We start from the raw sequence: 221,800 nt of genomic DNA, 5'->3' as shown, positions 1-221,800 counted from the left end.
CAGTTGCGGAATTTGGACGACCGCGGCGCCGTAGCCGCCTTTGAGCTGGCTTTAGTGTCCATTTTGGTCGGCTCGTCGGAATGCGCATAGCCGCTCACCGGGCATTTCCGGGAAAGGGGAACCTGGAAGGGGCCGTCAAATCCGCTGCAGGTACGGAACTTGGACGACCGCGGCGCCGTAGCCGCCTTTGACCTGCCCTTGGTGTCCATTTTGGTCGGTTCGTCGGAATGCGCATAGCCGCTAACCGGACATTTCCGGGAAACGGGTACCTGGAAGGGGCCGTCAAATCCGCTGCAGGTACGGAACTTGGACGTCGGTGCCGCCAGGGCTTGCGGGGACTGGCATCCGCCGAAGATGACTGCCGCTGAAAGCAAGAGAAAAATACCGTTCTTCATCGTCGAAGTCCCTCCATAGCTAGGATCAGGCTCGAAGCCCAATCACTCGGTCTCAATAATGCGCGTAGCCGCTCAATGGGCATTTCTGGGAATCGGGAACCTGGAAGGGGCGGAGGAGCCGCCCTTGGCCTGCCCTCGATCTCCAGCGGGACTCCGGCAACTTACGATTAGCCGCCGCCCAAGGGGCATTTGCGGGAAGCGGGAACCTCGAAGGTGCCGGTGAAAACATTTGAGCAGGTATGGAATCTGGCGTTCCGCGGCGCTGAGGTGGCCACGCTTGACCTGGCCTTAATCTCCCTTTGGGACGGCTGCTCGAAATGCCCGTAGCCGCCCGGCGGGCATTTCCGGGAGGCGGGAACCTGGAAGATGCCGTCTCTCCCGGTGCAATTACGGAAGTTGGACGTCCGCGGGGCCGGGGTTTTCGTAACCGCAGCCGGCCTTGGCTTGCCCTTGAGGACCATCCAGATTTCGGTCGGCTGGTCGAGCTGCAGGTTGTTGACATCGGAATAGGTGATGCGGCCGCTGCGCACGCCGGCGGCAAGGCGTTCGCAGAACAGGGCCGGCATGCGCTCCAGCGACACACCCATGAAACCGGCGATATCGTGCTTGAGCGTGATGTTCCATGCGCGGGCTTCGGCTATGCAGCCGTCCAGATCCGGCTTGGCCTCACGCTTCGCGGCCTGTGAGGCCTGGCACGCCGCGAAAGCGATAGCCGTCGCAAGCAGAACAGAAATAGCTTTTTTCACTGTCAAAACCCCGCCGATCCCGCGGCGGAACTTAGATGAAGCTGCCGAAAGGTCAAACGGGAACTTAGTCCGGTCGCTCTTATTTCCCTTATATTAGGAGATGGAAATAAAAAACCCGGCGTGTCCACCGGGTTTCTTGGTCGTTTCTGCCTTCGCGGGGACCGGCACAGCGTCCCGCAGCAACTATGTCAGCCCTTGCGCGTGCGCGCCGCGAGCGTCCTCAGCCGGAGCGCATTGAGGCGGATGAAGCCGGCGGCGTCCTTCTGGTCGTAGGCGCCGCGGTCGTCCTCGAAGGTGACCAGCGCGTCGGAATAGAGCGTCTTCTTCGACTTGCGGCCGGTGACCATCACATTGCCCTTGTAGAGCTTCAGCCGCACAGTGCCTTCGACATCCTCCTGGCTCTTGTCGATCATCGCCTGCAGCATCAGCCGCTCCGGCGAGAACCAGAAGCCGTTGTAGATCAGCTCGGCATAGCGCGGCATGAACTCGTCCTTGAGGTGGGCGGCACCGCGGTCGAGCGTGATCGATTCGATGGCGCGGTGGGCGGCGATAAGGATGGTGCCGCCGGGCGTTTCGTAGACGCCGCGCGATTTCATGCCGACGAAGCGGTTCTCGACGAGGTCGAGCCGGCCGATGCCGTTGTCGCGGCCGAGGTCGTTGAGCGCGGCCAGCATCGTCGCCGGCGACAGCTTCTTGCCGTTCAGCGCAATCGGGTCGCCCTTGAGGAACTCGATCTCGATCTCGGTGACCTTGTCCGGCGCGTCCATCGGCGAGACGGTGCGCTGGTGGACGAATTCCGGCGGTTCCGTCCACGGATCCTCCAGCACCTTGCCCTCCGAGGAGGAGTGCAGCAGGTTGGCGTCGACCGAGAACGGCGCATCGCCGCGCTTGTCCTTCGGCACGGGAATCTGGTGCTGTTCGGCGAAGTTCAGCAGGTCGGTGCGCGACTTGAAGGACCAGTCGCGCCACGGCGCGATGACCTTGATGTCGGGGTTAAGCGCGTAAGCCGACAGCTCGAAACGGACCTGGTCGTTGCCCTTGCCGGTAGCGCCGTGGGCAATCGCGTCGGCGCCGGTTTCCTTTGCGATCTCGACGAGGTGCTTGGAGATCAGCGGCCGGGCGATCGAGGTGCCGAGCAGGTAGGTGCCTTCATAGACGGCATTGGCGCGGAACATCGGGAAGACGAAGTCGGCGACGAATTCCTCGCGCACGTCGACGATGCGGATGTCCTTGATGCCCATCAGCTCGGCCTTGCGGCGGGCCGGCTCCAGCTCGCCGCCCTGGCCTAGGTCGGCGGTGAAGGTGACGACTTCGGCGCTGAGCTCGGTCTGCAGCCATTTCAGGATGATGGAGGTGTCGAGGCCGCCGGAATAGGCGAGCACGACTTTCTTCACGCTTTTGGTCTTGGACATTTTTGGCGGTTCCGCGGGAAAGGTTTCGCGGGCGAGGTATCACGGCGTTTCCGGGCTGCGCAAGAGACGAACCGGCCTTTGATGCCAGCAAGGGCTGGACCAGACGCCGCGCCGGTCAGCCGCTGGCGAAGCTGAAATGGCTGCATTATAGGCTCCGCAATCCTTCTCTGGGGCGCGCGCGACCGATGTCCTTCCTTCCCGACGCAACGACGCTGATCCAGTTCGCCATCGCCACGGTGATCCTGGCGATCACGCCGGGGCCCGACATGACGCTGTTCGTGTCGAGGACGCTGAGCCATGGCCGCGCCACCGGTTTTGCCTCGATGGCAGGGGCGCTCTGCGGCACGCTGATCCACACCACACTGGTGGCGGTCGGGGTCTCGGCGCTGATCGTCGCCTCGCCGATGGCCTTTTTCGTCCTGAAAATCTTCGGCGCCGGCTATCTGGTCTTTCTGGCGTGGCAAGCGGTCAGCAAGGGCTCGGCCTTCTCGCCGGAGAAGAAGGCCGGCCCGCGTATCTCGCTGTTCCGCAGCTGGGCGGCCGGGCTCGGCGTCAATTTGCTCAACCCGAAGATCATCCTGTTCTTCATGACGTTTTTGCCGCAGTTCGTCTCCGCGCACGACCCGAACGCGCCCGGAAAGCTGTTCTTCCTCGGCGTCATGTTCATCGTGCTGTCGACGCCTGTGGTGGTGCCGATGGTGCTGGCGGCGGAAAGATTTTCGGCGGCGATGAAGGCAAGCCCTCGCGTGATGCGGGTGGTCGACTATCTGTTCGGCGGCGTGTTCTCGGCCTTCGCGCTCAAGATCCTGACGGCCCAGGCGAAATAGGCTGGGTCTCGCGCCAGCTTCCGGCCCAGCGACCGGCGGCGAGCCAGTAGAAGATGCCGCCGACCATGCCGGAGCCGATCACCGCCAGGATGGCGCTGGTGTCGGCGACGACGAAGTCGGGATCGCCGCCCTGGCGGACGAAACCGAGGAAGGCCGCGGCGACGCCGCCGCCGGCGATCGCATAGAACAGCCAGTCGCGCCGTCCGAGGATCTCGGCGGCGACGATGACGACCGCCGCCGGCATGAAGGCGAAATAGGCGACGAACAACGCCACGAAGGGGATCGAGAAATAGAGCGAGGCGGCCGCCGTCGGGTGGGCCTGGTCGGGCGTATAGCCGAGCGAGCCCAGGAACAGGATGTTGAGGAAGGCGCTGGCCGCCAGCGAGGCGGCGATGTAGCCGACCAGGATGACGGCGAAGCGGATGAGGTAGGCGACGAAGCGGCTCACGCCTCGCCGTGCCCCGCGATCATCATCGCTTCCAGCGCCAGCCGGTCGACCTTGCGCATGCGCTCCGATTCCGACTTCAACTGGCCGCAGGCGGCGAGGATGTCGCGGCCGCGCGGGGTGCGGATCGGCGAGGCGTAGCCGGCATTGTTGATGTAGTCGGCGAATTTCTCGATCGTCTCCCAGTCCGAGCACTGGTAGTTGGTGCCCGGCCACGGGTTGAACGGGATCAGGTTGATCTTGGCCGGGATGCCCTTCAAGAGCTTGACCAGCGCCTTGGCGTCGTCGAGCGAATCGTTGACGTCCTTCAGCATCACATATTCGAAGGTGATGCGCCTGGCGTTGGAGAGGCCGGGATAGGCGCGGCAGGCGGCGATCAGCTCCTTCAGCGGATATTTCTTGTTGATCGGTACCAAAAGGTCGCGCAGGTCGTCGTTTGTGGCATGCAGCGAGATCGCCAGCATGACGCCGATCTCCTCGCCGGTGCGGAAGATTTCCGGCACCACGCCGGAGGTCGACAGCGTGATGCGGCGCTTCGAAAGTGACAGGCCGTCGCCGTCGGAGGCGATCAGCAGCGCCTTCTTCACCGCCTCGAAATTGTAGAGCGGCTCGCCCATGCCCATCATGACGATGTTGGACACTTTTCTGCCCTCGGCCGGCACGATGGCGCCGTCGGGCGTGTCGCGGTCGGGGAAGTCGCCGAGGCGGTCGCGGGCGGTGAGCAGCTGCGCCAGGATCTCTTCCGTAGTCAGGTTTCGCACCAGCTTCTGCGTGCCGGTGTGGCAGAACGAGCAGGTCAGCGTGCAGCCGACCTGCGAGGAGATGCAGAGCGTGCCGCGGCCTTCCTCGGGGATATAGACGGTCTCGATCTCGACCGGGCGGCCGGCGCCGCGCGGCGGAAAGCGGAACAGCCATTTGCGGGTGCCGTCGGCGGAGATCTGCTCCTCGACGATCTCGGGCCGCGCGACGGTGAAATGCCTGTCGAGTTCGGCGCGCAGATCCTTGGAGATGTTGAACATGCCGGAAAAGTCGGAGACGCCGCGCACATACATCCAGTGCCAGAGCTGCTGGGCGCGCATTTTCGCCTGGCGCTCCGGCACGATGCCGGCCTCGACGAGGGCGGCGCCGAGCTCAGCCCGGGTGAGGCCGATCAGCGTCGGCTTTTCGGCCGGCGTGGCGCGAGCACGCAAGGCGTCGCGCGCGCCTTCGGCGGTAAGATCAAGTGAAAGGGTCATGGTTGCGCCAATATAAGCGGTTTGCGGCCGATTTCAGCATCGTGCCCGAAATGAAGCGCGGCGCATAGCACAGGTTCGGAGCGGAGTCATGCGGGGCGGGCGCGACCTTGCCAGTCGTGTCATCATTCGCTCGACCGCCCTGAGGCGGCGCCGCATCCCTCGCACTGCGCAAATCGATCACATATTCGTGTTGGCGTAACGACCCAAGGCGCCTTCGCGAACCCTGAAAGGGGCGACTGTGCCCCTGCAAAATGGGAGTATGCGGAATGCACTCGATCAAGCTTGTTGTCATCGCCGGCCTCCTCGGCCTTTCCGCGGCACAGGCATTTGCCGAAGACACGATGGGAACGATGACCATGATGAAGGCCGGCCAGGTGACGGCGATCACGCCCGACGGCCATATGGGCACGATGATGCCGGACGCCAAGATGAGCGCCGAGATGATGAAGATGGCGAAACCGGTCAAGCACTGCATGATGATGATGACCGATGCCAAGGGCAAAGCCTACATGATCGACACCTCGACCAAGAAGGCCCAGGCCGAGTGTGAGAAAATGGCGATGTGAACATCGCCAAGCACGCACGCCGACCTTCCCGCCGGCCGGTGCGCCGGCGGGTATTCCGATCACATCTGCTTGAACCCCGTTCCGATGCGGTGCCGGCATAGCGTCGGACTCGCCGCCCGGGTTGATCGGCTCCGTCATTGTGCTAGGCCGGGCCTATCACCACGAGGCTCGTCATGGCCGGCATATCCCGAAAATACCGCTTGCTGCGGCGTTCGCACGCCATGTGGGTGTCGCGGCGCGTCTGGCAGCCGCGTCTCGTCTTCTGGGCCGGCGCCATCTCGATCGGCCTGATCAGCGTCCTGTTCGCGCTGCTTGCCGACCGCGCCCAGGCTCTGTTCCATATCATGACCGGCAATGAGGGCGGCTGGCGCTTCTATCTGCCGCTCGTGGTGACGCCGCTCGGTTTCGTCCTTTGCGCCTGGCTGGCGCATTCCTTCTTCCCGGGGTCGCAAGGCAGCGGCATTCCGCAGGCGATCGCGGCGCGGCATCTGCGCGACGAGGACGATCGCAGCCGCATCCTGTCGCTCAGGCTGGTGGCGGGCAAGATCGCGCTCACCGTCGTCGGCCTCGCCTGCGGCGCCTCGATCGGCCGCGAGGGTCCGACGGTGCAGGTCGGCGCCTCGCTGATGCTGCAGGCGGCGCGCTGGGGCGGCATGGCGCAGGCGCGCGGGCTGATCCTGGCCGGCTCCGCCGCCGGCATCGCCGCCGCCTTCAACACGCCGCTTGCCGGCATCGTCTTCGCCATCGAGGAAATGGGCCGCGCCTATGAGGCGCGCACCAACGGGCTGGTGCTGACGGCGGTGATCCTGGCCGGCCTCGCCTCGCTCGGGCTGCTCGGCAACTACACCTATTTCGGCGTCGCCAAGGATACGGTGGCATTTGCCACCGACTGGCCGCTGGTGCTTGCCTGCGGCATCGTCGGCGGCGGTGTCGGCGCGCTGTTCTCGCTGCTTGCGCTGAAGGTCATGCGCCGCATCCGGCGCTGGAACGCGCTGCAGCCGCTGCCGCGCGCGCTGGTGGTGGCGGCCGTCTGCGGGTTCGCCGTGGCGGTGATCGGCGTTGCGTCCGGCGGGCTGACCTTCGGCACCGGCTATGCGCAGGCGCGCGGCGCGATCGAAGGCACGCCGCTGCCGGCCCTCTTCTTCGTCGAGAAGTTCGCCGCCGGCCTCTTGTCGATGGTGTCTGGCATTCCGGGCGGTCTCTTCGCACCGTCGCTGGCGGTGGGCGCGGGGCTGGGCAGCACGCTCGGCCTGGTCTTCGGCACGGCCACCGGCACGGCGGCGCTGCTCGGCATGGCCGGCTATTTCGCCGGCGTCGTGCAGGCGCCGATGACGGCCTTCGTCATCATCCTCGAGATGACCGGCAACCACGACAATGTCATCGCGCTGATGTGCGCAGCGATGCTGGGCTACGGCACGGCGAGGCTGATCTCCAACGAGCCGCTCTACCATGCGCTGTCGCGCGTCTTCATCGCCGAGGCGATCCGGCGGCGCAGAACGGAGACGATGCCCGCGCCGGGCTGAGCTATCGTTCTTCCGCTTTCACTTGCGGGAGGCGGACCTCGCTGTTGCGCCAGAGCGTCAGGTCTCCCTGGCTTTCAATGTCGCCGCGCGCGTCGAGAGCTTCCAGTCGCCCGGCGATATCGTCCCAGGAAACCTGGACGCCCGCCTTGCGAAGCGCCTCTTCGGTCTTCGCGAGGACCATGGCCGTCTTCTGCCAGCGGTCCATCACCATTTGCATGATGGCGCGGTCGATGTCGCTGTCCGCCGTCAAGGCGGCCTCAGCCTATTTGCACTTGGCGATCGAGGCCAGCGCGGCCGAAATACCCTTCAGCGAGAACACATAGGAGGTGGGGTTGCCGCGACCGGACTTGGCCTGCACCTTCATGTCGGTGCCGGTCTTCATGGCGGCTATCAGCACCGGCTCTTCCGCCGCGTTCTCGACCCAGGCCGACTTGCCGCGGGTGAACATCGAGAAGGTCTTCTTGTCGATGGTGACCGTGGCCTTGGAGCCTTCCTGGAAATTGTAGCCGGCGATGAATTGCGGCTCGTAGGACACCTGCTGGCCCGGCCGCTGGCTGACGAAGAAGAACATGTCGCCATGGTCGAGTGTCGCCGGCTGCTTGTCGGTCGGCACGGTGAGCACGTAGCAGACCTTGCCGCCGGATGCCTGGTAGCTGTAGGTCCCCCAGGCATTGTGCTGGCCGATCTTGGTCGCCGACTGCGCCAGCGCGGGCGCCGCCAGGGCCACCAGGACCAGGCTGGAAACTGTAGCAATCAATCCACGCATCGCTTTTCCCGTATTCCAAATGGTGCGGCGGCAGGCCGTTGCGGCGTCCTGCCCGTCGCTTCATTTTGATTTAATCAGGGTTACCAAACGGTGAATTTTCCTCAAGAAAAGGACCCTCACCCCAGGAAACCGCCGCCATTCCCGCGCCGTCGCCACAAAGGCGGCAGGCGGGACGTCCCTGTGCCGACTTGGAGGATACGAAAGCGGCAAGAGTTTGACTTTTCAAACAAGCGCTTGCGCCGGTTCGGGCTCAGTCCTTGTCGGCGATCGCGTCCCTGGCAGCCTGCCTGTGCGCGGGCGTGATGTGGGCGCTGACGGCGGTGATCGCGGCGGTCAGCACGGCGAGGTCGTCGGTGAAGCCGAGGCCGAAGATGACATCGGGGATGAAATCGATCGGCAGCACGAAATAGCCGAGCGCGGCGAGCAGGATGCCCTTGGCGCGCATTGGCGTGTCCTTGTCCATGGCGCAGTAATAGGCAGCGACCACCTCTTCCATGAACGGGATCTGCCGGGCGGCCTTCTTGGCTGTGCGCCAGAATTTTTCGCGCACCTCACCTTCGCCGGCGAGCTTGTCGCCGAAGCCGAAGAAATCAAAACCGGGTTGCCGCGCCATCTTCTTCTCCTTGGCGCCGCGCGCTTGGTTCGGTGCACGGCCGCCGGGGGAAAATGTGGTGAAAGCGCCGCCCCATCACAAGAGTTCAGCCGCCAAAATAGCGGTTCATCTTCTTGGCCAACTCGATGTCGAGTGCGGTGACGCCGCCGGCATCATGCGTGTTCAGCGTGACGTCCACGGTCTTGTAGACGTTCGACCAGTCGGGGTGATGGTCCATCTTTTCAGCCGCGAGCGCGACGCGGGTCATGAAGGCGAAGGCCTCGGAAAAGTTCTTGAAACCGAAGCTGCGCCTGATCGAGGCGCCGTCCTCGGCCAGCGACCAGCCGCCCAGTTCCGCCAAAGCGGCAAGGACGGCATCCTTGCCCAGTTTTTCTCTCGTCATGTCTTTGTCCCGTGCTATTTCGGCTTTTGACCCTCACCATAATGCATGTCGTCCGCAAGTGCGTCGCAGTTTTGGGACATGACATGCACAAAAACGGCGCCGGATCGATGAGCGCAAAGCCGATAAATTCCATCCTGTTCGTCTGCCTCGGCAATATCTGCCGCTCGCCTCTCGCCGAAGGCGTGTTGCGCGCCGTGCTGGCCGAGCGCGGGCTGGGCCGAACCATCATGCTCGATTCGGCCGCGACCAGCGGCTGGGAGGTCGGCTCCGCTCCCGATCCGCGTTCGATCTCGATCGCGGCGCATCATGGCATCGACATTTCCGGGCAAAGGGCGCGCAGGGTGGCGCCGGAGGATTTTTCCCGCTTCGACCTGATCCTCGGCATGGACCGGGCGAACGTCCGCGACCTCAAGGCGATCGCGCCCGCCGCCATGCGCGAGCGCATCCACCTGTTCCTGGAGTTTGCCGACGGCGCCGCGGGCGAGGTGCCGGACCCCTATTATGACGGGCCGGACGCGTTCGCCGAGGTCTATCGCATGATCCGCGAGGCGTCGGAGGCGCTGGCAAAGCGGCTGGCAGCGCGCGCGTCGGCGCCCGACAGCGGCCAGGCTTCCTCGACGATATAGGGGCCGCCGCCGACCGAATCGCGCGACGACATCAAAACGAAACGGCCGACGCGGAAGGGCAGCGCCGAGAAATTGCCGCGCGCCGAAAGATACTGCGCAACGTCGAGCGGACTTGAATTGCGCAGCCGCGCCAGCGTCACATGCGGCATGAACTTGCGCGGATCTGCCGGCAGGCCGAGCCGCTGGCAGATGCGGTCGATCTCGCCTTGCAGGGCGGTCAGGTCCGGCGAGACGGCGACGCCGGCCCATACGGCGTGCGGCTTCTTCTGGCCGAAGGCGCCGACACCGGAGAGCGTCAGCGAGAAGGACGGGCGGTGGACGCGGTCCAGCGAGTTGGCGATCTCGTCGGCGACATGGCCCTCGACATCGCCGATGAAGCGCAGCGTCAGATGGTAGTTTTCGACGTCGATCCAGCGGGCTCCGGGCAGGCCGCCCCGGAGCAGGGACAGCGAAAGAGCGGCGTCACGCGGAATTTCGAGGGCGGTGAAAAGACGCGGCATGGCAAGCCTCCTGTCCTCGAATCGAAACTCACGCCCCTAGCGAATCATCGATATCCAAGCGGGGCAAGCGGTTTATTGACCTCGCGGTTTCCCCTACGGCAACCGTGACTTTCCTGCCTCACGACGCGCCGCCACCCGCAGCAATCGACTTCTCCACCGTCGGTAGTATGCCTTCGACCATCCTGTCGACGCCCCTGGCGTTGGGGTGCAGCCCATCGCCAAGCTGCAGGCCGGGCACGCCGGCGACGCCGTCGAGGAAGAACGGATAGAGCGGAACGCCGTATTTCGCGGCGAGCTTCGGATAGATGGCGTCGAAGGCGTTCTGGTAGTCGGCGCCGAGATTGGGCGCGGCGCGCATCCCGGCCAGCAGCACGCCGATCTTGCGCACCTTGAGCCTGGCCAGCATCTCGTCGAGGTTCTTCTCGGGGACGGCCGGCGCCACACCGCGCAGCATGTCGTTGGCGCCGAGCTCGAGGATCACCAGTTGCGTGCCGTCAGGCACCGACCAGTCGAGCCGCGCCAGGCCGCCGCTCGAGGTGTCGCCGGAGACGCCGGCATTGGCGACGCTGACATCGAGACCCTTGGCGCGAAGCGCTGCCTGCAGCCTATCGGTGAAACCCTCACCGGGCCCGAGGCTGAAACCCGCCATCAGGCTGTCGCCGAAACCGACGATCCTGAACGTCTCGGCGCTCGCCGATGAAACGGCGCTGCCGATCGCGGCGAAAAGAACGAGGGCTGCGGCCAGAGTGTGTTTGAAAGCCATGCGGCAGGCCCCATATGAGCGGAAATGGTCTTCAGGCGAAGGCGGGTTCCTGGTTGAGCATCGGATTTCCCCGGTCTCCACTTTGGCTCCGATGCTCTAGCCCTTCTCTACCCATATAGGACGCTTTCATTGTGACAGAAGCCGTCATCGTGCTGAAAGACGTGTCCCTGACGCTGGGTGAAGGCGCGTCCTCCGTTCATGTGCTGAAGGGCGTCAGCCTCAATGTCGCGGCCGGCGAGGCGACCGGCATCGTCGGCCCTTCGGGTTCCGGCAAGTCGACCCTGCTGATGGTCCTCGCCGGACTGGAAAGGGTCGATTCCGGAACAGTCCGCATCGCGGGCGAGCTGCTCAACGGTAAAAGCGAGGATCAGATCGCTTCGTTTCGGGGGCGAAACATCGGCATCGTGTTCCAGTCCTTTCATCTCATCCCCAATATGACGGCGCTGGAAAATGTCGCGGTGCCGCTCGAGCTCGCCGGCCATGCCAATCCGTTCGGCGTCGCGGCGCGCGAGCTGGCGGCGGTGGGGCTCAGCGATCGCGTCACCCATTATCCCGGCGAACTCTCGGGCGGCGAGCAGCAGCGTGTGGCGATCGCCCGGGCGCTGGCGCCCTCGCCGCGCATCCTGATCGCCGACGAGCCGACCGGCAATCTCGACCAGGCGACGGGACGGCAGATCGCCGACCTCCTGTTCGCCAAGGCGGCCGAACGCGACATGACGCTGGTGCTGGTCACGCATGACCAATCACTCGCCGCGCGCTGCTCGCGCCAGGTGTCGATGCGCTCGGGCCGGATCGAGGACGCGCCGAAGCCGGTGAAGGTTTCGGCCTGATGGCGCTGTCGCGGACGTTGAAGCTCGCGGTCCGCTTCTCGCTGCGCGAGATGCGTGGCGGACTGTCCGGGTTCCTGATCTTCCTCGCCTGCATCGCGCTCGGCGTCGCCGCCATCGGCGGCGTCAATTCGGTGGCGCAGGCGATCACCGCCGGCGTCGCCAACCAGGGCCAGACGCTGCTGGGCGGGGACCTGCGCTTCCAGCTCAACCAGCGCGACACGACATCGGCCGAGCGCGATTTCCTCGGCGCACTTGGCGCGATCTCGCACAGCGCCAGCATGCGCTCGATGGCGCGATTGGAGGACGGCTCGGACCAGGCGCTGGTCGAAGCCAAGGCGGTGGATGACGCCTATCCGCTCTTCGGCGCGCTGGCGACCGAGCCGGCGCTGCCGCGCGCCGCGCTGTTCGGCGAGCGGTCCGGCGTCTTCGGCGCCGCGGCGCCCGAGCTTTTGTTCGACCGGCTGAACCTCAAGCTTGGCGACCGGGTGAAACTCGGCGGCGCCACGTTCGAGCTGCGCGCGCGGCTGGTGAACGAGCCGGACGCGGTCTCCGACGGCTTCGGCTTCGCGCCGCGGCTGCTGGTCTCGTCCGAAGGGCTCGCCGCGTCCGGCCTGATCCAGCCGGGCAGCCTGGTCGAGAACGCCTACAAGATCCGGCTGCCCGCCGGCGCCAGCGAGGCCGATCTCAAGGCGATCCAGGATCGCGCGGCCAAGGCGTTTCCGGAGGCCGGCTGGTCGATCCGCACGCGCAGCAACGCTGCACCGGCGCTCTCCTCCAACATCGAGCGCTTCTCGCAATTCCTGACGCTGGTCGGGCTGACGGCGCTGGTGGTCGGCGGCGTCGGCGTGGCCAACGCGGTGCGCGCCTATCTCGACGGCAAGCGCGGCGTCATCGCCACCTTCAAGAGCCTCGGCGCCTCCGGCGGTTTCGTCTTCACCGTCTATCTGGTGCAGATCCTGCTGATTGCCGGCGTCGGCATCGTCGCCGGCCTGATCCTCGGCGCGGCGATGCCGTTCGCAGCGAGCGCCGCGCTGCGGTCGGTCATCCCGGTGCCGGCGGAAGGCGGTTTCTATCCAGGCGCGCTGGCCATGGCGGCGCTGTTCGGCCTGCTGGTGACGCTGGCCTTCGCGCTGCTGCCGCTGGGGCGCGCCCGCGACGTGCCGGCAACGGCGCTGTTTCGCGAGATGGGTTTTGAAAGCCGCGGCTTCCCGCGCCTGCCCTATGTCGCGGCAGCGGTCGGCATCGCGCTGTTCCTGGCGGCGCTCGCCATCCTGTTTTCCGGCGACCGCCGCATCGCCTCGATCTTTGTCGGCGCCACGATCGTCGCATTCGTGGTGCTGCGACTGGTCGGCGCGCTGGTGCAATGGGCGGCGAGGAAGAGCCCGCGTGTCCGCTCGGTCGCGCTCAGGCTGGCGCTGGGCAACATCCACCGGCCGGGCGCCCTGACGCCGTCGGTGGTGCTGTCGCTGGGGCTCGGGCTGACGCTCCTGGTGACGCTGGCGCTGATCGATGGCAATCTCAGGCGCCAGATCTCCGGCAGCCTGCCGGAACGGGCGCCGAACTTCTTCTTCGTCGATATCCAGAGCGGCGATGTCGACGCCTTCTCGGCGCTGATCGGCAAGGAGGCCCCCGGCGGAACGCTGGCCAAGGTGCCGATGCTGCGCGGGCGGGTGATGGCGCTGAACGGCGTCGATGTCGGCAAGGTCACAGTGCCGCCGGAGGGCGCCTGGGTGCTGCGCGGCGACCGCGGCCTGACCTACGATGCCAAAATGCCCGCCAACGCGACGCTGACGCAAGGCGCGTGGTGGCCGCAGGACTATGCCGGCGAGCCGCTGGTGTCGTTTTCGGCCGAGGAGGGGCGGCAGATCGGGTTGAAGCTCGGCGACACCGTCACCGTCAATGTGCTGGGACGCAACGTGACCGCCAGGATCGCCAATTTCCGCCAGGTCGAATGGGAGACGATGGGCATCAATTTCGTCATGGTGTTCTCGCCCAACACTTTCGCCGGAGCCCCGCATGGCTGGCTGGCGACGCTGACCGACAAGAACGCGTCCACGGCGGACGACGCCCGTCTGCTCAACGCCGTCACCCGCGCTTTTCCGGCGGTGACGACGGTCCGGGTCAAGGATGCGCTCGACATCGTCAACCGGCTGGTGGGCCAGCTCGGCACCGCGATCCGCGCCGCCGCCGGCGTGGCGCTGATCGCATCGGTGTTGGTGCTCTCCGGCGCGCTCGCCGCCGGCAACCGGGCGCGCATCCATGATGCGGTGGTGCTGAAGACGCTGGGCGCGACACGCCGGACGCTGATCACGGCGTTCTCGCTGGAATATGTGCTGATCGGCCTTGCCACGGCGGTCTTCGCGTTGGCGGCGGGCGGCGTGGCGGCCTGGTTCGTGGTCGCGCGCATCATGACGCTGCCATCGCATTTCATGCCGGAAGTGGCGGTGGCGACGATGCTGGTTTCGCTGGCGGTCACGGTCGGCATCGGCCTTGCCGGAACCTGGCGGGTGCTCGGGCATAAGGCGGCGCCGGTGCTGCGCAATCTCTGATTTGCCGGGCTGGCGACACCCGAGCCGGGTTAAATCTTGGTAAGAATGCCCCCGAAAAAGGCCGTCAAAGCGGCTTTTTACCTTCTCACGAACCGTTACAGCCGGTTACGGACTTGTTCTTCAGGCGAAGAACCATCATATTCCGCGCAGGCATGCTGGAGCCCTGCCAGCGGCGCCTGGGCCAGAAAAGGCCGGACACCGGACGGGGCAGAAGCAACAGAGGAATTCCAATGGCTGATCCCATTCGCAACTACCAGACGCGCGCCGTGCCCGGCACCCGTGTCGATGCGGACATCGACCAGGGCCTGCGCGCCTACATGATCAAGGTCTACAACCTGATGGGGCTTGGCCTGCTCATCACCGGCCTTGCCGCTATCGGCACGATCATGCTGGCCACCACCACTGACCCGGCCTCGGCGGTCGCCACGCTGCCGAGCGGCGAGATGCTGACCTCCTTCGGCTATGCGATCTTCGGCTCGCCGCTGCGCTGGGTCGTCATCCTCGCCCCGCTGGCGCCGGTGCTGTTCCTGTCGGCCCGCATCCAGTCGATGAGCGTTTCGGCCGCGCAGACCACGTTCTGGGTCTATGCCGGCCTTGTCGGCCTGTCGCTGTCGTCGATCTTCCTGGTCTATACGAGCGCCAGCATCTCGCAGACCTTCTTCGCTACCGCGGCCGCCTTCGGCGCGCTGTCGCTCTATGGCTATACGACCAAGCGCGACCTGACCGCGTTCGGCTCGTTCCTGGTCATGGGCGTGTTCGGCCTGATCATCGCCATGGTGATCAACATCTTCCTGGCGTCGTCGGCGCTGTCCTTCGCCATCTCGGCGATCGGCGTGCTGATCTTTTCGGGCCTCACCGCCTATGACACGCAGAAGATCAAGGAGATGTATTTCGACGGCGACGCCAGCGATGTCGCCGGCCGCAAGGCGACTATGGGCGCCTTGAGGCTCTATCTCGACTTCATCAACCTGTTCATGTTCCTGCTGCAGTTCATGGGCGACCGCCGCTGATCGGCGCTGGAACCACTGAGTTCACGAAGGGCGGCCCAATGGCCGCCCTTTTCTTTTGCGCCTGCCTTTGCTGTTATGGAGGGCAGGTGAACGATTTGCATAAATTATGAGCAGCATTACGATCAGAGCCGCCGTCGCTGCGGACCTCGACCGAATCACGGAAATATACGCCGATGCGGTGACGCACGGCACCGCCAGCTACGAGCTGGAGCCGCCGAGCCGCGCCGAGATGGGCAGCCGATTCGACAGCCTGACGGCGGGCGGCTTCCCCTATCTGGTGGCGGAAAAGGATGGCGTGGTGCTCGGCTATGCCTATGCCGGTCCGTTCCGGCCACGCCCGGCCTATCGCTTCGTCGTCGAGGATTCCGTCTATGTCGCGCCCGAGGCGAAGGGCCAGGGTGTCGGGAGGCTGCTGATGCAAGGGCTGATCGACGCGGCCGAGGCGGCCGGCTTCCGCCAGATCATCGCCGTCATTGGCGACGGCCATGCCGACAGCGCCTCGGTGCGGCTGCACGAGAAGCTTGGCTTCCGCCATTCCGGGCGCCTGGAAGGGTCCGGCTACAAGCACGGACGCTGGCTGGACACGGTCTTCATGCAGCTGTCGCTGAATGGCGGGGCAGGACGTGCGCCGGATTCGGATTCGTGGCCGGAGCGGCGGTTCCGGCTCGGAGGGAGGTGAGGAATTGAAGAATTGAGGAATTGAAGAAAAAGCTTCTATATCAGGCGTTTAGCGCCCTTTCTCTTCAATTCCCCAGTTCTTCAATTCCCCAGTTCCTCAGTTCCTCTTCGACTTCCCAGCTCAAGCCTCGATAACCTTCAGCTTTGGATCGAAGACGCCGAGCACGCGGCCGAGCTCCTGGCCGCGCTTCAGGATGCGGCCGCCGGCGGCGATGACGGAGAAGGCGCCCTGGCGGCGCGCCAGCTTCGGATCCTTGACGATCTGGAACAGCGGCACTTCGCTGGCGCGGCGGAAGACGGAGAAGACGGCGCGGTCGGAGAGATGGTCGATGGCGTAATCGCGCCATTCATTGGCGGCGACCATGCGTCCGTAGAGCCTGAGGATCTGATCGAGTTCGCGCCGGTCGAAGCGCACCGGCTGGTCGAGGCGCTCGCGTCGGGCCTCATGCAGTGGGATCAATATTGCGGATGCGTCCCCATCCTCCGTCCCACTGCCACCGCGATCGGTCATGCCTAGATCCTTCGAATGAATCTTCGCCTTCAGAAGTTGGCCCGTTCGCCATGGAATTGCAAGAGCCGGCGAAGCATGCCAGCGCAGCGCTGTTTCCGTCACGTCCAGTCACGTTTGTGAACCTCCTGTTGGAATTGGTGATGCTCTGCCACATTTCTGCCATTTTCTAACCGCGCTCATGCCCCAATGTCCGACGAGTTTACCGGCGTTGCCTGAGACGGTTCGGTCCGGCACCGGCTCGTAAACCCCAAGCCCCCCGCCCACGGGTCTGCGTCGGATCGAACCAACCTCGGTTTTCCCTCGGAAAATCGGGTGCGACGATCCCAAAACCTAAATGACCGGCGTCAGAAGCAAGCTGACGCCGGTTTTCTATTGCTTGGCTTTCGTGATCCTAGGGTCTGTGCTGCGTCGCTTCGCTCCTAGTGATGAAGAAGCTGACGCTTGGCACACGACGCGAAGGACCAATTCCAACCATCCTCGGATATTCCTTCGACGAGGCCTCGCAGTCCAAAATCTTCGGGATCCGGTTCCGTCATTTCAGCTATAAAGCGGGAAACGTCGGTCCCGGAGGATCTGCGGCCCATGCCCGAGGAGAATGACAACCGCTCGCCTGTTGCGCTCGAACAGCGCGGCATGAGCCCCGACCAGCGCATGTTCTCGCCTTCAGCTGCGCGAAATTTGGCACCGATCCTCGCGGTCCTAGAGCGTGTTCTTCCGACACATGGCGTGGTGCTGGAGATTGGTTGCGGGACCGGGGAGCACGCCGTGTGTTTTGCGGAGGCGATGCCCAACCTCACCTGGCAGCCAAGCGATCCTGATGCCGACGCACGCGCCAGCACCTCTAGCTGGATCAAATTTTCCGGGCTGAACAATGTGCTCGCGCCGCTTGATATAGATGTGTGCTCGAGATCATGGGGCGTCGAGCAAACGGCGCCGTTTGACGCCATCGTGTCGATCAATATGGTTCATATCGCGCCGTGGGCGGCAAGTTTAGGATTGTTTGCAGGCGCTGGCCATTTGCTCCGCACTGGTGGGCTTCTTGTTCTCTACGGGCCATTCATGCGCGACGGCACACACAACGCACCCTCCAACGCCGCTTTCGACGCATCTCTAAAGGAGCGCAACCCATCTTGGGGTGTGCGTGATATTGCAGATCTTGAACGCGTGGGTGAGGCCTCTCGACTTAGTCTCCGCGAGGCGATCGAGATGCCTGCTAACAATTTGTCGGTTGTCTTCTCCTGCGATAGCAGGACAGCCCAGCCCGGTACGTGAGTAAATACGACCAAGCGTCAGATTTTTGCCACTGGCTCCGCCCTAGAGCGTTTCATCGTTTCATGGAAACGCTGAACCGCGCTATCTCTTTGTTTTGACGCAATTCAGGACGGAAACCGCTACGCACTTCCTGGAATGCTCTAGGACGAGGAAGCTCTAAAGCCGGTCGGGCTTGCGGATGAAGGCGGCGCCGAGGATCGGGCCTGGCATGCCGTCCTTGCCGACGGATTGCAGCAGCACCGCACAGCCGGCCTTCTTGGCGATTTCGGTCATCGGCAATTCGTAGCGCTGCGGCTTGCCGTGCCACATGCCGGCGATCTGGATGTCGGAGACGGCGTTCCAATAGGTCAGGCTGCGGCCGCTGTTCTCGCCCTGTCCGATCTTCACCATCTGCGGCGGATCGAAATAGACGATCACCACATGGGCGTCGTTGGGGCCGTTGCCGGCGTCGCCGGCATCGATCATGACGCGGTCGCTGGTGCGGCTGACCTTGATGCCGACGCGCATGCCTTCGCCGGTCCGGTCGAGGCGCGCCAGCGTGCCGTCGACTTCCTTGCGGCTGGCGCCGTTGACGTGGCTGCGGCCGTTGATGACGGCTTGCGGCGTGTAGACAGAGCGGCTGCCGAAGGCGCGCATATAGTCGTACTGCCGGTCGGTGTTTTCCTTGCTGCTCAGCGTGTCCTGCCAGCCGAGATAGTCCCAGTAGTTGACGTGATAGGCGAGCGCGACGAGGTCCTCCTTGCTGGCAAGCTCGGCAAAGAACTCGTCGGCCGGCGGACAGGAGCTGCAGCCCTGGCTGGTGAAAAGCTCGACCACGCCGAGCGGCTTGTCGGTTTGCTGTTTATCGGCCCGGGCGGTCTCTGGCTCGCTTGCAAGCACCGCGCCGGCACATGCCGACAGGGCCAGCGCAAGTGCCGCGAGCCGCAAGGGTTTTGCAAATGCCATGGCCGTTCCGATTCCCGCCGGTGACGCCGGCCTTGTTCTGATTGCTAAAATATGTGGCAGAACCGCCAGTCAACGGGAAGTCACGTTGCGGTGAAATTTTCGGCGCTGCAAGCACGCCCAGGGCCGCAATAGGAAAGACCCCTCCACTTCATGCTGCGGTTCGATTCGGAGGGCGCATCATCGTCATGTGGCAAACACTCCTGACGCCCGTCGATCTTTATTGCGAGCGGACCGGGCCGGAACTTTGGGCAGAGCCGGCTAATGCTTTGACCAACCTTGCCTTTATTGCCGCGGGATTGTGGGGCGCGCGGGAAGTGCGGAATAGGGGAATAGGGGAATAGGGGAATAGGGGAATAGGGGAATAGGGGAATAGGGGTGTCTCTTCCCTACTTCCTTACTCCCCTACTCCCTTATCAAGCTGCCAGATCGCGCAGCACGTACTGCAAAATGCCGCCGTTCTTGAAGTAGTCGAGCTCGTCCAGCGTATCGATGCGGCAGATGATCGGGATGTTCTTCACCGTGCCGTCGCCATAAGTGACCTTGGCGGTCATCTTCTGGCGCGGCTTGATGGCGTCCAGGCCGTCGATCTCGACCAGCTCGTCGCCTTTGAGGTTGAGCGAGGCCCATGAGGTGCCGTCCTCGAAGACGAAGGGGATGACGCCCATGCCGACCAGGTTCGAGCGATGGATGCGCTCGAAGGACTGGGCGATGACGGCGCGGACACCAAGCAGATTCGTGCCCTTGGCCGCCCAGTCGCGTGAGGAGCCGTTGCCGTATTCGACGCCGGCGAAGATGACCAGCGGCACGCCTTCCTTCTTGTATTCCATCGCGGCGTCGTAGATCGACATCTCCTCCTTCGAGGGATAGTGGATCGTGTAGCCGCCCTCGCGGCCGTTCTCGCCCAGCATGTGGTTGCGGATGCGGATGTTGGCGAAGGTGCCGCGCATCATCACCTCATGGTTGCCGCGCCGCGTGCCGTACTGGTTGAAGTCGGCGACGCCGACGCCATGCTCGGTGAGGTACTTGCCGGCCGGCGAGGCGGCCTTGATCGAGCCCGCCGGCGAGATGTGGTCGGTGGTGATCTTGTCGCCGAAGAGGCCGAGCACGCGCGCGCCCTTGATGTCGCCGATCTTGCCGAAGCCCGATGTCATGCCGGCGAAATAGGGCGGGTTCTGCACATAGGTCGAGCTGTCGTCCCAGGCATAGGTCTGGCCTTCCGGCGCCTTGACCTTCTGCCAGTACTCGTCGCCCTTGAAGACGTCGGCGTATTTGCGGGCGAACAGCTCGCGCGTGACGTTCTTCTCGATGAACTCCTGGATCTCGGCTGTGCTCGGCCAGATGTCCTTGAGGTAGACGGGGTTGCCGTTCCTGTCCTCGCCAAGCGGCTCGGTGGTCAGGTCCTTGGTCACCGTGCCGGCCAGCGCATGGGCGACGACCAGCGGCGGCGAGGCGAGATAGTTCGCCTGCACGTCCGGCGAGACGCGGCCCTCGAAGTTGCGGTTGCCGGACAAGACCGCGGCGGCGATCAGGCCCTTGTCGTTGATGGTCTTGGAGATCGGCGCCGGCAGCGGGCCGGAATTGCCGATGCAGGTGGTGCAGCCGAAGCCGACCAGGTTGAAGCCGATCTGGTCGAGCTCCTTCTGCAGGCCGGATTTTTCCAGATATTCCGCGACCACTTGGCTGCCTGGCGCCAGCGAGGTCTTCACCCACGGCTTCTGCTTCAGACCGACGCGGTTGGCGTTGCGGGCGAGTAGCCCGGCGCCGATCAGCACGCTCGGGTTCGAGGTGTTGGTGCACGAGGTGATGGCGGCGATGACGACGTCGCCATGGCCGAGATCGTGGTCGGTGCCTTCGACGGCGTAGCGCTTGGAGATCTCGGCGGCCTTCTTGTACTCGGTCTCCATCGCCTTGGCGAAGCCGGCCGGAATGCCTTCCAGCGCGACGCGGCCCTCAGGGCGCTTCGGGCCTGCCATCGACGGCACGACGTCGCCGAGATCGAGCTCGAGCAGGTCGGTGAAGACCGGGTCGGCGGAGCCGGCGTCGCGCCACATGCCCTGGGCCTTCGAATAGGCCTCGACCAGGGCGATGCGGTTCTCGTCGCGGCCGGACATCGTCAGGTAGCGGATGGTCTCGCTGTCGACCGGGAAGAAGCCGCAGGTGGCGCCGTATTCGGGCGCCATGTTGCCGATGGTGGCGCGGTCGGCCAGCGTCATGTTGGAGAGGCCGGGGCCGAAGAACTCGACGAACTTGCCGACGACGCCCTTCTTGCGCAGCATCTGGGTAACGGTGAGCACGAGGTCGGTGGCGGTGACACCTTCCTTGAGCTTGCCGGTGAGGCGGAAGCCGATGACCTCCGGCAAGAGCATGGAGACGGGCTGGCCGAGCATCGCCGCCTCGGCCTCGATGCCGCCGACGCCCCAGCCGAGGACGCCGAGGCCGTTGATCATGGTGGTGTGCGAATCGGTGCCGACGCAGGTGTCGGGATAGGCGGTGGTTTCGCCGTCCTCGCTGTTCGTCCACACGACCTGGCCGAGATATTCGAGGTTGACCTGGTGGCAGATGCCGGTGCCGGGCGGCACGACGCGGAAGTTGCGGAACGCCTGCTGGCCCCATTTCAGGAACTTGTAGCGCTCCTCGTTGCGCTCATATTCGAGCTCGACATTGCGGGCGAAGGCCATCGGCGTGCCGAACTCGTCGACGATGACGGAGTGGTCGATGACGAGATCGACCGGCACCAGCGGGTTGATCTTTTCCGGATCGCCGCCGAGCGCCTTGATGCCGTCGCGCATGGCCGCCAGGTCGACCACCGCCGGAACGCCGGTGAAATCCTGCATCAGAACGCGGGCCGGACGGTAGGCGATCTCGACGCCGGCGGTGCCCTTGTCGGTCAGCCAGCCGGCCACCGCCTGGATGCTTTCCTTGGTGACCGAGCGGCCGTCCTCGTTGCGCAGCAGGTTCTCCAGCAGCACCTTCATCGAATAGGGCAGCCGGGCGATGCCGGCGAGGCCGTTCTTCTCGGCCTCGGTGAGGTCGAAATAGACATAGTCAGCGCCACCCGCGGTCAGGGTGCGGCGGCATTTGAAACTGTCCAGGGATTTTGACACGTGCGATCCGTCCTTGTCTGTTCAGCCTGAAAGGGAACGGACGCCGATGGCATGCAATCACGCGCAAAGGTGCGGGTACGGCCATTTCCGCTGTCCGCTCCCAAGCAACCCGAGCCGTTCAAGGCGGCGCGTGCGCTGGTTCGGCGCTAATTCTGTTCCCGAGCCGACCGCTGGCACGGATGAACCGCATATAGAGAATTTCCTGGAATAGTTCTAGACAGTCGAAAGGCAAATTTGTGCGATGCGGCGACGGCCGCGAAACAGCGCTTTCGGAACGGGCAATGATGCGGCTGATCGCCGAAAATCTGGGCGGCGAGCGCGGCGGCGAGACGGTCTTTTCCGGCATCGGCTTTGCACTCGAGAAGGGCGAGGTGCTGGTCGTCACCGGGCCGAACGGCGCCGGCAAATCGACGCTGCTGAGGGTCATCGCCGGTCTGCTGCGGGCCGCCGAAGGGCGGGTCCAGGTCGAAGGCGGCGGCGAGGCTTTTCCCACGGTCGCCGCGGCGTCACACTATCTCGGCCATCTCAACGCGATGAAGACGGTCTTGAGCGTGGCTGAGAATCTGCGCTTCTGGCGCGACTTCTGCGGCGAGCCGGCGCTCGGCGTCGACGAGGCGTTGGAGACCGTCGGGCTCGGCGGCATCGGCCATCTGCCGTTCGGCTATCTCTCGACCGGCCAGCGGCGGCGGGCATCCATCGCAAAACTCCTGGTCAGCCACCGGCCGATCTGGCTCCTCGACGAACCGACGGCGGGGCTGGACAAGGCGTCCGAGGAACGGTTCGCGGGGTTGATGCGCGGGCATCTGGAAGAAGGCGGGATCATCGTGGCGGCGACGCATCTGCCGCTGGGGTTGGAGGGGGCGCGCGAGCTGCAAATGAGGGTGGCCGGTTGATGTCGTTGCTCTACGGCGCCCCCCTCTGGCCTGCCGGCCATCTCCCCCACGAGGGGGGAGATCAGACGTCGCCGGCGATTTCGCCAATCACCAACATTGAAAAGATGAGCGGGGCGCCGGAGCTGCCAATCTCCCCCCAAGTGGGGGAGATGGCCGGCAGGCCAGAGGGGGGCGCGAAGGAACGCACGCCTAACCAGGGGGCCGCCTCATAATGTGGTCCCTCTTCCTGCGCGACATCCGCCTCTCCATCCGCGCCGGTGGCGGGGCGCTGACGGGCGTCATCTTCTTCCTTGCCGTCATCGCCACGATCCCGTTCGGCGTCGGCCCGGATCTCAACCTGCTTGGCCGCATCGGCCCGGCAATCCTGTGGATCGCCGCCCTGCTTGCCTGCCTGCTCGGCCTCGACCGGCTGTTCCAGGCCGACCGCGAGGACGGCTCGCTCGATCTTCTGGTGCTGGGCCACGATCGCCACATGCTGGCGCTGACGGTGCTGGTGAAATGCCTGGCGCATTGGGCGGGAAGCGTGCTGCCGCTGGTGGTCGCCGCACCCTTGCTGGGGCTGTTCATGAACATGGAGGCGGCCGGCATCGGCGCCACCGCGCTCACGCTTCTCGTCGGCACGCCAGCCATCACCTTCATCGGCGCCGCCGGCGCCGCGGTCGCGGTGGCGCTGCCGCGCGGCGGGCTGCTGATCTCGGTGCTGGTGCTGCCGCTCACCATTCCGGTGCTGATCTTCGGCGTTTCGGCCAGCTATGGCGCGGTGGCCGACCCGGCGCCGTTTCTGCAGCCTTTCCTCATTCTTGCCGCGCTGACGCTGTTTCTTGCCGTGCTCGGACCGCTGGCGGCGGCTTTGGCGCTGCGCCACGGGACGGACTGAGGCTGCGGCGCGGCGGCCGATTGCGAAGCCGGAACGGCAAGGCTAAGGGAAAGCATGATCGAACAGGGCGACATGGCCGGACCGGAAAGCCGCATCCACGTGGAGCGGCTGCCATGAGCGCGCATGCGCTCTATGTCACGGCCGCCTATGCCATCACGGCGCTGGTGCTGGCCGCGCTGGTCGCATGGATCCTCATCGACCAGCGCGGCCGCAAGCGGGATCTCGCCGAGCTGGAAGCCGCCGGCGTGCGCCGGCGCTCCGCCAAGGGCGCCGAGGCCGTCAAGGACAAGGGCGCGAAATCATGAGCAGCGAGAGCACGGAGGCCGGAACGCCGGCGCGGTGGCGGCGCCTGTTCGTGCTTTTGCCGCTGCTGGTGTTCCTCGGGCTGGCGGGGCTGTTCCTGTCGCAGCTTCTGTCGGGCCGCGACGTGTCGGAAGTGCCGTCGGCGCTGATCGGCCTGCCGGCGCCGCAGACCAGTCTGCCGCCGCTGGAAGGCAGCGCCTTGCCGGGGCTCGATTCGAAAGCCTTCGCCGGCAAGGTCACGCTGGTCAACGTCTTCGCCTCATGGTGCGCGCCGTGCCGCGACGAGCATCCGGTGCTGCTCGCTCTGTCGAAGGACAAGCGTTTCGTGCTGGCGGCGCTGAACTACAAGGACGAGCCGGCGAACGCCCGCCGATTCCTCGGCGAGGTCGGCAATCCCTACCAGGCGATCGGTGTCGACGAGGCGGGCCGGGCGGCGATCGACTGGGGCGTCTACGGCGTGCCGGAAACCTTCGTCGTCGGCAAGGACGGCAAGATCGCCTACAAGCATGTCGGGCCGATCACGGCCGAATCTGCGGAAACTCTGCTCTTGCCGCAGATCGAGAAGGCGCTGGCGGCGCATTGATATCAGGTGATGCCGGCCTGCGAATCGCGGCTTCCTGCGCTTCCGGTGCTCACGTACCTAAGTACGCTCCGCTCCGGTTCTCGGAATCCACCATTCTCGACTCGGCCTGACTTGAATCTCAACGCGCCTGACGGCGCGGAGCTGGTTGGGGCGAAAAACTCAGCCGTAGATCTGCTTGTGGATCTGGTAGAGCATCTCGGAGCGGTCGGCGCGCATGTCGGCCAGATCGCGGCTGGAGAAGCTGTCGATTTCGGCGACGAGGCGGTTGTACTGCTTGCGCTTGGCGATGCTGGTGCGAGCGCGGGAAACAAAGTTGTCGAAGATCATGACGAGGTCCTTTCGTGCCGCGTTCTGGCGGCGAATTGTTCCTCCCTTGATCGATACGGAGCATGACATAGGAATAGTGCGTTGCAAAAAGAAGATGTTGCAATGCACCATTGCGCTGAACGCATAGCCGGTTAACCGGCCGTTACCGCCGAGCAAACCTGATTGAAGGCCGCCAAGGCCTCAAGAGACGGTGAAGCCGTCATCACCGATCTTGCCATATCGCTCGCCGGCTGGCTTGATCGCGACCGACTGAATGCCGGGAGGAAATGCATGGCGGCCGCCGACTACTACGAAATCCTCGATCCGCGTTTCGCGCGGTTGTTCAACTCCAACGCGCAAGTGGAGAAGCTGTTCACCGGATGCCGCTGGGCGGAAGGCCCGGCCTGGTTCGCCGCCGGCCGTTATCTCGTCTGGTCGGATATCCCGAACAATCGCATGCTGCGCTTTGACGAGACCGACGGCGGCGTCAGCGTGTTCCGCCAGCCGTCGGGAAATTCCAACGGCAACACGGTCGACCGGCAGGGCCGGCTGGTCACCTGCGAGCATTCGGGCCGCCGCGTCAGCCGCACCGAGCATGACGGCTCGATCATCACCATCGCCGACAAATGGCGCGGCAAGCGGCTGAATTCGCCCAACGACGCGGTGGTGAAGTCCGATGGCTCGATCTGGTTCACCGATCCGAGCTACGGCATCGACACCGACTATGAAGGCGACAAGGCCGAGAGCGAGATCGGCGCCTGCAACGTCTACCGGGTCGATCCGGACAGCGGCGAGATCGATGCCGTCATCACCGACATGGTGAGGCCCAACGGGCTTGCCTTCTCGCTCGACGAAAGCAAACTCTATGTCGCCGACACCGGGCGCACCCACGGCGCCAAGAACCCTGCGCATATCCGCGTCTTCAACGTCGGCAAGGGCGGCAAGAAGGTCTCCGGCGAAAAGGTCTTCGCGGACTGCACCGCCGGCCTGTTCGACGGCTTCCGGGTCGACGAGGACGGGCGCATCTGGACGAGCGCCGCCGACGGCGTCCATTGCTACGATCCGGACGGCACATTGATCGGCAAGGTCAAGGTGCCGGAGGTCGTCGCCAACTGCGTGTTCGGCGGCAACAAGCGGAACTGCCTTTACATCGCGGGCACGACATCGCTCTACATGGTGCGGCTGATGGTCAACGGCGCCAAAACGTATTAACGGCTCGCCGGAGGCGCTCCTCCATGCCGTGACCTTCGACGTCGGGTGCAGCGGTGCAGAATTCTGTAACCGTTGCAATGCCTTAGCGTAGCGGCATGGCTCCTAGGGTCTGCGCTGCGTCGCTTCGCTCCTTGCTTCGCCCGAGGATGACGACGTCATGTTCGACCGCGTATAGACGCCGCGAAGCCCTGCACCGCCGCGCGCATCGCCAGCCGGTTCTCGGCCGTCGTCAAGATCGCCTCCATCTCCGGCGGCTTCTTGCCGATCAGGACGATCTCCAGCGCCGTCTCCTCAAAGAGGACGAAAGACATGGTGCGCATGATCTCGCTGAGCGCGGCGCGGGCGTAGAGCGAGCGCGGCGAGGCGTGCACCAGCATGGCCGGCTTGGCGACGGCGGCGTCGCGCGACACCAGCCAGTCGAGCGCGTTCTTCAGACCGCCCGGCACGCCATGGGCATATTCCGGACAGGAGACGATGACGCCGTCGGCCGCCGTGACGGCCTCGATCAGCGCTGCCGCTTCCGGTGGCGTGCGCTCGCTCTCGTCGTCCGGGTTGAAGATCGGCAGCCGGCCAAGTCCGTCATAGAGGGTCACGCGGGAGCCGGCCGGCGCGTTTTGAGCCAGCGCCGCGAGCAGCGCCGAATTGGTCGAGGCGGCGCGCAGGCTGCCGGAAATGGCAAAGATGTTGAGCAAGCGGGAACTGTCCGGGCGAATCGGGCCCGAGGCTACCACATGGTCTGCCGGTAATCCTGGTCCAGCTCGCGGTCGATGTCGCCGGCCGCCTCCGCGAGCGCCAGCTGGTCGCGGATGATCTGGCCGAGCGTCGGCAGCGTCGCGCGGTCGTACCAGGTCTCCGGCTTCCACAGATCCGAGCGCATGAAAGCCTTGGCGCAATGCATGTAGGCGGCCTTGACCGACACCACGACGACGCTCTGCGGCTCCTTGCCGTCGACGGCCAGCCGCCCGCGCAGGCCGGCATCGACGGTGATGCGGGCGTCGCCGTTGACGCGCAGCGTCTCGTTCATGCCGGGAATGAGGAACAACAGCCCGACCGAGGGATTGCGGACGATGTTCTCCAGCGTGTCCAGCCGGTTGTTGCCGGGCCGGTCGGGGATGGCGATGGTGTTGTCGTCGAGGATGGCGGCGAAGCCGGGCTTGTCGCCTTTCGGCGTCACGTCGGCATTGCCGGCGCCGTCGGAGGAGCCGATCAGCACGAAGGGGCTCTTGCCGATGAAGGAGCGGCAGTGGCCGTCGAGCGCCTTCAGCTCCTTGCGGATGGGGCCGTCGGTCGGTCGGGGCGTCTTGTAGATCGTCCTCAGCTCGTCGCGCGTGGTGAGGAATTCCATGCCCGTCCCCCTCTCAGTTCTATTTGCCGGCGTTCTCTTCCTTGGCCTTTTCCTCCAGCGAATGGCGCATGATCAGCGGCATCTGGCTGAAGGTGAAGAGAAGCGTGATGGGCATGATGCCCCAGACCTTGAACGTAACCCAGGCATCGGTCGAGAAATTGCGCCAGACGACTTCGTTGACGATGGCCAGGAAGAGGAAGAACAGCCCCCAGCGGAAGGTAAGCTTCCTCCAGCCCTCGGTGTTGAGGCTGAAGGCGGAATCGAAGACGTAGCCAAGCAGCGACTTGCCGAAGAACAGGCCGCCGAGCAGCACGCCGCCGAACAGCGTGTTGACGATGGTCGGCTTCATCTTGATGAAAATGTCGTCCTGCAGATAGAGCGTCAGTGCGCCGAAGACGAAGACCACGACACCCGACACGAGCGGCATGATCGGCAAGGTGCGGGTCAGCAGCCAGGACGCCATCAGCGCGATGGCGGTGGCGCCCATGAACAGGCCCGTGGCGACGAAAATCGGTCCGCCGAGCTCGCCCAGGGCCGGAAATTTCTGCACCAGCCATTCGCCGCGCGCATTGGCGAAGAAGAACACCAGCAGCGGCCCGAGCTCGAGCAGCAGCTTGAGCGCCGGGTTGACGCCTTCCTTCTTCTGTTTCTGCGGGTCGGATGGGTCGCGTTCGAGGATGTTCATGGAAGTCCTTGTTGTCCCGAAAGTCGGCGCTTTTGGGATCGTTCAAGCCACGCCGGCGATCGCCCTGGCGAATTCGCTGGCTGAAAAAGGTTCGAGGTCGTCGACCTGTTCGCCGACGCCGATGAAATAGACCGGCAGCCTGTGCTTGGCCGCGATCGCCACCAGAATACCGCCGCGCGCCGTGCCGTCCAGCTTGGTCATCACCAGGCCGTTGACGCCGGCGACGTTGCGGAAGATCTCGACCTGGTTGAGCGCATTCTGGCCGGTGGTGGCGTCGACCGTCTGCAGCACGGTGTGCGGCGCTTCCGGGTCGAGCTTGCCGAGCACGCGCACGATCTTCTCCAGCTCCGCCATCAGCTCGGCCTTGTTCTGCAGCCGGCCGGCGGTGTCGATGATCAGCACGTCGGAGCCGGCCTCCTTGGCCTTCTCGAAGGCGTCATAGGCGAGGCCGGCGGCATCGGCGCCGAGCTTGGAGGCGATGACCGGCGATTTCGTCCGCTCACCCCAAATCTTGAGCTGCTCGATCGCGGCGGCGCGGAAGGTGTCGCCGGCGGCGAGCATTACCGACAGGCCGCCATCGGTCAGCTTGGCGGCCAGCTTGCCGATGGTCGTGGTCTTGCCGGTGCCGTTGACGCCGACCACCAGGATGACATGCGGCTTGTGGCTGAGGTCGAGCTCCAGCGGCAACGCGACGGGGGTCAGCACCTTCTCCACCTCGGCCGCCATGACCGAGCGCACCTCCGTGTCGGAGACATCCTTGCCGTAGCGGCTGGAGGCCAGCGCATCGGTGACGCGGAGCGCGGTTTCCAGGCCGAGATCGGCGCGGATCAGCACGTCCTCCAGGTCCTGCAGCGTGTCCTCGTCCAGCTTGCGCTTGGTGAAGACGCCGGCGATGTTGCCCGAGAGCTCGCGCGAGGAGCGGGCAAGCCCATCGCGCATGCGCTGGAACCAGGAACGCCGCGGCGCCGGCTCCGGCGCCTTTTGCACCTCGGCCTTCTGCTCGACCTTTTTCGCGACGGTTACCTTGCCGGCGGATGGCGTGGGCTTTGGCTGCGGCGCGGGGACGGCTTCTGGCTCGGGTGCAATCTCGGCAAGGATCCGCTCCGGTTCGACCAGCGCAGGCTGGCGAATAGGCGGAGAGATTTCCGCCGGCGGAGCAGGCTCCAGTGACGCCAAATCCTGTGGAGGTCGGCGCTGCCCCTCACCCTTACCCTCTGCCCGTGAAGGACGGGGAGAGGGGGGCGTCGGCGTTGGCACTTCTTCCTTCTCCCCGTCACTATGCGGGGAGAAGGTGCCGGCAGGCGGATGAGGGGCGGCGCCGACCTCTGAAGATGGCTCGATAGAAGGTGCCTCGGCCGGTGGAATCTCGATCGGCGACGGCGTATCGGCAGGGACTTCGCTGGGCAGGGTCGGCACCTCGATCGGCGACGGCTCAGGCTGCGGTTCCGGATGCGACGGGACAATTTCCGGCTCGGCCGGCGCGGGTGCAGGCACCTCTTGGGGCTGCGGCTCGGGCGCTGGTTCCGGTACCGTCGGCTGTGTTGGGATTTCTTCGGGTACCGGCGGCTCGGGCGTCTGCGGCTCGGGCTGAGGCTCCTCTACGGGCTCAGGCTCCGGCAGCGGTTCCGGCTCAGCCGGAACGGTTGGCTCCGGCAGCGGCGGAATGATCGGGGCCGGCTCGGGCTTCGGCTCTTCCGGCGCCGGTTGCGGCGTGGGTGCGGCCTCCACTGCGGGAGGCGGAGCCGGCATCGTGACTTCCGCCTCAGGCTGCGGCACGTCGCGCTTCAGCAATTCCGGAACAGCCTGCTCGGCCGCCGGCTTCAGCGCCTCGAGCGCGTCCCATTTGATCGGCGGCAGCGGGGCGGTCTCGTCGACGCGTTCCTCGACGACTTCCTTCTTGCCGAACGAAAATATCTTCTTGAAGAAACCGGCCATGCTTTGCGTTTTCTCAGGCGGCGCGGGCGGCCAGGGGCGCCGCGATCAAGCGGGCACTGTCATGGCCGGTGATGATGGCCTCGACGATCTCGCCCGGCGTCCCGGCGTCGATGGCGGCCAGCGTAAACCCCTCGGTGCGGCCGAGACCGTCGCGCTCGACCAGGATCGACTGGCGCGTGCCGGCAAGGGCGGCAAGATGGCGGCGATAGGCCGCCTCGCCGGCGGCGCGGAGCCTGGCGGCGCGCTGCTTGACCACCTCGCGCCGGACCTGCGGCATGCGCGCAGCGGGCGTGCCTTCGCGTGGGCTGAACGGGAAGACGTGGAGATGCGTCAACCCGCATTCCTCGACTATTCTTTCCGAATTCTCGAACATCGCCTCGGTCTCGGTCGGGAAGCCGGCGATGATGTCGGCGCCGAAGACAATGCCGGGGCGCAGCTTGCGCACGTCCTCGCAGAAGCGGATCGACTGGTCGCGCAGATGGCGGCGCTTCATGCGCTTCAGGATCATGTCGTCGCCCGACTGCAGCGACAGGTGCAGATGCGGCATCAACCGGGGCTCGGTGGCGATGGCGTCAAGCAAGTCCTCGTCGGCCTCGATGGAATCGATCGAGGACAGCCTGAGCCGCTTCACGTCGGGCACCTGGCGCAGGATCGTCTTCACCAGTTTCCCAAGTTTCGGGCTCCCCGGCAGGTCGGCGCCAAAGCTGGTCATGTCGACGCCGGTCAGCACGATCTCGGCATAGCCATTGTCGGCCAGCCGCTTGACCTGCTCGACCACGGCGCCCATCGGCACCGAGCGCGAATTGCCGCGGCCATAGGGGATGATGCAGAAGGTGCAGCGGTGGTCGCAGCCGTTCTGCACCTGGACGAAGGCGCGCGCCCGGCCTTCGATCGCATCGACCATGTGGCCGGCCGTCTCGCGCACCGAGAAGATGTCGTTGACGCGCGCCTTCTCGGTGTCGTTGACGCCGAAATCGGGCAGCGCGCGATAGGAGTTCGCCTTCAGCTTCTCCTCATTGCCGAGCACGAGGTCGACCTCGTCCATGGCGGCGAAGTTCTGCGGCTCGGTCTGCGCCGCGCAGCCGGTGACGATGATGCGGGCGTGCGGGTTCTCGCGGCGGGCCTTGCGGATCGACTGCTTGGCCTGGCGCACCGCTTCCGCGGTGACGGCGCAGGTGTTGAAGATGACGGCGCCGCCCTTCAGCGCGCCGAGGCCGGCGCTTTCCGCCTCCTTGCGCATCACCTCGGATTCATAGGTGTTCAAGCGACAGCCGAAGGTGACGACGTCTATTGCCATCAGGCCGCGCTTTCGGTGTCGCGGGCCCAGGTGCCGGTCGAGGGGTCGAAGCTGCCGGAGAATTCCCATTCGGCGGCACCCGTCAGGATGACGTGGTCGTCGTCGCGCCATTCGACATGCAGCGAGCCGCCGCCGGGCGTCATCAGCGACACGCTGCGGCCGGTGCGCTTGGTGCGGGCGGCCGCCACCACGGCGGCGCAGGCGGCCGAGCCGCAGGCCTTGGTCAGGCCGGCGCCGCGTTCCCAGGTGCGGATGACCATGGTTTCGGGCGAGGTGACCTGCGCGAGGGTGATGTTGGCGCGCTCGGGGAAGATCGGATGGTTTTCCAAAAGCGGGCCGAAGCGGTCGAGCTCATAGGACCAGACGTCGCGGTCGACCCAGAAGATGGCGTGCGGGTTGCCCATCGAGACTGCCGAGGGCGAATGCAGCACCGGCGCGTCGATCGGGCCGATCTGCAGCTCGATCATGCGGGTGTCGCGGAACTCCTCGGCAAGCGGGATCTCCTGCCAGCCGAAGCGCGGCGCGCCCATGTCGACCGAGATCGTGCCGTCGGCATGTTCCACGGCGTTGAGGATGCCGGCGCGGGTCTCGAAGGTGAAAGCCTTCTGGCCGGTCTCGGCGGCCAGCGCCTGCACCACGCAGCGTGTGCCGTTGCCGCAGGCCTGCGCGCCGGAACCGTCGGAATTGAGGATGTCGATATAGTAGGCGGTGCCGGGCGTCCTGGCGTCATGGATCGCCATGATCTGGTCGAACTTGGTCGCGGCGTCGCCATTGAGCGCGATCGCCGCCGCCGGCGTCACCCGGTCGGCACGGCCGCGCATATCGGCAACGATGATCTCGTTGCCGATGCCGTTCATCTTGGCGAAGGGGGCGGTGCCTGCCATCTAGCCGGTCATTCCATGTCCGTTTGGCGCTATATGGCGGAAACGGGCGGGAATTACCAGTGCGGCGCGGTTGAAGCGGCGGCGAAGACGTCGCGCCTTGGCGACGACGAAGAGGTCGCGCCTTGCCGACGACGAAGACGTCGCGGCTAGGTTACGGCAAAGATGCCGAACCTAAGTAACCGCGAAGACGCCGAGCACGATCAGCAGGAAGATGACGAGGACGATGCCGATCAGGACGCGCGCGCCGGTGGCGGCCGCGCCCGCCAATGCCGGCATGCCGAGCAGGCTCGCCGCGGCGGCGACAATAAGAAGGATGATGATCCACTTGATCATGGGAAGGCTCCCAGCCGAATTGCGTTGTGGGATCAACGCCTCTTGTCGGCTTGGGTTCCTGTGGTCGGCTCAGGTTCCTGGGGCCAGGCGGCCGGCACATCCCACGCCTCGCCCGGCTGCAAGGCGCGGAAACGCTCGCGCGGCAGGCGCTCGGCGTCGAGCGCCTCGGCCAGTTTGCGGGCAGGCTCGTCGATCGGCTCATTGGTGAGCTGGAAGGTGCCCCAGTGGCAGCCGGCGGCGTGCGCTGCGTTGCAGAGCTTCATGCCTTGCACCGCTTCCTCCGGATTCTGGTGCTGCGGCTCCATGAACCAGCGCGGCTCATAGGCGCCGATCGGCAGGATGGCGAGGCGGAAGCCGCCATGCTTTTCGGCCATCAGCCGGTAGTTGGCGCCGCCATGGAAGCCGGTATCGCCGGCAAAATAGATTTTGCCGCTTGGCGTCTCGACCACGAACCCCGCCCACAGGGCCATGCGCCGGTCGCGCGTGCCGCGGGCCGACCAGTGGTGCACCGGCTCGACATGGACGGCGGCATCTTTGCCGAGGTCGATCCTGTCGCCCCAGTCATGCGCGCTGAGCCGCATGCCGGGCACGGCGGCGTCGATGATGGCGTCGTTGCCGAGCGGCGTGATCACCAGCGGGTCGTGCGTTTCCTTCAGCCGCTTCAGCGTGGCGAGATCGAGATGGTCGTAATGGTTATGGCTGACCAGAACGAGGTCGATCGGCGGCAACTGGGAAAAGGCGATGCCCGGCGCGTTGACCCGTTTCGGCCCGGCGAAGGACAGCGGCGAGACGCGCTCCGACCAGACCGGATCGGTGAGGATGTTCAGCCCCGCCGTCTGGATGAGCAGCGAGGAATGGCCGACCATGGTGAGCCGCAGCGCGCCGCTGTCGACGCGCTCGTCCGGCCTCGCCTGATGGAACGGGCTCGGATTGGCCGCCGGCCATTTCGCGCGCTCGCCGCCCAACTGCCATTTCAGGAGATCAGCGAAGCGGCCGGGCGGCTTGCCGTCGGGGTTGAAGAACAGGGTGCCGTCGAAATGGTCGCTTGGCGGGCCGCTGTAATAGCGGTTGGCGGCTCTCTTTCTTGCGGCCAAGGTTGCGGCTCCGGCATGTTTCTTCCTCTTGCAAGATAGGATCGATGCCATCTGGCGCAAGCATTTGGGGATGGGGGCATGCCCTGGCCAAAGGCCGCGCGCTGGCGCCGGCGATGATTTCCGGTATACGATCGCTCGGCGGAATGGAGGGGGCCACCATGCGTCGGCAAGCAGTTCTTGCAGTCGTGGCGACGATCATGGGGATCGCGCCGATAGCGCCGGCTGCCGCGCAGACGCAGCCCGGCGCTTGTGCTCACACGCCAGCCATCCTGGACGCGGGCGATTTCCTGCTCGCCGAACCGGCAACGTTCCCGAATTTCTGGCGCGATCGTTTTGGCGATGACGCGGCCTATCTGAAGATACGCTATGGCGGCCTTGCCTACGCCGAGGGCTCGGCGCTTCTGGCGGCTTTGGAAAAACGCAGTCACCCGCCGCTGCGCATTGTCGAACTCAGGCTTGCCTATGCAACAACGCCGGATCGGGCGGCGATGATTGCCGGCATGCAACCGCTGCCCAAGGCACAGTCGATTGTACCACAGCTTGGCCAATCCGCCTGGCGCGCGCTGGTCACCGAAGATGGCGGCGACTGGCTGCTGGGTGAACTGGCGCGCTGGCAGGCATCCGATGCCAACAACGCATCGGTCGGCGCGGCGGGGATTGCGCAGGCACTGGCCGACCTTGATGACGAGGCGAAGTCGCGTCTTGCCAAGAGAGCGGAGGATGCAGGAATTTGGCGGCTGGCCCTCGATGTGCGGGCGTTCGAGGACAATCTTACTGACTTCGTTTCCGCCCTCGATCGCCTTCCGGCCACGGTGCTTCCCAAAAAGGACGACCGCGCGCAGTTCATACGCAATGCGCTCCACGCGGCCGATCTTCGTCCTTCCTTCGATATTTCCAAACAGCCGGCGGAAGTCCAGGCGATCGACCGCAAGAATGATTTGGGCGCCGTTCTGCGGAAGGTCGGGCGGCTTATTGCCTATGCTCCGCAAACGGCGATGCTGCTGCAGGTGATAAATTACAGCGGCGACCTGCGCGTCGGCACAACGGTGGCTGAAGGCCTCAATGCGCGGATCGCGGCAAAACAGCTCGACCCGATCAACAATCCCGATGCCGTCACGGCGGCCATGCTCGATGGGCTCGACTATGTTCTCGGTCGCAAAGACCGGGAGAGTATCCTGGCTGGCTTTGGCATCTCCGATGTGCAGGGCGAAATGGCCGAGTCTTTCGTCGAAAGGGCATTGGCGCGGTTTACTTTGGCGCCTTTCATGCAAGGCGATGAGACCGAAGCGCCCCCTCGCCCGAAACAGCTGGCGGCGGCCTTCCCCTGGGAACAATGGGTCGGATTGGCCGGCCGGCTGAAGGCCGGCGAAACCATTTCACCCGACGATCGCATCGTCGCCGCAGATCTGATGATCGCGGCCGATCGCCCCGCAGACGCGGTGGGGTTTCTGAAGACAGCCGGCGACTGGAAGACGGCAGTGCGGAGAGCTCATCAGCTGGCGCTCGACCTGGACCGCCGCTGCGCCGACTTGCTGCTGCCCCCGGTGGCGCTCGCGCAACCGCTCTACCGGTTCGAGCCGCGCTGAGACCGTTCCAGCGACATCCCTGTAATTTCCGAGGGCAGCACGATGGCAATGAAGCGGACCAAGACACTGTGGATGAAGGCCGAGGATTTCGGCCGCTCGCTGCCGCGCGGGCTGGGCGTCAATCTTCTGGTCACCGACATGGCGGCGGCCTTCTGCCGGGACGTGCTTGGCGCCCGCATCATCTATGCCGACGAGGATTTCGCCGCGATCGAGCTCTTGGGCTCGATATTCATGCTGCATGCCGACCATTCCTATCTCGACAATGAGATGAGCGGCGTCATCACGGGCGCCGAGACGCGCGGGACGGGCATCGAGCTGCGCCTCTACGGCGCCGATCCGGATGCGATTGAGGCGCGGGCGCGCGATCTCGGCCACATCGTGCTCGCCGGAACGATCGACAAGCCGCATGGCCTGCGCGAATGCTATGTCGTCGGTCCGGACGGCTATGTCTTCGTGCCGAGCGCGGCGCTTTCCGCATAGGACGCGCCGGGTTTTGCCGAGCACGACGGGCTGCTTCGGGGCGCGCCACAATTAGGCCTTCGAGGGTCACACGCCTGTTGCGGTAAAATTGCAACAATTGCTCCGAAAACCCTATTTTAACCATATCGGGTTGAAATTCTGCCACCTTCTCCATCTTGGTGGAGGGAGAGATTGCGCGGACGGCGTCCCCCCAGCCGGATCCGACGGAGGTAGGAATGACTTTTTCGAAGACCGGTCTGGTGGCCGTATCGCTAGCCGCGCTGATTGCAAGCGGCTGCTCGACATCGCGATTCTCGTCGATGGATGACCAGCAGCCGGCGCCGCTGACTCCCGCGCCCGCCGGCACGGTGACCGGAAACCAGCTGCCGCCGCCGGCAGCTCCCGGCACCGCCGACGGCTCGCAGTTCCCAACCGCGCCGGCGAACAGCCAGGTCGCCTCGCTGCCGCCGGATGGAAGCGCGCCCGCAGGGGCGCCGGACCTGACCGCGGCCAGTGTCGCCGGTGTCTGGAACGCCAGCGTTTCCGGCCAGAGCTGCAAGGTGGCGACGCCGCAGACCAAGTTCGGCGCCGGCTACCGTGCCGGCCCGTTGCATTGCCCGGCGCCGATCGACGGCATCAAGTCCTGGAATGTCGCCGGCAAGCAGCTGACCCTCTATGACGAGAATGGCGGCACGCTGGCCAAGCTCTATTCCTCGGGCGGCGAGAAATTCGACGGCCAGACCTCCACCGGCCTGCCGATCTCGCTTACAAGGTAGGGCGAAACCGCCGCCCTTGAGGCGGTTCAGCGTTCGAAAGAGTCGCCTAACCGCTCCAATTGCGCGCGGAAAGCCGCTACTTTTCCTGGATGTGCTCAACAACGACGTGACCGATGCACCTGCGTGACGGCCTCCAGACCCATGCGACCGTCAGGCAGCGCTACGACCATCTGGTCGAGACGGGCGCCATCGCGCGCGACCCGGCGCAGGAGCGCATCGCCGCCGCGCTCGATCGGCTGACCGACGAGATCTCTGCAAAAAGACTGGCTCAGAAATCGAGCGCGCTGGGCTGGCTGTTCGCCCGCAAGCAGCCGCCGGCGGCGGTCAGGGGCCTTTACATCCATGGCGGCGTCGGCCGCGGCAAGACCATGCTGATGGACATGTTCTTCGAGCTGTTGCCGGTCAGGCGCAAGCGCCGCGTCCATTTCAACGACTTCATGGCCGAAGTGCAGGACCGCATCCAGAAGCACCGGCAGGCGCGCAAGAACGGCGACGTCAAGGAGGATGACCCGATCCCGCCGGTGGCGCGCGCGCTGGCCGAGCAGGCCTGGGTGCTGTGCTTCGACGAGTTCTCCGTCACCGACATCGCTGATGCGATGATCCTGTCCAGGCTGTTCTCTGCGCTATTTGCCAACGGCGTCGTGCTGGTCGCCACCTCCAATGTCGCGCCCGAGAACCTCTATCGCGACGGGCTGAACCGGCAGCTCTTCCTGCCTTTCATCGGCCTGCTCGAGCACAATGCCGAGGTGATGACGCTGGACAGCGACAAGGACTATCGCCTCGAGAAGCTCAGCCGCATGGCGGTCTACGTCTCGCCGGCGGATGCGACCGCCGACGCCGCCCTCGACGAGGCCTGGCAAGCAATGACGCACGGCAAGCCGACGGCCGAGACGGCGCTGACGGTGAAGGGCCGGCAGGTCTTGGTGCCGCGCGCGGCCGGCGACGCTGCGCGCTTTTCCTTCGCCGACCTTTGCGAAAAGCCGCTCGGCGCGCGCGATTTCCTGGCCATTGCCGGCCGCTTCTCGACCATTTTCATCGACCATGTGCCGGTGCTCGGCGAAGGCAGGCGCAACGAGGCCAAGCGCTTCATCCTGTTGATCGACACGCTCTACGATCATCATATCAGGCTGGTGGTGAGCGCCGATGCTCCGCCGACCGGGCTCTATACGGCCAAGCGCGGCAACGAGGTGTTCGAGTTCGAGCGTACCGCCTCGCGCCTTATCGAGATGCAGGGCCACGAATGGCTGGAGGACTGGGCGGGGAGGCGGAGGGTGGAGACGGTGGCGCCGGAGGCACAGCAGGCGCGCGCGTAGGCTGACGAAGCGCAACGGCTGCGACTTCGGCCAATCTCCGAAGCGCGCATCACCTTAATTGCGAGCGCCTTCGTTAACCCATGCGGCTGTCCGCTCGCCCACGGGCCTCGCCATCACAAGGGCGTCATCGCCGGCTGCCAGCCTTCAGATTTCCACCTTCATTGTATAAATTCTCCCAAGTCGGCTCAATAATTTTGACGTTTACGTAAAACCCAAATTATCTAACCGATTGAAAATGCTCGCTCCAAAATAATCGTTTGAATTTTCCATCCACCGGAGCTATTGGGTGCGGCGAAATCTCACGGGTTCCCCGCAGCATTCGGCCTCCTTCCTCGACGCCGTCAGCAAGTCGCAAAAGATTTGGCGCCGTCACAGACAAAGGGAAAAAATCCTCACATGGCACGCAACAAGATAGCGCTTATCGGCTCGGGCATGATCGGCGGCACGCTCGCCCATATGATCGGCCTCAAGGACCTCGGCGACGTGGTTCTGTTCGATATCGCCGAGGGCATTCCGCAGGGCAAGGGGCTGGATATCGCGCAGTCGTCGCCGGTCGACGGCTTCGACGCCAGGCTGACCGGCGTCAACGACTATGCCGGCATCGAGGGCGCCGATGTCTGCATCGTCACCGCCGGCGTGCCGCGCAAGCCGGGCATGAGCCGCGACGACCTGCTCGGCATCAACCTCAAGGTCATGGAGCAGGTCGGCGCCGGACTGAAGAAGTATGCGCCGAAGGCCTTTGTCATCTGCATCACCAACCCGCTCGACGCGATGGTATGGGCGCTGCAGAAGTTCTCCGGCCTGCCCAAGACCCATGTCGTCGGCATGGCCGGCGTGCTCGACAGCGCGCGCTTCCGCTATTTCCTGGCCGAAGAGTTCAAGGTCTCGGTCGAGGACGTCACCGCCTTCGTGCTCGGCGGCCATGGAGATAGCATGGTGCCGATGATCCGCTATTCGACGGTCTCCGGCATTCCGCTGCCCGACCTCGTCAAGATGGGCTGGACCTCGAAGGAAAAGCTCGACCAGATCGTGCAGCGCACCCGCGATGGCGGCGCCGAGATCGTCGGGCTGCTCAAGACCGGCTCGGCCTACTACGCGCCGGCGGCTTCGGCGATCGCGATGGCCGAATCCTTCCTCAAGGACAAGAAGCGCGTGCTGCCCTGCGCTGCCCACCTGTCGGGCCAGTACGGGGTGAAGAACACCTATGTCGGCGTTCCCGTTGTGATCGGCGCCGGCGGTGTCGAGCGCGTCATCGAGATCGACCTCAGCAAGAGCGAGCAGAAGATGTTCGACAGTTCTGTGGCGACGGTGCAGGGCCTGACCGAGGCCTGCGTCAAGATCGCGCCGCACCTCGCCTCCAAGTGATCCGTCAGCAGTTGGTCTGGAGATAAGCCATGAACATTCATGAATATCAGGGCAAGGCACTGCTGAAGTCGTTCGGCGCGCCGGTCGCGGAAGGCGTGCCGGTGCTGATGGCCGGCGATGCCGAGGCCGCCGCCAAGGCGCTGCCCGGCCCGCTCTATGTGGTAAAGAGCCAGATCCATGCCGGCGGCCGCGGCAAGGGCAAGTTCAAGGAGCTTTCCGCCGACGCCAAGGGCGGCGTGCGGCTGGCGAAGTCGGTGGCCGAAGTGGTCGCCAACGCCAACGAGATGCTCGGCCACACGCTGGTCACCAAGCAGACCGGCCCTGCCGGCAAGCAGGTCAACCGCCTCTATATCGAGGACGGCGCCGACATCGACCGCGAGCTCTATCTGTCGATCCTGGTCGACCGTTCGGTCGGCCGCATCGCCTTCGTCGTCTCGACCGAGGGCGGCATGGACATCGAGGCGGTGGCGCACGACACGCCGGAAAAGATCATCACCGTCGCCATCGACCCGGAAAAGGGCGTGACGGCGGATGATCTCAAGACGCTCAACGGGGCGCTGAAGCTCGACGGCGACGCCGCCAAGGACGGTGGCACACTGTTCCCGATCCTCTACAAGGCCTTTGTCGAGAAGGACATGAGCCTGCTCGAGGTCAACCCGCTGATCGTGATGAAGAACGGCCGGCTGCGCGTGCTCGACGCGAAAGTGTCGTTCGACAACAATGCGCTGTTTCGCCATCCCGAGCTGATGGAGCTGCGCGACACCACCGAAGAGGACGAGAAGGAGATCGAGGCGTCGAAATACGACCTCGCCTATGTCGCGCTCGACGGCAATATCGGCTGCATGGTCAATGGCGCAGGCCTTGCCATGGCGACGATGGACATCATCAAGCTCTACGGCGCCGAGCCGGCCAACTTCCTCGACGTCGGCGGCGGCGCTTCGAAGGAGAAGGTGACGGCGGCATTCAAGATCATCACCAAGGACCCGGCGGTCAAAGGCATTTTGATCAACATCTTCGGCGGCATCATGAAGTGCGACATCATCGCCGAGGGCGTGATCGCCGCGGTCAAGGAAGTCGGCCTGCAAGTGCCGCTGGTGGTGCGCCTCGAAGGCACCAATGCCGAACTCGGCAAGAAGATCATCAACGACAGCGGCCTCAATGTCGTGTCGGCCGATGATCTCGACGACGCAGCCAAGAAGATCGTGGCGGCGGTGAAGGGCTGAGCGCATGCGGCTGCTGGCCATAGCGCTGACCGGCATGGCCCTTTGGGCCGGCCCTGCTGCGGCCGCGGATGGTTCCAAGTCGCCCGCCTGGATTGGGAAGAGGGTCAATCTCTTCATGAATTTATGTCCGGCGACGGCGCCCAGCTTTGGCAGGTTCAAAGCGGTTGCCCGGCAAAGCGGGTTCAAACCGGGATCCGACGGAATGCAGGTCTACAAGTCTACGGAGATCGTTGCCTCAATCAAGAATTGGAGCGGTCGCTGCGACTGCCTCGTCTCCTTCGGCACCAACGATCCGAAGCAGGCCGCCAACATGATCCTTAGAAGGCTTCTGACGAAATACGGCAGCAAGTTCCAGGCCGACGAGGACCCTAAATCTCTTGGTGAATTGAGGACGTCTGACGGCAATTTGTCGGTGCAGATCGTGACGACCCGGCGCGCCGGGGGCCAATGGATCGGTGCTGTCGTTCACGGAAACCAAAAATGCCCAGCTTGAGAACTGAACGTCATGGTCGAGGTTGTTAGACGATGCCTCCACGCAAGATAAACCTGGTCGAAGCGGCGGATGCGAAGATCGCCAAGGTCTTCGATCCGCATATCGCCGGCGACGTCAATGACAGCCAGGCCAAGGTCGCCAAGTTCGGCGAGGTCTTCGACTGGCATGCGCATGAGCATGAGGACGAAGCTTTCCTGGTGCTGCGCGGCAGGATAGCCATCGATTTCCGCGATGGGCCGGTCGAGCTCGGCGAGGGCGATTTCATGGTCGTGCCGAAGGGTGTCGAACACCGGCCGCGCTCGCTCACCGAAGAGCCGATCGTGCTGATGTTCGAGCCGTCGACGACGCTCAACACCGGCAATGCCAAGAGCGACCTCACCGTCATCGACCTGAAGCGGCTCTGAGCGATGAACGCGGCTTCTTTCTCATCGCTCTCGGCCGATCACCAGCGCCTGCAGGCGCTGGTCGGCGCGTGGCGCGGCGAGGAGGAGGTGGCGGGCACGCAATGGACCGATGCCGGCCCGGCAACGTCGGAAATCTTGGCGGAAGCGCAGTTCGGCGGGTTGTTCGTGGTGCAGCGTTACAAGCAGCGCCGCGACGGCACGGTCTCGTTCGGCTCGCATAATGTGTTCGGCTTCGACCAGCAGGCCAAACTCGTCACCATGCATCAGTTCGATTCCATGGGCTTCGTGCCGGCCTCGCCGGCCACGGGCACCTGGAATGGCGACGAGCTGGTGCTGGAGCGGTCGTCACCGCGCGGCGCTGCACGGGTGACCTACAGTTTCGACGGCGACGATGCCTACCGCATGCGACTGAACTTCAAACCTGCCGGCAGCGATGGCTGGCAAGACATGGTGAGCGGGCTCTACCGGCGCGTCTCGCCTTCCTCGATCAACGTTTAGAAAAGGGCTCCGATGTCCATTCTCATCGACAAGAACACCAAGGTGCTGGTTCAGGGCCTGACCGGCAAGACCGGCACGTTCCACACCGAACAGGCGCTGGCCTATCACGGCACCAAGATGGTCGGCGGCATCCATCCCAAGAAGGGCGGCGAGACCTGGACCGGCGCCAAGGGCGAGACGCTGCCGATCTTCGCGTCCGTCGCCGAAGGCAAGGAAAAGACCGGCGCCAATGCTTCGGTCGTCTATGTGCCGCCGGCGGGCGCCGCCGAAGCCATCATCGAGGCGATCGAAGCCGAGATCCCGCTGATCGTCTGCATCACCGAGGGCATCCCGGTAATGGACATGGTCAAGGTCAAGGCGCGGCTCGATCGCTCGACGTCACGGCTGATCGGACCGAACTGCCCGGGCGTGCTGACCCCCGACGAATGCAAGATCGGCATCATGCCCGGCAACATCTTCCGCAAGGGTTCGGTCGGCGTTGTTTCGCGCTCGGGAACGCTTACCTATGAGGCAGTGTTCCAGACCACCAATGTCGGCCTCGGCCAGACCACCGCCGTCGGCATTGGCGGCGATCCGGTCAAAGGCACCGAATTCATCGACGTGCTGGAGATGTTCCTCGCCGACGACGAGACCAAGTCGATCATCATGATCGGCGAGATCGGCGGCTCGGCCGAGGAAGATGCCGCGCAGTTCCTCAAGGACGAAGCCAGGCGTGGCCGCAAGAAGCCGATGGCCGGCTTCATCGCCGGGCGCACGGCGCCGGCCGGCCGCACGATGGGCCACGCCGGCGCGGTCATCTCCGGCGGCAAGGGCGGCGCCGAGGACAAGATCGCGGCGATGGAATCGGCCGGGATAAAAGTTTCGCCATCGCCGGCACGGCTGGGCACGACGCTGGTCGAGGCGATCAAGGGTTAAGGGAGTAGGGGAGTAAGGCAGTAGGGAGTAGGGAAAGACAGGCGCCGGACAGCCTATTCCCTTGCTCCCCTATTCCCCTACTCCCGTCCAACTAAGGAGACGGAGCCAGGCTCCGACAAGTGACATGGCACGACAAGATCAGGCCAACGACCAATTTTCGCTCACCTCTTTCCTCTATGGCGGCAATGCCGACTATATCGACGCGCTCTACGCCGCCTATGAGGACGATCCCGGCTCGGTCGATCCGCAGTGGCAGGATTTCTTCGCGGCGCTGAAGGACGACGCCGCGGACGTCCGCAAGAACGCCAACGGCGCTTCCTGGGCCAGGCCCTCCTGGCCGCTCTCGGCCAATGGCGAGCTGGTCTCGGCGCTCGACGGCAATTGGGGCCTGGTCGAAAAGACGATCGAGAAGAAGGTCAAGGAGAAGGCGGTCACCAACGGCGTCGTCCTGTCCGATGCCGACGTGCACCAGGCGACACGCGATTCTGTCCGCGCCATCATGATGATCCGCGCCTACCGCATGCGCGGCCATCTGCATGCCAATCTCGACCCGCTCGGCATCGCCAAGCCGCTCGAGGACTACAACGAGCTGTCGCCGGAGAATTACGGCTTCACGTCAGCCGACTACGACCGGCCGATCTTCCTCGACAATGTGCTCGGGCTCGAGTTCGGCACGATCCGGCAGATGCTGGACATTCTGACCCGCACCTACTGCTCGACGCTCGGCGTCGAGTTCATGCACATCTCCGACCCCGAGGAGAAGGCCTGGATCCAGGCGCGCATCGAGGGCGCCGACAAGGAGATCACCTTCACCGCGACCGGCAAGAAGGCGATCCTGCAGAAGCTGATCGAATCGGAAGGCTTCGAGCAGTTCGCCGACGTCAAGTACAAGGGCACCAAGCGCTTCGGCCTCGACGGCGGCGAGGCGCTGATCCCGGCGCTGGAGCAGATCCTCAAGCGCGGCGGCCAGCTCGGCCTGAAGGAGGTCGTGCTCGGCATGGCGCATCGCGGCCGCCTCAACGTGCTCTCCCAGGTGATGGCCAAGCCGCACCGCGCCATCTTCCATGAGTTCAAGGGCGGCTCGGCCGCACCCGACGAGGTCGAGGGCTCGGGCGACGTCAAGTACCATCTCGGCGCCTCGTCGGACCGGGAGTTCGACGGCAACAAGGTGCACCTGTCGCTGACCGCCAATCCTTCGCATCTGGAAATCGTCGACCCGGTGGTGATGGGCAAGGCGCGCGCCAAGCAGGACCAGTTCGCCGGGCGCGAGCGCGGCGAGATCGTGCCGCTGTCGGAACGCGCCAAGGTGATGCCGCTGCTGTTGCACGGCGACGCCGCCTTTGCCGGCCAGGGCGTGATCGCCGAGATCCTCGGCCTATCCGGCCTGCGCGGCCATCGCGTCGCCGGCACGCTGCATGTCATCATCAACAACCAGATCGGCTTCACCACCAATCCGCGCTTCTCGCGCTCCTCGCCCTATCCGTCGGATGTCGCCAAGATGATCGAGGCGCCGATCTTCCACGTCAACGGCGACGACCCGGAGGCGGTGGTGCACGCCGCCAAGGTGGCGACCGAGTTCCGCATGAAGTTCCACAAGCCGGTGGTGGTGGACATGTTCTGCTACCGCCGCTTCGGCCATAATGAGGGCGACGAACCGGCCTTCACCCAGCCGATCATGTACCGCGCCATCCGCACCCACAAGACGACGGTGCAGATCTATGCCGACCGGCTGATGGCCGAGGGCCACATCACCCAGGCCGAGTTCGACAAGATGAAGGCCGACTGGCGGGCGCATCTGGAAGCCGAGTGGGAAGTCGGCCAGAGCTACAAGCCGAACAAGGCCGACTGGCTGGACGGCGCCTGGTCGGGCCTGCGCACGGCCGACAACCAGGATGAGCAGCGGCGCGGCAAGACCGCCGTGCCGGTCAAGACGCTGAAGGAGATCGGCAAGAAGCTGACCGAGGTGCCGAAGGGCTTCGAGGCGCACAAGACGATCGTCCGCTTCCTCGAGAACCGCCGCCAGTCGATCGACTCCGGCGAAGGCATCGACTGGTCGACGGCCGAGGCGCTGGCCTTCGGCGCCATCCTGCTCGACGGCAACCCGATACGGCTCTCCGGCCAGGATTCCGAGCGCGGCACCTTCTCGCAGCGCCATTCAGTGCTCTATGACCAGCGCGACGAGACGCGCTACATCCCGCTCAACAACCTGTCGGCGGCGCAGGCCGGCTATGAAGTCATCAACTCGATGCTTTCGGAAGAGGCGGTGCTCGGCTTCGAATATGGCTACAGCCTGGCCGAGCCGAAGGCGCTGACGCTGTGGGAAGCACAGTTCGGCGACTTCGCCAACGGCGCCCAGGTGGTGTTCGACCAGTTCATCTCGTCGGGCGAGCGCAAGTGGCTGAGAATGTCGGGCCTCGTCTGCCTGTTGCCGCATGGCTATGAGGGCCAGGGGCCGGAGCACTCCTCGGCCAGGCTCGAGCGCTTCCTGCAGCTCTGCGCCGAGGACAACATGCAGGTGGCCAACGTCACCACGCCGGCCAACTACTTCCACATCCTGCGCCGGCAATTGAAACGCGATTTCCGCAAGCCGCTGATCCTGATGACGCCGAAGTCGCTGCTGCGCCACAAGCGGGCGGTGTCGACGCTGTCGGAGATTTCGGGCGAAAGCTCGTTCCACCGGCTGCTGTGGGACGACGCGCAGCTGTTGCCGAACCAGGCGATCAAGCTGACCAAGGATTCCAAGATCCGCCGCGTCGTGCTCTGCTCGGGCAAGGTCTATTACGACCTCTACGAGGAACGCGAGAAGCGCGGCATCAACGACATCTACCTGTTGCGTGTCGAGCAGCTCTATCCGTTCCCGGCCAAGGCGCTGATCACCGAGCTGTCACGCTTCCGCAATGCCGAGATGGTGTGGTGCCAGGAGGAGCCCAAGAACATGGGCGCCTGGTCGTTCATCGATCCCTATCTCGAATGGGTGCTGGCGCATATCGACGCCAAGCATCAGCGGGTGCGCTACACCGGCCGGCCGGCATCCGCCTCGCCGGCGACCGGATTGATGTCGAAGCATCTCAGCCAGCTCGCCGCCTTGCTCGACGACGCGCTCGGCGAATAGAATCCTTAAAGAGACAGAACGGACAGGCACAATGGCTACCGAAATCCGCGTCCCCACCCTCGGCGAATCCGTCACTGAAGCGACCATCGGCAAATGGTTCAAGAAGGTCGGCGATACGATCGCCGCCGACGAGCCGCTGGTGGAGCTCGAGACCGACAAGGTGACGGTGGAAGTGCCGTCGCCGAGCGCCGGAACGCTCGGCGAGATCGCCGCCAACGAAGGCGAGACGGTCGGCGTCGGCGCGCTTCTCGGCTCGATCTCGGCCGGCGGCGAGGCGGCCGCTCCGGCGACCAAGCCGCAAGCCGTCTCGCAGGCCTCGAGCCCGGACGCGGCCTCCACCGTCAAGCAGGCCGCGGCCGAGACCGCCAAGATCGCCGGCGATGCCGGCGCGATCGAGCAGCGCACCATGCCGCCGGCGCCGGCGGCGGCGAAGCTCATCGCCGAGGCCAACCTCGCGGTCGACCAGATCACCGGCACCGGCAAGCGCGGCCAGGTGCTGAAGGGCGACGTGCTCGACGCCATCGCCAAAGGCGCGCCGTCGCAGCCGGCCGAGACGCCGAGATCGGCGCCGGCCCCGGTCGCCGTGCGCGCGCCGTCGCCGGCCGAAGACGCCCCGCGCGAGGAGCGCGTTCGTATGACCAAGTTGCGCCAGACCATCGCGCGTCGGCTCAAGGAAGCGCAGTCGACCGCCGCCATGCTGACCACCTTCAACGAGGTCGACATGAGCGCGGTGATGGCGCTGAGGGCCAAGTACAAGGACGTGTTCGAGAAGAAGCACGGCGTGAAGCTCGGCTTCATGGGCTTCTTCACCAAGGCGGTGACGCATGCGCTGAAGGAGATCCCGGCGGTCAACGCCGAGATCGACGGCACCGACATCATCTACAAGAACTTCGCCCATGTCGGCGTCGCCGTCGGCACCGACAAGGGCCTGGTGGTGCCGGTGGTGCGCGACGCCGACCAGATGGGAATAGCCGAGATCGAGAAGGAGATCGGCCGGCTGGGTCTCGCCGCGCGCGACGGCAAGCTCTCCGTCGCCGACATGCAGGGCGGCACCTTCACCATCTCCAATGGCGGCGTCTACGGGTCGCTGATGTCGACGCCGATCCTTAATGCGCCGCAGTCGGGCATCCTCGGCATGCACAAAATCCAGGACCGGCCGGTCGTGGTCGGCGGCCAGATCGTGATTAGGCCGATGATGTACCTGGCGCTCAGCTACGACCACCGCATCGTCGACGGCAAGGAAGCGGTGACCTTCCTGGTGCGCGTCAAGGAAAGCCTGGAGGATCCGGAACGGCTGGTGCTCGATCTCTGAGGTCCGTCAAGGTGGGCCGGAGAGACGATCTGCGCCAGCGGATGACGACCGGTTCCTCTGGCTTTCGATCCGGAGCGGTCTTCGCGGTATTTTGTTCGGCGACGCTGACTGCGTCGCCGTCCCACGCCGCTTGCCCGCTGGAACTCGCCGTCTATGGCGATGCCGAAAGCGAGGCCGGCATCGATTTCAGGCCGACCATGGACTCGGCCACCGTCACCAACAGCTTCAAGATGGTGCTCGACAAGGGCGTGGTGCTGGACGGCATCGTCATGTGGACCGACGGCGTGGCGCGGCCGCACGGCTCGCTGATGTACAAATGCCCGACCGGCGACGTCACCGGCGATGAGCTCGCCGCCTGCACGGTGTGGGAGGGCGTCGTCTACAGCGCCGACGACAAGGGCAACATCGCGCTGTTGCCGGCCGAAGGCGCGGAGGCGCCGAAAAGCCTGATCTTTCCGGATCTAGGTGCCTCGCTGCAGATGTCGGCCGCTTATGGCCCGGACGGCTTTTCCAAGGTGCCGTGGGATGTCTTCCTGCTGAAAGGCTGCCAGGAATGAGCGCGGACAAGAAGACGCTGCTGGTCACCGGCGGCAGCCGCGGCATCGGCGCCGCCATCTGCCGGCAGGCCAGCCAGGCCGGCTATCGTGTCGCTGTCAATTTTGTCTCCAACCAGGCAGTCGCCGAGGCGCTGGTCGCCGAACTCAAGGCCGCGGGCGGCGAGGCCATTGCCGTCAAGGGCGATGTCGGCAACGAGGCCGATGTGCTGGCGATGTTCGAGGCGGTGGACAAGGGTTTCGGCCGGCTCGATGCTTTCGTCAACAATGCCGGCATCGTCGACGCCAAGGCGCGCGTCGACGAGATGAGCGCCGCGCGGGTAGAGCGCATGATGCGCGTCAATGTCGTCGGCTCCTTCCTCTGCGCGCGCGAGGCGGTCAAGCGCATGTCGACCCGGCATGGCGGCAAGGGCGGCGGCATCGTCAACATCTCTTCCGCCGCGGCGAGGCTGGGTTCGCCCGGCGAATATGTCGACTACGCCGCCTCCAAGGGCGCGATCGACACGCTGACCATCGGCCTGGCACGCGAGGTGGTGCTCGAAGGCATCCGCGTCAACGCGGTCAGCCCCGGCATCACCGACACCGAGATCCATGCCTCCGGCGGCCAGCCGGACCGCGTGGCGCGAATGCGGGACATGCTGCCGATGAAAAGGCCGGGCACCGCGGATGAAGTCGCGAGCGCGGTTCTCTATCTTCTGTCGGACGCGGCCTCCTATATAACGGGCGCGATCCTGAATGTGAGCGGCGGCCGCTAGGCGCCAGAGCAAAGGACAAGACCATGGCCTATGACGTCGTAATCATCGGATCGGGACCGGGCGGCTATGTCTGCGCCATCAAGGCGGCGCAGCTCGGGCTGAAGACGGCGGTGGTCGAGAAGAACGCCACCTTCGGCGGCACCTGCCTCAACATCGGCTGCATTCCGTCGAAGGCGCTGCTCCACGCCTCCGAGATGTTCGCCGAGGCCGGCCATTCCTTCGACACGCTCGGCGTCGAAATCGGCGCGCCGAAGCTCAACCTGAAGAAGATGCTGGCGCACAAGGACGCGACGGTTTCGGCCAACGTCAACGGCGTCGCCTTCCTGTTCAAGAAGAACAAGATCGACAGCTTCCGCGGCACCGGCAAGGTGGTTGGTGCCGGCAAGGTGTCGGTCACCGGCGAGGACGGCAAGGTCGAGGAGATCGAGACCAGGAACATCGTGATTGCCACCGGCTCGGATGTCGCGGGCATTCCCGGCGTCAAGGTCGATTTCGACGAGAAGGTGATCGTGTCCTCGACCGGCGCGCTGTCGCTGGACAAGGTGCCGGGCCATCTGGTGGTGGTCGGCGGCGGCGTCATCGGGCTGGAGCTCGGCTCGGTGTGGGCCAGGCTCGGCGCCAAGGTGACGGTGGTCGAATTCCTCGACACCATCCTCGGCGGCATGGACTGCGAGGTTTCCAAGCAGTTCCAGCGGCTGCTCTCCAAGCAAGGCTTCGAGTTCAAGCTCGGCGCCAAGGTCACCGGGGTCGCCAAGGCCAAGAAGGGCGCCAGCGTCACCTTCGAGCCGGTGAAGGGGGGCGCCGCCGAAACGATCGCCGCCGACGTGGTGCTGGTCGCCACCGGCCGCCGCCCCTATGCCGACAGCCTCGGGCTGAAGGATGCGGGCGTCGAGATGGACGAGCGCGGCCGGGTCAAGACCGACGGGCATCTCAGGACCCACGTTCCCGGCATCTATGCCATCGGCGACGTCATCGCCGGCCCGATGCTGGCGCACAAGGCGGAGGACGAAGGCGTGGCGGTGGCCGAGATCATTGCCGGCCAGGCAGGCCATGTGAACTACGACGTGATCCCTAGCGTCGTCTACACCAGCCCGGAAATCGCCTCGGTCGGCAAGACCGAGGAAGAATTGAAGAAGGCCGGCGTCGACTACAAGGTCGGAAAATTCCCGTTCACGGCCAATGGCCGGGCGCGCGCCATGCTGCACACCGATGGCTTCGTCAAGATCCTGGCCGACAAGCAAAGCGACCGCGTGCTTGGCGTCCATATCGTCGGCTTCGGCGCCGGCGAGATAATCCACGAGGCGGCGGTGTTGATGGAATTCGGCGGCTCGTCGGAAGACCTCGCCCGCACCTGCCACGCGCACCCGACCATGTCGGAGGCGGTGAAGGAAGCGGCGCTGGCCACCTTCTTCAAGCCGATCCACATCTGAAAGGCTCGTATAAACTCTACTCCGGCGGCCATCTGGAGCGGTTCTCTGCGCTTCCGGTGCTCACGTACTTTAGTACGCTCCGCTCCGGTTCTCGAAAACCACTCCAGCTGACTCACCGGAGCGAGTTTCTAAGGGCCTTTCTCGCGCCTGCCACCAAACAAAACGGCCCGCCTTTGGGCGGGCCGTTCGTCGTTGAGGTAAGCCCGATTACGGAGACGGCGCAGGTGCCGGAGCGGGCGCCGGGGCCGGTGCTGGCGCGGGAGCCGGCTCTGGTGCCGGAGCGGGCGCTGGCGCAGGTGCCGGGGCAGGTTCGGCAGGCTTCATCGGCTCCGGAGCGGGCGCCGGTGTGCTCGCGGCCGGCGGCTCGGCGGGCGCCGGAGCTTCGCCGCTTCTTCCGAAAACATAGTAGGCAACAATGGCCAGGATAATGACCACCAGGGCAATCAGCCAGCCACTGCCGCCGCCGCCCGATCTGGGAGTGTCGTTAGGGTTCGCCATAAAAGTGTCCTCCGTGGATGAAAAGTATCAAATAACACCCGTCAACGCGCGACCGTTGAACGGGTTTCATACTAGGCCCGGAAAATGCTGAAAGCAGGGCAATTCTGATCTGGAATCCCCTGCCGGCATGCATTTCCACCACAAAATGGGTCGGGATCGAGTCGAACCCGGTCTTTCGACACCATTCGGCACGAAACCGGGGGAGGTTTGCGCCGCCAAGTCACGAATCAGCCTGGCGCCGGGCGCTCCCGCCCTATCGAGGCGCAACCCGGCCGTGCGGATCAGTCGACGGCGGTCACCGTGTAGCCGGCCTTGCGCAAATCCTCGACCAGGCCTTGTGGGCCCGGAAGATGCATGGCGCCGACCGCCATGAAGGCATTGCCCCGGGTCAGGAACGGTCCGGCATGATCGGCCATCACCTTGTTGCGGCTTGTGATCATGGTCTCCTCGAACGCGGCATAGCCGGCCGGATCATCCTCGTCGCCGGGCAGGACGACGCGAAACAGCGGCCAGAACATGCCGGTCTCGCCGCTCTGATAGAGAACGATCATGGTTTCGTTGACGTCGTTCACCTTGTCGCCGAGCTTGAGCGTGTCGACCAGACCCTTCATGTGGAAGGCCAGCGGAAGCGAGGCCATGGCATGAAGCTGATCGGCGACGGTCTCCAGCCCCTCGACGGATTTGCCTGAAGCCTTGGCGTCCTCGGCGAGCTTGACGTCAAGCACCGGCGCGCCGCCGGCCTTGCGCGCCAGCTCGCAGGCCGGCAGCGCAACCATGGCCGACAGCAGCCAGGGCTTCATCTTGGCGACGGTGGCCGGCGGTATGCCGCGCGCGTCGAGCGCCTTGTTCATGGCAACAGCGTCGTCGGGCGACAAAAGCGAGGACAGCGTGGTGCTGTCGGTGAACATCATCAGGTCCGGCTCCTTGAGCAGGGCGGCCATCATCTTCTGCTGGTCGAGCACTTCCGTGGTCTCGATGACGACCGTATCGGCGGCGTCGAAAGCCTTCTGCGCAGCCGGCGGCAGCGTGGTGACGCGCGGATCGGTCATGTGCATGGTGCCGAACAGGAAGGAGGGCTTTTCGCCGGGCTTTTCCAGTTTCCACAGCAGGCCCTTGCCGTTGGGCGTCGCCGCTGCTTCGGCTTCGATCTTGCTGTAGACGGCCGGGTTGTCCTTGCGCAGCGCGCTCAGCATGTCGGTGCCGCCGCAGGCCGGGGTCTCGGCGTGCGCCCGACCGGCGAGCAGCGCGACGATCAGGAAAGACAGGAAAAACAGGACGTTGAGCGCGACAAGCAGCTTCAGCGACACGAGGGCCGCGCGGTCAGCGATGGCGATGACGCGTTTCATGAGTCGCTTCTTACGATCAAAAAGCGGCAAAACGGTTAATCGGCGCAGCCAATTTGAACGGTTCACGCCCTTGGGTGAGCGGATTCGTAAATCTCGAGCAGCCTTGCGGTGTCGACGCCGGTATAGACCTGGGTGGTCGACAGGCTGGCGTGGCCGAGCAGTTCCTGGATGGTGCGCAGGTCGCCGCCGCGGCCGAGCAGATGCGTGGCGAAGGAGTGGCGCAAGGCGTGCGGCGTCGCGGTGTCGGGCAGGTTGAGCGCCGAGCGCAGCCTCGCCATATCGCGCTGGACGATCGCCGGATTGAGCGGACCGCCGCGCGCGCCGCGAAACAGCAGGCCCTTCGGATCGATATGGAAGGGGCAGAGGCGGCGGTATTCGGCGACCGCGCGGAAGGCCACCGGCAGCACCGGCACCAGCCTGGTCTTGCCGCCCTTGCCGGTTACGCGCAGCAGGGTGTCCGTTTCCGACGACAGCTCGGCGCCGGCGAGGCCAAGCGCCTCGGAAATGCGCAGGCCCGAGCCGTAGAGCAGCGTCAGCACGGCGGCGTTGCGGGCGGCGATCCAGGGTTCTTCCGCCAGCTGGCCCTGCACGGAAACGACCTCTTTTGCATCGCTCGCCGTCAGCGGCTTGGGCAGCGACTTCGGCTGGCGTGGCGCGCGCAGCGCCGCCGCACCCGCGGCATTGGCGAGGCCGCGCCGTTCGAGGAAGCGCAGCAGCGAGCGGATGCCGGCCAGCCCGCGCCCGAGCGTGCGGGCGCCGGCGCCGGCGTTGCGGCGGGCGGCGAGGAAGCCGCGCAAATCGGCCGGGCGCAGGTCGGCGATGTCGGAGATGCCGGGCGGACCGCCGCAATGGCCGGTCAGGAAATGCAGGAACTGGCGGGTGTCGCGCTCATAGGCTTCCACCGTCTCCGGCGACAGCCGGCGCTCGCGCGCCAGCATCTTCAGCCAGTTCTCGCGCGCCGCCTGGAGGTCGGGCTTTGCCGGGATGAGGAATTCCTGCATGCGCTGCATTTTCGGGCAGCCAGGTTAGGAAGCGGTGAAGAGCGCGTCATTGAAATGACGGCTGGGGAGGGTTAGAGCAGGGCAAAGGATGTCGCGCCATGACCAAGCCCCAGAACCCCGTCCAGTTGGCCGTGATCGGCGCCGCGCATGGCATCAAGGGCGAGTTGCGGGTGAAGACCTTCACCGGTGATCCGCTGGCGCTGGCCGACTACGGGCCGCTCTACGCCAAGGATGGCCGTGCCTTCCAGATCATCGACATCCGGCCCGCCAACACCGTCGTGGTGGTGCGCTTCAAGGGTGTCAGCGACCGCAACGCCGCCGAGGCGCTTTCCGGCACCGAGCTGTTCGTCGACCGCTCGGTGCTGCCCGACGACGGCGAGGAAGACGAGTTCTACCACGCCGACCTGATCGGGCTGGAGGTCCGGGACGAGACAGGTGCTGCCATCGGCAAGGTGGTCGCCGTGCATAATTTCGGCGGCGGCGACATACTCGACGTCACGCTCGCCGGCCGCAGGGGCGTGCTGATCCCGTTCACGCAGGCCGCCGTTCCACAGGTTTCGGTCGTCGAAGGGTTCGTCCGCGTCGATCCGCTGGCCGCCGGCCTGGTCGAGGACGAGGACGGCGAGGCCGCGCCCGGCCGCGACGGCTTCGATCCGAAGGGCCGGCCGCGCGGGCCGAAGGATGCCGGGGGCAACCGGTGAGTTTTGCCGCCTCGGTGCTGACGCTCTATCCAGAGATGTTTCCCGGCCCGCTCGGCCTGTCGCTGGCCGGCCGGGCGCTGGAAGCCGGCACATGGTCGCTTGAGGCGATCCAGATCCGCGATTTCACCACCGACAGGCATCGCACCGTCGACGACACGCCGGCCGGCGGCGGCGCCGGCATGGTGATGCGCGCCGACGTGCTGGCAAAAGCCATCGACCATGCTTCGCCTCCCGGCGATGCGCGGCCAAGGCTGCTGATGAGCCCGCGCGGCAAGCCGCTGACGCAGGCCCGGGTGCGCGAACTTGCCGCCGGACCGGGCGCGGTCATCCTGTGCGGCCGCTTCGAAGGCGTCGACCAGCGGCTGATCGACGCGCGGGGATTAGAGGAGGTCTCAGTCGGCGATTTCATCCTGTCGGGCGGCGAGCCGGCGGCCCTGGTCCTGCTCGACGCGGTGGTGCGACTGTTGCCGGGCGTCATGGGCAATGCCGTCTCGGGCGAGGAGGAAAGCTTCGAGAACGGCCTGCTCGAACATCCGCACTACACGCGGCCGCAGGAGTTCGAGGGCCGGCCGATCCCGGATGTGCTGATCTCGGGCAACCACAGGAAGATCGCCGAATGGCGGCGGGCCGAGGCGGAGAAGCTGACCAAGGAGCGGCGGCCGGATCTGCTGGCGGACGATCCGCCCCGATAGCTCGGGGCGGATCGTCCTTCTCTTTATCTGACCATGATCTTTTCCGAAAACCGGCTCCCACTTTTCGGGATCATGGTTCTCAGCCCTTGGCGAAATAGTAGAAAGCCAGGAACAGGCCGACGGCGACGACGAAGCCGCGCACGACGTTCTGCGGCACGCGCTTGGCGATCCAGACGCCGGCATAGCCGCCGAGGGCGCCGCCGGGGATCATGACGATCGCCTGCGGCCAGGCGACGACGCCGCCGGAGACGAAGACCAGGATGGCGATGGCGGCGATGACCACCGCCAGCATGTTCTTCATCGCGTTCAGCCGGTGATAGTCGCCGGCCTGGGTGAGGCCGAGCGTAGCCAGCATCATGACGCCCATGCCGGCGCCGAAGAAGCCGCCATAGATCGAGGTCAGGAACTGGACGAGCGAACCGGCGAACGAGCCGACGGCCGGCTGGTGTCCGGGCTTCGGCGCCGGCTTCAGCCAGGGGCCGGCGGCGAAAAGGGCGGTCGCCGCCAGAAGCAGCCAGGGCACCAGCGCGCGAAAAGAGGGATTGTCGAGCGCCAGCAGGATGAGCGCGCCGGCCAGCGCGCCAAGAGCCGAGATGAGGCAGAGCAGCAATGCCTGGCGCCAGAAATGCCTGATGTCGGAAGCGTAGGCGAGCGTCGAGGTGATGTAGCCCGGAAACTGCGTCACCGAGGATGTGGCGTTGGCGACGATCGGCGGCACGCCAACCAGCGTCATGGCGCCGAAGGTGATGAAGGTTCCGCCGCCGGCCACCGCGTTGGCGGCGCCGGAGACAAAACCCGCCAGAAAAAGCAGGATCGCGTCGAATGGAGACATCAGCACGTCGCCGGAGTAGGTTGTCCAGCCCGGATTAGGAAGCTTGACGGGCGCGCGCAACCCCGCGGTTGGCAATTGCGTGATGGCATGCGGCCAAAAAAGACAGGGCCAAGGCGTGACAAAGCGTCAAAATAGCTGTATGTGCCCGCCCGAACCGGAAGAACAATCTTTCGGAACCCGTCAACAATGACGGTGTAGCCGTCCCTGCCCGATGTCCTATGTTGGACAAAGGGCATAGCCGAGCGGTCATTGGAACTGCAAGGCGAGTCGAGGACGCTCTGACTGTCGGAAGAACAAGAAGTGGATATTTGAGATGGATCTCATCCGCCAACTCGAGGCCGAACAGGCCGCCAAGATCGAAGCCAAGCGCAAGCTTCCCGAATTCCAGCCCGGCGACACCGTGCGCGTCCAGGTCCGCGTGACCGAAGGCAGCCGCACCCGCGTCCAGGCCTATGAGGGCGTCGTCATCGCCCGTTCCGGCTCGGGCTTCCAGGAGAATTTCACCGTCCGCAAGATTTCCTACGGCGAAGGCGTGGAGCGCGTGTTCCCGGTCTACTCGCCGATGGTCGAGGGCGTCGAGATCGTGCGCCGCGGCAAGGTGCGCCGCGCCAAGCTCTATTACCTGCGCGACCGTCGCGGCAAGTCGGCCCGCATTTCGGAGAACACCGGCGTGCGCGCCCGCAAGCTCAACGACGAGGAGCGTGATGCGCTGAACGCCGAGAAGGCGCGCATCGAGGCCGAGAAGGTCGCCGCCGCCGAGGCGCTTGCGGTCGAGAAGGCCGCCCAGGACGCCGCCGAGAAGAAGGCCGCCGCCGAGGCTGCCAAGGCCGCGGAAGCCGCCGCCGAATAAGCTTCTCGACAATTCGTTTTGGAAAAGGCGGCTTCGGCCGCCTTTTTTCGTTTGGTGGTGTCGAAAGCGTTTGGATTTGGCCGAGGCTCCGCCCGTCGATGACGACGTCGGGGTTGACATTCAATTATCTTGTACACTAAGTAATCGTGCACAAGATAACAGGAGACCACCTATGTCAGCACTCTACACCACCCAGGCCCGCGTCAGCGGCGGCCGCGCCGGCCACGCCGAGACCAGCGACGGGCTGCTCAAGGTCGATCTGGCAATGCCGAAGGAACTGGGCGGGCAGGGCGGCGCCACCAATCCGGAGCAGCTTTTCGCCGCCGGCTACGCGGCCTGCTTCGAAAGCGCGATCCGCTTCGTCGCGCGCAAGGAGAAGCTGCCGCTCGAAGACGCCGCGGTGACCGCCACCGTCAGCCTCCACCCCAACGGCCAGGGCGGGTTCCGGCTCGGTGTGTCGCTGGCGGCGGAAACGAAAGGCCTTGATCACGCGGCGGCGGAAGCGCTTGTATCGGCGGCGCACCAGATTTGCCCCTATTCCAACGCCATCAGGGGCAACATAGATGTTGCGCTTTCGACCGTGGCGCTTCCGGCAAAGGCAGCATGACAACAAAAACCACAGAGACCGTCAGCGACGTCCCGGCGGATAGCGCCGGGGCGATTGCCGTTCCGCGGCTGGACCAGCAGCTCTGCTTCGCGCTCTATTCGGCGAGCGGGCTGATGACCAGGCTCTACCGGCCGCTGCTCGATCCGCTGGGCCTCACCTATCCGCAATATCTGGCCATGCTGGTGCTGTGGGAGCGCGCGCCGAGCACGGTCGGCGCGCTTGGCGAAGCGCTGGGCCTGGATTCGGCGACGCTGACGCCGTTGATCAAGCGGATGGAAGCGGGTGGTCTCGTTACGCGCAGGCGCGACAGCGCCGACGAGCGCAGGGTGCTGGTCGAGCCGACGGCCAAGGGGCAGGCGCTGCGCGCCCGCGTGAAGGGTGTGCAGGCGGGCCTCGACTGCGCCATGCCGATGGAGCGCGCCGAGCTCAAGGCCCTGCATGGAACGCTCACCCGTCTCGTCGCCGGCTTGCGCGAGGCAACGGAATAGGCACCCGCCGAAGATGCTGCAAATCCGCTTCGTCGTGAGCATGGGATCAGCTTCCGCCACGTGGCGTTGCGGATCGACTTGCAAGGCGCTTGCGGAAAGCTAAAGTCGGCGCCGGATTTTCCTGCAAGCCCCGCGCCTTCGCGGGGCGTTTCAAGTTCTGGAGCGTGTCATGACAAAATCGAAACTGCTGCTGGCGACCGTGCTGGCCTGCCTTCTCGCGCCTGTCGCCGCGTTGGCCGAGACGCTTCCCGACCTCGGCGGCAAGAAAGTGGTGGTGGTGACGGAGAACGCCTATCCGCCGCTGCAGTTCATCGATTCCAAAACCGGCAAGCAGATCGGCTGGGAATATGACGCGATGGACGAGATCGCCAAGCGGCTGAACTTCAAGGTCGAGTACCAGAACACCTCCTGGGACGCGATGATTCAGGCGGTTTCCGACAACCAGTACAACATCGGCATGACCGGCATCACCATCAAGGACGACCGCAAGGAGAAGGTCGACTTCTCCGACCCCTATATGCGTTCGGAGCAGTTCATGCTGGTGCGCGGCGATGAAAGCCGCTTCACCGACGCCAAGACCTTCGGCGCCTTCAAGGACGGGCTGATCGGCGCGCAGGCCGGCACCACGCCCTTCTACACCGCCGTCTACAGCGTGCTCGACGGCAACGAGCAGAACCCGCGCATAAAACTGTTCGAGACGTTCGGCGCCACGGTGCAGGCGCTGAAGTCGGGCGACGTCGACGTGGTGCTGACCGACGGCACCGCCGGCAAGGGCTATGTCGACGCTTCGGAAGGCAAGCTGAAGCTGATCGGCGGGCCGCTCGGCACCGAGGATTTCGGCTTCATCTTCCCCAAGGGATCGGACTTGGTGAAGCCGGTCAACGCCGCGATCGCCTCGCTCAAGGCCGACGGCACGCTCGATGCGCTGAACAAGAAGTGGTTCCTTGATTACAAGATGGGGCAGTAGGGCTTCTTGTTGACAGCGGTGTCCTACGGCCGCGGACGAAAGACCGCGAAAGCCTCGTTTCTTCCCACCCCCCTCTGTCCTGCCGGACATCTCCCCCGCAAGGGGGGAGATCAGATGTCGCCTCGGCTTTCGCTAATCTCCAACGCTGTAGGATGGGCAGTGAGGCCGAAGCTGCTAATCTCCCCCCTTGCGGGGGAGATGCCCGGCAGGGCAGAGGGGGGTGTGCCGGAACGCAGCCTCCGTAGATCTGGCTCCGCTTGGCTCGCCTGATGGCAACGCCCGCAACCTCCTCCGCCAAAGCCGAATTCCCCTGGTGGCTGGCCGCCGCCCTGGCGCTGGCGCTGGCGGCGGCGCTGTTCATTGCGTCGAGCGACCTCTACGCCCAGGTCTTCGCCACCGTCGCCAAGGGCATCGGCATCACCGTCTTCGTCACCGTGGTCGCCTTCGCGCTGGCCTCGGCGATCGGGCTGGGCATCGCCCTGATGGGGCTGTCGAGCTCGCGGGTGCTTCGCCAGATCGCCCGCTTCTATGTCGAGATCATCCGCGGAGTGCCGATCCTGGTGCTCTTGTTCTGGATCGCGTTCGCCGGCGCGCCGGCCGTCGTCGCTGCGTGGAACGCCCTGACCGCGCCGCTGCAAAGCGCCGGCTATCTCGGCGAACTGCTGGTGCGCGACGTCTCGCTTTTGTGGCGCGCCATCATGGCGCTGACCATCGGCTATTCCGCCTTCATCTCGGAAGTGTTCCGCGCCGGCATCCAGTCGGTCGAGAAGGGCCAGATCGAGGCGGCCAAGGCGCTCGGACTGACGCGCGCGCAGCGCTTCCGGCTGATCGTGTTCCCGCAGGCGATCCGCACCATCCTGCCGCCGCTCGGCAATGACTTCGTCGCCATGGTCAAGGATTCCTCGCTGGTCTCGGTGCTCGGCGTCGCTGACATCACCCAGATGGGCAAGGTCTATGCCGCCGGTTCGTTCCGCTTCTTCGAGACCTATTCGATCGTCGCCTATATCTACCTGATCCTCACCGTCGGCCTGTCGCTGGCGCTCAGGGCGCTGGAGCAGCGGCTGCGCCGCCAGCACCAGGAATAGAAGTCCAACAAAGACCGCGCTACGATCCGTCCCGCGCGCCAGCGGAGGAGGACAATTTGGTGGATTTCGACAAGGCCAATGCGGCGCTGGATTCCGTCTATACGGCCGACACGCCGGAGGCGCTCGCCAAGGCCTATGCCGAATGGGCCGCGACCTATGACAGCGAGACCGCGTCGCTCGGCTATCTGCTGCCGTTCCTGATCACCGCCTGGGTGGCGCGCCATGTGCCTGTCGGCGCAGGCCCGCTGCTCGACGCCGGCTGCGGCACCGGCCTCTCCGGCCCGTCGCTGAAGGCGCTTGGCTATGCCGACATTGCCGGGCTCGATCTCTCCGACGACATGCTGAAGATCGCCGGCAGCCGCAACGCCTACAGCGAGCTGAAGAAGGCGATGCTCGGCGGGCCGCTGCCTTGGCCGGACGGCCATTTCCGCGCCTTCTTCTCGACCGGCGTGTTCACCATCGGCCATGCGCCGGCATCTGGCCTGCATGAGCTGGTGCACATCACCCGACGCGGTGGCCACGCCATCTTCACGGTGCGCGACCAGGTGTTCGAGAGCGGCGGATTTCAAGATGTCTTCGACAGCCTTGAGCGGGAGGAGAAATGGCGGCCGGTCGAGGAAAGCCCGTGGTTCCGTTGCTATGCGATCGGTGATCCGGAGGCGCTGGTGAAGACGTTTGTGTTTGAGGTGGTGTGAGCGGTGAGCTCGCCGATCTTGGCTCCGCTTCCTCTCCCTCCGGAGGGGGGAGAGGTGGCGCTGCGAAGCAGTGACGGAGTGGGGGACGGCGGTCCTCAAATGCGCCGCCGCTGACTACTCGCCATGGAGCCCGATCAAGCCGAAGCATTGCTCGGCCGAAATAACAATGGCCGCGCCAGATCGACCCCCACTCCGTCGAGCTTCGCTCGCCACCTCTCCCCCGATCGACGGGGGAGAGGAAAGGCGCGAGTTCGCCGACCTTGGTGCCTTTCTTCCCGCTGAAGAAGTGCGGGCGAGGAACCCAAGCGCTGCACGGCCAAGCCGCTAATTGCCGAAAAGACAAAACATTGATATGAGCAGCGCCATGGAAGAGCTTTTCGGCGATCCGGCCTACAAGGGTTTCGTGCTGCAGGACAGAAAGCGCCTGCCGTCGCGATTTGCCGCGCGCGTTTGCGGCGCGCTCACCAGCCGACTTAGCTAGGCCGTCTTCGCCTCGTCGCCCTTGCCGGGCTTGCATGGCCCGGCACCGGCTTCTTCCCTTTTTCATATCGACGGATTTACGCACATGAGCGCACCGCGCACCCTCTACGACAAGATCTTCGACGACCATCTGGTCGACCGCCAGGACGACGGCACCTGCCTGCTCTACATCGACCGCCATCTCGTTCACGAGGTGACCAGCCCGCAGGCCTTCGAGGGCCTGCGCATGAGCGGCAGAAAAGTCCGGCATCCGGAAAAGACGCTGGCCGTGGTCGACCACAATGTGCCGACCTCGCCCGAGCGCAAGTTCGGCATCAAGAACGAGGAAAGCCGCATCCAGGTCGAGGCGCTGGCCAGGAACGCCAAGGATTTCGGCATCGACTATTATTCCGAGAACGACATCCGCCAGGGCATCGTCCACATCATCGGCCCGGAGCAAGGTTTCACCCTGCCCGGCATGACCATCGTCTGCGGCGACAGCCACACCTCCACGCACGGCGCCTTCGGCGCGCTGGCGCATGGCATCGGCACGTCGGAAGTCGAGCATGTGCTGGCGACGCAGACGCTGATCCAGCGCAAGGCCAAGAACATGCTGGTGCGCGTCGACGGCACGCTGCCGGAAGGCGTCACCGCCAAGGACATCATCCTCGCCATCATCGGCGAGATAGGCACCGCCGGCGGCACCGGCTACGTCATCGAATATGCCGGCGAGGCGATCCGCGCGCTGTCGATGGAAGGCCGCATGACGATCTGCAACATGTCGATCGAGGGCGGCGCGCGCGCCGGCCTGATCGCGCCGGACGAGACGACCTTCGCCTATGTCAAGGACAAGCCGCGCGCGCCGAAGGGCGCGGCCTGGGATGCCGCACTTGCCTATTGGAAGACGCTGCATTCCGACGAAGGCGCGCATTTCGACAAGGTGGTCGTGCTCGACGCGCAGAAGCTGCCGCCGATCGTCTCCTGGGGCTCCTCGCCCGAGGATGTCGTCTCGGTGCAGGGCTTCGTGCCCAATCCGGAAGAGATCACCGACGAGAACAAGCGCTCGTCGAAGCTGCGCGCGCTCGACTATATGGGGCTGACGCCCGGCACCAAGATCACCGACATCGCGCTCGATCGCGTCTTCATCGGCTCCTGCACCAATGGCCGCATCGAGGATCTGCGCGCCGCCGCCAAGGTGGTCGAGGGCAGAAAGGTCAATCCGCGCGTCAACGCCATGATCGTGCCGGGCTCCGGCCTGGTCAAGGAACAGGCGGAGGCCGAGGGGCTGGACAAGATCTTCCTCGCCGCCGGCTTCGACTGGCGCGAGCCGGGCTGCTCGATGTGTCTCGCCATGAACGACGACCGGCTGAAGCCGCATGAGCGCTGCGCCTCGACCTCGAACCGCAATTTCGAGGGCCGGCAAGGCTTCAAGGGCCGCACCCATCTGGTGTCGCCGGCCATGGCCGCGGCGGCCGCGATCGCCGGCCATTTCGTCGACATCCGCGACTGGAAATAGCAGCCGCGGCATTCGCATACGGACGAGGTCAAAACCCCGAACCATCCAGGTGGCTCGGGGTTTTTCTTTGCCGCGCCGCCGGTTTTTTCGGAAAGGCGGCCTTCGCTTAACCGCTTGTTTGGGCTTGCGCTTTAGCATCTTCCCTCACGTAAGCGGGGAAATCACAGTCGTTTGGACACGGGTCTGCTCATAGCGCTGCTCAACCCGACGATCGCGCTGGCGCTTGGCGCCGCGTTCCTCGTCCTGTGGTTCCATCAGCGCCATCGCCCCTACCTGGCGGTGCTGGCCACGAGCTACTGCCTGTCGGCCCCCGGCTTCCTGTTCCAGTATTTCACCCTTCCTGTCGGGATGGTGCTGACCAAGCTTGTCTCCAACATATGCTTCACGGCGGCCGGCTGTTGCCTCTCCAGCGCGATCGTTGCGCGCTACGGGCGACGCGTCCCCTATGTCGGCATCGCGCTCACCACCGGCGGCGGGCTCGCCGCCTTTTCATGGTTCATGTTCGTGCAGCCGGATCTCACTTGGCGCATCCTGTCGATGAATTTCGGTTTCGGCGCCCTCAGCCTGCTGGTCGCCGCGGAACTGCGCACGGTGCGCGGCAACGGCCCGACCGAGAAGATCCTGTTCGTGCTGTCGCTGCTTTCGGGATTGAACTTCGTCGTCCGAACCCTGATCGTCGTCATCGCGCACGGGCCGTTCCCGAGCTATGACGGATTCTACGGCTCGTCCTACTGGACGACGGCGCTGCTCTCGCATGCGCTGCTGTCGCTGCTGATCGCGCTTTCCCTGTTCTCGGCGGCCGCGCTCGACGTCTTGAAGGCGCTGAAGGCCGAGACCCATACCGATCCGCTGTCCGGCCTGCTCAACCGCCGCGGCTTCGAGGAGCGGGCGGCGCTGCTGCTCGACCAGTGCGCCAAGGCGAAATTCCCCGTCGCCATGGTGCTTGCCGACCTCGACCACTTCAAGGCGCTCAACGACCAGCACGGGCACGCGGTCGGCGACAGGGTGATCGCCGACTTCGCCGCCAAGCTGAGCTTCGCCACCGGCACGCGCGGCGCTGCCGGCCGCATCGGCGGCGAGGAGTTCGCCGTGCTGCTGCCGCTGTGCGACCTGGCCTCGGCCCGCCTGTTCGCCGAGGCGATCCGCTCGCTCTATTCGTCCGGCGGCGTCGCCAGCCTGCCGCGAGGCGTCAGGGTGACGGCGAGCTTCGGCGTCGCCGCTCGCACCGGCGACGAAGGCCTGGCGCCGCTGATGCGCCGCGCCGACGACGCGCTCTACAAGGCCAAGAAGAACGGCCGCGACAGCGTGCGCCTGTCCTATGAGCGCCCCGAAACGGTCTTCGTGCCGGAGCCCGCCAGCGTCGGGTGAGGCCAAGCAGCCCGATCATGACCCGACGTTAACGTCTTTTTCGCCCGTCGATGCTTTGCTGTCGGCGGGGGTTTTTGGACCATGGGCAGCGCGGACGTCATCCTCGTGATCAACCTGTTCGTCGCCGGACTGCTGGCGGCGGCGTTCATGACGATCGCCATCTACGACAAAAGCCGGGTGTCGGCGCGCTGGCTGGCCCTCGGCTATGTGCTGGGCATGGCCTATTTCGCGCTCGAATTCGTCATTCCCGCCTTCGACAATGCCCGGCTCCCGGTGGTCGCGGCCTTTGCCGTCTTCCTCGGCGCCACCATCGTCTTCAATGGCGGACTTGCGCATAAATACGGCGTGGCGCCGCCCTGGTGGCCGATGCTGTTCTTCCTGGCCATCGCCTCCGTCGCCGTCTATCTGGTGCAGGAATTGCCGCGCCAGTCGCTGACGGCGATGATGGCCTATCAGCTTCCCTACGCCGTCATGCAGTTCACCGCGCTCGGCATCGTCTGGTCGTCAAGGCAAAGGCGCGAGCGGCTCGACACCATACTGATGGCCGTGCTGACGGCCAGCGCGCTGCAGTTCGCCTCCAAGCCCTTCATCGCGCATGTGCTGGGCGGCCGCGGCGCCGACCCGCAATCCTATGTGCAGACGAGCTACGCGCTGGTGTCGCAATCGCTCGGCACCGTTTTCGGCCTGGCGCTGGCGCTGCTTGCGCTGGCCATACTGGTGCGCGATGTGCTGGCCGAGGCGACGTCGAAATCGGAAACCGACGCGCTGTCCAGGCTGCTCAACCGCGGCGGCTTCGAACGTCATGCCGAAATCACCCTGAGGGATGCCGCGCGCCGTGGCGTTCCGGTGGCGCTCGTGATCGCCGACCTCGACCATTTCAAGGGCATCAACGACAATTTCGGCCACGCCTGCGGCGACCGGGTGATCGAGACCTTCGCCGGCTTCCTGCGCGAGGCGGCGGCCGACCATCACGTCGCCGGGCGCATCGGCGGCGAGGAGTTTGCGATCATCCTGCCGGGCACCAATCTCGCGGCCGCGCGGCTGTTCGCCGAAGGCGCGCGCAGCGCTTTCGGCGCCCTGCCGATCGACACCCTGCCGGCCGAGCACCGCTGCAGCGCCAGCTTCGGCGTCGCCGAGCTTGGCGCGGGTGAGGGTTTTTCCGATCTGTTGCGGCGCGCCGACGAGGCGCTCTATCAGGCCAAGGGCGGCGGCCGCGATTGCGTGCGCGTCTCGGCCGGGCCGGCCGGACGGCAGGCGTCCCCCGTCTTCAACGGCAGGGGCTGAGGTTCGGCATCTCGCCGTCGGACAGGCCGTACATATAGGAGCGGCCCTTGATGAAAACCGGCGGCTGATAGCAGCCGCGGCCAACGGTCTCGTCGGATTCGTTCTCGTAGATCACGTCGGGCTCGCCGGCACTGGTAAAGTTCGAGAGTTCCTTGGCGTGCCTGCCTTCGCCGACGATGATGCGCTTGTAGCCGGCGGCGCTGTCGATGACGAGGTTGCCGAAGGAATCGGCATAGACGCGGTCGTGGTGGCGCAGCCCGGCCTCGGCCGGCGCCGTGGAGCCGACGGCAAGTGCCGCCAGCGCAAGCGCCGCAAGGCGCAGTCTGCTCGCATTCGAACGCATGGCACCCTCCGTTTGCTTCGACCGTTTCGGTCTGGAGCCTGTTCGAATCGGAAATTAACCTTTTCTTAACCTTTGTTAAGAGCCGGGACGTTTTCTCAGTCGGACTTTAACAAACATGGTTAATTTCGGCAGACGGAGTGGCCATCTTTCGGCCATGCTTGCCCGCACCATCGCGCCACCTCACCGACCGTTTGAGCCGGGTGAGCTTGATCGGGAACGACATCGTGGCTAGCGTGCCGCGCACAGGAGGGGCAGCACATGGCGTCACGCCGCTTGGTTCGGGGATTGCTCCTTGCTCCGTTGCTCGCTGCAGCCGCAGGCTGCGTGCCGCAGGACGGCGCGCCCAAGGCGGCATCGGCTGCGGTCTCTCCTGCTCCGGTCCTGCAGTCCACCGCACCCGCGGCGCCTCCAGCACCTGCTCCGGCATCCGCAGCCAAGATCGCCACCGACCTGACTGCGCCGCGATCGGCTGTCGGCATGGCCACCTACAGATGCAATGGCTCCGTGATCTCGATCCAAAATCTCGGCACGTCGCTGCGTGTCTCGGGGCCGGATGGCTGGACCGAGGAGTTTGCGGCATCGCCCGCCAACCAGAGCAGCCGCTACCAGGCGGCGGCGACGCATGACGCAGTTGTGATCGACGGACGCGAGGCGCTGCTGATGAAGAAAGGATCGACGCCGCTCACCTGCAGAAGGTAGCAATCTTCATCGGCATGCCGCACTGCAGCGAAACATTGCGCCGGCTTTCGGCCTCGCCCTAATCGATTGAAGCAAAAGCCGGCCTTTTTGTCAGACTAAATGACGTTTCCAAAACGATTTTCCGGCTTTGACGCGGTGCAAAAAGAGCATTAGAAACCGGCTGTCCGAAGTCGCAACCGAAGGCGGCAATGCCGCCTTTCCACTGAGGCTCCAGGAGACGCCGAACTGGGGGAGCCATGAGCAAATCACCAGCCACCCGCGAATTTGCCAGACGTGAACGGCCACTTTCGCCGCACCTCACCGTGTATCGGCCGCCGATCACCATGACGATGTCGATCATCCATCGCATCACCGGCGGCGCGCTCTATTTCGGCACGCTGCTGGTGGCGTTCTGGCTGATGGCGGCGGCGAGCTCCGAGGCCACCTTCGATTGGGTCAATTGGGCCTTCGGCTCGTGGCTGGGGCGGCTGGTGCTGTTCGGCTACACTTGGGCGCTGATGCATCACATGCTGGGCGGCATACGCCACCTGGTCTGGGACACCGGCGCCGGGCTCGAGAAGCACACCGCCTCGAAAATCGCCTGGGCGACACTGGCCGGCTCGATCCTGCTCACGCTGCTGATCTGGATCGCCGGCTACATGGCGCGGGGAGCCTGACCATGAGCGGCAAGAACACCGACATGCGCACGCCGCTGGCCAAGGCGCGCGGCCTCGGCTCCGCCCGCGAGGGCACCGGCCATTTCTGGCGCCAGCGGCTGACGGCGATCGCCAACATCCCGCTGATCCTGTTCTTCGTCGGCTTCCTGATCGCGCTCAACGGCCACGGCTACGCGGAAGTGCGGGCGGCGCTCGCCAATCCGTTCGTGGCGCTGGTGCTGGCGCTGGTGCTGATTTCCGGCCTCTACCACATGCGGCTCGGCATGCAGGTGATCATCGAGGATTACGTGCATGGCGAAGGCATGAAGCTGGCGCTGATCGCGCTCAACACATTCTTTTCCGTAGCGGTCGGCGTCGCCTCGCTCTTCGCCCTGCTCAAACTGGCATTCGGAGGCTGACATTTTGGCCAAGGACGCGAAATCAGCCAATTCCGCCTACACTTTCGTCGACCACAAGTTCGACGTGGTGATCGTCGGCGCCGGCGGCGCCGGCCTGCGCGCCACGCTCGGCATGGCCGAGCAGGGCCTGCGCACCGCCTGCATCACCAAGGTGTTCCCGACGCGCTCGCATACGGTGGCGGCGCAAGGCGGCATCGCCGCCTCGCTCTCCAACATGGGCCCGGATTCCTGGCAGTGGCACATGTACGACACCGTCAAGGGCTCGGACTGGCTGGGCGATGTCGACGCCATGGAGTACATGGTGCGCGAGGCGCCGGCCGCCGTCTACGAGCTCGAGCATTACGGCGTGCCGTTTTCGCGCACCGAGGAAGGCAAGATCTACCAGCGGCCGTTCGGCGGCCACATGATGAACTACGGCGACGGCCCGCCGGTGCAGCGCACCTGCGCCGCCGCCGACCGCACCGGCCACGCCATCCTGCACACGCTCTACGGCCAGTCGTTGAAGAACAACGCTCAGTTCTTCATCGAGTATTTCGCGCTCGACCTGATCATGGAGCCGGACGGCACCTGCACCGGCGTCGTCGCCTGGAACCTCGACGACGGCACCATCCACCGCTTCTCGGCCAAGATGGTGGTGCTGGCGACCGGCGGCTACGGCCGCGCCTATTTCTCGGCGACGTCGGCGCATACCTGCACCGGCGACGGCGGCGGCATGGCCGCCCGCGCCGGGCTGCCGCTGCAGGACATGGAGTTCGTGCAGTTCCACCCGACCGGCATCTATGGCGCCGGCTGCCTGATTACCGAGGGTGCGCGCGGCGAAGGCGGCTACCTCGTCAATTCCGAGGGTGAGCGCTTCATGGAGCGTTACGCGCCGTCGGCCAAGGACCTCGCCTCGCGCGACGTCGTCTCGCGCTGTATGACGCTGGAGATCCGCGAGGGACGCGGCGTCGGCAAGAACAAGGACCACATCTTCCTGCACCTCGACCATCTCGATCCGGCGGTGCTGCACGAGCGGCTGCCCGGCATCTCGGAGTCGGCGAAGATCTTCGCTGGCGTCGACCTCACCAAGGATCCGATCCCGGTGCTGCCGACGGTGCACTACAATATGGGCGGCGTGCCGACCAACTACTGGGGCGAGGCGCTCAACCCGACAGCCGCGAGCCCGGACAGAGTGTCGCCAGGCCTGATGGCGGTCGGCGAGGCCGGCTGCGCCTCGGTGCACGGCGCCAACCGGCTGGGTTCCAACTCGCTGATCGATCTCGTCGTGTTCGGCCGCGCCGCGGCGATCCGCGCCGGCCAGGTGATCGACCGCAAGTCGGCAATCCCGTCGCCGAACGAAGCCTCGGTCGAGAAGATCATGGACCGCTTCGACCGGCTTCGCCACGCCAACGGCTCGACGCCGACGGCGGTGCTTCGCGAAAAGATGCAGAAGGCGATGCAGGAAGACGCGGCGGTGTTCCGAACGCAGGAATCGCTGGAAAACGGCTGCAAGCGGATTTCGCAGATCTGGGGCGAGCTCAAGGACATAAAAGTGTTCGACCGCTCGATGATCTGGAATTCGGATCTGGTCGAGACGCTGGAGCTGGAAAACCTGATGGCCAACGCCATCACCACGGTCTACGGCGCCGAGGCGCGCAAGGAGAGCCGCGGCGCGCATGCGCGCGAGGATTTCTCGGCCCGCGACGACGCCACCTGGCGCAAGCACACGCTGGCCCATCTCGGCGAGGACGGCAAGGTGACGCTGACCTATCGCCCGGTGCACACCGAGCCGCTGCTGGCCGAAAAGGACGGCGGCATCAGCCTTGCCAAGATTGCGCCGAAGGCCAGGGTGTACTGACGATGGCGCTGGCGGCAACGGGATATTCCGGCACCCCGCTTCCGGCCAAGCTCGGCCTGAAGGACGGCATGGTCGCCGCCTTCATCGCGCTGCCGCCGGAGCTGGATGATCTTGCCGGAGCTGTGGACTTTGCCGCGATCGACCGGCTGGCCGACTGGTCGGAGATTTCAGGCCGCCAGAAATACGATGCCGTGCATGCCTTCACCCGGCAGCGCGCCGAGATCGAGGACGGCCTTGCCGGCATCGAGACGGCGATCAAGCGCGATGGCATGGTCTGGGTTTCATGGCCGAAGAAGGCGTCGAAAGTGGCGACCGACGTCACCGAGGACGTCATCCGCGCCGAGGCGCTGAAGCGCGACCTGGTCGACGTCAAGGTTGCCGCCGTGAATGAAATCTGGTCCGGGCTGAAGCTCGTCATCCGAAAGGACCGCAGGTAAATGGTCGAACTCACGCTTCCCAAGAATTCGAAAGTTCAGCAGGGCAAGACCTGGCCGAAGCCGGAAGGCGCCACCAATCTTCGCGAATACCGCATCTACCGCTGGTCGCCGGACGATGACGAGAACCCGCGCATGGACACCTATTTCGTCGACATGGACGATTGCGGACCGATGGTGCTCGACGCGCTGCTCTACATCAAGAACAAGATCGACCCGACGCTGACGCTGCGCCGCTCCTGCCGCGAAGGCATTTGCGGCTCCTGCGCCATGAACATCGACGGCTCCAACACGCTCGCCTGCACCAAGGGCTGCGACGACATTTCCGGCGCGGTGAAAGTCTATCCGCTGCCGCATATGCCGGTGATCAAGGACCTGGTTCCCGACCTCACCAATTTCTATGCCCAGCACGCCTCGATCGAGCCGTGGCTGAAGACGGTGTCGCCGGAGCCGGCCAAGGAATGGCTGCAGAGCCATGAGGACCGCGAGAAGCTCGACGGGCTCTACGAATGCATCCTGTGCGCCTGCTGCTCGACGTCCTGCCCGAGCTACTGGTGGAACGGCGACCGCTATCTCGGCCCGGCGGTGCTCTTGCAGGCCTATCGCTGGCTGATCGACAGCCGCGACGAGGCCAAGGGCGAGCGGCTCGACAATCTCGAGGACCCGTTCCGGCTCTATCGCTGCCACACCATCATGAACTGCGCGCAGACCTGCCCCAAGGGGCTCAATCCCGCCAAGGCGATCGCCGAGATCAAGAAGATGATGGTGGAGCGGCGGGTTTAGGCTTGGCGGGATAACCCACGAGAACCTCAAACGCGGCGATCCTTCGCGCCCCCCTCTGTCCTGCCGGACATCTCCCCCACGGGTGGGGAGATTGGCTGTCATGAGGGCTTTCGCCTATCTCCAAGGTTGAAGGATGAAGCGCGGTCGGCGAAGCTGCTGATCTCCCCCCAGGTGGGGGAGATGTCCGGCAGGACAGAGGGGGGCGCTGTCCCGCCAGCGTCAGAAAGGATAGCATGCAATGAGCGAAGACCTTCCCATCCTCTCTCCCGCCGAGGCGCGCGTGCTCGGCTGCCTGATCGAGAAGAAGGAGTTAACGCCGGATGTCTATCCGCTGACGCTCAATGCCGCGCTTGCCGCCGCCAACCAGAAGACGGCGCGCGAGCCGGTGATGGCGCTGGAACAGACCGAGGTGCACCGGGCCCTGAAGCTGCTTGAGCAGAAGGGGCTGGTGCGGCAGATGTTCGGTTCGCGCGTGGAGCGCTATGAGCATCAGATGGCGCAGCGATTCTCGCTGACCACGCCGCAGACCGCCTTGGTCGGGCTGCTCCTGTTGCGCGGGCCGCAGACCGCATATGAGCTGTTGGCGCGAAGTGAGCGCATGGCGCGGTTTTCGTCGATCGAGGATTTGCGCGGTGAACTCGACATGCTGATCGGCCGCCGGCCGCCGCTCGTTCAGGAGATACCGCGCGGGCCAGGCCAGCGCGAAGACCGCTATGTGCATCTGCTCGCAGGGCCGGTGGATGTGTCGGCGGTCGCGGCGGCGCCGTGGCAGCCGGCTGCGTCAGCGTCGGATGCCGATCTAGAGGCCAGGGTGCGGGCGCTGGAAGAAGAGGTCGCGGCTTTGCGGGCGAAGATCGAGGCGCTGGGCGGGTAGCCAATCAGATACCTTGTCGCGAGGCCCCCCTCTCTGTCCTGCCGGACATCTCCCCTCAAGGGGGGAGATTGGCAGCTCCAGCGACGACGCTCCCCTTACAACGTCGGCGATTGGCGAAACCCTGCGCGACATCTGATCTCCCCCCTTGAGGGGGAGATGCCCGGCAGGGCAGAGAGGGGGGCGAAGGATCGCTGCCCCTCAAACGAAAACCCCAATCACCCCAGTTTCGCGTCGAGCGTAACCTTGATGGCGCCGAGCGCCTTCGAGACCGGGCATTCGGCCTTGGCCTTCTCGGCCAGCTCCTTGAACTTTGCCGCGTCGATGCCCGGCACCTTGCCGACGACGGTGAGAGCGCTGCCGGTGATGCCGGTGCCGGGCACCAGCGTCACCACCGCCTTGGCGTCGAGTTCGGTGGCGGGCGTGCCGTTCTCGGCGAGGAAGTGCGAGAACTGCATGGCGTAGCAGCCGGCGTGCGCGGCGGCGATGAGCTCCTCCGGGTTGGTGCCGGATTTGCCGCTCTCGTCCTCGAAGCGCGCCTTGAACGAATAGGGTGTGCCTTTAAGCGCCCCGCTCTGGCTGTCGAGCGTGCCCTTGCCTTCCTTCAGATTGCCTTTCCAGACGGCGTTCGCGGTGCGGTCCATGAAATCCTCCTTGATCGTCGGGGTTGCGCCGGCGGAGCGCCAGCGTTCCCCCGAACTATAGCGCGGGCACGCGCGAAGGCCACCGCGCTCTTGGAGCGGCGGCGTCCAAAATTCTTTTTTAAAAGAAACCGCCTGCAAAAATGTCGACTTCCATCGGGCTCGACCGTCCTGCGGGCGGCCACGGATTTCGCGGCCGGATGGAGGCTCACATGGACAATCTGTTTTTCGCGCTGTGGAAATGCCCTGGGCACAAGGCCGGGCGACAGGAAGACTATTGGCTCGATCCGCCGCCCTCCGGCTTCGGCCGGCTGCTGGCGGCGGTCGCCATCATCGGCATCGCGGCATGCCTTCTCGATCATGCGGCGGCGTTCGGGGGCGCGGCTGACACCATCATCACCGCATCCTATGGTCCATCACAACACGGGAGATCGGAATGAGATATGTCTGCCTGGTCTATGGCGAGGAACAGAGCCTGTATGCGTTGACCCCGGAAGGATCGGCCAAGCTAGACGCCGATTCGCTGGCCTATGACAGATCGTTGGATCAACAAGGCAAGCTGATCATCGCGCAGGCGCTGCAATCGGTGAAGACGTCGAAGAGCGTGCGGCGGCGCAACGGGAAAAGACTGGTCACCGACGGCCCGTTCGCCGAGACCAAGGAGCAGTTGCTCGGCTTCGTCATGATCGAGGCCGAGACCCTCGACGAGGCGCTGGAGATCGCCGGCGACATTCCGCTGGCCGAACTCGGCACCATCGAGGTCAGGGCGATCTACGACATACCGGGCTCATAGCCGGTTGCCGCTGGTTCATGCAGGTCGGCGGATCATGTCCGCCGCCTTCTCGGCGATCATCACCACGGGCGAGGCGGTGTTGCCGGAGACGATGCGCGGCATGATCGAGGCGTCGATGACGCGCAGACCCTCGACACCGGTCACGCACAGGTCGGGGCCGACGACGGCGCGATCGTCGACACCCATTCGGCAGGTGCCGACCGGATGAAAGATCGTCGTTGCGATCGAGCCGATCTCGTGCAGCAGGTCGTCGTCGGACTGGTGGGCGAGACCGGGCAGGATTTCCTCCGGATGGAAGTCGGCAAGCGCCTTTGCGGTCATGATCTTGCGCGCCTGGCGCACCGAGCGCAGCGCGATCTCGCGGTCGCGCACCGTGGAGAGGTAGTTCAGCCGGATTTCCGGCTGCACGGCCAATTCAGGTGTCGTGGCATGTACGGAGCCGATGCTGTCGGGCCGCAAATTGCAGACCGACATGGTGATCGCCGGGAACGGGTGCAGCGGGTCGCCCAGCCGGTCCGTCGACAAGGGCTGGACGTGGTATTCCAGATCCGGCGTCGCCATCGACGGATCGGATTTGCTGAACATGCCGAACTGGCTTGGCGCCATCGACATCGGTCCCGACCGGGCAAACGCATATTGCAGCGCGATCCGCGCCTTGCCGCTTAGGCTGTTGGCAAGGGTGTTGAGCGTCAGCGCCGACGACACTTTATAGACGGTGCGGATCTGCAGGTGGTCCTGCAGGTTCTCACCGACATCGGGGCTGGCGTGAACCAAATCGATACCGAGCGAGGCGAGGCGGTCCGGCTGGCCGACACCGGAAAGCTCCAGCAGTTTCGGCGTGTTGATCGCCCCGGCCGTCAGCAACACCTCTCGTCCGGCGCTGGCCTGGCGTGCCTCGCCGCCGGCGAGGTAGCTGACCCCGGTAGCCCGCTTGCCCTCAAACAGCACCTTCTCGACATGCGCCTTGGCGACCAGCCGCAGGTTGGGCCGCCGCAGCGCCGGGCGCAGGAATGCCTTGGCGGTGTTCCAGCGCACGCCCCTGCTCTGGTTCACCTCGAAGAAGCCGGAACCCTCATTGTCGCCGTCGTTGAAATCCTCGCGCGGCATGATGCCGAATTCCTTCGCCGCGTCCTGCACCGTGTTCAGGATCGGCCAGGACAGGCGCTGCCGCGCCACTTTCCATTCGCCGCCGGAACCATGCAGCCTGGTCTTGCCGCCATGATGGTCTTCGGATTTGAGGAAATAGGGCAGCACGTCGTCCCAGCCCCAGCCGACATTGCCCATCTGCCGCCAGCCATCATAGTCCGCAGCCTGGCCACGCATGTAGATCATGCCATTGACCGAGGTGCAGCCGCCCAGCACCTTGCCCCTGGGATAGACCAGCGAGCGGCCGTTCAGGCCGGCTTCCGGCGCCGTCTTCATCATCCAGTCGGTGCGCGGATTGCCGATGCAATAAAGATAGCCGACAGGAATGTGCACCCAGTGGTAATTGTCGCTGCCGCCGGCCTCGAGCAGCAGCACGCGCGTCGCCGGATCTTCGCTCAGGCGGTTGGCCAGCACGCAGCCGGCGGTACCCGCGCCGACGATGATGGAGTCGTAGTCGCCGTCCAGCCTTGGGGTCATTCTGCTGCTCTGCCTGGTCCTGCGGCCTGTTCGGTCCAGAACGATCGCAGCGTATCGGCGAGGCCGCAATAGGCGCGATAACGCCTGGCATAGTGACGCTGCATGGCCGGATCCGGACGGTAGGCGGCGCGCGGACGGGTCATGGCGTCGACGCCGGACTCATAGTCGGCGAACAGTCCGACCGCCACGCCGGCGCCAATCGCCGCGCCAAGCGCGCCGGTCTCGCGGGCTTCAGGAACGGTGATCGGCACGCCGAGCCCGTCGGCGAAGATTTGCGGCCAGTGCTCGCTGCGTGAGCCGCCGCCGGACAGCACCGCCTTGTCGAAGCCGACGCCGGCGTCTTTCAACACATCGATGTGGCGCCGGTGCTCGAACATCACGCCTTCGAACAGCGCGCGCAGCAGATGGCCTTCGCCATGCCAGCCGGCCAGGCCGTAGAAGCCGGCGCGGAACTCGGCGCCCTGGCCCGAGCCGTAGAGGAACGGGTGGAAGATCGGGTCGTCCCAGGCCGGCGTTACTTCGCCGACAGCCGCGTTGCAATGGCGGAACGGATCGCCGAGGTGGCTGCCGCGCTCGACGAATTCACGCACGTACCATTCAAGATTGGCGGCCGATGTCGCGCTGGATTCGATGTTGACGAAGCGTCCGGGGCCGAACCGCGCCACCATGAAAACATCGGGATCGACAACCGGCGCGGTGGAGAAAACCTGGTTGACCGACCAGGTGCCGGCGATGATCGAGGCTTCGCCGGGGCGCACGACGCCGGCCCCCATGGCGCTGGCGACGACATCGAAATAGCCGGCGATGACCGGCGTGCCTTCTGCCAGCCCGGTCTCTTCGGCCGCGCTGGCGGTGACCGTGCCGGCAATGTCGGCGCTGTCGAGCAGCCGCGGCAGTTTTGCCTGCGCGTCCTCGATGCCGTAGAGCGCCAGAAGCTCGGCATCATAGACGCCTTCGGGCATGCGGACGAGGCCGCAGCCGGACATGTCGGAGACATCGCTCACCTGCTCTCCGGTGAGGCAAAAGGCGATGAAATCCTTGCACAGCATCGCCGTGCCGGTCGCGGCATAAAGGTCGGGGTCATGCTGCTTGACCCAGGCCAGCAAGGTTGGCGTCTGCGCCGGCCAGGGCTTTTGCAGGCAGATCGCGTGCAGTGCGCCGGCGTTGCGCGAAGCCAGCTCCGCCGCCATGCCGGCGGCGCGGGTGTCGAGCGACTGGATGCCGATCAGCGGGGCGCCGGCGCGGTCGATCAGATAGAGGCCGTTGCCATGGCCGGCGCAGCCGACAGCGGCGATCTGGCGCGCGTCGATACCAGCCTGCGCAATGCAGCGGCGGATGGCGTCGCGCGCAGCGGCCCACATATCGCCGAGGTCGCGTTCGACATAGCCGGGCTGCGGCGTGTGCGAGCGCCCGGCGACGGTGTGCATGGCGACCTGCCGCCCGGCGAGGTCGAACAGCACCGCCTTGATGATGGTGTTGCCGGCGTCGAGACCGAGCAGATATGCGGCCTGATCAGCCATTGTTGTAGATATCCCAGGCCTCTTCGCCGCCGGCGTCCTTGTGGATCATCGCCATCAGCGCGTTGACCACCGCCTTCGGGTTGGCATGCTGATAGATGTTGCGGCCATAGACCAGCCCCTTGGCGCCTTGTCTGAGCAGGGCCGACGATTTTGCCAGCACCGTCCTGAGGTCGTCCTTGCCGCCGCCGCGCACCAGCACCGGCACGCGCGCCGCCTCGACGACGCGGTGGAAATCCTCAGGCCGGTCGGTCGGATCGGCCTTGATGATGTCGGCGCCCATTTCGGCGGCGAGCCGCACCAGGGTAACGATCTTCTCGGCGTCGCCGTCGACCTGATAGCCGCCGCGCACATCGTTGGGCAGCATCACCAGCGGCTCGATCATCAAGGGCATGCCGTATCTGTGGCAGGCGGCGCGGACCTTGCTGATGTTTTCGACGCATTGGCGAAACAGCTCCGGCTCGTCAGGCAGCATGAACAGGTTGACGACGACGCAGGCCGCATCCATCTCCAGCGCGCCGATGATCGGCTCGTCATGGTTCTGCAGCATCGACCACATCACGCGGTGGCGCTGGACATTGTAGGGATTGCCCATGTCGATGCGCATGACCAGCGCCGGCTTGTTCTTATCCGGTCGCGATTGCAGCAAATCGGCCTGCCCGTAGGCGAGCTGCAGCGCGTCCGATCCTGCCGCGACCAGCGTGTCGATGACGCGCGGCATGTCCTCCAGGCCGACGAGAAAACCCGGTTCATTGCAGACGCCGTGATCGAGCGCCACGTCGAGGCAATTGCCGTTGGTGAACATCCGGTTCATGCGGGCCTTGGCGCTGACCTTCATCTTCTGCTCCTGAAATCGTGCGTTGGTCGAGCATCTCCTGCGAGACGCCGTGATAGGTGTCGAGTTCGGCAACCAGGCTTTGCACCTCGCCGTCGCGCTGCCGATCGCTCCAGCCGCGCTCGGTGGCCACTGCCTCGGCGATGCGTTCGATGGTCGCCATCGAGATGTCGCCGCGAATGGCAAGCGATGTGCGGCGCAGGACAAGATCGGACAGGCAGGTCACGAACTCATGCCGGATCAGGTAGACGATTTCGGCTGCCGTCGTTTCGGTCCTGCCGTCCAGCCTGATATCGTCGGGACGGCCGACGCAAAACAGGGCGATGTCGCGCGCGCCGCTGCCGTAGCGGTCGACAAGATAGGCGGCGCGGTCGCCGCTGAGCGCAAACTCGCCAGCCAGATCGGCCGCCAGCGACGCCGGATCCCCGGGAAAGCCGAGGCCTCCGCCGATCGGCATGGTCAGCGTGCCGCAAAGGCGTTCGCGGCCAAGCTCGGCCAGCACTGCGTCGGCCGCCTGTTCGGCGAAGGCGCGGAAGGTCGTCCATTTGCCGCCGATCATGCAGAACTGCGGGATGTCGCCGGCAATGCGATGCACGGAATGGCCGCGCGAGATCCTGCCGGTGAAGGCATGGTCGCTCTTCGGCAGTGGCCGGATGCCGCTATAGGCGAACACGACGTCGGAGGCGTGAACCGGAATAGCCGGAAAGACCAGCCGCGCCGCCGCCAGTATGTAATCGGCTTCCGCCGGTTCGCAGCGCACGCGGCTGGCCTCGCTGACGCGAATATCGGTCGAGCCGACCAGCACCTTGCCGAGATAGGGAAACATGATGCAGATCCGGCCGTCGGCGTTCTCGAAGAAAATCATGTGGCCGCCAAGGGCCTGGTAAAGCGGCTCGTTGTCGAGGATGAGGTGCGAGCCCTTGGTGCCCTCGACGAGCGGTGCCGCGGGGTTTCCGGATGCGTCGAGCCGGGCGATCGCCGAATCGAGCCATGCGCCCGTCGCGTTGACGATTGCCTTGGCGCTGACAGGGAAGCGCGCGTCGGTCGTCATGTCGGTAAGTTCGAAGGCCGAACCGGCGCGCGTGATCTGGGCGCGGTTGAGCGCGAGGCTGCCGGGCGCCAGGCGTCCGGCATCGAGCAGCAGTTCGATGCCAATCCGTTCCGGATAGCTGATCCAGGCGTCGTAGTAGGTGGCGGAAAAGCGCAGTTTCGGGTCGAGCGCAGGCCATTGCGCGAATGTCGTCCTGGCGCCGCGGAACTTGTGGCGCGGCAGCACCCGGCGCTTGCGCGTCGTCCAGTCGTAGAGCGCGAGCCCCGCCTTGATCGCCAGCGCGCCGCGACTGGAAGGCGCCTCGGAAAGCCCGAGAAAACCGGCCGCGCCGTTCATCAGACCGGAGAAGACGGTGCGGATCGGAATCGTCGTCGGCAATGGCCGCACCATGTGCGGCGCGTTGGCCAGCAGCGCATCGCGCTCGCGCAACGATTCCTGCACCAGGCCGAACTCGCCATTCTCGAGATAGCGCAGACCGCCGTGGATCATGCGCGAAGGGGCCGCGCTGCAGCCCGAGCAGAAATCGCTGCGCTCGACCAGCAGCACCTTGAGGCCCTGCAGCGCCAGCTCGCGGAAAACGCCGATGCCGTTGATGCCGCCGCCCACGACGACGACATCGAACGCGCCATTGTGGCGAATCTTGTCGAGGATGAGGCTTCTCTGGTCAGGCATGGCTTCGCCGTTCGGCCGTCCGGCGGACGGCAGCTCGATTTGTTTCGGATTCACAGGTGGCGGTCAGGCGTCGAGATTTGTCAGATGGCGGCTGGCGGCCTCGCTGATCTGGCTGATCTCCTGTCCGGACAATCTGATGCGGCCGGCCTGCGCGTTCTCCCTGGCCTGCTGCGGGCTGCGGGCGCCGCAAAGCGAGAAGGTGATGCCCGGCTGCTGCAGCGTCCAGGCGATGACGATCTGCGCCTCGCTCGCGCCGTGTGCCTCGGCAATCGGCCGTATCTCTTCCATCAGCGTCGCGACCTTGCGGCGGTTGGCCTGCGAGAACCACGGATTGTCCCTGCGCTGGTCATCGCCGGTAAAGACGCGGTCCGGACCGATCCTGCCCGACAACAGGCCGAGCGCCAGCGAGGAGTAGCTGAGCACGGACACATTGTTGTCCGCGCAGAAAGGCAGCAGGTCGCGCTCCATGTCGCGCACCACCATGCTGTATTGCTGCTGGACCGCGTCGAGCTGGCCGGCGGCGAGATAGGCTTCGACATCCGCAACCCCGACATTGCTGGCGCCGATGGAGCGGATCTTGCCTTGGGTCTTGAGGCGATCGAGCGCTTCCATGGTCTCGGCGACCGGCGTCGTCGAATCCTGCCAGTGGGTAATATAGTGGTCGATGTGGTCGGTGCCGAGACGGCGCAGGCTCTGCTCCACTTCGTAGACCACGGAGTCGGCGCCGAGATAGCGATGCACCGGCGCGCCGTCATAGTCGAAGAAGTGATTGCCCTTTTTTGCGTGCCAGATCAGTCCGAGCTTGGTGGCCAGCACGACCTCGCCGCGGCGTCCCTTGATCGCCTTGCCGACGATTTCCTCCGACAGGCCCTGGCCGTAGGCCGGCGCGGTGTCGATCAGCGAAACGCCTTCGTCGATCGAGGCGCGGATGGTGTCGATGGACTGCGCCTCGTCGGTGCCGCCCCACATCCAGCCGCCGATGGCCCAGGTGCCGAGACCGATCGCGGAGGCGGAGATTCCCGACGCGCCAATGCTGCGCGTCAACATTTCAGGCGACATTGCGTAGGCTCCCCGCATTGTTCAGGACTGCGTTGGCCGTTTCTTCGTCGACGACCAGAGACTTGAGATAATTGCCGCGCAGCGCGGCGCGGATCGGCCCGACCTTTTCGGCGCCGCTGGCGACGCCCATCACCGTCCGGCAGCGACCGAGTTCCGAAGGCGCCAGCGCGACCAGGCGGTCGTTGGGCGGATAATCCGCCAGCGTGCCGTCATCGCGGATCAGATGCGCAAGGAACTCGCCGACCGCGCCGCTGGCGACCAGCTTCTCGCGGTCGGGGTCGAGGCCTGGGCGAAGGTCGTAGTAGCTCGATCCAGGCGTCTGGATCGAGCCGATGCCGACCAGCGCGATCGCCGCCTTGCGCGCCAGGTCGAAGATCTCGCGCACCGACGCCATCTCCAGAAGCAGGTCGCGCTGCTCCCGGCTCTCGGCGAACAGCGGCGCATGCAGGAGCATGCTGGAACCGCCGAGCCGCTCGGCGAGGCGCGTCGCCAGATGGTTGACGTCGGTATAGTGCTTGCCCTGGACGCCGCCGGTCAGCGGCACGACGGTGACGTCGAAGGCGCGCTCCGGCTGCAGGTTCTCGGCGAGGGCGCTGATCGCCTTGCCGCCGGTAATGGCGATGACGTCGCCGTCGCGCAAGGTCTCGAGCAACTGGTTGGCCGCCGCGCGCCCCACTTGCTGCAGCGTGCTTTCGGGACTGCCGGCCACGGTCGGCGTCACGATCGCTCCTGCCAGGCGGGCAATTTCGATCAGCTGCCTTTCGATATCGACCAGGGCCTGGAACGGGCTCTCGACGGCGATCCTCAGCATGCCGAGCTTGCGCCCTTGGGCGATCAGCCGATTCACCTTGGACGCCGACAGGTTGAGCGCTGCGGCGATGTCGTTCTGCTTCATGCCGTCGACGAAATGCAGCACCAGCACAGTGTGGATCTGCCGGATCGTCTCGAAATCTTCCCTGCTGTCCGCCATCTCAGCCCCGCCGCTTGTTGAAGTAATAGTCGGCGGTGACCGCCGTCAGCAGAATGGACCCGCGGATGATGTCCTGCCAATAGACGGACACGTCGAGCAGGGCGAGCGAGCTTGAAACGACGGACAAAAGGACGGTGCCGAGGATGGCGCCGAGAATGGTGCCGATGCCGCCGGTCAGGCTGGCGCCGCCGATCACCGCTGCGGCGATGACGTTCAGCTCCATGCCGGCGCCGAATGTCGGCTGGGCCGAGCCGAAGCGGGCCATGTAGATGACGCCGGCAAAGCCGCACAATGTCGAGCACAGCGTCGTGGTCAGGAACACGACTTTCCTGGTGCGGATGCCGGAGTAGGCCGCCGCCTTCTCGTTGCTGCCGGTGTAGAAGACTTTGCGGAACATCGTCGTGCGGCGCAGCATGAAGTCGGACAGGATAACGAAGACGATGAAGATGATGATGACGACCGGAATGCCGCCGACCGCGCCCTGGCCGATGAACTTGAACTCAGGCGGCAGAGTGTAGAGCCCCAGCGGGCGGCCGCCGGTGCCGAGCAGGCAGAGCCCGCGTGCAATCACCATCACCGCCAGCGAGACGATGAAATGGTGCAGCCCCACCCTGGTGACGAAGAATCCCATGAAGGCGCCGATGGCAGCGCACGCCGCTATCGCGACCAGCGACGCCAGCCAGGGGTCCATCCCGTTGAGGAAAAGCAGGCCGGCGACCACCATGGCGAGCGCGGTGACCGAACCGACCGACAGGTCGATGCCGCCGGAAATCAGCAGGATCGTCATGCCGACCACGACGATGCCTTCCACGGCGAAGGCCATCGCCATCGCCCGCATATTGTCCCAGGTCAGGAAATAGGGCGATGCGAACGACATGACGGCAAACAGCACGGCGATGATGAGGATCAGGCCGGTCTCACGCATCCTGATCAGGCCGCCGAACCTTGCGCCGAGCCCCATCCGGGCAGCTTGCGTCGTGCTATCCATACTGTCCCCCACGATGCTCATGCCGCGCTCCGTTGCCGGCCTTCATCGGCAAGCGATGCCAGGACCATGATGTTTTCTTCCGTCATCTCAGCGCCCGCGACTTCGCCGGTGATGCGTCCCTCGCGCACGATCAGCACCCGGTCGCAGATGCCGATCAGTTCCGGCAGCTCGGAGGAGATGACCACGATGCCGACGCCATCGCGCGCCAGCCTGCGCAGGATGCGATGAATTTCGGCCTTGGCGCCGACGTCGACGCCGCGCGTCGGTTCGTCGAGGAAGATCACCTTCGGGTCGACCGACAGCATCTTGGCGATCGCCACCTTCTGCTGGTTGCCGCCCGACAGCGTCGAAACCGGCTGACCGACATGGCCGCATTTCAGCGATAGCTGCTTGCCGATCGTTTCCGCTCGCTGCTTCTCGCGCCGCTCGTTGATGAGGCCGGAGCGCGTGGCGATCCTGTCGACCGCGAGCGCGGAGATGTTGGCGGCGATCGACATGTCGAGGAATAGCCCGTCACCCTTGCGGTCCTCTGACAGGTAGACGATGCCCGCGGCGATGCTGTCGCCGTAATGGGTCAGCGACAGGCGCTTGCCGCGCAGGATGACATCGCCGGTCACCTCGCCTTCGAGCCGGCAGATACCCTTGACGATCTCGCTGCGGCCGGCGCCGATCAGGCCGCCAATGCCCAGGATCTCGCCCTTGCGCAATTGAAAGCTGATGTCGCGGAAGGCAGTCGCCTCGCAGAGACCGGCGATCTCGAGCAGTATGTCTTCGGACTTTTCGTCGTCGCGCAGCTTCTCGGGGTAGAGGCTGTCGATGACGCGACCGACCATGGAGGCGACCACTTGTTCGGGAGTCGTCTCTGCAATGTCGAGCGTGGTGATGTAGCGGCCGTCGCGCAGCACCGTGACGCGGTCGCAATTGTCGAAGATCTCGGCCATGCGGTGCGAGATGTAGATGATGCCGATGCCTTCGCCGGCAAGCTGGTGAATGATCTCGAACAGTTTTTGCGCCTCGCGCTCGGTCAGCGCCGCCGTCGGTTCGTCGAAGATGAGGATGCGGCAATCGAGCGTCAGCGCCTTGGCGATCTCGACCAGCTGCTGCTGGGAAATGGACAGATTACGCACCATCGCGGCCGGATCGATGTTGCCAAGCCGCGCCAGGATCGCCGTCGCGCGCTTCTCGAGGTCGCGGTAGTTCATCAGCAGCGCCTTGCTGGCGTTGGTGATCGACATGAAGATGTTCTCGGCCACCGAGATATCGGGGCACAGCGCGATCTCCTGGTGCACAAAGCCGATGCCAAGCTTCTGCGCCGCCAGCGGCGAAGGGATAGAGACAGAGCGGCCATCGACCTGGATGACGCCGCTGTCCGGCGCCAAGATGCCGTCGATCACCTTCATCAGCGTCGACTTGCCGGCGCCGTTCTCGCCGGCAATGGCGTGGATTTCACCGGCGCGCAGCTCGAATCCGACATCGCGCAAGGCACGGACAGAGCCGAACGATTTGCTGAGGCCGGATATTTTGAGGAGGACCGGGGTTTCCACTGAGGTTCTCGCCTGCTGAGGATGGTTGAGGCAACCGCGCCGGACGGCGCGGCTGCCCGCGGGACGGATCAGCTTGGATCGCGGCCTTGCATGTATTTGTTCAGGTCGAACGAGTCGGCGTTCTCCTTGGTGATGACGGCGAAGCCGTTATCGGCGAAGGGGATGCTCATCGGGTTGTAGCCCGACGTCTTGTAGTCGTTGAACGGGTCGATCAGTTCCGGATGCGCCGCCATGAAGGTGGCGACGAAGCCGAGATAGCCCTGCATGCCCTGGTTGGGGCTCAGCGCCATGTGGATGTTGCCGGCCTTGATCTGCTCCAGCGTCGCCGGGGTGATGTCGGCATGCATGATCAGCACCTTGGCCTTGGCCTCGAGGACGGCGGCGACCGCGCCCTCGGCCGAGCCGGCTTCGGGAATCCACAGCGCCTTCAGGTTCGGATTGGCCTGCAGCATCGAGGCCACCGCCTTGTTGGCGACATTGGCGTCCTGGTTGGAGGCTTGGCGGCCCACCAGCTTCATCTTCGGATAGTTCTTGGCGAGATAGTCGATGAAGGCGGTGACGCGCAGGTCGTGGTTGCTCTGGCCGGGGTTCTCCAGCACGCCATATTCGGCGTCGTCGCCGACCTGCTTGACGATCTCCTCGGCGGCGAATTTGGCTTCCGCCAGATTGTCCGAGGTGATGTAGGACACGCGCTTGGATTTCGGCGAGTCGGCGGCGAAGGTGACGACGGTGGTGCCGTTCTCGACGGCGCGGTTGATCGGCTCGATGAACGGATCGGCCTGCATTGGGTGCAGCAGCACGCCGGCCGGCTTCTTGATCAGATCCTGTTCGAAAGAGGCGATCTGCTTGGCGATGTCGTAGTCAGGCGTGCCCGAAAACACGGTCTTGCAGCCCATCGCCTGGGCGGCCTGCTTGAAGCCCTGATAGACCGGCACCCAATAGGGATGCGCGGAGACCATGACGTTCATCACATAGGTCTCGTCCGGCTTGCACTGAAACTTGCTCTCTGCCGACGCGGCGCCTGGCATCGCCAAGGTCAGCGTCATCATGGCGGCGCTCAATGCGCCCGCCAGCCCAATCCTGTTCATTCTCTCCTCCGGGTTCCCCGACGATGACAGCCTCGTCGTATCAGCTTTGCAAGAAATTTCAGCACATGAAATCTCTGGCAATGCTGAATACGGCGGGATTTGTTGCGTGTCAATGATGTTGCACGAAATATCACGATGTGAAATTTCTTGCAGGCGCGCGATGCCAGCCAAACTGCAGTGTCATCGGCGCGGCTGCGTCGTTTGCCTTGCGGGTGAGCGACCGAAAGCCAGGACATTCGATCGGTGTGCGGATGCTTGCAGGGAACACCTCTCCCTCTGCACCGGTCGCAATTCTTGCGTGTTGAAGCAACGGCGCAGTTCTCTTATTGTCGCCGGAGTTTTCCGGGGGGATTTCGACATGCCTTTCCTGCTTGCTATCCTTGGCGTGTTGGGAGCGGCCGCGTTCTGGTGGTACCGGATGAAGGCCATGAACGAGGCCGCGCGCGAGGTCGCCGACGTCGTCGGCCGCGTTCAGGGCAACATCCGCCGCAAGAAGCTGCGCAAGCAGGCTGCGCTGTCGCCGCTGACGGCGATCGACAATCCGGTGGTGGCGGCGGCGACGCTGATCACCGCCATCGTGTCGGAACAGGGCCCCATCCTGCCGCAGCGCGAAGCCGTCATCCGCGAAGTGATTTCGGGGATTTCGGATGGCCAGAAGAAGACCGACGAGGCCGTCGTCTACGCCAAGTGGGCAGCGGCGCAGATTGATGACACCACGATCGTCATCGACAAGCTGGCGCCGTTCCTGCGCGAGCGCCTCGACCCGCACGAGCGGGAAGATCTGCTGCAGATGCTCAATCGTGTCGCAAAGGGCGGCGAGCAGAGCCTGAAGATACCGGACCAGCGAATTTTGCGGCTGCGGCAGAAGCTCGGCTTCGAGGTCAATTGACGCCAGCCGGCCGGCCGTTCCTTGTCGTCACCGCGGCAAATGCTCCTCGAACCAGAACGATGAGTGGCGTCGCGAGATGGTTCCCACCGACGGCAAGGGAAAATGCGATGTCATGACGATGCGTCCGCTTTCCGAGCAAGCCTCCAGGAATGCCCAGCGCGTCCGGCGCGCCTGGTCGGGGTCTGCGTCGTACCGAAAGTTCCAGTCGGGGTATATGCACTGCATCGGCCAGTGCATGAGATCGCCGGAGAACACCGCCCCTATGCCGAGAGATCTCAGTCCGATGGCAACGTGTCCCAGGGTGTGGCCGGGCGTCGGCTCCAGCCGCACTTCCTTGTCGAGTTCATGGTCCATGTCGACAAACACCGCCCGACCAGCCTCGACGATTGGCAGCACATTATCCTCATAGGTCCGTGTGTCATCGCCAGAGGCCGCCTGTGCGGCCTCGAACTCACGCCGCGCCATGATGTAGCGGGCGTTGGGGAATGTCGGTATCCAGCGACCGTCCACCAATCGAGTGTTCCAGCCGCAATGATCGACATGAAGATGGGTGCACAGCACAAAGTCGATCTGCTCGGGAGCGACACCTGCATTCGCCAACCGCTGCAAGAACGTGCCGTCATTGCGGCGGTGCCAATGCGGGAAATCCGCGATTGTCTTGTCGTTGCCAACGCAACCGTCGACCAGGATGGTGTGGCGCCCGGTACGAACCAGAAAACTCTGGATGGGAAGAATAATCCGCCCGGTTGCCGGCGATATCGATCGAGGCGTGAGCCAATGAAGATGCGGTTCGAGTGCTTCGTCGGTGCAGTCGGGGAACCATTCCGACGGCGTCCGCAGTGGGTCGCACATCTCCAGAATTCTGGTTACCCGGATATTTCCGATTCTCCAGTCGTCCAATGAAGCGCACCTGCTTCGGTCGAGGATGGATCGACCAAGGATATCATATGTAGCCGGCCGGTGTCAGACGCGCGCTGGAAAGGAGCGCCGGCGATCGACGCCATTTGGCACCAGCAACGCATTCCGCCATGGTGTGCAGCCGCTTGGGCAAGGGCATGGGCCAAGACAAAGACAGCGCCATTCGCTTCAGATCGCCTCGCCCCTCAACAGCCTCGGCGTGTCGCCGGACAGGCCCGAGGCCTGGCGGATGAAGAAGTCCTTCAGCTTCGGCATGCGCTCGACGAGGCCGAGGCCGATGTCGCGCGCCGCACGCAGCGGGCCGACGTCGTTGGAGAACAGCCGGTTCAGCACGTCGGTGGTGACGCCCATCTGGACGGTGTCGAAGCGGCGCCATTGCTGGTAGCGCTCGAGCACGTCGAGCGCGCCGATATCCTGGCCGAGCCGGTCGGCCTCGACCACCACCTCGGCCAGTGCCGCCACATCCTTGAAGCCGAGGTTGAGGCCCTGACCGGCAATCGGATGGATGCCGTGGGCGGCGTCGCCGGCAAGCGCGATGCGGGATGCGACGAAGGCGCGGGCAAGGGTCAGCCCGAGCGGCCAGGCGCGCGGCTTGTCGGCGACGTGGATCTCGCCGAGCTTGAGGCTGAAACGCAGCTCCAGCTCGTGCTCGAAAACGAGGTCGTCGCCCTCGACCAGCTTTTGCGCATCCTCCGAGCGTTCGACCCAGACGATCGAGGAGCGGTTGCGGCCATCCTTGTCGGGGTTCAGCGGCAGCGTGGCGAAGGGGCCGGCGGGCAGGAAATGCTCTTCGGCGCGGCCATTGTGCGGCCGCTCATGCGCCACCGTGCAGACGATGCCGGATTGGCCATATTCCCACTTCACCGTCTTGATGCCGGCCATCTCGCGCAGCTTCGAGTTGACGCCGTCGGCGGCGACTAGCAGCCGCGCCTTCAGCGTCGCCCCGTCTGCCAGATGCACGGTGATGCCGGCGCCGTCGGTCTCGAAGGCGCTGACGGCGAGGCCCTCGATGATGTCGATGCCGAGTTTTTCGGCGCGCCGGCGCAACGCGCCGTTCAGGTCCCGGTTGGCGACCATATGGGCAAAGGGCTCGCCGGGCGCCACTTCGCCGTCGAAAGTCAGGAATACCGGCCGCACCGGATCGGCGGCGCGCGAATCGGTGATGATCATCTCGGTGATCGCCTGCGCCTGCGGCGCGATCTCGCTCCAGACGCCGAGCTGCTCCAGCATGCGGCAGGCAGCGGCGGCAATCGCCGAGGCGCGGCCATCCTTTTGCCAGACGCCGGCGGGCGCGGCATCGACGACGGCGACGGCGAGGCTTGGACGCGCCTGTTTCAGCGAAACCGCGCTGGCCAGGCCGACATAGCCGGCGCCGGCGACCAGCACGTCGAGCGAGGCTCTCGATCCCGCATCTGCCTTACGGTCAACCATGGCAAGTTCCTTTCGCGGCTATGGAGCGCTTGGCCTTGACTGCCCGCCCTTCCTGTCCGAAACCGCCATAACATCTTTTGCGGCTGGAGCGCGAAACATGACGGCGGCCATGGACGAGCTTCTCGACATTCTCGACCTCGAGCAGCTCGAACACAATCTGTACCGTGGTCGCAGCCCCAAGCTCGACTGGCAGCGCGTCTTCGGTGGCCAGACCATCGCGCAGGCGCTGGTCGCCGCCCAGCGCACGGTCGAGCCCGAGCGCCACGTGCACTCGCTGCATGGCTATTTCATGCGGCCGGGCGATACCAAGGTGCCGATCATCTACGAGGTCGACCGCATCCGCGACGGCGGCTCCTTCACCACCCGCCGCGTCGTGGCGATCCAGCACGGCCAGGCGATCTTCTCGCTGGAGGCCTCCTTCCAGCAGGACGAGATCGGCCTCGAGCACCAGGTGCCGATGCCGCAGGACGTGCCGGCGCCAGACAATCTGCTCAGCCAGCGCGAACTGCTCGGCAAGTTCGGCGAGGCGGTCCCCGACGGCATCAAGCGCTACTGGGAGCGCGACCGGCCGATCGAGATGAAGCCGGTGATGCTGAAGCACTATACCAGCCGGGAAAAGCTGGAGCCGAAGCAGAACATCTGGATCCGCACCACCGGCCCGGTGCCGGCCGACCGCGCAAGCCAAGCCGCGGTGCTCGCCTATCTTTCCGACATGACGCTGCTCGACACCTCGACTTTCGCGCATGGCCGCGCCATTTTCGACCGCGACATCCAGGCGGCGAGCCTCGACCACGCCATGTGGTTCCATCGCAGCCACGCGCTCGACGACTGGATCCTCTACACGCAGGACAGCCCCTCCACGCAAGGCTCGCGCGGCTTCACGCGCGGCTCGCTGTTTGCCCGCGACGGCACGCTGATCGCCTCGGTCGCCCAGGAAGGGCTGATCCGGCTGAAACGTTGAGCAATAGCCGGCTTCCGGTTCAAGCCTGCCGAATGGGCATTTTTGGAAATTTGCCTATTTTTTAATCACCTGTCTTGCCGCGCCGCTCGACAACTGACGTCGCCGGCCTCTCCAATCTCTTTGTTTGCAACAGGTTAACGGGCTGCTTCGGCAATTGGCACGGAGCTTGAATCCTTGTGGGCACTTACCGGCTCGCATTGGGATCGGTGAAGGTGTGCAAACGCGGGGGACCGCAACAGCAAAGGGTGAAACCTTATGAAAATCGTGATGGCAATCATCAAGCCGTTCAAGCTCGATGAGGTGCGCGAAGCGCTCACCGCAGTCGGCATCCAGGGCCTGACCGTCACCGAAGTCAAAGGCTACGGGCGTCAGAAGGGACATACGGAAATCTATCGCGGCGCGGAATACGCGGTCAGCTTCCTGCCCAAGATCAAGATCGAGGTCGCGGTCGGTGCCGACACGGTCGACAAGGCCGTCGAAGCCATCACGTCGGCAGCCAAGACCGGTCAGATCGGCGACGGCAAGATCTTCGTCTTCGGCATCGACCAGGCGGTGCGCATCCGCACCGGCGAAACAGACACCGACGCGCTCTGAGCGGCGATCACCCATTCCAACGGAGAGTTCAATGAATATTCCTTCCACCTTGAAGACGACGGGGCGCGCGGCCGCGCTCGGCGCGCTCGCCCTGACAGCCCTGGGCACGGTTGCCGCCTTCGCGCAGGAAGCGGCTCCGGCAGCCGCCGCCGCAGCGCCGGCAGCTGCGCCGACGCCGGTGCTCGATACCGGCAACACCGCCTGGATGCTGACCTCGACGGCGCTGGTGCTGATGATGACCATTCCGGGCCTGGCGCTGTTCTACGGCGGCATGGTGCGCAAGAAGAACGTGCTCGCCACCATCATGCAGAGCTTCGCCATCACCTGCCTGGTGACGGTGCTGTGGTTCATGTTCGGCTACTCGCTGGCCTTCTCCGACGGCGGCAGCACGAACGCCTATGTCGGCGGCTTCTCCAAGTTCTTCCACCACGGCATCACCACTTCGACGCTGTGGCTGCCCGGCGTGGCGAACATCCCTGAATTCGTCTTCTCGATGTTCCAGCTGACCTTCGCCATCATCACCCCGGCGCTGATCGCCGGCGCCTTCGCCGAACGCATGAAATTCTCGGCGCTGCTCATCTTCATGGGCCTGTGGCTGGTGTTCGTCTATGCACCGATCGCGCACTGGGTGTGGGGCGGCGGCTTCCTCGGCACGGCAGGCGTTCTCGACTTCGCCGGCGGCACGGTCGTCCACATCAACGCCGGTGTCGCGGGTCTCGTCTGCGCGTTGGTGCTCGGCAAGCGCGAGGGCTACGGCACCGCCAACATGGCGCCACACAACCTCGTCTACTCGGTCATCGGCGCTTCGCTGCTGTGGGTCGGCTGGTTCGGCTTCAACGCCGGTTCGGAACTGGCGGCCGACGGCCTCGCCGGCGCGGCGATGCTGAACACCCAGGTCGCCACCGCGGCTGCGGCGCTCGCCTGGATGTTCGCCGAATGGATCATCGCCAAGAAGCCCAGCGTGCTCGGCATCATCTCGGGCGCCGTCGCCGGCCTCGTCGCGGTTACTCCGGCTTCCGGCTTCGTCAATCCGACCGGCGCCTTCATCATCGGCATCGTCGCCGGCGTCGTCTGCTACATCTCGGCGGTCAAGGTGAAGCACATGCTCGGCTATGACGACTCGCTCGATGCCTTCGGCGTGCACGGCGTCGGCGGCATCGTCGGCGCGCTGCTCACCGGCGCGCTGGCCGATCCGGAGATCAACGCGCTCGGCAAGGGCGCCTCGGTCGGCACCCAGATCTACGGTATCGTCTTCACCATCCTGTGGACGGCGATCGCGACCTTCGTGATCCTCTACATCGTCAAGGCGCTTGTCGGCCTGCGTCCGAGCACCCAGGAAGAGATCGAAGGCCTCGACATCAGCCAGCACGGCGAAGTGGTGCCGTAAGGCTATCGACATCCGGCGCCGGCATCCTCCCGCCGGCGCTTCAGAAGGATCCCGTCGTGACGCTCCGAAAGGTGCTCACGCATTGAGGCCCGGAAACATCTTCCGGGCCTCCTTTTTTTGGAAAATCGTGCGCTTCGGAGAGGCAAGAGAGGAATCGCTTTTGACGCGATCACGGTCGCGTGATCTGCCAGCGGGAAGAAACATAGGGCCTTCCGGCTCCGTACTGGGGGTAGCGACCGCCGTTCTGGCGCTCGTTAAACATCAGGGAAGGAACCAACCGATGAACATCAAGACCATCTTCCTCGGGGCAATCGCTCTCTCCATGGTCAGCGGCGCCGCATTGGCCGGTGCTCTCGACGAACCGGACAACATGGCGCCGTTCTTCACCGATGCCGGCATGAAAACCATGAAGCCGGAGGCCGATTTCAAGGCGGCCTGGGGCGCGATGGCCAAAGACAAGCAAGACATGATGATGAAGGAATGCCAGGACGCGGCGATGAGCAAGCCTCACGCCGAATTCTGCGCCAACCTGATGATGTATGCCGGTCACAAGTGATTGCGAAAGAGATAGGCCCGGACGGGCCCGTCGACTCGCCATCCCAATGAGCAATGGCGGGCCGAACGGCCCGCCATTGTCGCCCGACCGATAAAGCCGGCTTCAATCCCCCGCGCTGCATCCATAGCGAACGACCCGTCGAGTCTTGCGGGAGCATCAAGCGAATGTGATTCAGAGTGATTGAGTTCGGCTCCGTTCATCGGCTTGTCTTTGCCCGATCCAAACCCCCGGGGATCATGGAAGGTGAAATCCCACTTTCGCTCTCCTCAACGAAAGGCCTCGCTGGCTCCGGCTCGCGAGGCTTTTTTGCATCCGCGGGCCAGACTGCCGAAGGCCGCGAGACCGGGAGTCGCAATTCAACCGCCGGTAATGCGTCGGGGTCGTCTCAACTTCTTATAGTTAATGCGCCCTTAACCTTCCCACCGATAGTCTGTCATCCGAATCTGCCGGCTTGCGTCATGCGTCCGGCCAGGCACCTACAGACGGGGAAGAGGCATGCGTTCAGGGGCTTCAGCACCGCTCGCGCTGACCGATACGGGGCACGGCATCCAGGCATTCGCGCGGCGCCAGCTCGGCCGGCTGGTCGGCGCCGGCCTGTTCGTGCTCGTCGCCTTCGGCGTCGCCAGCCTCGCCACCTGGAACGTCGCCGATCCGAGCTTCTCGCATGCCACCGACAACATCGTCACCAACGCGATGGGCTATGCCGGTGCGGTGTTCTCCGACCTCGCCATGCAGTTCTTCGGGCTTGCCGCCGTCGCGGCCCTGGTGCCGGCGGTGATCTGGGGTTTCCTGCTGTTTTCGGCGCGCGGCGTCGACCGGCTGCCGAAACGCGGGCTCGCCTGGTTCGGCTTCGCGCTCCTGGCGGCCGCGATCGCCGGCTGCGTGACGCCGCCCAAGACCTGGCCGCTGCCGACCGGCCTTGGCGGTGTGTTCGGCGACATGGTGCTGAAGATCCCAGGCATCGCTGTCGGCGGCTATCCCAAAGGTCTCTTTGCCAGCATTATCGCGGTTATCCTTGCCGCGCCGGCGCTGTGGCTGTTCGCCTATGGCTCGGCGCTGATCGCCCGCAAGAACGGCTTTGCCGTCATGGAGCGTGCCGCAGAGCCCGACCCGCGCGAGCAGGACAACTTGCTCTTCGACGAGGATGAGGACGAGGGCGACGAAGGCATACTGGCGCTCGGCGCCATCACCCATTGGTGGCTGTCGTTCAGGGCCTGGATGCATCGCCGCGCCGCGCGCCGCCAGCAGGAGCGCGACGAGTACGAGCCGGAGATGGAGCCGCGCGCCAGCGCCTGGCGTCGTGCCGCCGAGCGTGTCGAATCGGCCGAGTTCGCCGAGGCGCGGATGAGTCCGGGCGGCCGCGCGCGCGTCGAGCCTGAATTTTTCGCCGCCATGGTCAACGACCGCAGCGTCTCGGTCGATCCCGACGATGATGACGTCTTCGACAATGACGACGACGAGGACATGGATTTCGCCGACGAGGCGCCGGCCCCGCGCCGCGCCGCGCCGAAGGTGCAGAATTTCCGCTCCGATGCCGCCACCCGCGTCGAGGCGCCGGCGGCGCGCCCGGTGCCGGGCGCGCGTGTCCAGCGCGAGGCGCAGACCTCGCTGATCGGCTCGGACATGTTCGAGATGCCGTCGCTGCATTTCCTGTCGGAGCCGAAGAACGTCGTGCGCGACGCCAGCCTCTCCAAGGACGCGCTGGAGCAGAATGCGCGGCTGCTCGAGGGCGTGCTCGAGGATTTCGGCGTCAAGGGCGAGATCATCCATGTGCGGCCGGGGCCGGTCGTCACGCTGTATGAACTCGAGCCGGCGCCCGGCATCAAGTCGTCGCGCGTTATCGGCCTGTCCGACGACATCGCGCGCTCGATGAGCGCGATCGCCTGCCGCGTCGCGGTGGTGCCCGGGCGCAACGCCATCGGCATCGAGCTGCCGAACGCCAAGCGCGAGACGGTCTATCTCAGGGAGATCATGGCGAGCCGCGATTTCGAGACCACCAAGGCGAAGCTGGCGCTGGCGCTTGGCAAGACCATAAATGGCGAGGCGGTCATCGTCGACATCGCCAAGATGCCGCACGTGCTGGTCGCCGGCACCACCGGCTCGGGCAAGTCGGTTGCCATCAACACCATGATCCTGTCGCTGCTCTACCGGCTGACGCCGCAGGAGTGCCGGCTGATCATGATCGATCCGAAGATGCTCGAACTCTCCGTCTATGACGGCATCCCGCACCTTCTGACGCCGGTCGTCACCGATCCGAAGAAGGCGGTGGTGGCGCTGAAATGGACCGTGCGCGAGATGGAGGACCGCTACCGCAAGATGTCCAAGGTCGGCGTGCGCAACATCGACGGCTTCAACGCGCGCGTCCAGCAAGCCGAGAAGAAGGGCGAGAAGATCTCGCGCACCGTGCAGACCGGCTTCGACCGCCAGACCGGCGAGGCGATCTACGAGACCGAGGATCTCGATCTCGAGCCGATGCCCTACATCGTCGTCATCATCGACGAGATGGCCGACCTGATGATGGTTGCCGGCAAGGACATCGAAGGCGCGGTGCAGCGCCTGGCGCAGATGGCGCGCGCCGCCGGCATCCACGTCATCATGGCCACGCAGCGCCCCTCGGTCGATGTCATCACCGGCACGATCAAGGCCAATTTCCCGACCCGCATCTCCTTCCAGGTGACGTCGAAGATCGACAGCCGCACCATCCTTGGCGAACAGGGCGCCGAACAGCTGCTCGGCATGGGCGACATGCTCTACATGGCCGGCGGCGGCCGCATCCAGCGCGTGCACGGACCGTTTGTCTCCGACGACGAGGTCGAGCGGGTCGTCGCGCATCTCAAGCTGCAGGGCGTGCCGGAATATCTCGACGCCATCACCGAGGATGACGACGAGGACGAGGAGGAGGCGTCCGGCAAGGGCGGTTCAGGCGGCGGTGGCGGCGGCAATTTCGACGATTCCGACGACCCCTACGACCAGGCGGTGGCGGTGGTACTGCGCGACGGCAAGGCCTCGACCAGCTACATCCAGCGGCGGCTCGGCATCGGCTACAACCGCGCCGCCTCGATCATCGAGAAGATGGAGAAGGAAGGCATTGTCGGTCCGGCCAATCACGCCGGAAAACGCGAGATACTGGTGCCGACCGAGGACGACAAGTTCTAGGGTTCCGGCGCTCATCGACCCGGCACCGGCAACCTTGAACCTTTCAGCGCGTTGAAGCGACGGAGCGTCACTGGAAGCGCCAAACTTAAGCCTAACTGGGGGCCCAGAGACTGCGACACCATCGAATCAGAGAGTGACCGGCATGAAAAACGCACCTTTCGCCCCGAATCGCCGCCAAGTGCTTGGCCTCGGCCTCGTGCTCGCCGGCGCGGCAAGCGTCAATGTCATACCTGGGTTCCAGCTTCTGGCGTCGGCGCAGGCGGCGATTCCGCCGGCGGCGCAGAAGATCGCCGACCACTTCTCGTCGGTCAAATCGATGAGCGGCGAGTTCGTTCAGTTCGGCCCCAAGGGCGAGCAGACCGGCGGCAAGTTCTTCCTCGAACGGCCGGGCAAGATCCGTTTCAACTATGACGGATCGTCGAATTTCCGGGTCATCTCCGACGGCAAGTCGGTGGTCATCCTCAACAAGAAGCTCAACACCTCCGACCTCTACCCGCTGTCGAAGACGCCGCTGAAGCTTCTGCTCGACGACCGGATCGATCTCTCGGGCGGACGGGTGAAAAGCGTCAAGGAAGAGGACGACCTGACCACCATCCAGCTCTCCGACAAATCGGTGTTCGGCAATGCCAGGATCACCATGATGTTCGATCCGAAATCCTATGAACTGCGCCAGTGGACCATCACCGACGCGCAGGGCAAGGACACGACGGTGATGATCTTCAACGTCAAGGAAGGCGTCAGCTTCGCCCCCGATACGTTCGCCATCGACTATACGGCGAACCGCGAGTTGAATACCAAGACCAGATAACTTCCTTTGTCTTATTGCTCTTGCGAGCGTCGGCGCCAGCCTCGGCGGTTGTCGCCGGCTTGTTTTTATGGCTGGCGGCTGGCAGTAGTTCGGCGACCTCTTGCCGGACCCGCCGCATGCCCTTTTCCATCGCCACCTGGAACATCAACTCGGTACGCCTGCGCATGCCGATCGTCGAGCGCCTGCTCGTGGAGCATGCGCCGGACGTGCTCTGCCTGCAGGAGACGAAGGTCCCGGACGAGCTGTTTCCCGAAAAGGCCTTCCGCAAGCTCGGCTACGAGCACATCGCCTTCCACGGCCAGAAGGGCTATCACGGGGTGGCCACGGTGGCGCGGCGGCCGATCGAGCTGGTCGAGAAGCGCCGCTTCTGCGAGATCGACGACAGCCGGCACCTGTCGGTCAGGGTAAGCGCCGGCGGCAAGTCGATCCTGCTGCACAATTTCTATGTGCCGGCCGGCGGCGACGAGCCCGACCCGGAGATCAACCGCAAGTTCAGGCACAAGCTCGACTTCGTCGCCGAGATGAACGGCGTGCGGGCCGAGCATGACGCGCTGTCCGGCTCGGTCCTGGTCGGTGATCTCAACATCGCGCCGCTGGAGCACGATGTCTGGTCGCACAAGCAGCTGCTCAAGGTGGTCAGCCACACGCCGGTGGAGACCGAGAGCTTCGAGGCGATGCGGCGTGCCGGCGACTGGGTCGACCTGATGCGGCTCAACGTGCCTGCCGAGCAGAAACTTTACACCTGGTGGAGCTATCGCGCGCAGGACTGGGAAGCGTCGGACCGCGGCCGGCGGCTCGATCATGTGTGGTCGTCGCCGAACCTGGCGGAGCGCTTCACCGGTTATGAGATCCTGCGCCCGGCGCGCGGCTGGGAGCGGCCGTCGGACCATGTGCCGGTGATTGCCAGGTTCGACCTGGACTAAAGGCCGCCGGCGGACGGGTAAACGCGAGGCGCTTCGAGCCGCTGGGCGGACAGATATTCCGTCGTGTCGGCATGACCCAGCAGACAGGGATGATCGCGCCGGCGCGTCGCCAACATCCGACGGGCAGCCTCGATGATCTTCGGCGGCGGGACATTGGCGACCAGGCCGGTTGGACTTGCCTGGCGTGCCTCGACCATGTCCACACTGTTCGAAAGCGGCCTCCAGCGCGCCATGTTGGCACCGCTGTTGACCATGACCATCGGCGTCATCACCGTGGCCATCAGATGCGCAGTACCGCCCTCGGCGCCAATGTAAAGATCGGCAAGCTCCCCGAGCGCCAGCAGGATGTCGCTGACGGCGATATCCGGCGCGGTGCCGGAATCGACAAGCTGCAATTTCGGCACGCGTTGAACCAGTTCGGCACTATCGGGGCCGACACCTGGCGTTTTCACATAGATAAGGTTCGCGCCATCGCTGATCATGGCGTCAGATATCGCGACGACCTGATCCGCTGTCATTCGCTTGTTGCCATCGCCATGGGCCGCGACAATGATCAATGGCGCCTGGCTGCCGCCCGCCAGGCTCCTGGCCGCCGCACGCGCGGCCGGCGTCGGCTCCAGGCGATGATCGAAAGGCAGCCGCTTCCCGGCAAGACGTTCGACAAGGCGGTGGTAGCGCCATGCATTGTGCTCGGGTCGTGCCTCGGGTCTATGGCCGGGGGGCAAGGAAAGGGCGAAGGCCGGAAAGTTTGCTTCATAGACGATGCGGCGGCCGATCAGCGACGCCCAGGTTTGAACCAGCCAAGGCGCCACGATACGGAAATCGACAACGGCCACTCGCTGCTTGGCCCTGCGGTGGCCGGCGACCAGATGCGCCAGCGGCGTCTCTACACTAATCGCGTCGACCAGGTGGCGGACATGGCCGTTGAGGGCATCCGCGAGAGTGGATGTCTCGGTGGTTCCGTATACGAGCAAACTGTCGGGAAATGCCGTTCTCGCGGCCCGCAAGGCCGGGATTCTAAGCAAGCCGTCGCCGAACGCATCCTTGCGTGAATACAAGATAATCGTCTCGTACCGCGCTGGCAGCATGCCTCGCTCCCCCCAGGAGCTTGGTGGTGGCGGTGCCCACGCGGGCCCGCCCTACAGGTCCTGTAGGATTTCACCTTTTGCCTGTCAACGGAACCTCGCCTCTCGGGTCCAGGTGATCAACGCCGGCGCTATTGGCCTACTCGGTGAACCGCGGGCCGAGCTTTTCGATGCGGCTGATCATCTGCTGGAATTCCTCGAGGATGCGCTCGTGCAACAGCACCGCAATCTCCGGATATTCTTCCAGGATGCGGCGGAACATCTTGCGGCTGAGCCGGATCACCTCCGAATCGACCGCGGCCGATGCGCTAGTCAGCCGGTTGGTGTCGGCAATCAGCGCCAGCTCGCTCAGCATGGTGCCCGGACCAGCCGTGCCGATCGGGATGCGCTCGCCGCTCTGCTCGCGATAGAGGACGATGCGGCCGCTGACCACGATATAGGCGGAGTCGGCCACGTCATCCTCGCGGTAGAGCTTGTGGTCCGCCTGCAGCAGGGTGGTTTCGGCGCCGAAGGCGAGCAGGCGCAACTGCTCCTGCGTGAAGCCCTCGAAGAGCGTCACGGCGGACAGGATGCGGATGTCGTCATCCAGCGCCATCTAGCTATGTCCCCGAGCGGTCAGTCCAGTCCCTCCCTTGGAGCGCCGCGTCCTCCAGAACGCGCAAGGACGCTCCAACATCCTTGAGTCTACGCATCGTGCTCGCCAAAAATCGATTCCGATTTTTGGCCGATGCGCTTCGGAGCCGATCCAACCACCCTCCAGCACCAGGATCGCTTCCGAAGCGGTCCCGCCCTGACCGCTCATCGGATCATGAAAAGTTTAAGGAACCAGCTTGTAGCCGCCGCTTTCTGTCACAAGAATTTCGGCATTGGAAGGATCGCGCTCGATCTTCTGGCGCAGCCGGTAGACATGGGTTTCCAGCGTGTGCGTGGTGACGCCTGAATTGTAGCCCCAGACTTCTTCCAGAAGCACGTCGCGCGTCACCACCTTCTGTTCGGCGCGATAGAGGTACTTGATGATCGAGGCCTCCTTTTCGGTCAGCCGCACCTTGGCGCCGCGCTGGTCGATCAGCAGCTTCTGGCTTGGCTTGAAGGTATAGGGGCCGACCGAGAAGGTGGCGTCCTCGCTCTGCTCATGCTGGCGCAGTTGCGCGCGGATGCGGGCAAGCAGCACCGCGAAGCGGAACGGCTTGGTCACATAGTCGTTGGCGCCGGCCTCGAGACCGAGAATGGTGTCGGAATCGGTGTCGTGTCCGGTCAGCATGATGATCGGCGCCTTGTAGCCGCCCTTGCGCAGGATCTTCACCGCCTCGCGCCCATCCATATCGGGCAGGCCGACATCCATGATCAGGAGGTCGACGAGGCCGCCGCGCGCCGCGGCGACGCCTTTTGCCGCCGTCGCTTCCTGCTGGACGTCGAACTCTTCGTAGAGGGCCAGTTGCTCGACGAGCGTGCCGCGCAGGTCGTCATCGTCGTCGACGATCAGTATGGTGCGTGAGGTCATGGATCAATCCGTTGTTTTAAAAAGAATATTCAGTTGACCGTCCCCCATTTATGCTGAAGCTGACCGGCACAACAGCCGATCACAGTGATTTGTTCCGTGACACGATCATACAAGAAAAAACGCCCATGCAATGCAGACGGCGCAATTTTGCCAAAAGGCCTCACCGTGCTCAGCGTGCGCGCCAGACCCGGCCATCCCAGCCAGGGCCTGCTGCAGGCCGGCAGCCTGGTGTTTGCCTGCGCCCTGGGACGCGGCGGCATTTCGGCGAACAAGCGTGAAGGCGACGGCGCGACGCCGCTAGGCGCCATGCGCCTGTTGTCGGGCTATTTCCGCGACGATCAATTTTCCGGCGGCCGCCGGACGCGGCTGGCGATGACCCCGATCGGGCCGGATCTCGGCTGGTGCGAGGTGCCGGACGACCGCAACTACAATCGCCCGGTGAAGATCCCCTATGGCGCCAGCCATGAGCGGATGCGGCGCGCCGATCGGCTCTACGATGCCTGCCTTGTGATGGACTGGAACATCGCGCCGCGCCGGCGCGGCCGCGGCAGCGCCATCTTCTTCCATCTGGCGCGGCCCGGCTTCACGCCGACCCAAGGCTGCGTGGCGGTGACGGCGCGCACCATGGCGCGTCTGCTGCCGCTGCTGTCGGATCGGACGGTGGTGAGGGTGGTGAGGTGAGGCAGTAGGCAGTAGGCAGTAGAAAGAAATGCTCTCTTGCCCTACTGCCTAATCCCTACTGCCCACTGCCTCACTTCTGCCAGCCGGTGCCGAGCAGCCCGATTTCGCGGATCTGCCGGTCCACAGCCTTTGCCACGTCCCGGCGCTCGGCGCCGATGTCACGCAACAGCTCGTCGGAGAGATCCTCGATGGATTCGTGGGGAAGCTGGGCAGCGACCCGCGCCTGGCGCAGCCAATCGAGGGTGGCGCGCAGCCAGACTGCGATGCCGGAGCGGGAATTGAGGGCGGTGTGGGACTTCAGAACGATCTCGGTCATGGCTCTATCCGGTTTCTCCGGATGTCAAATCCGGTTTGATAGTGTTTCGATTCTGCAATCATGCCGGATTGAAAAATAAACAGGAAACGAGTAGTTCTTGATTGATCATCAAGTTTTATTTGGAGATCGTATGGCCCGCCTGCTGCCCGGAACGCGTGCCCTGAGGACGTTCGAAGCGGCGGCCAGGCACCTCAATTTCACCCGCGCGGCCGACGAGCTCGGCCTGACGCCGGCGGCGGTCAGCCACCAGATCAAGGAGATCGAGGACCAGCTCGACCTTGCGCTGTTCACCCGCACCAGCCGAACCATCCGGCTGACGGAGGCCGGAAACGTCCTGTTCGAGGCGTCGATCGACGCGCTCGACTTGCTCAACCGGGCGGTGTCGCGGGCCCGCAAGATGACGCGCGGCACGGCGCTGCTGAAGGTGACGCTCGACGCCCAGTTCGCGACAAAGTGGCTGATGCGTCGCGTGGACGATTTCCGCCAGCAGAAGCCGGGCATCGAGCTGCGTTTCGACATCACCTACGATGTCAGGGACTTCGAGCGCGACGATGTCGATATCGGCATTCGCTTCGGCACCGGCAAATATCCCGGGCTTGCCGCGCATCGCCTGTTCGACAACATCATCATCCCGGTGTGCAGCCCGGCGCTGCTGGCGTCCGGCCCACCGCTCAACGACTCGCGCGACCTCTTTCGCCACACGCTCGCGCATATCGACTGGTCGCGCCAGGGCGTGACGTGGCCGAACTGGAGCATGTGGATGCACGCGGCCGGCGTCGACGATTTCGACGACAGCCGCACGCTTGTCTTCGGATCCTCGACCGATGCCACGCAGGCGGCGCTCGACGGCAATGCGGTGGCGCTGGCCGACTTCGCCATGGTCGCCAACGACCTTTCGCAAGGGCGTCTGGTCCGACCCTTCGAGCTCGGCATCAAGGTGGCGCCGGAGTTCGCCTATTTCCTGGTCTATCCGGAAGCCGTGAAGGACGACGCGCGCGTCGCCGCCTTTCGCGAATGGCTTATCGAGGAAGCGGCGAAGACGCCGACATGATGGCGCCCTAGCCGGCCGGCGCGCCGAACCACCCGATCACCGCGCCGATGAGCAGCAGCACGCCCAGCCAGTGGCCGGCGTCGATCAGCGTCAGGTCCCAGCCGAAGCCTTCATAGCGGTGGTTGACCGACAGCGTGGTGGCGACGAAGCCCAGCCAGAGCACGAAGGCGAAGATCAGCCCGGCGATGGGGCTCGGCTCGCCGCCGGTCATCGCGCCGACGACCAGGCTCAGCACGAATGCCATGACCAGCTCGGCGATGAAGGAGATGATGAAAGGCAGCGGCGACCGTTTCATCGTCGCCGGATCGAGCTTGGCCGCCTTGAGCCACGGCTTGCTGAGCGTCGTGTACCAGGCGGCGCCGAACAGCCACGCCACCACGGCGGCAACGACCACCGCCAGCCAGTTCACCGCTGAAAAATCCATGCGTCCTTCCCCCTCCCGATGCATGTCGTTGCAAACATGCACCCTCTTTGAAATCGCGGCGATGGAACGCCTGTTCGGCGCTGCCGTCAAGCAAGGCGCCAGACGGTCGTGCGCTTGACCTCGGCATCCTCCAGCACGCGCGTCACCGGCACCTGGTAGACGGCCAGCGACCGCAGGCCGTCCTTGGGCAGGTAGGCGCGGCCGGGATCGCCGACGAGGATGTCGGCGCCACGCGCCGTCAGCGCCTGGAACCAGGGCAGCAGCCTGTCGGCGAAGGACCTGTCGTAGAAGACGTCGCCGGCCAGCACGACATCCCAGCCCATGTCGGCGCCGACGCAGTCCTGGCCGAGGAATTCCGCCTCGGCCAGGTTGGCCTCGAGGTTGAGGGCGATCGCCGTCTCGCAGAACGGATCGATGTCGGCGGCGGTCACCGCCGCGGCGCCCGCCTTGGCGGCGGCGATGGCGACCAGGCCGGAGCCGGAGGCGAAGTCGAGCACCCGCTTGCCGCGAACGGTTTCGGGATGGTCGAGCACGTAGCGGGCAAGGCCCTGGCCGCCAGCCCAGGCGAACGCCCAGAACGGCGGTGGCAGGCCGATCGCCGCCAGTTCCTCTTCCGTGCGCAGCCAAAGGTCATGCGCCTCGTCGGCGAGATGCAGGAGCACTTCCGGCACATGCGGCGGCGCCATCAGCGCCGTGTTGTCGAGAATGAACTTCTTCGCGCTTTTCGGCGTCAGCCGCGTCACGGCGCCGGCGAGAGATCGGCCATGCGGCAGACCTCTTTCCATTCGGCCGGCGTCACCGGCTGCACGGAAAGCCGCCCGAGCCGCACCAGCGCCATGTCGGCGAGCTTGGGATTGGCCTTGACCTGCTCCAGCGTCACCGGGGTCGGCACCTCCTTGAAGGCGCGGATGTCGACGCATTCCCAGCGCGGATCGTCGCTCGTGGTGTCGGGATGGGCGAGCGCGCAGACTTCGGCGATGCCGACGATGTTGAGCCCTTCATTGGAATGGTAGAAGAAGCCGAGATCGCCGATCTGCATCGCCTTCATGTTGTTGCGCGCCGCATAGTTGCGCACGCCGTCCCATTGCGTGCCGGCCTTGCCCTTGGCCTTGAGCGCCTCGAAGGAGAAGACCGAGGGTTCGGACTTGAACAGCCAGTAGTTCATCTCAGTTGTCCCCTTGCCATTGCCGGTTGGCTACAATGAAGCGTTCGCGCTCCAACTACCCTTACCCTTTCCCCGTTCTCGCTGGGAGAGGGGGGCGCCAAGCGATCGATCAAGCACCGGCGGGCTTCTGGAAGACCCAGTTCCACGGGCGGATTTCGACGCTTTCGAACAGGCCGGCTTTGGCATAGGGATCGCTGGCCGCCAGGGCTTGCGCCGCCGTCATATCCGCTGCCTCGATCATGACCAGACTGCCGTCCGGCTTGCCGTCAGCGTCGAGGAAGGGCCCGGCAAAGGCAAGTTTTCCTTCGCTGATCAGGCCTTCCAGGAACGCCGCATGCGCCGGCCGCGTGTCGATCCGCAACTGCAGGTTGCCGGGCTTGTCCTTGCAAATCAACGCAAACAGCATGGTCTAAAACTCCGATGGTTCAGATGTCGGTTTCGGTCTTGAGCGGCCGCGTCATCAGCGCCGTCACGGCCTGGCCGATGGTCACGGTGCCGTCGAGGATCGCGGCGACGGCGGTGATGATCGGCGCATCGATGCCGCGCTCGGCGGCGAGGCGGGCGGCGATCGCCGCCGTCGGCACGCCCTCGGCGAGCGGCAGTCCGGCAAGCGGCTTGCCCTGGCCGAGTGCCAGCCCATAGGCGAAATTGCGCGACTGCGCCGAGGAGCAGGTGAGCAGGAGGTCGCCGAGCCCGGAAAGCCCCATAAGCGTCTCCGGCCTGGCGCCAAAGGCGGCGCCGATGCGGCGCAGTTCGACGAAGCCGCGCGTCACCATGGCGGCCTGGGCGCTGGCGCCGAGCCTCGCGCCGGTGACGGCGCCGGCGGCGATGGCGAAGACGTTCTTCAGCGCGCCCCCGATCTCGACGCCGACGAGGTCGTCGCTGGAATAGCAGCGCAGGTTTTCGGCCGAGAAGCGGGCGGCAAGGTCTGCGGCGAGCTCCGCGTCGCGGGCGGCCACCACCACCGCCGTCGGCAGGCCGCGGGCGACATCGGTGGCGAAGCTCGGGCCGGACAGGGCGGCAACCGGATTGTTCGGCAAGGCCTCCTCGACGATCGCCGACAGCAGCGCGCCGGTGTCGCGCTCGATGCCCTTGGCGCAAAGAACCAGCGGAACGCCCGACGGCACATGGTGCCTGGCGCCAGCCAGCATGGCACGCAGCGCCTGCGCCGGCGCCACTGCCAGCACGCAGTCGGCGCCGTCGAGCGCGGCCGCGATGTCGGTCGTCGCGACGATGCCGGGCTGCAGCGCGATGCCCGGCAGGTAGCGCGGGTTCTCGCCGCGATCGATCGCGGCGACGGTTTCGGGGTCGCGCGCATAGAGGCGCACGAAATGGCCAGCGCGCAGCATGGCCAGCGCCAGCGCCGTGCCCCAGGCGCCGCCGCCAAGCACTGCGACGCGCCAGCCGCTCGGCGCCTCGTGCCCGCTGGTAACCAGCTCGGTCATGCCTTGGCACCGCGCCGGCCGGAGCCGACCATCGGGGCGGAGACGCTGTCCAGCGGCCAGCGCGAGCGCGGCACGAAATCGGCGTCGTTCGCGCGCGCCATCCCGGCGCGCAGGCGCTCGATGCCGGCCCAGGCGATCATCGCCGCATTGTCGGTGCAGAGCTTTTGCGGCGGCGCTATGAAGTCGAAGCCGGCCTCGGCGCAGAGCGCCTCCAGCGTCGCCTTGATTGTCCGGTTGGCGGCGACCCCGCCGGCGACGACCAGCGCCGGCTTGGCCTTATCAGGAAATTCCTGGCGGAAACGGTTGAGCGCGCGCGAAACACGGTCGCCCAGCGCATCCGCCACCGCCGCCTGGAACGAGGCGCAGATGTCGGCGACGTCCTGGTCGCTCAAGGGCGCAATGGCGGTCGCGGCCTGGCGCACCGCCGTCTTCAGGCCGGAGAAGGAGAAATCCGGCTGCGCCGAACCCTTCATCGGGCGCGGCAAGGCAAAGCGGCCCGGATCGCCCGTGGCTGCCGCCTTCTCGACATTCGGACCGCCGGGATAGGGCAGGCCGAGCATCTTGGCCGTCTTGTCGAAGGCTTCGCCGAGCGCGTCGTCGATGGTGGTCGCCCAGCGCTGATAGTCGCCGACGCCGCGCACGGCGACGATCTGGGTGTGGCCGCCGGACACCAGAAGCAGCAAATAGGGGAAGTCGAGCCCGTCGGTCAGCCTTGCGGTCAGCGCATGGCCTTCGAGATGGTTGATGGCGAGCAACGGCTTGTCGGCGGCCGCGGCAATCGCCTTCGCCGTCATCAGTCCGACGATCAGGCCGCCGACAAGGCCGGGACCGGCGGTCGCGGCGATCGCGTCGACCTCGTCCAGCGCCACGCCCGAATCGGCAAGGGCCGCCTCGACAATGCCGTCGAGCGCCTCGACATGGGCGCGCGCGGCGATCTCCGGCACGACGCCGCCGAACGCGGCATGCTCCTCGATCTGGCTGAGCACGATGTTGGAGAGGATTTTGGGCGCGGCGCGGCCATCCAGCGCCACCACGCTGGCCGCCGTCTCGTCGCAACTCGTCTCAATGCCCAGAACGCGGATCAATTGGTCGCTGTCCTCGAAGATTGTATCACCAGCCTTTCCTAGATAGGACATGTGCCGGCAAGACCTCGTGTGCCGGGGGTTATCACGGACAGCGCGCTATGCAAACAAGCTTGAAAATCGGAACCCGCGGCAGCCCGCTGGCGCTTGCCCAGGCGCATGAGACGCGGACGCGGCTGATGGCGGCGCACGGTCTGCCGGAACAGGCATTCGAGATCGTCGTCATCTCGACCAGCGGCGACCGCATCCAGGACCGGCCGCTGTCGGAAGCCGGCGGCAAGGGCCTGTTCACCAAGGAGATCGAGGAGGCGATGCTGGCGGGCAGGATCGACATCGCCGTGCATTCCTCGAAGGACATGCCGACGCTGTTGCCGGAGGGGCTCGAACTCTCCGCTTTCCTGCCGCGCGAGGACGCGCGCGACGCCTTCATAGGCAAGGCTGCGAAGACGATCGCCGAACTGCCTCGGGGCGCCAGGGTCGGGTCGTCCTCGCTCAGGCGCCAGGCGCTGATCCGGCGGATGCGGCCGGATCTCGAGGTGGTGATGTTCCGCGGCAATGTGCAGACTAGGCTGCGCAAGCTGGGTGAGGGTGTCGCCGACGGCACCATCCTCGCCTATGCCGGGCTGAAGCGGCTCGGGCTCGGCGATGTCGTCACCGACCTGATGTCGCTGGAACAGTTTCCGCCAGCGCCGGGGCAAGGCGCGATCTGCATCGAAAGCCGCATCGGCGACGCTGATGTCGAGCGCATGCTGGCCGCGATCCACGACGCGCCGACCGGCCAGGCGCTGGCCTGCGAGCGCGCCTTCCTGGCGGCGCTCGACGGTTCCTGCCGCACGCCGATCGCCGGCCACGCGACGATCGCGGGCGAGAAGCTCTCCTTCGCCGGGCTGATCATCTCGCCCGATGGCACGCAGTCGCATGAGGTCAGGCTGAACGGGCCGGCGCCGGATGCCGCCCGCATCGGCGCGGAAGCCGCCAAGGCGGTGCGGGCCAAGGCCGGCGAATCCTTCTTCGACGGCTGGGCCTGACATGCTCCGCGTTCTGGTGACGCGGCCGGAACCGGGCGCCTCGCGAACCGCGCATCGGCTCGAGCAGATGGGCTTTCAGCCGATCCTGCTGCCGCTGACCGAAACGGTGGCGCTGCCGGCCAAGGCAAGCGAAGCCCCGAAGCATGCCATGGCGGTCGCGGTTACCAGCGCCAACGCGGTGCGCCACGCGTCGCGCGAGCTCATCGCCGCGCTTGCCGCTCTGCCCTGTCATGCCGTTGGCAAAAGGACAGCGGAAGCGGCGCGCAAGGCAGGATTTACCACGGTCAACGAAGGCCCCGGCGATGCCGTGGCGCTGGCCGATGCCATCGTAGAAGGGCCCCCGACAGGCACGGTCGTCTATCTTTGCGGACGCGTGCGTTTTCCTGCCTTCGAGCAGCGCCTCTCGGCGGCCGGCATCGCGGTCTGCGCCGTCGAAACCTACGACACGATCGCGCTCGACCATTCCGACGCGGACGTGGCTGCGCGGCTGTCTGATGGGCCGGTCGATCGGGCCCTGCTCTATTCGGCCAAGGCTGCCGTGGCGATGCAGGCCCTGATCCGGCGGCCGGCGCTCGGCGGTTATTTTGAAAAGACGGGATTTTTCGCGCTGTCGGGACGTATCGCCGCAGCGCTCGACGGCGTCGCTCCCGAACGGGTCCGCGTCGCCGCCGAACCGCAGGAAGACGCGCTGATCAGGCTAATGCTGGCCGGGCGCTAGGCAGAATCTGCGACAAGACAAGATGCCTGCTCAGGTCTGTGTCATCACGCCGCCCCTTTTCACCGCTTGGTGATGTGCTAGAGCATCCTTCAGCTCTAGACCCTTTGAACCATCCCAAGCCAATTTGCGGAGCCCAAGCATGGTCAAGACGCCGAAGATGCGACATTCGAAGAGCCGCCGCGAGCCGGTGACGATCGAACTCGAGCCCGGCGCCGTCTCGCGCATTGTCGAGGAGGATGGGGCGAAGACCGTGGAGGCCGAGGCGGAGGAAGCCGCGAGCGCTTCGCAACCCGAGGCTCCGGCGGAGCCGGTGCATGCCGACCAGGTCGATCATGAGCCCTGGGAGCACAGCGACGCTGCCGCACAGGCCGGAACGGAAGACACCGGCGCCAAGGGTTCGGATGAGGCGGAGCGCCCCTATCCGGCAGGTTCCGAGGCGTCGCCTGATCAGACGCATGGCTCCGACTACAATTTCGAGGATGCCTCGACCAAGGCGGCCGCCGCCGGAGACGCGCCGAAAACAAACCGCGGGAGGGAGGACTATGTGGCACCGCAGCCGAAACGCGGCGGCCTCAATGGCATTGCCGCCGGCGTCATTGGCGGCGTCATTGCGCTGGCCGCAGCCGGCGGCCTGCAGTTCGCCGGCTTCATCGGCGCGCCGGGGTCGGGCGGCGCCTCACTCGACGGCGTCAATGGCGAGATCGCCGCGCTGAAGAGTGAGATCGCTGGCCTGAAGCAGGCCGGCGGCAATGGCGATGCCTCGGCCAAGGTCGACGGGCTGTCGTCGGCGCTGGACCAGGTCAAGTCGGACGTCGCGGCGCTGAAATCGGCGGTCGAGCAAGGCGGCGCCGGCGACGCCGCCGGTGTTGCCGCACTTGGCGACAAGCTCAAGCAGATCGAGACGGCGATCGCCGACCTGCAGAAGGCCGGAACTGCCGCGCCTGTCGATCTCGGGCCCCTCAATGAAAAGCTGGCCGGGCTCGACGCGCTGGTGAAATCCGCCGGCGAGGCGGCGAAGGCTGAGGACGGCCGGCTGGCGGCGCTGGAGCAGTCGGTGTCGCAGCTCTCCGGCAAGGTCGAGGCGCAGGCCTCGCAGCCGAAGATCGCGATGGCCATCGCGGCATCGGCGCTGAAGTCGGCGCTCGACCGAGGCGCGCCGTTCGCCGCCGAGCTCGAAACCTTCGCGGCGATTTCGCCTGACGCGCCGGAGATCGCGACGCTGCGCGCCTATGCCGAGAAGGGCGTTTCGACCCGGACGGACATCGCCGCCGAGGTCGATGCCGCCGCCAACGCGATGGTCGCGGCCGCGACGCCCGTCGATGAGAATGCAGGCTTCCTGCAGAACCTGATGTCGAGCGCCGAATCGCTGGTCAAGGTCCGGCCGATCGGCGCCGTCGAGGGCAAGGGCGCGCCGGAAACCGTGGCGCGCATGGAGGTGGCGGTCAACCAGGGCGACTACGCCAAGGCGCTCAGCGAGTACGACACGCTGCCGGAAGCGGTGAAGGCCGCCGGCGCGGATTTTGCCGGCAAGCTGAAGGCGCGACTGGAGGTCGAAAAGCTGATCGATTCGCTGATTGCCGGCGCGATGAAGGCGTGAGGGAGACCAGATGATCCGCATCCTCATCTTCCTCGCCGTCGTCTTCGCGCTCGGGCTCGGCTTCGCCTGGCTGGCCGATCGTCCCGGCGACATGGTCGTCACCTTCAACGGCTATCAGTATCAGGTCAGCCTGATGGTGGCGGCGGTGGCGGTGGTCGCGGTCGTCGCCGCGGTGATGATCCTGTGGTGGCTGGTGAAGTCGCTGTGGAACAGCCCCTATACCATCTCGCGCTATTTCCGGGTGCGCCGCCGCGACCGCGGCTACCAGGCGCTGTCGACCGGCATGATCGCGGCCGGCGCTGGCGACGGGGCGCTGGCGCGCAAGAAGACCAAGGAAGCGGCCAAGCTGATCCGCTCCGACCAGGAGCCACTGATCCATCTCCTGGAGGCGCAGGCCTCGCTGCTCGAAGGCGATCATGAAGGCGCACGCGAGAAGTTCGAGGCGATGCTCGACGATCCCGAGATGCGGCTGCTCGGCCTGCGCGGCCTCTATCTGGAGGCCGAGCGCCTCGGCGACCGCAACGCCGCCAGGCACTATGCCGGCCGCGCCGCGGCGGTGGCGCCGCAACTTGCCTGGGCCGCCGAATCGACGCTGGAGGAACTGACCGGACGCGGCGACTGGGACGGCGCGCTGAAGCTGGTCGAGGCGCAGAAGTCGACGCGGCAGATCGAGCGCGACGCCGCCAACCGCCGCCGCGCCGTGCTGCTCACCGCCAAGGCGCAGGCGCTGATCGACAGTGACGCCAACGCGGCAAGGGCCGCGGCGCTCGAAGCCAACAAGCTCGTGCCCGAATTCGCGCCGGCGGCGGTCGCCGCCGCCAGGCTGCTGTTTCGGCAAAACGATGTGCGCAAGGGCTCCAAGATCCTCGAAGCGGCGTGGCGGGCCGAGCCGCATCCGGAAATCGCCGAGCTCTATACCCATGCCCGCCCCGGCGATGCCGTCGGCGACCGGCTGAACCGGGCGAAGAAGCTGCAGGATCTGAAGAAGAACCATGCCGAGTCGTCGATGGCGGTTGCCCGCGCGGCGCTCGACGCGCAGGATTTCGCCACCGCCCGGCGCGAGGCGGACGCTGCGATCCGCATGGACCGGCGCGAAGGCGCCTATCTGCTCCTGGCCGACATCGAGGAGGCCGAGACAGGTGACCAGGGCAAGGTGAGGCAATTGCTGTCCAAGGCGGTCCGGGCGCCGCGCGATCCGGCCTGGGTCGCCGACGGCGTCGTCTCCGAGCATTGGGCGCCGGTGTCGCCAGTCACCGGCAAACTCGACGCCTTCGAATGGCGGGCGCCGATGGAGCGGCTCGGGCACCTGATCGACAGCCATGAGGACGGCCCGGAGACAGTCGTGCCGGCGATCACCGTGGCGCCGGCGGCGGAGAAGGAAAAGACGATAGAGGCCGTTGCGCCGGACGGCTCGGTCGCGACCCCGGCCTCAGACGAGGACCAGGTGAAGCCGGTCACCGCGGCCGCCTTTGCCGCCGTGCCCGACGATGCCGAAGGGGTGGAGCCGGCGGAGGAACTGGCGAGGCTGCCCGACGATCCCGGTGTCGATCCGGACGATGAGGCGGAAAAATCGCCGCGCCGGTTTCGTTTGTTTTGAGGCCGGGATCGATCCGGGCCGTATGGGAATGAAATGATGTTCGAACGTGTCCTGTCTTTCCTGAGGGATCTGCCGGCGGGTGCTGCCCGCGCCAACGCGGACGATCCGCGCGTCGCCGCGTCGGCGCTGCTCTACCACGTTATGAGCGCCGACGGCGTGCGCCAGGATGTCGAGTGGGAGCGGTTCAAGGCTGTGTTGGCGCAGACCTATTCGATCAGCGGCGAGGAGCTCGACGCGCTGGCCGCCGCCGGCGAGCGGGCCGACAATGAGGCGATCGACCTCTATGCCTTCACCAGCGTGCTGAAGCGCCATCTCGACGCCGAGGCGCGCAAGGCGTTCGTCGGCCTGATGTGGGAGATCGTCTATGCCGACGGCGAACTGCACGAGCTGGAGGACAACACGGTGTGGCGCGTCGCCGAGCTGATCGGGGTCGAACGGCGCGACCGCGTCGAGGCGCGCCAGAAGGCCGCCGCGCAGGCGCCCGGCGCTCGCGGAACCCCAAGTGACGAATAGACTGGGCGACGAATAGACAGGGGTTCCGCCTTCCGATGCCGCCGAGACCGCGTTCGAAACCAAAGATCCTGATCGTGCTGCATCAGGAGAGTTCGAGCCCCGGTCGCGTCGGCCACATGCTTCTGGAAGAAGGCTTCGATCTCGACATCCGCCGGCCGCCGCTCGGCGATGAATTGCCGGGCACGCTGGACGGCCATGCCGGCGCGGTGGTGTTCGGCGGGCCGATGAGCGCCAATGACGAGGACGATTTCGTCCGCCGCGAGACCAACTGGCTCAACATTCCGCTGAAGGAGAACCGGCCATTGCTCGGCATCTGCCTCGGCGCGCAGATGCTGGTCAACCATCTCGGCGGCAAGGTCGAGGGCCACGGCGAGGGGCTGGTCGAGATCGGCTGGTATCCGCTGAAGGCGACCGAGGCCGGCAAGAAGCTGATGCACTGGCCGGAGATGGTCTACCAGTTCCATCGCGAGGGTTTTTCGCTGCCGAAGGATGCGACGCTGCTGGCGACGGCCGAGACCTATCCCAACCAGGCCTTCCGCTATGGCGACAATGCCTGGGGCATCCAGTTCCATGGCGAACTGACCCGGGTGATGATGCAGCGCTGGGTGGTGCGCGGCGCGCACCGCTTCGAACTGCCCGGCGCGCAGCCCGGCCGCGACCATCTCGGCGGCCGGCTGATCTGGGACATGCACCTCAAGCGCTGGCTGGGCGAATTCCTGGGGCTGATCTTCGGCAAGCCGGCGGTGGGGTAAAGACCAATTGCTTTGAGCAGCGGAGCTTGACCTTAGCTTCCGATTTGTGACGCTGCCGACATCAGCTCCCGAGTGTTCGGGGCGCCGAACAGGCCGCCATCGAGGACCTCGTTGGAGGCCCAGCGAACGACGCCATCGCGGTCCAGCAGGAACTGGCCGACGAGCTGCCCTATGCCGGTTGCCATCATCTGGTGATCCGCTTCAGTGATGTCGTAGCCGTCTTTCTTGTTCAGATATTCGAGCGCCGCAAAAGGGTCCATCGGTTCCGGCATCTCGTCCGGCAATTCGACCCGTATCGACCTCACATCGCTCATCGAAACCTTTTGCGGCCATGCGCTCTCGTCTTCGGTGATCTGCATATTCGGCAACCCAAAGGCGCGGTGTGAAGTCCGCTCCGGATCGGATGCCGCGAGGCCTAGCATCGGATGGTAGCGGAGATAAAGGCGCGCCCGCTCGACAGGTGTGTTTACCACCGTCAGGCTTTCGATGCCCTTCGCATTGAGGGCTGGGGTGAGCTGCGAAAGTATGGCGATATGGCGCCTGCAAAAGGGGCAATGCAAGCCCCTATACAGTCCGACCAGCACTGGTTTCTCGCCTCGGAAATCGTCGATGGCGATCTTGCCCTCGCGGGTAATCGCGTCGAGCACGAAATTGGGCGCCGTTTCGCCAAGTTGCAGCGGGCCTATGTTGAGACGTTCTGGCATGCTGATCCCTCCTCCCGGGTCGATTCACGACGGATGTGCGGGCGGGTGGCTTGAGCCCATCTGCGGCACATACGTCCTTGGGCATGCTGAAATGGCGGTCGGCCTCAGTTAGGTCGGCGTCGATAGTCCAATTATAGCACGGAGTGGGCGGACGCTAAGGCGTTCTTACGGAGGGCCACGCTTACCAGATGGCGCTGGTGTCCGCTTTAGCCCGGTTGCCAGCCTAAGCCCCGTAGATTGACCGTCCGATATATATCTGAAGCCGAGACCTGCAGGTCTGCTGACGGCTTATCTCAGCCGTTGTCGGCGCAAGCTTGGCGCCCAATTAGCTCCGGCTATCCAGTTCCACGGCGAGATGACCCGGGTGACGCTGCGCTGGGTGATCTTCGGCACGCCGGCGGGGGGATAGAGCAAAAGCCGGCTGCTCAAAGCTGCAGTCTCGTCGCTCTCGGCGGCGCCGCGAATCTGTGCTAAGCGCCGCTCAAATCAATCAAAGGACGACAGCTGTGAACGAACTCACTGTGGCCGAGGCGACCGAGAACATCTACGCCTCACTCCGAGCGGACAATGCCGACATCGATGCACATATCGCGACACTCAAGGCGGCGCTGGCACGAGAGGGGAAAAAACAGGCGGTGTTCGATCCGGCCAAATTGGCGCAGAGCAACCGCTCCGGTCGCAAGTTGATGCAGGCCTATTTTCGGCAACGCGGCGTGAGCGTGAGCTTTTCGGAGTAAGTCTGCTCGCGCCTCTATCTCGTTCATCGACTGCGTAGCCTGATTGGCCGAAGTGAACGACAGTTCTGCACCTCATATCGTCATTCCGGAGGTGGGTCCGCTCTCTGACGCCGGACATTGGCGCGGTTGAGACCGGCACGCCTTTCGCGCAAGCAGGCACTGTTCCCCACCCGATCCACCGCGAACTGCTTGCCATGAAAAGAAATGGTTAAGTTCGGGCCCTGCTTGCTTCGCCCCTACATTGTTTTCAGATCAGTCCGTCTTTAGATTTGCTGCTTAAGATGGCTGCGTTCACGGAAAGGGCGTCGAAGTGCGTTTCATCCTTCTGTTGTCGTTTCTCGCTTCTCTCGCGTCGTCGACCGTTTTGGCGAAGGAGGTCTATCACAACGTGGCCAGCCGAGATTCGTTGTATCGCGCCAACATACTCGGCCGCATGATGAACGCTCTTACGCTACACAAAGAATTTGACGATAAATGCGATTTGGTTCCACTGATAGATATTAAGGCATTGGAAAATTACTACAAAAAGCTGACTTGGAGTCTTAGCCCTTCAGATATCACACTGGTACAAAAAATCTACTTCGACGCCCAAAGCACTTGGAGCGTCAAAGACGGCGGGATACCCGGAGAAGAGTGTGATGACCTGGGCGCTGAAATTCTTGATTTCGATATTGGAACCTCGAATCCCCGCGAAGAGATGCTAAGTCTACTCGATGCGACGCCGCGTGGCAGTTCACAGTATAAAATCCACGCAGCAGCGGTGGCATGGGGTGGATATCTCGGGGCTTCCATTACCTGTCCAGACTACTCTGTCAGTTCGGTCGCCGTGAATAAGATCCAAGAAAGCAATAGGGACGAGTTCCGAATTCCGTACCTATTGGCACTGATGGCCGCCGTTAAAGCTCCTCCTGATTGTCGAGATGTAGAGCCTTTCGCACGTGATGGCGGTGTGTATCGCGCTAGAAAGAAGTGAGAAGACCTGAGCCTACGCGTTCGTCCCATGGCAGCCCGGCCGCAGTCTATGAGCTGTTGGAGCTGGCGAGAGGTGGAGTCAAGCTGGGTGCAGTGAGGCGCAGGCGCGGCCTTCAGGACCGCGCGGCTTCCTCCGAAACCCATTTGCGGAACGCAGCGATAGGACCAGTTCCCCGGTGGTGATCTCCTCGTGGAGCACGGAGAGGTCTCCGATCGCGACGCCCTGGCTCATGGCCGCGGCGCGATAGGCCATATCGGCGCTGGGAAAGGCCTCACATGAGTTCAAATCGAGAAGATTAGGCGCGAATTGCCCAGCCCAAACATTCCAATCGTGCCGATCAGGCGTTTCATGCAGCAGGTTATGGTGAACCAGGTCGGCAGGACAGGTTAGTGGCACGCGATGACCCACCTGGCCGGTCCGGCGGTTCGCCGTGCTGACGTCGCGTGCAGGCAATCTTAGGTACTATGTGGCAAGATTGGCTTCCCACTACCGGCAAGCCGATCCCGAGACCCAATGCACCCATCTGAACGGCTCAGATTCTGGAGCGAGCGACTTGCGGACGATGTTTCGCCTCGCGCCATGCTGGCCAGCATCTCCGACGATGCGAGCAAGCGCCTGGTCGCATTGCGAGCGGCGATGCGCGCCTTCCCTGGAATTGCACGCATTGGCGATGGGCCCTGGGGATTGGGGCGCGAAATAGAGCTTCCCATTCGCTTGCATTCAATCCGGGCAATCTTCGTCACCTGGAGCGAATTCGTATTCGATGGTGTTCGCAACGATGCGCGGCGTGAGGCCTTCGAGGCCCTTGCGACGCCGCTGGCCAAACTCGACGAGGCGCTTCCCGACTTCTACCAGCGCAATATAATAAGCAGCGACTATGCCGTTGCTGCCTGGCAGGACGCGACCGAAGCTGCTCGAAGGGGAGTTTCGCTTGTCGAAGCGATTGCGGCGCTGGAATTTCGCCACCTCGCATTCGATCGGGACCGCTCCTATCGGGATTTGCTCGACACGCTCAGCATATACGGTCCGACCGGACGCGATGACATGGCCAGGTGGCGGGCGGCGCAACGCGTCGCCATAGCGGCGGATTGCGCTGTCCTGCGAGAAGGCGAGATGACAAGATCGGAACTTGCGCTTGCTCCGCTTTGGCCTGATGCGACCACAGCCGCCCTGGAAACCAATCTCACGATGAGCCTGAGTTTCAAAAACGCGCAAGATCTGGGCCATGGCATTGAGAAGTGGCTACGCGAGCGCAAGGACGGTTCCCTGATCCTCGGCATGGGCGTTGAGCAAGCGCGAGAGCGCGTCGTGCGGACGGCGAATCTCGCCTGTTCATTCTGGGAAACCCGGCCCGCTACCGACGCGTGCCATGCTTTCGACTATTGCCTGCACGGAGATTTGCAGAACCCGACCTGGGGCAGCGAGACAAGCCGCCGACCCTGACTGCCGCAGTGCGATGAGTGATAGAACAAGCGGACGGTGTCCGTGCGACCGCAACGCTTCTGCCGTGCGGTCCCACTGGCAAATCGACAACGCATTCCCGCACACGTCTCGCAGCAAATTTGCTATGCATATGCGAGGGAGAAGGGGGAAACAGATGAAACACGATTCTGGCTTGCCGTCAGACGCGACGCCCCTAACGCAAAAGCAAAGTAAGATCTCGTGTCGTCTTCAGATGTAACGGGTTCATCCAGCCACGCGGGCTGGGGATTGGCTGCAAAGCTGTTTACAACCCTCGTCCTTCTTGGCGCCATCGCGGTCATGGTCAGCGGGGCGCTCGGTTACTTCCGCGCCCGCGACGCTCTCGAAAAAGCAGTCTTTGACCAACTCACGGCCGCTCGCCAGACCAAGACGCGCCAGGTTGAAAACTACTTCCGCACGATCCAGGCGGAACTGCGACTGCTTGCGACTTCCAAGATGGTGGTCGATGCGACACGCGAGTTCCGGACCGCGGTCGAGCAACTCGACCGGGCAGGCGCGCCGCCTGAGCTGCGGCAGAGGGTCGGCGATTGGTACGCTGAGAACTTCATCCCCGGAATGACGCGCACCCTGGGCAGGGAACCAGCCCTGTCGGACTACCTGCCGGTCGATGGTGCCCCCTACGATCTGCAGTATCACTACATTGTGGAAAATCCGAACCCCGCGGAGCGGCGCAAGCTTCTCGACGACGCCGGCGACGGAAGCGAATACTCCAGGCTGCATGCCATATATCACCCATTGATGCGCGCTGCGGCTACCACGGTGGGCTTTTTCGATCTCATGATTGCCGACCCCAAATCAGGTCGCCTGATCTATACGGTCGAGAAGGAGGTGGATTTCACCACGTCTCTTCAGTTGGGTCCGTATCGCAGCGCCAACGTCGCGGCTGCCGTCGCCCGCTGCTCGCAGATCGCAGACCCGTCAGCCATCTGCCTCGTGGATTTCGCCTCTTATGCGCCGTCAGGCGGCGCGCCGATCGCCTTCATGGCAGCACCGGTGATTGCCCAGGGCGCCGTCATCGGCGTGCTGGTCGCGAAACTGTCGAATGATGAGATCGACAGCGTTGTCACCGGCAACCGCCGCTGGCGGCAGGAAGGGTTCGGCGGCACGGGTGGGGCCTATCTCGTCGGACCCGATTATCTGGCGCGCTCTGGCCCGCGGGCATTCTACGAGAACCGGGATAGCTTCTTCGCCGACCTCAGGTCCGTCGGCGCCTCGGAAGAGGAGATCGCCGCCATTCAGCGTTACGGGACACCAGTGCTGCATCAGCGCATTGACACCGAGGCCTCCCGTGCCGCGCTCGCCGGTGTCGAGGGCACGGGCGAGATCATCGGATACCGTGGCGTCCCAACGCTCGCTTCATGGGGACCGCTCGCGATTTCCGACCTCAAGTGGGCTCTCGTCGCCAAGGTCGACAGCGCCGAGGCCTTCGCACCGATCGCCGAACTCCGCCGGGATCTGTTGCTCGTCGGAGGACTGGCGATGCTTGTGGTCGCGGCCACCGCCGCCTGGCTTTCGCGCGCGCTGCTCGGACCGCTCCGCGATCTCACTGCCGGGGTGAAACGCTTCTCTGCCGGCGACTATGCGACCAGCGTGCCGGTCCGCACGCGCGACGAGATTGGCGAACTCTGCTCGGCCTTCAATGGCATGGTTGAGGATCTGCGCCAGAAGAATGTCGTGATCGAGAACAAGAACCGCGAGAATGAGCAGCTGCTGCTCAACGTCCTGCCGGCACCGATCGCCAATCGGCTGCGCGCTGGCGAGGAGAGGATCGCCGACGGCTTCGCCGAGGTCACGGTCGCCTTCGCAGACCTGGTCGGATTCACGGCCCTGACATCGGAAATGCCGCCGCACGATGTCGTGATGTTTCTCAACGGACTCTTCACGCGCTTCGACGTTGCCGCCAGCGATCTTGGCATCGAGAAGATCAAGACGGTGGGCGACTCCTATATGGCGGTGTGCGGCCTGCCCGTGCCGATGGCCAACCACGCCGAGCGCATGGTCCGCATGGCCATCCGCATGGTCCACATTACCCGTGAGCATGCGATGGAACACAACGTCTCGATGAAGCTCAGGGTTGGCGTCAACAGCGGGCCAGTTGTCGCCGGAGTCATTGGGAAGAGTAAGTACATCTATGATTTATGGGGTGACACAGTGAACCTGGCGAGCCGCATGGAGTCTGGCGGAGTTCCCGATTCTGTTCAGGTAACGCGCCCCGTCTACGAACAGCTCAAGCACCAATTCGTCTTCGAGCCGCGGGGCGCCATCGAAGTCAAAGGCAAGGGAAAAGTGGAAGCCTGGGTGTTGAGGTTCTAGTCGCGGGGGGCAGCTCCGATGGTGTTCATGCGTTCAATGAGCCGATCCAAGATCAAGGCCACAAATGGCAAAGTGGCTGCTTTGGGGACGCGGCGGAAATGTTGCCGACGACCGGCATGAGGTCCGAAGTCGCAATGCCTTGTCGCGCTCACCCCGCAAAAGCGGACGGCCGGCTTCCGGCCAACTGCGGCATTTTCCACTTTGAGGCGAAATAGTTCTCAACTATGGTTTGCCAGCCTAAAGGCATGGGGGATTGCCGATGGTTTTATCACGCAGGGGTGTCGTGACCGGTGGCCTGGCACTGGTCGCGGTCGGTGCAACCGGCAATGCTGTTCGAGCCGCGGCGGCAAAATCCTTTTTCGCCGGGTACCGCCATCGACAACAATTTTGTCTATCGCAAGACCAACTTCGCCAAGATCGACAAGAGATGGCATCGCCAGATCGTCAAGTATTTCAGCAGCGAGTCGGTCGGCACCGTCGTGGTCGATACCCGCCACCACTTCCTCTACCTCATCATGGAAAACAAGACCGCCATCCGCTACGGCGTCGGCGTCGGCAAGGAGGGCTTCAAATGGTACGGCCGCGCGACGATCGACCGCCGCGCGCTCTGGCCGCAATGGGTCCCGCCCCCCGAAATGGTTAAGCGCAGGCCGGAGCTACCGGCCATGATCGCAGGCGGCGCGCCCAACAATCCGCTCGGACCGCGCGCGCTCTATCTGTATCGCGACGGCGCCGACATCGGCTACCGCCTGCATGGCACGCTGGAACCGTGGAGCATCGGCACCGACGCTTCCAGCGGCTGCATCCGCATGTTCCCGGAAGACATCATCGACCTCTACCAGCGGTGCCCGATCGGCACTGCGGTGGAGGTCCTGCCGCACATCGCCGACCAGGCGCCCGCTTCCACCACTGTCGAATGATGGCGCACCATGAACCGGATGATTGAAAACACGCGTCGGCTGCTCGCCGCCGGCCTGCTGGTGGTGGCCGCATCCTGCTCGACCAGCAACACGCTGGCCCCTTCCACGCCCGACGTCACCAACGCCGAGATTGCCGGCTTCCAGAACGTGCAGCCGGGCAGCGAGGAAGATTTTATCCTCAATGTCGGCCGCCGCACCTTTTTCACGAAAGGTTCGGCGGAGCTCGATTCTGTCGCCAAGACCACCCTCGACACCCAGATCGCCTGGTTGGCAAAGTATCCGCGCTGGCTGCTCAAGCTGCAGGGTTTCGCCGACGATCCCGGCGCAAGCGAAACGGCGCTGTCGCAGCAGCGCGCCGATGCCGTGATGAACTACCTCGCCGCCGGCGGTATAGACCGCAACCGCATGTGGGCCAAGGGCTACGGCAAGGACAGGCTGGTCCGCGACTGTCCCGACACCGCCTGCAGGTCGCAGAACCGCCGCGTTGTGTCCAATCTGCGCGACGAGAGGGACGACTCGTAGGGGGCAGTTTTACCTGTCACCAAATCAGAGCCTCACAACGCGACGGAATTTGCCCGTCGTGGCACTCCTGCCTGTATCATCCACCGCCGCCCGCATTGGCTTCCGGCATGACCTGCAGCAACGGTTGCGGTGATACTGCGATCTCTCCCGTGAAGGGCCGGTCGTGGGCGAGAATTAGCAGAACGGATGCCGCCACGCCGGTCGCAAAACTTCCAAGAGCGATCGCCGATGCCATTCGGTTGTCACTATGGACGACCGCGATCGCGAGAAGAGCACAGAAGGCTTGCAGGATCAGGCAGGCCCACTTCGTGGGGTTGACCTGTGCCGAGCTGACGAGAACCCGTTGGCGACGCGCCTCGAAGGCGTCTTCAAGCGCCCTCGTCATCTCGCGCTGCGCGATCTCCTGGCCGGGATTGCCTGGCGCCAAAGCCAGCGTCGTCCGCAGCGCCTGGTGAAGCGGCGGCGGGATTATGGTGAGGGTCGCCGCGCTCTCGGCCATCAGCGGCCACTCCTGGCTCGTCGTTTCCTCGATATAGCTGCGCACCAGCGCCCGTAGGCGCGCCTCGGGCTGCCCTGGAAAGCTGCTCGCCAGAACCACGACCGACCGCAACGCACTGGCCTCACGATTGACTGCCGCATTGGCGCGATCGTTGTCGCTCCAGACCTGAGCCGCGGTGAACGCCACAAATAGGCCAAAGATGATCCCGAGCGGCGGCAACATGCCAGGCGAAAGCGCCTTGAATGACCGCGCCGTGGAGCCCGCAGACAGAGCGGCGATGACTTGGTGCAAGATCAAGGCGACGATATAGGTGGCCCCGAACACTACGACAGCCATCCAAGCGAGTGGAAGAGTATGCAACCAGCCACTCATAGTAGCCCCTGCCCTATCCTGAGAATTCGTCGTCAGGCGTTTGTAAGGCCGTCATTCCGCTCGTGGCAATGCCACTGTGTTCCTTCGTGTCGACAATCTCTACGCATGGCAGCGAGTGTCAGCTTTGCGCCTAATCTCGGTCGTCGCACGGATCCTGCCCGCACCCCAATAGCAGACATCTGAGTGAACAGGCGAAGGTGAGGGGCGTTTGCGCCCTCAACGGACATTGATCGATGAAACCCACGGGCATTGCCCTCATAGTCAAAAGACGAGCCTATATCTGACGAGAGCAAGCCGGCGATCCAAAGGATGCGCCCTTTAGTCGGGAAGGCCAGCCTTGCGGTAGCCTTCGACGAAGCGCTGGAGCACTTCCTCGTCGTCGAATGGCTGTGATGTTGCCCAGTGCCCGATGCTGAAATGGGGATCGCTCATCAGGAAGAATTCCGCCTCTTGACGAGCTTCATCAAGGCGCCCGAGCTGCGCAAGGGCTGCCGCTAAGATGCGCCGCGACGTGGTGCGGTAGGTTTCCGGCCTGCGTAAGGCCTCGACCGCAGATTGATAGTCGCCGAGCGCATAATAGGCTTGACCGGCCATCCAGTAGTACCATCCCGGAGGGTGCGGATTGAGCCGCAACGCCCGCTTCACAAATTCGACGCCCTTGACGGCGTCGCCCCTTAAGGTGATGAGATCCGAGCGCATCGCCCAGGCATCGGCATGATTGGGATCGAGCTTGAAGGTCGCTTCGAACTCAGCATCCGATTCCGGGAAGCGCCGTTCGTGACTAAGTATGATACCCAGCAACCAGCGGTTCCCGGCATCGTTAGGGTCGAGCGCCACTGCCCGCTGAGCTTCCGCGAGGGCGCGAGGCTGGTTGGTTTCCCTCGGCTCGTTCCAGAACAGCCAGCCGAGCCAAAGATTGAGGGCCAGCAAGCTATGTGCTTCGGCATAGTCGGGATCGAGTCCGATCGCCTTTTCCAGGAGGGTGCGCGCTTCCCGCGCGCCTAACCCGGTCTGAAAACTGACACCGCGGGCTCGCACACAGAGGTCATACGCTTCGAGACTCGTCGGCCGTTTGCGCGCCGGCTGTCCGGCCAATCGACCGACGAGGGCTTCGACGATCTTGGCCGTGACCTCATCCTGCACTGCAAAGATATCCTCGAGGCTGCTGTCGTAACGCTCGGCCCAGATATGATCGCCGCCGACCGCGTCGATCAGCTGCGCATTGATGCGCACGCGCCCCGCGGCGCGCCGGGCGCTGCCTTCAATCACATAGCGCACCCCAAGATCACGCGCGGCCAAACGCACATCGACCGACCGCCCCTTGTAAGCAAAGGTCGAGTTGCGCGCGATGACGAAGAGGCCGGCTGAGCGAGACAGGTCGGTGATCAAGTCTTCGGTCAAGCCGTCGACAAAGGTTTCCTGCTCCGGATCGTTGCTCATGTTGGTAAAAGGCAAGACCGCGATCGAGGGCCTGTCGGGCAGTTCCAGCGATGCCAGTCGCCCTACCGGAGCCGCTCTCGGAAGCTGCAGGTTCACGCGATAGCAGTATACCGGCTCGGCTATGTTCTTCACCCGCTGCTCGCCCATGGGCTCGAACGCAAACGCTAGCTTCTGCCTAACCTCCTTGGACACCTTCTCCGAAACGCAGATGCCACCGGGCTCGGCGAGTTGTTGGAGGCGCGACGCCACATTCACACCCTCGCCATAGCGATCGTCCCCTTCGACGATCACTTCCCCAAGGTTGATTCCGATCCGGACTTCGAAGCGCTGGTCTTCGGCGACGCTCGCGTTACGTTCCGCCATGCCGCGCTGAAGCGTGACCGCGCATTCGACTGCATCTACCACGCTGCCGAACTCCGCCAGCAGGCCGTCTCCCATCAGCTTGAAGATTCGCCCGTGTCGCGTCTCGATTTCCGGCTCGAACAGCTCTTTGCGGCCACGTTTCAGCCGATCGAAGGTGCCCGCTTCATCCGCCTCCATGAGCGCCGAGTACCCTACGACATCGATGGCAAGGATGGCAGCGAGCTTCCGCTCCATGTTGAGCCCCAGTCAAGATTCGCGACACGCAAGCCGCGGGCCCGAGGGACCGGCGCCTCCAGCGTGCCCTCACCGGTCTATCATACCACAGATCACGCTTCTTGAGGCTATGACTCGCGCGACGCCTTGGCGATCCCTGCCGCAGCGCCACTGACGAGCGGGTCCCACCTTACCTGCTGCTTGTTCGCGGCAGTTGCCCCGCAATCGGACAGTGACGGCTTCGGGTCCAATTCAGGACCTTAGCTCCATCGGTTAAAATGTCCGCTATTCGCTTCGCATACAAACGCCAGAACGGCCTTTCCGCGTCTCGATAATCGCACGTTTAGGGTCGCCTTTGACGCGGATCCGTTCAGTTTCGCATGCCGAAGGAACCGCGGCTTTGCGCTGCATGTCGGCCGTATAGTTCACCTTTGCATTTCCTGAAAGCTGACGTGCAGCGACTGCACTCGCGACCTGGTGATGCCAAGTGAAGGTCTAACCGACGAACGGAAATGCAGAGCCGTCTTACCCGATTGGATCCACCATCGCCTGTGACAGGCGGGTGAACCGGTGGAATGGCCACAGAAGAAAAGGGCAAATGAGGAGGGCGGCAGCGCCCAGGTCGAGCGCGGCCGTCGCGGTGCCAGCCCAAACGGCAAGCCTGCCGCCGATCGCTGGCGCGGCCAGCATGCCGGCATAGTAGACGGTGTAGAACACTCCCATCCCGATCGATCGCGTCCTTTGATCGAGCACGCGCGTGGGCAAGCTCATGATCGCGCCGGCCGGCAGGCCGCATACGATCCCCGTGGCGATGATGAGGGGCAGCAATGGTCCGTTCCGCGACAGAAGGAGCATCAGCATTGCGAAACCCGCACAGCCTAGAGTGAGAATCGCACCGCCCCGTCTGGTGCGATCGACCAGCAAGCCACCCAGCGGGACTGAAAGCATAGCCAGCCAAAGCACGACACTGATCGCCGAGCCTGCCGCCGCGTTGGACCATCCGCGATCGACAAGCATCTCGGGACCGAAGCTGAAGACCATTGCGAAGCCGACATTGTAGAGGCACCAGATCAGGCCGGCGGTGACCAGCGCATAGCTTGTACCGGCTGAAATGGCCAAGCGCGCTATTCTCCCGGCATGTGACGCCTCCGGGGCGCGATAGACGAAGGCCATGAGGCCGATGCCAACCATAATCAGAACCGAAACGGCAAGGCCGACTGCGGCCATCCCGAACGTCGTCCCGATTGCCGGCAGCAGCATGAGAGCGATGGCGATACCCGCTGGCCACGAGTTGATGTAGATAGCCATCGCGGTTGCGATCTCCCGGCCGGCAAACCAGTCGGCGACCATCTTGGTCATCAGGACATTCAGGAGGACACCGCCTGTGCCGCCGATCAGTCGGCCACCGATCTGCAGGCTCCAGGATGTCGAAGCCGTCGTCAGCATTTCACCCGCCAGCATCATCAGCAGGCCGGCGAGAACGGTCGACTTGTCGCCATGGCGCTGGCCGATCGTCGCGCCGGGCAGGGCCAGTGCGACCCCCGGCGCCAGATAAAGGCCGATCAGAATCCCGATGTCGGCCAGGCTCGCCCCGAGGCTGTCGCCGACAAGGGGCGCGACAGCGGCAATGCTCTGAAATTGAAAGGCCATTGCGGTGCGGGCGACGAACAGGACCGCAAGGATTGTCCAGCGACTGCGCACGGTTCCCCCCACGGAGCCCGAACTAGCCAGGCCGTATGTTTTGGTTCAACCGGAAGAAATTGGTCGGGTCGTATTGCTTCTTGATGGCGACGAGGCGCGCATAATTTCCGCCGTAAGCATCCCGCACGCGCTCGTCGCCCTCATCGCCGAGATTGTTGGCATAGACACCGCCGGTGGAGAATGGTCTGACCGCGTTCCACAACTCGCGCGCCCAGCGGATGTTCGCCTCGTCATCGGCCGGATTGTCCCAGATGGCGATCGGGAAGCAGTCAAGGGCCGCGTCGCGGTTGGCATAGGGCGAGTGTGACGCGGGCACGCGAGCGATCGCGCCGCCGACCTGCTGGAAAACCAGCAGGGACGAATGATTGGGAGCCCTCGCGTAACTGCCGAGCAGCGCCTCGATCGCACCATCGCTGATCTCGCGCAGGAACTGCGCCTTCCAGTAATAGCGCCGCCCGCGCGGAAAGAGGCTGTCGCCCGCCGATTGAATCTGGAGATAAGGAACGGCCTGAAGGCGGCTGTCGATGGGCGATCCGAATTGCATCAGCGGCGCGATGACGGATTCGCCCGCTTCGGGCGACCCGACATAGCAAGCCGAGATATTGAAGGCGCGGTCACCCGAGGGCAGCGTGACGAGCGCGGCGTCGACGCTCACCTCGTCCGGGGCGCCGCGGGAGAATCTGTCGTAGAACCGCATGGCCTCGCGCGCATGATCGTAAGCATGAAGCACCGAGCCCACGAGAAGCGACGGGCCGATCGGGTGCAGCCGGTATTCGAACCTCGTCACGATGCCGAAATTACCGCCGCCGCCGCGTAAGGCCCAGAACAGGTCGGGATGCTCAGTGGCGCTTGTTCGCAACAGCTGTCCATCGGCCGTGACAATTTCGGCCGCGATCAGATTATCGCAGCTCAGGCCGTGCTTTCGTCCGAGCTTGCCGAAGCCTCCACCGAGCGTGAGGCCGGCAATACCGGTGTCGCCATTGACGCCCATGGTCGTCGCAAGACCATACGCTTGTGTGGCAGCGTCGAGCTCGCCGAGGGTCAGACCAGCCTCGGCCCTGGCGATGCGACGCTCAGCATCGACCGCGATCGTCTTCATGCGGGACAGATCGATCACCATCCCATCGTCGCAGACGGACAGACCGGCGACGTTGTGGCCGCCGCTGCGAACCGCCACGAGGCAGCCTTGCGACCTGGCATAGGTCACGGCATGGACGACGTCATCGGGATCGGCGCAAAAGACGATTGCGGCGGGACGTTTGTCGATCGCCCCGTTCCAGACCCTGCGCGCTTTGTCGTAGGCAGCGTCCTTCGGCAATACCAGTTCGCCCCGTAAGCCTTGGCGGAACTGTTCGATCGCCGTGATCGAGGAATCGGATCGGCCCGATGGCACGTCGGTCTGTCGCGGAAGCTCCATCCTTGCTGTCCTCGGTTCCAACAGGACCACGGTCTCATAGCGTCCGGCCTTCTGCAAAAGCGAAATTCTTAGCTACTAGGTGAGAGGAATTCATCTACACTGGCAGCATGAGGAACACTCCGCCGCTCCGCGCCTTGCATGCCTTTGAGGCCGCTGCCCGGCACGGCAGCTTCAAGGCCGCGGCGGTGGAGCTCGGCGTGACCCCGACGGCGATCAGTCACCAGGTCCGCCTGCTGGAAGAGATATGCGGCCTGAAGCTGTTCCAGCGCCGACCGCGCCCGCTCGCGCTGACGAGCGCGGGAGCGCGCCTGTTCCCGATCCTGCGCAACGGCTTTGATATTCTCGCTGGTTCCCTTGCCGCGGTCGCCGACTCGGATGTTCAAACGCCGTTGCGGGTGACAAGCCCGAACGCTTTCGCGAGCCGCTGGCTCGTGCCCCGGTTGCCGAAATGGCGAGAGGTCAACCCGGCCGTGCCCCTGGAGATCATCGGCACGGACGCGCTGCTCGATCTGCGCGCCGGCGCCGCCGATGTGGCGGTCCGCTACACACGGCGCCCGCCTTTGGGATTTGCCGCGCAAGAGCTGTGCCGCGATTCCTTCTTTCCGATTTGCAGTCCGCGATTGCTGGCAGGCGATGGGCGGCCGGTCGAGCGTGCCGCCGACCTACTGCGCTATCCGTTGATCCATTTTGACTGGATGAACCGGGATCCGGACGCTCCCACCTGGCGCCGATGGCTGGCAACGGCGCGTTCAATCGATCCGGACCTGATCCCGGACAAAGCCTGGGATTTGAGCTTTCGCGAAGAGCTGCATGCGATCGATGCAGTTGTCGCCGGGCAAGGCATTGCAATCTTAAGTGACGTCGTGGTTGGCCGTGAACTGGAAACTGGCACGCTCGTCAAAGCCCATCCATTGTCCTTGCCGGGCTACAGCTTCTATGTCGTATGGATAAACCACAGTCAGCGATCCGCGGTGATGGAGTCTTTCCTGGCGTGGATGAGAACCGTGATCTAACGGCTGGCGCATGCGGTTGCATGGATGGGTGAGCTTCAGATCTACTTAGGCGATCCGCAAGCGGCACTGATAGCTTGTGGCGCGGCCCTCCGTATAAATCCTCGTCCACCCGGTTGGTATTTCTGGATCATGGGAATAGCGCAGATTTCCTCCGGTCACTATGAAGAAGCTGTTGCTTCGTTGAGCCGGGAAGAAACGTACGGGACGGGTTCGAGGGAGCACTTGGTTCCCGCGCTTGCCCTTGCCGGTCGCGTTCCTGAGGCAGAGGAGGAAGCCCGCCTATTTCTTGCGGGCAATCCAAATTGGAGGGTCGGTGATTTGGTGGCGAACTCACCTTTTAAGAGGCCGAGTGATGCGCAGCCGTTCGTTGATGGCTGGCGTCTGGCGGGCTTGCGGGACTAGATGGCGCTTGAAGCGGATTGAAATCGGTAAGAAGTTTTCCGTCTGGACAATTCGAAGGTTTTTGAGGAGATCGCCACCATCATGAGCGCTCAAGGCTTGCCCAGCGTTCTCGCATTTGAACGCTACGACCCGACTGACGCCTCGCTGGACTGGCTGCGCGAGCGTGGAGTCAACGTCATTTTCGGAAATGGGCTCTGGGAAATGCCGTTCGAGCGCTTCACCGAGGATGAGCTGATTGCCAAGGCACACGGCTGTGTCGCCTTGATGGGGGCAGGCGGCACCCGCATCACCCGGCGTGTCATGCAGGCGCTTCCGGATCTGCGCTACATCTCCAAATATGGCATTGGTGTCGACAGCATCGACATCGACGCCGCCACCGAGCACGGCATTCTGGTTTCCAACACGCCGAACGATTTTCAGATCTTCACGGTCAGCGAGCACGCGGTCGCTCTGATGCTGGCAGTCCGCTGGTGCGGCGCTCGACGTGTTCGACCAGGAGCCGCCGAAGACCGACGATCCGCTGTTTTCGCCACCCAACGTCTTGTGCACGCCGCATGTCGCGGCCTGGACGACTGAAGGAACTCAGGCCATCGGCTGGCATGCGGCCAAGAACCTCTGGGCGATGATGAGCGGCGAAGGACATGCCGATATCGTCAACCCGCAAGCCAAGCAGCGCAGGAGTGCGCCCTTGCTCAGCGACGTGTGATTCCAGGAGGCTGCGTGAATGCCCAACCCCCCTCCTCTCTCGATTGTGGCCACCTGCTTCCATGTTTCGGCATCGGGTCATGTCTCGACGATACCCACCTAACCTGAATGTCAGCTCTCGAGGATTCGCAGTCCGATCCCGCCGGTCTTCTCTCGGCTCCATCTCAGCATTATCGGCGCAAGCTTGATTGGCCCGAGCGTCGGATCCAGCGGCTTAGATACGGCGCTAATCAATTCCGGCCGTTGAGGTGCCGTACCCGCCGCAGTGCCGGGAACAGCCAGGCCCACAGGCCTGCGACCGCGACGGCGCCGATGCCGCCGATCACCACCGCCGGCACGGTGCCGATCAGCGCCGCCATGGTGCCGGCGCGGAATTCGCCGACCTCGTTGGAGGCGCCGACGAAGACCTGGTTCACCGCATTGACGCGGCCGCGCACCTCGTCAGGCGTCCACAGCTGGATCAGCGTCTCGCGGATATAGACGCTGAACATGTCGGTGGCGCCGAGCAGGGCAAGGGCCAGGATTGACAGCCAGGTGATGGTTGAAACGCCGAACAGAACCGTGACAGCGCCGAACAGACCGACGAAGCCCAGCATGATCTTGCCGGCATGGTCGCGGATCGGGTGGCCGGCCAGCCAGACTGCGACGCAGATGGCGCCGATGCCCGGTGCCGAGCGCAGCAGGCCGAGGCCCCAGGGTCCAAGCTCGAGGATGTCGCGCGCATAGACCGGCAGCAGCGCCGAGGCGCCCGACAGGAGCACGGCAAACAGATCGAGCGAGATGGCGCCGAGCACGATCTTCTCGCTCCAGATGTAGCGGAAGCCGGCAAACAGCGTTTCCATCGTCGGCTTGTCGGTGGCGGTCTGCTGGGCGGGCTTCGGAATGGTGAAAACGAGCAGCGCCGCAACCAGCATCAGGACGGCGGCGGTGATGTAGGCCGTCTCCGCCGAAAGCCCGTAGAGCAGGCCGCCGGCGACGGGCCCGACAATGGTTGCCGTCTGCCAGGCCGACGAATTCCAGGCGATCGCATTGGCGAAGTCCTCCGGCGGCACCAGATTGGCGAACAGCGAGGATGAGGCCGGTCCATAGAAGGCGCGCGCTATGCCGAACATCGCAAGCACCACAAAGATCGGCAGCGGGCCGGCGAGGCCTCGCAACGTAAGCAGCAAGAGCGCAACCGCACAGCCCGCTTCGATCAGCGACGACAAGGTCATGATCAGGCGGCGGCCGAAGCGGTCGGCGACGACGCCGGTGACCAACACCAGGAGCAGCGACGGCAGGAACTGGACGATGCCGACGATGCCGAGGTCGAATGGATCGCGGGTCAGATCGTAGACCTGCCAGCCGACGGCGACGGAGACGATCATGGTGGCGAAGGTGGTGAGGAAGCGCGCCGCCCAGTAGCTGAGGAAGGGCCTGTGCCGGAAGGCGGCATAGCGCTGGTCCGGCGATGTCTGTTCGGCAGTCATGGAGAGAAAGGCCCCGTTGCGAAAAAAGGCCGGCGGGGCAACTTCCACGATGGGCGCTGGTCCGGCCAGATGACCTTCTAGCAAAGATCGCGGCGGGATGTGTGGCAGAATCGGCGCTGGATCAAGAAAATTCCGGCTGGCGGCAAGGCGGGACGGAAAGTCAGTCCCTTAGCGCGGCGGAGATGGCCTCCAGCCCGCCGCGCAATTCGGCCTCCTTCGGCCAGCCGAAGCCGATACGGAAGAAGCGCTTCGGCATCTCGAACCAATGGCCGGGGCCGACATAGGTGCCATGGTCTTCCAGCAGCCTTGCGTAGAAGCGGTCGAGGTCGAAATCGGCGCCGACATTCAGGCGAGGGAAGCCGACGACGCCGCCTTCCGGCCGCACCCAGCCGACCAGCGGCTCGCGGTCTATCCAGGCCTGGACGATGTCGCGGCGCTTGGCCATGTCGGGCAGCAGTGTCGCCAAAAAGGCGTCGCGCCGCTGGAGCATGCCGCGCGCGATGGCTTCGTCGATGACGCTGCCGCAGATGCCGATCTGCTCCTTGGCGGCGAGGAACCTTTCCTGGAGCGCGGTGTCGCGCGTGACCAGCCAGCCGATGCGGATGCCGGGAATGCCGAACGCCTTGGACAGCGACGAGACGCTGATCGCCGAGCGGCTCAGCGATGCCGCCGCCGGCAGGCGCCGCCCGTAGGAAAGGTCGCGATAGGTCTCGTCGACCAGCAGATGGCATTGTCGGCTTTCGGCCAGCGCCACCAGCGCGTCGAGATCGGCCCGGCCCATCGTCGTGCCTGTCGGATTGTGCGGGCAGGTGACGCTGATCAGCTTCGTGTTCGGCCGCAGGCTAGCCGCCACGCGCTCGACGTCGACGGCGAAGCCGTCATCGAAATCGAGGTCGACATAGGAGATGGCGCAGCCGATCGCCCGGGGCGTCTCGATGTTGGTGGCGTAGTTGGGCCTGACGACGACGAGGTGGTCGCGCTCGGACAGCAGCGCGGTCGAGATGATGAACAGCGCGCCGGCGGCACCCGCGGTGACCAGCACGTCATCCGGCGAAAGCCCGTCGTCCTGCGCCGCGACCAGGGCGCGCAATTCCCGGTCGCCGCGATGTTCGCCGTAGAACAGCGTCAGATCCGGCAGCGACAGACCAATGTCGGAGAGCTTCTGGTCGGCGATCGAGCTTTCGGAGAGATTGAAGCGGATGCGGTCGTAGCCGTATTCCTCCGGCGCCTCCTTCTCGATCACCATCCGTGCGTAGTTCATGGCTGCCTCCGACACTGTCGGGGTTATCCAAGCCCAAAAGCATGAAGCCTGCCAAGGCGGATTCGCCGGCAGGCTTCTGTTCCAGTCGTTGAAACTATTGGCTCAGCGCCGTGAGTTGCTCAGGCCGAAACCTTTTTCCTGCCCCTGGTCTTGACCGGCTCGGCGGCCTTGCGGCCAAGGCCGATCGACTTCGCCAGCTCGGAGCGCGACGCGGCATAGTTGGGGGCAACCATCGGGTAGTCGGCCGGCAAGCCCCACTTGGTGCGGTAGGCTTCCGGCGTCAGCCCGAAATGGACGCCGAGATGGCGCTTCAGCGATTTGAACTTCTTGCCGTCCTCGAGGCAGATGATGTAGTCCGGCGTCACCGAACGCCTGGGATTGACTGCGGGGACGAGCGGCGCGGCGACCGGTTCGGGCGGCTGGCCGAGGCTGCTGATCGAGGCGCTGACGCTGGCGATGAGCTCGCTGAGGCCGGAGGCAGGCAGACGGTTCTTCTCGACGTAGGCGGAAACGATGTGGGCGGTAAGCTCGAGCAGGTCGATTTCCTTGCGAGCGTCATTGCTGTCGTCGGCCAATTTATTTCTCCGTCGGTAGGGGGTGGCGCGACTCCTAGTCGGCAAATCTGCTCAACGCAATGACTTCGCGCCGCGAAACACGTTATTTTGAATAACTATACTGAGATGTAATACTATCAGACGATCAGTGCCTTGTCGCGCCACAGTCGAAAACCGCCTTCGAAAGCACGCGTATTGTCGCCGCGCCTGGAATCGGCGGGCATTTGATCAAGCTTGTCGACGTTGCCGCCGCCGATGACGACGTAGTCCGGCTGCAGGGCGGCGCGAAGCCTGTCGACGACGTCGAACACGGATTTGCGCCATTTCCTCTTGCCGCGCTTCTCCAGCCCGCGCTCGCCGACATAGTCCTCGAAGCTGCCGCCCTTCTTGTAGGGAAGGTGGGCGAGTTCCATCGGCTGGGCGACATTGTCGACGATCATAGCGGCGCCGAGGCCGGTGCCGAGGCCGAGAAACAGCATGCGCCCGCCCTCATAGCTGCCGATGGCCTGCATCAGCGCGTCGTTGATTACCTTCACCGGCTTGCCGAAGGCGGCGGCGAAGTCGTGGCCCGCCCAACCCTTGCCGAGATTGGCGGGGTCGGCGAAAGGCCGGTTGTGGGCGACCGGGCCGGGGTAGCCCATCGAGATCACGTCATAGGAGAGGCCCTCGGCCAGCGTCTTCACCGAGGCGATCATCTGCTGCGGCGTCAGGCCCGGGCCGGACTCGGCGCGGCGCATCTCGCCGCCGGCGCTGGTCAGGATCTTGACGTGCGAGCCGCCGATGTCGATCGTCAGCACGATCGGTTCCGCGTCCGCCGCCGCCGGCTTTGCCGCCTTGGCCATGTCGTTGCCCCTATTTCGATGGGTTGATCCAGCCGTTCGGCGGGCCGAAGCCGTTCATGGCATCGGCCGGTCCCCAGCTCTTCGGCGCGTAGATGTGCGGCGCCGTCGTGTCGCCAAGCACCGGGCCGACAATGCGCCAGGCAAGCTCGGCCGCATCCTGGCGGGTGAACAGCTGGCCGTTGCCGTTCATGGCGTCGCCGATCAGCCGCTCATAGGGCGGCATGTCGCCCTTCGAGTCGTCGAGCGCCGTCAGTTCCACCTGCTCGCCGACCATGTCGTCGCCGGCCACCTTGCGCTGGGCGCCGATCGAGATCGCCACCTGCGGGTCGATGCGGAAGCGGACATAGTTGGCGTCGTCGGGCTTGATCGGGTCGAAGACATCGAGCGGCGGCCGCTTCAGCCGCACGATCACCTCGGTGGCATGCACCGGCATGTTCTTGCCGGCGCGGATGAAGAAGGGCACGTCCTGCCAGCGCCAGGTGTCGACGAAGAAGCGCACCGCGGCGAAGGTCTCGACCGGGGAGTTGGGCTTGACACCCGGCTCCGCCAGATAGCCGTCGAACTGACCGCGCACGACATCTTCCTTGGTCAGCGTGCGGATGGCGCGGAGCACCTGCACCTTCTCGTCGATCAGGTCGTCGGCCGAGCGGCCGACCGGCGGCTCCATGGCGAGCAGCAACAATATGTTGAGCAGGTGGTTCTCGATGACGTCGCGGATGCAGCCGACATCGTCATAGAATTTGCCGCGGCCGTCGATGCCGAAATCCTCGGCCATGGTGATCTGCACGCTCTCGACGAAATTGCGGTTCCAGATCGGCTCGAGGAAGGCATTGGCGAAGCGGAAATAGAGCAGGTTCTGGATCGCTTCCTTGCCGAGATAGTGGTCGATGCGGAAGATCGACTGCTCGTCGAACACCAGGTGCAGCACCCGGTTCAGCCAGCGCGCCGACTGCAAATCGTGACCGAAGGGCTTTTCCACCATCAGCCGCGCGCCGCGCGCGGTGCCGGACTGCTCCAGCCCCTGGACGACAGTCTCGAACATGGTCGGCGGCACCGCCATGTAGTGCAGCGGGTGCTGGGCGGAGCCGAGTGCTGTCTTCAGTTTCTCGAAGGTCGCGCCGTCGCGGTAGTCGCCGCTGACATAGCGCAGTTGCGAGGCCAGCTTGGCGAACACCGTCTCGTCGACGCTGCCCAGCGCGTTGGCGATGCCGTCGTGGGCGCGCGCCTGCAATTTGCCGATGTCCCAGGGGTCGAAGGCGACGCCGATCACCGGCTCGGTCAGCGTCCCCTTGGCGACCATCTGGTAAAGTGCCGGGAATATCTTCTTGTGGGCGAGGTCGCCGGTCGCTCCGAAGAGCACCAGCGTGTCGGACCGTTCCTGGCTCATCAATGTCTTCCCCCGCACTCAGGCGCCGGTCTTCGGCTTCTCGACATGGCCGCCGAAGGCGTAGCGCATGGCGGAGAGCAGCTTGTCAGCGAATTCGGATTCGCCTTGCGAGGAGAAGCGGTCGAACAGCGCCGAGGACAGCACCGGCGCCGGCACGCCGGTGTCGATCGCCGCCTTCAGCGTCCAGCGGCCTTCGCCGGAATCCGAAACGCGACCGCCGAACTGCGTCAGCGCCGGGTCGTTCTTCAGCGCGCCGGCGGTGAGATCGAGCAGCCAGGAGCCGATGACGCTGCCGTGACGCCAGACCTCGGCGACCTGCGGCAGGTCGATGTCGAACTGGTAGTATTGCGGGTTTTCCAGCGGGCTGGTCTCGGCGTCGGCGGTGCGCGCGCGCTTGCCGGCATTCGCTGACTTCAGGATGTTGATGCCTTCGGCATAGGCGGCCATGACGCCGTATTCGATGCCGTTGTGGACCATCTTGACGAAATGGCCGGCGCCGCTCGGCCCGCAATGCAGATAGCCGTAGGGCGCGGTGCCGGCGTCCTTGGCCGGCGTGCTGTCGGCGTCGGCGCCGGGTGCCAGCGTGGCGAAGATCGGATCGAGATGGCGAACCGCCTCGTCCGGGCCGCCGATCATCAGGCAGTAGCCGCGATCCAGGCCCCAGACGCCGCCGCTGGTGCCGACATCGACATAGTTGATGCCCTTGGCTGCAAGCTCGGCGGCCTGGTCGACGGCGTCGTGATAGTAGGAATTGCCGCCGTCGATGATGATGTCGCCGGGCTCCATCAGCGCCGCCACCTGGTCGGCGATCTTGCCGGTGATCGCCGCCGGCAGCATCAGCCAGGCGCTGCGCGGCTTGGAAAGCTTGCCGACGAACTCCTCCATCGAGGCCGCGCCGATGGCGCCGTCTTTGACCAAAGCGGCGACGCTTGCCGGGTTGATGTCGTAGACGACGCATTCATGGCCGTCGCGCATGAGGCGGCGCACCATGTTGGCGCCCATCCTGCCCAGTCCCATCATTCCGATCTGCATGGTCTTATCCCAGTCGCTCGAGGAAAATAGAATCTACTGGCCGTGCTGTCTTGATCGATCATGATCTTTTCCGAAAACCGGTATCCACTTTTCGGGATCATGACTGGGCATCGACGCCGACGGTGAAGTCAACATTCTCCCAACGGCCGGTGTCGGGCCAGAAAAAAGTGAAGACGATCGTGCTTCCCTGCGGCAGGCGGTCAACGGGCAGATCCACCAGATGGACGCCGAAGGCGTTCTCGGCGGTCCTGTCGTCGCGCACCGTCAGCCACTTGTCGCTGCTCCAGTGCACCACGCCTTTGGCCGCAAGCTCGACGCGCAGCATCTCGCCGGCGGGGATGGCGCGGATCTTGTTGTTGAAGCGCCATATCCTCCTGGGCGAGGTGGTCCTTGCCTTGATGTAGCGCTCGACGCCTTGCGGCGGCAGGTCGAACACGGCGCCGTCGCGGAGCGAGCGCAACAGCTTGATATGCTCGGCATGCGCCCAGACCAGCGGCATGGCGCTGCCCGAGGGCGCGCCGAGGTGCAACTCGCGCTGCGGCAGGTCTGGGCCGTCCCAGACCTGCTCCGGCAGCAGGCCGCCGACCCCGGCGGACGCCTCGAGCGTCGCAAGCAGGCTTTCCGCTCTGTCCCTGTGGCCCGCCGCCAGCTCGTAGTGGGCGCGCTCGCCCGCCAGCAAGGGCCACGCGCGGCCCAGGCCGGTGCCGTCGAAGGGTGAGCCGTCCTCGTGCTCGCCATAGCCGTCGCCGGAGTAGCGGTACCAGAGCGGTCCCTGCGGCAGGTCGCGGCGCAGCCTGGCGTCTATGACCTTCAAAGTGTCGAGGATGCGCGGATCATCCGCGGCCCTGAGCCCAAAGCGCACCAGCGCCAACGCATCCGGGCTGATGATGGCCTCGGCCGGCCTGTCGGTGTCGGTCGGCGGCCGGTTCTTGATCGGCACATAGCCGTCCTTCGGCGATGCGGCATCCGACGCATCAGGCGGGGCGATGCGGACATAGTAGCCGTTGACGCCTACTTCGGCGCATAGCGGCGTACCCGCGACATAGGTCCAGCGTTCGATCTGGTCGTTCCAGCAATCGGCGGTCTCGCGCAGATAGTTTGCCGGCTCTGTTTTTCCCATGATGTCGAGCATGTCGGCGGCAGCCAGCAGGGCGGCAATCTCGACGGCCAGCGTGAACGGGCTGTAGCCTGCATCCTCTTCCCAGCGGTCCTCGCCGGTGACCGGACCGTTGCGCACCACATAGGCCGCGGCACTTTCGATCATCGGCAGGAACTCGGCGAGCTTTGCGTGCGGCAGATGGCCGGCACGGCGCAGGGCGTCGGCGAGCAGCAGCGGAAAGGCGCATTCGTCCATCTGGATGCCCGGCCAATAGGCGGTGCCGTCGGACCAGGCATTTTGCGGCCAGTGACCGTCCGGCTGCTGGATCGAGCGCAGATAGGTCAGGATCTGCAGCGCCTGGCTGCCGTCGCCGGCGGCGAGGAAGCCGCCTGCCGTCTCGACCAGATCGCGCGGCCAGATAAGGTGATAGCCGCCGAGATCGTCGTCGCCCTTGTTGAAGCCCCAGGGGATCGACAGGCTGGCGACGGCGGCTCCCGGCCTGGCGATCGACAGATGCGAGGCCAGCACCGCCGTGCTGGCGCGGTAGGTGTTCAATCCCGTCACTGACTGCCGGTCGAGCTTCAGCAGCCCGGCCTGCCATTCGCGCCAGTTTTCGACATAGGTCCTGGCAGCGGCATCGAAGCCCTGCTCCAGGCTGGCCGAAGCCATTTCGGCAGCCTCTTCCGGCGAGCTGCCGAAACCGAGCGCCAGCAGCGCCGTGCCGTTGCCGGCGGAAAAGCCGATCTCGCCGGTCAGCGCGACATTGCCGTCCTCGGCCCGCTGGCAGGCCGGATCGAGCGCGCCGCCATGCTGGAGCCGCTGCCAGCCGTCGGAGAAGCCGACATAGCCGGCCGAGCAGGCGCCCCAGGGCAGCGACGAGGCAAGCGCCAGGCAGGTGCCGCGTCCCGAGGCGAACAGCACAGGCCTGCCGTGGTGCTCGCCAACCCAGGCGGTGTTGCCCATGCCGGCATTCACGAGATGCGGCGCCAGAAGCGCGTAGACACGGTAATCGGAAGGCCGGCCCTTGAGCGGCGTGAAGGTGATCTCCTGCAGCAGGACAGGGCGTTTCGGGTCCGTAATGATCCTTTTTTCGATCTTGTATGACGCGTCCGTTGCGGTGTTGGTCAGCCTGTAGGCGGGCACGCCGTCCCCGAAAGGCGCGACAGCATGCACGGCATCGCGCTTCTCTTCCGAAAAAGCGCCGGCGGGGCCGGTGACGATCAGCCCCATATCGCGCGTGCAGGCCTTGTCGAGGCGCGGATAGTAGATTTCGTTGAGGATGCCGTGGCTGATCGTGAACCAGACCCGGCTGGCCTCAGAAAGCGCCGTGCCGACGCCGCTCTTGGCGCTTGACGTCCAGCGCGCCGGTATTCCCGGGGCGCCCTGAGCAACGGTCGCTGCCATGCATCATCTCTCCTGCCGTCGTTCCTAAACCAGGAGCAGAAGGCTTTTCAATCGTCGCACCTGAAGTTGATCGCCGGTCGCAAGAGAGGCGTCGTTGACAGCGGCAGCGGCAAGCGTTCACTATTTCAGCGCAGGGAGGACTGCAGGCAAACCCAGTATCGGCCGCGCTGGCGAACGAGGCGTCGTGGCGTGTCGCTTGGTTAGCCGAAATGGCAAGGGAGGAGACATGTCGGACGTATCTCCCCAGCTGATCGACAGGCTGCTCGCCATTTCGCGGGCGCTGGCAGGCCATATCGATCCGGGCTCCGCATTCCGGGCAACGGCGATCGAAATCGGCACGCTCATCCCGCACGATCATATCGACCTGGCGGTGCTGTCGCAGGACGGACGCATGCATGCCTGCTACGAGGCGGGCTTCCACACCAGCTGGAGCGAGCTGGCGCAGCATCCGGTGGAAGGCAGCCCGATCCGCCACGTGCTGTGGGGCAAGACGCCCTATCTGTTGTCGGACAACGCGCTTGTCGACGACCGCTTCCACTTTGCCGGCGCCTTCGATGGGCCGATTTTCGCGGCCAAGCTGCGCAGCCGCATCATCGTGCCGCTGAGGGCGCGGGGCAGCGTCATCGGCGCGCTCAACATCAGCCGCCACGAGATCGGCTGCTACACGCTGGCGGATGTCGCGGTCGCCCAGCAATGCGCCGATCTGATCGCGCCCTATATTTTCGCGCTGATCCAGACCGAGGAGGCGCGTCGCGCCATGCTTGCCGAAAGCGAGACGCGCAACCGGGCGGAGCTGCTCAGGGTCGGCGCCTCGCAACTGACCGAGGGCATGGAGCGCGAGCGCCGCCGCATGGCGATGGACCTGCACGACCAGACGCTTGGCGACCTTGCCCGCATCGCGCGCCAGGTCTCGGCCTTCCGCAGCCGGGGCATGGCGCGGACGGCGCAGCTCGCCGACCTCGAGCAGGAGATCGCCGGCTGCCTGGCGGAGCTGCGCCACATCGTCGACGACATGCGGCCGAGCGTGCTCGAGCTGTTCGGCCTGCGCGACGCCGTCGAGGCGCATCTGAACCGCAGCGTCGCCCGGGCGAAACCGCCGATCGCGGTGCGCATCGCCGACACCAGCGACGGCAGCGCCGACAGCCTGTCGGAGACGATGCGCACGGCGCTCTACCGGATCGTCCAGGAGGCGATCAACAATGCGGTGCGGCACGCAGCGCCCGGCCGCATCGAGGTGCTGCTGACGTCGACCGACAGCGTGTTCAGGGTCGTCGTCACCGATGACGGCCATGGCTGCGGCACGATCGACCCGGCGGCGCAGGGCGGCATCGGCCACATGCACACGCGGGCAGCGCTCGTCGGCGCGCGGCTGCGCTTCGAGCCGGCCGGCCGCAAGGGCGGCACCAGGGTGATGATCGAGATCGATCGCGCGCCGGCGGACGGCAAGCCGGCCACGGCTGGCGAGCGGCAGGCGGTATCGGAGGTGGCGTCGTGCTGATCATGATTGCCGAGAATGACGGGCTGCATCGCACCTTCGCGCGCCGGACGGTGGAACAGCTGTGGCCGGGCGATGTCGAGGTGATCGAGGCCGGCGACGGCGAGGATGCCATCAACCTGGCGGCCGAGCGCGAGCCGCCGCATGTCGTGCTCGACCTGCAACTGCCCAAGGCGACGGGCATCGAGGTGGCGCGCGCGATCTGGAGCCGACGCGCCGGCACGCACATCCTGTTCTGGTCGAACTTCGCCGACGAGGCCTATGTGCGGGGCGTGGCGCGCATCGTGCCGCCCGGCTCGGTCTATGGCTATGTGCTGAAATCGGCGACCGAGGAAGGCATGCGCTCGGCGCTGCGCGGCGTCTTCCGCGAAGGTCACTGCATCATCGACCGCGAGATCCGTGGTATCCAGCACCGCGTCCAGGACCGCTTCGAGGGCATCACCGACGGCGAGTATGAGAGCCTGATTGACATCGCCTTGGGCCTGACCGACAGGGCGATCGCGGCGCGCCGCGGCCTGTCGATCCGCGGCGCCCAAAGCCGCATAAAGCATGTCTACGACAAGCTGGGCATCGTGCCGCCGGAGGAGGGCGCCGGAGAGGCTTCGGTCTTCAACTCGCGCACGCGGGCGATCTACCTCGCCCTGGCGCGGGGCCTGGTCAACATCGATGCGCTGCGCCGCGAGCAGGACAGGCTCGACGCCTGGCTGGCACAGGCGGCGCCGCTGCAGGATCAATGATCCTTGTCACCGGCTTGCAACCGACTGTGCAAAACCACAGTCGGCGCTGCGCGTTGACCCGTATCGCCCGGCCCGGGGCCTGACTAGGCTCGCTCCCCACAACAAGAAAATGCCCGGGAGGCGCCGATGCCGTTCGTCAACATACGGATACTCGAGGGCCATTCGCAAAAGCGCAAGGACGAGATCTCGCGCCGCGTCACCGAAGCCATCAGCGAGGTCGCCGAACTGCCCAAGGAGGCGATCTGGGTGGTGTTCGAGGACGTGGCCGGCAGCGACTGGTTCGTCGGCGGCGCGGCTGTCCGCAAGCCGAAGGACCAGTGATGTCGATTTCGGCGCGGGCACGCCATTCCGGCTTCGACGACGTTGTCGGCAACGCGTCGATGGAACGGCTGGCCACGGGCTACTCCTTCATCGAAGGGCCGGTGTGGCATCCTTACGAGAAATGGCTGGTGTTTTCCGACATTCCCGAAAGCCGCATGTACAGGCGCAGCCCATCGGGCGAGATCGAGCTGTTCCGGGAGCCCAGCCATAAAGCCAATGGCAACACGCTCGACCGCCGCGGGCGGCTGGTCACTTGCGAGCACGCGACGAGCCGCGTCACCCGCGCCGAGCCGGACGGAACCGTGACCGTGCTCGCCACCCATTACGGCGACAAGGAGCTGAACAGCCCGAACGACGTCGTCGTCGCTACCGGCGGCTCCATCTACTTCACCGACCCCGGCTTTGGCCGGGTGAAATTCTACGGCGTGCCGCGACAGCAGGAGCTTTCGTTCCAGGGTGTCTACCGGATCGACGGCGACGGCGCCCTGACCTTGCTTGCCGACGATTTCGCGCAGCCCAACGGGCTCTGCTTCTCGCTCGACGAATCGCGCCTGTTCATCAACGACACCGAGCGCGGGCATATCAGGGTGTTCCGCGTCGAGACCAATGGCGACCTCAATGGCGGCGCGGTCTGGGCGGTGATCGAAGGCACGGAGCCGGGATCGACCGACGGCATGAAGATCGACAGCCGCGGCAATCTCTATTGCACCGGCCCGGGCGGCATCCACGTCTTCGATGCCTCCGGCGAGCTTCTCGGCGTCATCGCGACGCCGGAAGACTGTGCCAATTTCACCTTCGGCGACGAGGATCTGAGGAGCCTCTACATCGCCGCGTCGACGTCGCTCTACCGGCTCAGAGTCCGCGTGCCGGGGCTGAGGCTGTTTTGAGCGCGGGATCGTCCGGGCTCAAATCGGATTGGAAGTGAGGCCGGCCTTAAAAGCCGGCTGGAGTGCAGCAGTCAACACATCTGGGAGGATACGACATGAAGAAACTACTCGTCCTGAGCGCTCTGGCGGCGATGCTCGCCTCGGGCACCGCGCTTGCCGATACCAGCGGCAAGAAGATCGCCTTCTCCAACAACTACGCAGGCAATTCGTGGCGCCAGGCGATGCTGGACAGCTACGGCATCGTCACCAAGAAGGCGGTCGAGGACAAGGTGGTCGCGGCCGCCGACGTCTTCACCACCGCCGACAAGGAAGTGCCGACCCAGGCCGCCCAGGTGCAGAACCTGATCCTGCAGGGCTACGACGCCATCGTCATCAACGCCGCCTCGCCGGATGCGCTCAACGGCGCCATCAAGCAGGCCTGCGATGCCGGCATCGTCGTCGTCTCCTTCGACGGCACCGTCACCGAGCCCTGCGCCTACCGGGTCGTCGTCGACTTCAAGGACATGGGCAAGCAGGAAGTCGAGCAGATGGCCAAGTTCCAGCCCAAGGGCGGCAATCTGCTGGAAATCCGCGGCCTGGCCGGAACCTCGATCGACGACGCCATCCATGCCGGCATCCTCGAAGGCGTCGCCGCCCATCCCGAGTTCAAGATCGTCGGCTCGGTGACCGGCGACTGGGACCAGACCACGGCGCAGAAGGCGGTGGCGACCATCCTGCCGTCGCTGCCGGATGTCGTCGGCATCGTCGACCAGGGCGGTGACGGCTACGGCGCCGCGCAGGCCTTCGCCGCCGCCGGCAAGCCGCGCCCGACCATCATCATGGGCAACCGCCAGGACGAGCTGAAGTGGTGGAAAGAGCAGAAGGAGAAGGACGGCTACAAGACATGGTCGGCGTCGATCGCGCCGGGCGTCTCGACGCTGGCCTTCTGGGTGGCGCAGCAGGTGCTCGACGGCCGCACCGACATTCCGCACGACCTTCTGGTGCCGTACCTCGCCTTCACCCAGGACGATTTCGAAGCCGCCCTGCCGAAGATCAAGGAAGGCGGCGTCGCCACGCACGAATATACGCAGGAAGACGCCATCGGGGCCATCAAAGCCAACATCAAGTGATGGCTACTGTTGCCGCCGGCATCGCCAACCGGATATCGTTGAGCATGCCCAAGGCAAACACCGACACCAGGCTGGACGGCGCCGCGAAGCATTTCGGCGCCGCCAATATCGACATCATCAGGCTGGACGGTGCCGAAAAGCATTTCGGCGCCGTCCGGGCGCTTGGCGGCGTCGACTTCCATGTCGGCGCCGGCGAATGCGTCGGCCTCGTCGGCCATAACGGCGCCGGCAAGTCGACGCTGATGCATATGGTGGCAGGCACGCTTGTCCCCGACAGCGGCGCGATCACGGTGCGGGGCAGCGCCGAGCGGGACTATTCGGTGCCGCGGGCGCTTGAGCTCGGCATACGCTGCGTGTTCCAGGAGCTGTCGCTCTGCCCGAACCTCAGCGTCGCCGAGAACACGCGCATCAACCATCCTTCGCTCATCGGTTTCGGCTGGCGCCGCAAGGCCGCCGAGCTGATCGCCGCCAAGCTGGACGAAATCTTCCCCGACCATGGCATCTCCGCTTCCGACATCGCCGGCGACCTGTCGATCGGCCGGCGGCAGATGGTGGAAGTGGCGCGCGCCTTCACGCTGACCGAGGATCCGCTGGCGCTGGTCATCCTCGACGAGCCGACCTCGTCGCTCGACGCGCACACGGCCGGCCAGCTGCTAGCCTTCGTGCGCCGCTTCGTCGCTTCCGGCGGCAGCTGCATCCTGATCTCGCATGTGCTGGGCGAAGTGCTGCAGAACGCCGACCGCATCGTGGTGATGCGCGACGGCAAGGTCGTCGCCGCCGACGCCGCAAGCGCCTTCGACCGCGACCGGCTGGTCGCCACCATGGGCGGCGCCGAGGGGCATCAGAGAACGGCCGCGGAGACAAGGAAGGCCGAAGCCGGGCCGCTGCGGGTCAAGGCGCGTCCGGCGCGGCAGCAGGACGGCAAGGAGCTCGTCGCCCGCGCGGGCGAGATCATCGGGCTCGCCGGGCTCGCCGGTCACGGGCAGACCGATCTGTTGCTGGCGATCTTTGCCGCTGCCCAGCGCGCCAGGACCGGCATCGAGGTGACCGCGCCGGTGGCGCTGGTGGCCGGCGACCGCCAGTCGGACGGCATCTTCCCGCAGTGGTCGATCGCTGAGAATATCGGCATCCGCTCGCTGGCGCGGCTGCGCACCGGGTTGCTGATCTCGCCGCAGCGCGAGGCCGAGCTTGCCGACTTCTGGAAGAACAAGATCGGCATCCGCACGCCGGACATGAACAACAACATCTACTCGCTGTCCGGGGGCAACCAGCAGAAGGCGCTGTTTGCGCGCGCGCTGGGCTCGGATGCCGGGATCGTGCTGATGGACGATCCGATGCGCGGCGTCGACATCGGCACCAAGCTCGAAGTCTACGACCTGGTGCGCGAGGAGGCTGGCCGCGGCCGCACCTTCCTCTGGTACACAACCGAAACCGAAGAGCTCGACAATTGCGACCACGTCTATGTCTTCAAGAACGGCCGCATCGTCGCCAATCTCGGACGCGACGAGCTGACCGAGGAAAAGATCATCCAGTCCTCGTTCGGCGACGCGGCCTGAGATGACGGCGGCCTCGCTCGAAACCAGATTGAAGGCGTCGCCGGCTGGCGGCGGCGCGGCGCGGGCGCGCATGCTGCGCAGCCTGCTGCCGGCGCTGTCGCTGGCGCTGGTGCTTTTGGCGATCGCCTGGCTCAACCCGCGCGCCATCTCCTATTTCGGCTTCACCCTGATGCTCAACCTGGCGATCCCGATCGCGCTGGCGACGATCGCGCAGATGTTCGTCATCGCCGGCAACGAGCTCGACCTCTCGATCGGCACCTTCGTCGGCTTCGTCGGCTGCGTCACGGCGACCTGGCTGAAGGATGCGCCGCTCGTCGGCATCGCGGTGCTGCTCGGCTCAATCGGCGTCTACGCGCTGCTTGGCGCGCTGATCCACCTGCGCAACTTGCCGTCGATCGTGGTGACGCTCGGCATGAGCTTCGTCTGGCAGGGTCTTGCCATCCTCGTCCTGCCGAAGCCAGGCGGCAAGGCGCCCGACTGGCTGCTGTCGCTGATGGCCTTCAAACCGCCGCTCATTCCGTTCCCGATCATCGCCGCGCTGGTGATCGCGACGGTGGTGCATGTCGGGCTGATGCGCACCTCCTACGGCGTCATACTGCGCGGCTCCGGCGGCAATGCGGCGGCGCTGCGGCGCGCCGGCTGGTCGCTGCTTCGGACGAAGATCGTGCTGTTCGCGCTGACCGGCCTGTTCGGCGTGCTCTCCGGCATGGCGCTGATCGGCATCACCACCTCGGCCGACGCCAATATCGGCAATGGCTACACGCTGCTGTCGATCGCGGGCGTCATCCTCGGCGGCGGCGAGTTCGTCGGCGGCCGGGTATCGCCGATCGGCGCCGTCATCGGCGCGCTGACGCTGGCGCTCGCCGCCTCGCCGCTCTTGACCTTCATGCACATCCCTCCCGACTGGCAGGTGGCGGCCAATGGCGCCATCCTGATCATCGTGCTGGCGGCGCGGGTGCTGATCAGCCGCAAGGAGAGGTGAGGATGGCCTCGCTGCGGACGATGCTCGCCAAACCCTGGATCTGGTCCTTCATCGGCGCTTTCGTCGTGTGGCTGGCGACCATCGCCTTCACTGGCGGCTACGGCGCCGGCGGCATGATCACGGCGGCACTATCGCTAGCCGTCTTCACCGTCATCGTCGGCGTCGGTCAGATGTTCGTCATCACGCTCGGCCCCGGTAATGTCGATTTGTCGCTGCCGGCCAATATCGGGCTGGCCAGCGCCGTGGCGATGAAGGTGATGGACGGCAATGATGCGATGATCGCCGTCGGGCTGATTGCCGCTCTTGGCTGCGGCGCGGCGATCGGCGCGGCCAACTATCTGCTGATCTGGGCGCTGAGGATACCGCCGATCATCGCGACGCTGTCGGCGAGCTTCATCATCCAGTCGATCGATATCAGCTATGGACGCGGGCTCCAGATCAAGCCGCCGCCGGGCTTCGCCGACTTCACCAATTGGCAAATCCTCGGCATACCGGTGCTGGCGCTGCTGACGGTGGTCTTCACCGTCGGCGCGGCAATGGCGCTGCAGCGCATGATCTATGGCCGCTCGGTGCTGGCGATCGGCCAGAACATCCGCGCCGCCTGGCTCGCCGGCGTCAATGTCGGCCGCGTCCGTTTCCTCACCTATACGCTCTGCGGCGCGCTGGGCGGCATCGACGGCGCGCTGCTCGCCGGCTATTTCCGCGGCGCCAATGTCGATATCGGCAACGAATACCTGCTCGCCTCGATCGCCGTCGTCGTCATCGGCGGCACCTCGGTGGCCGGCGGCAAGGCCAATGTGCCGGGCGTCTGGGGCGCCGGCCTGTTCCTGGTGCTGCTGCTCACCATGCTCAACACCTTCGGCGTCAGCGCCGGCGTGCGGCTGGTGATGACCGGACTGATCATCGTCGGGGTGATCACGGCGGCGGGCGGCGAGAAGGCGGTTCGCTGAGCGCACCTCGTCGCGCTAGCCCTCACCGGCCTCCAGATGCCTGTTCAGCATCAGTCGCAATTCGTCCAGCACGTCGTCGCGCAGGCGCGTCTCGCCGGCCAGGCTCAGCGGGATGCGCATCAACTGCGGCACGATCACCGCCAGCCGCTCCGCCTGCTCCGCCGGTAAGGGCGGATAGGCCTGAGCAAACAGGGCGGCGATCTGCTCGCGGCGGTGGGCGCGCAACGTGCGCCGCCTTTGATCGTCACCCGGCAGGTCGAGCAGCGCCGAATAGGCGGGGTGCGTGGCCATGAACGTACCAAGCAATGCGAACAGCTGGTCTGCGATTGTCGCCGCATGCATCGCCTCGGTCTGCTCGCGCAAGGCGTCGAGCTCGGCCGACAGCTCTTCCGCATGCGCCTCCAGGATGGCTTGCGCCATCGCCTGCTTGGTCGGGAAAAACAAATAGAGCGTGCCGATGGCCGCGCCCGCACTGGCGGCAATCTCGGTCATCGTGGCGGCGTCAAAACCCCTTTCGACGAACAGTTCCGCCGCCGCCGTCATCAGCGCCGCGACGCGGTCGTGCCCTCTTTTCTGTTGCGGCGCGCGCGGTTGCGGCGCCTTTTCCGAGGCCATCGTCATATTTCCAGCTGAGACTATCCTCATATATAACCGAGGCTGCCCTCATGTAACAGCGCTGGCGGCGCTCATGCCAGCGTTGCCGGACGGTATCGCGCCTGCCAATCTGGCGGGCGGGGCCGGCGACGGGGTTTGCGGCCGGCAACGATTGGGCCAGGAGCCGGATCGGGTTCTCATCGGCTGGCTGGCCCTGTAAACCCCGACCCGCGGTGAATAGCGATCTTCGGGAGGGTCCAGCTTGTCCAATTTCGTCAGCGTCACCAGGGACAACAGCGTCGCGGTGGTCGCGATCGACAACCCGCCGGTCAACGCGCTGAGCTTCCATGTCCGCCAGCCGCTGTTCGAGGCGCTGACCGCCCTGCGCGACGATGCTTCCGTCACGGCCATCGTCCTCGCCTGCGCCGGGCGGACCTTCGTCGCCGGCGCGGACATCACCGAATTCGGCAAGCCGGTGCAGCAGCCGGAGCTGCGCGCCATCGTGGCGCTGCTCGAGACCATCGCCAAGCCGACAGTCGCCGCCATCCATGGCACGGCGCTGGGCGGCGGGCTGGAACTGGCGCTCGGCTGCCATTTCCGCGTCGCCGACCAAGCCGCCAGGCTTGGCCTGCCCGAGGTAAAGCTCGGCCTGCTGCCGGGCGGCGGCGGCACGGTGCGCCTGCCACGCCTGGTCGGCGCGGCGAAGGCGCTCGGCATGATCGTTTCGGGAACGCCGATTTCGGCCGACGAGGCCAAAGCGGCGGGTCTCGTCGACGCGGTCTTCGAGGAAGACCTCCTGACGGGAGCCATTCGTTTCGCTAGCGAAATGGTTGCGGACGGCAGACCATTCCCGCCGGTTCGCGACCGCAATGAGCGCCTTGCCGAAACCGATCTTTCGGCTTTCGACGCCAAGGCGGCCGAGCTGGCCAGGAAGGCGCGCGGCCTGGAGGCTCCGCTTGCCTGCGCGCAGGCAGTGCGCAACGCGATCACGCTACCATTCGATGAAGCGCTGGCGGCCGAGCGCCAGCTGTTCCTGAAGCTCGTTGCCGGCGACCAGTCGCGCGCGCAGCGGCATCTGTTTTTCGCCGAACGCGAAGCGGCAAAGATACAAGGCAAGGACGTCACGCGGCGCAAGATCGCCCGCGTCGGCATCATCGGCGCCGGCACGATGGGCGGCGGCATCGCGATGGCCTTTGCCAATGGCGGCTTTCCGGTGACCTTGCTCGAAACCGGCGAGGAGGCGCTGCAACGGGGCCTCGCAATGATCGAGAAGAACTACGCCGTCTCGGTCGGGCGTGGCTCGCTGACGGAAGAGGCCAGGCAGCAACGGCTTGGCCTGTTCAAGGGCAGCACCGACTATGCCGACCTTGCCGATTGCGACCTGGTCATAGAGGCCGTGTTCGAGGACATGGCGGTCAAGAAGGTGGTGTTCGGCAAACTCGACGCGGTGGCCAGGCCGGGCGCGATCCTTGCCACCAACACCTCCTATCTCGATGTCGACGAGATCGCCGCCTCGACGTCGCGGCCGCAGGATGTGCTCGGCATGCATTTCTTCTCGCCGGCCAATGTCATGAAGCTTTTGGAAATCGTGCGCGCCGATAGGACCGCGCCCGACGCGCTGGCGACGGTTGCGGAGCTGGCGCGGCGTATCGGCAAGGTGCCGGTCGTCGTCGGCGTCTGCCACGGCTTCGTCGGCAATCGCATGCTGTCCGCGCGCGGCACGGAGAACGAAGCGCTGTTGCTGGAAGGGGCGACGCCCGGCCAGGTCGACAAGGCGTTCACCGATTTCGGCTGGCCGATGGGGCCGTTCCAGATGGGCGACCTCGCCGGCCTCGACATCGGCTGGCGCAACCGCAAGGCGCGCGGCCAGACGGCGGTGATTGCCGACACGCTCTGCGGGCAGGGCCGTTTCGGCCAGAAGACCGGGCGCGGCTGGTATCGCTATGAGAGCGGCTCGCGCGAGCCTGCCCCTGATCCCGAGGTCAAGGAACTGATCCGCGCCAAGGCGGCCGAGCTCGGCATCGCGCGGCGCGAAATCGGCGCGGACGAGATCATCGAGCGCACGCTCTATCCCCTGGTCAACGAAGGCGCGAGGATTCTCGAGGAAGGCATTGCGGTGCGGGCGTCGGACATCGATGTCGTTTGGGCGAACGGTTACGGCTTTCCCATCGGCAAGGGTGGGCCGATGTTCTGGGCCGGCCTCGAAGGGGCTGCGAAGATCGTCGAGCGGCTGGAGCATTGGCACCGGCTGACGGGTCGGGTGATCTTCGAGCCGGCGCCGATGCTGAGAAGGTTCGCGGAGACGGGGTCGTGGGAGGGTGCCGGAGGATAGTACGGTCATCGGCCGTCTAGAACGAACGCCGCGTTCCTTCGCGCCCGCCTCTGTCCTGCCGGACATCTCCCCCGCAAGGGGGGGGAGATTAGCGGTTTTCGCGCCTCGCTCTTCTAGCCACGCTGGTAATTGGCGAAAGCCGGCGTGACATCCGATCTCCCCCAAGTGGGGGAGATGGCCGGCAGGCCAGAGGGGGGGGCTGTCCCGTCGACGTTTCCCGGTCGCAACAGCGACCCTTCGTTGCCAAATTTGACCATGTGGACAAAACTCAGGCGTCGTTCCATAGTTCAGCGTCTGACATTCCTGAGAACGGCCGGCTCGACACGGCTGTCAACCAGAGGGGCACTTCCATGAAAGACGATCCTAGCAAAATTGAACGCGCCGGCCTGTCTCGGCGCACCGTGCTGGAACTCGGCGCGCTTGGGCTGGCAGCGGCGGTGCTGCCGAATGCCGCCTTAGCCAAGGACAAGAAGCTGAAGGTGGCGGCGATCTTCGCCACGCCGATCGAGGAGCCGTGGGACAACCAGATCCACGTCGCCCTGCAGAAGGCCGAGAAGGAGCTCGGCATCGAATACAAATGGTCGGAAAAGGTGCAGACCGCCGACTTCAGCCGCGTGATGCGCGAATATGCGCAGGGCGGCTACCAGCTGGTGCTGGGAGATGCCTTCGCCGCCGAGCGCGAGTCGCGCCGCACGGCAAAACAGTTCCCGAAGACGGCATGGCTGTTCGGCTCCGGCGCCGGGCCGGCCGAGCCCAATTTCGGCGTCTTCGACAACTGGATCCATGAGCCGGCCTATCTGTCCGGCCTGATCGCCGGCAAGATGTCGAAGTCCGGCACGGTCGGCGCGGTGGCGGCGATGGGCATTCCGGAAGTGAACCGGCTGGTCAACGCCTTCTTCGCCGGCGCCAAGGAGGTCAACCCGAACGTCAAGAAGAAAGTCGCCTTCATCGGCTCCTTCTTCGATCCGCCGAAGGCCAAGGAAGCCGCCGTGGCGCAGATCGACGCCGGCGTCGACGTCATCTATGCCGAGCGCTTCGGCGTCATCGAGGCGGCGGTGGAGAAGAAGATCCTCGCCATCTCCAACATGTCCGATCAGTCGAGCCTTGGCCCGGATACGGTGATCACCGGACCGGTGTGGGACATGTACCCGACGGTCGAGCAGGCGATCAAGCTGGTCAAGGCGGGTGTGTTCACCGCGCAGGACTATGGCGATTTCTCGCGCATGGCCAAGGGCGGCTCGTTCCTGGCGCCGTATCACAAGTTCGACAAGACGCTGCCGGCCGAGGTCAAGGAGCTGGTCGAGAAGAAGAAGGCGGAGATCCTCGAAGGCAATTTCCGCGTCGACGTCGACGAGAACACGCCGGTTTCGGATTAGAGCCGGCGTTCCCCTCCCCCTTGAGGGGAGGGTGGCCCGCAGGGCCGGGAGGGGTCGCCCGCGACGCGCTCCAGCTTGCTAAGTCATAGGTCGAGGCGGTTGAGGTGACCCCTCCCGCCTCGCTTCGCTCGGCACCCTCCCCTCAAGGGGGAGGGATACCAGGAGTATCCCTTGTCCGCCCCACTCATCGAAATGCGCGGCATCACCAAGAGCTTCGGCGCCGTCAAGGCGAACGAGGCCGTGAATCTCAGCGTCGCACCTGGCGAGATCCTTGGGCTGCTTGGCGAGAACGGCGCCGGCAAGACAACGTTGATGAACGTGCTGTTCGGCGCCTATGCACCTGACGCCGGCGAGATACTGGTCGAGGGCCGGCCGGTCGCCATCCACAGTTCGGCCGACGCGCTCGCCGCCGGCATCGGCATGGTGCACCAGCATTTTCATCTGGCGCCGCGGCTGACGGTGCTGGAGAACCTCCTGATCGGCATTCCGGGCAAGTCAGGCCGCATCGACCGCGCCGGCGGGCTGGCACGGCTGAAGGAGATCGGCCGCCAGCATGGCCTGAGCCTCGATCCCGCCCTGCCGGTCTCGGCGCTGTCGGTCGGCGAGCAGCAGCGGCTGGAGATCATCAAGGCGCTGTTTCGCGGCGCCAAGCTTTTGATCCTCGACGAACCAACAGCGGTGCTGGCGCCAAGCGAGGTCGACGGCCTGTTCGCCGCCCTGCGCTCGATGGCGGGCCAGGGACTCGGCATCATCTTCATCTCGCACAAGCTCAACGAGGTGAGGGCGCTGACCCACCGTTGCGTGGTGCTGCGGCACGGCAAGGTCGCCGGCCGCGTCGACGACCCCGCCAACACGACGTCGTCCGAGATGGCGCGATTGATGTGCGGTCATGAGATCGTGCCGCCGACCAAAGAGGTTTCGACACCGGGCGGCTCCGTGCTGCTGCTCGATCGCATCTCGACCTCGGGCCATGCCGGCACGCCGCTGCGCGAGGTGTCGCTCTTCGTCCGCTCCGGCGAGATCCTCGGCATCGCCGGCGTCTCCGGCAATGGCCAGCGGGCGCTGGCCGACGTCATCTCCGGCATGCTGCCACCGAAAACCGGCACGATGACGATAGCCGGCAAAGCAGTTGCGCAATTCTCGCCGCGCGCGGTGCAGGCACTCGGCCTTGGCCGCATCCCCGAGGACCGGATGACGACCGGCCTGGTCACCAACCTGCCGCTTGCCGATTCCATGGTGCTGCCGCGCATCGGCACCGAGGCGTTCAGCCGCAAGGGTCTGCTCAATCCGTCCGCCATCCGTGCTTTCGCCGAAACCCAGATCAAGGCCTATGACATACGCTGTCCCGGACCGATGGTGCGCGCCGGCGCGCTCTCCGGCGGCAATCTGCAGAAGGCACTGCTGGCGCGCGAGCTCGCCTTCGATCCGAAGGTGCTGATCGTCTCGCAGCCGACGCGCGGCCTCGATATCGGCGCCGCCCGCTTCATCCACGAAAAGTTCCTCGCCATGCGCGCCAAAGGCTGCGGCATCGTCGTCATCGGCGAGGATCTGGAAGAGCTGCTGATGCTCTCGGACCGCATCGCGGTCATGTATGAGGGCCGCATCGCCGGCACGCTGGCCGGCGCGGAAGCCACCGTCGCAAGGCTTGGCCTGATGATGACCGGCGCGGAGGGGAGGGCGTAGAGCGTGGGTTTGCCTCTGATTTCGAACGTCGGCGCCGCCCCTCACCTGCCTGCCGGCATCCTCTCCCCGTATAGTGACGGGGAGAGGGGCGCTTTCATCGATGATTTCGCCAATCGCGAGCGTTGCAAGAAGGGTGTGACGGCTGCGGCCAGCCCCCTTCTCCCCGTCACTATACGGGGAGAGGATGCCGGCAGGCGGATGAGGGGCGGCGCCGACATCTGGCGAGCGGAGGGCCACGCCTGATGTTTCGCCTGGAAGCCCGCACCAGCACCCCGGCCTGGTTCAATCTGGCGCTGCCGCTGCTTGCGATCGGCGCCGCGCTCGTCCTTTGCAGCGGGCTGATAGCGGTGGCCGGCGCCGGCGTGATCGAGGCTTATGGCGTGATGCTGTCGGCCTCGCTCGGCGACAGCTACGCCATCACCGAGACGCTGGTGCGCGCCGCGCCGATGATCTTAACCGGCCTGGCGGTGGCGGTCGCCTTCCGGGCAAAATTCTGGAACATCGGTGCCGAGGGCCAGTTGCTGGCGGGCGCCGTGGCGAGTTGCTTCGTCGGCGCCATCCCGATGCCGGGCACTCTCGCCATGCTCCTGATGGCGCTGGCGGGTGCGGCGGCCGGCGCCGCCGTGGCGCTGGTGCCGGCGACGCTGCGCGTCAAATTCAAGGTCGACGACGTGGTCAGTTCGCTGCTGCTCAACTCGGTCATCTATTACGCGCTGATGGCGCTGATCGAGGGGCCGTGGAAGGATAGCTTCAGCGGCTATCCGATCTCGCCGCCTATCGAGGATTCGGCCAATTTCCCGGTGCTGGTCGAGGGTACGCGCCTGCATCTCGGCGTCGTGGCGGCGCTGATCGCGGCGCCCCTGGTCTGGTTCCTGATCGCGCGCACGACGCTCGGCTTCCGCATCCGTGTCACCGGCGAGAATCCGGAAGCCGCCCGCTACGGCGGCATCAACGTGCAGCGCGTGCTCATCTCGACCGCGCTGCTCTCCGGCGCGCTGGCGGGCCTGGCCGGCGTCGGCGAGGTCGGCGGCGTGCATTTCCAGGTGATGAGCGACATTTCGCCCGGCTACGGCTATTCCGGCATTGTCGTTGCCATGCTGGCCAGGCTTAATCCGCTCGGCGTGGTGCCGGCGGCGCTCTTCCTTGCCGCGGTGATGACCGGGGCCGAGGCGATGTCGCGGGCGACCGGCGTGCCGGCTTTCCTGAGCGACGTCATCCAGGGCACGGCGCTGCTTGCCATGCTGGTGGCGCTGCTGTTCACCGCCTATCGAATTCGGCGGGTAGCGACATGAGCGCGGTGTTCGAGCAGATTTTCCAGGTCGGCTTCCTCGCCGCCATCATCCGCATCGCCACGCCGCTCGCCTTCGCCACGCTCGGCGAAATGTTTTCCGAGCGTGCCGGCGTGCTCAATCTCGGCATCGAAGGCATCATTCTGTTGTCGGCAATGGCCGGCTTCACCGCCACCAGCCTCAGCGGCAGCCTGTGGCTCGGCGTGCTGGTGGCCGTGGCGACCGGCGCGCTGATGGGCGCGGTGCATGCGCTGTTCACGGTGGCGCTGGGCCTCAGCCAGCATGTCTGCGGCATCGGCGTGACGCTGTTCTGCTCAGGGCTCGCGTATTTCCTCTACCGGCTGATCTTCGGCCAGCAGTCGGTGCCACCGAGCATCAAGGGTTTCCAGCCCGAGCCGATCCCGCTGCTTTCGGACATTCCGATCCTCGGCCCGGCGGTGTTCAACCAGTTCACGCTTGTCTATCTGGCGATCATCGCCGTTCCGCTCGCCGCCTTTGTGCTCTACCGCACGCCATGGGGGCTCTCCGTGCGCATGGTCGGCGAGAACCCGCGCGCCGCTGACTCGGCCGGCGTCAGCGTGATTGGCACGCGCTTCCAGGCGGTGATCCTTGGCGGCGCGCTGATGGGCCTTGCCGGCGCATTCCTCACCATGGCGCAGTTCAACGCCTTCACCTTCGGCGTGGTGTCCGGGCGCGGCTGGGTGGCGATCGCGCTGGTCGTGTTCGGCCGCTGGGACCCGTGGCGCTCGGCGGGGGCGGCGCTGCTGTTCGCCTTCGTCGACGCGCTGCAGCTCAGGATGCAGGCGAGCGGGCTCGGCCACATCCCCTACGAAGCCTTCCTGATGCTGCCCTTCATCTTCACCATCGTCGCCATGGCCTTCATGTCGCGCAACGCGGTCGCGCCCTCGGCGCTGCTCAAGCCGTTCCGCAGGGAGGAGCGTTAGAGGAATTGGCGCCCTTTCCTCTCCCCCGATCGACGGGGGAGAGGAAGGGCGCCAAGCTTGGGACGCTTCACATCGCCGTAAAGGCGTTGTCGACGAAGAGATGCGCGCCGTTGACGAAGCTGGATTCGTCGCTGGCCAGAAACAGCGCGGCCTTCGCCACTTCTTCCGGCTCGCCGATGCGGCCCTGCTGGGCGGCGAGCGCCGCATCGGAGACGTCGACGCCAAGTTTCCCTAGGTCGGCCACCTCGCGCAGCCCGTGCGGGGTGCGGATGAAGCCGGGGCAGACGGCGTTGCAGCGAATGTTGCGGTCGCGGAACTCGACCGCGATGGCGCGGGCGAACATGTGGCAGGCGCCCTTGGTGGTGTCGTAGAGCACCTCGTTCGGCGTCGCCGCCACCGCCGAGATCGACGAGGTGCAGACGATCGAACCGCCGCCGGCCGCGATCATGCCGGGCAGCACCGCGCGCGTCATCAGGAACATCGAGCGGACGTTGACGGCATGCAGCCAGTCCCATTCCGTGAGCGTCGTCTCCAGGAACGGCTTTATGACGATGGTGCCGGCGTGATTGAACAGCACCGTGACCGGGCCAAGCTTGGCCGCCGCCGCCTTCGCCGCGGCTTCGACCTGCGCCTCGTCGGAAACATCGGCCACAAAATGCTCGGCGACATGGCCGCGGGCGCGGATCGCCGCCGCGGTCGCCGCCGCTGCCTCACCGTTGCGGTCGATGATCGCCACCTTGGCACCTTCCGCCGCGAACAGCTCGGAAGCCGCCCCGCCCATGCCCGTCGCGCCGCCCGAGATGATGGCAACCTTGCCCGCCAGCCTTCCGCCCATTGTTTTCTCCTGTTGATGCTTCACGCGTGAACCGGCAGCGATGCTAACCCGCGCGTGTCGGATGGCCAAGCTCGCTGGCCGCATCCCCGCCACGCCGGCTCCAGCACGACCACGGAAACCCCAGGCGTGATCGTCTCCGCAGCCGTTTCCCCTGGATAGGGCAGACGCAGCAAGCCAAACCAATGTCCAGCGCGATATGAGAAATTCGTTCTGCGGATCGCGGAAAAATAGCAATCGACAAAGTCTACTAACTTTATAGATTAAGGGTGAGACGGAGGCCGACATGTCCTATTTCCAAAACACCCAGACAGACCGCAGAGGCCAAACCATCGGCCAGAGCTGGCGGCCGGCCTATGGCGGGGCCTTCGCCTATCTCGTTTTCACCCTTGCGTTCGTGTTCACCGGGGCAGTCGTTCTGGGCCTCATTCCCTGAGGCGCGGGAACCACGGGGTGGCGGCCTAACGCTTTCAGGCAACCGGAGTTTAGTGAGCCGCGTCAGCGGCGCGTTTTCACGCGCCCTGTGGTTTCGATATGCGATTCCAAACGTGATGGAGGAGATGGCAATGCCGATCGAGTTCACGCATGTTCCGGGCAAGTCTGCCAATGGCAGCTTCTTCTATGATTTCGCCGAGACCGCGACGAAACTGTCGCTGATCGAGGATGTCGGCTTCCAGAAGATCGTCGTCGACGATCCGGCCGGCCTGCTCACCAATATGGATATAGCCGCGCAGGCGCTGAAGCGCACCGCGTCGCTGGAGGTGGTGCTGACCCACTGGGCCGGCGTCGTCGAGCCGACGGTGGCGGCCAGGCAGCTTGCGGCGCTCGCTGCCAGGAGCGGTGGCCGCCTGTCGCTGAGGATGCTCAGCGAGCCGCTCAGCGACGAGGATGCCGAGGCGCGGCCGGTCGGGCACACCGTGGTGTGGCAGCGCATCGATGAATATCTGGTGCTTCTGAAGCGCCTGTGGTCGAACGACAGGCCGTTCGACCATGAAGGCGCCTTCTACAGCGTCAAAGGCGGTTATGTGCCGCGCAAGGGCCCGCACGGCGCCGACGTGACGATCCGGCTTGGCGGCCAGTCGGGAACGGCGCTCAGGGTCGCCGGCCGGCACGCGGATGTGTTCGAATTGTCGGCCGGTTCGCCGGACGAGGTCGGCCAGTTGATCGAGCGTGTGCGCGCCGCCGCCGCCGAGCATGGAAGGGTCGGCAAACTGCGCTTCGCGCTGCCCGTGCGCATCCGTTCGCTAAAGGATGAAGGCATCGCCGAGCACAAGACGGTCGCGGTTTCCGGGTCGCCGGCCGAGATCGCGCTGTCGCTGCTGCCCTATGCGGCGCTCGGCATCCATGAATTCATGGTTGGCGGCATCGACCGTTCGCGGGAGATCGCGACGACGGGCCGCGAAACGGTCACGCTCGTCGCCAATTCACTGGCGCGTCTCGAGAACAGCGTGACGCGGCCCGGCGCATTCGTGCCGCGCCTGCCATCGCAATTCCGCGCCCCGGCCTGACCGGGTCGTCAGCGCGGCCCGCCGGTAAGCCGGGCCAGCGCTTCGATAACGGCGTCCGAATCCGCCAGCGCGCCGAAGACGCCGTCCTCGACTGTCACCATGTGAAGCGCGGCTTCATGCGCCTGCCAGTCGCCGCTGGCGCAGGCGTCCGAGATCGTCAGGCACTGGAAGTTGCGGTCGCACGCTTCGCGCAGCGTGGTGTGGACACAGACGTCGGTCGTGCATCCCGTGAACAGGAGATGCGTGATGCCGCGTGCGCGCAGGACCAGCTCCAGGTCGGTATAGGTGAAGGCGCCGTTGCAGGTCTTGTCGACGACGATGTCCTGCGGCGCGACCTCGATATCGGCGACGATCTGGAAACCGGGGCTGGAGCGCAGCAATATGTCGGTGCCGTCGAGCCCCGCCCGCTGGCGGCGCCATTTCTCGTAAGGCGTCATGTCGGCCATGTCGGCGCGGTAGCCCTGCCTGGTGTGCACGATGGTCAGGCCGGCGGCGCGCGCAGCCGCGATCAGCCGGTTGACCGCCGGCAGGATTGCCCTGAGCGGCGAAGGGTCATAGCCCTTTCTGGCGAAATAGCCTGTCTGCGACAGGAAATCCTGCTGCAGGTCGATGACCAGCAGCGCGGTGTGTCCCGGCACCAGCCGGCCGTCATAGGGGAAATCGAACGGGATCGCCTTGATCATCGGCTTGCCTCGCGCTTGCCGCCGCTATCGTGGCCGGAGATGGCACCGCAGTCCATAGGCAGGATCATTGCCCTCCGCAGAGGCGCACGTTGGACAGCAAGGCGCAATTCGGCCTTGCGTTGGAACGCCATGACATTTTTTGTTGAATCAAAAAGTCATCTTCATAGTTGACTAGTAAACTCATGTTTTATAGTCAACCGTTGATGGCAGCCGGAAACCGGTTGTTGAGGAATGCGCAAGCCCGAGTTGCAGGAAGGCCAGAGCGTGGCTGGACATGGTCTTTTCGCGGCGCTGGCCGCAGCGTTCATCCTGTCGGCAGGCGCGGTCGTCGCGCAGGAGCAATCGTCGACGCCAGCTCCGGCCGTGCAGGCGCCGGCGGCGACCCCTGCCACGCAGCAACCGGCTGCGGCGGCGCCCGCGACAACCGCGCCCGCCATGGCTGCTCCCGTTGCACCGCAGCCGGGCGTTCAGCCGGCTCCAACCGCCGCCGGCGGTGAGCCGTCGACGGCGATCGCGCTGACGCTGCCGCCCGATCTGTCGCCCTGGGGCATGTTCATGGCCGCCGACACCATCGTCAAGGCGGTGATGGTCGGCCTCGCCTTCGCCTCGCTGGTCACCTGGACGATCTGGCTGGCCAAGTCGCTGGAGATCTTCGGCGGCAAGCTCAGGGCGCGCCGCGTCGTGCTGGCGATCGGCAATGCCGCGACGCTAATGCAGGCGGGTCGCGCGCTCGGCCACAACAATGGCCCCGGCGCGCTGCTGGTGCGCGCGGCCGAGGAGGAGGCCGCGCTTTCGGCCGGCGCGCTCGACCACGTCACAGGCGATGGTCTGAAGGAGCGCGTCACTTCCAGGTTGTCGCGCATCGAGGCGGCGGCGGCGCGGCGCATGTCGCGCGGCACAGGCTTGCTCGCGACGATCGGCTCGACCGCGCCCTTCGTCGGCCTGTTCGGCACGGTGTGGGGCATCATGAACGCGTTTATCGGCATCTCGCAGGCGCAGACCACCAATCTGGCGGTCGTTGCGCCCGGCATCGCCGAAGCCCTGCTCGCCACAGCCATGGGTTTGGTGGCGGCAATCCCGGCGGTGGTCATCTACAATGTCTTTGCCCGCTCCATAGCCGGCTACCGGCAGATCCTCGCCGATGCCGCTGCCGGCGTCGAGCGGCTGGTCAGCCGCGACCTCGATTTCCGCACCGTGCCGCCGGCAGGCACGATCGCGGCGGGGTGAGCGGACATGGCGGCGCGGATTCGCGAAACGGCGGGCGAGGATCTCGAGGAAAGCCACGAGATCAACGTCACCCCGTTCATCGACGTCATCCTGGTGCTGTTGATCATCTTCATGGTCGCCGCACCGCTGGCGACGGTCGATGTCAATGTCGATCTGCCGGGCTCGACGGCGACGCCGGCGCCGCGGCCCGAGACGCCGCTGTTCCTGACGCTGAAGAGCGATCTTACGCTCGCCATCGGCAATGACAGCGTGCCGCGCGCCATGTTCGCCACCTCGCTCGACGGCCGCACCAAGGGCGACAAGCAGACGCGCATCTTCCTGCGCGCCGACAAGACGGTCGGCTATGGCGAGCTGATGGAAGTGATGAACCTGCTGCGCGCCGCCGGCTATCTCAAGATCGCGCTAGTCGGCCTGGAGACGCTGCCTTCGGCCGATGCGCCGGCGAGCGGAGGCGCAGTCCCATGACTGGCGCAGCGGCTGCTCTGTCCGGCATCGGTCAGCCGCGTTTCGGCGTGCGCGAGACCGGCCTGTGGGCCGCTGCCGCCGCCCTGATCCTGATCGCGCATGTGGCTGTCGCCTATGCGGTGCAGAGTTTCAATCTTGCCGATTCCGCCGATGGCGGGCCGCCGCCGGCGCTGGCGATCGAGATGTCGCCGCTGGCGGTCGCGCCCGCGGTGCAGGAAGAGGCGCTGGTGCCGGATACGGTGATGCCTGACCAGGCCGAGCCGGTCGAGGAAACGGAGACGGTGACGGCGGTGAAACCGGTGACCGAGCCGGCGCCTGAGCCGGTTACCGAAGAGGCGGAACCGACCGCCGAACAGCCGGTCGAGGCCGCGGCGACCGCGCCGGCGGCGCCGACGGTCGCCGCGCTGAGCGAGCAGCAGCCGCTGGACGAAGTGGTCCCGGACGTCGTCGAGACGGTGGCGCCCGAAGTCGTCATCCCGTTGCCGCAGCCGAAGCCGGTGGATGCGCCGGCGGAACCCAAGAAGCCGGTCGAGGCCAAGGCGAAGAAGCCCGTCGACAAGCAGCAACCGAAGAAGGAGAAGCCGGCGCCGGCTAAGACGGCGATGGCGGCAAGCGTCGACGCCAGGCGGGCCGCGCGCACGGCGGCGCCGAAGGCAACGGAGGGAGCGCAACGGTTCGGCGCCGGCCCGGCGCGGTGGAATTCCAGCCTGGCGGCGTGGATCAGGCGGCACACGCGCTATCCGAGCGCGGCCCGGTCGAGGCGGGCAGAAGGCAACCCGAACGTGACTTTCACGGTCGATTCCTCCGGCCGGGTGGTCTCCGCCCGGCTGGCGCGGTCTTCCGGCGACGCCGACCTCGACCGCGCGGCGCTCGGCGCGCTGCAAGGCGCCTCGGTGCCGGCCCCGCCCCCCGAACTCGGCGCCCGCGTCACCCGCACCGCGCCGTTTGTTTTCAGTCTGCGGAACTAAAGCGTGGAGACTTGTCCCCGCGGCGCAGCCCTAAAGGTGCACGATCGCCGGAAGCTTGAGGCGCATCCGCTGGCTTTCGGCGAAGGCCAGGGCAAAGGATCCCGGCTCGAACGAGTAGGTGCGTTCCTCCTCGTCCTCGAGGACCCGGACAAAACATTGCCTGTCCGTCTCGACCAGTTCAATCCGCGTGCCCGAAGGGCCGCCATAGCGGTCCAGATAGGCACGCGCTTCGCGTTGTGAATAAGGCACGGCTTCCTCCCATCCGACGAAAACATGCACTGACGCTAATGAACCTTTGTGCCGCGAGAGACTATGACGTAGCTCACATGGGCTCGGCGTTTCGGGCAGCGATCGGCGCGGCCTGACCGGCCGGCCTCAGCGCCTGCCCGAAAAAATCATCTGCGCGAGCTTCTTCCTTTCATGCATGGCGGGCCCGGCCTGCCAGCCGACGTCCTGCTGCAGGTTCGGCGGCAGGGCGTCCATCATGTACCTGGTCTTGGCGCTGTTGTGCGCACGCATGATCAGGCGGCTGTAGTCGGCCAGGCTTCCGAGCATCGACATCGGCATTGTCCTTCGCGTCGTTGCGACGGCGAAATGATCGCCGTCGCATGATGCGGGAAGGATGTGCCGCGTCCGTTTCGGGGGGATGGCACGAAAAGGCACGCGCTGTTTCCGGAATCATAGGTTTGGAAACATTGGCATGCAAATGACTTCGATCGCCGTGCTCTCAGGACAATCCCGGCGAAGCGGCAAGAACGGCTCCGGAATCCTTTGTCACATGTCGGCTGCCGGCGGGGCCGACAGGACATCCCGCGTCTGCTGCAGATAGGCGTAGCCGTAGCGGGCATCGGGCTCCAGATAGGCCCCCTCGGCCCATTCGTTCCAGGCGTTGACGAAGATCAGGCGGCTGTCGAAATCGGCAAAACGATCGGATGTGTCGACGACTGCGTTGCTCAGCCATTCTCCGTAAAGCGACGGCGACGCGTTCACCAGAATGTTGGCGGCTTCCATCTTTCGTGCGGTGTTGTCCCAGGACGGGCAAAGCCCGCGAAACAGCGTGTAGCGAGGCCGCGAGTAGGCGCGGCTGCGCCTGGCAAGCTCCGTCCAGTCATAGATCCTTCCCCTGAAGCCGCTCTTGAGCGCCGGCATGCTGGCGCTGATCTCTGAAAACTTTCCGAGGTTCGGAGGAAACTCGACTGCGGCGTCGAAGCCGAATTCGGCGGGGTCCGCAGTGTCGAAGGATTGCGGATAGGCAAGAAAGATCTCGCCGATCCCGGCATTCCGGCAGTACTCGCGCCACCGCTGCGCCGTTTGCGCTGCCGACGGAAACAGTCCGGGCCGGTAGACCATGAGCAGCGGCTTGCCGCCGACGCGGATGTATCGCCGGTCGCGGAAATAGCCGGATGCGTGTTCAATGAAGGCCAGGTCGTCCTCGGCCGAATGCGATTGCGGGATCAAGACGTCCTGTTCGCGACCGTCCCAGCGACGGCTCCACGGCTCGTTTGCCCAATTGATGCAGAAGCCCATATCGTGGGCATCGTTTTCGACGAACTGGGTGATCGGCATCTCGAGGACGCGCCTGCCGTTGAACCAGTAGAAATGAAAGCAGAATCCCGAGATGCCATATTGCATGGCCATCTCAATCTGCTCCTTCTGGATGTCCTTCACCCGCAGGTCGTAGAAGCCGAGATCCGCCGGAAGCCTGGGCTGATAGTGAGCGTCGAACTGCGGCGTCGCGCGCGTCACATTGGTCCATTCCGTGAAGCCCTTCCCCCAAAAGGCGTCATTTTCGGGAATCGGATGAAATTGCGGCAGGTAGAATGCAATGAGGCGCGCTTTCAAAGCGGCTGGCCGTTGCTGATCGGAGCGCGGAACGTAGGTGCCCGGCCTCTGGGTGCCGCCCCAGTTGGCACCCGCAACGGGCCGGGTCCGGCGCCCTTCGATCCTGCCGAAGCGAATGTAGTGATCGAGCGGATTGGTCGACGCGGCGGCGGCATCCGGATACGTCGCCAGGTAGTATTGGGTGTCGAAGTTCGGGCCGGGGTCCAGCGCATCGGCGGCGCCATGCTTGATATAGTGCAGGATCGGATCCTTGCCGCTCCTGGCGACATCCGGATTCTGGCGCAGGTACCACGGTATGTCGAATAGACCGCTGGCGCGAATTCGCTGCCAAAGTCGAAACTGCTTCCACCGCTTGATGCTGGTGATCGATCTTACGAAGATCAGGTATTCGTGCTTATTCAATCGAGCCCGCCCTGTTCGATTCCGGCTTCATTCATCATCCCAGGCAACGCCGGAAATCTTTGCGCTGATCAATCCGAGCACCCGCTCCAGGGCATGCTGCAATGTGCCGTCCTGTTGGCTTGCCTCATCGGGGAACGAGGCCAGAGACAGACCAAGCTGTTTGAGGGGTTCCAGCGCGCCGCGGCGAACCCAGAACATCGTCCCGGCAAAGAAGTCCAGGCGAGAGTCGGCACTCATCCCCATTGTCAGCAACATACTGCGGACCATCGCCCGGTTCTCGCCCCACGCCGCCTTCTCCCGCTTCCATTCGTTGGGCAAGCGAAAGCGGCGGGACCCGATCATCCGGGTTTCGCGCGAATGCTCGAACTCCGCGACGATGCGGTCAACCACGTCGCGGGAGCCGATCAGGTCGAAGAGGATCGCCCGGCGCCAGATCTCGCCGAGGAGCATGCGCGGTCCGCTCAGCCCCGACTTCTTGCCGTGCAGCTTGCAGATGAGATCGAAACTATCGAGCCTGCCTTCGTGAAGCAGCTGGATGAAGGGCCCGACGTCGCGGCCGCGATTTTCATAGACAAGGATCTCGGCGCCTCGAAATCTTGCCTGAACACGCTCGGTGAGCGCCGCGTCAGGCCGGGTCAGCGTGAGAATGAGCTGGAACGGCCGGTCGATCGCTTCCAGCAATGCCTCGAATTCGGGCCAGAGATCGACGTAATGCAGGTGCAGCGCGACAGCGATCCTCGGCTCGGAGGTGGGCAAGCGCCGGGGTGCCTGGACCGGGCGGCCGTTGAAATGCCGCGACAGGGTTTTCTGCAGATTGTCGCTCGCGGTGCCGAAGCCCCAGCCGGCAAGGCCCCTGAGGGCAAGCGCCATTTCGCGCCCTTCCGGTCCTGAAAGGTGAAGCAGGGGCCGCAGCACAATGCCCTTGCCAAGCGGCAGCTCAAATCGCTTCCGGCGACGGCCTTGACGCAGCAGCGCGCCAATATCCCTGATCCTCAGGCGGCGGATGCTCGACGCAACGATGTCGCGGCTGTCGAATTGCAACACCAGCCCGCGTTCGCCGCTCTCGAGCAGATATGAGGTCCGCCCGGCGGTTGGCACATAAACCACCCTGTCCGGTTGCGAGCGCAGACGGACAGCGAGCCGAAGAAACGGCATCCGCCTTGGCGCCGGCTCAAGCTCCAGCATGTAGCGACCCGGCGCGTCGAGGCGGATCTCGCCGCTCGCGGTGTTGGGATGAGCGCCGGATGTCCCTCCGTTTGCCGGCTCGCCGGGGAGCAAATCGGGCAATGCAACTGTCGTGGGGGCGGGGTCAGGCGGCATGGCGCCTATTGCGATCCGCTTGCGATCGGTCAAGGATCCAATCAAATATGCCTATCAGTCGACCCAGAGAATTGATCAGTCGATTGCGATTAAAGATAAGACTATAGAATCCTATCTTCGCGGAATAACGCACTATATCCGCGACCGGATGATAGGCTATTCCATATTTTCTGCGCAAGTGTATCTCCGATCGCATCTTCGACCGATGCCGAAATATGCGCGACCGGGTCGATTGCGCAACCGACATTCCGACGTCGTGGACGGCATGTGCGTCATTGACGAGGATCAGAGGCTCTTTGCGTTGCAGCAGCCGGTGAGAGAGGTCGTCATCCTCGAAATAGAGAAATATATCCTCATCGAAGCCACCCATAGCGAGGAAGAGCGTCCGCTTGATCATGAACACGCCGCCGTTCACGAAGCGGATGCAGCAATCGCCCCAGACCTGCCGGATGCGCGTGGGCAGCGGCGCGCCGAAAAGGCGATCGATCTCGCTCTGCTCGCGGAACCACAGTCGCCCGTCCGCGGTGTTTGTGCGCGGCACGAAGACGCCGCAATTCGGATAGCGTTCGGCCGCCAGCAGCAACGCGTCGATGGCTTCCGGTCCAATGCGCACATCGGGGTTCATGAACAGCAAATATTCCCCTGACGCTGCCGCCGCGCCGATGTTGCAGGCGCGCCCGAAGCCAAAGTTAGCAGCATTGTCGATCCGGTGAACCGCAAGGCCCTCGAGGGCGGCGGAAAGGTCGTCGGCACTTGCGTTGTCGACGCAGACAATCTCCACGCCCGGGGGCAGGCCAGCCAGCGCCCCGCGCACAATGTGCGCGCTGTTGTGCGTCACGGTAATGACGCTGAGTGACGTATTCATCACCGAGCCACGCTTATTATCTTTCTCAGTGGCTTTTCCCATGGGAGGTTGCCGATCCCATGGCAAATGTAAGCACCGGTCTCCCTTACGGTAGAGTCCTTACTATTGGCTACGAAGGAAGTAAAGTTGGTGCGGACGACTGGACAGTAACGTCGTTCGACGCCGATGGCATCGCTCCAATATTGGCCTAAACCACGAATATGTAAGCTAAATTAGATGGGTCGCAAGTTCTTGCGGACCTGCTGCTGGCAGGAATTGTCACCAAGATTTGAGAAATCCCGCTGGTGGAGCTGAGGGGGATCGAACCCCTGACCTCATCATTGCGAACGATGCGCTCTCCCAGCTGAGCTACAGCCCCGTCCAGCGGATGGCGCATTTATCGGGCGCGACCGTTTCGTGTCAAGGCGAAACGACCCGACATTTGCCGTCCGCTCCGGCATGCGCGCAAGGCGGCTCTTGCCGCTTTGGCCGGCAATGGCTACATGTCGGCAACAATTGGAGACCGGCATGATCGCCCTTATTCAGACCATCGTCATGGCGCTTGACCTCTACTGGTGGATCATCATCGCCTCGGCGATCTTTTCCTGGCTCTATGCCTTCAACGTCGTCAACTCGCGCAACCAGTTCGTCGGCACCATCGGCAACGTGCTCTACAGGCTGACCGAACCGGCGCTCAGGCCGATCCGCCGTTTCATGCCCGATCTCGGCGGCGTCGACATCTCGCCGATCATCCTCTTGCTGATCATTTTCTTCATCCGCCAGTTCCTGGTGACCACGGTGCTGTCGCTGGTCGTCTGAGGGATGAGCACGCCGCCGTTCCGCTCGCGCGACGACGGCATCGACCTGTTCGTCAGGCTGACACCGAAGGCGGCGCTCGATCGGATCGAGGGCGTCGAGACTTCCGCCAACGGCAGAAGCCACCTCAAGGCTCGCGTGCGCGCCGTGCCGGAAAACGGCGCCGCCAACCAGGCGCTGGAAAGGCTGGTGGCAAAGGCGCTGGGTGTTCCAGGGTCGTCGGTGTCGGTTGTCACGGGAGGCACGGCGCGGCTGAAGACGCTGCGGATAGTGGGAGATGCGGCTGAGCTGGCGAAGCGCATCGAGGCATTGAGCGGCGGCCAAGGCAAACCGCATTGATGGCCGCTAATCATATCGTCGGTCGGCGCTGCCCCTCATTGCCCTGCCGGGCATTTCTCCCCGTATAGTGACGGGGAGAAAGATGCCGTCGCCGGCGATTTCGCCAACCATAAACGTTGCAGAAAATTGCGCTGCGGGCGCGGCCAGCCCTCTTCTCCCGTTTACGGGGAGAAGATGCCGGCATCACGTGACCATGGAAAGATGACCCCTCAATCCCCCAGCGGCAGGCGGGGGTCGTCGACCTTCAGCGTGTTCACGCTCTGCTTGATGCGGCGCAGGTTCTCCAGCACCTTCGGGCCGCGTGTCTCGGCGACCGAGGTCACAATCATGTCGACGATGGCGAGCAGCGCATAGCGCGACGAGGTCGGCTTGTAGATGTTGCCGTCCTCGAACGACTGCAGATGGATGACCGTGTCGGCGGCCTTGGCGAGCGCGGAGTCCGGCGCGGTGATGGCGACCGTTGTGGCGCCATATTGCTGGGCGACCTGCACCGCCTCGATGACCGATCGCGCATAGCCCGACACCGAAAAAGCGACAAGCGTGGTTTCGGGCGTGGCGACGGCGGCATACATGCGCTGCAACTGCCCGTCGATCTGCGCCAGCACCGGCAGGCCCAACCGGAACAGCCGGTTCTGCATTTCGGTCGCCATCATCGAGGAGATGCCGCCGGAGCCGATGCACAAGACGTTGCCCGAGGTTGCAATGCGCGCGGCGACGTCGACCAGCGTCGTCATGTCGAGATTCTCGCTGGCGCGCTGGATGGCCGATATCGCCGCCTCGGTGATGGCGGATGCGATGCGCTGCTCGCGGGCGTCGCGGCTCAGCGGCTCCGGCGACAGGTACTGGCCGCCGATGGCGATCGCCTGCGCCAGGTAGAACTTGAAATCGCGCAGGCCTTCGCAGCCGAGGTTGCGGCAGAAGCGGGTGACGGTCGGCTCGCTGACGCCGACGCGCGCCGCGATCTCCGAGATCGCCGCCTTGGAGGCGAAGTCGAGGTCGGACAGAACGAGGCCGGCCAGCCGACGGTCCGACTTGGTGCCGTCCTGCGACATCAGTTGCAGCCGCGTGATGATGTCGGCAGGCGTCTTCATGTGCGTGGCTTCGTCTTCATCGGGGTGACTTCATAGCGGCAGGCCCGTCGCCTTGTCGAACAGATGGATGTTGCGCGGCTCGACCGTGACCGGCAGGCGGTCGCCCGGCCGCACCTGCACCCGGTCGCGGAACACCGCGCGCACCGTGTCGCCGCCGACCGAGCCGTAGACATGGGTTTCCGAACCGGTCGGCTCGACGACGTCGACATCGATGGCGATCGCTTCGCCGGCGCCGCCGATGACGAAATGCTCGGGGCGGATGCCAGCCTCCACCGCATCGCCGGCGGGCGCCGCCTTGCCGGCAAGCGCCAGGCGGCCGCCGCCGCTCGTCTCGAACCAGGCATCGGTTGCGGTCGATTTCAATGCTCCGGACACGAAGCTCATCGACGGCGAGCCGATGAAGCCGGCGACGAATTTGTTGGCCGGCCTGTCATAGAGTTCCAGCGGCGGCCCGACCTGCTGGATGCGGCCGTGATCCATCACCACGATGCGGTCGGCCATGGTCATGGCCTCGATCTGGTCGTGGGTGACATAGACGATGGTCGATTTCAGCCGCTGGTGCAGCGCCTTGATCTCGGTGCGCATCTGCACGCGCAATTGCGCGTCGAGGTTGGACAGAGGCTCGTCGAACAGGAAGACGGAGGGTTCGCGCACGATGGCGCGGCCCATGGCGACGCGCTGGCGCTGGCCGCCGGACAATTGCCTCGGATAGCGGTCGAGATAGGAGAACAGGTTGAGCACGCCCGAGGCCTTCTTCACCTTGTCGTCGATCGCGGCGCGGTTCTCGCCGCGGATCTTCGGGCCGAAGCCGATATTGTCGGCGGCCTTGAGGTGCGGAAACAGCGCGTAGGATTGGAACACCATGGCGATGTTGCGCTTCTGCGGCGGCAGGTCGTTGGCTCTTAGGCCGCCGATCATGAGATCGCCCGAGCTGATCGTCTCCAGCCCGGCCAGCATGCGCAGCAGGGTCGACTTGCCGCAGCCGGAAGGCCCGACCAGCACGACGAACTCGCCGCTTTCGATCTCGAGGTCGATGTTCTCGAGGATCTGGTGGTGGCCGAACGATTTCGACAGGTTGCGGAACTGGACGTCGGTCATGGTCACGCTCCCAAAATGTCGTCAATGAACGGCAGGCAGCCGGCGGTCAGCCCTGCATCCACCGGCATCACCACGCCTGTTACGCCCGATGCGCGGTCGGAGGCAAGGAAGGCCACCGCCTCCGCCACTTCCAATGCGTTGACGATGCGGCCGAGCGGGTAGAGTCGCTTCAGCTTGGCGAGGATTTCGGGGTCTTTGGCCAGGCGATGATCCCAGGCGGCGGTGCGGATCGATCCCGGGCAGACGACATTGGCGCGCACGCCGCTGCGGCCGAGCTCGACGGCGATCGACTTGGCGTAGGCGTTGATGCCGGCCTTGGCGGCGGCGTAGGCCGGGTTGCCGAAATGCGCGATGGCGTTGACCGAGGAGATGAAGACGACGCTGCCCGCGCCGCGCTTGGCCATAGCCTTGATGAGCGGGTCGGCGAAAGTCATCACGCCGGTCAGGTTGAGGTCGAGCTCACGCTCGATCCTGTCCGCCGTCAGCGCGCCAAGCGTTTCGGCGCGCGTCCAGCCGGCATTGTTGATGAGGATGTCGGGAACGCCGTCGCGATCGAGGATTTCGGCGATGGCTGTTTCGACCGACGCGCGGTCGAGCAGGTCGAAGACATGGCGCGAGGCAACATGCGGGCTGGCCAGCGCCTCGTTCGACTGGTCGCAGCCGACGACGCGGGCGCCGCGTTCGGCAAGCAGCGCCACGATCGCCGACCCAAGGCCGCCGCCAGCCCCTGTGACCACGGCCGTCCTGCCCTCGAATTCGGCCTTTGAAACCACCGCGCTTGCTCCTCCGCCCACGTCAGACATACGGCAGAAGGCTACTGAACGATATGTAATTAAGCAACATGAAAAATTGCTTGCAGAAGGCAAAATGATGGATAATGTAGGAAAGTCACATAAATCCTGTGCCCCTTGGAGCACAGGCGCAGATGCGCATCAAATGGGAGAGAGATCAGATGAGCCTTGCGAAATGGACTGTCGGCCTGATGGCCGGAATGAGCATGCTGGCCTTTGCGGCGCCGGCCGACGCTGGCGAGGTGCGCGTCACCGTTGCCGAATACAGCGCCAAGACCGGCCCCTATTTCCAGGACGTCAAGAAGGAATTCGAAGCGGCCAACCCGGGCATCACCGTCAAGTTCGAAGTGGTGCCGTGGGAGGTGCTCTTGCAGAAGCTGACCACCGACATCACCGCCGGCACCAATGCCGACCTGTCGATCATCGGCACGCGCTGGCTGATCGACTTCGTGCAGCAGGATGTCGCCGAGCCGCTCGACGGCTACATCACGCCCGAGTTCAAGGACCGCTTCATCGACACGTTCCTGTCGCCGTCGATCATGGAGGGCAAGACCTACGGCCTGCCGATCGCCGCCTCGGCGCGCGCCATGTACTACAACAAGGAACTGTTCGAGAAGGCAGGCATCGCCAAGCCGCCGGCCACCTGGACCGAGCTGCAGGAAGATGCCCGCAAGATCAAGGCGCTGGGCTCCGGCACTTTCGGCTTCGGCCTGCAGGGCAAGGAGATCGAGACCGACGTCTACTATTATTACGCGATGTGGTCGCAGGGCACCGAAATCCTCAACAAGGACGGCACGTCGGGCCTCGGCACGCAAGGCGCGCTCGATGCCGCCAAGCTCTACAAGTCGATGATCGACGAGGGGCTAACCGAGCCCGGCGTCACCTCCAACAACCGCGAGGACGTGCAGAATCTGTTCAAGCAGGGCAAGGTCGGCATGATGATCACCGCGCCCTTCCTGTCCAACCAGATCAAGGAAGAAGCGCCGAACCTGAAATACGGCGTCGCCGCCATTCCGGCCGGGCCGACCGGCGCGCGCGGCACCTATGGCGTCACCGATAGCATCATCATGTTCAAGAACTCGAAGAACAAGGACGAGGCCTGGAAGCTGCTCGACTTCCTGTTCACCAAGGAGCAGCGCGCCAAGTTCACCCAAGGCGAAGGCTTCCTGCCGGTGAACAAGGAGGAGGCGAAGATGGACTATTACGTCAACAATGCCGACCTCGCCGCCTTCACCGCGCTGTTGCCCGACGCCCGCTTCGCGCCGGTCATTCCCGGCTGGGAGGAGATCGCCCAGATCACCTCCGATGCCATGCAGAAGATCTATCTCGGCAGCGCCGAGCCGGAGGCTGCCTTGAAGGAGGCGGCGGAAAAGGCCAATGGCGTGCTGAAGAAATAGGGCGTTCACTCCCGACGCCCGTGGCGCGCCCCACCCCCGTCGGGGCGCGCCACACCTTCCTTCCTCTCCCTCCGGAGGGGGAGAGGTGGCTCGGCGAAGCCGAGACGGAGTGGGGGAACCACCTCGCGACTGTCGCGAAGGGACAAGCTCGCCTCGCCTTGTGGCCAAGGGTCGACCCCCACTCCGTCGAGCTTCGCTCGACACCTCTCCCCCGATCGACGGGGGAGAGGAAGGGCTCTCTTCCGCAGCCGCTGCGGACGACGCTTGCAAGGAATCCTTGAAACGGCGCCCGAGAAGAGCGAGGCGGGATTATGTCGATCTGTTAAGCCAGAAATCCAATCTCCACCGGCAAAGCGGTACAAACCAGCCGATGCAAAATCGTTTCCTGCCCTACCTCCTGACCTTGCCCAGCCTGTTTCTGGCGGCCGTCGTCATCTTCTGGCCGGTCTGGGACCTGATCCAGATCTCGACGCATGACGTCAGCCGCTTCGGCCAGTTGCGCGACTTCAGCGGCCTGACCAATTTCTCGGCGCTGTTTGCCGATCCCGATTTCATGGCCGCGCTCTGGCGCACCGGGCTGTGGACGGTGCTGGTGGTCGGCGGCGCGTTGTTGCTGTCGATCCCGGTGGCGATGATCCTCAACACCGATTTCTACGGCCGCGGCCTCGCCCGGGTCATCATCATGCTGCCCTGGGCGGTGTCGCTGACGATGACGGCGGTGGTCTGGCGCTGGGCGCTCAACGGCGAAAGCGGCATGCTGAATTCGGCGCTGATGGGGCTCGGCCTGATCAGCCAGAACATCCAGTGGCTGGCAAGCGCCGAGACCGCTTTCCCGATGCAGGTGCTGATCGGCATATTGGTGACGGTGCCGTTCACCACGACCATCTTCCTCGGCGGCCTGTCGTCGATCCCGGACGACCTCTACGAGGCGGCGGCGCTCGAGGGCGCCACGCCGCTGCAGCTGTTCCGCGAGATCACCTTTCCGCTCTTAAAACCGTTCATCAACATCGCCATCGTGCTCAACACCATCTACGTCTTCAACTCGTTCCCGATCATCTGGGTGATGACGCAGGGCGGGCCGGCGAACTCCACCGACATCCTGGTCACGCACCTCTACAAGCTCGCTTTCCGCATCGGCAAACTGGGCGAGGCTTCCGCGGTGTCGCTGGTGATGTTCGCCATCCTGCTCGTCTTCACCATGATTTATGTGCGGCTCGCGATGCGGGAGCAGCGCGCATGAGCAACGGCAAGCTGAAGCGCACGATCATCGCCTGGCTGCTGTTGTCGCCGCTGATCGTGGTGACGATCTTCCCGTTCGCGGTGATGCTGCTTACCGCGGTCAAGCCGCGGGCCGAAGTGCTGTCGCCGACCTGGTGGCCGAGCGAATTCCACTGGTCGAATTTTGCCGACATGTGGGTGGCGACCGGCTTCGGCCAGGCGCTCGTCAACTCGCTCTATGTGTCGGTGATCGCCACCGTCGGCGCCATCCTGATCTCGGTGCCCGCGGCCTACGCCATGTCGCGCTTCCGCTTTGCCGGCTACGGCGCCTTCCGCCAGTTCCTTTTGATCTCGCAGATGATCTCGCCGATCGTGCTGGTGCTCGGGCTGTTCAGGCTAATGGCGGCCTGGGGGCTGGTCGAATCGACGACGGCGCTGGGCTTCATCTACATGGCCTTCAACGTCGCCTTCACCGTGTGGATGCTGCAGAGCTATTTCGACACCATCCCGCGCGACCTCGAGGAGGCCGCCTGGATGGAAGGCGCCGGCCGCTGGCTGACCTTGCGAAAAGTGTTCCTGCCGCTTTGCCTGCCGGCGATCGCGGTGACGGCGATCTTCACCTTCATCAACGCCTGGAACGAATTCGTCGTCGCGCTCACCATGCTGCGCAGCCAGGAAAGCTACACGCTGCCGATCCAGGTCTTTTCGCTGGTCGCCGGCCGCTACACGATCGAATGGCACCATGTCATGGCCGCAACGCTGCTCGCCACCTTGCCGGTGGCGATCCTGTTCATCTGGCTGCAGCGCTACCTGGTCCGGGGCCTGGCGCTCGGGGCTGTCAAATAGCAATCCAGCAATTCCAGGAAAAGTGTGCAGCGGTTTTCCGTCCGGAATTGCGAAAAACAAAAAGTTCATCACGGAGCTTTCATGCGTATCTTCACCGCTTCGCTGGCGACGGAAACCAACACCTTCTCGCCGGTGCCGACCGACCGGGCTTCGTTCGAGATGGCCTTTTATGCCGGACCGGGCAAGCATCCGGAAACGCCGACGCTGTGCTCCTCGCCGATCGTGGCGCTGCGCCGGCGCGCCGCTGAGGAAGGGCTGACCGTCATCGAAGGCACCGCCACCTGGGCCGAGCCCGGCGGTCTGGTCCAGCGGCAGACTTTCGAGGCGCTGCGTGACGAGATCCTCGACCAGCTCAAGGCGGCGCTGCCGGTCGATGCCGTCATCCTCGGCCTGCATGGCGCGATGGTGGCGCAAGGCTATGACGATTGCGAGGGCGACCTGCTCGAACGCGTGCGCGCCATCGTCGGGCCGAAGGTGGTGATCGCCTGCGAATTCGACCCGCACAGCCATCTGACGCCGAAGCGCGTGGCGGCGTCCGACATCATGGCCTATTTCCTCGAATTCCCGCACACCGACTTCTATGAGCGCGGCGAGCATGTCGTCGAGCTCGGTCTTGCCGCGGCGCGCGGCGAGATCAAGCCGGTCATCTCGACTTTCGACTGCCGCATGATCCAGGTGCTGCCGACGAGCCGCGAGCCGATGCGCTCCTTCGTCGACCGCATCAAGGCGCTGCACGGCAAGGACGGCGTGCTGTCGGTCTCGGTTATCCATGGCTTCATGGCCGCCGACGTGCCCGAGATGGGCACGCGCATCCTGGTCGTCACCGACAACGACAAGGAAAAGGGCGATGCGCTGGCGGAAAGCTTGGGGCGCGAGCTTTACGCCATGCGCGAAAAGACGGCGATGACGATGCTGAACACGGCCGACGGCATCGAGCGCGCGCTTGCCGTGCGCAAGGAAAATCCGCACAAGCCGGTGGTCATCGCCGACATCTGGGACAATCCTGGCGGCGGCGTTGCCGGCGACGGCACCGTCGTGCTGCGCGAGTTGCTCGTGCGCGGCATCAGCAATGTCGGCATGGCGACTATCTGGGATCCAATCGCGGTGACGTTCTGTCATGCGGCAGGCGAGGGCGCCGTCATCGATCTGCGCTTCGGCGGCAAGGCTGGGCCACTGGCAGGCGAGCCGATCGATGCGCGCGTCAAGGTGCTCAAGGCGGTCGGCGAAGGCTGGCAGAGTTTCGGGCCAAGCCGGGTGACGCTTGGGTCGGCCGCGGTGGTCCGCATCGAAGGCACCGAAGTCGATGTCATCCTCAACACCAACCGCACGCAGACCTTCGAGCCGGACATTTTCTCCAACATCGGCATCGATCCGCTGTCGAAGGACATCCTGCTGATCAAGTCGACCAACCATTTCTACGCCGGCTTCGCGCCGATCGCCGCCGAGATCATTTATGTCTCGGCACCGAGTTCCTATCCGAGCAATCCGGCGGTGACGGATTACAGGAAGCTGACGCGGCCGGTGTGGCCGAGAGTGGCGGACCCGTGGCTCTAATCTCCCCCCTTGAGGGGGAGATGTCGCCAAAGGCGACAGAGGGGGTCCTCGCGCGTGAAGCGCTAGCCTCCATCTGCCGCAGGAGGTCGCGTCCAGTCGAACCGACCCCCTCTGGCCGCTTTGCGGCCATCTCCCCCTCGAGGGGGGAGATTATCTGCGCTACACCAACCCGCGCTTCACCATCATCGCCTCCGGCGACGGCATTTTCCCGCGAAACGCGGTGTAGAGCTCTTCCGGATCCTTGGAGCCGCCGGCGGCGTAGATGTTTTGCTTGAGCCGCTCGGCCAGCGCCGGGTTGAAGGGATCGCCTGTCTCCTCGAAGGCGGCGAAGGCGTCGGCGTCGAGCACTTCCGACCACATGTAGGAGTAGTAGCCGGCCGAATAGCCGTCGCCGGCGAAGACATGGCCGAAATGCGGGGTGCGGTGGCGCATTGCGATGGTGTCGGGCATGTCCAGCCTGTCGAGCGTTTCGGTCTCGAAACGAAGCGGCTCGGATGGCGCGTCCGGGCGTGCGTGATAGGCCATGTCGATCAGCGCCGAGGCCGTGAACTCGACCGTGGCGAAGCCGGCGCCGAACGTGCGGGCGGCCAGCATCTTGTCGAGCAGGTCCTTCGGCATCGGCTTGCCGGTCTTCACATGCAGCGCGTGCTTTTCCAGCACCGCCGGCACCGTCAGCCAGTGCTCGTAGAGCTGCGAGGGCAGTTCGACGAAATCGCGGCTCACCGACGTGCCGGAAACCGAGGGCCAGGTGACCTCGGTCAGCATGCCGTGCAGCGCATGGCCGAATTCGTGGAACAGGGTCTTCGCCTCATCGACCGACAGCAGGGCGGCCTCGCCGGCCGGCGGCTTGGCGAAGTTCATGATGTTGTAGATGACAGGCTGCGAGCCGTGGCCGAGCGTGTAGCCGGATTTCAGCGCGCTCATCCAGGCGCCGGAGCGTTTTGAGGGCCGGGCGAAATAGTCAGCGAGGAACAGGCCGCGCTCGCTGCCGTCGGCATTCTTCACCACGAAGACTCGCGCATCCGGATGCCAGGCGGCGATACCCTGTTTCTCCTCGAAGCTGATGCCGAACAGCCGCGTCGCGACATCGAAACAGGCCTCGATGATGCGGTCGAGCTGCAGATAAGGCTTCAGCTCCGCCTCGTCGAAGGCGAATTTTTCGGCGCGCAGCTTCTCCTGGTAGAAGCGCCAGTCCCAGGCGGCGAATTTTTCGTTGCTGCCGGCCTCTGCCGCCAGCCGCTCCAATTCCTTCTGGTCGCTCGCCGCCTTCTCCAGCGCCCTCTCCCAGACCGGGTCGAGCAGCGCGTGCACCGCCTTCGGCGTCTTGGCCATCGTGTCGTCGAGCTTCAGCGCCGCGAAGGAGCCGTAGCCGAGCAATTTTGCCTTCTCGGCGCGCAGCTTCAGCATGTCGCGAACAACCGACGTGTTGTCGGAGGCGCCGCCGTTCTGGCCGCGCATGGTGAAGGCGCGGAAGGCGATCTCGCGCAGGTCGCGGCGCTCCGAGAAGGTCGAGAACGGCTCGTAGATCGAGCGCGACAGCGTCACGGCATAGCGACCCTTCTGGCCGCGCATCTCGGCGGCTTGCGCCATGGCGCTTTTCAGGAAATCCGGCAGGCCGGAAAGATCGGCTTCGTCGAGAAACAGAGCCCAGTCGCGCTCGTCGGCCAGCACGTTCTGTCCGAAGCTGGTGCCGAGCGAGGACAGCTCCTCGTTGATCCTGGCCAGCCGTTTCTTGCCGTCGGCGTCGAGCCTGGCGCCCGAGCGGACAAAACCCTTCCAGGTCTTTTCCAGCACGCGCGGCGTCTCGGCGTCCAGCTCAAGGCTTTCGCGGCGCTGGTAGAGATCGTCGATGCGGGCGAACAGCTTTTCGTTCATCGAGATCGCCGAGAAATGCCGCGACATTTTCGGCGAGATATCGCGCTCCAGCGCCTGGATGTCCTCATTGGTGTGGGCGCCGGCCCGGCACCAGAAGATCGATGAGACATGGTCGAGCGGCTCGCCGGCGAGTTCCAGGGCGGCCAGCGTGTTCTCGATGGTCGGCGTTTCGCTGTTGCCGGCGATCGCGTCGATCTCGGCCTCATGCGCCTTCAGCGCCGCGTCGAAGACCGGGCCGAAATCGCCGTCGCCGATGCGCGCAAAATCCGGCAGGTCGAGCGGCCCTTGCCATTTGGTCAGCGGATGGGCGGCGAGATCGACGGCTGATGACATGGAAGAGCTTTCGGTTGGTGGCAATGGGAGGCGAGACCGATGTAGGGCGCGGGCCTCTCGCGCGCAACCTTGCAACCGGATCGGGATTGGTCAGTAGGTTTCGCAGCTCTCGGCGATCGCAGCCTGCGAGCTGGCGGTGATGCGATTGCCGGCGACGGAGAAGGTCTCGCGCATCAGCATGTCATTGCTGGGGAAGTCGTAGCAGGCGATCGCCGTGGTGACACCGGCTTCCGACTTCTCGATGCGATGACGGATCGTGGCGCCGGCGACGGCGCCCTGCCAATCGTCGATCGAGGCGATGAACTCCTGCTTGGTCTGCACGACGCCGAGGTCGTCGAGCTTGATGTGCACGTCGTCGGCGAGCAAATCCGACAGCTCCGTTCGATCGGCGACGAGCAGCGCCGAATACCAGCGATCGATCAGCGCGCCGTCATCGGCGCGGGCGGCGAGCGCCGAAAAGAGCAGCGCGGCGGCTATCGCGGGTCCCCGGAAAACGATCCGCATCGCCGGCCTCACCCCAGATCCGGCCGCTCGAAATCGCCGGTCTCCTTGTTCATCACCCAAAGTTCGCCGGTCGAGATGTCGAACCAGGCGCCATGCAGCGACAATCTGCCCTTGCCTTCGAGGATGGAAACGCAGGGGAAGGTGCGGAGGTTGGCGATCGAATAGCGGATCGAGATGCGCTCCAGGGCGGTCTGGCGCTCGGTCGCCGTCATGAAGGTGCTGGACGAGACGGTCTCGGCGGCGGGGGCGATCAGGCTCATCCACTTGCCGATGAAGTCGCCGGGCGAGAGCGGCGCCGAGTTGGGGTCGAGGGCGGCACGGATGCCGCCGCAGCGGCCATGGCCCATCACCACGATGTTCTTGACCTTAAGGCTTTGCACGGCGAATTCGAGCGCGGCCGAGGTCGAATGGAACTCGCCGTCCGGCGCGTAGGGCGGCACCAGATTGCCGACATTGCGCAGCACGAACAGCTCGCCCGGTCCGGCGTCGAAGATCGCCTCCGGGGCGGAGCGGGAGTCGCAGCAGGCGACGATCATCGTCTCGGGCGCCTGGCCTTCGCGCGCCAGCGAGCGGTAGCGCCCACTTTCGGCGAGGTAGCGGCCGTTCATGAAATTGCGATAGCCGTTGAGGAGATGCTCAGGAAGATGGGGCATGGGCGGCTAAAGCCTTTCCGGGGGGCTGGAGGCAGCTGCACAGTTCAATCCGGAAGCCCTCTAGCGGCAAAAGCCGGTCGCGAGCAATGCCGAATTGCGGATGGCTCCGTCGCAATCGCGATGCGGCGGGCATGGCCGGGTCATGCCCAGATGGCTACTGGAATGCCGAAACGGTCGGTCAGCGGCGGGTCCGGATGCGGTCTTGCCTCGCCGCTGGCGATGCGGCCGGCGATCAGCATCATCGCTGCCGCGTCGAGGAAATCGTCGGCGGCGGCACCTTTGGGCGCCGGCTGGTCGAGGAAGCTCTTTTCATAGCCATGCCGGCGTAGCAGCGCCTTGCGCTCCTCCATGCCGGCGGGGTTGATGGCGCCCTTGAGCTTTTTCGGCAGCGCCATGGCCTTGTCGCCGTTCAGCCGGCAGAAGGCGACCTCGGGATGCGATTCGAAGACGCGGCCGCGCAGGTCCGGCCGCGCGATCAGCAGCGAATCGATCTCGCGGATCTTGGAGAATATGCCGAAGGCCTGGATCGACACGCCACGCGGCGGATCCGAACTCGCCTTGGCGACTTCGCTGGCGCGTCGATGCGCTTCATACCAGGCCTCGAGCGTGGTGAAGTCATCGATCTCGGCATAGAGCGCCGCGCGCGAGGGGATCGAGAACACGCTGGATTGCCGACCGCCGAGAAGTGGCCGCACCAGCGCTTCCGGCCCGCGCCCGCCTTTTTGCGAAGAGTCCGGCAGGCCGATCGGCATGTCGACGGCGAGCGTGGCGCTGGCGGGCAATGCGGCAAGCAAAGCGGCAAAGCCTGGAAAGACGGAGACCGAAGGGGCGGCATCCGGATGACGATGGACGGCGATCCAGCCGGCCTTGCAGCCGTCGACGCCGACCAGCATCCGGCCGTCGGTGGTCACGCCCGCTTGTCCCGCCCCGGATGCAGGAGGTGGCGCAGCTGCACCATCGCCATCGGGTGCGACAGGCTCTGCGCATCGGTCTCGAGCTGCAGCTCGTCGCCACCGCGCTTGGCGGTGCGCGCCAGGATCTCGTAGACGGCGGCCGTGGTCGACTGCAGCGCCTTGATCGGCAACTGGCCGGAGAGGATGCGCGCCAGATAGACGGCCGCCGTCAGGTCGCCCAGCCCATTCGGCGGCTTGTCGATGATGCGATGCTCGGCAAGCAGCGCCTGCCTGGAATCGAGCAGCAGGTTGCCGGTGCCGCCGGCCATCATCGACGGCGCCGAGGTCACCAGCATGGTGGAGGGGCCGGCGTGAAGGGCGGCCGCCACCACCGATTTCAGGTCTGGAAGCGGCGCGCCGGCCATCCATTCCAGCTCGTAGCGGTTGGGCGTGGCGATGTCGGCGATCGGCATCAGCCGGTCGCGCAAGGCGATGGCCGTGGGTTCCGGCACGTAGAGCCCGCCGGAATCGCCCATCACCGGATCGCAGATATAGACGGCGTTGGGCGTCCTTTCCTTGACGGCGGCGACCAGCGAGGCGACAGCTTCGGCCTGGCCGGCCTCGCCGAGATAGCCGGACAGCACCGCGCCGACCTCGCCCAGCCAGGGCGCGCGCTCGAGATCGGCCATCAGCGCCTTGAACTGGTCGAGCGGCGGCACGATGCGGGTCGCCCGGCCGTGGCCCGGATGCCAGGGCAGGACGACGGTCGGCACCGCCCAGACCGGGAAGCCGAGCGTCTCCAGCGCGAAGACGGCGGCGCGGTTGCCGACCGAGCCGCGGGCGACATGGCTGGAGATGACGATGACCGCGCGCGGCGCGCCGGCTTTTTCAGCGTTCATGGATTTTCAGTCCTAACCGCCACGCGTGGCGAAATACACCAGCCAGGCGAGCAGGCCGATGGCGATGAGAAGCCCCAGCACCCGGCCGATGCGGGTGCCCCAATAGTCGATCGGATCCGAACGGTCGGCGTCCGCGGCGCTGACATGGTCGCGCGCGCCCTTGGCGGTCCGGGTGATGAACGAGGTGCCGCCCGGGCTGGTCTCCCGTTCCACGCGCTCGAGAATGCGGCGCGATTCGGTGTCGCTGTCCTGGCGCTTGGCCATGGCAATGTCCTGTTTTGCCGGGACCTTAGCCTGTTCGCCCGGCCATTCACAGGGCCTGCCTGCAAGGCAGCGGGATGGCAGCGGAAGCTTTGCGGCCGAGGTCATTTTCTTGCGGGCGGATTGTGGTAATGCTTCGGGTGCAACTTCCGACGAGGGACCCAGATCATGTTCGCCCAGCGCCTCTCCTCCCCCTTCCGTCATCTGCCGGCCTTGCTGGTGATGGCCGTCGTGCTGCCGCTGCTCGCCGGCTGCGGCTACAACACCATCCCGACGGCGGAGGAGAACGCCAAGGCGGCCTGGAGCGAGGTGCTGAACCAGTACCAGCGTCGCGCCGACCTGATCCCCAACCTGGTGGAGACGGTGAAGGGTTACGCCGCGCATGAGAAGGATACGCTCGACGCGGTGGTCGAGGCGCGCGCCAAGGCGACGCAAATCACGGTGACGCCGGAAACGCTGAAGGATCCCGAAGCCCTCAAGAAGTTCCAGGATGCCCAGGCCGGGCTGACCAGCGCGCTGTCGCGGCTGATCGCGGTGTCGGAAGCCTATCCCGATCTCAAGGCCAACCAGAATTTCCTCGCCCTGCAGGCTCAGCTCGAAGGCACCGAGAACCGCATCGCGGTGGCGCGACGCGACTACATCCAGGCGGTCAAGGACTACAATCTGACACTCAGGACCTTCCCGTCGGTGCTGTGGGCGACCTTCTGGTTCCGCAGCAACGAGCCCTTCGCCAACTTCACCGTCGACGAAGACAAGATGCAGCCGCCGAAGGTCGATTTCGGCACCAAGCAAGGCGGTTGAACGATCACCTAGCGGGTCTGGTCCCTGTCGGCCTTGAGCTCCGTCCCACCCCCCTCTGTCCTGCCGGACATCTCCCCCGCAAGGGGGGAGATCAGCCGTCATCTGCGCTTTCGCCAATCTCGGACGTTTGAAGATGTGGGCCGACGGGGAAGCTGCCAATCTCCCCCCTTGCGGGGGAGATGGCCGGCAGGCCAGAGGGGGGTGGGACGGAGTGCGAGCGTTGGTGTCCTTCTCGCCCTTCTGGTCCTCCTCCTCCCGCTCACCGCCTTCGCCGCCGATCTCATCGCTCTCACCGGCCGCGTCGTCGACAATGCCGGCATCATCGACGCCGCGACCAAGGCCGCGCTGACGCAAAAGCTGGCCGATTTCGAGCAGAAGGGCTCCGACCAGATCGTCGTCGCGACCATTCCCAGCCTCGACGGCGAGGAGATCGAGCCTTACGCCAACCGGCTGTTCCGCTTCTGGAAGCTCGGCCAGGCGAAGGAGAACAATGGCGTGCTTCTGCTGGTGGCGCCGAACGACCGCAGGATGCGCATCGAGGTCGGCTATGGGCTGGAAGGCACGCTGACCGACCTGCACACCAAGCTGATCATCGAGAACGACATGGTGCCTGCCTTCCGCGCCGGCGATTTCTCGGGTGGCATCAGCAAGGCCGTTGACGACATGATCATGGTGCTGGAGGGCAATCCGGAAGAGCTGGAGGCGCGCGGCAAGCGCAACGAGCAGGCGCCGTTCAATCCCGACGATCTGTTCTTCTCGATCTTCATCGCCGTCTGGATCACCATCCTCGTTTTAAGCCTTGCCAGCTCCATCCTGCCGCCGATCTTCGGCCAGAGGATCGGCCCCGGCCGCTATCGCTGGCTCGGCATGACCTTCGAGCCCGGCAAGCGCTCGTCCGGCGGCGGCGGCTGGTCCTCGGGAAGTTCCAGCGGGTCCTCGAGCGGCGGCGGCTTTTCCGGCGGCGGCGGTTCGTCCGGCGGCGGCGGCTCCTCGGGAAGCTGGTGAGGCGATGAGCGGCCGCGCCCTGCCAGGATTCCCATGCCGCACCGCGGGCGCCTTGCTGGTCGCCGTGGCGATTCTTTTCTCTCCTCTAGCTGCCCATGCCGCCGAACTGCCGGCGCTCACCGGCCGTGTCGTCGACAATGCCGGCCTGATCGATGCCGCGACCAAGGCCGCGCTGACGCAGAAGCTGGCCGATTTCGAGACAAAAGGCTCCGACCAGATCGTCGTCGCGACCATTCCCAGTCTCGGCGGCGAGGAAATCGAGCCCTACGCAAACCGGCTGTTCCGCTTCTGGAAGCTCGGTCAGGCCAAGGAAAACAACGGCGTGCTTCTGTTGGTGGCGAAGAACGACCGCAGGATGCGCATCGAGGTCGGCTACGGGCTCGAAGGCACGCTGACCGACCTGCACACCAAGCTGATCATCGAGAACGACATGGTGCCTGCCTTCCGCGCCGGCGATTTCTCCGGCGGCATCAGCAAGGCCGTCGACGACATGATCATGGTGCTGGAGGGCAATCCGGAGGAGCTCGAGGCGCGCGGCAAGCGCAATCCGGCCAATGACAGTCCGGTTGATCCCATCCTCATGGTGTTCATCAACCTGTGGGCGACGATATTTCTCGGTGGCCTGGCGATGGCGTTTCTGCCGCCGATCTTCGGCACGCAACTGTCGCCGGGCGTGTATCGATGGCTGGGCATGACCTTTCGCTACGGTCGCGGCGCGCGGACTTCAAGCCGTGGCTGGACGACCGGCAGCGGCAGCGGCTGGTCGACGGGCAGTTCCGACAGCGGCTGGTCGTCCGGGAGTTCAGGCGGGAGTTGGTCGTCCGGTTCGAGCGGCGGATTCTCGGGCGGCGGCGGCTCGTCCGGCGGCGGCGGGTCTTCAGGGAGCTGGTGAGAAAGATGGCAACACGACCGATCAGCCCGCAGGATCATGAGCGCATCGCCGGGGCGATCCGCGCCGCCGAGACGAGGACCGACGGCGAGATCTACTGCGTGGTGGCGCATGCCAGCGACGGCTATTTCTTTCCCGCCGCCTTCATGGTGACGCTCGGCACGCTCATCGTCAGCCTTGCCGTCGCCTATGGGCTGGAGGCCTGGTGGCTGTCGATCCGCCTGCCGCATTTCGTTTTCGCCGAGCTGCTGGCGCTGGCCTCGGCGCTGTTGCTTTTGTGGGCGCTGCCGGGATTGCGCATCCATTTCGTGCCGCACCACCTGCGCTACCAGGCGGCGCACCTCAACGCGGTCAAGCAGTTCCTTGCCCGCAACGTCCATCGCACCTCGGCGCGTACCGGCGTGCTGATCTTCGTCTCGATCGCCGAGCGTTACGCCGAGGTGGTTGCCGATGCCGGCATCAACAGCAAGGTCGGCCAGAATGTCTGGGACGGCGTGGTCCGCGACCTTACCGCGCACGCCGGCGACGACCGGCTCGCCGACGGCTTCATCAAGGCCGTCGAATCGGTGGGCGCGGTGCTGGCCGAACATTTCCCTGTCACGGCGGGCGATGCCAACGAGCTCGACGATCATCTCGTCGAGATCTGAGAGCCTGCCTGTAAACGCTACTCTGCCGGACGCCTGAAGCGGTTTTCTGCCCTTCCGATGCTCCCGGACCAGAAAGTCCGCTTTGCTTCGGTTCTCGAAAACCACGCTATCCGCCTCGGCAGAGCGCGTTTCCAGACAGGCTCTGCCCTCCTCGTCGGCGTATCATCCGCCTGTGCGAAAGGATGGGAGTTGCTGGCCGGACTCTTTGCAATCGGGCGATGCGGGTTTATGGTTAAGCAATCATGAACACGCTGATCATCGATATCAGGAAAGCCGAGCCGCGCGATGCCGGCGCCATCGCCGACGTGCACCAGGAGGCCTGGCGCGGCGCTTATTCCGGCATCATCCCGCATCGCACGCTGACCTCGATGATCAACCGCCGCGGCCCCGACTGGTGGGCGAATGCGATTCGCCGCGCCGCCACCGTGCTGGTGGTCGAGATCGGCGGCACGATCGCCGGCTACGCCACGATCGGCAAGAACCGCGCCCGCGAGCTCCGTCAGCAGGGCGAGATCTATGAACTTTACCTGCGCCCGGAGTACCAGGGGATCGGGCTCGGCAGCCGGCTGTTCAGGGCGGCCCGTGCGCGGCTCGCCGATCACGGCCTGAAAGGCATGGTCGTGTGGGCGCTGGAGGACAACCAGAACGCGCTTGCTTTCTATGCCGGCGCCGGCGGCCGCGACATCGCCGAAGGCGTCGAGATCTTCGAGCAGAAGGCGCTGAAGAAGGTCGCCTTCGTCTGGGAATGAATGCCCGCGTTCCGGCGTTGTTATTGTCCCCGCACGATTCGCCGCATTGCACCATGACGCATCCGCCGCTATCGGTCTGACAAATCGAGAGAGGGATTAGAGCCATGCGCATCGAAGCGATTGCCACCGGGAAGAACCCGCCGGAAGACGTCAACGTCATCATCGAGGTGCCGATCGGCGGCGAGCCGATCAAATACGAGATGGACAAGGAGGCCGGCACGCTGTTCGTCGACCGCTTCCTGCACACCTCGATGCGCTATCCCGGCAATTACGGCTTCGTGCCGCACACGCTGTCGGGCGACGGCGATCCGATCGACGTGCTGGTCTGCAACACGCGCGCGCTGGTGCCGGGCTGCGTCATCAACGTGCGGCCGATCGGCGTGCTGATCATGGAAGACAATGCCGGCCAGGACGAGAAAGTGATCGCGGTGCCGTCGCCCAAGCTGACGCTGCGCTACGAGAACGTCACCGAGTACACCCATCTGCCCGAGATTACGCGTGATCAGGTGCAGCACTTCTTCGAGCACTACAAGGATCTCGAGCCCGGCAAGTGGGTCAAGATCGAGGGCTGGCACGATTCCAAATACGCCAAGAAGATGATCGTCGACGCGATCGAACGGGCGAAGGCGAGCAAGTAGGATATGCTGGGGATGTGCGCAAACCGCTAAGCGTCGGCGCCGCCCCTCATCCGCCTGCCGGCACCTTCTCCCCGTATAGTGACGGGGAGAAGGGAGATTGCCGCAGCCTCGACGTTCGTTTGGCGGCGTTGTCGATTGGCGAAATCATCGATCAGAGCACCTTTCTCCCGGTCACTATACGGGGAGAAATGCCCGGCAGGGCAATGAGGGGCAGCGCCTATCTGCGATGGAACGGCGCTCCTCATGCGGCCGTCCCCGAGACGTAATAAGTCAGTTATCCACCCTGCCAAAATCAGGCACGGAGCCGATAACCACGCGCTTGTCCTTGCCGCAGGCGAAGCTTCTCGCCTTTTCGTCGGCGAGCTTGCGCGCCTGGTCGTTGGCCTGCGGATTGCCGGTCGCGAGCACCAGGCCGACCGTGCAGCCCTGCTGGGTATCCGGCTGGGCGACCTTGGCGACGACCAGCACCTGGGTCGGCTTGTCCTCGCCGTCGGGCTTGCTGACCTCGCGGCGGTGGATGACGGCGAAGGGAATGGCGACGTCGCCATTGGTCTCGATTCGCCATTCCACCCTGGGCCCGGCCGTATTGAGACCGGAGAAGCTTTCCCAGACCGAGGTCATGTCGCTCGACGGGAACCCATAGAACAGCGACTCGCGGGCATCGTCGTAGCCGATTAGCACCGGATAGCCGCGATAGCCCGAGCAGGCGAGGCTCGCCCAATCGCCCTCGCCCTCGGCCGCCTGCGCATAGGTCACGCAGTCCTTCTCCCAGTCGAGATCGGTGTAGACGCTGGATATGTCGCCGGCATGGGCGGCCTGGCAGAGACCGGCAAGGACAAGCGGGATCAGAATAGCGCGCATGGCGGACAACTCCGGTGAGGTGCCGCAGCGTACCGCCAATCGCTATTTCTTCAAGCTGGCCTCAATCAGCAAGTCGGCGTTGCGGGCGACCGACGCCGCCGGTCCGCCGCGGCCGAACAGCTGGCCGCTGATATAGGCGCCCTCGATCAGCAGCAGCAGGCCGTCGCCAAGCGTGTCGGCATCGGCGGCGCCCATCGCGCTCGCCATGGCGCGCAGGCGGCGGCGCAGTTCCTGTTTGTTGGCCTCGCTGACGATGCGCGCCGGATGGCTGTGATCGGGATATTCCACCGCCGCATTGGTCATGCCGCAGCCGCGATAGTCGGGTTTTTGCGTGCGTTTGCCGACGCGCGTAAGGAAGGCGACGATCTGCGCGCGCGGGTCGCGCGGATGCGCAGCCACCGCCTCGTCGAAGCGTTCCCAGAATTCGAGGTCGTATTTGCGCAGATAGGAGGCGGCGAGTTCGTCCTTGGAGGGAAAGCTGCGGTAGAGGCTGGGCTTGGTGACGCCGGCGCGTCTGACGATCTCGTCGACGCCGATCGCCCTGATGCCTTCGCGATAGAAGAGGTCGCGCGCCACGTCGAGGATCTTGTCGGCCGCCTTCGGATGCGCCGGCGTCTGAGCCGAGCTGATGGACGCTTCAATTTTTTTGTCCGATGGCATGCAACGACTCGCTTGACAATGTTACTGACCGGTACGTATTCATAGCGCCATCCAATTGCAACGTACCGGTCAGTAACATGATAGCTCAGTCTCGTCCGTTTGGCCAGCGCTACGCTTTCGTCGTGGTCGGCGTCATCTTTCTCTGCCTGCTGATCGCGGCCGGGCTTCGTTCGGCGCCGTCGGTGATGATGCTGCCGCTGGAGGAGAGCTTCGGCTGGCGGCGCGACGTCGTCTCGCTGGCGGCCGCGATCGGCATCTTCCTCTATGGCCTGACCGGGCCGTTCGCCGCCGCGCTGATGGAGCGGATCGGGCTGCGCCGCACGCTGCTTATCTCACTGCTGGTGATGTCGGGCTCGACGGCGCTCAGCCTGCTGATGACCAAGCCGTGGCATCTGCTGATCACCTGGGGCGTGTTTTCCGGCATCGGCTCGGGCGCGGTCGCCACCGTGCTTGGCGCCACCATCGTCAACCGCTGGTTCAAGACCAATCGCGGCCTGGTGATGGGGCTGATGTCGGCTTCGAGCGCCACCGGCCTGCTGGTGTTCCTGCCGTTGCTTGCCTCGCTGGCGCAGGCGGGTGGCTGGAAGCCGGTCGCCATCGCCATCGCGATCGCCACCGCGGCGCTGGTGCCGGTGGTGTGGCTGCTGGTGCCGGAGCGTCCAGCCTCGATCGGCCAGGTGCGCTATGGCGCCGAGCCGAACGACGTGCCGCCGGTGCCGCCGGCCTCGCAGGGCAATTTCCTGGCGCATACGCTCGGCACCTTGCGCCGCGCCGCCGGTACCCGGGTGTTCTGGTACCTGTTCGCCACCTTCTTCGTCTGCGGCTTCACCACCAACGGCCTGGTCGGCACGCATCTCATCGCCTTCTGCGGCGACATGGGCATCGGCGAGGTGCAGGCGGCCGGCCTGTTGTCGATGATGGGCATCTTCGACCTGATCGGCACGACGCTGTCGGGCTGGCTCACCGACCGTTTCGATCCGCGCAAGCTGCTCGGCGTCTACTATGCCATCCGTGGCCTGTCGCTGATCTATTTGCCCTATTCCGGCTTCTCGGCGGTCAGCCTGATCATCTTCGCCGTGCTCTACGGGCTCGACTGGATCGCCACCGTGCCGCCGACCCTGAGGCTCGCCAACGAGGCGTTCGGCGACCGCAGCGGCCCGATCGTCTTCGGCTGGATCGTCGCCGGCCACCAGGTGGGTGCTGCGGCGGCCGCCGCCTTCGGCGGCACGATGCGCGAACTTCAGGGCAATTACGAGCTGGCCTTCATGATCGCCGGCATGACCGCCATTGCGGCGGCCTGTATCTCGCTCTTGATCAACACCAGCAGGCCGGCGTTCGAGCCGGAGCCGCAGGCGGCTTGAAGCGCCAATCTCCCCCCTCGTGGGGGAGATGCCCGGCAGGGCAGAGGGGGGCGCTGTCCCGCCGACTTGTCAGTTGAATTGCGTCAAAATCAGCCGTTGAGCAGAGGCTCGGGCGGCCGTCCTTGAGAGGTTGGCGATCCTTCGCGCCCCCCTCTGGCCTGCCGGCCATCTCCCCCACGAGGGGGGAGATCAGCAGCTTCGCCACCTGTTCATTGTTATCAAAACTTCATGGTTCCGAGATGCGCCTGAAACATTGAGGCGGGAGCTTGGGGGCGACGTTCAACGCCATCCAGGAGACAGCCATGAACAAGATCTCGATGACCCGCCGCGCCTTCGTCACCTCGGCGAGCGCATTCAGCCTGGTCGGCGCCTCGGGCCTCGCGCTGCCCTATTATTCGCGCGCCAGCCAGCGGCCTGCCTTCACCCATGGCGTCCAGTCCGGCGACGTCGATGCCGCAAGCGGCATGGTGTGGACGCGCACGGACCGTCCGGCGCGCGTGATGTTCGAAGTGTCGTCGACGGAGAGCTTCGCCAACGCCACCAGGCTCGCGCCGCTCGACACGTCGCCGGCCAGCGACTTCACGGTGAAGCGGCTGCTCACCGATCTTGCCGCCGACCAGGACATCTTCTATCGCATGACCGCGGCCGACCTCGCCGACATCAACGCCGTTTCCGAGCCGATCGTCGGCCGCTTCCGCACCGCGCCGGCCTCCAAGCGCGACATCCGCTTCGCCTGGTCGGGCGATACCGCCGGCCAGGGCTGGGGCATCGACGAGACGGGGATGAAGACCTACGCCACCATCGGCAAGCACACGCCGGATTTCTTCCTGCATTCCGGCGACACGATCTATGCCGACGGCGTGATGAAAGACGAGGTCGACCTGCCCGGCGGCGGCAAGTGGAAGAACGCCGTGCTGATCGACGAGAAGCGCAAGGTGGCGCAGACGCTCGACGAGTACCGGGCGCAGTGGAAATACAACATGATGGACAGGAATGTGCTCGGCCTCTCCGCCATCTGCCCGACCTTCTACCAGTGGGACGACCACGAGGTGGTCAACAACTGGTCGGATTCCAAGGATCTCAGCAGCGACGACCGTTACTCGGAAAAGTCCATCCATGTGCTGGCGGCGCGCGCGGCGCGCGCCTTCCACGAGATGACGACGATCCGCTACGAGCCGGCCGAGCCCGGCCGCGTCTATCGCAAAATAGCCTATGGGCCGCTGCTCGACGTGTTCTTCCTCGACATGCGCTCCTATCGCGGCTCGAACGGCCCGGACATGCAGGACACGATGACGCCGGAATCGCGCATGCTGGGCGAGCAGCAGACCAAATGGCTGAAGCGGGAACTCGCGAATTCCAGGGCGACCTGGAAGATCATTGCCGCCGACATGCCGCTTGGCCTGGTGGTGTGGAACGACGGCACCAAGAAGGTGGGCGCCGAGGCCGTCAGCAATGGCGACAACGGCCTGCCCAAGGGGCGCGAGCTCGAGATCGCCGACCTGCTGCGTTACATCAAGAACGCCGGCATCAGCAACACGGTGTGGCTGACCGCCGACGTCCACTACACGGCCGCGCATTACTACAATCCCGAAAAGGCGCAGTTCCAGGATTTCAATCCGTTCTGGGAATTCGTCTCCGGCCCGATCCATGCCGGCACGTTCGGTCCCAACGATTTCGACATGACCTTCGGCCCGGAGCTGAAGTTCATCAAGGCGCCGACCGCCGAGCAGGGCCAGAACCTGCCGCCGTCGGCCGGCCTGCAGTTCTTCGGCCTGGTCGACATTTCAGGCGCTACCGAACAGCTGACGGTGCGGCTGATGGATCGCGACGACAACGAGCTCTACAAGGTGACGCTCGACCCGGTGCGCTCGGCTTAGGAGACTGTTGGAAATCCGGCGGCCATCTCCTGGCGGTTTCTGACTCGCCGGAGCGAATTTCGAAACAGTCTCTAGGAGGACGACCGCCGCGACCGGTGGTCGTCAGTCCGGATAGCAAGTCGCGGGAATCTTCGGCCACACGGCGCTGTCGCAGCCGGCGTCCTGCTGCCGCTGCTTGAAGGCGGCGCTGACGGGGCCGGTCACGACGGGGTCGACGCCATCGGGGGCGTCGGCGAACATCTGCTCCGCCGTCTGCGTGTCGGGGGGCAGAGCGGGATTTCCCTTGAGTGTCGCGGCCGACTGCGCGGCGCCCACCGCCAGCAGCACGGTAAGTGCTGCCCAGGCCAGGATCGGACGCAATCTGATGAAAGAATCGGTCATGGGAGTCGAACTGCCCGGACCCCGAAAGGTTCCGCCCTGGTGAATTGATACATTTGACGCAAAGACGCTTAAGAATTGGTAACCACATATTTGGGTACGAGCCTCCCCTTTCGCAATTGCGAAAAACCCTGTATGAGCCGCGCAACCGAAAAAGGCGGCGCCTCTGGGCCTGCTGCCTGCAACGCTCCCGAGACCAGACACATGAACCTCCGCAATATCGCGATCATCGCGCACGTCGACCATGGAAAAACCACCCTCGTCGACCAGCTCCTGAAACAGTCCGGCGCCTTCCGCGACAACCAGCGCGTCGCCGAGCGCGCCATGGATTCCAACGACCTCGAAAAGGAACGCGGCATCACCATCCTGGCCAAGGCGACCTCGGTCGACTGGCACGGCACCCGCATCAACATCGTCGACACGCCCGGCCACGCCGATTTCGGCGGCGAGGTCGAGCGCATCCTGTCGATGGTGGATTCGGCGATCGTGCTGGTCGACGCCGCCGAAGGGCCGATGCCGCAGACCAAGTTCGTGGTCGGCAAGGCGCTGAAGGTCGGCCTGAAGCCGATCGTCGTCATCAACAAGATCGACCGCCCGGACGCCCGCCATGTCGAGGTGGTCAACGAGGTGTTCGATCTCTTCGCCGCGCTCGACGCCACCGACGAACAGCTCGACTTCCCGATCCTGTACGGTTCGGGCCGCGACGGCTGGGTTTCGGAAAATCCTGAAGGCCCGAAGGACCAGCAGCTGGCGCCCCTGTTCGACCTCGTCGTCAAGCATGTGCCGGCGCCGACCGTGCATCCCGGCCCGTTCCGCATGATCGGCACCATCCTGGAAGCCAATCCCTTCCTCGGCCGCATCATCACCGGCCGCATCGAGTCGGGCTCGCTGAAGGCCAACCAGGCGGTCAAGGTGCTGCACCATGACGGCACCCAGATTGAGACCGGCCGGGTCTCCAAGATCCTCGCTTTCCGCGGTCTCGAGCGCCAGCCGATCGACGAAGCCCAGGCGGGCGACATCGTCGCCATCGCCGGCCTGTCGAAGGGCACCGTCGCCGACACGTTCTGCGACCCGACGGTGACCGAGCCGCTGCACGCGCAGCCGATCGATCCGCCGACGGTGACGATGTCCTTCCTCGTCAACGACAGCCCGCTCGCCGGCACGGAAGGCGACAAGGTGACCAGCCGCGTCATCCGCGACCGCCTGCTGCGCGAGGCCGAAGGCAATGTCGCGCTGAAGATCGAGGAATCGCCGGAAAAGGATTCCTTCTTCGTCTCCGGTCGTGGCGAATTGCAGCTCGCGGTGCTGATCGAGACGATGCGCCGCGAGGGCTTCGAGATCGCCGTGTCGCGGCCGCGCGTCGTCATGCAGAAGGGCGAGAACGGCGAATTGCTGGAGCCGGTCGAGGAAGTCGTCATCGACGTCGACGAGGAGCATGCCGGCGTCGTCGTGCAGAAGATGTCGGAGCGCAAGGCCGAGATGGTCGAATTGCGTCCCTCCGGCGGCAACCGCCAGCGCCTGGTCTTCCACGCGCCGACGCGCGGCCTGATCGGCTACCAGTCGGAACTGTTGACCGACACGCGCGGCACCGCGGTGATGAACCGGCTGTTCCATGCCTACGAGCCCTATAAGGGCGAATTGCCGGGCCGCACCAACGGCGTGCTGATCTCCAACGAGCAGGGCGAATCGGTCGCCTATGCGATGTGGAACCTGGAGGATCGCGGCCCGATGGTCATCGATCCGGGCGTGAAGGTCTACCAGGGCATGATCATCGGCATCCACTCCAGAGACAACGACCTCGAGGTCAACGTGCTGAAGGGCAAGAAGCTCACCAACATCCGCGCCGCCGGCAAGGACGAGGCGGTGAAGCTGACGCCGCCGATCCGCATGACGCTGGAGCGCGCGCTGGCCTGGATCCAGGACGACGAGCTGGTCGAGGTGACGCCGAAGACGATCCGGCTGCGCAAGCTCTATCTCGACCCGAACGAACGCAAGCGCTTCGAGAAGTCGGCCAAGGCGGTCGGCGCGGCGTAAGGTTTCGCCGGAGCAATCATCGAGGGAGGGAGCACTGCTCCCTCCCTTTTCGTTTCACGCGCCGGCAGCGGCGACGATGGTGGCGCGATCCGGTTCGTCGCTCAGATCGATACGGATGGCCATGCCGTCGCGCGGCGGCTTGCGCAGCGCCCTGGCGTCAAGCTCGACGCAAAGCTGCCGCCGCTCCTCCCAGGCCTGAAGCCGCGAGCGCGAGACGCCGAGTTCGCCGGCCAGCAACCGGTCGAGCCGCAAGGGCACAGGCATTTCCAGAGTGAGCCGCAGGTCCAGCATGGTCGTATGTTCCGGCCGACGTTCCAGCACATGCCTTTCAACGGCGACGTCTGGGAACTCCTCGATGCGTCCGACGTGGCTCCTCAGTACGGCGGCATCGAAGGCATGACGCCGGGCCAGCGCCGGGTCGTTGCCTTCGAGCGCCGCGAGCAGCGCTGGCTCGATGTCGCGGCGCTTGCGGCGCTCGAAGATGGCGAAATTCCAGGAATTGTCGCAATCGACGCAGCGGTAGATCAGCCAGGCGTCGATGCGCTTGCCGTTGGCGTTGACGCGGAATTTGCCGCTCGATCGATATGGCCTGAGGCCGCCGCAGCGATTGCAGCTGATGAGAGGTCGAGGCGCGATCTCGGGCGCGATCGCCCAGCGGATACGCAAGAGTCCAGACATGCCGAAAGCCCTTCCCGTCGGGAAGTTCGCCAGGTCGGCGATGTCGAGTTGCCCGGGCGGGCACGGCGTGGCTGGAGAGCTGCGGCTTTAAGGAAATCAGGCGTCGCGCGGCGCGCGACAGGTTCAGCAATGCCAAACCGGTCTCGAACCGCCGCCTGAGGAACACATGAAATGATCGGGACGCCGCAACTGCAGCGCCCTGTGTTTTCAGGAGAGTTGACGAGACCGGCGGTTACTTAGGCAAAGTGAAGCTCGAAACGAATGTCGGGGCGGCTCTTCTAGCCGCGGCCGACGGGAACGGCAAGACGGCAATTGTCGAGATCGGCGCCGCCGCGACCGAAGCGATTGCCTGTTCTTTGCCAATGCTGCCGTTGCTGGCTAGATTGGCAGCCAAACCTCAGATCGGAGTTTTTTGGCCATGCATCTCCCCTCGCTGCTGATCTTCGCCGCCGCGCTTTTCGTCGCCGCCGGCTCGCCCGGCCCGTCGATCGCCGCTCTTGTCGCAAGGGTGATCTCGAAAGGTTTTCGCGACGTGTTCCCATTCCTGCTCGCCATGTGGATCGGCGAGGGCATCTGGCTGTCGCTGGCGGTGTTCGGGCTGGCCGTGGTAGCGCAGACCTTTCATCTCGCCTTCGTCGCCGTGAAATGGGCGGGCGTCGCCTATCTCGCCTATCTGGCGTGGAAGATGTGGACCGCGCCCGTCGAGGCGAAGGAAGGCGAGATGCCGCGCGAGGATTCGCCGGCAAAACTGTTCTTCGCCGGCATGGCGGTGACACTGGGCAACCCCAAGATCATGATGTTCTATCTGGCACTGCTGCCTACCATCATCGATCTTGCCTCGGTCAGCGTCGTCGGCTGGATGGAACTGACGGCGACCATGGCGGTGGTCCTGGTCGCCATCGATCTTGCCTGGGTGCTCGCCGCCGCGCAGGCCCGCAAGCTGCTCAAAAGCAGGCGGGCGATGAAGATCGCCAACCGCGTCAGCGCCGCCACCATGGCAGGCGCCGCCGCCGCGATCGCTGCCCGTTCCTGAACGGCTACATCATCTCGATGATCGGCGCGATCTCGACGGTGAAGGCCGGGTCCATCAGGATCGGGCAAGCCTTGGCCTTGGCGACGGCGTCGTCGATATCCCTGGCTTCGACGATGGTGTAGCCGGCGGTCGGATTGCTGCCGCCATTGTTCTCGACCTTGCCGCTCGCCAGCACCGTCTTCGACATTCCGACCGGATTGCCGCCATCGACCACGGCCGGGCCGAGCTTGTCGTACCAGCCGGTCCACGCATCCATGGCCGCCTTCCGCTCAACCTCGTCGGTCGGCATCTTGCCGGAGCCATGATAGACATAGAGAAACTTCGCCATGTTCTCCTCCCTTGATCGGCGGCATCGAACCGGCATGCGGCCATGCCGCTTGGCGATATGCGGCTCAGCCGCAATCGTGTTGATATGCGGCGATGCCGCAATCGTTGATCATCGGACCAAAACGGCGGAGAAGCAATGAGAATGCGCGATAGCTAAAATAGTGCCGCCGCCTAGCGTGCCATTGCGTGGTATTCGTCATTCGGGCGCATGTCTATCGCGGCCGCCACCCGGTTCGACATGTTGAAGAAGGCGGCGGTCGAGGCGATGTCCCAGATGTCGCGGTCGGAAAAGCCTGCCGTGCGCAAGGCGGCGCGGTCGCCCTCGATGATCTTCGTCGGCTCCTCCGTCAGCTTGACGGCGAATTCGAGCATCGCGGTCTGCCTGGGTGAAAGGTCGGCGGCGCGGAAATTCATCACCATCATCTCGCCGAGGGAAGGGTCGCCGGAAAGCTGGCGCACCGCGGCGCCATGCGCGGCCAGGCAATAGTAGCAATGGTTGATCGAGGAGACGACGACGGCAATCATCTCGCGCTCCAGTTTCGACAGGCCGGACTCGCCCAGCATCAGGTCGTTGTACATGTCGGTGAAGGCGCGCAGCTTCTTCTCGTCGAAGGCGTAGGCCTTGAGCACGTTGGGGACGAGGCCGAGCTTTTCCTCGCATTTGGCGAAATAGGCTTTCGTCGCCTCGCTGAGCTCGGCCTGGGCGAGGTCGAGCGCGGTGATCTTGCCGGTCGCTTTGGCGGTCTTGCTTGCACTCATCGGGCTTCGTCCTTCTCATTCGCTGCCGATTTGCGATCAAAATTCCGAAGAATCTTTGCAAGCCGTCAAACCTTTGTCGCCAAACGGCGGTCATCTGCTACCATAATCGCAAAAGCATGTGACGGGAGGGACTTCACATCATGGCCAGCCTCAAAACCGCAAGCCAGCCGAAGAAGACGGTTCCAGCAAAGGGAGGCGCGGCGAAGGGAGGCGAAAGACCGGGTCGGCTTGCCGACTATCTTCTGGCCCGCGCGCCGGCCGAGGACGTCGCCGCCTACGAGGTTGCCGATCTCGAGCGTGCCGCCGATCTTGCCGGGCGAGCCGTCGCCAGGCACAAGAAGGGCGACTGCATCGTCGCGATCGACGTCGATTCCGGCGTGGCGCGCCAGGGCCGGCCGGTGACGGTGGTCACCGTCGTCAACGACAATATGCCGTTCCTGTTCGATTCCATCCTGGGCGAGATCACCGAGAGCGCCGGCGAGCCGCTGCTGGTCACACATCCGGTCGTCACCGTCAGGCATGGCAAGGCGGGCGTCGAGGAAATCCTCGGCGATGGCGGTTTCGCCAAGGGCGACGGCAGCCACGACCGGCTGAGCGTCGTGCATGTCCACATCGGCCGGCTGTCCGCCGACCAGGCCGAAGCGCTGGCCGGGCGCTTGAGGAAGCTGCTGGTCCAGGTGCGCGCCGCCGTCACCGACTGGAAGCCGATGCTCGCCCGCCTCGACCAGGCGATCTCGGAATTCCGCTACGCGCCGGTGCCGCTCGACAAGGCGCACGTCACCGAGGCGATCGCCTTCCTCGAATGGCTGCGCGACGACAATTTCACGTTCCTCGGCATGCGCGAGTTCAAATACACCGGCGGCGAAAAGAGCGGCACGCTGGAGCGCGCCGACAAGCCCGGCCTCGGCATCCTGTCCGATCCCGACGTGCTGGTGCTGAGGCGGGGCACCGAAGCGGTGACGACGACGCCCGAGATCCGCGCCTTCCTGCACGGTCCGGAGCCACTGATCGTCACCAAGGCCAACGCCAAGTCGTCGGTGCACCGCCGCATCTATCTCGATTACATCGGTGTCAAGACCTACACCGCCAAAGGCACTCTGCTCGGCGAATTGCGCATCGTCGGCCTGTTCACCTCGACCGCCTACACGCGCTCGGTGATGAAGATCCCCTATCTGCGCTCCAAGGCCGAAACCGTCATCACCAAGTCCGGCTTCAACCCAAGCGACCATTCCGGCAAGGCGCTGATCAACGTGCTGGAAAGCTATCCGCGCGATGAGCTGTTCCAGGTGCCGGTGCCGATCCTGCGCAAGCATGCCGAGGCCATTCTCGGCCTGATCGAGCGGCCGCGCGTCAGGGCGCTGGTGCGCGCCGACCAGTTCGACCGTTTCGTCTCGATCCTGGTCTTCGTGCCGCGCGACCGCTACGACAGCGTCGCGCGCGAGAAGATCGGCACCTATCTCAAGACCGTGTTCGAAGGGCGGCTGTCGGCCTACTATCCCGCCTTCCCGGAAGGCGGGCTGGCGCGCGTCCACTTCATCATCGGCCGCTCCGGCGGCAAGACGCCGAAGGTCGAGCAGGCGTCGATCGAGGCGGCGATCCGCGACATCGTGCGGACCTGGGACGATGCGCTGCGGGAGACCGCGGCCGAAACCGGCACGGACAGAGCGCTGACGGCAATCGCCGCGCGCTTTTCGGAAAGCTATCGCGACTCCTTCTCGCCGGCGGTGGCGCTGGCCGATGCCGGGCGGATCGCCAGGATCGACGCCGCCAATCCGATCGCCATCGACTACTATCGCCATGCCGACCAGAAGCCGCACCAGGCGGCCCTGAAGATCTATCACCATGGCAGCCCGGTGGCGCTGTCACGGCGCGTGCCGGTGCTGGAGAACATCGGCTTCCGCGTCATCAGCGAGCGCACCTTCGAGGTCGGCGACGATCCGTCCGGCATGGTCTTCATCCACGACATGGAGCTGGAGAACAGCTACGGCAAGCCGATCGACCTCACGGACGGCGGGGCGCTGTTCGAGGACGCGTTCCTGTCGGTGTGGCGCGGCGATGTCGACAATGACGGTTACAACGGTCTCGCCCAGACCGCCGGCCTGTGGTCCGGCGAGGTCACCATCCTGCGCGCCTATGGCCGCTATCTGCAGCAAGCCGGCATTCCGCAAAGCCAGGACTTCATCGCCGCCGCGCTCAACCGCTATCCCGACATCGCGCGCGGCCTGCATGCGCTGTTCGTCGCCCGCCTCGGGCCGACGGCCGAAACCGAAGGCGCAGTGGCGGCCAAGCACCTCAAGGCCAAGATCAAGGACGCGCTGGAGGAGGTGCCGAACATCGATGATGACACCATCATCCGCCGCTACCTCAATTTGATCGAGGCCTCGCTGCGCACCAATCATTTCGTTGCCGGAACGAAAGAGCGGGGCCAGTCGCTGGCGATCAAGCTCGATTCGCAGGCGGTCGACGGGCTGCCGGCGCCGCGGCCGTGGCGCGAGATCTTCGTCTATGGTTCGGAGGTCGAGGGCGTGCATCTGCGCTTCGGCCCGGTGGCGCGCGGCGGCCTGCGCTGGTCGGACCGCGCCCAGGACTACCGCACCGAGGTGCTCGGCCTGGTCAAGGCGCAGCAGGTGAAGAACGCCGTCATCGTGCCGGTCGGCGCCAAGGGCGGCTTCTATCCCAAGCGCCTGCCGGTCGGCGGCAGCCGCGACGCGATCTTCGAGGCCGGCACCTCGGCGTACAAGAACTATGTCTCCAGCCTGCTGTCGATCACCGACAATATCGGCATCGACGGCGTCATCCCGCCGGCCGGCGTGGTGCGGCGCGATCCTGACGATCCCTATTTCGTCGTCGCCGCCGACAAGGGCACGGCGACCTTCTCCGACACCGCCAACGCGATTTCCGAGAAGCACGGCTTCTGGCTGGACGATGCCTTCGCCAGCGGCGGCTCGGCCGGCTACGACCACAAGAAGATGGGCATCACCGCCAAGGGAGCCTGGGAAGCGGTCAAGCGGCATTTCCGCGAGATGAACCGCGACATCCAGACCTCGCCCTTCACCGTCGTCGGCGTCGGCGACATGTCGGGCGACGTGTTCGGCAACGGCATGCTGTTGTCGCCGCAGACGCGGCTGATCGCGGCCTTCGACCATCGCGACATCTTCATCGATCCCGATCCGGACGTGGCGGCGTCGATGGCCGAGCGGGAACGCATGTTCGCGCTGCCGCGCTCCTCATGGCAGGACTACGACAAGTCGAAACTGTCGGAAGGCGGCGTCATCGTCTCGCGCAATCAGAAGTCGATCACGCTGCCGCAAGCCGCCGCGGCCGCGATCGGGCTCGGCAAGACCACCGCGACGCCGGTCGAGATCATGAACGCCATCCTCAAGGCGGCTGTCGACCTTCTGTGGTTCGGCGGCATCGGCACCTATCTGAGGGCATCGAACGAGACCAATGCCGATGTCGGCGACCGCGCCAATGACGCCATCCGCGTCACCGCGCTCGATGTGCGCGCCAAGGTCATCGGCGAGGGCGCCAATCTCGGCGTCACGCAGCGGGCGCGCATCGAATTCGGGCTTGCCGGCGGCCGCTGCAATTCCGACGCCATCGACAATTCGGCCGGCGTCAACTGCTCCGACGTCGAGGTCAACATCAAGATCGCGCTGGCCTCGGCCATGCGCAAGGGCGCGCTGGCCCGGCCGGCGCGCAACAAACTGCTCTCGGAGATGACCGGCGAGGTGGGCGGACTGGTGCTGTCCAACAATTACCAGCAGACGCTGGCGCTCTCGATCGCGCGCAAGCGCGGGCTGGCCGACATCGCGCATCAGAGCCGCTTCATGACGGCGCTGGAGGCGCGCGGCCTGCTCAACCGCGCCGTCGAGACGCTGCCGTCACCGGCGGCGCTTGCCGAGCGCGAGGCGCGCGGCGAGCCGCTGACCAGGGCCGAGCTCGGCGTGCTGCTCGCCTATGCCAAGATCGTGCTGTTCTCCGACATCGTCGCCAGCGACGTGCCCGACGATCCGCATTTCGAGCGCGATCTGCTTGGCTATTTCCCGGAGCGGATGGCGAAGAAATACGCCGCCGAGATCGACGGCCACCGGCTGCGCCGCGAGATCATCGCCCGCGTGGTCGCCAACGACCTCGTCAATCGCGGCGGTCCGTCCTTCGTCAACCGGCTGCAGGAGGCCACCGGGCGCACCGCCGCCGATGTGGTGCGCACCTTCGCCGTGGTGCGCGACGGCTTCGCGCTGCCGGCGCTCTACAAGGAAATCGACGCGCTCGACAGCCAGATCGACGGCCAGGTGCAGCTCGATCTCTACCAGGCGGTTAGCCGGCTTATCTTCATGACCAGCGGCTGGTATCTGAAGAACGATGCCGGCACGGCGCCGCTCGGCCAGCGCATCGCCGAATTGCAGGAGGCGCGCAGGGCGCTGGAGCCGAAGCTCGCCTCGCTGCTGCCGGCCTACTCGCGCGAGCGGATCGAGGAGCGGCGGCACAGCCTGTTCAAGGGCGGGGCGCCGGAACGGCTGGCCGGGCAGCTGGCGTTGGCCGATCTGGCCGAGCTGATCCCCGACATCGCGCTGACCGCGCGCACCGCCAATGCCGATATCGTCGCCGGCGCGAGGGCCTTCTTCGCCGTCAGCGACGCCTTCCGCATTCCGCGCGTCGAGGAGGCGGCGCGGGCGATCTCGCCGCCGGATTACTATGACCAGCTGGCGCTTTCGCGCGCCACCGACACGATCGGCGCGGCACGGCGCGGCATCGCGGTGGCGGCGCTGACCGCCCACGCCAAGGCGGCGGATCCGGTGGCGGCCTGGCTGGAAGCCGGTGGTGAACGCGTCGCGCGCATCCGCGAGCGGCTGCAGGCGCTGACTGAGGGCGGCGACATCACCGTGTCACGGCTGTCCGTGGCATCCGGGCTGATGAGCGACCTGACGGGGATGTAGGCTGAGCGAGATCGAGGATCCGGTTCGGCCCGAGGAGGGTTCCGCCCGACAGGGTGGCGATCCTGTTGTGAGCGAAGACATCTATGACGCGCAGTTCGTCAAAGGTGTCTTCGACCGCTGCTCCGGTCGCTACATTGCCTTCAGTTGGGTGTGCTCGTTCGGCTTCACCGAGCGTTGGCGCCGGCAATGCGTCGAACTGATGCCTGCGCCCGAAACACGGCAGCCGAAGGGCTACGACCTGATGGCCGGCACCGGCGAGGTCTGGCCGCATCTGCTCAAGCGCTTTCCGGATATCGCCGAGATCACGGCCGTCGATATCTCGTCCGGCATGCATTTGCGCGCCATGGAGCGCCTGCATACACACAGGGCCCACAAGATCGCCTTCATCGAAGACGATGTGCTGGCCAGCGATTTGCCCGACGCAGACGCCGATTTCATCGTCTCCACCTTCGGATTGAAGACCTTCAACCGCGAGCAGCATGCGAAGCTCGCCAGGCTGGTCGCGCGCTGCCTCAGGCCCGGCGGCGTCTTTTGCATGATCGAAGCATCCGATCCAAAAGGCTGGTGGTTGAGGCCGCTCTATCTGTTCCACCTGAAGGTCGTGTTGCCGCTTGTCGAAAGGACCTTGCTCAACGGCGCACAGGATTTCTCGATGATCGGCACCTACTCGACCAATTTCGGCGACGCTTCCGCCGTGGCGGAAATGTTGAGGGCCGAGGGGCTCGAGGTCGAGTTCAAGCGCTTCTTCTTCGGCTGCGCGACAGCCGTCGCGGGCAGGAAGCCGGCCGCATTTGCACCGTCATGAAAAACATGCAGACATGGCGCCCGACGCGGGGCGGGCCGAGGGAATCAGCATGGCGGCAATAGAGACAGTGCAGCGGGCGTCGGGGCGCGGCATCTGGGGCTGGATGTTCTTCGACTGGGCAGCGCAGCCGTTCTTCACCGTCGTCACCACCTTCATCTTCGGGCCTTACTTCGCCTCGCGCATGGTCAGCGATCCGGTGATGGGCCAGGCCGCCTGGGCCTGGGGCATCGCCGCCGCGGGACTGGTCATCGCCGTGCTGTCGCCGATACTGGGCTCGATCGCCGACCAGACCGGGCCGCGCAAGCCGTGGATCGCTTGCTTCGCCGCAATCAAGATCACCAGCCTGACGCTGCTGTGGCTCGCCGCCCCCGGCTCGAACGTCTTCATGATCGTGGCCCTGTTCTCGCTGGCCTCGGTGGCGGCGGAGTTCTCCACTGTTTTCAATGATTCGATGATGCCGCGCCTGGTGCCGAAGAGCGAGATCGGCCGCGTCTCCAATATCGCCTGGGGACTGGGCTATCTCGGCGGCATGATCGCGTTGATCTTCGTCATCCTGTTCATGGCCGGCAATCCCGAAACCGGCAAGACGATCATCGGCCTCGACCCGATCCTCGGGCTTGACCCGAAGCTTGGCGAGGATGCCCGCGCCACGGGGCCGATGTCGGCCGGCTGGTATTTCCTGTTCATCCTGCCGATGTTCTTCTTCACCCCCGATGCCGCCAAAGGCATCCCGATCGGACCGGCCGTGCGCCAGGGTCTGTCCGAGCTGAAGTCGACCCTGGCCGAGGCGCGCAAGCGCGTCGGCATCTTCCGCTTCCTCGTCGCCCGCATGATCTATCAGGACGGCGTCAATGCGCTGCTGACGCAGGGCGGCGTGTTCGCGGCGGCGATGTTCGGCTGGTCGATCACCGAGATCGGCATCTTCGGCATCATCCTCAATGTCGTCGCCATCTTCGGCTGCTGGATCGCCGCCCGCCTCGACACCGCGCTCGGTTCCAAGGCGGTGGTGATGATCGCGCTGGTGATGCTGACAGTGGCCACCGCCGGCATCGTCTCGACAGGCCCGGGTTTCACACTGCTCGGCCTGATCCAGCTGTCCACCGTCGATTCCGGCGGCCTGTTCGGCACCGCGGCCGAGAAGGCCTACATCCTCTACGGGTTGTTGATCGGGCTTGCCTTCGGACCGGTGCAGGCTTCGTCGCGCTCCTACATGGCGCGCAGCGTCACCGCCGCCGAATCCGGCCGCTATTTCGGCATCTACGCCCTGTCCGGGCGGGCGACCAGCTTCCTGGCGCCGTTTCTGCTGGCGACGATCAGCTGGGCCACCGACTCGGCCCGGCTCGGCATGGCGGTCATCATCCTGTTCCTCGGCATCGGCATAGCGATCCTGATCAGGACGCCATATCCGGCGGACCAGCCGGTGGAATGACAGACATTCGATAATTCTATTCCGCCGGCCGCCTGACGCGGTTTTCTGCGCTTCCGGTGCTCACGGACTTGAATGTCCGCTCCGCTCCGGTTCTCGAAAACCACGCCATCCGACTCAGCGGAGCGAATTCTCAAACGTCTCTCAGCCGGGAGCTAGTGTCGGAAATGCCTGACGCCCGTGAACACCATGGCGATGCCGTGCGCGTCGGCGGCGGCGATCACGTCGTCGTCGCGCATCGAGCCGCCCGGTTGGATGACGGCGGTGGCGCCGGCTTCGATCGCCGACAACAGGCCGTCGGCGAAAGGGAAGAACGCGTCTGAAGCGACCACGGAACCCTTGGTCAACGGCTCCGCGAGCCCTGCGGCTTCCGCCGCGTCGAGCGCCTTGCGGGCGGCGATGCGCGAGGAATCGACGCGGCTCATCTGGCCGGCGCCGATGCCGACCGTGGCGCCGTCCCTGACATAGACGATGGCGTTTGACTTTACATGCTTGGCGACGCGGAAGGCGAACTTCAGGTCGGCCATCTCGGCCGGCGTCGGTGCCCGCCTGGTCACCACCTTCAGTTCGAGATCGTCGACCACCGCATTGTCGCGGCCCTGGACGAGCAGTCCGCCGGCGACCGATTTCGCTAAAGTGCCGGCGGCGCGCGGATCGGGCAAGCCGCCGGTGACCAGAAGGCGCAGGTTCTTCTTGGCGGCGACGATCGCGGTCGCCTGCTCGGAAGCGTCGGGCGCGATGATGACCTCGGTGAATGTCTTGACGATTTCCTCGGCCGCTTCGGGGTCGAGGGTGCGGTTCATGGCGACGATGCCGCCGAAAGCCGAGACCGGATCGCAGGCGAGCGCCTTGGCGTAGGCCGCCTTCAGCGAGGTCCCTTCGGCGACGCCGCAGGGATTGGCGTGCTTGATGATGGCGACGGCCGCGGCGCGGGCCGGATCGAACTCGCCGACCAGCTCGAAGGCGGCGTCGGTGTCGTTGATGTTGTTGTAGGAGAGCTGCTTGCCCTGCAGCTGGCGCGCGGTGGCGACACCCGGCCGCTTGTCGCCGTTGGGGTAGAAGCCGGCGCTCTGGTGCGGGTTCTCGCCGTAGCGCATCACCTGATCGAGATGGCCGCCGAAGGCGCGCCAGGTCGGATGCTCGATGTCCAGCGCTCCGGCGAACCAGCCGGAGATCGCCGCGTCGTAGCTGGCGGTGCGGGCGAAGGCCTTGGCCGCCAGCTTCTTGCGGAAATCAAGCGACAGCGAGCCGATGTTCATCTCCAGCGCGTTGAGCACCGCCGCATAGTCCTCGGGATCGGTGACGATGGCGACATAGGCGTGGTTCTTGGCCGAGGCGCGGATCATCGCCGGTCCGCCGATGTCGATGTTCTCGACGATCGAGGCGTAGCCGGCGCCGGAGCGGCGCACCTCCTCGAACGGATAGAGGTTGCAGACGACGAGGTCGATCGGCTCGATGTGATGGTCGTGCATCGCCTTGGCATGCTCGGGATCGTCGCGCACGCCGAGCAGCGCGCCATGCACCGAGGGGTGCAGCGTCTTGACGCGGCCGTCCATGATCTCGGGAAAACCCGTCAGTTCGGAGACGTCGCGCACCGCCATGCCGGCATCGGCGATCGCTTTCGCGGTGCCGCCGGTCGAGACCAGCTCGACGCCGGCGGCGGCGAGCGCCCTGGCGAAGTCGATCAGGCCGGTCTTGTCGAAGACGGACAGCAGCGCGCGGCGCACGGGAACCAGGTCGGGCGCGGGAATGTTCTTGGCGGCGACGGCCATGGGCTGGCGGCCTTTCAAGGCTGGATTGGAAGAAGCCCGCGCCGTAGCATATGAGGTCAGGAAATCAAGCGCCGTCCGGTTGGCATCGCACGACGTTGCGCGCCGTCAGCTGTTTTCCGGGTAGCCGGCGATGGTCGTGCGCGTCAGCTGCCAGTGGACCTCCGATAGCTCGGAGGCCTTGAAGGCAACCACGATCTGGCGGCTGCGGCGCGGGCCGCCGAGCCCGGCGAAATAGATCGATTCCTCCACCTCGGGCACCACCTCGGTGCAGGTGAACACCCAGGTGTCGCCCTGGTCGGCGGCGAGCACCAGCCGGTCATGCTCGTCCTGCAGCAGGTTGATGTCGGGGTGGACGTGGAAGCGGACGGCGACGAAGTCGCGGCCATTGTTGCGGATCGCCGCTCCCCCGGGGCGCAGGAAGCGGTCCCGGCCCGCCAGCACATTGCCATTGGTCGACAGCTTCAGTTCGCGCTCGTGCAGAAAGCCGAAGCGCTGCGCATAGCCATCGTGACGGGCAAGGAAACCCTGGCTGCCCTTCTGATCGGTGCGCTTGCAGGGCACATGCTGCGGGCCGCCGATCAAGGGCGAGCCGAGCAGGTCGTTGACACGCAGCGAGTGGCTGAAGCGCGCCGAGGACGTGTCGTTGATGGTGGCGGTCGAATGCGCCGCGGTGGCGCGGGCCAGCGGCCGGAACTCGGCGGCGCCATAGGTGTCGATGCCGGCATTGACGATGTAGTGCTGGCGGCCGGAGGACATCTCGAAGGCGAGGCAGCCGGCATGCGCGGCGTTGGAGACGTCGACCGGCGGCGGCAGGCCGGTATCGGCTATGACGGTGACGCCGCCCATCGACAGCCGTTCATAGCCGGAATGCGGCGCGTGCAGCAGCGGTGCGCCGACGGTGTCGTCGTGGCGCAGGATGGTGGCGATGCGGTCATGAATGGTCGCGCCCATGCCGTTGAAGCGGGCGAGGCTGCCGTCCTGATGGCGAAAGAAGCGCAATGCCGGCAGCATGCGGTCGATGGCGCCCATCAAGGCCGGCGGCGGCGTCTCGGCCTGGTTGGCATAGGTCTGGCGCAGCGGCAAAAGGTCGGCAAGAAGCTCGAGGACCGTCATCGGGTTGCGCGAGATATGGCCGCCGTCGGGAAGGATCTGGCGGTCGAGCTCCTCGGCGAGGTTGCGGGTGGCGCCGCGCAACGCCGATGCCGGCGCCGGCAGCGACAGAGCGGCGAAGGCGAGCGCGATACGGGCGCGCAGCCTGTCCTTGCCCTCGGGCATCGCCCGCGCCATCGAGCGGAGATAACGGATCTGCACGGCCAGCGATTTGAGGAAGGCGCGGTAAAAGGGGAATTCGGCGCCCTGCAGCACGACGGAGGAATGCTGCAGCCAGGCAATCACCCGCTTTGCGGTGGTGCCGGGCTCCCAGGCGATGCCGGAAATCTGGTTGCCGTGGATGGCGATCCAGTCGGAGACAAGGGCGCGGGCATTGGCGGCGGCGAGCTCGGTGCCGGCCGCGCGCATATGGCGCAGCCAGCGAAAGCCGTGCAACGTCTTTTGCCAGCCGCGATTGGGCACCTCGATCTGGAAGGGGGACTTGCCGCCGGTCTCGACCAGATGCCCGGACAGCGGATAGCGGCCATAGTAGATCTCAAGCGCGATCTGCGGATCGGCGAGTCTCAGGTCCGGCGGCGCGATCAGGACGCGTTCGGGCGTGCGGCCGGAATAGCGCCAGCGGTAGACCGGACCGGCGCGCAAACGCCGGCGCGTCTTGCGCCAGAACTCCTTCGCGACGAGCGTCCATAGACGCGTCGTGTTTCCGGCAACAAGTGCCAAAGCCCCTCCTGATGTCCCTGCCCAAGCACAAGCTTATATGATTCAAGAACTTATGCGAAGGCGCATTTCGCGGAAGTGAGGCCGTGCACGCAATCCGGACACGGCCCTCCCTGAAAAAGTCGGTTCATCTCGTCGATTGACGCGTCGTTTCTCGGCGCTCACTTCCGCCTGTGGCGGCCGCGGAACTCGCTTGGGGAGCAATTTTCGCGATCCCGGAACAGCCGGGAAAAATAAAACGCGTCGTGGAAACCAACCGCGGCTGCGATTGATTCGATGGGTGAATCCGAGGCGGCCAGCATTTGCTTGGCAAGATCGAGCCGGATGCGCAGTTGAAATGCCTTGGGCGACATGCCGGTGAGCCGCGCGGCCTTGCGGCGCAGCGTCGCCGGCGAGACGCCGAATTCCGCGGCGAAGGCGTCGAGGTCGATTTGCCCGACCGCGCGATTGCGCAATTCGTCGATCACATGCTGGAAGTCGGCCGCGCCCTGGCGATCTGGCTCCCGGCCGCTCCAGCCCGCCGCTTGCCGGGCGGCCCGCACGACGATCTGGTGCATGGTCGCGGCGGCTTCCGACCGGCTGAGCACGCTATCCTGCGACAGTTCGGCATGCAGCCTGTCAAACAGGCGCTGCATCTCGCCAAGATCCCGCAAGGGGACCACCGGCGCCGCCTCGATCATCAGCCGCTGCCGCGTGAAATCGCGGGTCAGGGCGCCTTCGAAGAGCGCCCAGCGCTCAAGCCATCCCGATCCGTCCGGCCCATAGGAATGCGTCCTGCCTGGGAACAGCCAGAACAGGGACGGCGCCTCGATCGCCTGCTTGCCGCCGGCCCTGGTTTCAAGCCAGCCGCGCCCTTCCTCCACCAGCACCAGGGCAAAATCGGGCAGGCTGCGCCTGGTGATTGCCTGCGTGACGCGATGGCGGCCGACCCCGGTCACCGACAGGCCGCCCGCGGCCACCGGCGGCGATCTGTACAGCGCAAAATGTCGATCGAGCATGAGCGAAAAGTCCAGCTCTGCTGTTCCGTCCATGGCCGCAATGCCACGTTCAAGGCACATACACGGGAGCTGATAACCGTCGAGGATGATTGAAATGTCAAGATCGGCCGGCATCGTCTTACCGGTTGCGCTCACGGCCAACGGCAAGGCGCTGTCGACGGCTCCGAACCGGTTGGGGTATCTGATGCCCACCGATGCTTGCGCCGGGATCGAGGCCATCCGCGAACTCTTCGGCAGGCAAGGTTATGTCTGGCTGAAGGGCTTGCTGCCGCGCGGCGATGTGATCGATTTCCGCGGCTGGGTGCTGTCGCATCTGGCCGAGAGCGGTCTGCTGATACCCGGGCACGACCCTTCGCTCGGCATCGCGGCCGTCGGCGCGTTCGACCGCCAGCTCGCCGATCGCCGTCTGATGTCTCTGGTCCGCTCGACCGCCTATGAGGGGTTTTGCGCGCAGCCGCTGATGGCGCGCCTCATGGATGCGTTCGTGGGTGGGGTGTCCTATCTCCACAAGCGCAAGATCATGCGCTTCACCCAGCCCGGCACGTCCGTCGCCACGCCGGCGCATTACGACCTCGTCTATCTGCGTGGCGGCAGCAGCCGCGTCGTCACCGCCTGGATCCCGATTGGCGACATCCCGGTCGACATGGGCGGGCTCGTCTATCTCGAAGGCTCGCACGTCGTCGGCGCCGCCATGGAGGCGCAGTTCATGAAGGACAATGCCGGGCTCAGCGCCGAGGAGCGCATCAGCGCCTACAATCGCAATATGGGCGAGGGCGGCTGGGTGTCGAAGGACCTGCCCGATATGGCGGAACGGTTCGATACGCGCTGGCTGATGGCGGACTACGAGGCGGGTGATGTCGTTCTTCACTCGCCCTACATGATCCATGCCTCGACGACCAACCAAAGCTTGACCGGGCGGATCCGGCTCTCCACCGATATCCGCTATCAGAACGTCGATGACGAGATCGATGCCCGGTGGGGGCAGCATTGGTCGCTAGACGACATGCTCTAAAGGCGGACCGATATTCAGGTGAGGCCGGCCTGCAAATGGCGGCTTCCTGCCGGTGCTCGCTTACTTCAAGCACGCTCCGCTCCGGTTCTCGGAAGCCACCATTTTCGTCCCGCCCTGACCTGAATCTCAGCCCGCCTTTGGCGCTAGGCCACTCGCCGCATACGGGCGGCGAAGAAGCCGTCCAAACCGGACAGTCCGGGCGATTCGTGCGGTAGATCGGCTGGTGTGGTGCGCAGCGTGCCGTGCGGCGTCAGGAACGGATCGATGCCGGCGATCTCGCCGGGGTGGATGGGATCGTCGGCGACATCGGCGGTATCGGCGAGGAAAGCGCGGTAAAGCTCTTCGCCTTCGAGCGGGTCGAGCGAACAGTTGGAGAAGACGATGCGCCCGCCGGGCCTGACCAGGCCGACGGCGCGGTCGAGCAGCTTGCGCTGCAGCGCGGCGAGCTTTTCGACATCGGCCATGGTCTTGGTCCACGGCACGTCGGGATGCCGCCTGACCGTGCCGGTCGAGGAGCAGGGGGCGTCGAGAAGAACGGCGTCGAACGGCTCCGCCGGCCGGTAGTCGAGCAGGTCGGTCTGCACGAGCTCGGCGGCCAGGCCGAGGCGTTCGAGATTTTGCGCCAGCCGCGTCAGCCGGTTCTTCGAAGTGTCGACGGCGGTCACGCGCGCGCCGGCAAGGATGAGCTGCGCCGTCTTGCCGCCGGGGGCAGCGCAGAGGTCGGCGACGCGCAGGCCATTGATGTCGCCGAACAGGCGGGCGGGAAGGCCGGCGGCGGCGTCCTGCACCCACCAGGCGCCTTCGGCGAAACCGGGCAGTTCGGGGACGGAGGCACTGAGCCTTTCCACCCGCACCGTGCCGGTCGGCAGGACGATGCCGCCGAGCCGCTCGGCCCAGACCGCAGGATCGGACTTGACCGAGAAATCGACCGGCGCCTCGTGGCGATGCGCGGCAAGGATTGCTTTCGCTTTGTCCGCGCCGTAGGCCGCCCTCAGCCGACCGGAAAACCAGTCCGGCGCCTCCTCGGTGGCGGCCAGCGCGGCAGCGAGTTCGGCCTCCTTGGCCCGCGCCAGCGTGCGCAGCACGCCGTTGACGAGGCCGGAAAAGCGCAGCGTGCGCGGATCGGACTTGGCGTGGGTGACGGCAAGGTCGACGGCGGCGCTGTCGGGAATGTCGAGGAACAGGATCTGCGCCGCCGCCACATGCAATATGTGCGACAGCGCGGTGGCGTTCTGCGGCAGCGGCTTTTCCAGCCGGCGGGAAAGCAGCCCGGCGATCGTCATCCGGTGGCGCAGCGCGGTGACCAGTATGGCGCGCACCAGCGCCCGGTCGCGCATGTCGAGCGCCCGGTATTGCGGGTGGCCGTTCTCGTGGTCGGTCAGGCCGTCGAGCGGCGTGCGCGCGTCGATGACAGCGGCAAGCAAGCGCGCCGCCGCCTTGCGCGCGGCGAGGCCCGCAACCGCCTCGGTCCTGTCGTCACGATCGCCTGGGGTGCGCTGCCGGCGTTTGGCGCCGCTCACGACCACGGACCCTTGGGCCCGGTCGGGTTGCGGCCCCATGGGTTGGGCCGAGGCCTGGCGGGTTGCGCCGGCTGCTCTGGCCGCACGGCCTGGTCCCATGGACCTGGCGTCCGCTCGTCGTCCACCGGATCGGATGTCGGCGCTTGGCGTGGCGCCTGCGCTGCGCGGCCGCCCATCTCGCGCGCCATCTCCTGCAGGGCGGCGATGCGGTTGTCGGTGTTGGGATGGGTGGAGAACAGACTGTCCATGCGCTCGCCGTGCAGGGGATTGATGATGAAGAGGTGCGCCGTTGCCGGATTGCGCTCGGCATCCGGGTTGCGGATGCGTTCGGCGCCGCGGGCGATCTTGTCAAGGGCAGATGCCAGCCAAAGCGGATTTCCGCAGATTTCGGCACCGCGCCGGTCGGCCTCGTATTCGCGGGTGCGGCTCACCGCCATCTGCACGATCATGGCGGCGAAGGGCGCGACCAGCATCGCCACCAGCACGCCGACGAAGCCGAACGGGTTGTTGTTGTCGCGGTTGCCGCCGAAGAAGAAAGCGAAGTTGCCGAGCATCGAGATGGCGCCGGCCAGCGTCGCGACGATGGTCATGGTCAGCGTGTCGCGGTGCTGGACATGGGCGAGTTCGTGCGCCATCACCGCCGCCACTTCCTCATGCGAGAGCTGTTCCAGCAGCCCGGTGGAGGCGGCCACGGCGGCATTCTCGGGATTGCGGCCGGTGGCGAAGGCGTTCGGCTGCGGATTGTCGATCAGATAGGTCTTCGGCATCGGCAGGCCGGCCTGCTTGGCCAACGCCTCGACGATGGCGTAGAACTCGGGCGCGTTCTTCGCATCGACCTCGACGGCGCGATTCATCGACAGCACCATCTTGTCGGCGTTCCAGTAGCTGAACAGATTCATGCCGGCGGCGATCAGCAGCGCGATCACCATGCCGCCGGAGCCGCCGATCAGGAAGCCGACGCCCATGAACAGCGCCGTCATCGCGGCAAGAAGCATGGCTGTGCGAAGGGTGTTCATCGTCTAGATCCGTCCGTGATGGCGAAAGGGGTCGATCCTTGCGAGTTCATGGCTATATGATGGGAGACACCTGCCCCTGTTTCAATGCGCCGGGACTATCGCATGACCGACCAGACCAGCAAAGCCGATGCCGCGCCGGCGAGCGACGCGCCGCAAAAGACCCTGACACCGGCGGCCAGCCGCGCGCTGGCCGAGGCTGCGGCGAGGCGCCGGAAATATCGCGAAAAGGAAGCCGCGCTGCCCAAGGAAATCGGCGGCCGCGGCGGCAAGGAACCCGGCCGCTACGGCGACTGGGAGGTGAAGGGGCTCACCAGCGATTTCTGAGAGAATATCCAGGTGAGGCCGGCCTGACCTGAATCTCACGCATCCTAGGCTGCATCGCGCTGTGGTTCGAGGACGATCCAGCCGTCGTCGGTCGCGACGCCGAGCGCGTCATAGGAGGCGATGCTGACGTGCGGTGTCGCGAGCGGGTGCGTGTGCGTGGCGCTGATCACCATCACCGTGGCACCGGCCGCTTCCGCCGCCGCGATGCCGGCCGGCGCGTCTTCGAAGATCAGGCAGTCGCGCGCATCGACGCCAAGCTTTTCGGCCGCCAGCCGGAAGCAATCGGGCGCCGGCTTGCCGCGTGTCACATCCTCCGCCGCGACGATCACGGCGGGAACCGGAATGCCGGCCGCTTCCATGCGCAGCAGCGCCAGTTCGCGCGGCGCCGAGGTGGCGATCGCCCAGCGCTCCGGCGGCAGCGAGCTCAGAAACGCCACCGCGCCGGCGATCGGCACGATGCCTTCGAGATCGGCCGCTTCGGCTTTCAGCAACGCGTCGGCCTCGAGCACCGGATCGATGCCCGGAAGCATCAGTCCGGCGATGGTCTCGACAGCCCGCTTGCCGTGGATCGTCGGTAGGAAGGCCGCCACGTCGAGGCCCTGGCGCTCAGCCCAGTCAGTCCACACCCTTTCGGCCGCGGCAATGGAATTGATCACCGTGCCGTCCATATCGAACAGGAAGGCCGCGAATTTTCTGCCTGCAAACATCTAAAATCCTGGAGGTCGTTTTCGGGAGGGACTAAGCTGCGATCGACCGTAGCCTCATGGCCGGCCCGTGGAAAGGCGCAAGGCTGCCTTTTGACACGCCGGAGCGGTGCAAACCGCTCCAATATCTGTTTTGCGCAATTCCGTACGGAAGACCACTACGCACTGTTCCTGAAAGCGTTCCAAGCGGAACCATGGCAGGCCTGCCGCGTTTGAAAGACTGTCTTCCAGAATGACCGCAGGGGGTAATCGTGATGCTGATACGGCTCGGCTACGAAATCGCCATTGAATGCACCGGAGCCACGCCGATCATCTCACTGCTCGACATTCACAGCGAGCGCCAGCCCGACATCAAGCGGCAGACGCGCGTGCTGACATCTCCTTCGGTGCCGACCAGGGTCTACCACGACCGCCACGGCAACAGCTGTCGTCGCTTCACCGCGCCCGCTGGCGGCTTTCGCATCCTCTACGACGCGGTCGTCGAGGACAGCGGCGAGCCGGACGAGGTCAACACGCTGGCCGGGGAAACGCCGGTGGCGGAACTGCCCGACGACGCGCTGGTCTATCTGCTCGGCAGCCGCTACTGCGAGACCGATCATCTCAGCGATCTCGCCTGGCAGCTGTTCGGGAACCTGCCGCCGGGCTGGGCACGGGCGCAGGCGATCGTCGATTATGTCCACAGCCGCCTGTCGTTCGGCTACGGCTATGCGCGCGCCACCCGCACGGCGGCGCAGGCGCATGAGGAGCGCGTCGGCGTCTGCCGCGACTTCGCGCATCTGGCGATCACGCTCTGCCGCGCCATGAACATCCCGGCCCGCTATGTGAACGGTTATCTCGGCGACATCGGCGTGCCTGTCGATCCGGCGCCGATGGATTTCTCGGCCTGGATCGAAGTCTTCCTCGATGGCAAATGGTACGCGTTCGATCCCCGCCACAACATTCCGAGGATCGGTCGCATCGTTATCGCGCGCGGCCGCGACGCCACCGACGTGCCGCTGCTGCACAGTTTCGGCCCACACCGGCTCACCCTGTTCAAGGTCTGGACCTATGAGCAGGAACGCAATCTGTTCAGTCCGCCCCATCACGGTCTCGACAGGACGGCCAGCGCGCGCATGCTGGCGTAGAGCAATTCCAGGAAAAGTCTGACACTGTTTCCATCAGGAATTGCGTCAAAACAAGAGACAGGGTGGTCAGCGTTTTCATGAAACGATGAACAACCCTGGTCGTCCCCCGCGACTGCCTGATCGCCCAAACGCCATGATCCGCTTCGGCACAGCGCGCCTGTGCCGGACTGGGACCGCGTTTCGCGGCTCGGCGGCGCGAAGGCCGTTCATGGTAAGCGCTTCCTAAACGACGGCACGCCTGCGGCTTTTTGTTTACCGGCCGTTCACCTTGTGCCGCTTCGAACACAAGCAAAAACAAGAGCTTGACCAGAAGACGCCGGATTCCATCCGGCGTGACGGCCCAACCGGCCGGAATCCTGCACCGCATCCGTCAGACGGCTTCGAGGCCGATAGCGAATGGAGGCGGAAGATGCGGCGTTTTGCAGGTCTTGTTCAGGGCGGCTTTGCCAGGGATCGCGGCGGAAACTTCGCCATCCTGTTCGGCTTTGCCGCGTCGGTGCTGGCGCTCGGCGTCGGCTTCGGCGTCAACATCACCCAGCTCTACAATGCCCAATCGAGCCTGCAGGGCGTGGTCGACGCAGCGGTCACCTCGACGGCGCGGGATCTTACCACCGGCGTCATCAAGGAAGCCGATGCGAACAAGTCGGTGCAGGCGTTTCTCGACGCCAACAGCGCGGCCGGCATCCTGGAGGCCGATCAGATCGTCCTCGACAGGCTGACGGTCGACAAGACCGCAAAGACCGTCCGGGCGGACGTGCATGTCGATGTCGCCTTCTACTTCCCGCTGTTTAGCATGGGCGACACCAAGCGCGTCGCGGTCTCCACCACGGCGCTCTATTCCGACAAGACAATCGAGGTGGCGATGATGCTCGACGTCACCGGTTCGATGGCTCCCGACAAGCGCGCCAAGACCAACAAGATCGGCGACCTGCAGGCCGCCGCTTCGGACGCCGTCAGCGATCTGCTCGGCCAGAACCGCGACCCCAGCAATCCGCGTGTGCGCGTATCGATCGTCCCCTATGCCGAGGCCGTCAACACAGGCGGCCTGGCCGGCACCGTGTTCGTCGAGACGACGAATGGCCCGAAGGTTCCGCCGCCGATCGATGCGCCTGTCTCGGCTTCGGCGACGTCGGCGCCGGACAAATGCGCGACCGAGCGCAAGGACAAGGACGGCTATGCCGACTATTCCTCCGACGGACCCTACACGCTGCGTCTCGACAACAAGGGCAAGACCTACCAGGGCAAGGTCAACCGCGACTACCGCATGAAAGTATGCCCTTCGGCGGCCCTCGTTCCGCTGACGGCCGATGAAGGAAAGCTGCTCACCGCCATCGATCATTTCAGCGCCGCGGGCGTCACGGCCGGCGGGATCGCCGCGCAGTGGGGCTACTACATGCTCTCCCCGGCGTGGCGCTCCGCCATCGCCGATGCCGGCCTCGGCGCCGGTCCCGCCAATTTCGACAGCAGGAAGGTGGCCAAGATCGCCATCCTGATGACGGACGGCCAGTTCAACACCGCTTTCGCCGGAGCACGCGGCGCGCCCAAAGCACAGGACGCCGGCCAGATGTCGCGCGGCAACGCCGAAAGCATCTGCTCCAACATGAAGCGCGACGGCATCGAGATCTTCACCATCGGCTTCGATCTCAACGATCCGTCGATGACGACGACGGAGCGCAACCAGGCAAAGACCTTGCTCAAGGATTGCGCCACGGCGGATACGTCGTCGCTCAAGCACTATTATGAGGCGGCGAACGGTCCGGAACTGGCCGAAGCCTTCGGCAAGATCACCAAGAATATCGAGAAGCTCACAATCAATCGCTGAGGCGTTCCCCGGCGAGCCTGCGCAACTCCCATATACGGAAAAGGCCGCCGCTTCTTGACGAAGCCGGCGGCCTTCCGTGTTTCCGTCCATGGCGCGGTCTCTGGCGGTGATGCCATCGCATCACCTGCCGCGCTTCTCGCGCCTTAACGGGAAGACTGCTTCCCGAAAGTGCAATCCGCTGAGGCCACGTTCTGGAAAACGAAATCACTCGACATCGGATCACCTCCTTTCGATCTGTTGAACACACCTTCATGATGGGGTGCGTTGCAGCAAAAGACAAGGGGCAGACGAAAACGGTGCGCGGCGCCTTGGTCAGACGAAGCGCATCGGCGCGCCGATCTCGACCCGCGCCGGCCGGTCGACGGTGCAGTAGACGCCGAGATTGTGGGCGTTGTGGCGCACCAGATTGCGCAGGATGCCGGGATCGCTGTCGAAACCGTCCTGGGCGATGATGGTGAAGCCGCAGCGCCGGCACGGCTCCGAGACGGTCAGCAGCAGGTCGCCGACGGCCAGCTTGCGGCCGATCCATTCGGTTTCGGGAAACGAGCCCTCGACCGGTTCCATGTCGACGACGATGTTCGGGCGGAAGCGGCGTGGGTCGGCCGCCCCTTCCGGATGCAGCGCCTTCAGCCGCGCCAGCGAGGCGGTGGTCAGCAGATGGATCGGCGCCTTGGCGTAGCGCGCCTCGGTCAGCGGGCCGGCATAGGAGGGCGCGGCGTTTTCCTGGCCGAACGGCCGGATCGAGGCTTCGAAGCCGAGGAAGGCCGACACGGCGCGGTCGCCTTCGGCCCCGGGCGCCGCCAGCCAGCCGCCGCCGGGGACGGCGACTTCCAGCTCGCGGGCCTTCGACAGCCGGGTGCGGATCAACGGCACCTTGTGCCATTTCGCCTCGCGGTCCGGGCGTGCGATCTCACCGTTTGTCGCATCGACGAGGCCGAACAGGCGGTCGCCGGCGACGGTGCGGCTCCCGACCTCGATCGCGTCCTGGCGCTCACCGGCGAGCGAGCTTGCCGGATAGCGCCAGAGCTGGCTGACCGTGCCCAGGGCCGCGGCGTCGGCCATCAGCTCTTCTTGTTCTGCCGGTTGGCGACGAGGTCGTCGACGACGGCCGGATCGGCCAGCGTCGAGGTGTCGCCGAGCGCGCCGAAATCGTCCTCGGCGATCTTGCGCAGGATGCGGCGCATGATCTTGCCCGAGCGGGTCTTCGGCAGGCCCGGCGCGAACTGGAGCTTGTCGGGCGTGGCGATGGCGCCGATCTCCTTGCGGACATGGTCGACCAATTCCTTGCGCAGGCCGTCGCTCGGCGTCTCGCCGGCCATCAGCGTGACATAGCAGTAGATGCCCTGGCCCTTGATATCGTGCGGATAGCCGACGACCGCGGCCTCGGAGACCTTGTCATGGCTGACCAGCGCCGATTCGACCTCGGCGGTGCCCATGCGGTGGCCGGAGACGTTGAGGACGTCGTCGACGCGGCCGGTGATCCAGTAATAGCCGTCGGCGTCGCGGCGGCAGCCGTCGCCGGTGAAGTACTTGCCCTTGTAGGTCGAGAAATAGGTCTGCACGAAACGGTCGTGGTCGCCATAGACGGTGCGCATCTGGCCGGGCCAGGAATCGGTGATGCAGAGATTGCCGTCGGCGGCGCCCTCGAGCACCTTGCCGTCGCCGTCGACCAGTTGCGGCTGGACGCCGAAGAAGGGCCGCGTCGCCGAGCCGGCCTTGAGGTTGGTCGCGCCGGGCAGCGGCGTGATCAGGATGCCGCCGGTCTCGGTCTGCCACCAGGTGTCGACGATCGGCACCTTGCCGTTGCCGACGACGTTGAAATACCACTCCCAGGCTTCCGGATTGATCGGCTCGCCGACCGAGCCCAGCACGCGCAACGACTTGCGCGAGGTCTTCGTCACATGGCTGTCGCCGGCGCCCATCAGCGCGCGCAGCGCCGTCGGCGCGGTGTAGAAGATGTTGACCTTGTGCTTGTCGATGACTTCCCAGAAGCGCGACTGCGAGGGGTAGTTCGGCACGCCCTCGAACATCAGCGTGGTGGCGCCGTTGGCGAGAGGGCCGTAGACGATGTAGCTGTGGCCGGTGACCCAGCCGACATCGGCTGTGCACCAGTAGATGTCGCCGTCGTGGTAGTCGAAGACATATTGGTGCGTCATCGAGGCGTAGACGAGATAGCCGGCGGTGGTGTGCAACACGCCCTTCGGCTTGCCGGTCGAGCCGGAGGTGTAGAGGATGAACAGCGGATCCTCGGCCTTCATCCTCTCCGGCTTGCAGTCGGCCTTAACGGTGGCGGCTTCCTCGTGGTACCAGACGTCGCGCCCCGGCGCCCAGCCGACCTTGCCGCCGGTGCGGCGCACCACCACCACCTTGTCGACCGCGGTGCCGGCCCTAGCGGCGATCTCGATCGCCTTGTCGGTGTTTTCCTTCAACGGCACATGCTTGCCGCCGCGCAGGCCCTCGTCAGCGGTGATGACGATGGTCGACTTGCAGTCGTCGATGCGGCCGGCCAGCGCGTCCGGCGAGAAGCCGCCGAAGACGACCGAATGGATGGCGCCGATCCGCGTGCAGGCCAGCATCGCATAGGCTGCTTCCGGGATCATCGGCATGTAGATGGTGACGCGGTCGCCCTTCTTGACGCCGTGCTTCTTCAGCACATTGGCGAAGCGGCAGACATGCACGTAGAGCTCGTTGTAGGTGACCTTCCTGTCGTCATAGGGATTGTCGCCTTCCCAGATGATGGCGGTCTGGTCGCCGCGCTTCTTCAGGTGGCGGTCGATGCAGTTCCAGGACACGTTGGTCTCGCCGTCCTCGAACCATTTGATCGAGACCTTGCCGTCGAAGGAGGTGTTCTTGACCTTGCTGAAAGGCTTGAACCAGTCGATGCGCTTGCCGTGCTTGCCCCAGAACTTGTCCGGGCTCTTGATGCTGTCGGCGTACCATTTGAGATAGGTATCGTTGTCGATCAGCGCGTTCTTCTTCCACGCCGGCTGCACCCGATGGACGTGAACCTCGGACATTCTTCGCTTTCCTCCCGGACTGTTCCGCCGGCTTGAAGCGCCGGCGGCGACGCGGCGACGCGGCCGCGAATTCGGGCGCATTATTAACAGTTCCGCGCCGACGGCAATATTAGACGTTGGATTCGCGCGGCGGGATGACGCAGGGGCATCGCACCGCCCTGTCAGCACTCTCCGCCCATCGCTGCTAACTGCATGTTTTGGCGAAGGAAAAGGCCGATACGATCAGAAAAAATCAATAGACAGTTAAGCAACTGAGCGCAGAATCCGACATTGGGAGGAAAGGAGATCGTCGCAGGGGGCTGCAATGTATGATCATTCCGAAATCGATCTGATGCTCAAGGGGTATGGGCTGACCACGGCCAAGATTCTCTATCATTTCCCCGACCATCCGCATCTCTTGCAGAGCTACATCTGGCAGGACTACGACATCGCGCCGAAGTTTCCGGTGCTGATCCGCTTCATCGAGTTCTGGAAGGCCAAGCTCGACGGGCCGCTGCATTCGGTGACCTACACGCACCAGACGCTGATCGCGCCGAACGAGTGGCGCAAGGTGGATGGAGAGTTCGTGCTGCATTGAGGCTAATCTCCCCCCTTGAGGGGGAGATGGCCGCAAAGCGGCCAGAGGCGGTCGTCTCACATAGAGCGCGACGCCCTTGCGGAATCGTGAAGATCAAGTCGGCGCTTCACGCGCGGCGACCCCTCTGTCGCCTTTGGCGACATCTCCCCCTCGAGGGGGGAGACTAGGCGGCGCCAGCCCTCACACCGCCGGCGGATTGAGCCGGGCGAAACCTTCCTGCCGGCGATAGGGGAAGTACGGGTAAGGCGCTGTGACTTCGCTTGCCGTGTCGAGCTTCTTCATCTGCTCCAGCGTCAACGCCCAGCCGACGGCGCCGAGGTTCTGGCGCAACTGCTCCTCGTTGCGGGCGCCGATGATGACGGAGGAGACGGTCGGCCGCTGCAGGAGCCAGTTGATGGCGATCTGCGGCACGGTCCTGCCGGTCTCGGCGGCGACAGCCTCAAGCGCATCGACAACCTTGTAGAGATGCTCGTCCTCGACCGGCGGGCCGAAGCTCGCCGTGTCGTGCAGCCGGCTCCTTTCCGGCAGGGGCTGCCCGCGGCGGATCTTGCCGGTCAGCCGGCCCCAGCCGAGCGGGCTCCACACCAGCGCCCCGACGCCCTGGTCGAGGCCGAGCGGCATCAGCTCCCATTCATAGTCGCGGCCGAGAAGCGAATAGTAGACCTGATGCGCGGCGTAGCGCGCATAGCCGTGCTGCTCCGCCAGACCGAGCGACTTCATCACCTGCCAACCGGAAAAATTGGAGACGCCGACATAGCGCAGCTTGCCGGCGCGCACGAGGTCGTCCAGCGTCGACAGCACCTCCTCAATCGGCGTGCCGGCATCGAAGGCGTGCAATTGCAAGAGGTCGATATAGTCGGTGCCGAGACGCCTGAGCCCGTCCTCCACCGCCTTGATCAGACGCGAGCGCGAGGAGCCGTAGTCGGCTGGCCCGTCGCCCATCGGCAGCGATGTCTTGGTCGAGATCAGCACGGCGTCGCGGCGGCCCTTGATCGCCGCGCCCAGCACCTCTTCCGAAGCGCCGTTCGAATAGACATCGGCGGTGTCGAAGAGGTTGACGCCGGCCTCGAGGCAGATGTCGACCAGCCGGCGCGCCTCCTGCGCATCGCTGTTGCCCCAGGCGCCGAACAGCGGGCCGGAGCCGCCAAAGGTGCCGGCCCCGAACGAGAGCGCCGGAACCTTCAGGCCCGAGGCGCCAAGACGTCGATAGTCCATTTTTTGCTCCTGTGGTGTCGAAGGGGTTGTCGGGTTGTTACGAGCGGGCGGATGCCGGCTCGCCTAATGTCGTGGTGCGATCGAGGCGCAGCGCCAGTGCCGTGACGCCGAGTGCCGAAAGCGGCAGCAGGGCGGCAACCCAGGTCACTGCGCCGAGGCCCGGACCGTGGGAGATGACCGCGCCGCCCAGCCAGGCGCCGGCCGCATTGCCGAGGTTGAAGGCGGCGATGTTGAAGGAGGAGGCGAGGCTCTGCCCGGCGCCTTCGGCCTTTTCCAGCACCCACATCTGCAGCGGCGCCACGGTGGCGAAGGCAGCGGCGCCGAGCAGGCCGACAAACATGACCGCCAGCACCTGGCTCTGCAGGGCGAACGTCATCAGGCCAAGTACCAGCGCCAGCACGATCAAGCTGCCAAGCACGGACGGTACCAGCCAGCGGTCGGCGGCCTTGCCGCCGACCAGGTTGCCGGCGATGAGGCCGCCGCCGAAGACCAGCAGGATCGGCGACACCGCCGCTTCCGGAAAGCCGCTGATTTCGGTCAGCATCGGAGCGATGTAGGTGAAGACGGCAAAGACGCCGGCATAGCCAAGCACGGTGGTGGCGAAGCCGAGCAGGACGGGTGCGCGGCCGAGCACCGCGAGATCGGCGCGCAGATTGCTCTTCTGGGGCTCTGGCTGGTCGCGCGGCACCAGGGCCAAGATGACCGCGAAGGCCGCGATGCCAACCAGCGTCACCGCCCAGAAGGTGGCGCGCCAGCCGAAGGCCTGGCCGAGCCAGGTGCCGAAGGGAACGCCGAGGATATTGGCGACGGTCAGCCCGGTGAACATCAGCGCGATCGCCGAGGCTTTCCTGTTGGGCGCGACCAGCCCGGTTGCCACGACCGAGCCGACGCCGAAGAAGGTGCCGTGGGCAAAGGCGGTGAGCACGCGGGCGCCCATGAGCGTCCAGTAATCGGGAGCGAGCGCGCAGGCCAGATTGCCAAGGGTGAAGATCGCCATCAGCGCCAGGAGCACGGTCTTGCGCGGCCAGCGGCCGGTGGCGATGGTGAGCAGCGGCGCGCCGATAACGACGCCCAGCGCATAGCCGGAGATCAGCTGGCCGGCGGCCGAGATCGAGACTCCAAGATCGCCGCTGACCTCGAGCAGCAGGCCCATGATGACGAATTCGGTGACGCCGATGCCAAAGGCGCCGGCGGCAAGGGCATAGAGAGCAAGAGGCATGGCGATCTTCCCGTTGGTGGTGCCGGGACGCACTTCCCCGCGTCCCGGCTCGGAAGATCGTGTTGCTGCCGTCTGTGAACCAGACTTGCCCGAGGCACATCGGTTGTGAAATAGATTCTTAGATGGCGAGATCAGAGATAAACCGCTCCGGCGAGATCGAGGTGTTTGTACGCGTCGTCGAGGCTGGCAGCTTTTCGGCTGCGGCGCGGGCGCTGCGCATGACGCCGTCGGCGGTGAGCAAGCTGATCGCGCGGCTGGAGGCGCGGCTCGGCGCCCGCCTGGTCAGCCGTTCGACGCGCAGGCTGCAGCTCACGCCGGAAGGGGCCGCCTTCCACGACAGCGGCGTGCGCATCCTGGCCGACATGGCGGCGGCCGAGCGCGAGGCAGCAGCGGGTGCCGCGCCGCGCGGCCTGCTCAGGATCAACTCCTATGTGCCGTTCGGCCAGCACCGGCTGATCCCGCTTTTGCCGAGCTTCCTAGAGCGCTATCCCGAAGTCTCGGTCGACGTCGTCCTGACCGACCATGTCATCGACCTGATGGAGGAGCGCGCCGATGTCGCCATCCGCGCCGGGCCGCTCGGCGAATCACGGCTGGTGGCACGCAAGCTCGGGCAGAGCGGCGTGGTGGTGGTCGCGGCACCTTCCTACCTCGATGCGCGCGGCACGCCGCGCGCGCCGGCCGATCTCGATCGCCACAACCGCATGGGCTTCCGCTTCGCGCGCCATATCGACGGCTGGCCGTTTGCCGACAGGGCCGGCCGTGCCACCGTGGTCCCAATCACGGGCAATGCCCAGGTTAGCGACGGCGAGGCGATGCGGCTGATGGCGCTTGCCGGCGCGGGCATCGCCCGGCTGGCGCGCTGGCATGTCGAGCCCGACATCGCCGCCGGCCGGCTGGTGCCGTTGCTCGAGGATTTCAATCCCGGCGACGAGGAAATGACCCACGCCGTCTATGTCGGCCAGGGCAAGCACCTGCCGGCCAGGGTGCGTGCCTTTCTCGATTTTCTGGTCGAAACGGTGCGGCTCTGAACGAGGAAGCCGCGCGCCCGAGGGACGCGCGGCTGCTCAGACGAAGCGGACGAACTAGGCCTTCGGCACGAACGGCGCCGGGCGCCGGCCCGCGCCCTGCCGGTCCAGCATCCAGCCAGGATATTCGGAGGGCAGCGCGCTGACCTCGTCCAGCCTGGCGAGATCCTCGGCGTCGAGCTTCAGCGCGGTGGCGGCAAGGTTCTGCTCGAGCTGGTCCATGCGGCTGGCGCCGATGATGACGCTCATCACGAAGGGCTTGGCCAGCACGTAGCCGAGCGCCGCCGTGGCAACGCTGACATCGTGCTTCCTGGCGATCTCGCGCATGACGGCGACCGCCGCCCAGGCGCGATCCTCGTTGACCGGCGGGAAGTTGAAGGAGGCGCGGCGGCCCTCCCCATTGCCGGGCGCGCCCGGACCGTATTTGCCGGAGAGCAGCCCGCCGGCCATCGGTGACCAGACCATCAGGCCGAGCTTCTCCTCATTGAGCAGCGGCACGATCTCGCGTTCGAGGTCGCGGCCGGCGATCGAATAGTAGGACTGCACGGTCTCGAAGCGGGCAAATCCCTTGCGCTCTGCAATGCCCAGCGCCTTGGCGATGCGCCAGGCCTGCCAGTTGGAGACGCCGACGTAACGCACCTTGCCACTGGACACGAGATCGTCGAGCGCCCGCAGCGTCTCGTCGATCGGGCTCACCGTGTCGGTGCCGTGCAGCTGGTAGAGGTCGATGTGATCGAGCTGCAGCCGTTCGAGGCTGGCCTCGACCGAATCCATGATGTGGCCGCGGGAGGAGCCGCGCTGGTTCGGGCCCTCGCCCATGACGCCATGCACCTTGGTGGCGATGATGACGTCCGACCTTTTGACGCCGAGATCGCGGAGCGACTGGCCGAGCAGTCTTTCGGAGGCGCCGAAGGAATAGACGTCGGCCGTGTCGAAGAAGTTGACGCCGGCGGCAATCGAACGGCCGACGATCTCGTTGACGCCTTTCTGGTCGAGGCTGGCGATCAGCCCCCATTGGGCGTTCTCGCCGGCGGCGCCGAAGGTCATGGTGCCGAGGCAAAGTTCGGAGACGAACAGCCCGGTGTTTCCGAGTTGATTGTAGCGCATGGTGGGAGCTCCAGGGAGGATTGGGAATGACGCTGAACAAATAGGAACGGCACGTTCCGTTTCAAGCGCTGGAGCAAGCGCGGCGAGCAACTGGCTCAAGAGAACCGTCGGGGAGCCACCGCTAGGCCTGGCAAGCCTTTGCGGCAAGATTCATCGCCCAGCTATCGGCTGCCGAAGATCGCCGAGCCGACCCGGACGCCGGTCGCGCCGAAGGCGATCGCCGTCTCGTAGTCGCCGGACATGCCCATCGAGAGCTTCGCGACGCCTGCCTCCTTGCCGAGCTTCTCCAGCAGCGCGAAGTGCGGGCCGGGGTTCTCATCAGCCGGCGGGATGCACATCAGGCCTTCGATGGCGAGGCCGTGCACCTCTTGGCAGCGCCTGACGAAGGCGACCGCCTCGCGCGGCTCGATGCCGGCCTTTTGCGGCTCCGAGCCGGTGTTGACCTGAACGTAGAGTTTTGGCTTCCGGCCCTGCCGTGCGATCTCCTTGGCAAGTTCGGCGGCGATCTTCTCGCGGTCCACGGTCTCAATGACGTCGAACAGCGCGACCGCTTCCTTGGCCTTGTTCGACTGCAGCGGACCGATCAGATGCAATTCGATGCCGGGAAATTGATGCTTCAGCGCCGGCCATTTGCCTTGCGCCTCCTGCACGCGGTTCTCCCCGAAGGCGCGCTGGCCGGCGTCGATGACCGGGCTGATCGATGCGGCCTCGAAGGTCTTCGACACCGCCACCAGCGTGACCGCGCCTTGGTTGCGGCCGGCCTCGCGCTCGGCGGCGGTAATCCTTGCCTTGACGGCAAAAAGCTGTTCGACGGCGCTCGTCATGCCCATATCCTGCCTGTAGTTTTGGTCCTCGCCGGCTCGCCGCAGTTGACGGGTCCGGCAATCCATGGTGAACACCGCGACGACATTTTCCTGGGCCGCCGGGCATTGCCCCGCGGTTCGTGCCAGCTTTTAAGTGAAAAACATCCGATGGCAACCGAACGATACAATCCGCGCGCGTCAGAGCCCAAATGGCAGAAGGCCTGGGCCGAAAAGAAGCTGTTCGAGGCCGACAACGCCGATCCGAAGCCGAAATACTACGTGCTGGAGATGTTCCCCTATCCGTCGGGACGCATCCATATCGGCCACACCCGCAACTACACGATGGGCGACGTCGTGGCGCGCTACAAGCGCGCCAAGGGTTTCAACGTGCTGCACCCGATGGGCTGGGACGCCTTCGGCATGCCGGCCGAGAACGCGGCGATGCAGAACAAGGTCCACCCCAAGGACTGGACCTATGAGAACATCGCCACCATGCGCGAGCAGCTCAAGGTCATGGGCCTGTCGCTCGACTGGGCGCGCGAGTTCGCCACCTGCGACGTCGACTACTACCACCGCCAGCAGATGCTGTTCCTCGACTTCGTCGAGAAGGGGCTGGTGACGCGCAAATCCTCCAAGGTCAACTGGGACCCGGAGGACATGACCGTGCTCGCCAACGAGCAGGTCATCGACGGTCGCGGCTGGCGCTCCGGCGCGCTGGTCGAGCAGCGCGAACTGACGCAGTGGTTCTTCAAGATCACCGACTTCGCGCAGGACCTGCTGGATTCGCTCGAAGGCCTCGACGAATGGCCGGAGAAGGTCAAGCTGATGCAGCACAACTGGATCGGCCGCTCGGAAGGGCTGCTGATCCGCTGGCCGCTGGCCAAGCCGGTCGCCGGCGAGCATGAGCTGGAGGTCTACACGACCAGGCCGGACACCATTTTCGGCGCCTCGTTCATGGCGGTCGCCGCCGACCATCCGTTGGCCAAGAAGGCCGCCGAGGATAATGTCGAGCTGGCCAAGTTCATCGACGAGGTCCGCCACATGGGCACCTCGGTGGCGGCGCTCGAGACGGCCGAGAAGAAGGGCTTCGACACCGGCATCCGCGTCGTCCATCCGTTCGACGAGAACTGGACGCTGCCGGTCTATGTCGCCAATTTCGTGCTGATGGAATACGGCACCGGCGCCATCTTCGGCTGCCCGTCCGGCGACCAGCGCGACCTCGACTTCGCCAACAAATACGGCCTGCCGGTGATCCCGGTGGTGATGCCGGAAGGCGGCGACGCCAAGACCTTCCAGATCATCGAGGAGGCCTATGTCGACGACGGCGTGATGATCAATTCGCGCTTCCTCGACGGCATGAAGCCGGAGAAGGCCTTCGACGAGGTGGCCAAGCTGCTGGAAAAGAAGACGATCGGCAACCGGCCGATGGCCGAGCGCAAGGTGAACTTCCGCCTGCGCGACTGGGGCATTTCGCGCCAGCGCTACTGGGGCTGCCCGATCCCGATGATCCACTGCGAGGATTGCGGCGTGGTGCCGGTGCCGAAGGCCGACCTGCCGGTCAAGCTGCCCGACGACATCGAGTTCGACCGGCCGGGCAACCCGCTCGATCGCCACCCGACCTGGCGGCACGTCAATTGCCCGCAATGCGGCAAGCCGGCGCGGCGCGAGACCGACACGATGGACACGTTCGTCGATTCGTCCTGGTATTTCGCGCGCTTCACCGCGCCGTGGGCCAACGATCCGACTGAGCCGAAGGCGGCCGACGAATGGCTGGCGGTCGACCAGTATATCGGCGGCATCGAGCACGCGATCCTGCATTTGCTCTATTCGCGCTTCTTCACCCGTGCCATGCGCGAGACCGGCCACCTCGATCTCGCCGAACCGTTCAAGGGCCTGTTCACGCAAGGCATGGTGGTGCACGAGACCTACCGGGTCGGCGGCCCGTCCAACAACGGACGCTGGCTGTCGCCGAGCGAGGTCAGGCTCGAGGACGACGGCGGCAAGCGCCGCGCCGTCGATATCGCCACCGGCGAGGAGGCCGTCATCGGCCCGCTGGAGAAGATGTCGAAGTCGAAGAAGAACACGGTGAGCCCGGAAGAGATCACCGACGGCTACGGCGCCGATACCGCGCGCTGGTTCATGCTGTCGGATTCGCCGCCCGAGCGCGACGTCGAATGGACCGACGATGGCGCCGCCGGCGCGCATCGCTTCGTCCAGCGCATCTGGCGCCTGGTGTCGATCGCGGCCGAATCGCTCACCGGCGTGAAGCCCGAGGCGGCGGGAGAGGGCGAGGCTGGCGCTGTCTCCAAGGCCGCGCACAAGATCCTCAAGGCGGTCGGCGAGGATATCGAGAAGCTCGGCTTCAACCGCGCCATCGCCCGCATCTACGAGCTGGCCAACGCCCTGACCACGCCGCTCAACGAGGCGGCCGAAGGCAAGGCGGACGCGGCGCTGAAAGGCGCCTGCCGCGAGGCGGTGGAGATCCTGGTGCACCTGATCGCGCCGGTCATGCCGCATCTGGCCGAGGAGTGCTGGGAAACGCTGGGCGGCACAGAATTGGTCGCCGAACGGCCGTGGCCGGTCTACGATCCGGCGCTGGTCGTCGACAACGAGATCGTGCTTCCCGTCCAGGTCAACGGCAAGAAGCGCGGGGATTTGACAATTGCCCGCGACGCGGACCAAGGTGCGGTCGAAAAAGCGGTGCTGGCCCTCGACTTCGTGCAGAAAGCGCTGGAAGGTAAGGCGCCCCGCAAGGTGATCATCGTGCCGCAGAGGATCGTCAATGTCGTTGCCTGATCGGGAAAAGACTGGTGTGGCGCGTTCGCTCGGCCGCACCGCGTTGTACGGCCTGGTCGCCTCGCTGGCATTGGTGTCGGCCTGCACTGTCAGGCCGCTCTATTCGAACGCGCCGCTCACCGCCGGCTCCACTGTCGGCGCCGCCGCTGAACTGGCGTCGATCTCGGTCAAGCCGGTCAAGACCCGCTACGCGCAGCAGGTGCGCAACAATCTGATCTTCGGCTTCGGCCAGGGCGCCGGCGAGCCGGCAACGCCGGCCTACATCCTCGATCTCGGCGTCACCGAACTGGTCGAATCGGCAGCACTTGTGCAGATCCAGACCGACGAGGACGAGCCGACCGCGGGCACGGTGACGCTGACCTCGTCCTATGTGCTGACCGATGCGAGCACGGGCACGGTCATCGCCACCGGCAAGCGCTCGGTGCCGTCGTCCTTTGACCGGCCGCGCCAGGAATATGCGTCCTACCGGGCGCAGATCGATGCCGAGAACCGCGCCGCGCGCGAGCTGGCGGACCTGCTCAGGCTCTCGGTCGCGCAGGATCTGGTCAAGCACGGCAAGAAGGCCTGAGAGACCGTTTGGAAATTCTACTCCGGCGGCCATCTGCCGGCGCTTCCGGTGCTCTGACCTGAATGTCCGCTGCGCTCCGGTTCTCGAAACCACCGCCATATGACTCGCCAGAGCGAATTTCGAAACGGTCTCTGAGCGTTTCCGACTTTGCTGTTTGCAACAAAAAAAGGCCGGTCGCCTGGCCTTTTTTCGTATCGTTGAGACGAGATCAGCCGATCTTCTGGCCGGTCTTGGCCCAGTCGGCGAGGAAGGCGGCAAGGCCCTTGTCGGTCAGCGGATGGCTGACCAGGGCCTTCAGCGTCGCCGGCGGCGCGGTGATGACATCGGCGCCGATCAGCG

Annotated in this window: 217 protein-coding genes, 1 tRNA gene and 2 pseudogenes (2 of these 220 only partly in view); 121 read left to right on the top strand and 99 right to left on the bottom strand. The window is 65.2% G+C overall.

From position 1 onward, the window contains the following. The 3 genes from PU724_RS18385 to PU724_RS18375 form a co-directional block, all read right to left on the bottom strand. Positions 1–395, bottom strand: partial view of a hypothetical protein gene (locus tag PU724_RS18385; protein ID WP_127283963.1) — the 5' portion only. It extends 73 nt beyond the left edge of the window; only the first 395 of its 468 coding nucleotides appear in the window; its start codon is at positions 393–395; its stop codon lies off the left edge, out of view. A gap of 167 nt (positions 396–562) precedes the next feature. Then, positions 563–1,147, bottom strand: coding sequence for a hypothetical protein (locus PU724_RS18380; RefSeq protein ID WP_426213450.1), 585 nt, complete (start codon positions 1,145–1,147; stop codon positions 563–565). 182 nt (positions 1,148–1,329) lie between these two features. After that, positions 1,330–2,553 (bottom strand): argininosuccinate synthase, encoded by a 1,224-nt coding sequence (locus PU724_RS18375; protein ID WP_354423305.1) that lies wholly within the window; start codon positions 2,551–2,553, stop codon positions 1,330–1,332. A 185-nt stretch (positions 2,554–2,738) separates the two neighbouring features. On the opposite strand from PU724_RS18375, the gene PU724_RS18370 reads away from it, so the two are divergent. Beyond that, entirely contained in the window at positions 2,739–3,380 is a 642-nt protein-coding gene (locus tag PU724_RS18370; protein ID WP_292350859.1) for a LysE family translocator, read from the top strand. Here PU724_RS18370 and PU724_RS18365 read toward each other — a convergent pair. Both PU724_RS18365 and rlmN read right to left on the bottom strand, forming a co-directional pair. Beyond that, positions 3,352–3,828: a hypothetical protein gene (locus PU724_RS18365; RefSeq protein ID WP_292350861.1), complete on the bottom strand. Its 477-nt coding sequence runs from the start codon at positions 3,826–3,828 to the stop codon at positions 3,352–3,354. The genes PU724_RS18370 and PU724_RS18365 overlap by 29 nt on opposite strands. Next, complete coding sequence (gene rlmN / locus PU724_RS18360) at positions 3,825–5,060, bottom strand: dual-specificity RNA methyltransferase RlmN (protein ID WP_354423303.1); 1,236 nt, start codon at positions 5,058–5,060, stop codon at positions 3,825–3,827. The genes PU724_RS18365 and rlmN overlap by 4 nt, the downstream gene beginning before the upstream one ends. Before the next feature lie 266 nt (positions 5,061–5,326). Between rlmN and PU724_RS18355 the strand changes: the two genes are divergently transcribed. Together PU724_RS18355 and PU724_RS18350 are read left to right on the top strand one after the other, a co-directional pair. After that, positions 5,327–5,626: a hypothetical protein gene (locus PU724_RS18355; protein ID WP_354423301.1), complete on the top strand. Its 300-nt coding sequence runs from the start codon at positions 5,327–5,329 to the stop codon at positions 5,624–5,626. 173 nt (positions 5,627–5,799) lie between these two features. Further along, a complete protein-coding gene (locus PU724_RS18350) occupies positions 5,800–7,149 on the top strand; it encodes a chloride channel protein (protein WP_354423299.1) in 1,350 nt (449 codons plus the stop codon). Between the two features lies 1 nt (position 7,150). On the opposite strand, the gene PU724_RS18345 is transcribed toward PU724_RS18350, so the two are convergent. From PU724_RS18345 to PU724_RS18330, 4 genes are all read right to left on the bottom strand, one after another. Continuing rightward, entirely contained in the window at positions 7,151–7,399 is a 249-nt protein-coding gene (locus PU724_RS18345; protein ID WP_320253805.1) for a hypothetical protein, read from the bottom strand. A gap of 12 nt (positions 7,400–7,411) precedes the next feature. Beyond that, a complete protein-coding gene (locus PU724_RS18340) occupies positions 7,412–7,915 on the bottom strand; it encodes an invasion associated locus B family protein (protein WP_126057419.1) in 504 nt (167 codons plus the stop codon). A 250-nt stretch (positions 7,916–8,165) separates the two neighbouring features. Continuing rightward, a complete protein-coding gene (locus tag PU724_RS18335) occupies positions 8,166–8,528 on the bottom strand; it encodes a YkvA family protein (protein ID WP_127391715.1) in 363 nt (120 codons plus the stop codon). A gap of 85 nt (positions 8,529–8,613) precedes the next feature. Continuing rightward, positions 8,614–8,910: a 4a-hydroxytetrahydrobiopterin dehydratase gene (locus PU724_RS18330; RefSeq protein WP_127391714.1), complete on the bottom strand. Its 297-nt coding sequence runs from the start codon at positions 8,908–8,910 to the stop codon at positions 8,614–8,616. A 107-nt stretch (positions 8,911–9,017) separates the two neighbouring features. On the opposite strand from PU724_RS18330, the gene PU724_RS18325 reads away from it, so the two are divergent. After that, positions 9,018–9,536: a low molecular weight protein-tyrosine-phosphatase gene (locus PU724_RS18325; RefSeq protein WP_354423343.1), complete on the top strand. Its 519-nt coding sequence runs from the start codon at positions 9,018–9,020 to the stop codon at positions 9,534–9,536. On the opposite strand, the gene thpR is transcribed toward PU724_RS18325, so the two are convergent. Together thpR and PU724_RS18315 are read right to left on the bottom strand one after the other, a co-directional pair. Next, positions 9,440–10,036 carry an RNA 2',3'-cyclic phosphodiesterase gene (thpR, locus tag PU724_RS18320; protein ID WP_354423296.1) on the bottom strand — a complete coding sequence of 199 codons (597 nt, stop codon included), beginning with the start codon at positions 10,034–10,036 and terminating at the stop codon, positions 9,440–9,442. The genes PU724_RS18325 and thpR overlap by 97 nt on opposite strands. A gap of 118 nt (positions 10,037–10,154) precedes the next feature. Next, positions 10,155–10,799 (bottom strand): arylesterase, encoded by a 645-nt coding sequence (locus PU724_RS18315; protein WP_320321055.1) that lies wholly within the window; start codon positions 10,797–10,799, stop codon positions 10,155–10,157. A 131-nt stretch (positions 10,800–10,930) separates the two neighbouring features. Between PU724_RS18315 and PU724_RS18310 the strand changes: the two genes are divergently transcribed. The 4 genes from PU724_RS18310 to PU724_RS18295 all read left to right on the top strand — a co-directional run bounded on the left by PU724_RS18310 (position 10,931) and on the right by PU724_RS18295 (position 15,867). Then, positions 10,931–11,629, top strand: coding sequence for an ABC transporter ATP-binding protein (locus tag PU724_RS18310; protein ID WP_354423294.1), 699 nt, complete (start codon positions 10,931–10,933; stop codon positions 11,627–11,629). After that, a complete protein-coding gene (locus PU724_RS18305) occupies positions 11,629–14,178 on the top strand; it encodes an ABC transporter permease (protein ID WP_354423293.1) in 2,550 nt (849 codons plus the stop codon). Before PU724_RS18310 ends, PU724_RS18305 begins: the two co-directional genes overlap by 1 nt. A 230-nt stretch (positions 14,179–14,408) precedes the next feature. Continuing rightward, positions 14,409–15,188 carry a Bax inhibitor-1/YccA family protein gene (locus PU724_RS18300; protein WP_127286705.1) on the top strand — a complete coding sequence of 260 codons (780 nt, stop codon included), beginning with the start codon at positions 14,409–14,411 and terminating at the stop codon, positions 15,186–15,188. A 106-nt stretch (positions 15,189–15,294) separates the two neighbouring features. Next, the gene (locus PU724_RS18295) at positions 15,295–15,867 is read left to right on the top strand and encodes a GNAT family N-acetyltransferase (protein WP_354423291.1); all 573 of its coding nucleotides are present in this window, start codon (positions 15,295–15,297) and stop codon (positions 15,865–15,867) included. A 120-nt stretch (positions 15,868–15,987) separates the two neighbouring features. On the opposite strand, the gene PU724_RS18290 is transcribed toward PU724_RS18295, so the two are convergent. Further along, the gene (locus tag PU724_RS18290) at positions 15,988–16,377 is read right to left on the bottom strand and encodes a DUF2794 domain-containing protein (protein ID WP_126057429.1); all 390 of its coding nucleotides are present in this window, start codon (positions 16,375–16,377) and stop codon (positions 15,988–15,990) included. A 582-nt stretch (positions 16,378–16,959) separates the two neighbouring features. Here PU724_RS18290 and PU724_RS18285 point away from each other — a divergent pair. After that, on the top strand, positions 16,960–17,649 hold the full coding sequence (locus tag PU724_RS18285) for a DUF938 domain-containing protein (protein WP_354423289.1): 690 nt from the start codon (positions 16,960–16,962) through the stop codon (positions 17,647–17,649). A 156-nt stretch (positions 17,650–17,805) separates the two neighbouring features. On the opposite strand, the gene PU724_RS18280 is transcribed toward PU724_RS18285, so the two are convergent. Next, positions 17,806–18,594: a DUF1223 domain-containing protein gene (locus tag PU724_RS18280; RefSeq protein WP_354423288.1), complete on the bottom strand. Its 789-nt coding sequence runs from the start codon at positions 18,592–18,594 to the stop codon at positions 17,806–17,808. 185 nt (positions 18,595–18,779) lie between these two features. Here PU724_RS18280 and PU724_RS18275 point away from each other — a divergent pair. Beyond that, a pseudogene (locus tag PU724_RS18275) lies at positions 18,780–18,929 on the top strand (ceramidase domain-containing protein); the annotation flags it as partial. 78 nt (positions 18,930–19,007) lie between these two features. On the opposite strand, the gene acnA reads toward PU724_RS18275, so the two are convergent. Beyond that, positions 19,008–21,698, bottom strand: coding sequence for an aconitate hydratase AcnA (acnA, locus tag PU724_RS18270; RefSeq protein ID WP_354423287.1), 2,691 nt, complete (start codon positions 21,696–21,698; stop codon positions 19,008–19,010). Positions 21,699–21,982: 284 nt separating this feature from the next. Between acnA and ccmA the strand changes: the two genes are divergently transcribed. The 4 genes from ccmA (at position 21,983) to PU724_RS18250 (ending at position 24,354) form a co-directional block, all read left to right on the top strand. Further along, the gene (ccmA, locus tag PU724_RS18265; RefSeq protein ID WP_354423341.1) at positions 21,983–22,591 is read left to right on the top strand and encodes a heme ABC exporter ATP-binding protein CcmA; all 609 of its coding nucleotides are present in this window, start codon (positions 21,983–21,985) and stop codon (positions 22,589–22,591) included. A gap of 211 nt (positions 22,592–22,802) precedes the next feature. Continuing rightward, entirely contained in the window at positions 22,803–23,468 is a 666-nt protein-coding gene (ccmB, locus tag PU724_RS18260; protein ID WP_320321051.1) for a heme exporter protein CcmB, read from the top strand. A gap of 113 nt (positions 23,469–23,581) precedes the next feature. Then, a complete protein-coding gene (ccmD, locus tag PU724_RS18255; RefSeq protein WP_354423286.1) occupies positions 23,582–23,773 on the top strand; it encodes a heme exporter protein CcmD in 192 nt (63 codons plus the stop codon). Next, positions 23,770–24,354 (top strand): DsbE family thiol:disulfide interchange protein, encoded by a 585-nt coding sequence (locus PU724_RS18250; protein ID WP_354423284.1) that lies wholly within the window; start codon positions 23,770–23,772, stop codon positions 24,352–24,354. The genes ccmD and PU724_RS18250 overlap by 4 nt, the downstream gene beginning before the upstream one ends. 159 nt (positions 24,355–24,513) lie before the next feature. On the opposite strand, the gene PU724_RS18245 is transcribed toward PU724_RS18250, so the two are convergent. Further along, entirely contained in the window at positions 24,514–24,681 is a 168-nt protein-coding gene (locus PU724_RS18245; RefSeq protein WP_127393095.1) for a hypothetical protein, read from the bottom strand. A gap of 270 nt (positions 24,682–24,951) precedes the next feature. Here PU724_RS18245 and PU724_RS18240 point away from each other — a divergent pair, with 270 nt between their 5' ends. Then, a complete protein-coding gene (locus tag PU724_RS18240) occupies positions 24,952–25,872 on the top strand; it encodes an SMP-30/gluconolactonase/LRE family protein (RefSeq protein WP_320321050.1) in 921 nt (306 codons plus the stop codon). Positions 25,873–26,027: 155 nt separating this feature from the next. Here the strand turns inward: PU724_RS18240 and PU724_RS18235 are convergent, their stop codons facing one another. From PU724_RS18235 to PU724_RS18200, 8 genes are all read right to left on the bottom strand, one after another. Continuing rightward, positions 26,028–26,564, bottom strand: coding sequence for an NADPH-dependent FMN reductase (locus PU724_RS18235; protein ID WP_354423281.1), 537 nt, complete (start codon positions 26,562–26,564; stop codon positions 26,028–26,030). A 32-nt stretch (positions 26,565–26,596) separates the two neighbouring features. Next, positions 26,597–27,217, bottom strand: a complete 621-nt coding sequence (locus PU724_RS18230; protein ID WP_127285873.1) for a pyridoxamine 5'-phosphate oxidase family protein — start codon at positions 27,215–27,217, stop codon at positions 26,597–26,599. A gap of 19 nt (positions 27,218–27,236) precedes the next feature. Continuing rightward, positions 27,237–27,902 carry a septation protein A gene (locus PU724_RS18225; RefSeq protein WP_354423279.1) on the bottom strand — a complete coding sequence of 222 codons (666 nt, stop codon included), beginning with the start codon at positions 27,900–27,902 and terminating at the stop codon, positions 27,237–27,239. A 42-nt stretch (positions 27,903–27,944) separates the two neighbouring features. Beyond that, entirely contained in the window at positions 27,945–29,837 is a 1,893-nt protein-coding gene (ftsY, locus tag PU724_RS18220) for a signal recognition particle-docking protein FtsY (RefSeq protein ID WP_354423277.1), read from the bottom strand. 13 nt (positions 29,838–29,850) lie between these two features. After that, complete coding sequence (gene mtaB, locus PU724_RS18215; protein ID WP_354423275.1) at positions 29,851–31,134, bottom strand: tRNA (N(6)-L-threonylcarbamoyladenosine(37)-C(2))-methylthiotransferase MtaB; 1,284 nt, start codon at positions 31,132–31,134, stop codon at positions 29,851–29,853. After that, positions 31,134–32,018 carry a diaminopimelate epimerase gene (dapF, locus tag PU724_RS18210; protein WP_354423273.1) on the bottom strand — a complete coding sequence of 295 codons (885 nt, stop codon included), beginning with the start codon at positions 32,016–32,018 and terminating at the stop codon, positions 31,134–31,136. The genes mtaB and dapF overlap by 1 nt, the downstream gene beginning before the upstream one ends. 171 nt (positions 32,019–32,189) lie before the next feature. Next, entirely contained in the window at positions 32,190–32,351 is a 162-nt protein-coding gene (locus PU724_RS18205; RefSeq protein WP_023683859.1) for a DUF1328 family protein, read from the bottom strand. Between the two features lie 32 nt (positions 32,352–32,383). Further along, a complete protein-coding gene (locus PU724_RS18200) occupies positions 32,384–33,445 on the bottom strand; it encodes an MBL fold metallo-hydrolase (RefSeq protein ID WP_354423270.1) in 1,062 nt (353 codons plus the stop codon). Between the two features lie 158 nt (positions 33,446–33,603). Between PU724_RS18200 and PU724_RS18195 the strand changes: the two genes are divergently transcribed. The 15 genes from PU724_RS18195 (at position 33,604) to lpdA (ending at position 49,640) form a co-directional block, all read left to right on the top strand. Then, positions 33,604–35,031, top strand: a complete 1,428-nt coding sequence (locus tag PU724_RS18195; RefSeq protein ID WP_426213443.1) for a hypothetical protein — start codon at positions 33,604–33,606, stop codon at positions 35,029–35,031. A gap of 42 nt (positions 35,032–35,073) precedes the next feature. Beyond that, the gene (locus PU724_RS18190; protein ID WP_354423266.1) at positions 35,074–35,511 is read left to right on the top strand and encodes a VOC family protein; all 438 of its coding nucleotides are present in this window, start codon (positions 35,074–35,076) and stop codon (positions 35,509–35,511) included. A 215-nt stretch (positions 35,512–35,726) separates the two neighbouring features. Then, the gene (locus PU724_RS18185; protein WP_127282099.1) at positions 35,727–36,266 is read left to right on the top strand and encodes an AprI/Inh family metalloprotease inhibitor; all 540 of its coding nucleotides are present in this window, start codon (positions 35,727–35,729) and stop codon (positions 36,264–36,266) included. A 113-nt stretch (positions 36,267–36,379) separates the two neighbouring features. Next, positions 36,380–37,579, top strand: a complete 1,200-nt coding sequence (zapE, locus tag PU724_RS18180) for a cell division protein ZapE (protein ID WP_354423264.1) — start codon at positions 36,380–36,382, stop codon at positions 37,577–37,579. 396 nt (positions 37,580–37,975) lie between these two features. Then, complete coding sequence (mdh, locus tag PU724_RS18175; RefSeq protein ID WP_354423262.1) at positions 37,976–38,944, top strand: malate dehydrogenase; 969 nt, start codon at positions 37,976–37,978, stop codon at positions 38,942–38,944. Positions 38,945–38,973: 29 nt separating this feature from the next. Beyond that, the gene (sucC, locus tag PU724_RS18170; RefSeq protein ID WP_354423260.1) at positions 38,974–40,167 is read left to right on the top strand and encodes an ADP-forming succinate--CoA ligase subunit beta; all 1,194 of its coding nucleotides are present in this window, start codon (positions 38,974–38,976) and stop codon (positions 40,165–40,167) included. Between the two features lie 4 nt (positions 40,168–40,171). Next, positions 40,172–40,660 (top strand): hypothetical protein, encoded by a 489-nt coding sequence (locus PU724_RS18165; protein WP_354423258.1) that lies wholly within the window; start codon positions 40,172–40,174, stop codon positions 40,658–40,660. Positions 40,661–40,692: 32 nt separating this feature from the next. Continuing rightward, positions 40,693–41,064 carry a cupin domain-containing protein gene (locus tag PU724_RS18160; RefSeq protein WP_354423257.1) on the top strand — a complete coding sequence of 124 codons (372 nt, stop codon included), beginning with the start codon at positions 40,693–40,695 and terminating at the stop codon, positions 41,062–41,064. A gap of 3 nt (positions 41,065–41,067) precedes the next feature. Beyond that, positions 41,068–41,562 carry a DUF1579 family protein gene (locus PU724_RS18155; RefSeq protein WP_354423255.1) on the top strand — a complete coding sequence of 165 codons (495 nt, stop codon included), beginning with the start codon at positions 41,068–41,070 and terminating at the stop codon, positions 41,560–41,562. Positions 41,563–41,574: 12 nt separating this feature from the next. After that, entirely contained in the window at positions 41,575–42,477 is a 903-nt protein-coding gene (sucD, locus tag PU724_RS18150; RefSeq protein ID WP_320253828.1) for a succinate--CoA ligase subunit alpha, read from the top strand. 124 nt (positions 42,478–42,601) lie between these two features. After that, positions 42,602–45,589, top strand: coding sequence for a 2-oxoglutarate dehydrogenase E1 component (locus PU724_RS18145; RefSeq protein ID WP_127282093.1), 2,988 nt, complete (start codon positions 42,602–42,604; stop codon positions 45,587–45,589). 31 nt (positions 45,590–45,620) lie between these two features. Continuing rightward, a complete protein-coding gene (gene odhB, locus PU724_RS18140; RefSeq protein WP_354423252.1) occupies positions 45,621–46,901 on the top strand; it encodes a 2-oxoglutarate dehydrogenase complex dihydrolipoyllysine-residue succinyltransferase in 1,281 nt (426 codons plus the stop codon). A gap of 41 nt (positions 46,902–46,942) precedes the next feature. Then, entirely contained in the window at positions 46,943–47,458 is a 516-nt protein-coding gene (locus PU724_RS18135; protein WP_320253829.1) for a hypothetical protein, read from the top strand. Next, a complete protein-coding gene (locus tag PU724_RS18130) occupies positions 47,455–48,210 on the top strand; it encodes an SDR family oxidoreductase (protein ID WP_320321038.1) in 756 nt (251 codons plus the stop codon). The genes PU724_RS18135 and PU724_RS18130 overlap by 4 nt, the downstream gene beginning before the upstream one ends. A 23-nt stretch (positions 48,211–48,233) precedes the next feature. Beyond that, positions 48,234–49,640 carry a dihydrolipoyl dehydrogenase gene (gene lpdA / locus PU724_RS18125; RefSeq protein WP_354423250.1) on the top strand — a complete coding sequence of 469 codons (1,407 nt, stop codon included), beginning with the start codon at positions 48,234–48,236 and terminating at the stop codon, positions 49,638–49,640. Positions 49,641–50,419: 779 nt separating this feature from the next. Here lpdA and PU724_RS18120 read toward each other — a convergent pair. Together PU724_RS18120 and PU724_RS18115 are read right to left on the bottom strand one after the other, a co-directional pair. Further along, positions 50,420–51,484, bottom strand: coding sequence for a TraB/GumN family protein (locus PU724_RS18120; RefSeq protein ID WP_354423248.1), 1,065 nt, complete (start codon positions 51,482–51,484; stop codon positions 50,420–50,422). Between the two features lie 62 nt (positions 51,485–51,546). Continuing rightward, complete coding sequence (locus PU724_RS18115) at positions 51,547–52,494, bottom strand: tyrosine recombinase XerC (RefSeq protein ID WP_426213442.1); 948 nt, start codon at positions 52,492–52,494, stop codon at positions 51,547–51,549. Positions 52,495–52,583: 89 nt separating this feature from the next. Between PU724_RS18115 and rimM the strand changes: the two genes are divergently transcribed. Continuing rightward, a complete protein-coding gene (gene rimM, locus PU724_RS18110; RefSeq protein WP_354423246.1) occupies positions 52,584–53,186 on the top strand; it encodes a ribosome maturation factor RimM in 603 nt (200 codons plus the stop codon). After that, complete coding sequence (gene trmD / locus PU724_RS18105) at positions 53,183–53,878, top strand: tRNA (guanosine(37)-N1)-methyltransferase TrmD (protein WP_354423244.1); 696 nt, start codon at positions 53,183–53,185, stop codon at positions 53,876–53,878. Before rimM ends, trmD begins: the two co-directional genes overlap by 4 nt. Positions 53,879–53,957: 79 nt before the next feature. On the opposite strand, the gene PU724_RS18100 is transcribed toward trmD, so the two are convergent. Further along, on the bottom strand, positions 53,958–54,710 hold the full coding sequence (locus PU724_RS18100) for a sulfite exporter TauE/SafE family protein (RefSeq protein WP_127282083.1): 753 nt from the start codon (positions 54,708–54,710) through the stop codon (positions 53,958–53,960). 313 nt (positions 54,711–55,023) lie between these two features. Here PU724_RS18100 and rplS point away from each other — a divergent pair, with 313 nt between their 5' ends. From rplS to PU724_RS18050, 10 genes are all read left to right on the top strand, one after another. Continuing rightward, complete coding sequence (gene rplS, locus PU724_RS18095) at positions 55,024–55,560, top strand: 50S ribosomal protein L19 (RefSeq protein WP_127282082.1); 537 nt, start codon at positions 55,024–55,026, stop codon at positions 55,558–55,560. A gap of 172 nt (positions 55,561–55,732) precedes the next feature. Next, positions 55,733–56,167 carry an organic hydroperoxide resistance protein gene (locus PU724_RS18090; protein ID WP_292105817.1) on the top strand — a complete coding sequence of 145 codons (435 nt, stop codon included), beginning with the start codon at positions 55,733–55,735 and terminating at the stop codon, positions 56,165–56,167. Continuing rightward, positions 56,164–56,655, top strand: a complete 492-nt coding sequence (locus tag PU724_RS18085) for a MarR family winged helix-turn-helix transcriptional regulator (protein WP_354423241.1) — start codon at positions 56,164–56,166, stop codon at positions 56,653–56,655. The genes PU724_RS18090 and PU724_RS18085 overlap by 4 nt, the downstream gene beginning before the upstream one ends. Before the next feature lie 169 nt (positions 56,656–56,824). Then, on the top strand, positions 56,825–57,622 hold the full coding sequence (locus PU724_RS18080; protein ID WP_127394182.1) for a transporter substrate-binding domain-containing protein: 798 nt from the start codon (positions 56,825–56,827) through the stop codon (positions 57,620–57,622). Positions 57,623–57,891: 269 nt separating this feature from the next. Continuing rightward, on the top strand, positions 57,892–58,707 hold the full coding sequence (locus PU724_RS18075; protein WP_128345961.1) for an amino acid ABC transporter permease: 816 nt from the start codon (positions 57,892–57,894) through the stop codon (positions 58,705–58,707). Between the two features lie 59 nt (positions 58,708–58,766). After that, positions 58,767–59,402 (top strand): class I SAM-dependent DNA methyltransferase, encoded by a 636-nt coding sequence (locus tag PU724_RS18070; RefSeq protein ID WP_354423238.1) that lies wholly within the window; start codon positions 58,767–58,769, stop codon positions 59,400–59,402. A gap of 352 nt (positions 59,403–59,754) precedes the next feature. Continuing rightward, positions 59,755–59,883 (top strand): hypothetical protein, encoded by a 129-nt coding sequence (locus tag PU724_RS18065; protein ID WP_281035228.1) that lies wholly within the window; start codon positions 59,755–59,757, stop codon positions 59,881–59,883. Positions 59,884–59,967: 84 nt separating this feature from the next. Beyond that, positions 59,968–61,377: a 3-isopropylmalate dehydratase large subunit gene (gene leuC, locus PU724_RS18060; RefSeq protein ID WP_127422165.1), complete on the top strand. Its 1,410-nt coding sequence runs from the start codon at positions 59,968–59,970 to the stop codon at positions 61,375–61,377. Between the two features lie 171 nt (positions 61,378–61,548). Further along, complete coding sequence (locus tag PU724_RS18055) at positions 61,549–62,745, top strand: GGDEF domain-containing protein (RefSeq protein WP_127392716.1); 1,197 nt, start codon at positions 61,549–61,551, stop codon at positions 62,743–62,745. Positions 62,746–62,826: 81 nt separating this feature from the next. After that, positions 62,827–64,029 (top strand): GGDEF domain-containing protein, encoded by a 1,203-nt coding sequence (locus PU724_RS18050; RefSeq protein ID WP_354423235.1) that lies wholly within the window; start codon positions 62,827–62,829, stop codon positions 64,027–64,029. On the opposite strand, the gene PU724_RS18045 is transcribed toward PU724_RS18050, so the two are convergent. Further along, positions 64,013–64,372: a hypothetical protein gene (locus PU724_RS18045; RefSeq protein WP_354423233.1), complete on the bottom strand. Its 360-nt coding sequence runs from the start codon at positions 64,370–64,372 to the stop codon at positions 64,013–64,015. The genes PU724_RS18050 and PU724_RS18045 overlap by 17 nt on opposite strands. A 258-nt stretch (positions 64,373–64,630) precedes the next feature. Between PU724_RS18045 and PU724_RS18040 the strand changes: the two genes are divergently transcribed. The 7 genes from PU724_RS18040 (at position 64,631) to PU724_RS18010 (ending at position 70,053) form a co-directional block, all read left to right on the top strand. Then, positions 64,631–65,071: a hypothetical protein gene (locus tag PU724_RS18040; RefSeq protein ID WP_354423231.1), complete on the top strand. Its 441-nt coding sequence runs from the start codon at positions 64,631–64,633 to the stop codon at positions 65,069–65,071. Between the two features lie 236 nt (positions 65,072–65,307). Continuing rightward, positions 65,308–65,727 (top strand): succinate dehydrogenase, cytochrome b556 subunit, encoded by a 420-nt coding sequence (gene sdhC, locus PU724_RS18035; RefSeq protein ID WP_127282071.1) that lies wholly within the window; start codon positions 65,308–65,310, stop codon positions 65,725–65,727. 2 nt (positions 65,728–65,729) lie between these two features. Beyond that, positions 65,730–66,125: a succinate dehydrogenase, hydrophobic membrane anchor protein gene (sdhD, locus tag PU724_RS18030; RefSeq protein ID WP_354423228.1), complete on the top strand. Its 396-nt coding sequence runs from the start codon at positions 65,730–65,732 to the stop codon at positions 66,123–66,125. A 4-nt stretch (positions 66,126–66,129) separates the two neighbouring features. Beyond that, the gene (sdhA, locus tag PU724_RS18025; protein ID WP_354423226.1) at positions 66,130–67,962 is read left to right on the top strand and encodes a succinate dehydrogenase flavoprotein subunit; all 1,833 of its coding nucleotides are present in this window, start codon (positions 66,130–66,132) and stop codon (positions 67,960–67,962) included. Positions 67,963–67,964: 2 nt separating this feature from the next. Beyond that, complete coding sequence (locus tag PU724_RS18020; RefSeq protein ID WP_127282068.1) at positions 67,965–68,399, top strand: DUF3052 family protein; 435 nt, start codon at positions 67,965–67,967, stop codon at positions 68,397–68,399. Beyond that, the gene (locus PU724_RS18015; protein WP_127282067.1) at positions 68,400–69,179 is read left to right on the top strand and encodes a succinate dehydrogenase iron-sulfur subunit; all 780 of its coding nucleotides are present in this window, start codon (positions 68,400–68,402) and stop codon (positions 69,177–69,179) included. Positions 69,180–69,417: 238 nt separating this feature from the next. Continuing rightward, positions 69,418–70,053 carry a YceH family protein gene (locus tag PU724_RS18010; protein ID WP_127282065.1) on the top strand — a complete coding sequence of 212 codons (636 nt, stop codon included), beginning with the start codon at positions 69,418–69,420 and terminating at the stop codon, positions 70,051–70,053. Between the two features lie 215 nt (positions 70,054–70,268). On the opposite strand, the gene PU724_RS18005 is transcribed toward PU724_RS18010, so the two are convergent. Further along, complete coding sequence (locus PU724_RS18005) at positions 70,269–70,694, bottom strand: OsmC family protein (RefSeq protein ID WP_127282064.1); 426 nt, start codon at positions 70,692–70,694, stop codon at positions 70,269–70,271. Between the two features lie 140 nt (positions 70,695–70,834). Between PU724_RS18005 and PU724_RS18000 the strand changes: the two genes are divergently transcribed. Both PU724_RS18000 and PU724_RS17995 read left to right on the top strand, forming a co-directional pair. Next, entirely contained in the window at positions 70,835–71,131 is a 297-nt protein-coding gene (locus PU724_RS18000; protein ID WP_426213441.1) for a hypothetical protein, read from the top strand. Next, positions 71,128–71,484 (top strand): YciI family protein, encoded by a 357-nt coding sequence (locus PU724_RS17995; protein WP_127282062.1) that lies wholly within the window; start codon positions 71,128–71,130, stop codon positions 71,482–71,484. The genes PU724_RS18000 and PU724_RS17995 overlap by 4 nt, the downstream gene beginning before the upstream one ends. A gap of 15 nt (positions 71,485–71,499) precedes the next feature. Here PU724_RS17995 and PU724_RS17990 read toward each other — a convergent pair whose 3' ends face one another. The 9 genes from PU724_RS17990 to PU724_RS17950 form a co-directional block, all read right to left on the bottom strand. Continuing rightward, positions 71,500–73,107: a GMC family oxidoreductase gene (locus tag PU724_RS17990; RefSeq protein ID WP_354423222.1), complete on the bottom strand. Its 1,608-nt coding sequence runs from the start codon at positions 73,105–73,107 to the stop codon at positions 71,500–71,502. After that, positions 73,104–74,627 carry an FGGY-family carbohydrate kinase gene (locus tag PU724_RS17985; protein ID WP_354423220.1) on the bottom strand — a complete coding sequence of 508 codons (1,524 nt, stop codon included), beginning with the start codon at positions 74,625–74,627 and terminating at the stop codon, positions 73,104–73,106. Before PU724_RS17985 ends, PU724_RS17990 begins: the two co-directional genes overlap by 4 nt. Next, positions 74,620–75,462 (bottom strand): class I fructose-bisphosphate aldolase, encoded by an 843-nt coding sequence (locus tag PU724_RS17980; protein WP_354423218.1) that lies wholly within the window; start codon positions 75,460–75,462, stop codon positions 74,620–74,622. Before PU724_RS17980 ends, PU724_RS17985 begins: the two co-directional genes overlap by 8 nt. Then, the gene (locus PU724_RS17975) at positions 75,374–77,182 is read right to left on the bottom strand and encodes a glycerol-3-phosphate dehydrogenase/oxidase (RefSeq protein ID WP_354423216.1); all 1,809 of its coding nucleotides are present in this window, start codon (positions 77,180–77,182) and stop codon (positions 75,374–75,376) included. The genes PU724_RS17980 and PU724_RS17975 overlap by 89 nt, the downstream gene beginning before the upstream one ends. 63 nt (positions 77,183–77,245) lie before the next feature. Further along, positions 77,246–78,241 (bottom strand): aldo/keto reductase, encoded by a 996-nt coding sequence (locus tag PU724_RS17970; protein ID WP_354423214.1) that lies wholly within the window; start codon positions 78,239–78,241, stop codon positions 77,246–77,248. Continuing rightward, a complete protein-coding gene (locus PU724_RS17965) occupies positions 78,231–79,211 on the bottom strand; it encodes a sugar-binding transcriptional regulator (protein ID WP_354423212.1) in 981 nt (326 codons plus the stop codon). The genes PU724_RS17970 and PU724_RS17965 overlap by 11 nt, the downstream gene beginning before the upstream one ends. Position 79,212: 1 nt before the next feature. After that, positions 79,213–80,199: an ABC transporter permease gene (locus PU724_RS17960; protein WP_426213462.1), complete on the bottom strand. Its 987-nt coding sequence runs from the start codon at positions 80,197–80,199 to the stop codon at positions 79,213–79,215. 17 nt (positions 80,200–80,216) lie between these two features. Then, positions 80,217–81,743, bottom strand: a complete 1,527-nt coding sequence (locus PU724_RS17955) for a sugar ABC transporter ATP-binding protein (RefSeq protein ID WP_354423210.1) — start codon at positions 81,741–81,743, stop codon at positions 80,217–80,219. A gap of 68 nt (positions 81,744–81,811) precedes the next feature. After that, positions 81,812–82,831: a substrate-binding domain-containing protein gene (locus PU724_RS17950; RefSeq protein WP_126057496.1), complete on the bottom strand. Its 1,020-nt coding sequence runs from the start codon at positions 82,829–82,831 to the stop codon at positions 81,812–81,814. Between PU724_RS17950 and PU724_RS17945 the strand changes: the two genes are divergently transcribed. Beyond that, complete coding sequence (locus PU724_RS17945) at positions 82,791–83,720, top strand: hypothetical protein (protein WP_354423208.1); 930 nt, start codon at positions 82,791–82,793, stop codon at positions 83,718–83,720. The two genes, PU724_RS17950 and PU724_RS17945, sit on opposite strands and share 41 nt — an antisense overlap. 27 nt (positions 83,721–83,747) lie before the next feature. On the opposite strand, the gene PU724_RS17940 is transcribed toward PU724_RS17945, so the two are convergent. Both PU724_RS17940 and PU724_RS17935 read right to left on the bottom strand, forming a co-directional pair. After that, positions 83,748–84,620, bottom strand: coding sequence for an MBL fold metallo-hydrolase (locus PU724_RS17940; RefSeq protein ID WP_354423206.1), 873 nt, complete (start codon positions 84,618–84,620; stop codon positions 83,748–83,750). A gap of 186 nt (positions 84,621–84,806) precedes the next feature. After that, a complete protein-coding gene (locus PU724_RS17935) occupies positions 84,807–86,069 on the bottom strand; it encodes a ubiquinone biosynthesis hydroxylase (protein ID WP_354423204.1) in 1,263 nt (420 codons plus the stop codon). A 97-nt stretch (positions 86,070–86,166) separates the two neighbouring features. On the opposite strand from PU724_RS17935, the gene tesB reads away from it, so the two are divergent. The 7 genes from tesB (at position 86,167) to PU724_RS17900 (ending at position 94,454) form a co-directional block, all read left to right on the top strand. Continuing rightward, complete coding sequence (gene tesB, locus PU724_RS17930) at positions 86,167–87,030, top strand: acyl-CoA thioesterase II (protein ID WP_127309649.1); 864 nt, start codon at positions 86,167–86,169, stop codon at positions 87,028–87,030. A 255-nt stretch (positions 87,031–87,285) separates the two neighbouring features. Then, on the top strand, positions 87,286–87,624 hold the full coding sequence (locus tag PU724_RS17925; RefSeq protein WP_127283490.1) for a P-II family nitrogen regulator: 339 nt from the start codon (positions 87,286–87,288) through the stop codon (positions 87,622–87,624). Between the two features lie 31 nt (positions 87,625–87,655). Then, positions 87,656–89,011 (top strand): ammonium transporter, encoded by a 1,356-nt coding sequence (locus PU724_RS17920; RefSeq protein WP_127283491.1) that lies wholly within the window; start codon positions 87,656–87,658, stop codon positions 89,009–89,011. A 280-nt stretch (positions 89,012–89,291) separates the two neighbouring features. Beyond that, a complete protein-coding gene (locus PU724_RS17915; RefSeq protein WP_320253845.1) occupies positions 89,292–89,567 on the top strand; it encodes a hypothetical protein in 276 nt (91 codons plus the stop codon). A 495-nt stretch (positions 89,568–90,062) separates the two neighbouring features. Next, on the top strand, positions 90,063–92,723 hold the full coding sequence (locus tag PU724_RS17910; protein ID WP_354423201.1) for an FtsK/SpoIIIE family DNA translocase: 2,661 nt from the start codon (positions 90,063–90,065) through the stop codon (positions 92,721–92,723). 142 nt (positions 92,724–92,865) lie between these two features. Further along, entirely contained in the window at positions 92,866–93,531 is a 666-nt protein-coding gene (locus PU724_RS17905) for an outer membrane lipoprotein carrier protein LolA (protein ID WP_127283494.1), read from the top strand. A 116-nt stretch (positions 93,532–93,647) separates the two neighbouring features. Continuing rightward, positions 93,648–94,454, top strand: a complete 807-nt coding sequence (locus tag PU724_RS17900; protein WP_292173154.1) for an exodeoxyribonuclease III — start codon at positions 93,648–93,650, stop codon at positions 94,452–94,454. Here PU724_RS17900 and PU724_RS17895 read toward each other — a convergent pair. From PU724_RS17895 to PU724_RS17885, 3 genes are all read right to left on the bottom strand, one after another. Further along, positions 94,451–95,542: a glycosyltransferase family 9 protein gene (locus PU724_RS17895; RefSeq protein ID WP_426213435.1), complete on the bottom strand. Its 1,092-nt coding sequence runs from the start codon at positions 95,540–95,542 to the stop codon at positions 94,451–94,453. The genes PU724_RS17900 and PU724_RS17895 overlap by 4 nt on opposite strands. 136 nt (positions 95,543–95,678) lie before the next feature. Then, the gene (locus tag PU724_RS17890; protein ID WP_127283497.1) at positions 95,679–96,134 is read right to left on the bottom strand and encodes a cyclic nucleotide-binding domain-containing protein; all 456 of its coding nucleotides are present in this window, start codon (positions 96,132–96,134) and stop codon (positions 95,679–95,681) included. Positions 96,135–96,356: 222 nt separating this feature from the next. Continuing rightward, positions 96,357–97,040 (bottom strand): response regulator transcription factor, encoded by a 684-nt coding sequence (locus PU724_RS17885; protein WP_126057506.1) that lies wholly within the window; start codon positions 97,038–97,040, stop codon positions 96,357–96,359. A 144-nt stretch (positions 97,041–97,184) separates the two neighbouring features. Between PU724_RS17885 and PU724_RS17880 the strand changes: the two genes are divergently transcribed. Beyond that, positions 97,185–97,721, top strand: coding sequence for a L,D-transpeptidase family protein (locus PU724_RS17880; protein WP_292106525.1), 537 nt, complete (start codon positions 97,185–97,187; stop codon positions 97,719–97,721). A gap of 70 nt (positions 97,722–97,791) precedes the next feature. Here PU724_RS17880 and PU724_RS17875 read toward each other — a convergent pair whose 3' ends face one another. After that, a complete protein-coding gene (locus PU724_RS17875) occupies positions 97,792–98,037 on the bottom strand; it encodes a hypothetical protein (protein WP_127283499.1) in 246 nt (81 codons plus the stop codon). Between the two features lie 130 nt (positions 98,038–98,167). On the opposite strand from PU724_RS17875, the gene gcvA reads away from it, so the two are divergent. Continuing rightward, on the top strand, positions 98,168–99,088 hold the full coding sequence (gene gcvA / locus PU724_RS17870) for a transcriptional regulator GcvA (protein ID WP_354423196.1): 921 nt from the start codon (positions 98,168–98,170) through the stop codon (positions 99,086–99,088). 7 nt (positions 99,089–99,095) lie between these two features. Here the strand turns inward: gcvA and PU724_RS17865 are convergent, their stop codons facing one another. The 6 genes from PU724_RS17865 to tsaD all read right to left on the bottom strand — a co-directional run bounded on the left by PU724_RS17865 (position 99,096) and on the right by tsaD (position 103,204). Then, on the bottom strand, positions 99,096–99,512 hold the full coding sequence (locus tag PU724_RS17865; protein WP_127309642.1) for a DUF1761 domain-containing protein: 417 nt from the start codon (positions 99,510–99,512) through the stop codon (positions 99,096–99,098). An 86-nt stretch (positions 99,513–99,598) separates the two neighbouring features. After that, entirely contained in the window at positions 99,599–100,255 is a 657-nt protein-coding gene (locus PU724_RS17860; RefSeq protein ID WP_127309651.1) for a class I SAM-dependent methyltransferase, read from the bottom strand. After that, complete coding sequence (locus tag PU724_RS17855; protein ID WP_127309641.1) at positions 100,252–100,677, bottom strand: EVE domain-containing protein; 426 nt, start codon at positions 100,675–100,677, stop codon at positions 100,252–100,254. Before PU724_RS17855 ends, PU724_RS17860 begins: the two co-directional genes overlap by 4 nt. Positions 100,678–100,786: 109 nt before the next feature. Continuing rightward, positions 100,787–101,083 carry a YciI-like protein gene (locus PU724_RS17850; protein WP_127309640.1) on the bottom strand — a complete coding sequence of 99 codons (297 nt, stop codon included), beginning with the start codon at positions 101,081–101,083 and terminating at the stop codon, positions 100,787–100,789. Positions 101,084–101,102: 19 nt separating this feature from the next. Continuing rightward, complete coding sequence (locus PU724_RS17845; protein ID WP_127283505.1) at positions 101,103–102,122, bottom strand: NAD(P)H-dependent glycerol-3-phosphate dehydrogenase; 1,020 nt, start codon at positions 102,120–102,122, stop codon at positions 101,103–101,105. Then, the gene (tsaD, locus tag PU724_RS17840) at positions 102,119–103,204 is read right to left on the bottom strand and encodes a tRNA (adenosine(37)-N6)-threonylcarbamoyltransferase complex transferase subunit TsaD (RefSeq protein ID WP_189340365.1); all 1,086 of its coding nucleotides are present in this window, start codon (positions 103,202–103,204) and stop codon (positions 102,119–102,121) included. Before tsaD ends, PU724_RS17845 begins: the two co-directional genes overlap by 4 nt. Before the next feature lie 101 nt (positions 103,205–103,305). On the opposite strand from tsaD, the gene hemC reads away from it, so the two are divergent. The 6 genes from hemC (at position 103,306) to PU724_RS17810 (ending at position 109,409) form a co-directional block, all read left to right on the top strand. Continuing rightward, complete coding sequence (gene hemC / locus PU724_RS17835; protein ID WP_354423194.1) at positions 103,306–104,232, top strand: hydroxymethylbilane synthase; 927 nt, start codon at positions 103,306–103,308, stop codon at positions 104,230–104,232. Position 104,233: 1 nt separating this feature from the next. Continuing rightward, entirely contained in the window at positions 104,234–104,950 is a 717-nt protein-coding gene (locus PU724_RS17830) for a uroporphyrinogen-III synthase (RefSeq protein WP_354423192.1), read from the top strand. Between the two features lie 139 nt (positions 104,951–105,089). Continuing rightward, positions 105,090–106,547, top strand: coding sequence for a COG4223 family protein (locus PU724_RS17825; protein ID WP_354423190.1), 1,458 nt, complete (start codon positions 105,090–105,092; stop codon positions 106,545–106,547). Between the two features lie 10 nt (positions 106,548–106,557). Next, on the top strand, positions 106,558–108,144 hold the full coding sequence (locus PU724_RS17820) for a heme biosynthesis protein HemY (protein ID WP_127391789.1): 1,587 nt from the start codon (positions 106,558–106,560) through the stop codon (positions 108,142–108,144). 36 nt (positions 108,145–108,180) lie between these two features. Then, positions 108,181–108,657, top strand: a complete 477-nt coding sequence (locus PU724_RS17815) for a tellurite resistance TerB family protein (RefSeq protein ID WP_127311882.1) — start codon at positions 108,181–108,183, stop codon at positions 108,655–108,657. 35 nt (positions 108,658–108,692) lie between these two features. After that, the gene (locus PU724_RS17810) at positions 108,693–109,409 is read left to right on the top strand and encodes a glutamine amidotransferase (RefSeq protein ID WP_127287384.1); all 717 of its coding nucleotides are present in this window, start codon (positions 108,693–108,695) and stop codon (positions 109,407–109,409) included. A 32-nt stretch (positions 109,410–109,441) separates the two neighbouring features. Here PU724_RS17810 and PU724_RS17805 read toward each other — a convergent pair whose 3' ends face one another. Then, complete coding sequence (locus PU724_RS17805) at positions 109,442–110,113, bottom strand: peroxiredoxin-like family protein (RefSeq protein ID WP_354423188.1); 672 nt, start codon at positions 110,111–110,113, stop codon at positions 109,442–109,444. Positions 110,114–110,619: 506 nt separating this feature from the next. Here PU724_RS17805 and PU724_RS17800 point away from each other — a divergent pair. Together PU724_RS17800 and PU724_RS17795 are read left to right on the top strand one after the other, a co-directional pair. Further along, entirely contained in the window at positions 110,620–110,850 is a 231-nt protein-coding gene (locus tag PU724_RS17800; protein WP_127283060.1) for a hypothetical protein, read from the top strand. Positions 110,851–111,160: 310 nt separating this feature from the next. Beyond that, complete coding sequence (locus PU724_RS17795; protein ID WP_354423185.1) at positions 111,161–111,823, top strand: hypothetical protein; 663 nt, start codon at positions 111,161–111,163, stop codon at positions 111,821–111,823. Between the two features lie 78 nt (positions 111,824–111,901). Here the strand turns inward: PU724_RS17795 and PU724_RS17790 are convergent, their stop codons facing one another. Then, positions 111,902–112,219, bottom strand: coding sequence for a LysR substrate-binding domain-containing protein (locus PU724_RS17790; RefSeq protein ID WP_354423334.1), 318 nt, complete (start codon positions 112,217–112,219; stop codon positions 111,902–111,904). 183 nt (positions 112,220–112,402) lie between these two features. On the opposite strand from PU724_RS17790, the gene PU724_RS17785 reads away from it, so the two are divergent. From PU724_RS17785 to PU724_RS17770, 4 genes and pseudogenes are all read left to right on the top strand, one after another. Further along, positions 112,403–113,266 (top strand): hypothetical protein, encoded by an 864-nt coding sequence (locus PU724_RS17785; protein WP_292168842.1) that lies wholly within the window; start codon positions 112,403–112,405, stop codon positions 113,264–113,266. 267 nt (positions 113,267–113,533) lie between these two features. Further along, positions 113,534–115,618: an adenylate/guanylate cyclase domain-containing protein gene (locus tag PU724_RS17780; protein WP_354423183.1), complete on the top strand. Its 2,085-nt coding sequence runs from the start codon at positions 113,534–113,536 to the stop codon at positions 115,616–115,618. Between the two features lie 259 nt (positions 115,619–115,877). After that, positions 115,878–116,538 (top strand): annotated as a pseudogene (locus tag PU724_RS17775) (L,D-transpeptidase). Positions 116,539–116,547: 9 nt separating this feature from the next. Continuing rightward, a complete protein-coding gene (locus PU724_RS17770; RefSeq protein ID WP_127283065.1) occupies positions 116,548–117,060 on the top strand; it encodes an OmpA family protein in 513 nt (170 codons plus the stop codon). A 76-nt stretch (positions 117,061–117,136) separates the two neighbouring features. Here the strand turns inward: PU724_RS17770 and PU724_RS17765 are convergent, their stop codons facing one another. The 4 genes from PU724_RS17765 to PU724_RS17750 all read right to left on the bottom strand — a co-directional run bounded on the left by PU724_RS17765 (position 117,137) and on the right by PU724_RS17750 (position 123,065). Next, on the bottom strand, positions 117,137–117,895 hold the full coding sequence (locus tag PU724_RS17765; RefSeq protein WP_426213432.1) for a bestrophin-like domain: 759 nt from the start codon (positions 117,893–117,895) through the stop codon (positions 117,137–117,139). Between the two features lie 354 nt (positions 117,896–118,249). Continuing rightward, positions 118,250–119,968: an adenylate/guanylate cyclase domain-containing protein gene (locus PU724_RS17760; protein WP_127309192.1), complete on the bottom strand. Its 1,719-nt coding sequence runs from the start codon at positions 119,966–119,968 to the stop codon at positions 118,250–118,252. A 504-nt stretch (positions 119,969–120,472) separates the two neighbouring features. Beyond that, on the bottom strand, positions 120,473–121,648 hold the full coding sequence (locus PU724_RS17755; protein WP_127283068.1) for an MFS transporter: 1,176 nt from the start codon (positions 121,646–121,648) through the stop codon (positions 120,473–120,475). A 22-nt stretch (positions 121,649–121,670) separates the two neighbouring features. Beyond that, positions 121,671–123,065 (bottom strand): FAD-binding oxidoreductase, encoded by a 1,395-nt coding sequence (locus PU724_RS17750; RefSeq protein ID WP_127283083.1) that lies wholly within the window; start codon positions 123,063–123,065, stop codon positions 121,671–121,673. A gap of 134 nt (positions 123,066–123,199) precedes the next feature. On the opposite strand from PU724_RS17750, the gene PU724_RS17745 reads away from it, so the two are divergent. The 3 genes from PU724_RS17745 to PU724_RS17735 all read left to right on the top strand — a co-directional run bounded on the left by PU724_RS17745 (position 123,200) and on the right by PU724_RS17735 (position 125,186). Further along, positions 123,200–124,078: a LysR substrate-binding domain-containing protein gene (locus PU724_RS17745; protein WP_245478145.1), complete on the top strand. Its 879-nt coding sequence runs from the start codon at positions 123,200–123,202 to the stop codon at positions 124,076–124,078. A 483-nt stretch (positions 124,079–124,561) separates the two neighbouring features. Next, positions 124,562–125,056: a Rossmann-fold NAD(P)-binding domain-containing protein gene (locus PU724_RS17740; RefSeq protein WP_354423180.1), complete on the top strand. Its 495-nt coding sequence runs from the start codon at positions 124,562–124,564 to the stop codon at positions 125,054–125,056. Further along, positions 124,965–125,186: a hypothetical protein gene (locus tag PU724_RS17735; RefSeq protein WP_245494399.1), complete on the top strand. Its 222-nt coding sequence runs from the start codon at positions 124,965–124,967 to the stop codon at positions 125,184–125,186. Before PU724_RS17740 ends, PU724_RS17735 begins: the two co-directional genes overlap by 92 nt. Before the next feature lie 229 nt (positions 125,187–125,415). On the opposite strand, the gene PU724_RS17730 is transcribed toward PU724_RS17735, so the two are convergent. From PU724_RS17730 to PU724_RS17700, 7 genes are all read right to left on the bottom strand, one after another. Further along, positions 125,416–126,654 carry an MFS transporter gene (locus PU724_RS17730; RefSeq protein WP_127283070.1) on the bottom strand — a complete coding sequence of 413 codons (1,239 nt, stop codon included), beginning with the start codon at positions 126,652–126,654 and terminating at the stop codon, positions 125,416–125,418. Positions 126,655–126,814: 160 nt separating this feature from the next. Next, positions 126,815–127,915 carry an aminotransferase class I/II-fold pyridoxal phosphate-dependent enzyme gene (locus PU724_RS17725; RefSeq protein ID WP_127283071.1) on the bottom strand — a complete coding sequence of 367 codons (1,101 nt, stop codon included), beginning with the start codon at positions 127,913–127,915 and terminating at the stop codon, positions 126,815–126,817. A gap of 119 nt (positions 127,916–128,034) precedes the next feature. Beyond that, the gene (locus PU724_RS17720; RefSeq protein WP_127283072.1) at positions 128,035–128,490 is read right to left on the bottom strand and encodes a Ros/MucR family transcriptional regulator; all 456 of its coding nucleotides are present in this window, start codon (positions 128,488–128,490) and stop codon (positions 128,035–128,037) included. Between the two features lie 116 nt (positions 128,491–128,606). Further along, positions 128,607–129,311: an ROK family protein gene (locus tag PU724_RS17715; RefSeq protein WP_127283073.1), complete on the bottom strand. Its 705-nt coding sequence runs from the start codon at positions 129,309–129,311 to the stop codon at positions 128,607–128,609. 10 nt (positions 129,312–129,321) lie between these two features. Beyond that, the gene (zwf, locus tag PU724_RS17710) at positions 129,322–130,698 is read right to left on the bottom strand and encodes a glucose-6-phosphate dehydrogenase (protein WP_354423177.1); all 1,377 of its coding nucleotides are present in this window, start codon (positions 130,696–130,698) and stop codon (positions 129,322–129,324) included. An 18-nt stretch (positions 130,699–130,716) separates the two neighbouring features. Beyond that, positions 130,717–131,730 carry a phosphogluconate dehydrogenase (NAD(+)-dependent, decarboxylating) gene (gnd, locus tag PU724_RS17705; protein ID WP_127392816.1) on the bottom strand — a complete coding sequence of 338 codons (1,014 nt, stop codon included), beginning with the start codon at positions 131,728–131,730 and terminating at the stop codon, positions 130,717–130,719. A 97-nt stretch (positions 131,731–131,827) separates the two neighbouring features. Further along, positions 131,828–134,233 carry a glucan 1,4-alpha-glucosidase gene (locus PU724_RS17700; protein ID WP_354423175.1) on the bottom strand — a complete coding sequence of 802 codons (2,406 nt, stop codon included), beginning with the start codon at positions 134,231–134,233 and terminating at the stop codon, positions 131,828–131,830. Positions 134,234–134,459: 226 nt separating this feature from the next. On the opposite strand from PU724_RS17700, the gene PU724_RS17695 reads away from it, so the two are divergent. From PU724_RS17695 to PU724_RS17660, 8 genes are all read left to right on the top strand, one after another. Next, positions 134,460–135,731 (top strand): histidine kinase, encoded by a 1,272-nt coding sequence (locus PU724_RS17695; RefSeq protein ID WP_292168848.1) that lies wholly within the window; start codon positions 134,460–134,462, stop codon positions 135,729–135,731. A 2-nt stretch (positions 135,732–135,733) separates the two neighbouring features. After that, positions 135,734–136,465 (top strand): response regulator transcription factor, encoded by a 732-nt coding sequence (locus PU724_RS17690; protein WP_245478148.1) that lies wholly within the window; start codon positions 135,734–135,736, stop codon positions 136,463–136,465. Positions 136,466–136,591: 126 nt separating this feature from the next. Beyond that, positions 136,592–136,786: a tautomerase family protein gene (locus tag PU724_RS17685; RefSeq protein ID WP_127283079.1), complete on the top strand. Its 195-nt coding sequence runs from the start codon at positions 136,592–136,594 to the stop codon at positions 136,784–136,786. Beyond that, positions 136,786–137,673, top strand: a complete 888-nt coding sequence (locus PU724_RS17680) for an SMP-30/gluconolactonase/LRE family protein (RefSeq protein WP_292168849.1) — start codon at positions 136,786–136,788, stop codon at positions 137,671–137,673. Before PU724_RS17685 ends, PU724_RS17680 begins: the two co-directional genes overlap by 1 nt. Before the next feature lie 95 nt (positions 137,674–137,768). Continuing rightward, positions 137,769–138,782, top strand: a complete 1,014-nt coding sequence (locus PU724_RS17675; RefSeq protein ID WP_127393214.1) for an ABC transporter substrate-binding protein — start codon at positions 137,769–137,771, stop codon at positions 138,780–138,782. Positions 138,783–138,826: 44 nt separating this feature from the next. After that, entirely contained in the window at positions 138,827–140,338 is a 1,512-nt protein-coding gene (locus PU724_RS17670) for a sugar ABC transporter ATP-binding protein (RefSeq protein ID WP_292168850.1), read from the top strand. 1 nt (position 140,339) lies between these two features. After that, the gene (locus PU724_RS17665; protein WP_292168851.1) at positions 140,340–141,320 is read left to right on the top strand and encodes an ABC transporter permease; all 981 of its coding nucleotides are present in this window, start codon (positions 140,340–140,342) and stop codon (positions 141,318–141,320) included. 2 nt (positions 141,321–141,322) lie between these two features. Further along, positions 141,323–142,270, top strand: coding sequence for an ABC transporter permease (locus PU724_RS17660; RefSeq protein ID WP_354423171.1), 948 nt, complete (start codon positions 141,323–141,325; stop codon positions 142,268–142,270). Positions 142,271–142,285: 15 nt separating this feature from the next. Here the strand turns inward: PU724_RS17660 and PU724_RS17655 are convergent, their stop codons facing one another. Continuing rightward, positions 142,286–142,885, bottom strand: coding sequence for a TetR/AcrR family transcriptional regulator (locus PU724_RS17655; RefSeq protein WP_354423169.1), 600 nt, complete (start codon positions 142,883–142,885; stop codon positions 142,286–142,288). Between the two features lie 241 nt (positions 142,886–143,126). On the opposite strand from PU724_RS17655, the gene PU724_RS17650 reads away from it, so the two are divergent. The 5 genes from PU724_RS17650 to PU724_RS17630 all read left to right on the top strand — a co-directional run bounded on the left by PU724_RS17650 (position 143,127) and on the right by PU724_RS17630 (position 150,488). Continuing rightward, entirely contained in the window at positions 143,127–145,196 is a 2,070-nt protein-coding gene (locus PU724_RS17650; protein ID WP_354423167.1) for a 3-hydroxyacyl-CoA dehydrogenase NAD-binding domain-containing protein, read from the top strand. Between the two features lie 350 nt (positions 145,197–145,546). Further along, a complete protein-coding gene (locus PU724_RS17645; RefSeq protein WP_292174842.1) occupies positions 145,547–146,572 on the top strand; it encodes a BMP family protein in 1,026 nt (341 codons plus the stop codon). Positions 146,573–146,743: 171 nt separating this feature from the next. Continuing rightward, positions 146,744–148,255 carry an ABC transporter ATP-binding protein gene (locus tag PU724_RS17640; protein WP_292174826.1) on the top strand — a complete coding sequence of 504 codons (1,512 nt, stop codon included), beginning with the start codon at positions 146,744–146,746 and terminating at the stop codon, positions 148,253–148,255. Between the two features lie 242 nt (positions 148,256–148,497). Beyond that, on the top strand, positions 148,498–149,547 hold the full coding sequence (locus PU724_RS17635; protein ID WP_127392435.1) for an ABC transporter permease: 1,050 nt from the start codon (positions 148,498–148,500) through the stop codon (positions 149,545–149,547). Next, the gene (locus tag PU724_RS17630; RefSeq protein WP_292174758.1) at positions 149,544–150,488 is read left to right on the top strand and encodes an ABC transporter permease; all 945 of its coding nucleotides are present in this window, start codon (positions 149,544–149,546) and stop codon (positions 150,486–150,488) included. The genes PU724_RS17635 and PU724_RS17630 overlap by 4 nt, the downstream gene beginning before the upstream one ends. 67 nt (positions 150,489–150,555) lie before the next feature. Here PU724_RS17630 and PU724_RS17625 read toward each other — a convergent pair whose 3' ends face one another. Continuing rightward, on the bottom strand, positions 150,556–151,323 hold the full coding sequence (locus PU724_RS17625; RefSeq protein ID WP_320253863.1) for an SDR family NAD(P)-dependent oxidoreductase: 768 nt from the start codon (positions 151,321–151,323) through the stop codon (positions 150,556–150,558). A 283-nt stretch (positions 151,324–151,606) separates the two neighbouring features. Between PU724_RS17625 and PU724_RS17620 the strand changes: the two genes are divergently transcribed. Next, a complete protein-coding gene (locus PU724_RS17620; protein WP_292106932.1) occupies positions 151,607–151,756 on the top strand; it encodes a hypothetical protein in 150 nt (49 codons plus the stop codon). Positions 151,757–151,886: 130 nt separating this feature from the next. Beyond that, positions 151,887–152,828: an LLM class flavin-dependent oxidoreductase gene (locus tag PU724_RS17615; protein WP_354423163.1), complete on the top strand. Its 942-nt coding sequence runs from the start codon at positions 151,887–151,889 to the stop codon at positions 152,826–152,828. Positions 152,829–152,836: 8 nt separating this feature from the next. On the opposite strand, the gene PU724_RS17610 is transcribed toward PU724_RS17615, so the two are convergent. Then, positions 152,837–153,511: a cysteine hydrolase family protein gene (locus tag PU724_RS17610; RefSeq protein WP_354423161.1), complete on the bottom strand. Its 675-nt coding sequence runs from the start codon at positions 153,509–153,511 to the stop codon at positions 152,837–152,839. A 264-nt stretch (positions 153,512–153,775) separates the two neighbouring features. On the opposite strand from PU724_RS17610, the gene exbB reads away from it, so the two are divergent. From exbB to PU724_RS17595, 3 genes are read left to right on the top strand one after another with little or no spacing between them, the layout of a single operon-like run. Then, a complete protein-coding gene (gene exbB / locus PU724_RS17605) occupies positions 153,776–154,738 on the top strand; it encodes a tonB-system energizer ExbB (protein WP_354423160.1) in 963 nt (320 codons plus the stop codon). A gap of 6 nt (positions 154,739–154,744) precedes the next feature. Further along, on the top strand, positions 154,745–155,203 hold the full coding sequence (gene exbD / locus PU724_RS17600) for a TonB system transport protein ExbD (protein ID WP_354423158.1): 459 nt from the start codon (positions 154,745–154,747) through the stop codon (positions 155,201–155,203). Further along, on the top strand, positions 155,200–156,171 hold the full coding sequence (locus tag PU724_RS17595; RefSeq protein WP_127391698.1) for a TonB family protein: 972 nt from the start codon (positions 155,200–155,202) through the stop codon (positions 156,169–156,171). Before exbD ends, PU724_RS17595 begins: the two co-directional genes overlap by 4 nt. A 30-nt stretch (positions 156,172–156,201) precedes the next feature. On the opposite strand, the gene PU724_RS17590 is transcribed toward PU724_RS17595, so the two are convergent. From PU724_RS17590 to PU724_RS17565, 6 genes are all read right to left on the bottom strand, one after another. Then, on the bottom strand, positions 156,202–156,420 hold the full coding sequence (locus PU724_RS17590) for a hypothetical protein (RefSeq protein WP_127286976.1): 219 nt from the start codon (positions 156,418–156,420) through the stop codon (positions 156,202–156,204). 126 nt (positions 156,421–156,546) lie between these two features. Further along, complete coding sequence (locus tag PU724_RS17585; protein ID WP_127310240.1) at positions 156,547–156,738, bottom strand: hypothetical protein; 192 nt, start codon at positions 156,736–156,738, stop codon at positions 156,547–156,549. Positions 156,739–156,945: 207 nt separating this feature from the next. Further along, positions 156,946–158,415 carry a glycosyltransferase WbsX family protein gene (locus PU724_RS17580; protein WP_354423156.1) on the bottom strand — a complete coding sequence of 490 codons (1,470 nt, stop codon included), beginning with the start codon at positions 158,413–158,415 and terminating at the stop codon, positions 156,946–156,948. A 27-nt stretch (positions 158,416–158,442) separates the two neighbouring features. Further along, positions 158,443–159,768, bottom strand: a complete 1,326-nt coding sequence (locus PU724_RS17575) for a rhamnan synthesis F family protein (protein ID WP_354423155.1) — start codon at positions 159,766–159,768, stop codon at positions 158,443–158,445. Beyond that, positions 159,725–160,642: a glycosyltransferase family 2 protein gene (locus tag PU724_RS17570; RefSeq protein ID WP_354423153.1), complete on the bottom strand. Its 918-nt coding sequence runs from the start codon at positions 160,640–160,642 to the stop codon at positions 159,725–159,727. The genes PU724_RS17575 and PU724_RS17570 overlap by 44 nt, the downstream gene beginning before the upstream one ends. A 240-nt stretch (positions 160,643–160,882) precedes the next feature. Further along, positions 160,883–160,958: transfer RNA gene (locus PU724_RS17565), tRNA-Ala, on the bottom strand. Between the two features lie 149 nt (positions 160,959–161,107). Between PU724_RS17565 and PU724_RS17560 the strand changes: the two genes are divergently transcribed. Both PU724_RS17560 and PU724_RS17555 read left to right on the top strand, forming a co-directional pair. Next, entirely contained in the window at positions 161,108–161,398 is a 291-nt protein-coding gene (locus tag PU724_RS17560) for a YggT family protein (RefSeq protein ID WP_354423151.1), read from the top strand. A 3-nt stretch (positions 161,399–161,401) separates the two neighbouring features. Further along, positions 161,402–161,734 (top strand): DUF167 domain-containing protein, encoded by a 333-nt coding sequence (locus PU724_RS17555; protein WP_354423149.1) that lies wholly within the window; start codon positions 161,402–161,404, stop codon positions 161,732–161,734. A 209-nt stretch (positions 161,735–161,943) separates the two neighbouring features. Here PU724_RS17555 and PU724_RS17550 read toward each other — a convergent pair whose 3' ends face one another. The 3 genes from PU724_RS17550 to PU724_RS17540 are packed head-to-tail and all read right to left on the bottom strand — an operon-like array spanning position 161,944 to position 164,726. Then, the gene (locus PU724_RS17550) at positions 161,944–162,825 is read right to left on the bottom strand and encodes a MurR/RpiR family transcriptional regulator (protein WP_354423148.1); all 882 of its coding nucleotides are present in this window, start codon (positions 162,823–162,825) and stop codon (positions 161,944–161,946) included. A 30-nt stretch (positions 162,826–162,855) separates the two neighbouring features. Next, on the bottom strand, positions 162,856–163,923 hold the full coding sequence (locus PU724_RS17545) for an ABC transporter ATP-binding protein (protein WP_354423146.1): 1,068 nt from the start codon (positions 163,921–163,923) through the stop codon (positions 162,856–162,858). A gap of 2 nt (positions 163,924–163,925) precedes the next feature. After that, positions 163,926–164,726 (bottom strand): SDR family NAD(P)-dependent oxidoreductase, encoded by an 801-nt coding sequence (locus PU724_RS17540; RefSeq protein WP_354423144.1) that lies wholly within the window; start codon positions 164,724–164,726, stop codon positions 163,926–163,928. 149 nt (positions 164,727–164,875) lie between these two features. Between PU724_RS17540 and PU724_RS17535 the strand changes: the two genes are divergently transcribed. The 4 genes from PU724_RS17535 to PU724_RS17520 all read left to right on the top strand — a co-directional run bounded on the left by PU724_RS17535 (position 164,876) and on the right by PU724_RS17520 (position 169,729). Continuing rightward, positions 164,876–166,111 (top strand): ABC transporter substrate-binding protein, encoded by a 1,236-nt coding sequence (locus tag PU724_RS17535; protein ID WP_127285757.1) that lies wholly within the window; start codon positions 164,876–164,878, stop codon positions 166,109–166,111. A gap of 370 nt (positions 166,112–166,481) precedes the next feature. Then, positions 166,482–167,351, top strand: coding sequence for a carbohydrate ABC transporter permease (locus PU724_RS17530; RefSeq protein ID WP_127310237.1), 870 nt, complete (start codon positions 166,482–166,484; stop codon positions 167,349–167,351). Then, positions 167,348–168,175 carry a carbohydrate ABC transporter permease gene (locus PU724_RS17525; RefSeq protein ID WP_354423141.1) on the top strand — a complete coding sequence of 276 codons (828 nt, stop codon included), beginning with the start codon at positions 167,348–167,350 and terminating at the stop codon, positions 168,173–168,175. The genes PU724_RS17530 and PU724_RS17525 overlap by 4 nt, the downstream gene beginning before the upstream one ends. A gap of 81 nt (positions 168,176–168,256) precedes the next feature. Next, positions 168,257–169,729: a M81 family metallopeptidase gene (locus PU724_RS17520; protein ID WP_354423139.1), complete on the top strand. Its 1,473-nt coding sequence runs from the start codon at positions 168,257–168,259 to the stop codon at positions 169,727–169,729. A gap of 159 nt (positions 169,730–169,888) precedes the next feature. Here the strand turns inward: PU724_RS17520 and PU724_RS17515 are convergent, their stop codons facing one another. The 6 genes from PU724_RS17515 to PU724_RS17490 form a co-directional block, all read right to left on the bottom strand. Further along, positions 169,889–171,937 carry a M3 family metallopeptidase gene (locus PU724_RS17515; protein ID WP_354423138.1) on the bottom strand — a complete coding sequence of 683 codons (2,049 nt, stop codon included), beginning with the start codon at positions 171,935–171,937 and terminating at the stop codon, positions 169,889–169,891. A gap of 90 nt (positions 171,938–172,027) precedes the next feature. Further along, the gene (locus PU724_RS17510; protein ID WP_354423136.1) at positions 172,028–172,441 is read right to left on the bottom strand and encodes a nuclear transport factor 2 family protein; all 414 of its coding nucleotides are present in this window, start codon (positions 172,439–172,441) and stop codon (positions 172,028–172,030) included. Positions 172,442–172,449: 8 nt separating this feature from the next. Then, the gene (locus PU724_RS17505; protein ID WP_127394002.1) at positions 172,450–173,094 is read right to left on the bottom strand and encodes a carbonic anhydrase; all 645 of its coding nucleotides are present in this window, start codon (positions 173,092–173,094) and stop codon (positions 172,450–172,452) included. A 140-nt stretch (positions 173,095–173,234) separates the two neighbouring features. Next, positions 173,235–173,987 carry a DUF429 domain-containing protein gene (locus PU724_RS17500; RefSeq protein WP_426213459.1) on the bottom strand — a complete coding sequence of 251 codons (753 nt, stop codon included), beginning with the start codon at positions 173,985–173,987 and terminating at the stop codon, positions 173,235–173,237. A gap of 14 nt (positions 173,988–174,001) precedes the next feature. Further along, a complete protein-coding gene (pdxY, locus tag PU724_RS17495; protein ID WP_128273666.1) occupies positions 174,002–174,886 on the bottom strand; it encodes a pyridoxal kinase PdxY in 885 nt (294 codons plus the stop codon). A gap of 12 nt (positions 174,887–174,898) precedes the next feature. After that, positions 174,899–175,150: a hypothetical protein gene (locus PU724_RS17490; protein WP_127394005.1), complete on the bottom strand. Its 252-nt coding sequence runs from the start codon at positions 175,148–175,150 to the stop codon at positions 174,899–174,901. A gap of 165 nt (positions 175,151–175,315) precedes the next feature. On the opposite strand from PU724_RS17490, the gene PU724_RS17485 reads away from it, so the two are divergent. The 6 genes from PU724_RS17485 (at position 175,316) to ppa (ending at position 179,876) form a co-directional block, all read left to right on the top strand. Further along, a complete protein-coding gene (locus PU724_RS17485) occupies positions 175,316–175,948 on the top strand; it encodes a LemA family protein (protein WP_127286603.1) in 633 nt (210 codons plus the stop codon). 201 nt (positions 175,949–176,149) lie between these two features. Then, positions 176,150–176,953, top strand: coding sequence for a TPM domain-containing protein (locus PU724_RS17480; RefSeq protein ID WP_189606014.1), 804 nt, complete (start codon positions 176,150–176,152; stop codon positions 176,951–176,953). 4 nt (positions 176,954–176,957) lie between these two features. Then, positions 176,958–177,845: a TPM domain-containing protein gene (locus PU724_RS17475; protein ID WP_354423131.1), complete on the top strand. Its 888-nt coding sequence runs from the start codon at positions 176,958–176,960 to the stop codon at positions 177,843–177,845. Between the two features lie 5 nt (positions 177,846–177,850). Further along, entirely contained in the window at positions 177,851–178,489 is a 639-nt protein-coding gene (locus PU724_RS17470) for a TPM domain-containing protein (protein ID WP_354423129.1), read from the top strand. Positions 178,490–178,731: 242 nt separating this feature from the next. Next, positions 178,732–179,238, top strand: coding sequence for a GNAT family N-acetyltransferase (locus PU724_RS17465; RefSeq protein WP_127286598.1), 507 nt, complete (start codon positions 178,732–178,734; stop codon positions 179,236–179,238). 104 nt (positions 179,239–179,342) lie between these two features. Continuing rightward, positions 179,343–179,876, top strand: coding sequence for an inorganic diphosphatase (ppa, locus tag PU724_RS17460; RefSeq protein ID WP_292106710.1), 534 nt, complete (start codon positions 179,343–179,345; stop codon positions 179,874–179,876). Between the two features lie 270 nt (positions 179,877–180,146). On the opposite strand, the gene PU724_RS17455 is transcribed toward ppa, so the two are convergent. Next, positions 180,147–180,737, bottom strand: coding sequence for a hypothetical protein (locus tag PU724_RS17455; protein WP_354423128.1), 591 nt, complete (start codon positions 180,735–180,737; stop codon positions 180,147–180,149). A gap of 42 nt (positions 180,738–180,779) precedes the next feature. Continuing rightward, positions 180,780–181,397: a TetR/AcrR family transcriptional regulator gene (locus PU724_RS17450; RefSeq protein ID WP_354423126.1), complete on the bottom strand. Its 618-nt coding sequence runs from the start codon at positions 181,395–181,397 to the stop codon at positions 180,780–180,782. A gap of 77 nt (positions 181,398–181,474) precedes the next feature. Here PU724_RS17450 and PU724_RS17445 point away from each other — a divergent pair, with 77 nt between their 5' ends. Next, positions 181,475–182,758 carry an MFS transporter gene (locus PU724_RS17445; RefSeq protein ID WP_128273656.1) on the top strand — a complete coding sequence of 428 codons (1,284 nt, stop codon included), beginning with the start codon at positions 181,475–181,477 and terminating at the stop codon, positions 182,756–182,758. A 302-nt stretch (positions 182,759–183,060) separates the two neighbouring features. Continuing rightward, the gene (locus PU724_RS17440; RefSeq protein WP_354423125.1) at positions 183,061–184,635 is read left to right on the top strand and encodes an alkaline phosphatase D family protein; all 1,575 of its coding nucleotides are present in this window, start codon (positions 183,061–183,063) and stop codon (positions 184,633–184,635) included. A gap of 102 nt (positions 184,636–184,737) precedes the next feature. On the opposite strand, the gene PU724_RS17435 is transcribed toward PU724_RS17440, so the two are convergent. Then, positions 184,738–185,016, bottom strand: a complete 279-nt coding sequence (locus tag PU724_RS17435; RefSeq protein WP_127309615.1) for a hypothetical protein — start codon at positions 185,014–185,016, stop codon at positions 184,738–184,740. A gap of 201 nt (positions 185,017–185,217) precedes the next feature. Here PU724_RS17435 and typA point away from each other — a divergent pair, with 201 nt between their 5' ends. Then, positions 185,218–187,047: a translational GTPase TypA gene (typA, locus tag PU724_RS17430; RefSeq protein WP_127309614.1), complete on the top strand. Its 1,830-nt coding sequence runs from the start codon at positions 185,218–185,220 to the stop codon at positions 187,045–187,047. A 54-nt stretch (positions 187,048–187,101) separates the two neighbouring features. Here the strand turns inward: typA and PU724_RS17425 are convergent, their stop codons facing one another. Continuing rightward, a complete protein-coding gene (locus PU724_RS17425; protein WP_354423123.1) occupies positions 187,102–187,725 on the bottom strand; it encodes a DUF1062 domain-containing protein in 624 nt (207 codons plus the stop codon). 418 nt (positions 187,726–188,143) lie between these two features. Here PU724_RS17425 and PU724_RS17420 point away from each other — a divergent pair, with 418 nt between their 5' ends. After that, positions 188,144–188,758 (top strand): LysE family translocator, encoded by a 615-nt coding sequence (locus PU724_RS17420; protein ID WP_292173024.1) that lies wholly within the window; start codon positions 188,144–188,146, stop codon positions 188,756–188,758. Between the two features lie 4 nt (positions 188,759–188,762). On the opposite strand, the gene PU724_RS17415 is transcribed toward PU724_RS17420, so the two are convergent. Both PU724_RS17415 and PU724_RS17410 read right to left on the bottom strand, forming a co-directional pair. Further along, positions 188,763–189,086 carry a YciI family protein gene (locus PU724_RS17415; protein WP_127284803.1) on the bottom strand — a complete coding sequence of 108 codons (324 nt, stop codon included), beginning with the start codon at positions 189,084–189,086 and terminating at the stop codon, positions 188,763–188,765. Between the two features lie 170 nt (positions 189,087–189,256). After that, a complete protein-coding gene (locus PU724_RS17410; RefSeq protein ID WP_354423120.1) occupies positions 189,257–189,844 on the bottom strand; it encodes a peroxidase-related enzyme in 588 nt (195 codons plus the stop codon). A 140-nt stretch (positions 189,845–189,984) separates the two neighbouring features. Between PU724_RS17410 and PU724_RS17405 the strand changes: the two genes are divergently transcribed. From PU724_RS17405 to PU724_RS17395, 3 genes are all read left to right on the top strand, one after another. Beyond that, entirely contained in the window at positions 189,985–194,784 is a 4,800-nt protein-coding gene (locus PU724_RS17405; protein WP_354423118.1) for an NAD-glutamate dehydrogenase, read from the top strand. A gap of 67 nt (positions 194,785–194,851) precedes the next feature. After that, positions 194,852–195,589 (top strand): class I SAM-dependent methyltransferase, encoded by a 738-nt coding sequence (locus PU724_RS17400; RefSeq protein WP_354423116.1) that lies wholly within the window; start codon positions 194,852–194,854, stop codon positions 195,587–195,589. Positions 195,590–195,638: 49 nt separating this feature from the next. After that, a complete protein-coding gene (locus PU724_RS17395) occupies positions 195,639–197,018 on the top strand; it encodes an MFS transporter (protein ID WP_354423114.1) in 1,380 nt (459 codons plus the stop codon). A 152-nt stretch (positions 197,019–197,170) separates the two neighbouring features. On the opposite strand, the gene purH is transcribed toward PU724_RS17395, so the two are convergent. The 3 genes from purH to PU724_RS17380 all read right to left on the bottom strand — a co-directional run bounded on the left by purH (position 197,171) and on the right by PU724_RS17380 (position 201,612). Continuing rightward, entirely contained in the window at positions 197,171–198,787 is a 1,617-nt protein-coding gene (gene purH, locus PU724_RS17390; RefSeq protein ID WP_354423112.1) for a bifunctional phosphoribosylaminoimidazolecarboxamide formyltransferase/IMP cyclohydrolase, read from the bottom strand. A gap of 105 nt (positions 198,788–198,892) precedes the next feature. Beyond that, the gene (locus tag PU724_RS17385; protein ID WP_127310065.1) at positions 198,893–200,617 is read right to left on the bottom strand and encodes a heparinase II/III family protein; all 1,725 of its coding nucleotides are present in this window, start codon (positions 200,615–200,617) and stop codon (positions 198,893–198,895) included. Positions 200,618–200,775: 158 nt separating this feature from the next. Next, positions 200,776–201,612: a helix-turn-helix transcriptional regulator gene (locus tag PU724_RS17380; RefSeq protein ID WP_354423332.1), complete on the bottom strand. Its 837-nt coding sequence runs from the start codon at positions 201,610–201,612 to the stop codon at positions 200,776–200,778. Between the two features lie 94 nt (positions 201,613–201,706). Between PU724_RS17380 and PU724_RS17375 the strand changes: the two genes are divergently transcribed. Then, positions 201,707–202,624, top strand: a complete 918-nt coding sequence (locus PU724_RS17375; RefSeq protein WP_354423110.1) for a phytanoyl-CoA dioxygenase family protein — start codon at positions 201,707–201,709, stop codon at positions 202,622–202,624. Positions 202,625–202,767: 143 nt separating this feature from the next. Here PU724_RS17375 and PU724_RS17370 read toward each other — a convergent pair whose 3' ends face one another. Together PU724_RS17370 and htpX are read right to left on the bottom strand one after the other, a co-directional pair. Then, positions 202,768–204,150 (bottom strand): RsmB/NOP family class I SAM-dependent RNA methyltransferase, encoded by a 1,383-nt coding sequence (locus PU724_RS17370; protein ID WP_354423108.1) that lies wholly within the window; start codon positions 204,148–204,150, stop codon positions 202,768–202,770. Further along, positions 204,141–205,160 carry a zinc metalloprotease HtpX gene (htpX, locus tag PU724_RS17365; RefSeq protein ID WP_354423106.1) on the bottom strand — a complete coding sequence of 340 codons (1,020 nt, stop codon included), beginning with the start codon at positions 205,158–205,160 and terminating at the stop codon, positions 204,141–204,143. Before htpX ends, PU724_RS17370 begins: the two co-directional genes overlap by 10 nt. A 102-nt stretch (positions 205,161–205,262) precedes the next feature. On the opposite strand from htpX, the gene PU724_RS17360 reads away from it, so the two are divergent. Further along, a complete protein-coding gene (locus PU724_RS17360) occupies positions 205,263–205,484 on the top strand; it encodes a DUF1674 domain-containing protein (protein ID WP_354423104.1) in 222 nt (73 codons plus the stop codon). Positions 205,485–205,528: 44 nt separating this feature from the next. Here PU724_RS17360 and PU724_RS17355 read toward each other — a convergent pair whose 3' ends face one another. Beyond that, positions 205,529–206,191, bottom strand: a complete 663-nt coding sequence (locus PU724_RS17355) for an HAD-IA family hydrolase (protein WP_354423102.1) — start codon at positions 206,189–206,191, stop codon at positions 205,529–205,531. A 251-nt stretch (positions 206,192–206,442) separates the two neighbouring features. Here PU724_RS17355 and PU724_RS17350 point away from each other — a divergent pair, with 251 nt between their 5' ends. Beyond that, positions 206,443–207,312 (top strand): transglutaminase-like domain-containing protein, encoded by an 870-nt coding sequence (locus PU724_RS17350; RefSeq protein WP_127310069.1) that lies wholly within the window; start codon positions 206,443–206,445, stop codon positions 207,310–207,312. Between the two features lie 409 nt (positions 207,313–207,721). After that, positions 207,722–209,134: a pilus assembly protein TadG-related protein gene (locus PU724_RS17345; protein ID WP_354423101.1), complete on the top strand. Its 1,413-nt coding sequence runs from the start codon at positions 207,722–207,724 to the stop codon at positions 209,132–209,134. Positions 209,135–209,446: 312 nt separating this feature from the next. On the opposite strand, the gene PU724_RS17340 is transcribed toward PU724_RS17345, so the two are convergent. Both PU724_RS17340 and acs read right to left on the bottom strand, forming a co-directional pair. After that, positions 209,447–210,196 (bottom strand): MOSC domain-containing protein, encoded by a 750-nt coding sequence (locus PU724_RS17340; protein ID WP_354423099.1) that lies wholly within the window; start codon positions 210,194–210,196, stop codon positions 209,447–209,449. Beyond that, positions 210,196–212,151, bottom strand: coding sequence for an acetate--CoA ligase (gene acs / locus PU724_RS17335; protein ID WP_127283040.1), 1,956 nt, complete (start codon positions 212,149–212,151; stop codon positions 210,196–210,198). The genes PU724_RS17340 and acs overlap by 1 nt, the downstream gene beginning before the upstream one ends. A 304-nt stretch (positions 212,152–212,455) precedes the next feature. Between acs and PU724_RS17330 the strand changes: the two genes are divergently transcribed. Beyond that, entirely contained in the window at positions 212,456–212,728 is a 273-nt protein-coding gene (locus tag PU724_RS17330) for an usg protein (RefSeq protein WP_127283041.1), read from the top strand. Between the two features lie 180 nt (positions 212,729–212,908). Here PU724_RS17330 and PU724_RS17325 read toward each other — a convergent pair whose 3' ends face one another. Next, a complete protein-coding gene (locus PU724_RS17325; RefSeq protein ID WP_128271864.1) occupies positions 212,909–213,943 on the bottom strand; it encodes an aldo/keto reductase in 1,035 nt (344 codons plus the stop codon). A 37-nt stretch (positions 213,944–213,980) separates the two neighbouring features. After that, a complete protein-coding gene (locus PU724_RS17320; RefSeq protein WP_354423096.1) occupies positions 213,981–215,162 on the bottom strand; it encodes an MFS transporter in 1,182 nt (393 codons plus the stop codon). Positions 215,163–215,284: 122 nt separating this feature from the next. Here PU724_RS17320 and PU724_RS17315 point away from each other — a divergent pair, with 122 nt between their 5' ends. Further along, a complete protein-coding gene (locus PU724_RS17315) occupies positions 215,285–216,190 on the top strand; it encodes a LysR family transcriptional regulator (protein WP_128271862.1) in 906 nt (301 codons plus the stop codon). A gap of 54 nt (positions 216,191–216,244) precedes the next feature. Here PU724_RS17315 and PU724_RS17310 read toward each other — a convergent pair whose 3' ends face one another. Continuing rightward, positions 216,245–217,294, bottom strand: a complete 1,050-nt coding sequence (locus tag PU724_RS17310) for an aldo/keto reductase (RefSeq protein ID WP_354423094.1) — start codon at positions 217,292–217,294, stop codon at positions 216,245–216,247. A 161-nt stretch (positions 217,295–217,455) separates the two neighbouring features. Continuing rightward, positions 217,456–218,118 carry a YggS family pyridoxal phosphate-dependent enzyme gene (locus PU724_RS17305; protein WP_127283045.1) on the bottom strand — a complete coding sequence of 221 codons (663 nt, stop codon included), beginning with the start codon at positions 218,116–218,118 and terminating at the stop codon, positions 217,456–217,458. A gap of 147 nt (positions 218,119–218,265) precedes the next feature. On the opposite strand from PU724_RS17305, the gene leuS reads away from it, so the two are divergent. Both leuS and PU724_RS17295 read left to right on the top strand, forming a co-directional pair. Further along, complete coding sequence (gene leuS / locus PU724_RS17300) at positions 218,266–220,893, top strand: leucine--tRNA ligase (RefSeq protein WP_354423092.1); 2,628 nt, start codon at positions 218,266–218,268, stop codon at positions 220,891–220,893. After that, positions 220,880–221,461 (top strand): LPS assembly lipoprotein LptE, encoded by a 582-nt coding sequence (locus PU724_RS17295; RefSeq protein ID WP_354423090.1) that lies wholly within the window; start codon positions 220,880–220,882, stop codon positions 221,459–221,461. The genes leuS and PU724_RS17295 overlap by 14 nt, the downstream gene beginning before the upstream one ends. Before the next feature lie 208 nt (positions 221,462–221,669). Here PU724_RS17295 and fsa read toward each other — a convergent pair whose 3' ends face one another. Beyond that, on the bottom strand, positions 221,670–221,800 hold the final stretch of the coding sequence (gene fsa, locus PU724_RS17290; protein ID WP_127283048.1) for a fructose-6-phosphate aldolase. Its footprint extends 526 nt past the window's final position; 131 of the gene's 657 nt are visible here — the last part of the coding sequence; its start codon lies off the right edge, out of view; it ends in the stop codon at positions 221,670–221,672.

The sequence above is a fragment of the Mesorhizobium abyssinicae genome, from assembly GCF_049887195.1.
In the GTDB taxonomy this organism is placed as follows: domain Bacteria; phylum Pseudomonadota; class Alphaproteobacteria; order Rhizobiales; family Rhizobiaceae; genus Mesorhizobium; species Mesorhizobium abyssinicae.
This window is presented reverse-complemented; position numbering and strand designations above follow the sequence as displayed.

What these genes read in the sequence shown, in the direction of transcription:
- PU724_RS18375 (WP_354423305.1), bottom strand. Translation starts at nt 2,553, where the DNA reads ATGTCCAAGACCAAAAGCGTGAAGAAAGTCGTGCTCGCCTATTCCGGC.
- PU724_RS18370 (WP_292350859.1), top strand. Translation starts at nt 2,739, where the DNA reads ATGTCCTTCCTTCCCGACGCAACGACGCTGATCCAGTTCGCCATCGCC.
- rlmN (WP_354423303.1), bottom strand. Translation starts at nt 5,060, where the DNA reads ATGACCCTTTCACTTGATCTTACCGCCGAAGGCGCGCGCGACGCCTTG.
- PU724_RS18355 (WP_354423301.1), top strand. Translation starts at nt 5,327, where the DNA reads ATGCACTCGATCAAGCTTGTTGTCATCGCCGGCCTCCTCGGCCTTTCC.
- PU724_RS18350 (WP_354423299.1), top strand. Translation starts at nt 5,800, where the DNA reads ATGGCCGGCATATCCCGAAAATACCGCTTGCTGCGGCGTTCGCACGCC.
- PU724_RS18340 (WP_126057419.1), bottom strand. Translation starts at nt 7,915, where the DNA reads ATGCGTGGATTGATTGCTACAGTTTCCAGCCTGGTCCTGGTGGCCCTG.
- PU724_RS18335 (WP_127391715.1), bottom strand. Translation starts at nt 8,528, where the DNA reads ATGGCGCGGCAACCCGGTTTTGATTTCTTCGGCTTCGGCGACAAGCTC.
- PU724_RS18330 (WP_127391714.1), bottom strand. Translation starts at nt 8,910, where the DNA reads ATGACGAGAGAAAAACTGGGCAAGGATGCCGTCCTTGCCGCTTTGGCG.
- PU724_RS18325 (WP_354423343.1), top strand. Translation starts at nt 9,018, where the DNA reads ATGAGCGCAAAGCCGATAAATTCCATCCTGTTCGTCTGCCTCGGCAAT.
- thpR (WP_354423296.1), bottom strand. Translation starts at nt 10,036, where the DNA reads ATGCCGCGTCTTTTCACCGCCCTCGAAATTCCGCGTGACGCCGCTCTT.
- PU724_RS18315 (WP_320321055.1), bottom strand. Translation starts at nt 10,799, where the DNA reads ATGGCTTTCAAACACACTCTGGCCGCAGCCCTCGTTCTTTTCGCCGCG.
- PU724_RS18305 (WP_354423293.1), top strand. Translation starts at nt 11,629, where the DNA reads ATGGCGCTGTCGCGGACGTTGAAGCTCGCGGTCCGCTTCTCGCTGCGC.
- PU724_RS18300 (WP_127286705.1), top strand. Translation starts at nt 14,409, where the DNA reads ATGGCTGATCCCATTCGCAACTACCAGACGCGCGCCGTGCCCGGCACC.
- PU724_RS18295 (WP_354423291.1), top strand. Translation starts at nt 15,295, where the DNA reads ATGAGCAGCATTACGATCAGAGCCGCCGTCGCTGCGGACCTCGACCGA.
- PU724_RS18290 (WP_126057429.1), bottom strand. Translation starts at nt 16,377, where the DNA reads ATGACCGATCGCGGTGGCAGTGGGACGGAGGATGGGGACGCATCCGCA.
- PU724_RS18285 (WP_354423289.1), top strand. Translation starts at nt 16,960, where the DNA reads ATGCCCGAGGAGAATGACAACCGCTCGCCTGTTGCGCTCGAACAGCGC.
- PU724_RS18280 (WP_354423288.1), bottom strand. Translation starts at nt 18,594, where the DNA reads ATGGCATTTGCAAAACCCTTGCGGCTCGCGGCACTTGCGCTGGCCCTG.
- ccmA (WP_354423341.1), top strand. Translation starts at nt 21,983, where the DNA reads ATGCGGCTGATCGCCGAAAATCTGGGCGGCGAGCGCGGCGGCGAGACG.
- ccmB (WP_320321051.1), top strand. Translation starts at nt 22,803, where the DNA reads ATGTGGTCCCTCTTCCTGCGCGACATCCGCCTCTCCATCCGCGCCGGT.
- ccmD (WP_354423286.1), top strand. Translation starts at nt 23,582, where the DNA reads ATGAGCGCGCATGCGCTCTATGTCACGGCCGCCTATGCCATCACGGCG.
- PU724_RS18250 (WP_354423284.1), top strand. Translation starts at nt 23,770, where the DNA reads ATGAGCAGCGAGAGCACGGAGGCCGGAACGCCGGCGCGGTGGCGGCGC.
- PU724_RS18245 (WP_127393095.1), bottom strand. Translation starts at nt 24,681, where the DNA reads ATGATCTTCGACAACTTTGTTTCCCGCGCTCGCACCAGCATCGCCAAG.
- PU724_RS18240 (WP_320321050.1), top strand. Translation starts at nt 24,952, where the DNA reads ATGGCGGCCGCCGACTACTACGAAATCCTCGATCCGCGTTTCGCGCGG.
- PU724_RS18230 (WP_127285873.1), bottom strand. Translation starts at nt 27,217, where the DNA reads ATGGAATTCCTCACCACGCGCGACGAGCTGAGGACGATCTACAAGACG.
- PU724_RS18225 (WP_354423279.1), bottom strand. Translation starts at nt 27,902, where the DNA reads ATGAACATCCTCGAACGCGACCCATCCGACCCGCAGAAACAGAAGAAG.
- ftsY (WP_354423277.1), bottom strand. Translation starts at nt 29,837, where the DNA reads ATGGCCGGTTTCTTCAAGAAGATATTTTCGTTCGGCAAGAAGGAAGTC.
- mtaB (WP_354423275.1), bottom strand. Translation starts at nt 31,134, where the DNA reads ATGGCAATAGACGTCGTCACCTTCGGCTGTCGCTTGAACACCTATGAA.
- dapF (WP_354423273.1), bottom strand. Translation starts at nt 32,018, where the DNA reads ATGGCAGGCACCGCCCCCTTCGCCAAGATGAACGGCATCGGCAACGAG.
- PU724_RS18205 (WP_023683859.1), bottom strand. Translation starts at nt 32,351, where the DNA reads ATGATCAAGTGGATCATCATCCTTCTTATTGTCGCCGCCGCGGCGAGC.
- PU724_RS18195 (WP_426213443.1), top strand. Translation starts at nt 33,604, where the DNA reads ATGCGTCGGCAAGCAGTTCTTGCAGTCGTGGCGACGATCATGGGGATC.
- PU724_RS18190 (WP_354423266.1), top strand. Translation starts at nt 35,074, where the DNA reads ATGGCAATGAAGCGGACCAAGACACTGTGGATGAAGGCCGAGGATTTC.
- PU724_RS18185 (WP_127282099.1), top strand. Translation starts at nt 35,727, where the DNA reads ATGACTTTTTCGAAGACCGGTCTGGTGGCCGTATCGCTAGCCGCGCTG.
- zapE (WP_354423264.1), top strand. Translation starts at nt 36,380, where the DNA reads ATGCACCTGCGTGACGGCCTCCAGACCCATGCGACCGTCAGGCAGCGC.
- mdh (WP_354423262.1), top strand. Translation starts at nt 37,976, where the DNA reads ATGGCACGCAACAAGATAGCGCTTATCGGCTCGGGCATGATCGGCGGC.
- sucC (WP_354423260.1), top strand. Translation starts at nt 38,974, where the DNA reads ATGAACATTCATGAATATCAGGGCAAGGCACTGCTGAAGTCGTTCGGC.
- PU724_RS18165 (WP_354423258.1), top strand. Translation starts at nt 40,172, where the DNA reads ATGCGGCTGCTGGCCATAGCGCTGACCGGCATGGCCCTTTGGGCCGGC.
- PU724_RS18160 (WP_354423257.1), top strand. Translation starts at nt 40,693, where the DNA reads ATGCCTCCACGCAAGATAAACCTGGTCGAAGCGGCGGATGCGAAGATC.
- PU724_RS18155 (WP_354423255.1), top strand. Translation starts at nt 41,068, where the DNA reads ATGAACGCGGCTTCTTTCTCATCGCTCTCGGCCGATCACCAGCGCCTG.
- sucD (WP_320253828.1), top strand. Translation starts at nt 41,575, where the DNA reads ATGTCCATTCTCATCGACAAGAACACCAAGGTGCTGGTTCAGGGCCTG.
- PU724_RS18145 (WP_127282093.1), top strand. Translation starts at nt 42,602, where the DNA reads ATGGCACGACAAGATCAGGCCAACGACCAATTTTCGCTCACCTCTTTC.
- odhB (WP_354423252.1), top strand. Translation starts at nt 45,621, where the DNA reads ATGGCTACCGAAATCCGCGTCCCCACCCTCGGCGAATCCGTCACTGAA.
- PU724_RS18135 (WP_320253829.1), top strand. Translation starts at nt 46,943, where the DNA reads ATGACGACCGGTTCCTCTGGCTTTCGATCCGGAGCGGTCTTCGCGGTA.
- PU724_RS18130 (WP_320321038.1), top strand. Translation starts at nt 47,455, where the DNA reads ATGAGCGCGGACAAGAAGACGCTGCTGGTCACCGGCGGCAGCCGCGGC.
- lpdA (WP_354423250.1), top strand. Translation starts at nt 48,234, where the DNA reads ATGGCCTATGACGTCGTAATCATCGGATCGGGACCGGGCGGCTATGTC.
- PU724_RS18120 (WP_354423248.1), bottom strand. Translation starts at nt 51,484, where the DNA reads ATGAAACGCGTCATCGCCATCGCTGACCGCGCGGCCCTCGTGTCGCTG.
- PU724_RS18115 (WP_426213442.1), bottom strand. Translation starts at nt 52,494, where the DNA reads ATGCAGCGCATGCAGGAATTCCTCATCCCGGCAAAGCCCGACCTCCAG.
- rimM (WP_354423246.1), top strand. Translation starts at nt 52,584, where the DNA reads ATGACCAAGCCCCAGAACCCCGTCCAGTTGGCCGTGATCGGCGCCGCG.
- PU724_RS18100 (WP_127282083.1), bottom strand. Translation starts at nt 54,710, where the DNA reads ATGTCTCCATTCGACGCGATCCTGCTTTTTCTGGCGGGTTTTGTCTCC.
- rplS (WP_127282082.1), top strand. Translation starts at nt 55,024, where the DNA reads ATGGATCTCATCCGCCAACTCGAGGCCGAACAGGCCGCCAAGATCGAA.
- PU724_RS18090 (WP_292105817.1), top strand. Translation starts at nt 55,733, where the DNA reads ATGTCAGCACTCTACACCACCCAGGCCCGCGTCAGCGGCGGCCGCGCC.
- PU724_RS18085 (WP_354423241.1), top strand. Translation starts at nt 56,164, where the DNA reads ATGACAACAAAAACCACAGAGACCGTCAGCGACGTCCCGGCGGATAGC.
- PU724_RS18080 (WP_127394182.1), top strand. Translation starts at nt 56,825, where the DNA reads ATGACAAAATCGAAACTGCTGCTGGCGACCGTGCTGGCCTGCCTTCTC.
- PU724_RS18075 (WP_128345961.1), top strand. Translation starts at nt 57,892, where the DNA reads ATGGCAACGCCCGCAACCTCCTCCGCCAAAGCCGAATTCCCCTGGTGG.
- PU724_RS18065 (WP_281035228.1), top strand. Translation starts at nt 59,755, where the DNA reads ATGAGCAGCGCCATGGAAGAGCTTTTCGGCGATCCGGCCTACAAGGGT.
- leuC (WP_127422165.1), top strand. Translation starts at nt 59,968, where the DNA reads ATGAGCGCACCGCGCACCCTCTACGACAAGATCTTCGACGACCATCTG.
- PU724_RS18050 (WP_354423235.1), top strand. Translation starts at nt 62,827, where the DNA reads ATGGGCAGCGCGGACGTCATCCTCGTGATCAACCTGTTCGTCGCCGGA.
- PU724_RS18045 (WP_354423233.1), bottom strand. Translation starts at nt 64,372, where the DNA reads ATGCGTTCGAATGCGAGCAGACTGCGCCTTGCGGCGCTTGCGCTGGCG.
- PU724_RS18040 (WP_354423231.1), top strand. Translation starts at nt 64,631, where the DNA reads ATGGCGTCACGCCGCTTGGTTCGGGGATTGCTCCTTGCTCCGTTGCTC.
- sdhC (WP_127282071.1), top strand. Translation starts at nt 65,308, where the DNA reads ATGAGCAAATCACCAGCCACCCGCGAATTTGCCAGACGTGAACGGCCA.
- sdhD (WP_354423228.1), top strand. Translation starts at nt 65,730, where the DNA reads ATGAGCGGCAAGAACACCGACATGCGCACGCCGCTGGCCAAGGCGCGC.
- PU724_RS18020 (WP_127282068.1), top strand. Translation starts at nt 67,965, where the DNA reads ATGGCGCTGGCGGCAACGGGATATTCCGGCACCCCGCTTCCGGCCAAG.
- PU724_RS18015 (WP_127282067.1), top strand. Translation starts at nt 68,400, where the DNA reads ATGGTCGAACTCACGCTTCCCAAGAATTCGAAAGTTCAGCAGGGCAAG.
- PU724_RS18010 (WP_127282065.1), top strand. Translation starts at nt 69,418, where the DNA reads ATGAGCGAAGACCTTCCCATCCTCTCTCCCGCCGAGGCGCGCGTGCTC.
- PU724_RS18005 (WP_127282064.1), bottom strand. Translation starts at nt 70,694, where the DNA reads ATGGACCGCACCGCGAACGCCGTCTGGAAAGGCAATCTGAAGGAAGGC.
- PU724_RS18000 (WP_426213441.1), top strand. Translation starts at nt 70,835, where the DNA reads ATGTCGACTTCCATCGGGCTCGACCGTCCTGCGGGCGGCCACGGATTT.
- PU724_RS17995 (WP_127282062.1), top strand. Translation starts at nt 71,128, where the DNA reads ATGAGATATGTCTGCCTGGTCTATGGCGAGGAACAGAGCCTGTATGCG.
- PU724_RS17990 (WP_354423222.1), bottom strand. Translation starts at nt 73,107, where the DNA reads ATGACCCCAAGGCTGGACGGCGACTACGACTCCATCATCGTCGGCGCG.
- PU724_RS17985 (WP_354423220.1), bottom strand. Translation starts at nt 74,627, where the DNA reads ATGGCTGATCAGGCCGCATATCTGCTCGGTCTCGACGCCGGCAACACC.
- PU724_RS17980 (WP_354423218.1), bottom strand. Translation starts at nt 75,462, where the DNA reads ATGAAGGTCAGCGCCAAGGCCCGCATGAACCGGATGTTCACCAACGGC.
- PU724_RS17975 (WP_354423216.1), bottom strand. Translation starts at nt 77,182, where the DNA reads ATGCCTGACCAGAGAAGCCTCATCCTCGACAAGATTCGCCACAATGGC.
- PU724_RS17970 (WP_354423214.1), bottom strand. Translation starts at nt 78,241, where the DNA reads ATGTCGCCTGAAATGTTGACGCGCAGCATTGGCGCGTCGGGAATCTCC.
- PU724_RS17965 (WP_354423212.1), bottom strand. Translation starts at nt 79,211, where the DNA reads ATGGCGGACAGCAGGGAAGATTTCGAGACGATCCGGCAGATCCACACT.
- PU724_RS17960 (WP_426213462.1), bottom strand. Translation starts at nt 80,199, where the DNA reads ATGGATAGCACGACGCAAGCTGCCCGGATGGGGCTCGGCGCAAGGTTC.
- PU724_RS17945 (WP_354423208.1), top strand. Translation starts at nt 82,791, where the DNA reads ATGGCGGCGCTCAATGCGCCCGCCAGCCCAATCCTGTTCATTCTCTCC.
- PU724_RS17950 (WP_126057496.1), bottom strand. Translation starts at nt 82,831, where the DNA reads ATGAACAGGATTGGGCTGGCGGGCGCATTGAGCGCCGCCATGATGACG.
- PU724_RS17935 (WP_354423204.1), bottom strand. Translation starts at nt 86,069, where the DNA reads ATGGTTGACCGTAAGGCAGATGCGGGATCGAGAGCCTCGCTCGACGTG.
- tesB (WP_127309649.1), top strand. Translation starts at nt 86,167, where the DNA reads ATGACGGCGGCCATGGACGAGCTTCTCGACATTCTCGACCTCGAGCAG.
- PU724_RS17925 (WP_127283490.1), top strand. Translation starts at nt 87,286, where the DNA reads ATGAAAATCGTGATGGCAATCATCAAGCCGTTCAAGCTCGATGAGGTG.
- PU724_RS17920 (WP_127283491.1), top strand. Translation starts at nt 87,656, where the DNA reads ATGAATATTCCTTCCACCTTGAAGACGACGGGGCGCGCGGCCGCGCTC.
- PU724_RS17915 (WP_320253845.1), top strand. Translation starts at nt 89,292, where the DNA reads ATGAACATCAAGACCATCTTCCTCGGGGCAATCGCTCTCTCCATGGTC.
- PU724_RS17910 (WP_354423201.1), top strand. Translation starts at nt 90,063, where the DNA reads ATGCGTTCAGGGGCTTCAGCACCGCTCGCGCTGACCGATACGGGGCAC.
- PU724_RS17905 (WP_127283494.1), top strand. Translation starts at nt 92,866, where the DNA reads ATGAAAAACGCACCTTTCGCCCCGAATCGCCGCCAAGTGCTTGGCCTC.
- PU724_RS17900 (WP_292173154.1), top strand. Translation starts at nt 93,648, where the DNA reads ATGCCCTTTTCCATCGCCACCTGGAACATCAACTCGGTACGCCTGCGC.
- PU724_RS17895 (WP_426213435.1), bottom strand. Translation starts at nt 95,542, where the DNA reads ATGCTGCCAGCGCGGTACGAGACGATTATCTTGTATTCACGCAAGGAT.
- PU724_RS17890 (WP_127283497.1), bottom strand. Translation starts at nt 96,134, where the DNA reads ATGGCGCTGGATGACGACATCCGCATCCTGTCCGCCGTGACGCTCTTC.
- PU724_RS17885 (WP_126057506.1), bottom strand. Translation starts at nt 97,040, where the DNA reads ATGACCTCACGCACCATACTGATCGTCGACGACGATGACGACCTGCGC.
- PU724_RS17875 (WP_127283499.1), bottom strand. Translation starts at nt 98,037, where the DNA reads ATGACCGAGATCGTTCTGAAGTCCCACACCGCCCTCAATTCCCGCTCC.
- gcvA (WP_354423196.1), top strand. Translation starts at nt 98,168, where the DNA reads ATGGCCCGCCTGCTGCCCGGAACGCGTGCCCTGAGGACGTTCGAAGCG.
- PU724_RS17865 (WP_127309642.1), bottom strand. Translation starts at nt 99,512, where the DNA reads ATGGATTTTTCAGCGGTGAACTGGCTGGCGGTGGTCGTTGCCGCCGTG.
- PU724_RS17855 (WP_127309641.1), bottom strand. Translation starts at nt 100,677, where the DNA reads ATGAACTACTGGCTGTTCAAGTCCGAACCCTCGGTCTTCTCCTTCGAG.
- PU724_RS17850 (WP_127309640.1), bottom strand. Translation starts at nt 101,083, where the DNA reads ATGCTGTTTGCGTTGATTTGCAAGGACAAGCCCGGCAACCTGCAGTTG.
- PU724_RS17845 (WP_127283505.1), bottom strand. Translation starts at nt 102,122, where the DNA reads ATGACCGAGCTGGTTACCAGCGGGCACGAGGCGCCGAGCGGCTGGCGC.
- hemC (WP_354423194.1), top strand. Translation starts at nt 103,306, where the DNA reads ATGCAAACAAGCTTGAAAATCGGAACCCGCGGCAGCCCGCTGGCGCTT.
- PU724_RS17830 (WP_354423192.1), top strand. Translation starts at nt 104,234, where the DNA reads ATGCTCCGCGTTCTGGTGACGCGGCCGGAACCGGGCGCCTCGCGAACC.
- PU724_RS17825 (WP_354423190.1), top strand. Translation starts at nt 105,090, where the DNA reads ATGGTCAAGACGCCGAAGATGCGACATTCGAAGAGCCGCCGCGAGCCG.
- PU724_RS17820 (WP_127391789.1), top strand. Translation starts at nt 106,558, where the DNA reads ATGATCCGCATCCTCATCTTCCTCGCCGTCGTCTTCGCGCTCGGGCTC.
- PU724_RS17815 (WP_127311882.1), top strand. Translation starts at nt 108,181, where the DNA reads ATGTTCGAACGTGTCCTGTCTTTCCTGAGGGATCTGCCGGCGGGTGCT.
- PU724_RS17810 (WP_127287384.1), top strand. Translation starts at nt 108,693, where the DNA reads ATGCCGCCGAGACCGCGTTCGAAACCAAAGATCCTGATCGTGCTGCAT.
- PU724_RS17805 (WP_354423188.1), bottom strand. Translation starts at nt 110,113, where the DNA reads ATGCCAGAACGTCTCAACATAGGCCCGCTGCAACTTGGCGAAACGGCG.
- PU724_RS17785 (WP_292168842.1), top strand. Translation starts at nt 112,403, where the DNA reads ATGCTGGCCAGCATCTCCGACGATGCGAGCAAGCGCCTGGTCGCATTG.
- PU724_RS17770 (WP_127283065.1), top strand. Translation starts at nt 116,548, where the DNA reads ATGAACCGGATGATTGAAAACACGCGTCGGCTGCTCGCCGCCGGCCTG.
- PU724_RS17765 (WP_426213432.1), bottom strand. Translation starts at nt 117,895, where the DNA reads ATGGCTGTCGTAGTGTTCGGGGCCACCTATATCGTCGCCTTGATCTTG.
- PU724_RS17760 (WP_127309192.1), bottom strand. Translation starts at nt 119,968, where the DNA reads ATGGAGCGGAAGCTCGCTGCCATCCTTGCCATCGATGTCGTAGGGTAC.
- PU724_RS17750 (WP_127283083.1), bottom strand. Translation starts at nt 123,065, where the DNA reads ATGGAGCTTCCGCGACAGACCGACGTGCCATCGGGCCGATCCGATTCC.
- PU724_RS17740 (WP_354423180.1), top strand. Translation starts at nt 124,562, where the DNA reads ATGAGCGCTCAAGGCTTGCCCAGCGTTCTCGCATTTGAACGCTACGAC.
- PU724_RS17730 (WP_127283070.1), bottom strand. Translation starts at nt 126,654, where the DNA reads ATGACTGCCGAACAGACATCGCCGGACCAGCGCTATGCCGCCTTCCGG.
- PU724_RS17725 (WP_127283071.1), bottom strand. Translation starts at nt 127,915, where the DNA reads ATGAACTACGCACGGATGGTGATCGAGAAGGAGGCGCCGGAGGAATAC.
- PU724_RS17715 (WP_127283073.1), bottom strand. Translation starts at nt 129,311, where the DNA reads ATGGCCAAGGCGGCAAAGCCGGCGGCGGCGGACGCGGAACCGATCGTG.
- zwf (WP_354423177.1), bottom strand. Translation starts at nt 130,698, where the DNA reads ATGAGCCAGGAACGGTCCGACACGCTGGTGCTCTTCGGAGCGACCGGC.
- gnd (WP_127392816.1), bottom strand. Translation starts at nt 131,730, where the DNA reads ATGCAGATCGGAATGATGGGACTGGGCAGGATGGGCGCCAACATGGTG.
- PU724_RS17700 (WP_354423175.1), bottom strand. Translation starts at nt 134,233, where the DNA reads ATGGCAGCGACCGTTGCTCAGGGCGCCCCGGGAATACCGGCGCGCTGG.
- PU724_RS17695 (WP_292168848.1), top strand. Translation starts at nt 134,460, where the DNA reads ATGTCGGACGTATCTCCCCAGCTGATCGACAGGCTGCTCGCCATTTCG.
- PU724_RS17690 (WP_245478148.1), top strand. Translation starts at nt 135,734, where the DNA reads ATGATTGCCGAGAATGACGGGCTGCATCGCACCTTCGCGCGCCGGACG.
- PU724_RS17685 (WP_127283079.1), top strand. Translation starts at nt 136,592, where the DNA reads ATGCCGTTCGTCAACATACGGATACTCGAGGGCCATTCGCAAAAGCGC.
- PU724_RS17680 (WP_292168849.1), top strand. Translation starts at nt 136,786, where the DNA reads ATGTCGATTTCGGCGCGGGCACGCCATTCCGGCTTCGACGACGTTGTC.
- PU724_RS17675 (WP_127393214.1), top strand. Translation starts at nt 137,769, where the DNA reads ATGAAGAAACTACTCGTCCTGAGCGCTCTGGCGGCGATGCTCGCCTCG.
- PU724_RS17670 (WP_292168850.1), top strand. Translation starts at nt 138,827, where the DNA reads ATGCCCAAGGCAAACACCGACACCAGGCTGGACGGCGCCGCGAAGCAT.
- PU724_RS17665 (WP_292168851.1), top strand. Translation starts at nt 140,340, where the DNA reads ATGACGGCGGCCTCGCTCGAAACCAGATTGAAGGCGTCGCCGGCTGGC.
- PU724_RS17660 (WP_354423171.1), top strand. Translation starts at nt 141,323, where the DNA reads ATGGCCTCGCTGCGGACGATGCTCGCCAAACCCTGGATCTGGTCCTTC.
- PU724_RS17655 (WP_354423169.1), bottom strand. Translation starts at nt 142,885, where the DNA reads ATGGCCTCGGAAAAGGCGCCGCAACCGCGCGCGCCGCAACAGAAAAGA.
- PU724_RS17645 (WP_292174842.1), top strand. Translation starts at nt 145,547, where the DNA reads ATGAAAGACGATCCTAGCAAAATTGAACGCGCCGGCCTGTCTCGGCGC.
- PU724_RS17635 (WP_127392435.1), top strand. Translation starts at nt 148,498, where the DNA reads ATGTTTCGCCTGGAAGCCCGCACCAGCACCCCGGCCTGGTTCAATCTG.
- PU724_RS17630 (WP_292174758.1), top strand. Translation starts at nt 149,544, where the DNA reads ATGAGCGCGGTGTTCGAGCAGATTTTCCAGGTCGGCTTCCTCGCCGCC.
- PU724_RS17625 (WP_320253863.1), bottom strand. Translation starts at nt 151,323, where the DNA reads ATGGGCGGAAGGCTGGCGGGCAAGGTTGCCATCATCTCGGGCGGCGCG.
- PU724_RS17620 (WP_292106932.1), top strand. Translation starts at nt 151,607, where the DNA reads ATGTCCTATTTCCAAAACACCCAGACAGACCGCAGAGGCCAAACCATC.
- PU724_RS17615 (WP_354423163.1), top strand. Translation starts at nt 151,887, where the DNA reads ATGCCGATCGAGTTCACGCATGTTCCGGGCAAGTCTGCCAATGGCAGC.
- PU724_RS17610 (WP_354423161.1), bottom strand. Translation starts at nt 153,511, where the DNA reads ATGATCAAGGCGATCCCGTTCGATTTCCCCTATGACGGCCGGCTGGTG.
- exbD (WP_354423158.1), top strand. Translation starts at nt 154,745, where the DNA reads ATGGCGGCGCGGATTCGCGAAACGGCGGGCGAGGATCTCGAGGAAAGC.
- PU724_RS17595 (WP_127391698.1), top strand. Translation starts at nt 155,200, where the DNA reads ATGACTGGCGCAGCGGCTGCTCTGTCCGGCATCGGTCAGCCGCGTTTC.
- PU724_RS17585 (WP_127310240.1), bottom strand. Translation starts at nt 156,738, where the DNA reads ATGCCGATGTCGATGCTCGGAAGCCTGGCCGACTACAGCCGCCTGATC.
- PU724_RS17570 (WP_354423153.1), bottom strand. Translation starts at nt 160,642, where the DNA reads ATGGGAAAAGCCACTGAGAAAGATAATAAGCGTGGCTCGGTGATGAAT.
- PU724_RS17560 (WP_354423151.1), top strand. Translation starts at nt 161,108, where the DNA reads ATGATCGCCCTTATTCAGACCATCGTCATGGCGCTTGACCTCTACTGG.
- PU724_RS17555 (WP_354423149.1), top strand. Translation starts at nt 161,402, where the DNA reads ATGAGCACGCCGCCGTTCCGCTCGCGCGACGACGGCATCGACCTGTTC.
- PU724_RS17550 (WP_354423148.1), bottom strand. Translation starts at nt 162,825, where the DNA reads ATGAAGACGCCTGCCGACATCATCACGCGGCTGCAACTGATGTCGCAG.
- PU724_RS17545 (WP_354423146.1), bottom strand. Translation starts at nt 163,923, where the DNA reads ATGACCGACGTCCAGTTCCGCAACCTGTCGAAATCGTTCGGCCACCAC.
- PU724_RS17540 (WP_354423144.1), bottom strand. Translation starts at nt 164,726, where the DNA reads ATGTCTGACGTGGGCGGAGGAGCAAGCGCGGTGGTTTCAAAGGCCGAA.
- PU724_RS17535 (WP_127285757.1), top strand. Translation starts at nt 164,876, where the DNA reads ATGAGCCTTGCGAAATGGACTGTCGGCCTGATGGCCGGAATGAGCATG.
- PU724_RS17530 (WP_127310237.1), top strand. Translation starts at nt 166,482, where the DNA reads ATGCAAAATCGTTTCCTGCCCTACCTCCTGACCTTGCCCAGCCTGTTT.
- PU724_RS17525 (WP_354423141.1), top strand. Translation starts at nt 167,348, where the DNA reads ATGAGCAACGGCAAGCTGAAGCGCACGATCATCGCCTGGCTGCTGTTG.
- PU724_RS17520 (WP_354423139.1), top strand. Translation starts at nt 168,257, where the DNA reads ATGCGTATCTTCACCGCTTCGCTGGCGACGGAAACCAACACCTTCTCG.
- PU724_RS17515 (WP_354423138.1), bottom strand. Translation starts at nt 171,937, where the DNA reads ATGTCATCAGCCGTCGATCTCGCCGCCCATCCGCTGACCAAATGGCAA.
- PU724_RS17510 (WP_354423136.1), bottom strand. Translation starts at nt 172,441, where the DNA reads ATGCGGATCGTTTTCCGGGGACCCGCGATAGCCGCCGCGCTGCTCTTT.
- PU724_RS17505 (WP_127394002.1), bottom strand. Translation starts at nt 173,094, where the DNA reads ATGCCCCATCTTCCTGAGCATCTCCTCAACGGCTATCGCAATTTCATG.
- PU724_RS17500 (WP_426213459.1), bottom strand. Translation starts at nt 173,987, where the DNA reads ATGCTGGTCGGCGTCGACGGCTGCAAGGCCGGCTGGATCGCCGTCCAT.
- pdxY (WP_128273666.1), bottom strand. Translation starts at nt 174,886, where the DNA reads ATGAACGCTGAAAAAGCCGGCGCGCCGCGCGCGGTCATCGTCATCTCC.
- PU724_RS17490 (WP_127394005.1), bottom strand. Translation starts at nt 175,150, where the DNA reads ATGGCCAAGCGCCAGGACAGCGACACCGAATCGCGCCGCATTCTCGAG.
- PU724_RS17485 (WP_127286603.1), top strand. Translation starts at nt 175,316, where the DNA reads ATGTTCGCCCAGCGCCTCTCCTCCCCCTTCCGTCATCTGCCGGCCTTG.
- PU724_RS17475 (WP_354423131.1), top strand. Translation starts at nt 176,958, where the DNA reads ATGAGCGGCCGCGCCCTGCCAGGATTCCCATGCCGCACCGCGGGCGCC.
- PU724_RS17470 (WP_354423129.1), top strand. Translation starts at nt 177,851, where the DNA reads ATGGCAACACGACCGATCAGCCCGCAGGATCATGAGCGCATCGCCGGG.
- PU724_RS17465 (WP_127286598.1), top strand. Translation starts at nt 178,732, where the DNA reads ATGAACACGCTGATCATCGATATCAGGAAAGCCGAGCCGCGCGATGCC.
- ppa (WP_292106710.1), top strand. Translation starts at nt 179,343, where the DNA reads ATGCGCATCGAAGCGATTGCCACCGGGAAGAACCCGCCGGAAGACGTC.
- PU724_RS17455 (WP_354423128.1), bottom strand. Translation starts at nt 180,737, where the DNA reads ATGCGCGCTATTCTGATCCCGCTTGTCCTTGCCGGTCTCTGCCAGGCC.
- PU724_RS17450 (WP_354423126.1), bottom strand. Translation starts at nt 181,397, where the DNA reads ATGCCATCGGACAAAAAAATTGAAGCGTCCATCAGCTCGGCTCAGACG.
- PU724_RS17445 (WP_128273656.1), top strand. Translation starts at nt 181,475, where the DNA reads ATGATAGCTCAGTCTCGTCCGTTTGGCCAGCGCTACGCTTTCGTCGTG.
- PU724_RS17440 (WP_354423125.1), top strand. Translation starts at nt 183,061, where the DNA reads ATGAACAAGATCTCGATGACCCGCCGCGCCTTCGTCACCTCGGCGAGC.
- PU724_RS17435 (WP_127309615.1), bottom strand. Translation starts at nt 185,016, where the DNA reads ATGACCGATTCTTTCATCAGATTGCGTCCGATCCTGGCCTGGGCAGCA.
- typA (WP_127309614.1), top strand. Translation starts at nt 185,218, where the DNA reads ATGAACCTCCGCAATATCGCGATCATCGCGCACGTCGACCATGGAAAA.
- PU724_RS17425 (WP_354423123.1), bottom strand. Translation starts at nt 187,725, where the DNA reads ATGTCTGGACTCTTGCGTATCCGCTGGGCGATCGCGCCCGAGATCGCG.
- PU724_RS17420 (WP_292173024.1), top strand. Translation starts at nt 188,144, where the DNA reads ATGCATCTCCCCTCGCTGCTGATCTTCGCCGCCGCGCTTTTCGTCGCC.
- PU724_RS17415 (WP_127284803.1), bottom strand. Translation starts at nt 189,086, where the DNA reads ATGGCGAAGTTTCTCTATGTCTATCATGGCTCCGGCAAGATGCCGACC.
- PU724_RS17410 (WP_354423120.1), bottom strand. Translation starts at nt 189,844, where the DNA reads ATGAGTGCAAGCAAGACCGCCAAAGCGACCGGCAAGATCACCGCGCTC.
- PU724_RS17405 (WP_354423118.1), top strand. Translation starts at nt 189,985, where the DNA reads ATGGCCAGCCTCAAAACCGCAAGCCAGCCGAAGAAGACGGTTCCAGCA.
- PU724_RS17395 (WP_354423114.1), top strand. Translation starts at nt 195,639, where the DNA reads ATGGCGGCAATAGAGACAGTGCAGCGGGCGTCGGGGCGCGGCATCTGG.
- purH (WP_354423112.1), bottom strand. Translation starts at nt 198,787, where the DNA reads ATGGCCGTCGCCGCCAAGAACATTCCCGCGCCCGACCTGGTTCCCGTG.
- PU724_RS17380 (WP_354423332.1), bottom strand. Translation starts at nt 201,612, where the DNA reads ATGCTCGATCGACATTTTGCGCTGTACAGATCGCCGCCGGTGGCCGCG.
- PU724_RS17375 (WP_354423110.1), top strand. Translation starts at nt 201,707, where the DNA reads ATGTCAAGATCGGCCGGCATCGTCTTACCGGTTGCGCTCACGGCCAAC.
- htpX (WP_354423106.1), bottom strand. Translation starts at nt 205,160, where the DNA reads ATGAACACCCTTCGCACAGCCATGCTTCTTGCCGCGATGACGGCGCTG.
- PU724_RS17360 (WP_354423104.1), top strand. Translation starts at nt 205,263, where the DNA reads ATGACCGACCAGACCAGCAAAGCCGATGCCGCGCCGGCGAGCGACGCG.
- PU724_RS17355 (WP_354423102.1), bottom strand. Translation starts at nt 206,191, where the DNA reads ATGTTTGCAGGCAGAAAATTCGCGGCCTTCCTGTTCGATATGGACGGC.
- PU724_RS17350 (WP_127310069.1), top strand. Translation starts at nt 206,443, where the DNA reads ATGCTGATACGGCTCGGCTACGAAATCGCCATTGAATGCACCGGAGCC.
- PU724_RS17345 (WP_354423101.1), top strand. Translation starts at nt 207,722, where the DNA reads ATGCGGCGTTTTGCAGGTCTTGTTCAGGGCGGCTTTGCCAGGGATCGC.
- PU724_RS17340 (WP_354423099.1), bottom strand. Translation starts at nt 210,196, where the DNA reads ATGGCCGACGCCGCGGCCCTGGGCACGGTCAGCCAGCTCTGGCGCTAT.
- acs (WP_127283040.1), bottom strand. Translation starts at nt 212,151, where the DNA reads ATGTCCGAGGTTCACGTCCATCGGGTGCAGCCGGCGTGGAAGAAGAAC.
- PU724_RS17330 (WP_127283041.1), top strand. Translation starts at nt 212,456, where the DNA reads ATGTATGATCATTCCGAAATCGATCTGATGCTCAAGGGGTATGGGCTG.
- PU724_RS17325 (WP_128271864.1), bottom strand. Translation starts at nt 213,943, where the DNA reads ATGGACTATCGACGTCTTGGCGCCTCGGGCCTGAAGGTTCCGGCGCTC.
- PU724_RS17320 (WP_354423096.1), bottom strand. Translation starts at nt 215,162, where the DNA reads ATGCCTCTTGCTCTCTATGCCCTTGCCGCCGGCGCCTTTGGCATCGGC.
- PU724_RS17315 (WP_128271862.1), top strand. Translation starts at nt 215,285, where the DNA reads ATGGCGAGATCAGAGATAAACCGCTCCGGCGAGATCGAGGTGTTTGTA.
- PU724_RS17310 (WP_354423094.1), bottom strand. Translation starts at nt 217,294, where the DNA reads ATGCGCTACAATCAACTCGGAAACACCGGGCTGTTCGTCTCCGAACTT.
- PU724_RS17305 (WP_127283045.1), bottom strand. Translation starts at nt 218,118, where the DNA reads ATGACGAGCGCCGTCGAACAGCTTTTTGCCGTCAAGGCAAGGATTACC.
- leuS (WP_354423092.1), top strand. Translation starts at nt 218,266, where the DNA reads ATGGCAACCGAACGATACAATCCGCGCGCGTCAGAGCCCAAATGGCAG.
- PU724_RS17295 (WP_354423090.1), top strand. Translation starts at nt 220,880, where the DNA reads ATGTCGTTGCCTGATCGGGAAAAGACTGGTGTGGCGCGTTCGCTCGGC.